We start from the raw sequence: 230,686 nt of genomic DNA, 5'->3' as shown, positions 1-230,686 counted from the left end.
TTGATAATAGTATCGCGGGTAACACCATCCAACACGGTACTACGAACCGAAGGCGTAACTAATTTACCATCAATTACAAAAATAAGGTTTGCAGTACCTGCCTCTTCGATATATTCATGGTTAATCGAATCCGTCCAAATTAACTGGTCGTATCCTTCTTTTTTCGCTTCCTCGAAAGGATATAAAGAACGAGCATAATTACCTGCTGTTTTAGCAAAACCAACACCACCCTCATCTGCTCTGGTAAATTCAGTTTCGATTTTAACCTTTAAAGCCTTACTGTAATAAGGGCCGGTTGGCGTAGTAAGTAACGCAAACTTATAAGTATCTGATGCTTTAACGCCTAAATAAGGATCGGTAGCAAACATAACAGGACGAATGTATAAAGCGTAATCATCTTGTGAAGGCACCCATTTTTCATCGATATTAATTAAAGCTGCTAAACCTTGCATAAAAATTTCTTCAGGAATAGAAGGCATAGACATTCTTGCAGCAGATTTATTAAAACGCTCGAAATTTTTATCGGCCCGAAAAACACTAATTCCACCGTTAGGCTGGCGATAAGCTTTTAAACCTTCGAAAATTGCCTGGCCGTAATGAAGCGCAGAAATTGCAGGGCTCATTAAAATTGGCCCATATGGTAAAATTTGAAGGTTTTTCCATTCGCCGTCTTCATAATCAGCGGTAAACATGTGATCGGTAAAAACTTTACCGAAAGGTAATTGCGAAAAATCGGTAACTGATAATCTTGTTTGATCAGCCTTCGCAATTTTGATATCTAATGTCTCGGTCATATTATTGAATTTTGAAGGAGTGAATGATCAAATGACCGTAGTTTTTCTACGCTCATTCTAAAATTCAATAATCCACTCATTCTGTCATTAACTATTTGGCGCAAATTACGAAAAAAGACGCTTTTTAAATAGCTTTTTAGGATATTAATCTTTGTTATTTAGTGTTTTGAGTACACTAAGCACCCACCCTTTTCCCCATTCTTCCATTTGTTCTGGAGTCCATAAGAATGGGTAAAAAATTCTTTTTTGGAAACGCGGAGGCAAATACTTCTGCCAGTTTGTTCCACCTGTTGCCGCAACATCAACGGGATCTTTTTCCAGATAACGAACAGCCGATTTATAATGAGAAAGTGGCCACTCTACATTTACGTACAAATCTAACTTTTTTAATTCTTCAGCCAAGGCAGCAACATTGCTTCCCGAAGCCTCTAATTTATGGTAAAGTGCCGAAAAATTAGTTAAAGTTCTATCCTTTGCCAGTTGTAAAAACTGAACTGAATACTTTTTAATAAACTGTTTTAAGGTTAAAGTTTGCTTGCCAGAAGCCAATTCCGTTGCACCGAATTTCCAGTAAATATTTTCGAACTGCTCATCAATGCTTGCATTACTTAATTCTTCTCGTTTGCTTTTGTCAACTAAACGGATAAAATCTGTAGCGCAGATTTCAATCATTCGATACTGCCCTGACTGAAACCCACTCGCAGGTAAGAGCGACATCCTGAACTTTAGAAACTGTTCTTTCTCCATACCATCAACCATTACTTCGAAAGAGGTTGTTAAAGCATTAAAATAAGCATTTATTCTTTTAACACGGGCAGTAAAAAACTCGACTGTCAAATTTTCATGTTCGGCTATTTGTTTACACTCATGCAAGGCCAACTTAAAGTAGAGCTCTGTAATTTGATGATACATGATGAAAATCTCTTCATCAGGGAAAGGAGTTTTTGGGCTTTGTAAACTCAACAAGGTATCCAAATGGATATAGTCCCAATAGGTTAGAAAATCAGCGTAGAGCAAACCATCGAGATAAGAGGCCATATCCTGCCCCATTGCTGTATATTTTTCCTGTAACTGATTGAGTTTGTCTTTTATTTCTGGTGTAAAATCCATCGTTTTGGTTTATCAGTACAAAGGTGTTAAAGATTTTGAACAAATAACTAAAATTTATACATTTGAAACAATGGCGATGGGGTACCGCCAAAACCGCCAAAACAGGCTGATGACTCCTACGATTTTATTTAAAATTAATTTTAAATGCCTGTTAAAAAACTAACAGAAGGTTTTCTTCTGTATCTCAATCGTATTATTCAAATAGATTTTAGTGCTTTATTTTGGAATGGACTGAAATGGATTTTCTTTTCGGCTTTACTAGGTATAATTGTTGGTTCTGCTTCAGCTTTATTTCTAGAAGCGCTTAACTGGGCAACTCAATATCGAGAACAACACCTCTGGATTATAGGCTTGCTGCCCTTTGCGGGATTAACAATTGGCTTAGCCTACCATTATTGGGGTAAAGAAGTAGTAAAAGGAAATAATTTGCTAATTGAAGAATTACAAAGCCCTAAAAATATAATTCCGCTGATCATGGCTCCGCTAATATTTGCGGCGACTATAATTACGCATTTATTTGGAGGTTCTGCTGGGAGAGAAGGAACTGCGGTACAAATTGGAGGTGCATTTGCCGACCAGTTTACCAAAATATTTAAACTCGAACCAAGTGATAGAAAGATTATTTTAATATGTGGTATTAGCGCTGGTTTCTCTTCAGTATTTGGAACACCACTAGCGGGTGCCGTTTTTGGACTGGAGGTTTTCGTTATTGGAAGCTTATTTTATAGTGCAATATTACCGTCTTTTATAACTGCAATAATTGCTGATTATATCTGTAAAACTTGGGGTGTTGGCCATACACATTATTCTATAGCTTTTGTTCCAGACATGCATATCTTAAACTTATTTTGCTCTTTATTGGCTGGAATTATTTTTGGATTAGCAGCCAGAAGCTTCTCGGTTCTAAATCACAGTTTATCAAGCATTTTTGGAAAAGTAAAATATCCACCATTAAGACCTGTAATTGGAGGTTTCATACTTATTACAATAATATACTTATCCGCTACAACCAGATATATTGGTTTAGGTATTCCTGTAATCTCAGAATCTTTTACTACCCAAGAACCATATTACACATTTGCCATAAAGCTATTTTTAACCTCATTAACGTTAAGTGCTGGATTTAAAGGTGGCGAGGTTACCCCATTATTTTTTATCGGTGCAACCTTAGGAAGTTTTTTAAGCTTATTTCTCCCCTTACCTGTTGGATTATTAGCAGGAATGGGTTTTGTTGCCGTATTTTCAGGCGCAGCAAATACGCCATTAGCTTGTATTTTTATGGGGATGGAATTATTTGGAGTAAGTTCGGGTATATATATAGCGTTGGCTTGTACAACGGCTTATTTATTTTCTGGCCATACTGGAATTTATCGCTCTCAGGCTATAGGAAATCCGAAATACAGGCTTTTAAAAAAGCACTCGTTTTTAAGATAAATCCATCGTCTTTGCGTTTGGAGGTAAAGAAGTGAAGAAATCTTACCCTTAGTAAAAAGATTTCTCCACTGTAGTAGGAATACTGATAATCGATTTTAATAAAGCACCCTGAATTTTATGGTGTGTTCAATTTTTTTCAAGGCTTTAAACAATTGTTTATCGTACTCCGCATTTATATCTGTTATGGCGTATCCAATTTCGGGATTTGTCATTAAGAATTGTCCTACAATATTAATATCGTGCTTAGCAAAAACAGTATTTATCTTCGCCATAATACCTGGAACATTTTTATGAATGTGAATTAAACGGTGAGATTTATCAATTTTAGGCAATTGTAAATTCGGGTAATTGCTACTTAAATAAGTTGCTCCAGTATTCATAAAATCGGCCACGCGTTTAGGAATGAAATCGATATTACGCGGATTGTTTTTCGGATCATCGAAAACCACAATGCCTTGTTTCGTGCATAAATCGAAATCGATTTTATTTTTCGCATTCCCCAAATACCCAATGGTTTTTAACTTAACAGCATTCTTTAGCTGTTCTTTCGTTAGTTTTTCACCATCTGCTAAAATAATAATCCCAACATCCTTAACATATTTTTCTTCGAAAGATGTTTTCTGTCTAATTGAAAGACCATCATTTTTTAAAATCGCCGTTGTTGCTGGATTAACATCGCCAATGACCAAACAGAGAATTCTATTTTTTGGATAAGAAATGGCACGAGGCAAATCGTTCACGTACAAAAATTCATCAAAACTCGGCGTAATGTGGTCGGCTTTAGCCACAATGCTTTCACGGGCAATGTTTTCGGTAAAAGCAAAAAATTTATTAATCATGCCACTTTCGCGTAGCTGAAAATCAGAATAACCATCGCCTATGCCAAATAATTCCCCTTCAAGTTTTAAATGTTGAAGTAGTTTTACCTTTCCACCTTCTTCACTTAGTGGATTTGCATGGTCGTAATCTATAATTTTACCATCACCTGTGGTTACAAAAGTGTTGGCATAAATATTTTCCTTTTTAATGTGGTATTGACTTACAACTGGAGTAATAAATTCCTTAAATCCACCTGAAACAATTAAAACTTCATCAGCGTGTTTTTTGAAAAATTCGGCATTGCGAGAAAATGAAGTTGAAACCTTCTTTTTTAAATGCTTAATTAACTGCTTTAAGTGCTCTTCGTTAGCCTCCAGTAATCTTACCCGTTGAGCTAAACTCTCGGAAAACGAAAGCTTACCTTCCATTGCGAGATTGGTATAATCCTCAATTTTCTGAAAAATAGCTTCCTTTTCGGGATGCTTTTTTAACGAAATTCTGGCAAGCTCGTCAAGTGCTTCAACCTGAGTAAAAGTGCTATCAAAATCAATTATGTAGTAGGCTTTCTGTTTCGGCATTATTTTAAATATTGGGTAATTTCTTGTATAGTTTGGCCAACAGGCTTAAATGTAATTCCTGTTTCGTTAATTACTTTTTCATTGTTATAATAACTTAAAGATAAGCTGCTTTTTGCAGCATCTTTAGTAATTGATGGTTGCTTTCCTGTAAAAATAGAAAAGAATTTTAAAGCTCTCCAGGCGATCCCCAACATCCACGGCTTCGCTTCCGTTTTTGGTGCCTTAACTTTAAATCCATTTGCTATTTCGGTAAATAAATCTTTATAATGATAATTTTCAGAAGAGATGATATATCGCTCGGCGGTAGCTGGAATTTCCATCAGCAATATCATTGCTTTAACCACATCCTCAACATCAACTAAGCCCGAGGCTCCATCAGTATAAAAAGGAAAACCGCCCTTTACTAATTTAAAAATTGCGCCACTCCCTTCGAAACCTGCATTTTTACCTATTATAACCGATGGATTAACAATTACAGCATCTAAACCCTCGGTAATGCCACGCCAAACTTCCATTTCGCCTTCATACTTAGATAAACCATAAGCATGCGCCTTTGCATCGTATTCCCAAAAATCCTTTTCAGTAATCTGTTTTCCTTTTTTTGCCTCACCTAATGCAGCAACCGAACTTACATGTAATAACCTGCAATTATGTTCAACGCAAAGATTTACAATGTTTGAAGTACCATCTATATTAACATGAAAAAGTTGTTTTTTATCTTTCGGATTAAAAGAAACAAAAGCGGCACAATGAAATACTTTAGTTATTCCGACAAAAACATCCTCCAGATTTGCGGGTTCATTTATATCACCTAAAACCCAATCAATTAACGGGTTATTATCTAAAATTTTAGGAATTTTGGAAGTACTCCGTTTTAAGGCTCGAACGGCTAAACCACTATCTGTTAGCTGTTTTATTAATTCAGAACCTAAAAATCCTGTTCCGCCAGTTACAAGTATCATTTATTTTTTTCGGACTACATGTGAAAATACGCATTCAAAAATAGATATTTGAGGCGATAGTTTTAAATATATGTCATTAACCGATTTCTTTTCTCCCTTAAATACCGAACAATTTACTCCAAAGCAAGGCTTTTTTACCAGCCAGCTTGGTTTAAAAACACAATTCTATACCGAATCTTTTCCCGATTTTGAGGAAAACAAATTTGATATCGCCATTTTTGGGGTACTTGATGGTAGAAGTGCGGTTGATAATGAAGGCTGTGGTATTGGTCCAGATTATTTTAGGGAGAAATTTTACAAACTTAATGAAGGTGCATTTGCCAGTCGCTTGGTAGATTTAGGAAATATAAGACCTGGTGCTACTGTTGCAGATACATATATCGCAATAAAGATGGTTGTTTCGGAGTTGATAAAAAATGATATTATTCCTGTAATTATCGGAGGTGGCCAGGATTTAACCTACGCTCAATACCTGGGATATGAAAATTTAGAGCAAAAAGTTGATTTGGTTATTGTGGATAACCAATTTGATATAGATGATGATAACCAGGAAGGCATTGCAACACGTTCAGATTGTTATCTGAATAAAATTTTCTTACATCAGCCAAATTACCTTTTCAATTTTAGCAACATTGGTTACCAAACTTATTTTGTAAATCAGGAAAGCTTAAGTGTAATGGATAAGTTATATTTTGATGTTCACCGTTTAGGCGAGTTTTCACAAGATATTACCTTAACCGAGCCCATAATTCGTAATGCAAATATGATTAGCTTCGATATGGGCTGCATTCGTTCTGCAGATGCCGCAGCAAATGGAAATGCAACACCAAATGGTTTCGACGGAGAAGAAGCTTGCCGAATTACCCGTTACGCTGGCATGAACGATAAATTAACTTCTATCGGATTTTATGAATTTAACCCTGCTTACGATAATAACGGACAAACTGCTTTTCTATTAGCGGAAATGGTTTGGTACTTTATCGACGGTTTTTATGCACGCAAAAAAGATTTCCCTTTAACTCCGAAATCGCAATTTATAATTTACAGAACCAGTTTAAAAGATGGATCTGGAGAGATGACTTTTGTGAAGAGTAAAAAATCAGATCGCTGGTGGATGCAGGTTCCTTATCCCTCAGGTCAATCTAAAAACGAACGTTACCATTTGGTTCCTTGTCGGTACGATGATTATCAAATGGCCGTAAATGGCGATATGCCAGATTTATGGTGGCGTACTTATCAAAAGTTAAATTAAAATTTTTCTCAAAGCATTGAATTTAACAAATTCATAAATCGAATCTATCTTTAAAACAGTTTGTTCAGTTTCCATAAATCGCTTGTAAAGCTGGTTTTACTGTATGCAACAATTACGCTTTACATCTGGCATTAAATGATTCCTGGTATAAAAGTGTTGGATTTATAACAATCAAAAAAACAGGTATACAATTGATTTACAATCAAATAATTATAATTTCAGTAATGAAGTAGTGTAAAAGTTATCATAATTTTACACAAGCGAGCGCGTTCTAAAAAGTATATATACCTATTTTTGGTTACACAGATAAAACACTTAATGAAAAAAATATTATTTGCATTAGCATTATTACCATTTACAGCCTTCGCCCAAAAGCCATTTAAAATTAATGGCAAAATAAAGGATTTGAAAAAAGGAGATAAGATATATTTAATCTATCAGGACGGTGCACAAAATGTTTCTGATTCTGCAATAGTAAAAAATGCTAGAGGTTCGTTTGTTTTTAGAGGAAATTTAGCGGGTCCGACGCAAGGCGTATTATTTTTAAATAAAAATCCTTTTGCCAATCCGTCAAACCAAGATGATCAATTAGATGCCTTATCGCTATATGTAGCACCTGAAAAGATTAGAATTAATGGGCAAGATTCGTTAAAAAAAGCAGTAATTTCTCGCTCAGCAATTAATAATGAATCTAAAAAATTAAAAGCATTAACTAAACCCATTAACGATCAATTGGCTGCAATTGATGCAGAATACAATAGTTTTACTGATCAGCAAAAGCGAGATGAACAAATCGTAGATACAATTCGCCTTAAATTCGAGCAGGCAACAAGTCAATTGTTGAAAGTATTGCTGGGCTTTATAAATGAAAACCCAAATTCATTTATCAGTTTAAATACGGTTGGCCAAATGGCTAGCAATCCCCAACAAAAGGAAAATGCCAATCAAGCCTTCGATTTATTATCACCTGAGCTAAAATCATCATCAATGGGAAAACAGTTAGACGCTTTTTTAATGAATGATAGAAAAACGGCAATCGGCGCTCTTGCGATGGATTTTACACAAAACGACCCAAGCGGAAAACCAGTTAAGTTATCTGACTTTAAAGGTAAATATGTTTTGATTGATTTCTGGGCTTCGTGGTGTGGGCCATGCCGTGGTGAAAATCCTAATGTTGTTGCAGCTTATGACAAGTTTAAAGATAGAGGTTTTACGGTTTTAGGCGTTTCTTTAGATCAGCCAGGTAAAAAAGATGCTTGGCTAAATGCAATTGAAAAAGATAAATTAACCTGGACACAGGTATCGGATTTAAAAGGCTGGAGCAATGAAGCGGCAAGAATGTATGGTATCACCTCCATCCCAGCTAACTTTCTAATAGACCCAACAGGTAAAATCATTGCAAAAGATTTAAGAGAAGAAGCTTTGCATGCAAAACTTGAAGAATTATTGGGTAATAAATCAGAATAAAAACCAATTCTTGATATAAAAAAGAAAGCTTCCAAACTAAAAATCTGGAAGCTTTCTTATTTATAGGTTTTATAGATTAAACTAGATCAAAACCGATATCTTCTCTGAAGTATTTCCCATCAAAATAAATTCTACCCGCATCGGCCGTTGCCGATTGTAATGCCGTAAATAAATCTTTTTGTAAGCTGGTAATGGCTATTACACGACCTCCATTTGTTTTAACCACATCGTTTTCTAAAAGCGTACCCGCATGGAAAGCGTTAGAGTGACGGAGATTTTCGATACCCGAAATGGCTTTTCCTTTCAAATAATCGCCAGGATAACCGCCCGCCACAATCATTACAGTTGCAGCAGTTTGATCACTAATTTCTAATTTAACCTGATTCAAAGTTTTATTTGCAGTAGCCATAAAAAGCTCAACCAAATCGTTTTCAACCCTAGGAATAACACTTTCAGTTTCTGGATCGCCCATACGTGCGTTGTACTCAATTACGAAAGGTTCTTCTCCTACTTTTATCAATCCGAAGAAGATAAAACCAGTATAATCGATATTATCTTTCTTTAATCCATCAACCGTAGGTTTAATAATTCTTTCTTCAACTTTTTGAAGAAATTCTGGGGTTGCAAATGGAACTGGAGAAACGGAACCCATTCCACCTGTATTTAAACCAGTATCGCCCTGACCAATTCTTTTATAATCTTTTGCAGATGGGAGTGTAAGATAATTCTCACCATCAGTTAAAATAAATACAGAAAGTTCAATTCCGCTTAAAAACTCTTCAATAACCACTGTAGCACCAGCAGCACCGAATTTTCCGCCAAGCATTAATTTTAACTCTTCTTGAGCCTCGATAGTTTCAGTACAAATTAATACACCTTTACCCGCAGCCAATCCATCTGCTTTTAAAACAACAGGAAGCGCATGGTTTTGAAGATAAGCCAAACCATCTTCAAGCGTTTCGGGAGTGAAAGATTTTGAAGCTGCAGTTGGAATGCCGTGACGTTCCATAAACTGCTTAGAAAAATCTTTACTACCTTCTAAAATTGCACCTTCTTTTTTCGGCCCGATAACGGGGATGTGTGCAATGGCTTGATCAGCTAAGAAAAAATCGTGAATACCATTTACTAAAGGCTCTTCAGGACCAACAATTACCATTTCAATATTTTCAGCAAGAACAATTTTCTTGATAGAATCGAAATCATTTACGCTGATGTTGATATTGGTACCAAAAGCACCTGTACCTCCATTTCCAGGTGCAATAATTAATTTATCACAAAGTGAAGACTGGCTGATTTTCCAGGCGAATGCACTTTCTCTGCCACCTGAACCTAATAGTAAGATATTCATATCGGCAAAGATAATAAAAATGTAAGATGGAAGATGTGCGACGGAAAATGATTAAAGACTCAAACATCATCCATTTTACATACTTAGGTTTTACATTATTTTGCACTTCTGGTCATTTGCTCAAGCATATCCCACATTTCGTTTGGAATAGCTTCTAAACCGTTCATTTGTCCTGCGCCTTGCAACCATTCTCCACCATCAATGGTAATAATTTCGCCATTAATATATCCCGAAAAATCGCTGATTAAAAACCCAGCCAAATTTGCCAGCTCCTGATGCTCACCAACTCTTTTTAAAGGTACGCGGTTTTTGAAATCGAATTTTTTAGCTAAATCTCCTGGTAACAAGCGCTCCCAGGCACCCTTTGTAGGGAAAGGACCTGGCGCTATGGCATTTGTTCGAATGCCATATTTGCCCCATTCTACAGCCAAAGAGCGAGTTAGAGCCAAAACGCCGCCTTTAGCACAAGCAGAAGGCACAACATAAGCTGAGCCCGTGAAAGCGTAAGTGGTTACAATATTTAATACAGTTGCCTGTTGTTTTGCTGCAATCCAGTGCTTACCAAAAGTAAGCGTGCAGTTTACTGTGCCTTTTAAAACAATGTCGATTATAGAAGAAAATGCATTTGCAGATAATCGTTCCGTTGGAGAAATAAAATTTCCAGCAGCATTATTAACTAATCCATCAACCTGACCAAATCTTTCTATGCTTTTAGCTAAAACATTTTCTACCTGTTCTATTTCGCGAACATCGCAGGCTAAAGCTAAAACTTTACCGCCAGTTTTTTCTTCCATTTCGTCTGCGGTTTTTTGCAAAACATCTTGTTTACGACTTGTAATAACAAGATTTGCCCCCAATTTTAAGAAGTAAATACCCATGGCTTTACCCAAACCTGTACCACCTCCTGTAATTACAATTGTTTTACCTTCAAGAGAACCATCTCTTAGCATTGGCGAATTATAACTAAACATATTTGGTTATTGTTTAAACTGGTTAAATATTGAACTGAATTAGAAACCTCGATTTACTTTCTCTGAAGGTTTTCTAAAATCGTTTTTAAAATGTGGCGGGTGGTTGGCGACCACCATTGCTCTAACATTTTAGCTAGTGTTGCCGATTGGTCGGAGCTTACAGAGGCAATAAGCTTTTCGCGAATATTTAATTTACTTTGCGACCAGGTATTACTTTCTAATTCCATAAATTTCTTAATCTTTCGTTCGGCAGCGGTAAGTAAGCTTTCGTTTTTAACGATTTCATCGATTAACCCAACTTTTAAAGCTTCCTCTGGATTATAAAGTTTACCAGTTAGCAAACTACGCGAGGCTTCTGCCTGGCCTATCCAAAAAGCATATAATTGAAAAATACTATTGGGTACAATTATACCAACGGGAACTTCGTTTAAACCGATAATATACTGCCCTTCTGCCATTACGCGATAATCGCAGGCTAATGCAATTACGCAACCGCCAGCTGGACTATGGCCGCTAATTGCCGAAACAATAGGTTTTTTAAAGGAAACCAAATTTGCTGTAAACCCAAAAAACAAATTAAAAAAAGATTTTGCCTCTTCTTCGTTGTAATTATAAAGTTCTATCAAATCTAAGCCCGCTGAAAAAAATGGAGCCGTTCCTGTTAAAATTACACCACCAATATTATCATCAGCAGAGATATTTTTAAGCATATCATCCAATTCGGTAATCAGCTCGCGGTTTAACGCATTCGATTTTCCTCTATTTAATGTTATGGTTGCTAAACGGTCTTTTACACTTACTTTAATTGTATTCATGTTAATAGTATCAAATTTGAGTATCAAGCAGCAAGCTAATCATCAATTGTATTATGCATGCATATTAATTCAAATTTATTTATTTTTTCCTATTTAACGTCATAAGTGTAAACCTTTCTTCCCAAATGGCCTAAAGCATCAATACCTTCTATTACTACGCGGTAAGTTGCAGCCTCATCAGCATTATAGAAATCGAATTTAGCTTTCCCATCTTTATCCGAAACAACCTGTGGCGACCAAAAAACAGTGCTTCTAAAATCTGCTCTGTTTGTTATTGTAGCATTATCATACTTCGGGGAGTAAAAATCTCTTAAAGCTGCAAAGCCTTTCGGGTTAACAACAACTATACCTGGAGCATAATTATTATAAGAGACCTCTCCTCCTCCTCGTTTCGTTGTGATGATTATAACGCCACCACTACCTCTGCTACCATAAATTGCGGTATTGCCAGCTGATCTTAAAACTTCTATTGTTTCTATATCGTTAGGGGTTAAATTATCTAGAAATTCGCCTTCCACTTCCATACCATCGAGCATAATTGTCATTGGTATATTCTGGCTACGAGTAGAATATGGTATCCCTCCTTTGAAAATAACAAAAGGTAGGCGCCCATTTAAGCATTGCGATAAGTTTACGCAGCTTTGCAAATCTTTAGCTGAAAGTACAAAATCGGCATTACCAGCCCCGTTTAAATTTGATGAATTTTTAGCCACCACCCGTTTATCCGTGATCACAACTTCATCAAGTTTTATAGTTTTTTCGAGTAAACCCAAACGCGTTAATTCATTAAAATAATTATCACTCTCTTTAATATATTTCATTAAAGTATTGTTCACATTTACATCTATATCTGCACTGTTTTTATTTTTGGTAACGATTTGATATGGAACAGCATCAACATTAATATCTACAAACTTTCTATCGGCTTTTGTTCTGGCCTGAACAATAAATTTTGCACTATCATTAAAAGAAAGATTATCGAAATTAAATTTCCCTTCCGCATTAGTTATCGTATCTAAAACTAGAAAACCGCCTTTGGTAGACATGAGCATAACTTTTCCATTTGGAACTGGCTTTCCTCCTTTTGTAACGGTTCCGCTTATCGAAATAGATTGTTCAGGTTTATAGGTAATTGCTGGGCCTGCATTATTGATTACATTTCTCCATAAAAACCTTCTCCAGCCTTGAGTAAGCATTAAATTATCTAGTTCTCGGGCTGTTTTCGCATCGTCATTTAAAAAATAATGATTTGGTTTTTCTACATGACCTGCTAAATCAGAAGTTAACCAAAGCGATGCAAAAATATTGCTTTCGTTATTTTCATCAGGTGCTACCTTAGTTGCGTTTGTTACCGAAACAGAAAAACTTCCCTGAATGGGTTTTTGCTCATTTGTTGCATCAAAAGTAAAAGTAGTTTTCCCTTTTCTTGCATCGGATGCAGCTGAAGCACTTAGTTCTAAATCAATAACATCGAATTTGTTTTTGTTGAAAATTAAACGTTCTGCTATTGGCTGATTTGTTGCAGAGAATAAGGTAAACTGAACAATACCTGATGGCAGTTTGCTTCTAGGAACGTTAGCGATTAAAACCTGCTTATCAACTTTAGCTTTTGATACATAGTAAATGTTACCGCCATGTTGAGCTACAATTTTTACTTCATCGCCATTAGTAAGGCTTGCACTAGTCATTATTTTAACCGAAACCTTACCAGTATCGGTATTGTTAATTGCTAATGCATAACCTACTTTTTGTGCAACAGGTAATTTAAAGTCCTTTTCTGAACCATCTTTAAAATTAATTTTGGCTGTATAGGTTTTACCAGGCTGTACATTTAAAGTAAAATTACCCATACCTAAGTATGCACTTGCAATATTGGTAACCGTTTCGCCAGTTTCATCAACAATTTTACCTTTTACATCTTCGCCGTTACCAGCGCCGTTTAAAGCTTTTATTGCAATTTTTTGAGGAAGTTCCTCGATAAGTGTTCCACCTTCTGGCAAGAATTGAACATCAATATCATTACTAGTTGAGGTTATCGGAATGGATTTAACAATCTTCTGCTTATTATTGAGTGTTATTGTGGCGATGATTTTACCCTTCTTATTTAGAAAGCTTTGGCTGTTAGAAAAATTAACTAAAGCATCGCCCTTAAGGTCGGTTTTGGTTTTGCCTTTAGCAATTGATCGAAAGTCTAATTGTACGTCGTAGCTTACATCATTTTCTGTGTACGCAACTCCATTTTTATCTTCGAAATGAATTGTAGCGGCTACTTTTTCAGCGTTGTTTTCTTTGCTGAATTTATATTCGGTATTGGTAAAAACTTTATTCGCCCAACTGTTACCTACTTTAATGGTTTTATCAAAAAAGAAATCTGTACCAAAATTTCTCATGTAATTGGTGTAAGCTCTGATTCTGTAATTACCTTCGCCTAGTGAATCGGTAAGTTTAAAATCGCCCCAGGTTATACCTCCCATTATTGGCAATTTAACTAATCTTTTTAACGAGTCTTTCTCGTTAATTAACTCTACGTATAATATTTTGCTGATATCCGTTGGTAGTTGAGTCTTGGTGTTTAACACATAAGCTTTAAACCAAATGTCATCGCCAATGGCATAATATGGTTTATCTAAATGGAGGTAAACTTTTTCTTGCTGATACTTTGTACTGTAATCTTCAAGTTTTTTAATAATCGTTGAGAATGGATCATCATCAATTTTAAATGCTGCAAAACCGATAAGCACGGCAAGGAAGCTCAAAAGGAGCGTAATTTTGGATTTCATTTGGCGTGATGTAAAAAATAAATATGCCTCAAGGTACGAAACCCGAGGCATATTTTTATGAAGATAAAATGAATTATTTCTGTTAGAAAACGTTCTTCCACATCATGCTTTCTACTGGTTTTGTAGTTTTATTGTTGTATTTGGCATTGCCTTTAGAGTTGTACATGGTTTCAATATTTCCTTCAACCACGAAATATATTAGTTGACCAATAGGCATGCCTGCATAAATTTTTACTGGCTGGGCTACAGAAATTTCTAATGTCCAGGTATTGCAAAAACCTACATCACCTTTACCAGCAGTAGCATGAATATCAATACCTAAGCGACCTGTACTACTTTTACCTTCTAAAAAAGGAACATGACCATGTGTTTCGGTATATTCTAAAGTTACGCCCAAGTACAAGGTGCCTGGATGAAGCACAAAACCATCTTTAGGAATTTCGAAATGCTCAATTTCATTGTGTTTTTTTGCATCGAGCACTCTGCTTTTGTATGTAGCCAAGTATTTACCTAAATGTACATCGTACGAGTTTGTGCCCAAACAGCTCCTATCAAAAGGCTCTATTATAATTGTTCCCTTATCTATCTCTTCCAGAATCCTTTTATCTGATAATATCATTATTATGCGTATTTTTGGCCTAAATTATCATTTATTTAAGATAATATTGCATGCTAATCCCAAATTTATAAATGCCAATAGTTTATAATAAAAATATTGATGAGCATTCGGTTCTGGCAATTTGGAAAATTGAAGAAACTGAAGAAGAAATGTTAGCTGGCTTACAGCTTAAGCAACACGAATGGGACATAATCTCTTCTTTTAATAATGGCAAGAGGCTTCTGCACTGGCTCAGTACACGGCTTTTGCTTAGAAAACTTTTAAATACAGAAGAATACATTGACTGCCAGTTTGATGAAGATGGGAAGCCCTATCTCACCAATTTTGATTACAAAATTTCTTTAAGCCATTCGTACGATTACGCTGCTGTTATGATTAGTAAAGATTATGCAGTAGGCGTTGATATTGAATTGATCAAGCATAAAATAAAAAGCATAAAACATAAGTTTTTAAGTGATGTTGAGCTTGCCCAAAAGCAAATTGGTGATAATACAGAAGGACTTTATGTTTGCTGGTGCGCTAAGGAGGCCATTTACAAGTGGCATGGTAAAAAAGGATTGGAGTTTAAGCAACACATCCACATTAAACCATTTAAATTAAAAACAGAAGGTGGTAGCTTAAATGCCTTGGTAGAATTACCTAACGGAACCCGTGAGCTTACTGTACAGTATTTTAAAACAAAAGATGGGTATATGCTGGGCTATGTACAGGCTCCTCAACACTAAAAACGCATCTCGCCCCAAAAATTAACAATATATGAGTAAAGATCTTGGTTTAAATCATGCAACTGAAACTCCTGGTTCAGAAGAAAAAGCTATTCTAACGCAATTTATTGACTGGGGTTTAACCGATTATCAGGAAGCCTGGAATAGACAAGAAGACTTATTAAATAAAACGGTAGCTATTAAAAGCGAAAACCGTGTTAACGGCACACATTTACCTACGCCGAATTACCTGATTTTTAACGAGCATACACATGTTTACACTTTGGGCAAAAGTGGCCATCAAGATAATTTACTATTGGATGAACAGGGACTTAAAGATAAACAGGCTACCTATTATAAAATAAATCGCGGCGGAGACATTACCTACCACGGACCTGGACAAATTGTGGGTTACCCAATTTTAGATTTAGATAACTTTTTTACTGATATTCATTTATACCTACGCACTTTAGAAGAAGCTGTAATCCTAACTTTAAAAGATTATGGAATAGAATCTGGCCGTTATCCAGGTTATACTGGAGTATGGCTTGATGCAGATAATGATCAGGCTCGCAAAATATGCGCTATGGGCGTTCGATGTAGTCGTTGGGTAACCATGCATGGTTTTGCCTTTAATGTAAATGTTGATTTGGATTATTTTAAAAACATTGTGCCTTGCGGTATTGATGATAAAGCTGTTACCTCACTTGAAAAAGAATTGGGCTACAAACCAGACATTGAAGAGGTTAAAGAAAAATTAAAAAATCATATCGCTGAACTTTTTAAGATGGAGTTGGTCTAGTAATTCGAAAATCTAACAACTCCAATTTTGCGTAAATTAGGGTATGAAATTTTTATCAAGCATCGTTTTATTTTCTTTATTATCTTCGGCCTGTACTAAAGAAAAACCAATGTCAATTGCTAGTCCAACTAATAATATTCCTCCTATAACAAATACAACTGGCACTTTTAGCTATTTAGCATTAGGCGATTCTTACACAATTGGCCAATCTGTACCCCAGTCTTCATCCTTTCCTTTTCAGTTAAAAGACGCGCTAAAAACGGAAGGATTAACTATTGAAACACCAAAAATTATTGCCGTAACAGGGTGGACAACCGATGAATTGCAGGGCGCAATTAAGCAAGCAAAGCTCACTCAAAAGTTTGATGTCGTTACTTTATTAATTGGCGTTAACAACCAATACCGAGGTTATCCTCTAGAAACATATAAAAAAGAATTTTCAGAATTATTACAAACTGCAATCGACTTTTCAGGCGGAAGAAAAGCCAGAGTATTTGTAATTTCTATACCAGATTGGGGCGTAACTCCATTCGGAAAAAATGCGTCGAAAACACCAGAAGTAATAGCTACAGAGATTGATGCTTTTAATGCGGCAGCAGCAAAAATAACTATGGATGCTGGCGTAAGTTTTACCAATATTACGCCCGATTCGAGAGTGGCAGCAAATGACCCATCATTAATTGCCGAGGATGGCCTACATCCGAGTGGAAAAATGTACCATAACTGGGTTAATGCCTTAACGCCGAAAATTTCTGCCTCACTTAAATAATTTAATATCAGCTTGTTCTGTTTTTAGTTTAAAAATTATAAATTAGTTTAACTATTTAAATTAATTAAAACTAAAACTATGGACGATTATCAATCATCAGCTGGCTCAGGTGCGCTTGCCGCATTCATTGGCGCTTATTTTCTTTTTATCTTGGTCATTTGGGTCATCAGTGTGGCTGGAATGTGGAAAACATTTGAAAAAGCAGGTAAGCCTGGTTGGGCCGCTATTATCCCTATCTATAATATCATTATCATGTTAGAAATTGTTGGAAAACCAATGATTTGGATATTGTGGCTCCTTCTTCCATGCACAAATTTTGTTTTTGGTATATGGCTAATAAATTTGATGAGTAAAAGTTATGGAAAATCAGAAGGTTTTACAATCGGGCTTATATTTCTAAGTTTTATCTTCTGGCCAATTCTAGGTTTTGGAGATGCTAAATATTTAGGTCCCTCAGCAGCTGAAGCACAAAACAATGGCTTTGGAAACAACCCTTTCAATAATCCAAATAATCAATTTGGAAATCAAAACAATCCATTTAATAACCCGAACGACACGCCTCCAACTCCGCCTGTAGTTTAATGTTATCGATAATATTATCTTATTTTTTTTGCAGCTTAATCAATTTTATTGATTGGCTGCAAAATCATTTATTACCATGCCCTTTTAAAGCTTTAACAGGTATTGATTGTCCTGGCTGTGGATTTCAAAGGTCGTTAATTGCACTCTTTCAGGGCGATTTTAACAAAAGCTGGTCTTTATATCCACCAACTGTTCCAATATTAATACTCTTCATTACGGCGGGATTATTTTACAAATTCCCAATTAAAAATCAGGCAATTGTATTTAAAGTGCTAGTAATTACCATTGGAAATTTTGTTGTGTTTGCATACCTCTATAAAATGTTTATTCTTTAAGCATCCATCTGAGCCGTTAAGTGGTTATAATCTTTCATCACGGTTTCTAAAAACTGTAATTCGTTCATCCCCGCTGGTATAACAATCGCAATGTGTTCTTTAATTTTCGTTGCCATACTATAAATTAAATCTGTATTTCCTGTTTGATAAAATCCACTTAAAACTTCGAAAATAAGCTCGGCATCTCGATCGTTTAGGTGTAATACTTCTTTAAAAACAGGCTGGTAATCATCAGGCAAGGCAAATCCGAACGCAACTTGATCTATCTTTGTTCTTGGTACTGTTTTAATCAATGTTGTTTTTGCCAGCATATCTCCAATTCGTTGGTGGTTTTTTGATACCGCCACACAAACCAGTGCAACAAGTCCCCATCCGAATATAAATCCAAAATCTATAACTCTAAAAATCCAGCGCATCAGGTATTGTCCAAAAGTGGGCTGGCCTCCATCTAAACTAATTACCTTTATTTTCATAATTTTTTTACCAAAGGTTTGTCCATCCATAGTCAGCTCGCAAACCAGATCATAAAACACAAAAATCACCAGAAAAATAATAATTAATACAACGCCTAAAGTGCCCGAATTCCTAAATGAAGCAATCATAAGGATTAATACCACAATGTACAGAACAGCGAAACCAGCCAGATCAATTAATCGGGCAACGATTCGCTCGCCTAGGCCAGCTACTTCATAATCAATATCTACGTTTTGAGCGGTGCTAACTCTGATGGTTTCCATATTTCAAACATAATTTTTTTTAACCATAAAGATATTATCTGACCTTTAAAAAAATTATGCCACAAAATAAAGGCGCTTTTCTTGTCTATGAATTTATTAAGAAGCCAGAAAACGTTTCCTTTTTTATCTTTTACAACCATTTTTTTGTATCCAGAAAAAATTAAACTATTTTAACCCAGGATTAGAATAATCATTAATGAGAGAAGCCTTATTTGTAAAACAGAATACAGAAAAGTGGAAACGCTTTAATGAACTGCAAGAGGCAAATCCCGATGAATTAGCCGATAGGTTTGTAGAAATAACCAACGACCTGGCTTATTCTAAAACTTTTTATCCAAACTCTAAAACCACAGCGTACCTAAACGGCTTGGCGTCAAAACTTCACCGATCTGTTTATAAAAACAAGAAAGAAAAATCGAACAGATTCGTTCATTTTTGGAGAACGGAATTACCCCTACTATTTTTAGAACATAAAAAACAGGTAATTTATGCCCTCGCCTTTTTCTTAGTTTCTTGTGCTATTGGTGCTATATCTGCAAAATACGACGATACTTTTATTAGGTTAATTTTAGGCGATGGATATGTAAACATGACCAATGACAATATTTCTAAAGGAGATCCATTTGGTGTTTATAAGCAAGAAAACCCAGTGTTAATGTTCGTACAAATTGGCGCCAATAATATATTTGTTGCTATTTATACCTTCGTTTTAGGGATAATCTTTTCTTTTGGTTCTATTGTATCGCTTTTCAGAAATGGCGTAATGCTTGGCTCTTTTCAATATTTCTTTTTCAGTAAGGGTTTAGGTCTTCAGTCTGTTTTAGTGATTTGGATTCATGGGACTTTAGAAATATCAGCAATAGTTTTAGCTGGCGCAGCAGGTTTAGTTTTAGGAAACAGTATGTTATTCCCAAAAACTTATACCCGTAAAGCTTCTATTTTAAAGGGTGCAAAAGATGGTTTAAAAATTGTGTTGGGTCTCGTTCCAATTTTTATTATTGCTGCATTTTTCGAAAGTTTTATCACCCGACATACAGAAATGCCAATGTGGTTAAGTAGCTTTATTTTACTAACTTCAGCAGCCTTTATAATTTGGTATGTATTTATCTATCCAGTTAAAATCTATAAAAAAACACTCATCTAAATACTATGCTCTTAAAAATTGAATTTAAAAAAATCAGAGATTTTGGTCAAATTATAAATGATACCTTCACTTTTATTCGTCAGAATTTTAAGCCCTTGGTAAAAAATTATTTTATTTTTTGTGGGCTTTTTGTTTTAGGCGGGATGCTTTCTATGCTTTTACAGCAGTACAAGGCCGTTAACATGATTAATAATATAGGTTCTTCAGGCAAAAACCCTTTTGGGTTTGGCGGCATATATGGCTTAGAGTATTTTCTCGCCATTCTGTTTTCGTTTGCAGGTTATGCAAGTACAACCGTTTTCGCATTATCTTATATCGCCATTTATGTGCAAAAAGGAAATGAAACGCCAACTACTGATGAGGTTTGGGGTTATTTTAAACACTACTTTTTCAGGGTTTTTGGCAGTTCATTACTTTTAACATTATTACTTATCGTTGCCTTTTTGTTTTGTTTGGTGCCTGGTTTCTGGCTTTTTCCGTTTATTACGATAACCTTCCCCATTATGGTTATCGAAAACGGAAGTTTAGCTTATTCATTTAGCCGCAGTTTTAAAATTGTTAAAGATAATTTCTGGTTAACTTTTGGCACCTTATTCATCATCTGGATTATCGTATATGCGTGTATGTCGCTGGTGGTATTGCCAACAACAATATTTAGTATGATTGGCATATTTTCGCATAGCGGAAAACCTCAAATGTCGTTAGTATTTACAATGCTCAGTACGGTGCTTCAATACCTTTGTCAGGTTTGTACAATAATCCCGATTGTAACCATTACCTTATCTTATTTCAGTTTGGTAGAGCAGAAAGAAAGTGCGGGTTTAATGGAGCGTATTTCTAATTTTGGCACAACAGAAAAACCAGCTGATACAAGACCAGAAGAATATTAGGATGCCCAAATTTATCTTTAAATTATCTGTGGTATTTTGTTTGCTTTTTGCATCGTTAAATACCTATGCTCAAAATTTAAAGACTGCAGTAAAATACCCGATTAACATCGACAGCAGCAAAATAACGCCTGCCAAATTTAATAAAGCAGCAATAGAAGCTTATGCCGAGCAGCCAGCGTTTCAATACGATATTGCCCAAATAAAGGATTTATCTTTGTGGGATCGTTTTTGGATGTGGTTTTGGCAAATGATAGGCGATTTATTTCAAGGCGCAGCCTCAAACCCTTTATCCAAATATTTCTTTATTGGCTTGGGTGTAGCCATTCTGGTTTACATAATCATAAAAATAATAGGGGCAGATAACATCTTCAGCAAAAAATCAAAAGAGATTATGCTACCCTACGATATTTTGAATGAGAATATCCATGAGATCGATTACGAAACCGAAATTACAAAACTGATTGATCAAGGAAAATATCGCTTAGCGGTTCGGCTATTATATCTACGCACGTTAAAAAAGCTAACCGATGCAGAACTTATTCAATGGCAGCCAGAAAAAACCAATTACAACTATTTAACAGAAATCAGTAAACCCGAAATCAAAACGGAATTTAGTCAGTTAACTCATAAATTCGATTATATCTGGTATGGAGATTTCCCTATTGATGCGCAAACTTTTGAACCCATAAATCAATCTTTTAACCATTTTAATTCGCAAATTAAATGAGGGGATATAAGATTTATTTTGCCTTTGGAGTTATTATGATATTGATTTATCTGGTTGCTCAATTTAATAAACCCATTCCAACCGATTGGTCGGCATCTTACCTCAAAAAAGATAAAATTCCTTATGGAACATTTATTTTATACAACCGACTGAAAGATATAAGCCCAAAGGCAAGTGTTAAAAATTCTAATCTTCCGTTTTACAACACAGTAAAAGATAAAGGTTTTAAAAATAGTGCTTACTTAATTATTTCGCCAAAGGTTAACATTACCAAAACAGATTTCGAACAGTTAAAAAAATACATGTTCGAAGGGAATAGCGTTTTTATTGCGACTTATGATTTAGGCAAATACCTTCGGGATATTTTAAAACTCGATTTATCGGTGAAATTTTCTGGCGATGGCAGCTCGATTAATTTTACAAACCCCAACCTAAAAACCGTTGTAAATTATGGTTTTGATAAAGGTATAGGTAATCATTATTTCAATAAGATAGATAAAACCAAGGCAATCATTTTAGGTGTAAACTCGAACAGCGACCCAAATTTCGTCAAATATAATTACGGTAAGGGTTCGCTTTATTTAATTGCAGGCCCAGGTTTCTACAGTAATTTTAACCTACTGGATAAATATGGAGCAGAATACGCTGCAAAAACGCTAAGCTATGTGCAAAATTCGGAAACTATAATTTACGATGAATATTCGACTATTATAAAAACTGACGAAAAAGACATGCTCAGGGTTTTCTTTAAACATCCTGAACTGAAATATGCTTATTACCTTGGTATCTTCAGCTTATTGTTGTTTGTTTTTTACGACATTAAACGCAGGCAGCGAATTATTCCAATAGCCGATCCTTACACCAATGCATCTGTAGCTTTCGCCAACGTAGTTGGAAGTGTGTATTACCATGAAAGAAACAATCTGGATATTGCACATAAGAAGATAAACTATTTTATGGAGCATTTGCGCACGCGATACTACCTTAAAACCAATGAAATTGATAGCAATTTCGCAGAAAAACTAAGATTAAAAACAGGTATTAACGAGCCAATGGCTAAAAACATAACCAGGTATTTTATGCAAATACCTTTGGCAAATAGTTTTAGCGATGGCGAATTAATTAACCTAAACGATATTATAGAACAATTTTATAAAAATACTAAACCTAATGGAGCAGGAACAATTTAACCAACGCACGGATTTAAGTGCTTTGAATGAAGCCGTAACCCAAATCAGAAACATACTTGGTAATATCATCATCGGGCAAAAACAAGTAATCGACTTTTTAATAGTTGGCTTACTTGCCGATGGACATATTTTGATTGAAGGTGTACCTGGAGTGGCTAAAACTTTAAGTGCAAAATTATTGGCAAAATCAATCGATGCACAGTTTTCGAGGGTACAATTTACGCCCGATTTAATGCCATCTGATGTATTAGGAACACCGATTTTCAATACTAAAACTGGAGATTTCGAATTTAGAAAAGGGCCTATTTTTGGCAATATAATTTTGGTTGATGAAATTAACCGTGCACCAGCAAAAACGCAATCTGCCCTATTCGAAGTTATGGAAGAGCGTCAGGTTACTATTGATGGTACAACTTATCAAATGGATGAACCTTTTATGGTTTTAGCCACGCAAAACCCAATTGAGCAGGAAGGAACTTATCGTTTACCAGAAGCACAGTTAGATCGGTTTCTTTTTAAAATTGAAGTAAAATATCCATCTCTGGAAGAGGAAACAGAAATATTAACAGCCCAACACACCTTAATTAACAAAACGTTATTAAACGATGTTAAACCTGTACTTTCTGTTCAACAAATTCAATCGGCAAGAAGTATTATCCGTGGCTTATTTGTAGAGCCAAAACTGCTTGAGTTTATTGCCAAAATTGTAAACGAAACCAGAAATAACTCTTCCCTTTACTTAGGTGCTTCGCCAAGGGCTTCGCTTGCTATTGTTCACAGTGCAAAAGCTTTAGCAGCCATTCAAAACCGCGATTTCGTAACCCCAGATGATATTATTACCGTCGCAGTCCCTGTTTTAGCACACCGTATTATTTTATCGCCCGAAAAGGAAATGGAAGGATTAACAACTACAGATGTGGTAAACCAGATTATTAAAAGAATAGAAATTCCTAGATAAAACCGTTAACAATTTAAAACAAAACGTATCAAACCTGTCGTCCTGAGCCTATCGGATGATAAAGAACATTAAACAATTGAAAAAAATATTTCAGCAATATTATACCAACTTATTTTTAACCGACCGCTTATTTATGGCGCTGGCTTGTTGCGTTTTGCTTTTTATTTTGAAATTCTTTTTTAGCTGGCTAGGTGAAATTCCCGAAATAGCTACAGGAGTTATTTTTGTTTTATTAATATTGGATATTTTCATTCTTTACCGCAATAAAAGTGGCATCGAAGCGCAGCGGTTAACGGGAAAAAGATTAAGCAATGGCGATGAAAACCCGATACAAATTGAAATAAAAAACAAATATGGTTTTGGCGTTAAACTTCGGGTAATTGATGAAGTTCCTTTTCAATTTCAACTTCGCGATAAGGATTTTAGACTATCGCTAAAACCTGCCGATATTAAATCCATTCATTACAATTTAAGGCCAACAAAACGTGGCGAATATGATTTTGGTTTTATAAGAGTTTACACTGGATCTCCGTTAGGCCTCGTTAATAGAAGATATAATTTCGACGGCGCTAAAATCCTTCCCGTTTATCCTTCTTTCATTAATTTAGGTCAGTACGAATTAATGGCAATTTCTCGTAACCTTACCGAGTTTGGCATAAAAAAAATAAGAAAAATTGGTCAAAGCTCCGAGTTCGATCAAATTAAACATTATGTTGGTGGAGACGATATTCGTACCATAAACTGGAAAGCAACCGCACGAAAAGGCGACTTGATGGTAAATACCTATACCGATGAACGTTCGCAAAATGTTTATTGCATTGTCGATAAATCGCGTGTAATGCGCATGCCTTTCGAAGGATTAAGCTTGTTAGATTATGCCATTAATGCAAGTGTCGCATTGTCGAAAGTTGCCATGCTTAAACAGGATAAAGCAGGTTTAATTACCCTATCCGAAACAATAGGCTCGATTGTTCCTGCCGATCGGAAAGCATCTCAGCTTGGCCACATCATTCGGGTTTTATATAAAGAAAAAACACGCTACCTGGAAAGTAATATGGAGGCTTTATACAGCACCGTAAGAAATCTAATTAAACAAAGAAGTTTGGTTGTTTTTTTTACCAACTTCGAAAGTTTATCTGCGCTGCAAAGGCAAATCCCTTACTTAAAAAGGATTTCAAAATATCATTTGCTTGTTGTTGTATTTTTTGAAAACACAGAATTAAAAAGTCTTAGCACCGAACCGGCAAAAGATGTAGAAGGTATTTATCATAAAACCGTTGCCGAGAAATTTATTTACGAAAAGAAACTAATGGCACTCGAACTGAATAAATACGGTATAATTTCCATACTAACCTCACCACAAAAACTAACCATCAATGTGGTTAACCAATACCTGGCATTAAAGGCTCAACAGAAAATTTAAACCGAGTTATTAGCATAAAATCGGCAGTTCGCAAACAATTAAATTACTCTTCCTCTCTGAAATAAACCTTATAAAAATTCATCGATTTATCATCATCATAACCTTTTTCAATCATATCCTTATTGCCATGAATATAGATATGAAAATTCTTATCAAGCTTTAAAACACTTTTATAAGCACGTGCTTGTTTTTTTACTGCCGATTCTGCTATTTCAAAACTATCGGCAATCGGACTCTCAAATTCCTGTTCGTAATTTTTCTTATAATTTTTAAAAGATTCAATTCCTTCCGCATTGCCTATAACCTCGTTGGCAAATTCTTCAATATCAAAAGTTTCTTTCTCCTTAAAATATTTCATCGAACGGTTAAGCAAATCAATTTTATCCGCTTTGCTTATTTCATAGTCATCATCTAGTTTTTGGGTAACAAAATTCTTGTAAACACCCAAAACATTATTGGTTTGATTGTAGCTATCGTTTCTGATTTTTAGCTTTAAAAACTCATCCTTCCAGTAAACAGCGCTTTCATTACTACTCTTCGCCTGGTCTAAAACCACAACTTTGTAACCCTCTTCCCGATCTACATTAAAAATCAAACAACCCTTATCCAATTTATTAATGCTTATCGCCTCCTGCTCATAACTCACACCAAAACCATCCAATTCTGGGTACACTTTTAGATAAGTATCTTTAGTCTCCGACTTGAAAATACCAATAACATCCAACTGCTCCCCTTCAATCTGCACCTTTTCAAAATAAGCCACATACAATTCACCAGATTTAATTTTCGGGTGGTTAGCTACATCATATAGATATTTTGCTAATTGTTGAGAATCCTCGTGAAAAAGTTCATTATTCTCAAAAATCTCGTGTGCAAAATGGAAAACTTCGTTCAGCTGCAAGTTATCGTTAGGGTGGTAAAAACGATAGACTTCGTTAACTTTCTCAAATGGCTTTAAGAAATACTGCATAAGCAAATTACCCAATAATTCATCCTCAATTTTCAAAGGCTCATCAGATAGTTTATAATATTCTTCCAGTAATTTATTCCCAGTATGGTGTATAGAAAGTTGCTTTAACGAAGCTTCGAAAAATGAAATCATAGCGGCAAAAGTAACGAATAAATTAACTTTTTACCTTGTGTAGATTAACTTTATAAATCTATTTTTAGAAAAGCAATTGCAGTAATTCTTTGGTTTTAACAGCCCTGCTAACGCTACAAGCCCCGAGAAAAATCGGGGGCTTTTCGCTAATATCAGGTTTAGATTACCCAATCAGTGCTAATTTGTTAAATAAAACAAACGTCTGATATTATGCTTAAATCTTTAGTTTGTTCAAAAAATCAACAAACTTTTTACTTGAATAATTGGCAATGCCTTCATGCATAAAAGATATGCGGCCTTGTTTATCAAAAATTACAGTAGTTGGTAATGCACCAGAAAAAATCTGTTCAGGAATCTCACTTTCTACCTTATAAACTGGCATATCAAATTTTCTGTTCGTCATAAATTTACCCGATTTAACTAAATCTCCATCAGCATCAGCAAAAATGAAAATAACATTTGGGTCATCTTTAAAATGAGTATAAAGCTTATTTATTGATGGCATTTCAGCTATGCATGGTGGACACCACGTTGCCCAGAAATTTAAAAAAATCACTTTTCCTCTTAATTCACACAAATCAACTAATTCGCCTTTAACATTTTTAAATTTTATGCCCGATAGGTTACCAACTTCTATTTTTGTTGCCTTAACCTCCGGCGAATAAAACCCGATTTCCATTAATCCTTTTAAAAAGAATGCTTTTGCATCGGGTACAAAAACAATTAATAAAAGAACTGCAATAAATAAAGTATTGAATATGTTTTTTTTAATGAATTTCAGGCTAAATATCATTTTATCATCACTATAAAAGCAATGTTACCTTGCAAAGGTATATAATTGCATACTAATCGCTACTTTTGAAACATTGAAAAAGCACAGGCAAAATATTAACCGTTTATGTTCAGCATTAATGCTGATGGTTTTTGCAATTGCTTTAACACCCTGGAATCTATTACATCATCACCAACCCGTTCCAGTTATTACCAAAGAAGTTAATTGTAAACATTTAAGTCATGTTCAGGCACACGCCGATAATTGCTTAATTTGTAATGCAGGCTTCGAAAAAAACTACGTTCAAACACATCATCTTTATAAAATATATCTTTCAGCAAAAACATTTAGTCAGGTTAGTCCTGTTCTTAAAAGTTTTTATACTGAAATTAAGCGCACATCTTTACGCGGTCCTCCTTTAGCTTAATTTTTTCAGCTTAGAGCACTTTCTGTGCTAAATTAAATTTTATTTATTTATGAGATACTTGAGCATGGCAGCTATTTGTGCCTTGGCTTTTGTTATTTCTAGCTATTCAAAACACGCAAATCATGAAAAAATTACAGCTTATAGGCTTCGTAATTCTATATACATTATTAAGTACAACTGCTTTTGCAAATGTGCTTAAAGACATAAAAGGTAAGGTTATAGATGCTGGTAGCAAGCAAACCTTACCTGGCGCAACCATATTTATTCCCGATTTAAAAGTAACTGCCGTTACCAATGGCGATGGTGAATTTACTTTAAGCAATCTTCCATCAAAAGGAAGTTATTTAGTTGAAGTGCATTTTATTGGCTACAAAACAGCTACACAAGTTGTAAACTTTGCAACCGCAGCTGGCTTAGAATTCGCATTGCAATCTACCGCAATCGAAACTAAAGAAGTCGTAATTACGGGTAGTTTAATTAGTAGTACAAGCAAAAGAAACAGCGCTTCATCGGCAGTGGTTGGTAAAGACCAGCTTCTCCAACCATCAACAAATTTAATTGATGCACTAACTAAAATACCTGGTGTTTCGCAGATTACTACTGGACCATCGATTTCCAAGCCCGTGATTAGAGGTTTAGGGTATAACCGTATTGTAACTTTGGATGACGGTATAAAGCAACAAGGACAACAATGGGGTGATGAACACGGCATTGAAATTGATCAGTTTAAATCGGATAGAATTGAGGTTTTACGTGGAGCAGCATCGTTAATGTATGGATCTGATGCGCTAGGTGGTGTGATCAATTTATTAGAGCCAAGCTCTGCTCCAGAAGGACAAGTTAAAGGTGAATTTATTTCCAATTACTCTACAAATAATGGCCTTACTGCAAACTCACTAATGTTAAATGGTAACGAAAATGGTTTTGTATGGAGAGCTCGTGGAACTTACAAAAACGCTTATTCTTTTAAAACACCAACAGGTTATTTGCCAAATTCTGGTTTTAATGAAACCGATTTAAGCGGAATGGTTGGGTTAAATAAAAGCTGGGGTTATACGCACTTAAACGTATCGAGTTTCCGTAATAACATTGGCTTTTACGAACCAACTTTAGATGCAAATGGAAATTTTGTTAAAGAAGACGGAGAAGCGTTTATTACATCGGATTATAAAAACAGAGATTTAGATTATCCCCGCCAGGATATCAGACACTTTAAAATTGCTTTAAATAATAATTTTGTTTTAGGAAACGGCAATTTAAAGGCTGATTTCGGTTATCAGCAAAATCAACGTCGTGAATTAGAAGATGGACCAGAACCGTCATTATTTTTCGATCTTAAAACGTACAATGCCGATTTAAAATATTACATCCACGAAACCAACGGATGGCAACCTGTTTTTGGTATTAGTGCCGATGCAGGCAAAAGCCAGAACAAAGGAATTGAATATTTAATTCCTGATTATAATACATACGGAATTGGCGTTTTTGCCTTCGCAAAGAAAAACTGGGATAACAACACTTTTAGCATTGGTGCTCGTTACGATTATCGCAAGAACAATGGAAAGCAATTATTTATAGATGGCGATGAGTTATTTGCTCCATTTCAAAACAAATTTTCGAATGTGAGTGGTGCGTTAGGTTTTACACATCAGTTTAACGAAGAGTGGAATTTTAAAGCAAATGCAGGTTCTGCCTTCCGTGCGCCAAATCCAGCCGAATTAGCTTCGAATGGTGTACACGAGGGTACTTATCGTTACGAAATTGGAAACTCAAACCTAAGTCCTGAGCGTAGTTATCAGGTTGATGCTGCATTAGAATATGAGGGCAAAATTGTGAGTGCTAGCGCAAGTATTTACAACAATTATGTACATAACTTTATTTATGCTTCAAATAATGGCGAAACCATTACGGCAGAAGGCGATTTATATCCAGTTTACCGTTACGGACAGGTTAATGCAAATCTTTACGGAGCCGAAGCGAGTTTAACCATTCACCCTGTTTCGTTTATTCATTTCGAAAATACTTTTGGCTACGTTCATGCGCAAAACAGCACTTTAAACCGACCTTTAGCCTTTATTCCAGCAGCTACATTAAGAAACGAATTACGCTTTGAGCCAAAGTTAAAAGGCACTAATGATGCTTATTTATCGGTAGGTATTAATTCTGCCTTTAAGCAAACACGTGTTGATGATGTTTTTGAAACGCCAACAAGCGGTTATACTTTACTGAACGCAGGTATTGGTGCAACTTTTAATTTAGGCAAGCAACCAATTAAACTATCTGTTTCTGGAAACAACTTATTAAATCAGAAATATTATGACGCTTTAAGCAGGTTTAAACCTGGTCGTTTTGATTACGAAAACCCGAATTTGGGTGTTTACAATACTGGTAGAAATATCACCTTCGGTTTATATGTACCATTTACTTTGGTAAAATAAGCGAGGAAAATCGTCCCCCTTAATAATGAAAAGCTGGTAGTGAATAACTGCTGGCTTTTTTTGTTACTATTAATTTTCCCGCAGATCAAAATGATTCACAAATATTTTATTCAATCAGCAGCTAAAGTTAATATTTAAGCTTTCCAAATTCGATTTTCCCTGCGCGAATCAACTTAATCTTCGGGAGATTTTATTTAGGATAACTGTTAAACTAAAAAAGCCATTTCTTTTCAGAAATGGCTTAAATATTATTAAAAATCCTAAGTTTGGCTCAACGCAAGCCAGTTCAGGATAACTAGACTATGCTAATAATCTAATAGGCTCTTCTAATAAACCTTTTAACGTTTGTAAGAATTGTGCTCCAGTTGCACCATCAACAACGCGGTGATCGCAACCTAAGGTCAATTTCATAACGTTACCAGGTACAACAGCACCATTTTTAACCACAGGAACAGCTTGAATTGCACCAACAGATAAAATTGCACCATCAGGAGAGTTAATAATTGATGTAAACTCATCAATACCAAACATACCTAAGTTAGAAACGGTGAAAGTAGAACCTTCCCAATCTGCAGGCTGTAATTTTTTAGCTTTTGCTTTACCACCGAAATCTTTTACTTCAGCAGAGATGTGAGATAAAGATTTACCATCAGCAAAACGCACAACAGGTACTAATAAACCATCTTCAACAGCCATAGCAACGCCGATGTTAGTATGCTCATTGAACCGGATTTTATCGCCACCCCATGATGAGTTAACAGCTGGGTGTTTTTTCAATGCAACAGCAACCGCTTTTATTACTAAATCATTGAATGAAACTTTTACTGGAGCAACTGCATTGATTGCAGTACGAGCAGCCATTGCATTATCCATATCAATGCTTACAGTTAAGTAGAAATGTGGAGCAGTAAATAAACTTTCAGCCAAACGTTTTGCAATTACCTTACGCATTTGCGAAACTGGTTGTTCAGTAAATTTAACTTCACCAACAAATGTTGGGATAACTGGGGCGGCAGCTGGACTACCAGCGCTTTCAGCTTTAGGCTTTCCACTTTCTGCTTGCGCAGCAACTGGTTTAAAGTTTTCAATATCTTTTTTAATGATACGACCACCTTCTGCACTACCCGCAACTTGCGATAAATCGATCCCTTTATCTTTAGCTATTTTTTTAGCCAAAGGAGATGCTTTTACGCGGCTATCAGATGATGATGATGAGCTTTCTGCTACAGGAGCAGATGAACCTGCATCAGCAGTTGTAGCTTGCTTTTCTTCTTTCGGAGCCTCTTCTTTGCTTTCAGCTTTAGCCGCTGGAGCAGAGCCTCCCGCTAAAATACCACTAACATCAGTTCCTTCTGGACCAACAATAGCAATAATGCCGTTTACTTTAGCTGCCGAACCTTTTTCTACACCAATGTGTAATAAAGTTCCAGTTGCATAACCCATAACTTCCATAGTTGCCTTATCGGTTTCTACATCAGCTAAAACATCATCATCTTTAACTTTATCGCCAACTTTTTTATGCCACTCAGCAATAACGCCTTCAGTCATCGTATCGCTTAACAAAGGCATGCGTATAACCGTAACACCTTTTGCAGCTAATTCTTCTTCGCTTAAACCACCACCTTGTGCAGGTGCAGCTTCTTCTTTTTTATCTTCAGCCTTAGGCGCATCAGTGCTTTCAGCTTTTGGAGCTTCGGCACCTTTTTCAGCTTCTAATGCTGCTTTGTAATCTTCGCCTTCTTTACCAATAACGGCCATAATAGCATCAACTGGTACAGCTGTTCCTTCTTCTACACCTACGTATAAAAGAACGCCATCCCAGTAAGATTCCATATCCATTGTTGCTTTATCAGTTTCTACTTCTGCTAAAACATCGCCGCTTTTCACTTTATCGCCTACTTTTTTGTGCCACTTCGCCAAAACCCCTTCGGTCATGGTGTCGCTCATTTTGGGCATTTTAATTACATCAGCCATTATATCTAATTAATTGAAATCTTTTATAAAATTAGTCCATTACGTAAGGGTAGTTCTCAGTCTTATATACATCTTTATATAACTCCGATGCATCTGGCCAAGGAGACTCTTCTGCAAATTTTACAGCCTGATCTACAATTGCCTTAACTTTAGTTTCTACTTCTTCAATCCAAGCTTCATCAGCATACTTTTCTTTAAGAATAGTTTCTCTTGCATGCTCTACAGGATCTTTTGCTTTGTAATCTTCTAATTCTTCTTTAGTACGATATTTAGCTGGATCAGACATTGAGTGACCACGGTAACGGTAAGTTCTCATTTCTAAGAAAGTTGGTCCTTCACCTTTACGAGCACGTTGAATCGCTTCATCCATTGCATTATGTACCGCAACTGGGTCCATACCATCAACTGGCGCACATGGCATATCAAAACCTAAACCAATTTTATAAATATCAGTCATGTTGGTGGTACGTTGTACCGAAGTACCCATTGCGTAACCATTGTTTTCACAAACAAAAATTACTGGCAATTTCCACAACATAGCCATGTTAAAAGTTTCGTTTAATGCACCCTGGCGTACAGCGCCATCGCCCATATAACAAATATTAACATTATCTGTTCCTTTGTATTTTTCTGCAAAAGCAACACCAGCACCTAATGGAATCTGACCTCCAACGATTGCATGGCCACCATAAAAGTTATGTTCTTTGCTAAACATGTGCATCGAACCACCTTTACCTTTAGAGCAACCTGTAGCTTTACCATACATTTCAGCCATAATGCTATCAGCACTTACACCTAAAGCTAAAGCATGAGCGTGATCACGGTAAGTTGTAATCATCGAATCACCTTTTTGCATTGCAGATATAGCGCCTGCAACTACAGCTTCTTGTCCAATGTATAAATGACAAAAGCCACGTATTTTTTGTTGTCCGTATAACTGGCCAGTTTTCTCCTCGAATTTACGCATAAGCAACATCGATTCGAACCACTTTAACCAAGTATCTTTATTTATTTCTACTGCACTCATTTTATGGTATTTGTTTTTTTGCGACAGCAAATCTAATTTTTTTATTGTAATTTTTGGCACTTTTTAGTGTAAAAACATCATGTTATTTGGCCCGATATTATATTTAACACTTGTTTTACAATTAAATAAGTTAAATCCTACCTATTTCTGTCAAAACACCGATTTTATAGATTTCAAACTTCGCAAGTTATCGCATTATAGATTCAATTTATCGGGAAATTTAATTCTGTAAAACCACCTTTACTCCTAATTATAAATATTTAAAGAAAGGCAATTGCAGATGCTTTTCGGTTAACGCAGTCCCGCCATACGCATTATCTTTTTTGGTAATATTTCTGCAGAAATTTTAGTTACACAACAAAAAAGTATAATTGCTGTTGTCGAGCTTAGTTAAATTTGGCCTGGAGGTTGTAACTTAAAATTCCAAATTAGTTTTATAGAATTATTGCAATTGGCAAATAACACCATGCTATTTACGCAAACTTGAATCACCTTGAGCCTGTTTAATATCTTTTTATAATCCATTGTTTAACAACACGCTAGATGAGATTTTTCTGATGTTTTACAGGATTTCCTTTTCAAAAGAAAAATCGTTCAAAAACGAGCTGTTTTCAGCTCGACATCGTTAAAATGTTAATAACTTTCACTTTTTAACATCTAACATTTGGATAACATTTGTATAATTAATACTTTTGGCAGCCAACAATAAGCCCATGTGGTTTACGTTAATGTGTAAGTGAATACCCAAACATAACTGTATAACATGATTAAAAAATTTTTGTTTTCATCCCTAATCGCTATTTGCACGCTCTCTACCGCATTTGCGCAAACAAAAACAAAAGAAACAGGCAAAGAATTAACAGACCCTGACAATTTAGCATCACAGTATTTTTCTCAAGTTATGGGTGTTGCCGTTGATGCGACTTCTAACTTAAAACTATACAAGTTTGTTTACGAATGGATTGGAACCCCTTATAGTTTCGGTGGAAATACAAAAAAAGGGATAGATTGTTCGGCTTTTACTAAAGCGATTTACGATAAAGTTTTCAACACTACTATTAGAAGAAACTCAAGAGATATTTTTAGCATGGTTGATCCATTATCTAAAGAAGATTTAAAAGAGGGTGATTTGGTTTTCTTCAAGATAAAAAGCAGAAGCATTTCTCATATTGGTATTTACTTAGGCGATAATAGATTTGCACACGCATCTAGTTCTCGTGGTGTTGTAATTAGCAATTTAAATGAGCCTTATTACAGCCGTTATTTTTACAAGGGTGGCCGTATTTTAGAATCGTTTAAAAAAGATTTTACAGTTGAATAGAAAATTGAAAATCGTAGATTTACGATTATTGATTAAATAGATATAATCCTCCTGAAGAAATTTTGGAGGATTTTTTTATACCATATAGATTTAAATGAAATTTTTAAAAAGCATAATTTTATCCTCCATTGGAATAATCGTATTTATTAGTTGTACCAGCAACAGTGCACAGGTTAAAGTTGCTGTAGTAAAACAAGATACAATAATCAGGAAGCTGAAAGATACCATATCAATTACTGCCGTGGGCGATATTATGCTTGGATCGGCTTTTCCATCAAAAACAAACCTGCCACCAGATGATGCTGTAAATAGTTTTGAAGCTGTAGATAGCTTGCTAAAAGGCGATATCGTTTTTGGAAATTTAGAAGGTTGTTTTTTAAATTCTGGAAATTCTAATAAATGTAATGGCATTAACCCGAACAACTGTTATGCTTTCCGCATGCCCGAACGTTATGCAGGTATTTACAAAAAAGCTGGCTTTAACGTATTAAGTATTGCTAATAACCATGTAGGCGATTTTGATGCCAAAGGACGTAAAAATACAGCCAGAATTTTAGATTCCCTGCAAATTCATTATGCCGGACAACTTAATAAACCTTTCGAGATTTTTGAAAAAGATAGCGTGAAGTATGCATTTTGTGCATTTGCACCAAATGAAAATACGGTGTCGATTAACAAAATCGATAGTGCAAAGGCGCTTGTTGCCCGATTAAAAACGATGACAGATTTAGTAATTGTTTCTTTTCATGGCGGCGGCGAAGGAGCAAGATTTGAGCACGTAACACGTAAGAATGAGGTTTTTTACAAAGAAAATCGTGGCAACGTTTATGCTTTTGCGCACGCAGTTATAGATGCAGGGGCTGATGTAGTTTTAGGCCATGGGCCTCATGTAACCCGTGCAGTTGAAGTTTACAAGAATAAATTTATTGCTTATAGCCTGGGGAATTTTTGCACTTATGGAATGTTTAGCCTAAAAGGTAATAATGGAATTGCACCTTTACTTCAGCTTAAAGTAAACGGCAAAGGCGATTTTCTATCTGCAAACGTGGTTTCAATTAAGCAGGACAAAGTAAGTCGATTAACAGTTGATGATAGCTTTGCTGCTTTTAAAAGGATAAAACAACTCACAGATGAAGATTTTATTGGTCACCAGTTAAAATTCGAGAATAATAAAATTACTTTGAAAGATTAATCTTCTATTACATCTATTTTAATTTATTTCAGAATCTTTGGTTTTTAAATTCTAGTTAGCACAATTGAAGATAAAATTTTAACAAATGAAAAAGGGATTAATACTTCATTATATAATTGGTATTGCAGCAGCATTTTTGGTGTTAATGGCCGCTTACTACATTAACCAAAATCCGAAAAACTTATTATCGGCTGGAATTATTATAATAGCGGGCTGTTTAGTTGCTTTTAGCCAATTTCAAATTATTAAACACAAGAAAAAACAATAATGATTCTTATTATACTTCAATCTACCAAAGCTGAAAGCTTTAAAGATGGTTCTTATCTTGGGCTTGCTATCGGGGCTGTAGTAATCCTTTATATTTTATCGAGGAAATTTATAAAGCGGAAATAAATCCTTACACCTTTAAAACTTCAAAGATATCAAGTTTTAATAAAACAGCAATTTGAAGTCCCCGCTTTAAGGGAACATTTCTGATATCCCTTTCATTTCTAGATATGTATTTTGTGAGATATCCAACTGTTCAGCCATATACTCCTGGCTAAATTCGAGTTCTATACGCCTTAAACGTATTCTTTCGGTAATTAATTTGTAATGCGCTTCTTTCCCCATAATTAAATTTTAATTATTCTTGGGATGAGTGAATTGCAACAATAAGGGATAAATCAAATATGATAAATATTATTTAAAATATTCTTTTTACCAGCAGACAATTATTTATCTGAATAACTAAACTTCATCCTTAGTATTTTTCACCAAACCAATTCCTGAGAGAAAGAATAACAGACCTATTATTCCATAAACCATTAAGCCACGTGTTTGTTGGCTGTGATTGACAAACCCATAACCAGCATATATAAGGGCTATTACCCCTAAAATGGTTAATATGGTTCCGAAAGTGCGTTTTACATTCATAGGTTTTAAATTGATTATGTTAAGACAACTGATTTTAACTTTTGTTTTAATTGCACAAAAAAGCCTGGTTTCAATTGTTGAAACCAGGCTCAAATAACTTAAACAATTGATACTTCTTCAGATTACCAAACGCCCAATCGGTTTTCTGGTGCGATATACATTTTCGCTGTTGCAGGAACATTGAATGCTTTATAAAAAGCCTCCATGTTGTAAACTGGCCCATTAACACGAAACATTTCAGGACTATGTGGATCTGCTTTTAAACGCATACGCATACGCTCATCTCTATTCTTAATCCGCCATACTTGTGCAAAACTTAAAAAGAAGCGTTGGTCAGGTGTAAAACCATCAATTTTTTTATTTTCTTTTCCTTGTTCGGTCAGCTTAAAAGCATCAAAAGCGATATTTAAACCACCGATATCAGCCAAGTTTTCGCCTAAAGTTAATGCACCATTTACGTGCTGGTTATCAAGAAGCGCAAATTTGCTGTAAAACTGCTCTACCTTATCTGCTTTAGTTTTAAACTTAGCAGCGTCGTCTTTAGTCCACCATTCTTTTAAATTCCCAACAGCATCGTATTGACGACCTTGATCATCAAAACCATGAGTCATTTCATGTCCGATAACAGCACCGATTGCACCATAGTTAATGGCATCATCAGCATTGAAGGCGAAGAAAGGGAATTGCAAAATCCCCGCAGGAAACACAATTTCGTTATAGGCTGGATTGTAGTAAGCATTTACTGTTGGCGGAGTCATAAACCACTCGCTCTTATCTACAGCTTTACCCAACTTAGCCATCATTTCTTTATAGGCATTTTTTTGAGCTGATTGAAGATTTGCAAAAAAGGTATTTTTAGCGATCTCTACATCATCGTACTTTTTCCATTTATCAGTATAACCGATTTTTTTAACGAAAGCATTTAATTTTTCAAGTGCCCTTTTCTTTGTTTCAGCACTCATCCAATCTAAATTTTTAATGCGTTGCTCGTACACTTTCTGTAAGTTATTAACCAATTCAAGCATACGTTTTTTAGCCTCAGGTTTAAAATACTGCTCAGAATACAACTGGCCTAGCAAATCGCCAAGATTATTATCTGCGTTATTAACCATCGATTTCCAACGCTCAGTTTGAGATTGGCGACCTGAAAGTGTTTTATCGAAAAACTCAAATCTTGCATCTCTAAACTTTTGTGTTAGCGCATAAGCACTCTCATTTAATGCATCGAATTTTAGCTTTTCTTTCCAGATTGCGATTGGTTGTGTTTTTATAAGATTACCTAAAGCGACATAATATTTCGGCTGACGAACAATTATAGTATCTACACTAGCACCTAATTTGCTTAAAACGGACTTAAAATCGATATTAGGCACTTGCTTTTGGAAATCGCTGACAGAGAATTTATTGTAATTTTTTTGAGGGTCGCGTTGCTCTACAGGTGTAAAGTGCGATTGTGCTAAAGCCGTTTCGAGCTTTAGTATATCGCTAGCATATTTAGCTCCATTAACTGAATCGCCAGCAAGTGTAAAAATTTTAGAAATATACGCTTGATACTGACTTCTTATCTTTTTTGCCTTATCATCCTGATCCAGGTAATAACTTCTTTCAGGTAAATTAATCCCCGACTGAGAGAATACCAATGCATTTTTAGAACTTATTTTATCATCTGGCTCAACTGAAAATCCTAGTAAATCGCCTTCTGCATTTTTATAACCATCAGCAATAAAATTAATTAAATCCTTATCATTCTTAATTGCATCAATTTTCGACAATAAAGGCTTAATTGGTTCAATGCCCAATTTCTCGATGGTAACAGAATCCATTCCGCTGGTATAAAAATCGCCAACTTTTTGTTCTGCTGTTCCCTTTGCAGCATTTCCTTTAGCTGCATTTTCTAAAATACCTTTTAAATTTTTAAGGTTATCGTTATACAAAGTATAAAATGAACCCCAACCAGTTTCCGTTTTCGGAATTTCAGTGTTTTTTATCCATTTTCCATTTGCATAAAGGAAAAAATTATCACCTGGTTTTACAGTTGTATCCATTCCAGCTGTATCAAAAAACACAGTGCGTTGGTCTGCCTCAGTAACCTGATGGCTTTTATCATTCTGGCAAGCAGCTAAAAATAGTAAAGCTGCCGCTGGAAGAAATATACTTTTTTTCATATGGTTAAAATTAGTTAGTTAAGTAAAGCTACAAAAAGCAGGATGTAGTTTGTATGATTTTTTTTATAACTTCATCAAAAAAATCTAATTATGCAATACGCAATTTACATTCTAATTATCTTCGGGGTTATAATCCTTCTAAGTTCATTCGTAACTGTAAAACAAGGAACCATCGCTGTAATTACTGTTTTTGGAAAATATCAGCGACAGTTAAGACCAGGATTAAACTTTAAAATCCCGTTAATTGAGCAAATTTATTCACGCATTTCGATTCAGAATCGTTCTGTAGAATTATCTTTTCAGGCTGTTACACAAGATCAGGCAAACGTTTATTTCAAAGCGATGCTTTTGTACTCTGTTGTTAATCAGGATGAGGAAACCATTAAAAATGTTGCCTTTAAATTTGTTGATGCAACCAATTTAATGCAGGCCTTAATCAGAACTATTGAAGGTTCGATTCGTGCTTATGTTGCAACACAAAAGCAAGCTAATGTTTTGGCTCAGCGCAACGAAATTGTACTTCATGTTAAGGAACAAATCGATCAGGTTTTAGATGGATGGGGTTATCACTTACAGGATTTACAGTTAAACGACATTACCTTTGATGAAGAGATTATGCGCTCAATGAGCCGTGTGGTAGCTTCTAATAACTTAAAAGCAGCTGCTGAAAACGAAGGACAGGCTTTATTAATTACCAAAACAAAGGGTGCAGAAGCTGATGGTAATGCAATTAAGATTGCAGCTATGGCAGAACGCGAAGCGGCGCAACTTCGCGGTCAGGGTATTGCTTTGTTTAGAGAAGAGGTGGCAAAGGGTATGACTAATGCTGCGCACGAAATGCAACAAGCTAACTTAGATACATCGGTTATTCTTTTCACTATGTGGACAGAAGCAATTAAACAATTTGCAGAATATGGCGAAGGAAATATTATCTTTTTAGATGGTAGCACCGAAGGGATGAATAAAACGATGAAAGAAATGATGGCGATGCAAATGAACAGACAAAACGAACCAAATTCGCCATTGAATAAATAATTTCTATTCTAATCATTAAACATAAAAAAGCCGCTTAAGTTTACACTTAAGCGGCTTTACTTTTATATTATGCTCTGATTAGTTATTCTTTGGCATTAAACCAAGGTTCATAACGTAGTTGCCAGATTGCTGCATGAAATCGCCCATCACATGTAAAGATTCATCTTCAATAAAATCGAAAGCATCTTGTTTAGTTGCTTTATCGCCTTTTTTAATTGTAGGCAAGCCTCTTGCTGTTCTTAATTCGTTAACACGGGCTAAAGATTTAATTTCTTGTGCTTCGCGTTCTGCCTTAAGCTTAGCTTCATTCAGTGTAACCGATACTTCCGTATCACGTTTCTTCATTTCTGCAATATCTTCTTTCAGATATTTAAAATCCAAAGAATTAGCAATACGTTGTTCGCTGTTTTTAATCAGATTTGGTTTAACTGGTGTTAAATTCGCAACCATTTTAAAGTTCGAGCTTGGAATAACATCCCAAGGCAAAGCAGATGGTTCTGTATCTTCACCAATTTTATCCATTGGATATACCGATGGGAATACAACATCTGGTGTTACACCTTTATGCTGAGTACTACTTCCCGCTACTCTATAGAATTTAGCCATAGTTAGGTTAATCTGACCCAGGTTAATATCGGCAGCAGTTGTAGCTGATGGAGCTGTTCCAGTCGTTTTATTTTTAGTTACTATAGCAGCCATTCTTTGAAGCATACTTGGATTAACCAACTTATTTAAATCGATAGACGATTGAACCGTTCCTTTACCGTAAGTTTGGCTACCCATAATAATACCGCGGCCATAATCCTGAATTGCACCTGCAAAAATTTCAGAAGCTGAAGCACTTAAACGGTCAACCATTACGCCGAAAGGGCCATCCCAAGCCACGCCCGAATTTTCATCCTCATCAACTTCAATTTTATTACGTAAATCTTTAACCTGTACAACAGGACCTTTATCGATGAACAAACCTGTTAACGAAATAGCTTCAACCAAAGAACCACCACCGTTACCGCGTAAATCCATTATAATTCCATCAACTTTATCAAATGTTTTTAAGGAGTCGATTAGTTTTCTAACGTCGCGGGTTGTGCTTTTGTAGTTTTTATCGCCAGCGTTAGCAGCTTTAAAATCGGCATAGAAAGCAGGTAAAGTAATAATACCCATTTTGTATTCTTTACCGTTTTGATTTATGGTTTTAACTTTCTTTTTTGCAGAAGTTTCTTCCAAAACTATTTTATCGCGAACTAATGATATGATTAACGGTTTAGAGGACATTTCTTTGCCCGAAGGAATTACCTTTAAACGAACTTTCGTTCCTTTAGCGCCTTTTATTTTAGCTACAGTTGCATCTAATCTCCAGCCAACAACATCAACAAACTCGCCATCGCCTTGGGCTACAGCAATAATTCTATCACCAGGACTTAATTGCTTATCTTTAAAAGCTGGTCCGCCAGCAATAATTTCCGAAATTTTTACAACTTCGTTTTCCAATTGTAAACGAGCACCAATACCTTCGAAAGAGCGAGACATATCTTCGTTGAAAGCAACCGCATTTACTGGGTTAAAGTAATTTGTATGTGGATCAATTGATTCTGTAAATGCATCCATTAAAATTTGGAATACATCTTGATTATTTGTTTTAGCAGTTTGCGATTGAAGATTTTGATAGCGCTTCGTTAATGTTTCTACATTTTTACCTGCTGCTGTGCCCGCTAAATTCAGATTAATTAATTCGTACTTAACACGTTTTTTCCAGGTATCATTTAAAGCGGTAATAGAAGCTGCCCATGGCATTTTCTCTCTATCATAAGTGTAAGAATCAGTTTGATTAAAATCGTATTTGTTTTTAATTTGAGCTAAAGAGTAAGAGAAATATTCGTTTAGGCGTTTTGCGTAAACATTATAGATATAAAATGGAGCACTTAAATCGCCGTTTTTGAAATCATCATCCAAAGAATATCTGTATTTTTCAAATTCTTTAATATCAGATGCCAAAAAGTAATTTTTACCCTGATCTAAAGATTTGATATACTTATCGAGAATTAGTGAAGAAATGGAATCATTTATTTCCAGCTTCTTGTAATTGTAACTTTCTATTAAATTAACAACTTCTCTAATAACCAATTGCTGCTGTTCATCTGGTTTAACATTGGTAACACCATCAACAACAGGCTGTGTTTTAGGAGCCGCTTGGCAAGCTAATACTGCAGCGGTAAAAAGTACAAAAAATATTCTCTTCAACATCTCTTTAAATAATTTAAAATCCATTTCTAATTCTATATAGCCAATATGATACCATTTTCTCAAATAAACAAAAAAGAGACAGCTTTATTACCGTCTCTTTTTAAAACGTATCAAATCTAACTAAAAGCTTTTTATTTATCAATCTTCGAAAATAACGATATTGTAAGCTTTTTGTTTTAAAATGAAGACTTTAAGTAGGAATTTGGGAGTAAGATTACACTCTAATTATGACTATGTTAAATAGTGTTAAATTAATTTGCAATAGCGTAAATCAGTTAAACTTCAATGTGAATTATAATACATTGAAGGTTTTACTATTTCTTTGAAGAGAGTTTGCTTGCGATAACATCGCGTGCATCTTTTATTTGTGCTTTATACTGATTGCTTTTGATCGAGCTTGCTAAAAGTTCTGCTTGATTTAAATCTTTTGATGCGAGTATAAAATCTTTCTTCTTAATTTTTACCTGCACAAGGCCTAAAACAGATTCAATGTATGAAGTATTACTTTTTAGTTGCTTAGCTAGAATACCTTGTTGTGTGTAAAACCACATAGATTGTGTGTATTTGTTGTTGGCTAAATAAACTTTACCTAAAATATTATAGGTATTCATTTGCCCAACTCTACTACCCATTTTAGAGTAATTTTTTAAAACTACATTCAACAGTATCTGTTCTGCATCACTAAAACGACCTAACTGATAATGCATATTGCTCATTTTAATGAGCGCCTGGCAATAAAGATTAAAGTTTTTTACAGCATTAAATTCAAAAGCCGCTTTTCCAAATAGAGTTAAAGCCTCACTAAAATCACCTTTTTTCTCTAGGTCTTCTGCATCTTCAAAGTAGTTATTTCCTTCAGCCAAATCATACTTAGAAACCGCAATATTTATGGCGCTGCCACCTAATCCAGGCTCCTGGTTATCCGATTTATCTATATTTTGTGCGTAAAGTTGTAAAGAGGCAAAAAGGCTTAAAAAAGCCATAACCATTTTAGTCATGCAACAAAAATAATACTTTAATTCAATTTTTAGCTAAATACCTGTAAATTAACATCAAAAGCGGCCCAAACCATATATGGATGCGAATCACAATGGTAAACTTCGCCTTTTGCAGTGATTCCAACTACTCCAGCAAAGCCATCGAATGCTTTAAGTTCGTTAAACGATTTATCCGAAGCATCTTTCAAAGTAAAACCGTCAGTTACCCTGGTTACAATTTTTGCAGCTAAAGCGCCACTTACTATATCTTCGCCAACACCTGTACAAGAGATGCCAGCATATTGGTTGGCGTAGTTACCCGCTACCGTTGCAGAATCGCTAACGCGACAAGGAATTTCGAAGCCTTTTCCTCCAGTAGAGGTTGCAGCAGCAAGATTACCATCGTGATCTAAAGCGACACAGCCAACAGTTCCTTTATTATTTTGTTGATTTAATTTCGCTTCGTACTCTGATTGACGTTGAGGAGTAATTGGACTAAAATAATCAAATCCATTTTTACGGGCAAAATTCTGAGCGCCTTCACCACTCAAAACACGATCATCGTACGTTAATAGTTCTTTGGCAATTTCAATAGGATTTTTAACATTTTCCAGATTGATTACACCGCTAAATTGCTCTGTTTTACCATCCATTAAAGCGGCACTTAATCTCACTTTACCATCGCTTTGAATTTGAGAACCAATACCAGCATTAAACAGTTCGTTATCTTCTAACAAAGCAACCGTATAAACAACCGTTTCGAGGGCAGTATGGGTTTTTAAATATTCGTGACCAAGCGTAACAATATGTGCTAATGCATCTTGTTTGGCTTTTTTTGTTTCCTGGTTGGTGGATGATTCACTAAAAAAGCCACCGTGTATAATTAATTTCATTTTGTTAGGATCGAGGCGTAAATAATAAGCATCAAAATATAGTGGTTAAGTATTGCGATTTCAACATCAAGAATAGAAACATAATGCGTTTTTCGCCTTACTATCAATTTTATACTTAAGCCTTACCCAGCTGGAATAACTTTTGGATGGTGAATAACTAAACTGTGATCAGTTAAATCATAAACATCGCCATCGCACATTACATGTACCACCATATTTTTTATCGATACAGGCTGCCCCATTTCAACATCAGTTAAGTTTGTATCAGCCATCTGGCGGCCATCAACCAAAATAACCATTCCAGAGCCAATCGCCTCCATTATGTGTCCATCTGAGATAAATAAACCTGTGTCTTCGCCTAAACCAATACCTAATATACCTGGGTTGCTTGCTGCTGCGTATAATAAACGGCCAATTCTTCCGCGTTGAACAAAGTGTGTATCAACAATGACATCGTCAATAAACCCTAATCCACCAGTAATTTTAACTTCGCCCTTAAGTAAAGCATCTTTACTGCTGCCCTGATAAATCATATTTTTAGAACTTGCTGCTGCGCCAGCCGAAGTTCCTGCAATTACTACAGATTCATTTTTATATTTTTCTAAAAGGATTTGATGGATTTTCGTGCCACCAAAAATTGAAGATAAGCGTAGCTGATCTCCGCCCGTAAAAATAATTACGTCGGCAGCTTTAATACGCTCACAATTTTCTTCCGAATTTGAATCTTCGCGATTTGCAATGTTTAATACACCAACATTATGAACATCTAATTGTGCATAGGCTTTAATATACTCTTCACCTACTTTTTCAGGCATTAAAGACGCTGTAGTGATAATTTCAAAACGTGATTCAATATCTTTTATCGATTCGGTTGTAATTCTTTTTAAAATCCCACGTTCAAAGAAATTCATGTTTTCGGGCAATCCAAATTGCGTTTCTGCAAAGCTGCCTGTGTTTATTGCACCACCAATAATGATGAGTTTACCTTTCGGAACCATTTGTTGTGTATTATTATTGTATCAAAAAACTCAAATATATCAGCTTATGATAAAAAACACGACTTTTTTTGTCAATAATATTCACTTTATTAACAAACGTTAAAATAATTCTGTCAAAATTCGCTACTCTTCATACTGAAAATAAAACAATTATATCAAATATTTGATTTAGGTATTTGCAGTATCTACTTTCAAAATAAATGCATAATTTACAATCATCAATTTCATTATCAAAATTTGAACTAAAAAGGCAATCCCAATTCCTTGTTTAACAAAAAACGACAAAGCATTACATGAAGATATCAAACATACAAGTACTAAGAGGGCCGAATATTTGGTCAATAAGTCGCAAAAAATTAATTCAAATGCGACTAGATTTGGAGGAATTAGAGCAGAGACCAACGAACACAATTGAGGGATTTAGTGAGCGAATTGAGAAATTGCTTCCCAGTATGTTTAGCCATCGTTGTTCGAAGGGTGTTGAAGGAGGATTTTTTACTCGCGTAAAAGAAGGAACCTGGATGGGGCACGTAATAGAGCATATTGCGTTAGAAATTCAAACTATTGCTGGAATGGAAACTGGTTTTGGCCGTACCCGCCAAACTAAAACTGAAGGAATATATAACGTCGTTTTTAGTTATCTGGAAGAAAAGGTAGGTGTTTATGCGGCAGAAGCAGCTGTAAAAATTGCACAGGCTTTAATTGATAATGTAGAGTACGATTTAGAACACGATATCCGCAGGATGAAAGAAATCCGCGAACTCGAAGCCCTTGGCCCAAGTACAGGTTCAATTGTGCAGGAAGCAGTTAGCAGAAATATTCCATGGATTAGGCTTAATAAAAGTTCGTTAGTGCAGTTGGGTTATGGCAAAAACCAGGTTCGTTTTAGAGCTACCATGACGGAAAAAACAAGCAGTATTGCTGTTGATATTGCAAGTAATAAAGAAGAAACCAAACGCTTATTAACGGAGGCAGCAATTCCTGTGGCATCGGGTGTTACCATTTCCAATCCAGATGAACTGGAAGCTTCGGTAAATAAAGTTGGGTTTCCATTAGTTTTTAAGCCTTTGGATGGCAATCACGGTAAAGGTGCAACCATTAATGTTAAAACTATGGAGGCTGCAAAAGCTGCTTTTGAATATGCAAAGACTTATTCTCGAAGGGTTATTATCGAGAAGTTTATTACTGGCTTTGATTTTCGAATATTAGTAATCGACCATAAAGTTGTTGCAGCAGCGCAACGCGATCCTGCCCATGTAAGAGGAAATGGAATTCACAGCATTCAGGAATTAATTGATAAAGAAAATGAAGATCCGCGTCGTGGTTATGGGCATGAAAATGTACTTACCGAAATCTCGGTTGATAGAGACACGTTAGATTTACTAGCCAAAAAAGAATATACATTAGAAACGATTCCTGAAAAGGGCGAAATCGTTTACCTAAAATCTACCGCAAACTTAAGTACAGGTGGAACATCAATTGATGTAACCGATATTGTTCACCCCCAAAATATTTTTATTTGCGAAAGGATTTCCAGAGTAATTGGATTGGATATTTGCGGAATTGATATCATGGCCCAAAACCTTACTCAACCACTTACCGAAAATGGTGGTGTTGTTTTGGAGGTTAACGCTGCACCTGGTTTCAGAATGCATTTGGCACCAAGCGAAGGCTTACCTCGAAATGTTGCAGCGTCGGTTGTAGATATGCTTTATCCGCAAGGCAGATTATCACAAATTCCAATTATTGCGGTAACGGGAACAAATGGCAAAACTACAACAACCCGCTTAATTGCACATATTATCCGCAGCAACGGTAAGCGTGTTGGTTTTACCACCAGCGATGGCGTTTACGTTCATAACACCATGTTGATGAAAGGCGATACAACTGGTCCGGTAAGCGCAGAATTTATTTTAAAAGATCCAACAGTAGAGTTTGCTGTTTTGGAGACAGCAAGAGGAGGCATTTTAAGGGCAGGTTTAGGCTTTAACGCTTGCGATATTGGCGTGGTGACCAACATTCAGGAAGACCATTTAGGTATTTCTGATATTCATAATCTTGATGACTTAACCAGAGTAAAAGCTGTAGTTATTGGAGCTGTGCGCCGTAAAGGTTGGGCTGTATTGAACGCCGACAATGGTTATTGCGTTAAAATTGCACGAGATGCCCGTTGTAATGTTGCCTACTTCAGTATGGATGAAAATAATCCTGTAATTAAGGAACATTGCCGAAAAGGTGGTATTGCAGCTATTTATGAAAATGGTTTTATCACAATTAAAACTGGCGATTGGAAATTAAGAGTTGATAAAGCAACGCATATTCCACTAACTTTTGGTGGCTCCGTAAACTTTATGATTCAGAATGTTTTAGCTGCAACTTTGGCTACCTATTTATGGGGTTACAAACCAGAAGATATCCGCTTATCGCTCGAAACTTTTATTCCGTCGGCAGCGCATACGCCAGGAAGGATGAATATTTTCAGGTTTAAAGAATTTAAAGTATTAGTCGATTTTGCTCATAATCCTGATGGCTTTAATGGAATTAAAGCTTATTTACAAAGTGTTGAAGCAACTGAACACGTTGGTATTATTTCGGCAACTGGCGATAGACGAGATGAAGACATTATGGAAACGGCTCGAATTTCGGCACAAATGTTTGATAAAATCTATATTTGCCAGGAGAAATATTTACGCGGTCGCCAACAACAAGAACTGGTAGATTTATTGGTAAAAGGAATTAAAGAAGTAGACCCGAACAAAGAGATTATCATTAACAATAAAAGTACTGAATGCTTGCAGATTGCAATTGAAACTGCTAAGAAAGGCTCTTATTTAACTATTTTAAGTAACACGATTGATAATACGATCCAAAGAGTTACGGAACATTTAGATCGAGAACTAGAGGCATAAATTCTTGCAAAAAAGTAATCAAATAAAAACCCGCTTATTGAAATTCAGTAAGCGGGTTTTCTATTTAAAAAGCTAATTCACTATTGTGAATCGCGTAATCTTTTGATTTCATCATGTGAAGTTCTTAATGATGCTTTTTGATCGGAGATCAATTCCCTGATATTAGAAGGCAATTCCTCTTCTTCTAGTGCCAATTTATATGCATTTTGAGCTGCATCTTCTCCAAATTCGCAATTATTTAAAACAGTCTGGCGATCGTGACCCGTGAATAAAGCCTTAACATCCATCCAACCTCTGTAAATTTTACCAGAAGTAGTGGTTCCAGTATCAATGTCTTCACCAGAAGCTGCGATTTCTGTAGCCAAAGCCATTTTATATTTCTGACTTTCTTCAATCATATTTAAAAATAAAGATTTTAAATCCGCATCGCCATCTGTTAATTCCTGACGAGCTTTTTCATAACCTTTTATACGGTCGTTGTTAATTTGAACTAAATCGTTTAAAACCTCTGCGGCTGCTGTTGTAGTTTTCATGTTTTTATTTTTTATAGTTTCGATGTACTAATTCAACACAAGCAATCAAAAAAAGGTTTGTCATCTTTTTTAAATACTCACAACAATTGGCTATACTACGCTTAAATCGATAATCAAAATAGGCCTTAATTAGACCGCAGACAAACAAAATCTATAAATGTTAGGATTGCGTTAAGCTACAGTCGCATATTTTTTACTTAAAATCCGAACTCAAAAGGCTAATAAATTTGTTTTATAAATGCAGATTGCAAATATTCAAAAACCATCAAATCCTTACATTATGAACGCTTTTACTCAAAATCCTCCCGATGGTGGTACCATGTACACCGAAACAAATCTTCATCAACTATTCCCTGAGCCTTTAAATGCCATAACCAGTTGTTTCTTTTTGGCCATAGCAGTTTATTTTACCTTTAAAATCGGGGGTAGTTTTAAGCAGCACACCTTCATGAGTCTTGTTTTGGTACTACTTTATATCGGTGGAATTGGCGGAACAACTTACCATGGGTTTAGGCGATGGCCAATATTTATTATGATGGATTGGTTGCCAATTATGCTGCTCTGCCTATCGGCTGGAGTCTATTTTTTGGCAAGAATAACGAAATGGTATTTTGCTTTTTTTATTGTTTTTATCTACGCGATGTTTCAATTTTTCTTAAGAAAAGAATTTACAGGAGGCAACTTTCAAATATTCATTAATATAAATTATGCATTTATGGCTGCATTGGTTTTATTTCCTGTTTTTGGCTATTTGGTTAAAACCAACTGGAAAAACGGGAAGTGGGTGGGTTTTGCACTAATTGCATTTGTATTCGCTCTAACCTTCCGTATTGCCGATAAGTGGGAAATATTGCCAATGGGAACACATTTCTTATGGCATACTTTTGGCGCAGTGGCATCTTTTTGTATGCTTAATTTCATATACCTGGTTAACGCCAAAGAAATTAAATCTTAATAAAATCTTCATTCTTAAAAGGTGTAAATCTACTATATTCGTAAAAATAATTTACAAAATGAAAAATTTTGATTTTATCCGCACTTATATTGGGCTTAAATTTTGCTTCGAACGCACAAGGAATTTTAAGTAAAGTAGGTTCAGCTGCTGCATCGGCAATAGGCTTTGATGCTACAAGTCTTACCTCTGGTATTTTAGGTAAGTTAACACCTGCCTTGAGTTTAACCCCAGCGCAAAAACCTACGGTAACTACCATAGTGAAAGATTTCTTAGTTCAAAAAGCAACCATTATCGCGACCAAAAAAAACTGATCCTGCTGCATACCAAAGTAAATTTGGAAAATTGGCTTCAGGATTAAAATCGAAATTGGGAGCAGCTTTAACTGTGGCTCAACTTGCAAAATTTACTGCGCTAAAACCTGCTACCGATACACCCTCGAACGTGCTATCTCAGTTGTTCTACTAGTTGAATTTTTATTTGTGGGAGATCAAGAAACCTCCCACAAATAAAATTAAAGCAACTTAGAATGTGCCTTTGAATAATCCAGATTCTTTTGATTACCTATGGCATATTCAATTCCACCGTATAAATGATTTAAAAAGCGATCTTCTTTCCAGCTTTCCTCGGTGTGCCCCATTGAAGTATAAAAAGCTCTTCCACCATCAAAATTGTGGTACCAGCTAAATGGGTGGAATTTACCATTTTTACCTCCTTTGTAAGAAGATTCATCTAATGTAATTAGTACCTTGATATCTGGATTGATACTTTTAAAGTTATATAACTCATCCCTGTGCATCCAAACAGAATCGGTCATAAACTTTGTTGAAGGATGTTTTTTATCTATAATAACAAAGCGTGCATCTTGCTGCGCTGGATGATCTAAAAAATAAGCTCCAGCCAATTTACCATACCAAGGCCAATCGTATTCTGTATCGGTTGCAGCATGAATACCCACGTAACCACCTCCAGCTTGTATGTAACGTTCAAAAACTGCTTGCTGTGCATCATCTAAAACATCACCTGTGGTACTCAGAAAAATAACGGTTGCATATTTCTTCAGGTTTGCTTCTGTAAATAAAGCTGCATTTTCAGTGGTGTCCACCGTAAAATTATGTTCAGCACCTAATTTCTGAATAGCTATTTTTCCAGCTTCAATAGAAGCATGTCGAAAACCTTTAGTTTTTGAGAACACTAAAACCCTGGGTGTTTTTTTAGCTGAAATATAACTTTGCAGGAAAGTAACGGCAAGTAGTAACAGGCAAAAAGAAAGAATCTTTTTCATAATTATGGTTGGTTAGAGATTTGAATCAACCTAAATTAAGAAAGTTGTTTGATAATTTCTTTACATCTTTCTTCAACTTGTTGGCAAACAGGGCTAAACAGACTGTTATCCCAATATGGGTCTGTAACTTCATCGTTATCCAAAAAAAGCTTCACCTTTTTCCGCTCTAAATCATTTTTTGCAAGATTTTGAACATCCCTCAAATTATTTCTGTCCATCACCAGAATTAAATCATATTCGGCGAACATTTTATGCCTAAACTGTTGCGCACGCTGATTACTGATGTTGTAGCCAAAAGATTTAGCTGCCGAAATACTTCTATGATCAGGTGCGTTTCCAATATGCCAGTTCCCTGTACCTGCTGATGCGATTTTCCAATTTAGATTTTGTTCATCAGATAAATGGCGCATAATGCCTTCGGCAAGTGGCGAACGGCAAATATTGCCAAGACAAACCATTAAAATTTTCAAAATTATAGGCGCTTAAAATAATAAATAAAGTTTTTTTACTTCTCTTTATAGATGTAAACAAAAGTATAAACAATTCCAGCTTGGGGAGCGGTAGTTACGGTTTGTACAAGTTTACCTTCTTTTAATATTAATGGTGAATTTGGCGATGATGATAAAAATATTTTGTCGCCATCTCTTCTCCAGGTTGTAACGCTTCTGTTAATTACGAAAAGATCGCATAATGCGCCATTCGACCCCGCTGTGAAAGTACCATCTTTTGCAAACGAAATAGTCATTGTGGCGTCGCAGCTACTCGGTCCCATTAATTCAAGATAGTTTGAGCTTGTTTTAGTGCCAATCGTCATTGCTGGTGTAACGGTAGTCGATTCTATTTTCCAGTTTGTGCTGGTAAGCGTTTTGTCTACATCTTTTTTACACGATAGTGCAGTACAGATTACGAGCATTAATAATAGCTTTTTCATTTGATTAGATTTGATAAGTTAAACGTAGTAAATTATTAATACGCTACAAAGGGCAAAAGAAAAATCCCCCAGAATTTGGAGGATTTTTTTTTAGAGAAACTATCCGTAAACATCATTCAGCATCTTTGCTAAACGAACACCACCCTTTAAAAGCTGTTGATTAAGTGTATCAACCCACTCAAAGTTATAGCGGTAACTTAATTTCGAATCAGGTTTTGTTTTATCGTATATTTTAGCACAAACGGTGTAAGATTCGTAAATGCAATCTTTTAAACTGGTATTTTTCCAATTATATAATTGTACTGCTGATGGGTGATTGATTGCCTTCGTATATTCTGTATAACTTAATTGCTGATACTCGATTAACTGCTCATCCCAAACACGGTGTAAATTAGATTTTTCATTAAACCATAGTACAGAAACCCTGTTGCCACCTAAATCTTCTTTGTGAGCAACATGCATAGGCTGACATAAATCGCCTGCCATGTGTACTAACATGCGTAAGGCTAATTGTTTTTCGGATGCAGTGCTGCTTTTTTTCTTTAAAACCGCCGTTAAATCGATTATTTTATTGTAAAGGTTTGGCGCCTTCTCTGTTTCTAAAATACTAAAAACAGCTTGTTTATCCAATCCTCCAGGAAGGTTTACAAAGTGCCAGTTATACATATAGTTATAAGTAGAATCCGATTTAATGAAATCGCCCCAGTTTGCACACATGGCTAAACTTTCGGAACCTAAAATAGCTTGTATCGCTTTGCGAGCTTTCGGTGTCAGGTAACTATCGGCAACTTCGCCAACCACACGATGACCGATCATGCCCCAGGCTTTAACTTGAGTTGGCATGTAAGCCAATAATGCTACCGCTAATGCAATAGCTAATTTCTTTTTAATTGATGATATCATTTTTATAACTTTTTTTGTACGCAGGTTATTTTTTCTTTAAACGAAAGTTTAATCTCTCGTTGATCACTCAAACTTTCGAGTAAAATGGAATCGGCAGTACGTTTTTTAATGAGAAAATTTTGGTCGTAACGGCCTATGCGATAACAGCCCGATATTTTTTGTTTATAGTTGGCGTAGGTAAAAGTTGCCCCAACAAATAAGGTATCGCCTTTTACAGCATAGACGCCTTTTGCATATTCTTTCCAAACGCCATTGTTATAGCACGAATCTTCGTAGAAATTAATTTTACTATGCGTTACAAAATCTATATAAACTGAATCGCAGCTAAATTTAAAGTGATGTTGGGTATAGTTTTTTAATTTATCGCTAAAAGCAACTGAATCTTCGTTCCAAATGCCTTGCATAAATGCTTCGCCTTTACCCTGAATATTAGGACGAGGAGAGCAGGCAAGCTGCAAAACAGAAAAGGCAAAAAGAATGATGTACAAAGGCTTTAACCTTGAGGAAAGATGGATGATTTTCAAACCACGATGTTTGTTTTTTGACTTTTGCATTTTTAGCAGGGCAACTATTTTAAATTCGAGCACTGTTTTGAGTTAAATAAACCCGATTGTAGCGGAAAGCTTTTTGTTGTAGCAACCGTTAATATATTATAATGCTGAGGTATGAAACAGATGCTTCGTTCCTCAGCATTTCAGAAATTCAAAAACTTGAAGCAAAAAGCGGACTATCGAATCCGAAAAACTACAGTCTTTGCTTTACCCAAAATTTTCATTCAAAGTCGAAAGTAAAAACATTTATCCTTCGACTATGCTCTTAGGATTACCATGTTTTTACTTTCTTAATGGCGTTATTTCAAGCTACCAACCATATCTTCCGGACGAACCCACTCATCGAATTGTTCGTTGGTCAATAAGCCCAACTCTACAGCCGCTGCCTTTAAAGTTTTGTTTTCTTTGTGTGCTTTCTTTGCAATTTTAGCTGCATTTTCATAACCAACATGAGGGTTTAAAGCAGTAACCAACATTAACGAATTTTGTAAGTGTTTCTCAATTTCGGGCAAGTTAGCAGTAATGCCTTCTGCACATTTATCGGTGAAAGAAACGCAGGCATCGCCAATTAAACGAGCCGATTGTAACACGTTTGCCGCGATTAATGGTTTGAAAACGTTCAACTCGAAATGGCCAGACATACCACCAACCGAAACTGCAACATCGTTACCTATAACCTGAGCACAAACCATGGTTAACGCTTCTGGTTGCGTAGGATTAACTTTTCCTGGCATAATTGAAGAACCTGGTTCGTTATCGGGAATTACGATTTCGCCAATACCACAACGCGGGCCAGAACTTAACATACGTACATCATTAGCAACTTTCATTAAAGCAACAGCAGTACGTTTTAAAGCACCAGAAAGCTCAACCATTGCATCGTGAGCGGCTAATGCTTCGAATTTATTTGGAGCAGTTACGAAAGGTAAACCTGTTAAATCGGCAATTTTTTTAGCTACTAAAACATCGTAACCCTTTGGTGTATTTAAACCTGTACCAACAGCGGTACCGCCCAAAGCCAATTCGGCAACCATTACCAAAGCATTTTTAATAGCCCTGATGCTGTTATCGATTTGTTGTACATAACCCGAAAATTCTTGACCTAAAGTTAAAGGCGTAGCATCCATAAAATGGGTACGGCCAGTTTTAACTATCGAACTAAATTCTTCGACCTTTTTAGCTAAGGCATTTCTTAAATGTGTTAAACCTGGAATGGTATTTTCTACCGTTAATTTATAGGCTGCAATATGCATTGCAGTTGGATAAGTATCGTTTGATGATTGCGATTTGTTTACATCATCGTTCGGGTGAAGCACTTTTTTATCATCGGCCAATGCGCCACCATTGATTACGTGAGCACGGTTTGCAATTACCTCATTTCCGTTCATGTTACTTTGCGTACCAGAACCTGTTTGCCAAATTACCAATGGAAATTGATCATCTAACTTACCCGCAATAATTTCATCGCACGCTTTTGCAATTAATTCTGCTTTATCTGCAGCAAGTACACCAAGCTCGGTATTAGCCAAAGCTGCCGCCTTTTTCAAATAGCCAAAAGCATGAATAATTTCTTTAGGCATCGAACCTTCTGGACCGATTTTGAAGTTATTGCGTGAGCGTTCGGTTTGTGCACCCCAGTATTTGTCGGCAGGCACTTGAACCTCGCCCATGGTATCGTGTTCTATTCTGAAACTCATTATATTTTGATTTTTGTTGTGGCAAATTTAAGTTTTTAGATTTTTAAAGCGTTGGATTTATGTAAGATATTTAATGCAAAGCGAAATATAATTAGAAAAGGCGCAGCTGTGGTTTTTGCTGAGCATTTAGCTAGTTTGGTTTATAACCGAAATTACCATTTTGTACCACCTAAACCTTACTTAGCAGAAAACCGAATTTCAATTTTTCATCACGAGCGGATTTGGAACGAGGGCTAGACCGCTTACAATCTATTGTGATTGCTTTTCAAATAAATTAGAAATTTACAGGCAGCATACTCATATAATCGCTCAGTGGCATATGCTCAGTTTTTAAGAAGGATTTTTCCAGGTTTTTAAGACAAATAATCCGTGTTAGGTTGAAATCGCGATATTGGTTTCTGAAATGACACCAGGCAATTAAATGCCAGCTAAAAGCATAAAAGATTAAGCCTATTGGTTCTACTTGGCGTTTGCTTATTTCTTCCTTTGCATTTTTATAATCTAATTCGATCATTTGCTTATCGGAAATAGCATTTTGTATTAATGACAGGTATTCGTAATTGAAAGATAATCGTTCTGGAACTTGCAATTTGATGTGCTGGTTCATGGTTTCCAGTTTTTCTTTCTGACTGGTTTTTAAAACAGCCTTTACCTTTGTTAACGCTGATGAATAATGTGAGCGAATGGAATTATCGGCAAAACCATTAACCAAGCTTTCTACTAATAAAAGGGCGTTTGCTTCAGCCATATTAAAAGAAACTGGTGGCAGAAAATAACCCTGAACCAAAAAATACCCCTTGTTTTGCTCGAAGCTTACAGGAATGCCTTGTTCGCCTAAAGCTTTAATATCACGATATACTGTGCGAACGCTCATATCGAATCGCTCGGCAATTTTTTCTGCGCTTATATATTTCCGCGATTGCAGTAAAGTTAAAATTCCAAAAAGGCGGTCGATGCGATTCATAGTTTAGGCTGGAATAAAATTAAGTAATTATTTCAAACCTTTTAGGTTAGGTAATTGTATTAATTAGTTCAATATGTCTTTTTGGCGAAAACTTACGTTAAATAGTACGACAGAATCTAAATATTAATGGCGGCCGTTATTCAGAAACGTTTTTTCAGGGCAATAAAAAGTAAAGTGATTATTGGTTTTTTATTCGCCTGTTTTGCCTTGCTTTTGGCTTGGGGAATAAGCAAGTTTGCTTTTACCAGAATGCTGAATACGGTTGAAGAAATTTCTGCCCCAAATGATCGATTAAGAATTGTAAACGATTTATCGCATAAAATTGCGAGGTTAGATCAGCTGCAACGCGATGAAGCTTTTAATAAGCAAAACAATAACAGTTTCCTTAAAGAATCGCGAAAATTAAGATCGAGTTTAGATACTTTAAGTAAGTTATATAATGGCGATTCGCTGCAACTGGTACGAATAAAATCCATCAAAAATCTACTCGTAGAAAGAGATAAACAATTTATTTCTTATTTAAAAGTTCGTGAAACGCTGGTTAATACTAAATCTTTCTCTGACGAGGTTCAGAAATTAAATGAACTGGTTACCACTCGAACCAGACAAACAGATAGCGCAGTTTTAACAACTGAAACCACAACCTCTACCACTACCGTTGCACCCGAAGAAGAAGAAAAATCGAGAGGCTTTTTGAGCAAGTTATTTGGCAAAAAGAAAGCCGATGTTTACAAAATTATTAATGAAGAGTTTAAGGTAAAACGCGATACTTTAAACGCCAAGGCCGAAGACAGCATTATGAAAAGCATGACTGGCTCTTTAAAAACCATTGAAAAAGAACAGCGGCAAAAAAGTGAGAAATTTTTAAAACGTGAAGCTGATTTATCGAATGCCAGTAATACTTTAACCAATCAAATGCTGCAAATTTTGAGAGAGGTTGAAGCGCAAGCGGTAACACAAGTAGATTTAAATGGCATACAAGCGAAGCAGGTGGTTAACGATGGTATCACCCAAATTACAACAATAATTATTGCATTCTTTTTGATTACTGTTATTTTACTTTATCTCATTTTAACCGATATTACCAAGAGCAATAAATATAGAAAAGAACTGGAGGCTGCTAAAGACGAAGCCGAATATCATGGCAAAGCCAAACAGCGTTTTCTTTCGAATATGAGCCACGAAATTCGTACGCCTTTACAATCAATACTGGGTTACGCCGAACTGATCACACAACAAGAAAATCCTAAGAAAAAAGACATCGATGCAATTTATCAGTCTTCCATCCATTTGTTACAGATTGTAAACGAGGTTTTAGATTATAACCGAATTATTTCGGGAGAGTTTAGCTTTAATAACCAGGTATTTGATATTAGAAAAATTTTGGATGAAGTTACCTCTGTAATGCGCCCTCTTGCCGAACAGAAATCGCTTAAATTAATTACCGACTTAGATTTAGACCATGTTGAATTTGTTAAAGGCGATGCCTTTAGATTGAAACAAATCTTGTTTAACATTTTAGGCAATGCTGTGAAATTTACGCTAAAAGGCCAGATTAATTTAGCTGTATCATGCAAGAAACAACAAGATAGCTTACATTTTCAATTTACAATAAAAGATACTGGAATAGGTTTTGAAGAAAAGGATATTCCGAAAATATTTAATGAATTCGAACAAATTGAATCGCCTGAAAAATATGTAATTAATCAAACTGGAACAGGTTTAGGCTTACCTATTGTTAAGTCACTAATCGAAGCACAGGGTGGCCGCATTCATGTAAAAAGCAAGCCAGGTTTAGGTACAACCTTTAATATTTATTTAACTTATAAAGAAACTGAAGAACGCACAAATGACCTGCTAGACTTGGATCATTATACAATTGTAAATCCAGGTACGGTTTGGATAATTGATGATGATAAATTAATCTTGGATTTATGTGGTTTAATTTTCGAGAAGAATAAAATCCCTTATAAAAGTTTTAGTTTGGTGGCCGACATTTTAAACGAAACACCGCTTGACGATTTGAAATATGTACTTGTTGATATGCGCCTACCTGAAATGACGGGCTTGGAGCTTTGCCACATCTTAAAGAGAAAACTTCCAAAAAACATTAAGTTTTACGCCATTACAGCTCAGGTTTTACCTGAAGAACGTAAAATGGTTTTAAGCGAGGGCTTTGATGGTTTAATTATGAAACCTTTTCAGACGGTAGATTTATTATCAATTTTTGATAAAACAGAAATTATTACCGAACAACCTGAATTCGATTTTTCATCAATTGAGAAAATGACTTTCGGCGACCAGCAAATGCTGGAGAAAATTCTCAACCGTTTTAAACAAGATTGCATTGATGATGCTGCTGAATTAAAAATTTATCTCGATGAAAATAACCAGGATAAAACGAGATTACTTGTTCATCGACTTGCTGGCAGAACCGCACAAATGGGCTCTAAAACTTTAGCACACGCATTTAGAATACTTGAAATAGAAGTAGCTGAACAAGGAATTACAAATCAGCATAAAGAAGAAATTTTGCTGCAGTTGAAGAAGTTGAATGCCTTGATAAAAGTTATGGAAGAAATGGATTATATGGTTTAAATAACCGCAAATAAAGCTAACCTTAATGCAAAGATTCGCGAAGAACAATAAACCCTCCTTGCATTTTTTCTTGTACGGTGAAGTTAAGAATTACTCAATCCCATATCGTTCCATCTTCGCGTAAAGTGTTTTTCGGTCGATATTAAGCATTTTTGCTGCCTTTGATTTATTATATTTTGCCTTGATTAGTGTTTCTGCAATCAAAGTTTTTTCGTTCTGTTCATTTACAGCTTTCAAATCTGATGAACTGCCTGGCAAAGTTTGCTGATTAACCGCAATGGTCATTTCATCAGGCAATGCATTAACCTGCGCAATATCGCCTGGACTTAATAAAACCATTCGTTTAATTACATTACTTAATTCCCGTAAATTACCTGGCCAGTCGTAATTAAGCAATAACGATTTTGCATCAGCTGAAATACTTTTAACATTTCTATCTAAATCCCGATTAGATAGCTGTATAAAATGATTGATAAATAATTCCAAATCAGAACCTCGATCCCGCAAGGCAGGTAACTGAATTTTAAATTCATTTAATCGATGATATAAATCCTCTCTAAATTCGCCCTGTTGAATACTGTTATTTAAATCGTCGTTTGTGGCCGTAATAATCCGCACATCAACAGCGACTTGTTTCGTACTACCTAAAGGTTGAATTACCCTCTCCTGTAAAGCCCGCAGCAACTTTATCTGAACCTCATAACTTAGGTTCCCAACTTCATCTAAAAAGATAGTTCCGCCGTTTGCGGCTTCAAACTGACCTTTTTTATCGCTTAAAGCACCAGTAAATGCACCTTTTACATGCCCAAATAATTCGCTTGCAGCCAAATCTTTCGATAAAGCACCACAATCGATGGCTACGAAGGGTTTACCAGCACGTTTACTTTGCTGATGAAGGGTTCTGGCGGCAAATTCTTTTCCCGTTCCACTTTCACCTTGAATAATTACCGACATATCTGTCGGAGCAACTAATGCAATATGTTCATATAATCTGTCGGCAATTGCGCTTTTGCCTCTAATTAAATCAGAATCAACTTTTTCAACTATAATGTCTTTCGAATCCTTTTTAGTTAAAGAATTTTTGATAACCATTAAAAGTTCATCTGGATTTACTGGTTTTGTTATGTAATCGAAAGCACCAAGTTGTATAGATTTTACTGCTGTACGAACATCGTTAAAGCTTGTCATGATAATAATCGGGATAGAAAGTCCCAAATCTCTGACATGGGTTAAAACTTCGAAACCGATTCCGTCGGGCAAACGATAATCAATTAAAAGCAAATCGAATTCCTGATTTTCGATTAATTTAAAAGATTGCTTAATATGAGTTACGAGCGTAACCTCATGTTTGTTTTTAGTTAAAAAACCTTCAAGTAATTGAGCAAATGTTGTATCGTCTTCTAGAATCAGGATTCTCGCCATACAACAAAAATAAGAAAAGCCAGTTAAAAACTGGCCTTTCTATTAAGGTAGATGAAATTTTTGAGGGTTATTGAACTGGTTTACCGTCTTTATCAATTTTCACAGAACCTGTTTCTGCTTCTTTTTTAACATTGATTAGGTAATATTCTTTTGCTCCTTCTTTAACCGACCAAGCTTCGGTTGCGGTCCAGCCTTTATAAGCATCAGATTTTAATGCTGTTGTAACTGGCTCAGGTAATTCTTCCAATTTAACTGGAGTTTTTACTGCACTATCTTGAACTGCAACAATTGCAGCATTTTTAATTGTATTTACTTCGCTCGCTTGTACTGCTGAGAATCCTGCAAATGCTAAGAACGCAGCTGATAAAATTAATTTTTTCATGGTTATAGTTTTTATTTGATGCGTAGCACGGAGGCTACGCTTATGTTAATTATGCCTTAAAGGCTTATTATATATTTGAAATTGATTATTGAACTGGTTTACCGTCTTTGTCAATTTTCACAGAACCTGTTTCTGCTTCTTTTTTAACGTTAATTAAATAGTACTCTTTTGCACCTTCTTTAACCGACCAAGCTTCTGTTGCGGTCCAGCCTTTATAAGCATCAGATTTTAATGCTGTTGTTACTGGCTCAGGTAATTCTTCCAATTTAACTGGAGTTTTTACTGCACTATCTTGAACTGCAACAATTGCAGTAGTTTTTAAATCTTTTACTTCACTTGCTTGTACTGCTGAGAACCCTGCGAACGCTAAAAATGTAGCTGATAAAATGAACTTTTTCATAGTATGATTTTTAAAATTTAATATGTGTAACAATACTTGCTAATGTTTCATAATAATGCCAAAGCAGGTCAAACAAATCAACTATTTGATTTTCAGTAATTTAATGGTGTGCCAGAAAAATCAAATTGTGGAGTTTCTCCACACATTGAGGGTAATGACTACAAGTTTTACAGTCATTTTTAAATCTACCCGAAGAAACACTATATTTAAATAGGCAATATTTCAAATTGCGGCTTATTTATAATTATATGGGAATCGCTAAATCAAATAAAATATGGTTGCAGCAATGGAGCTCTGATTTAATCGGATTGCTATTTCCAAATCTTTGCAATGCCTGTGGAACGCCACTTTTTAGTGCCGAACATTTAATTTGCACGAAATGCTTATAATTTACCCTTTACAGATGATCATCATCATGCCGAAAATAGAGTAGCTAAACAACTTTGGGGGCGATTGCCCATAAACGCAGTAATGGCTATGTTATATTTCAGGAAAGGAGCCAAAGTTCAAAACCTGATTCATAATCTTAAATATAATGGAAAAACTGAGGTTGGTATTTTACTTGGCAATTTACTTGGAGAAAGATTAAAGAATGCACCAATTTATCAAGATATTGATTTAATAATCCCAGTCCCATTGCACCAAAAGAAACTTAAACTACGAGGCTACAACCAAAGTACTTTTATAGCAGAAGGCGTATCAGCTAAAATGGAAGTTTCGTTTTCTGAAAATATTTTAGTCCGAGCGATTTCTACAGAAAGCCAAACCAGGAAAAGCAGATATAACCGTTACGAAAATATGAAAGCAGTTTTCAAGATAAACAAACCAGAAAATATTAAGGAAAAACATATTCTATTGGTTGATGATGTAATTACAACTGGCGCAACATTGGAAGCATGTGCAAATACGCTTTTAGAAAACGGGGCAGCAAAAGTTAGTATTGCCGCACTCGCTTTCGCTGAATAATTTTCTCATATTTGGATTATGCGTTCAATAATTGGAGTTTTTTTATTGTTAATCTTAATTTCGGCCTGCCGAAAGGATGAACGCATTACAACCGATCCCAATGCTAAGTTAAGTTTCTCGAGCAATGCCATTTTATTCGATACCGTTTTTACATCAATCGGCTCTACAGTTAGAAAAATCAAAATATCAAACAAAAACAACGATGCGTTAAATATTTCAGAGATCAAACTCTCAGGTGGTAACTCTTCTCCTTTCAGTATAAACATTAACGGACAAAATCTACCTTCCCAAACCAATCTAATTTTAAATGGTCAGGATTCTTTAAACCTATTTGTTAAGGTTACGATAAATCCAGATTCGAAAAGCTTATCTTTTCTGGTAAAAGATTCTATAGTTTTAATTACAAACGGAAACAGACAAGTTATCCAACTTGAAGCTTACGGACAAAATGCTGTGTTTATAAATAATCAAAGTATTACTACAAATACCATCTGGAACAAAAACTTACCTTATATTATAAATGGTTCAGTAACAATAAAAAATGGTTCGACATTAAACATACAGCCTGGGGCCAAAATTTACTTTCACAAAGATGCGATTATGAATGTTGAAGGTTCGTTATACGCTTCGGGAACAGTTTCAGAGCCGATAGAGTTCTGTAGCGACAGATTAGAAACCGTTTACAGCGATCAGCCTGGCCAGTGGAAAGGAATTTATCTCAAGTCGAGCGGAACTGGAGTAATTAAAAATGCAATTCTTAAAAATGCCTCAGTTGGCATTACATCCGATTCTTTATCGGCAAATAATACGCCCAAGTTAATTTTAACCAATAGCATAGTTAAAAATATGCAGGTTGCGGCTTACATTGGTTACCATTCAGAATTATTAGCTTTTAATAATCTAATGCATAATTGCGGCAATTATTTAATATACGCCATCGGCGGAGGAAACTATAACTTGAAGCAAAATACCTTTGCAGGTTTTAACCTAAATTTCCCAAGAAAAACCGCAGCTTTAACTTTCTCTGATTACCTAACAACTAAGGCTTTTAACAATTTACAGTTAAATTTAACCAATAATATTATTTGGGGTAGCTTAACTAATGAGTTAGATATTCAAAAGAAAAGCACGGCAATCGTTCAATCAAACCTTTTCAGCAATTTAATTAAGACTACAAATACAGGCTATAACAACAATGGCAATATGATTAATATCGATCCCTTGTTTGCTTCTTCCAGTCAAGGTAATTTTGCATTACTGAATAATAGTCCAGCTTTAAAAAAAGGACTTGATTTATCCGCAGATGTTTATTTTAATCTTTACCTGAATCATGATTTAAATAACATAACAAGAATTTTTCCCTCATCTTTAGGTTGTTACGAAAATTATTAATTTTTTTCACTTTTGATAAAACAAATTATATTTCATAGCGTTTATATATTCGAGAGCGTTAATTTAGATGGTAAGGGTCGATATTTCTTCAAAAGAATATCGGCCCTTTACTTTTAAAAAGACTTTAAGTTTAGCTCTTCAATCTTTAAAGCTATAGCTTCAGCAATTTTTTGCATGCCCGCATCTCCAGGATGATCTGCTACCTCCTGGTTAGTTACCGAGTGGATAAGCCCATCCTCCCCTTTGATTAAATCTCCGATAAAAGATATATTTTCGTTTCTCGCTAAATGCGATAATGGCACAAACATTAATCCATTCTGATTGGCAAAATCTTCCAAAATGGCAGTTACATGAGTATTTAACCAAAATGTTCCTGTAATCATAATTTTAGAAGCAGGACTACTGGTTTTTATTTTATTTAGTAAAGCCTCTAACGATGGATACAAATTCTTAGGATCTCTGATGTTTTCTCCCAGCCTAATCAACACCAAATCTGGGTTATTAAGCAAATGTTTATCTAAAATCGATAAATCGAACGTTAGCGGACTATTCTCCCATCCTGAAATGTTAACTGGTTGTATCGACGCCCTTGTTAATTTCTCTAGAACATGAACATAATCTTTGTCTTTAGACGTAGCTGCCATGCCCCAATTGCCATACCAGCCAATTGAGGCATCGGGAACATGTATGGTTATGCTATTGCCAAGAATTAATATGTTTTTAAAACTTCGGGGTAATTTTATCTCTTTCTTGCAGGAAATAAATAGTATTATAAAAAATAGAATATAGAATTTCTTCATCCGCAAAACCTAAATATTAAAAATAATAATTTATAACAAGGCCCTTGTTCAATTATGAAAAAGGGCCTTGTTGTAAACAAAAAAGAGATATTATTTATAAAGCGGGAAAGTGCTTACTAACTTAATAACTTCAGCTTTCACTGCGTTTAAATTAGCTTCATCTTCTGGGTTTGTTAAAACCTGATCGATTAAATCAACAATTTTTTCCATCTCTGCTTCTTTTAAACCACGAGTGGTAATTGCAGCAGTTCCAACACGGATACCTGAAGTTACAAATGGTGATTTATCATCAAAAGGAACCATGTTTTTGTTTACGGTAATTTCTGCTTTCTCTAAAGCATTTTCAGCAAGTTTACCAGTTATATTTTTATTACGAAGGTCGATTAACATTAAGTGATTATCTGTTCCTCCAGAAATAATGCCATAGCCCTTAGCTACAAAAGCTTTAGCCATAGCTTGTGCATTGGCTGCAACTTGTTTAATGTAAACACCATACTCATCGCTTAATGCTTCACCAAAAGCAATTGCTTTAGCCGCAATAATGTGTTCTAGCGGGCCGCCTTGAGTACCTGGAAAAACAGCCATATCAAGCAAGTTACTCATCATACGAGTTTCGCCCTTTGGTGTTTTTAAGCCCCATGGATTCTCAAAATCTTTACCCATCATAATCATACCACCACGAGGACCACGTAAAGTTTTGTGAGTAGTAGTAGTTACAATATGGCAATGAGGTAGTGGATTTGCCAATAAACCTTTAGCAATTAAACCTGCCGGGTGTGAAATATCAGCTAAAACCAAAGCACCAATTTTATCAGCAACAGAACGGATGAAAGCGTAATCCCACTCACGAGAATAAGCCGAAGCACCACAAATAATTAATTTTGGTTTTTCTGCTAGGGCAACTTCTTCTAATTTTTTATAATCGATTAAACCAGTTTCTTTATCTACACCGTAGAAAAATGGCTGATACAATTTTCCTGAAAAATTTACTGGAGAACCGTGAGTTAAATGACCGCCATGCGAAAGATCGAAACCTAAAATTTTATCGCCTGGTTGAATAACAGCTAACATTACAGCAGCATTGGCCTGCGCACCAGAATGTGGCTGTACATTAACCCACGCAGCACCAAATAATTCTTTCGCTCTATCGATAGCAATTTGCTCTACAACATCTACAACCTGGCAGCCGCCATAATAGCGTTTACCTGGTAAGCCTTCTGCATATTTATTGGTTAATACTGAGCCAGCGGCTTCCATAACCTGCTTGCTTACAAAGTTTTCTGATGCAATAAGTTCTAAACCGTGCTCTTGGCGGTCTAATTCCTTATCAATAAGTTCAAAAATTTGGTTATCACGTTTCATCCTTAAAATAGGTTTGTTATTTTTTTGGCAAAAGTAACAATTTTGAAATTAACTAAGGCCGTATTAGTCAACTGCTTTTACATTAAAGTTATTAAAGCCGCTCCCAATGGTTATCTCAACGATTTGTTGTTGCAACATTTCTAAAATGGCCAGGAAATTATAAACAAAATGTACTTTATTCTCCGAATTCTTAAGCACCATAGCAAAATCGATTTGCTTGTTAATATCTAAAAGATTAGATATAAAATGTTTCTGCTGCTCAATTGTATATGGATATTGAACAACAGTATGCTTAACCTCCTGGCTTCGCAGCTCATATTTCTGCATGGTTCTGTGGTAAACCATAAGTAGTTTATATAAATCTAGCGATAAAAGTTCGTCTTGATGAGTGGAGGATTCTGCGGCAAGCGTTAAATCATTTTCGATATTACCTCTTCGCTCCTGCTGCATTCTGGCATCCTCAAAAAACCTAAGCTCTTCGGCAGCCGATTTAAATTGTTTATATGCAATTAGTCGGGCAATTAAATCTTGCTCTGGATTAATCTCATTTCCAGCTTCATCAATTTCAATCCTCGGTAGAAGCATTTTAGATTTTATGCGCATTAGGGTTGCCGCAACGAGAATAAACTCACTAGCTACCTCAACATTTAAACCCAACAACTTATGAATGTAGGATAAAAAGTCGTTAGTAATTTTTGAAATTTCTACATCCTGAATATTAAGTTCATCGCGTTCGATAAAAAATAATAATAAATCGAATGGGCCTTCGAAAACGGGAAGTTTAATTTCAAAATTCTCAGTTTGCATCTCTAAAACAAACTTAATAAATTATCGAACACAATTTAATTCCTGGTTTGTTAAAAATATATCTTACTCAACGATTTGCCACTGATTATCGACTAATTTTACCTGTTCATCAGCTGTTGTAGTTATTGAATGTTTTTTTCTTAAATATTAAAACAAAAATACCTTTCTTTGTATCTTGTTTTTTACCCAAAATACCGAATGCAAGTAAAAGCTGGTCCCCTATTATCTAAAATTAACTATCCTGCTGACTTAAAGCAATATAGTGAAGCTGACTTAGAGCAAATAAGCCAGGAATTACGTCAATACATTATCGATGTTGTGAGTGTAAACGGAGGGCATTTTGGCTCGAGCCTAGGTGTTGTCGAATTAACAGTTGCCTTACATTATGCATTAAACACGCCTTATGATAAGTTAGTTTGGGATGTTGGCCATCAGGCTTATGGTCATAAAATACTAACTGGTCGCCGCGAACTTTTCCATACTAACCGTATTTATAAAGGCATAAGTGGTTTTCCGAAAATAAGTGAGAGCGAATACGACACATTTGGTGTTGGTCACTCATCTACTTCTATTTCAGCAGCTTTAGGTATGGCTGTTGCCTCTCAAATTAAAGGTGAAACAGATCGACAACACGTTGCCGTTATTGGCGATGGCGCAATGACAGCAGGTTTAGCTTTTGAAGGCTTAAACCATGCAGGAATAGAAAATAGCAATGTGTTAGTAATCTTGAATGATAACTGCATGTCTATCGATCCTAACGTTGGTGCATTAAAAGAATATTTAACAAGCATTACAACCTCAAAATCTTACAACCGCTTTCGCGATGATATTTCTAATGTGTTAGCTGGACTTTCTAAGCTTGGCCCAAATGCACATAAATATGTTAAGAAGATTGAGAAAAGTATAAAAGGAACACTTCTTAAACAAAGCAATTTATTCGAAGCTTTAAACTTTAGATATTTCGGTCCTGTTGATGGCCATGATGTTAAACGCTTGGCATCAATTATAAAAGACTTAAAGGAAATTCCTGGACCTAAGTTATTGCATTGCATTACCGTAAAAGGTAAGGGCTTTGCCTTAGCCGAAAAAGACCAAACAAAATGGCATGCACCAGGTCTTTTTGATAAGATTACGGGCGAGATTAAAAAAAGTATAGCAGATAAACCGCAGCCACCAAAATACCAGGATGTTTTCGGGCATACCATGGTAGAACTGGCTGAAGCTAATGCCAAAATTGTTGGGATTACGCCTGCAATGCCGTCTGGCTCATCGTTAAACATTATGATGAAAGCAATGCCCACCAGAGCTTTTGATGTGGGTATCGCAGAGCAACATGCGGTTACTTTTTCAGCAGGTTTAGCTGCGCAAGGGTTGGTGCCTTTTTGTAATATTTACTCGAGCTTTATGCAAAGAGCTTACGATCAGGTAATTCATGATGTAGCCATACAAAAACTAAATGTAGTTTTTTGTTTAGATAGAGCTGGTTTGGCTGGCGCTGATGGTGCAACACATCATGGCGCATACGATATTGCTTATATGCGCTGCATTCCGAATTTAGTGGTTTCATCGCCAATGAACGAGGAAGAGCTCCGCAACTTAATGTTTACTGCTCAGCAAGAAAATGCTGGCCCGTTTGTTATTCGCTACCCACGTGGTAACGGGGTTATGCCCGATTGGAAAAGGCCTTTCAAAGCATTAGAAATTGGTAAAGGCAGAAAAATATGTGATGGCGAAGAAGTTGCCATTTTAACAATTGGCCACGTTGGAAATTTTGCCGTTGAAGCCCGTGCAGAATTAAATAGCGAAGGCATTTATCCAGCTCATTACGATTTACGTTTTGTTAAGCCTTTAGATGAGCAAATGCTTCATGAGGTTTTCTCAAAATATAAACACATAATCACGGTAGAAGATGGTTCTCTACAAGGTGGCGTTGGCTCTGCTGTATTAGAGTTTATGGCCGATCATAACTATAATGCAAGTGTAATTCGTTTAGGGATCCCAGATGAGTTTATCGAGCACGGAGAACAAGCTGAACTTTGGGCAGAATGTGGTTACGATAAAGCATCGATTATTGAAGCGGTTAGAAAAGTAGCGGTTAAACGCACAACAAATACAATGGTTGGATAATAATAAATCCAGATTTAAAAGTAAAGGCCTCGTTTAAAATTTAAACGAGGCCTTTACTTTTTATTAAATATTATTAAAAGTCAGAATAAAGATTTCTGAATGAACTTCTTAATCCGAAGGTAATAATTCCTGTATTACTTGTTCCAACAGCATTACTTTCTCTGCGGTAAATACCACCCAATTCTAAGCGAAGGTTATATTTTGGATTGATAATATAGGCCACTCTTCCTTCTGCATAATACAAATCTGTACGAAGACCCTGAGTAGTATAATTACCAAGTTGGTTTTTAGCATCGTAGTAAGGAATACTAAGATCTTTACCGTAATCCTGGCCATTAACACTTAAACCATATTTAGCATATTGCAACTGGCCCGTAAAATCAAATCTTTTATATGAATAATTTGCAATTCCAAGCAACTCTCTGAAATTGGCACCTAATCTGTGCGCCAATGGCTCCGAATAAGAAGTGTAACTAACAATTGGTGTACGCCCAGTATATGTATACGGTTTTGCAGTATTATACTCCAGCAAATAATTAAGGTTTTCTATTTTGAAAATATCAGCACCTCTAATACCTAATTGCCATCCGTACTTATTTCTCGAACTTCCATTACTTGAAAAGAAATTTTTAGCCTCAAATTCATCAAGAGCAAATTGGCCGTAAGCAATAACTTCTTTTGATAACTTATATTTTGCAGTTAAACCAATCATTGAGTTATCAGGTGAACCACTCGAAGCTTCAACCGGACGCAAGAAAATTATTGGATTCGCGTAGCCCCAATCAAATCCTCTTTTATTTCCTAAATCATCGGTTTCGCCCCAAATAATTGCATCAAAAAACCCAACAGATAGGCGATTATTTACATTCCAATCTAAATAGTGAAAAACACCACCCTTTTTACGGTTTCCAGCATCATATGATAATTTTGGAATATTTGGATCTTGCATTGAAGTCCATAATGCCATGTATTGAACGTTACCTAAATTTCCAGTAAGCTTTAAAAAAGGGGAAGGAGAAGCAACATCAGATAAAAGCATTGAACGATAACCATCACCAATAAAGTTTTTATCGTAACCAGCAGTTACGTTTAAATATTTAACTGGCGTATAGGAAATTGATGCGGTAACATAAGACCAATCTAATGATGTTTTACCAAAATTTGACCCATAATCACGATTATAAGATTGGCCTGGAACAACATTTATGCTTCTTGCATATTCAGTATAATATTTTGCAAATTGTCCTTGATTTTCAAAGCCGCTTGTGTAAAAAGAGAATTTCTTACCAACCGTACCACCAACCTGGTAACCACGGGTATTTAACCATAGATTTTGCTTTCCAGAGAAATCTTTACCGATTTGAAAATCAGGTAAAAAATCTGCATAAAAAGTATATTCGGGTTTTTGAATGTCTATTAAATGCTCATTAAATATTTTTCGGCTAACCCACGAATGCCTTGTAGAATCAATTCCAACACTCAATAATTGTTTACCATGTTCAACCAATAAACTATCATCAATAAAAAAAGGCTTTAAACTACTGTGAAAACGAGTTTCAGGGTTATAAACTTCTCTATTAAGCTTTTGGTAAAATTGATATGAATAGGGTTGGTATTGAGATTGAGCCTGTGTTTGGCTAGCAATAAAAATCAGGAATAAAAAGGGTAAAAGTTTCTTCATCAACATAGTTTTCTCATTAAAATGATTTCGCAAAGGACGGAAAATAATTTGGTTTGTCTTAGAAATCATCAAATTTCTGTATTAAATTTAGACTTATGGAATTCTAATTTGCGTTTTTATGCCCCACAAGCACTTGCCAAATGGTTAAAAAGGTAATTTTTAAATCGAGTAATAACGACCAGTTTTCTAAGTACCAGATATCAGCTTTAACTCTTTCTTCCATTGAGCCATCTTCCCGGGTTTCGCCTCTGAAACCATTTACCTGAGCCCAGCCAGTAATGCCTGGTAAAAGAAAATGCCTTACCATAAACTGATCGATTAAGGCAGAATATTCGGCTGTATGCTGCAACATGTGAGGACGGGGACCTACGACCGACATTTCACCCAAAAGCACATTAAAAAACTGCGGCATTTCATCGATACTGCTTTTACGCATAAAAGCACCAATTTTAGTTACACGAACATCTTTAGGAGTAGCCTGCTTTGTATCGGCTTCGCCATTTACATACATACTTCTAAATTTCAGGCAATAAAAAGATTGGTTATCCTTTCCCGAACGAAGTTGTTTAAAAAATACTGGGCCTTTCGATTCCATTTTAATTAGAATAGCCATAAGAGGAACCAGCCAACTCATAACTAATACAACAACCAGGATGGAAAAAACAACGTCAAAAATTCGCTTTATAACCTGGTTACTGAGTGTTTCCAGAGGTTCTGTTCGCGGGCTTAATACAGGCAAATGCCCATACAGCTGCACCATTACATTCTTCTTAAAATAATCCTTAACATCTGGCACCAGCTTAAAACGAATCATCGCTTTATCTGCCTGTCGCATTAAAACATCAATTTTTTTTAACGCCCGATCTGGCAAGGCACAGTAAATTTCTTTTACATTACTGTCTTTTACGTAATCGATACATTCATCAACATTTCCAAGGATATACCGTTGACCCAATTTTTCAAGTGCATCATCAAAAAAACCTACAACCTTATAACCCAAATGAGGGTTTTTATCTAGATAACTCTTTAAATCCTGGCCCAAGGGGCCAGCACCTACAATTACAACATCTTTATAATTTATCAGTTTAGATCTTTTGGATCTCCTTAATAATAAGAATCCAATTTTACCAGCAAAGAAAACGGGTGTAAAAAGTAATCCAGTAGTAATTAAAAGCTTATAAGAAATGCTGAAATCTCTTAAATAGATAACCAAGATGATTATAACTACTGAGAAAAAAAACAAACTCCAGAATGATTGCTTTATTGTCGGAATTGCATCCTTGATAAACATATCTTGATATAGTTTGGTGATTTGCGTTACATTAAACCATACAAAATTGATTAGTAGAATATGCAAAACACTGAATTGATGCCCATCGTTACTATCAGAATTTCCGTATAGATAGATGTATCCCAGATATCCAGCAAGATTAACAAGAAGAAGGTCTATTAATATACTTATTGTCTTATAATAAGTACTATTGCTTTCAATCATTGATGGGGTAAAGTTGTTTCAAATATAGCTAGTCTGGTTATAATACATATAATTTGGAGCCAATATTATTGATCGAAACCCTGTATTATCATCCCACATCCACAAAAAACAAGCCAATAATACCATTTGAAAAAAAAATCAAACAATTTGCCAACAAGCTTTATTACAGAGTAAAACCGAATGGCTTTTTCGGTTATTTATGGAAGATTCTTTTATGAATTTTTTTGTAATTATTTACGATGAAGATGAGAAGCTTTGATTTTGTTTTTATGCTATTATTAATGCTGTAGTAACTGTTGTATTTATCAAAGTTGTGATCTTTTAAGCTCTTAATATAATCTTCAAATAATGGGCGAACATCGGGCCTGTTGGTGAAACTGTAGCGGTTTTGATGCTTAGATAAGCTATCTACCTCTAAACAATCCATCGTAGCCCCACTAAAATGATAGAAAATTAACGATTCGTTTCCATTAACGGTATAACCAGAGGAAGCAGGAGCAATTATTCGTTCATGCAGATTCCAGTACGCAACATTGCACCCTAAATGGCGCAAGATGTGAACCCCTTTAAAATAAATCGGAACCAGATTTAAGCAAAGCTGCTCTGCAAACATTCCGTTTTTTACATCGATAAAGCATTCGTTCCTCAACTTTTTCATCCACCAATCCAGAAAGGCAAAAGCATTCTCATCTCTCTTAACCGCAAAAAATCCGATGTTAAAAACCCCTGAACTTAAAAAGTTTCGATCATCAAAACTATAACCACTTTCAACCGAACTTAAAGAATGCGGCGTTAAGATAATACTATGAGTAACTAACTTTTCGTAAATAACATTTATCTGATCATAAAGTAATATATCACTATCAAAAAACACAATGTCGCTCACATCATTCCACGTGTTAAATATGTGGTAAGCAAAATATGGCTTCAGAGCGGCATTTAATTCAAGCGTGCTGTACTTTAAATACATTTCGGGCAAGAACGAAATTTTTAAATCTGAAGCTTTTAAAATTTCATAGCGTTTGTCTTGATCTCCACGAGCAGTCATTATTTCTTCTGAAGATATTTCTCCGATCAAGCAAATAATAAACTTACATTCTGGATGAAATTTACCGACAGATTCTGCTAAAGAAAATGCTCTGGCAATGTGATTATAAGTACAGGTCGTATAGATAACTTTCATGAATCTCTGCAAACATAAAGGAAATTCATTAGATTTGAAACCAAAGTAGAAACACCTTGTTTATAATTCCTTTTATATATTTATCCGCTTTTTTCTTCTCATTAAAGCAACTCGTTGCAAAAAACAAGCAAGGTATATTTGTTTTCTTAATATTTGGGTTACCAATCTACATCACCAGTTTATCGGTTGCGTTACAATCTGGCTTTAAAGGCATAATACCGTTAATGCAGCCTTTAAAAGAGCTCCTTATCCTGGTTGCATTGGGCATAAGTGTTTGGGAGTTAAAAAGAAAATTTCGTTTTCAAACAATCGACTATATTATATTAGCCTACTTCGTCTATACGCTTTTATATGTTTTTCTGCCCGTGGGTCCGTTGCCATTCTTAGAAAAGGCAGTTTCCTTTAAAAGCACAACTTTTTTTGTTTTTGTATATTTTACAGGAAGGTTGATTAGCCTCAAAGAAATCTACATTAGCAAGTATTTCCAGTTTTTTCTGGTCGTTATTATTCTTGCATCTGTTTTATTGGTGTTTGAGATTTTAACCAGCCAGCACTTCCAATCTTTAACTGGATACGCAGATTTTAATTTTTACTATTACAATCAAGAACCTGAAGGAAATTATGGTCTTTCCTGGACATTTGAAACCTCTACAGGACTAAAGAGGTTTGCCAGTTTTTTTGCAAATCCAATTGAATTTGGAGCGGCAACACTTATTTCATTGTCTATAATTGCAGGCCTTTACACCAATGATCAATATAAATTCAAACCGAATACTATTGGCATTTTAGCAATTATTGCAACCCAGTTCAGCATATTATTTGCCCTATCGCGAGCATCGTTAGCCAGCTATTTGATTATGATTTACATTTATGCGCTGGTTACCAAAAATAAACTCATTTTACGCTCGATATATTTTATGGTTGCAGCAGGTGTACTTTATTTCATCTTTTTCCTATTTGTACTCCATCCCGACCTGTACGATTTTATTTACGAAACCATCACTTTCACAAACCCTTCTAGCGTGGGGCATATTATTGCCTGGCTTGAAGGGATAGAAGCCATCGTTAAGCAACCTTTAGGCCTTGGTCTTGGGGCATCTGGAGTTTTAGCCTCAACAACTGGTGGTGGCACTGGAGGCGAAAATCAATATATTATTATTGGCGTACAAACAGGTATTATTGGCCTTACGCTTTACCTCGCAGCACATATTTATCTAATCAGAACCTGTTGGATATGGTATAGAAAACTTACAGGCAAAAACAAAACACTTTGCCTCACATTACTTTTAATTCAAATTGGCGTTATTATACCAATGTTAACGTCTGAATTAGAATCTTCAGCTTACATATCATATGTAAGCTGGTTCTTATCAGGTTTATTTATAAATGTTGTTTCGTACAAAAGCTTAATTCCAGCTCATGTATCTTCTAAACATTTAGAATCTCAAGCTGCAAAAATTTAATCTATACTTTACTTTTATCAAATGCTTTGATTATTGATACCGTATCATCAATATTTGCTTTAGAAGAAGCGCCAAATAAAATAGATTCGATATTTGGTAACCCGCAAACATATTCAAGGGCATCCTTTGCAGGAATTGCTCCACCACCAAATACCTGCATGGCAATGGCTCTGAATTTACGTTCTCTTAATGTTTTTTCGTAAAGCTCTTTGCCGCCAGACATTCTGAAACCTTGCTTATTTATAGATGCACAAATAATTGGATTTTCAATTCCACCCTCATTCAATACATCTAAAAGTTTAGGCATATTCATGGTAATATAACCAGCTTCGGCATTGTACTTAGCTTTAACATGGGCATGAAACGCGATTAAAATCTCTTTCATCCCTAAACCTAACAATAAATCGACTACAACATTTTGAAGAAAAATAACTGGCGTGTTAATGCCTTTAAACATTTTCATTTCTGCATCAACCAGTAACTCCATCATCGAAAGATAATCTTTAGATAAAAAAGCCATACCGCCCTTAAACATAGAACCAATGAAATTACCTGGAACATATTCTTTTAATGTACCTAAAATACCAAGTTCGGTTACCGCATTAGCGTACTTGTGTGCATAAGGCATGCATGGAAAGATTTTAAAATCTTTGTATTGATCAGGATGTTTCCTAATGGTATCGCAAATATCAGAAATCCGATCATGTGTGGTACACATAAAGGTATTTATGCCCGATTCAATCGCGATATCAAGGGTTTTAATAATCGCCGAATTATCTTTAAACTTAATAGATTGCGCTCTTGATTTCTCATCTGAAATATGGTTAACCGCAAAAAACTGGTTATCGCCAAATAATATTCTATCCATCTTATACCGCTGATTTTTCTCTTATCATTTCAATTGCCTGGTCTGTTTTAAATGCCATTGCAAATGTGTTAATATTATTTTCTGCCTTACCTTCTACACACTTAACAAAATGGTCAACCTGTGCAGAATATTCTTCACCCCTTAAATAAAAATCAACTTCTTCTGTTAAGTCGGTTACATTTTTAATGGTCCAGCCTTTACTATACCCTGCTCTGTTTGTGTCTGCTTTAAAGTAAACTTTAAGTTCACTGGAATCGCAGATAATTTTTCCTTCAGTACCCAAAATCGTAATCGATGTAGACATTTTTCTGTAAGTATCATCACTCCAGTTAACAGAAAGGACACCAGTTACCTTATTCTCCAGCTTTAATAAAGCATAAACCGCATCATCTACCTGATTTGAGAATACAGGCTTAACCAAGCTCGAGAAAACCTCTTCTACTGGTGAAATCAAGTGATTCAAAAGATCTACAACATGAGAAGTATAATCCATTAAACAACCACCGCCTTCTGATGCAACTGAGCGCCAGCTTTCTTGTTTCTTTTTAATTACAACTGGGCCATAAGCTTCTGCCTGGAAATGGTAAACCTCTCCAATTGCCTTATCCAGAATTAGTTTTTTAACCTCCTGAAAAGTCCCTACAAATTTGTTATGGTAACCAACCTGATTGATTAGCCCTTTTTGTTTTACCAATTCCAAAAGCGGCAAACCTTCTTTGGCATTTAAAACAAAAGGTTTTTCTGCAAAAACATGAATGCCCTGTTCTAATAAATCTTTTATAATTGGCGCATGGAACTTTGTTGGTACAGCAACAAATACTGCATCAGGTTTAGTTTTACTAATCATTTTCTTATAATCAGAAAAACAATCGAAGCCTGAATACCTTGTTAAAACATCTGTAACAAGTTTCGAAGTATCGCAAACTCCTGTAATTTTTACATCGGGGTGGGCACCTAGAATAGACAAATGAGACAAGCCCATTTTACCCGCACCAATCAATGCTATATTTACCATATTTATTATTTCAATTCAAAATTAACTTCTTATACTGGTCAGCAATATCGTGCCATAAATAATGCTTTTGGGCAAAAGCTTGTAAAGCCTGTCCCATTTTTTTTAAATCAATTTGCTTATAATCTTTTAATAGCAGGCTTAAATCAGCTGCGTCTTTAAAGTATAAAGCCAAATTTGCAGTGGTATTTTCATTGTAACCCGAAGCAAAAGCAAAAACTGGCAAAGCCAGATGCATAGCTTCCGCCAACGATGGATTTGTGCCTCCTGCAGAATGCCCGTGAATATAAAGACTACAGTTACTCCTTAAAACATCTAATTCTTCTCTTTCATAAATTGCATCAAGCAAAATCAGATTTTTGGTGCCAGCGTATTTCGCCTTTGTTTGTATTCCGTATTCAGAATTGTTCCAGTTTCCAAGTAACACAAATGGAATTTCACCTTCTACAAAAGCTTCCAGCATTAAATCAATATTATTATCGGGTTGAATCCTGCATACGGTAAAGGCATATTCTCCCTTCAAAAATGGATATTTTAAAATCCAATTCGCATCGATCGGCTGTTTTTTTGCCTGATCACCGCCATAAGCAATTAATGTGCTTTCGCGATTATAGGTTTCTTTAATATAATTTTGAATCCCAACGTTATCCGAAACAATACAACTACTGTTTGCAATTAATAGCTGCTCTGCCTTTTTGATCACTTTTTGCGCAAACGGCGACCATTTATTTCTTTTCCAGTCTAAACCGCCAATATTCAGGATCATTTTATGTCTGAACATCTTTAAAAACGGCATTACAAAACCACCACCAAAACCTAAAAAAAGAATCTTATCGTATTTAATCAGGGCTTGGGTCAGAGAAAGACTATCATACAAGATGCCTAATGAGCCGTGAGACGTAACTGGAATATATTTGAGTTTCACACCCTTATATTCGCTTAACCGACTATCCATATCTTTTGATGAACAATAGACGGTAATATCAATTTCATCAGCTAGGTATTGAACAAGATAATCTGCAAGAGTTTCAAAACCACCATAGTTATTTGGAAGCCCTCTTATACCTACAATTGCGAGTTTTATCTTTTTGGACATTGCCGCAAATATAGGTTTTTAAACCCATCTTAATAAACTTTGGCTACTTAAATTCTGTTCGTATCTTTGGCATTTACCTATAAAAAGTAATGTTAAAAGTCGGGATAGATATCAGAGATTTACGTATCGCAAAAACTGGCGTAAAAACCTATACGGAAGAACTGATTAAAGCTTTTAAAAAGCAAAATGACTCGGAAGTTAAATTTGTGTATTTAGATACTTTTATAGCTGTTTACACTGGTAAAAATAAATTTCTAAAGCTTATTGAGCATATACGGTTCACTTTTTGGAAACAACTTGTTCTTCCAATAATTGCTCGTTTAAAAGGTTGTGACATAATTTTTTGTGCTGATTTCTTTGTTCCATATTTTAAAATGGGCACTAAAACCGTGCCCGTACTGCACGATGCTTTTTTCTTTGAATATCCTGAGCATTACAATAAACTTTGGTTATTTCTTTTTCATAAATTAGGGGTTAATGCAGCAAAAAAAGCAGATGCGATTATCACTCCAACACAGTATGCGAAATTAAGAATAACAGAATTTTCTAATTTACCTGCAGAAAAAATTGAGGTTATACACGAAGGTCCAAAATCTCTCCATGCTTCGAAAGATGATGATTCAGCACTTATAAAGACTTTGACCGATCAAAAATACATTCTCCATGTTGGGGTAATGGAAAAACGAAAAAACATCATAAACCTGTTGAAGGCTTTTTTGCTTTTAATTAATATTCATCCAGCGGTTAAACTTGTATTAGTAGGTCAATTTAGCCCAAAAAAGGACATGAACGACCAAACTGCTATTCTGGAGTTTATAGATAAAAATAAGCTTAGAGAACATGTTATATTACCAGGTTACGTACCCGATAACAAACTCGTTCATTATTATAAAAATGCAACGATGTACGTTTTCCCTTCTATAAATGAAGGCTTTGGAATTCCTGTGCTAGAAGCTTTTGAACAGGGCTTGCCTGTTGCAATTGCAAACAATAGTTGTTTACCAGAAATAGCAGGAAACGCCGCCTTATCATTTGATCCTTTTAATCCTGAAGATATTTATCAGAAAATGAGATTGATTATAGAAGATGCAGATTTAAAAAATAGCCTTATTGCAAAAGGCAAAGAAAGAATTAAACAGTTTAGCTGGGAAATAACAGCAAAGCAGACCATTAATCTTTTCAAAAGGTTATAATCGAAAAAAATCCATAGTTTTGGCAGATAATGAGCAAGTTTTTGAGAAGTTTTAGTTTTATAAAGGATCGGTTTCCAGAAGATTGGAAAGGACTAGATATATTAACTACACTTTTTCGGTTATCTTTCTTTTTTATCAGAGGATGTTATCATCGCCTGTATTTCAAACATTCTAAAGGATTGGTTTTAGTAGGTAAAGGTGCTTCCATCCGCTATGCGAAATACCTTAACGTAGGCAAAGACTTTATTGTAGAGGATTATGCAGAGATAAATTGCATGGCCTATAACGGAATTGTTGCGGGCGACAGGGTAACCATCGGCAAGTTTGCAATTATCCGCCCCGTAAACGCTTATGGATCTGACATAGGTGTTGGTCTTAAAATCGGGAACAATTCAAGCATTGGTCCATATTCTTACATCGGCTGCTCGGGTTTGATAGAAATTGGCAATAACGTGATTATGTCTCCAAGGGTTAGCATTTATGCAGAAAATCATCTTTACGCAGCGCTTGATCAGCCCATTATGAAACAAGGGGTTAAACGAGAATTTGTAAGAATTGAAGATGACTGCTGGATTGCTGCAAATACGGTGATCCTGGCGGGTGTTACCATCGGAAAAGGCTCTGTAATTGCTGCTGGCAGTGTTGTTAATAAAGATGTTCCGCCATATTCAGTTGTTGCAGGCGTACCAGCAAAAGTGATTAAAAGTAGAATTAGTTAATGAATATTCTTATCTTAAATAATACCTCAGATCTTTATGGCGGCAGTAAAATCCTCTCCATTGTGGTTAAGATTCTTGCTGAAGGAGAACATAAACCAATCGTTGTTTTATCAGAAAGCGGACCACTGGTGGATGAACTTGCAAAATTAGATGTCGATATCAGAATCATCCGCTTAGGAATTTTAAGACGAAAATACCTCTCTGTACCAGGAATTTTAAACCGATTAACGGTAACTAAAAACGCCTGGAAAACCCTTAATAAATTAATTGATGATAATAACATCGATTTAATTTACTCCAACACAACGGGTGTTTTTATTGGTGCATTTTTAGCTAAGAAAAGAAAAATAAAGCACATTTGGCACGTTCATGAAATTATAACCAAGCCAAAAGCATTCACTAAAACTATTGGCTATTTATTAGGAAAATATAGCGATAACATTATCGTGGTGTCTGATGCAGTAAAAAACCATTGGGAAAAGCATGTTTTAAAGAAACCCATTACCAGAATTTATAATGGTATTGATACTACTGCATTTGAAAACACTAAAGGCGTATTAAGACAAGAATTAAACCTTAGCGAAAAAGGAATCCTGATTGCAATGATTGGGCGGGTTAACCATTGGAAGGGGCAGGATTACTTCATCGATACTGCAAAAAACATTCTTAAAGCTCATCCTGAAACAAAATTTGTAATGGCTGGTGATGCCTACACTGGTAATGAGCATTTGGTTGATAAGCTAACCAACCGAATACAAAACGAAAACCTTGCAGATGCCATTCAATATATTGGATATAGAACAGATATAGCCAACATATTAAATTCTGTTGATATTTTCGTGCTCCCATCAATACTTCCCGATCCTTTTCCGACGGTTATTTTAGAAGCCATGGCTAGTGCAACGGCTGTTGTTGCCACCAATCATGGTGGTGCCGTTGAAATGGTAATGGAAAACAAAACAGGGCTTTTAATTCCATTCGATAATGCACAAATTGCAGCCGATAAAATTTCTGATTTAATCGCTCAGCCAGCGAAAATTGCTGAAATGGGTATCGAGGGACGCAAAAGGATTAACAATTTATATTCTTTAGAGGCATATCAGAAATCAATCCTTGAAATTTTTCAGCAAACTTTAGATGTCTAATCGCATCAAATTCAAGGTTGTGCAAGCCTTTTAAAATCAGTACCTACGAATAAATCTAGCATTTAGTTATTTAGCTTATATTTGTAACGATTAAAAATATTAATTATACATTCATGCGTTTTAAATTTATTCTTTGTGCTCTTTTTATTTGCCTCTTATTTCCTTTGGCTAAAGTATCAGCACAAATTTCCACAGATAATTTAAGTAAGGTTAAAGTTGATCAACTCTCTGATGCCCAGATCCTGGAAATATCAAGAAGGTTTGAATCATCTGGCATGTCTGAAGCAGATGCGATAAAATTACTTACCGCAAAAGGAATGGATCCTGCAGAAGTGGATAAGTATAAAGAAAGATTGGCCCAGGTTCAAGCTGGTGGAAAAACAGCAAAAACTACAAATGATGCCACACAACCTAAAAAAGTTGAAAGCAATAAAAACCGAGATACTACCCGATTCAGCGAAGCGAATCCGATAAAAAAACGCAGCCCGATTTATGGCTATGAATTCTTTAGCAATCCAAATTTAAAATTCGAACCTAATATAAGAATTGCGACTCCCAGAGGTTATATTTTGGGTGCTGATGATGAACTTACCATTACCTTAACTGGCCTAAATGAAAGTACTACAAATGCTAAAGTAACGCCTGATGGGAATGTTAAGATTCCTTACGCTGGTTTAATTTATGTAAATGGAATGAGCATTGAGCAGGCAACTGCTCAAATCAGATCAAAAATGATTAAGGCCTACCCTGCATTAGGCTCTGGCCAAACGAAATTAAACCTTAGTTTAGGCACAGTTAGAAGCATTCGGGTAACTATTATAGGAGAAGTAGTTCAACCTGGTAGTTATACTGTTTCTTCATTATCTACACTATTTAATGCATTATATCAAAGTGGAGGCCCTACAGAACGAGGTTCTTTAAGAAAAATTGAGGTAATAAGAGGAAATCGGGTAATCAAAATTGTCGATTTATACAACTTCCTTCAAAAAGGTATTTCATCAGATAACATTAGCTTGCAAGATCAGGATGTAATTAGAATTCCTGTTTACACTAAACGGGTTGTAATAGATGGCGCAGTCAAAAGACCCGCTTATTATGAATTAAAAGAAGCTGAAACACTTACCGATTTAATTAATTATACTGGCGGCTTTAGCGATTTAGCTTATAAAGGAATTGCAAAGGTTAGTCAGGTTGGCGATAAAGAGCGCAGCGTGAAAGACATTCCTGCCGATTTATTTGATCGTTTTGTGCTAAAAAATGCCGACTCAGTGCATTTCGGAGAAATTTTAGAAAGATTTGCCAACCGCGTGGTTATTGATGGTGCCGTGTACAGACCTGGTACTTTTGAATTAAGTCAGGGAATTACATTAAAGTCGTTAATTACAAAGGCTGACGGATTAAGAGACGATGCAGTAATGAGTAACGGCTACATTAAGAGAATAAAACCAGATTTAGAAAAGGAAATGGTTTCTTTTAACCTTAGTAACATTATGTCTGGCAAAGATCAGGACATCAATTTAGTTCGGGAAGACTCTGTTTTTATTTTATCTACTAAAGATTTAAGAGATCAAACTTCGATTAGTATCGGAGGTTATGTACGAGTTCCTGGTTCTTTCCAATATAGAAAAGGAATGAGCGTAGCGGATGCAGTGAGCATGGCCAAAGGTTTTACTAATGATGCGGCGAGCCATCGTCTTGAAATTTCGAGATTAATAAAAGATACTAGTGATACACTTTCAAACAGATTGGTAACCATTATAACACTTAATATTGATTCTGCGCTTAGCGCTCAAACAGGTAATTTCCTATTAGAACCGCTTGATTATATTTATGTACCGCGTTTGGTTAATTACAGGTCGTTAGGAAACATTAAAGTTAGAGGTGAAGTGCTTTTCCCTGGAGATTATGCTCAACAAAGAAGAGATGAAACTGGAATGGAATTTATTAAAAGGGCTGGTGGAATTACGGCAATGGGTTCTATCGAAAACGCACAACTTTTCCGAAATGGCTTAAGAGTTGATATCGACTTAACTGGAAAACGCAAAAGACACCAAAATGATTTAACTGTTTTAATGCCTGGAGATAGTCTTTTTATTCCAAAAAACTTACCTTTTGTTGAGGTTATTGGCTCCGTAAATAATCCGCAGTTATTGAGCTATTCCAACTCTAATTTTAAATATTACGTAGATGCAGCAGGTGGCGTTACCGAAAATGCAAGGTTAAAGGGCGCCTACATTAGATATGCAAACGGAACAAATCAACCTGTAAAAACATTCTTATTTATTAAAAATTACCCAAGAGTAACCCCTGGAAGTCAAATCGTTGTTCCAGAAAAATCGGGGAAAAATAAATTAGGATTTGCCGAGATTACGACGGTTGCTTCAGCCTTAACAGGAATTATAAGTTTAATTGCCATTTTATTTAAATAATTATGAGTTCTTCGGAAGAGAAATCAAAATACAATGATGTTGTTGAAGAAGAATATTCTTTTAAAGATATGATTCAATCGAGAAAAGAGTATGTAAGCTATTTATGGAAATTTCGATTTAAGATAATTATTGCAGGCATTTTGGGAGGCCTTTTAGGTATTCTTACGGCTTGGGTATGGCCGGTAACTTATACAGCAAAATTAAGCTTTATTGTAGAAGATAGTAAAGGTGGCGGTGGCTCTTTACTTTCTGGTTTAGCAGGACAATTTGGTTTCGACATTGGCGGATTGGCAGGTGGTACAGGAGGGATACTGGCAGGAGATAATGTTTTACAACTTTTAATCAGCCATAAAATGATTAAGCAAACCTTGCTGAGCCCTTACGATGGTGGCAAAAAAACCTTAGCAGACCTATATGCACAAACGAATAAATTAAACGACAAATGGGCTAAACTTCCTGGTGCTAAAGGTGCTTTCCAGTTCCCAGAAGACTCTAAGAATTATACACGTTTACAAGACAGTCTTTTGCAGGTCATGATTATCCAGATTGCCGAAAAAAACATTTCTGTAAGCAAACCTGATAAAAAGTTAGGCTTTTTCGCCCTAGAAGCAACTATGAAAAATGAGGAGCTGGCAAGCGTTTTCTGTACGCGATTAATTGATCAGGCAAGCGATTTCTATATCAAAACAAAAACAAAACGCCTTCGTACAAATGTCGATCGCTTACAGGCTCGTGCAGATAGCATTGGCAAATTATTAAATAAAAAAACCTACAGTACAGCCAGTGCAAATGCAGTGCTTTTAGATTTAAACCCAGCTTATGCAACAGCAAATGTTGCCCCAGAAGTGCAGGAACGAGATAAAAGAGTGTTACAAACCATTTATTCGGAAATCATTAAAAATCTTGAAGTAAGCAGAACCATGTTAATGCAGGAAACACCTACTTTTCAGATCATAGATACTCCAGATTTGCCTTTGAAGAAAAATAGAATGAAGTATGCTTCAGGCGCACTAACCGGGGGGATTTTAGCAGGTTTTGCTTTATGTCTTTTGCTTTTAATGTTGAAAAAGCCAGAACTTAATACTAAGCCTTCATAGCCCTTCTAAAGGCAAGTTTTTTATGTAGGTAAGATTTGTTTTCCAATTTTAAAAAAGATTCGAAGATTACCTTTTTATCTGGAGTCAGATCAGCAACGAAATGATTATAAAATTTTCTGACAAAAATAAATTGCTCAGAAAACAGATCGCTCTTCCCCTTGAGAGATAATTTAATTTCGTTTAAAACCCGAGTTACCCTGCTGTGCTTTTTATAATCCTCAGAAAAAGTAACATTTGTTTCATGCTGTCTGTACTTTAAAACAGGTTCTGCTAATACTAATGCCTTTCCAAAAGTGTAGGCAACTAAAGTAAGCCATGCATCATGCATTAAGCAATCGTTTGGTATGGCAGAAATATACTTAGCTAATTCTGGGTTAACCAACATGGTACAACCACCTGCTGGGTTTCCAAAAAGAATTGTAGGCAGCTTATGCTCGTATTGATTAAAACCTAATATGCTCCACAAAGATTCCGAAATCACCTCATCTTTCGAGTTAATCACGATAGGGTCGGAATAGACTAAACAAGGAAGCTTTTCGGTTTCAATCGATTTTAAAGCCTTTAAACACAATAGAAGTTTCTCGCTAAGCCAAATATCATCCTGATCCGAAAAAGCCAGGTAGTTAGCTGAATTTGCCTTTGAAGCAGCATATTTAAAATTACTGATCACCCCACGGGCATTTTTATTTTGATATACGTCTAAGTCCTTATGTTTATTTAAAATATCTTGAGTACCGTCGGTTGAATGGTCATCTGATACAATTAATTCACTTGCAGCATAACTTTGCTTCAATATAGAATCCAATTGTTTCTCCAGATATTTTGCCCCATTGTAAGTGGCCATTACTACAGATATTTTTTCTTCCATGTTACTTTGCAGCAAAGTTCTGAAATTTTAAAAATAACTGATCAGATATTTTAATCAAAAACTGATTTTTAAAGAAAAATCGCTGAAATAATAAATAAATAAGTGCACATGATATGCCAGATAGGAACAGAACCAATACAGGGCTTTGAAAGAAATATCGAGCTAAATACACAATGGGAATAAAAAGGATACAAGATAGAGCAGCTTTTAATAAAAGATACCAATTAATGTGGATTTCAAAATGTTTATTAACATAGTAATAAAATAAGCCAGTTACAACAAATTCCGAGACGATATTCGCTGTTGCAGAACCTACTGAACCGAAAAAAGGGATCAGACTAAAGTTTAAGACCAAACTACTCACAACACCTGCAAACGTGGCGTAAAACATTTGTTTATTAAGGCCTGATGGCACTAAGATCTGAAGGGAAAAAAAATGGCCTAATCCTATAAATAGCGGTAATATGGCAACCACTTGCATGGTTGGTATAGCAGCCAAAAACTCGTTACCAGAAAGCACAAGAATAAATTCTCTTGCTAGGGAAAAAGTACCGATCGCAATTGGTATTGCTAAAAAGATAATAAACTGAAAAGATTCAGCTAAAAGCCGATCAACTTCCGCCTTATTTTTATTATGCATATTCAGTGTTAAGGATGGAATGATACTCACCCCTAAGGAAATAATGAAAGGGATGGAGAACTTAACCAGTTTAACCGCTGCAAAATATAAGCCTACAGTTTTATCATTCGTTAAAAAACCAAGCAAAAGGGTATCCCAAATCGCATACATATTAATGGCGATATTCGAACCCAACACAAATAATACTGGCCTTAAATGTTTTTTAATTTTAATCCCTTTTAATCTTAATCTAGTATGTTTTCTGATTAAAATTAAACTGATAATATTATTCCCGACCAAAGAGAAGATCAGTATGCATAAATAGTTTAAAAAGTCTGACGACGATTTTACAAATACGAATAGTAGTACAACAGAAATAAGTTTTATGAATACAGAACGAAGCGCAATTAGTTTAAATTTCGCCAACCCCGAATAAAACCAATCGACGGATGTAAAGCCCAAAAGCACAATTAAACCTGCAGTTGTATATAAAGGTAAGTGTGGCTTAAAAAACGGAACTGTAGTAATTATTAGGAAATAAACCACTGAAAAAATCAGTCCTGTAATTCCATGAATTAGAATTAATTCGGAGAATGTTTTTGAGCGTTTAGCATTGCTGTTTGATTTTGCAATTGCAGAAATTCCATACACAGGAATGCCCAACGCTGCAATTAGTGCAAAGCTCTCCGCAAAAAAAATAGCATGTTGCACCTTTCCAATCCCATCAGGCCCTATAATATGCGAAGCATAGGGGAATGTTATTATGGGAAAAAGAATGTTTACAACGGATAAAAGTAAATTATAAAAATAATTCCGATTCATTAAAAACGATAACTTACACCCAGTTCACCATGAAAGTTGAATACATCATTATGTGGAATGTAAAATTTGCCTGGCTCAAAATCTTTTAACACCCATTGATAATTTAAAGACTGAATGCCCTGTAATTTAACGTTAAATAAGAGGTTTTTGTAATTCCAGGTTCCCTTTGCGCCAAAGGCCAAATCAACCCATCTTCTACTTTGGCCATTTAGAGTTATAAAACCTGCATTTTTGGCGAAATCCATATTATGCTCATATCTATCAAAAGTGAATCCAATTTGCTTTAAACCTTTAACCCAACTTACATCAAGAGATTGCAAATTTCCACCAGAACCGATCCCTGCCCCTAATACTTCACCCATATTTGTGTAACCCTCCAAGATTGGATTATGGTAATAATAACTTCCTGCTTCCCTGGTTAAATAATCAACTGTTTGAGATAACTGCGTAACTTCTGCATTTACTCTAATAAATTCATCCTTTCTGGTTAAGCTCACCATTTTTGTTAGGCCAAGCAAGTATGCCCTGGAATGTTCAGGTGAACCTAAGAAATCACGCAAATTGTAAGAATTATCATTTAAGCCGTATTCAAAGTAAACTTCTGCTTTAGCTTTCTGAAATAACCAACGGGTATAAAAAGAAGTACGCTGATCGCGGTTTGTTGTTTCTCCCAAACCCGTATTAATGTTAACCTTTTGATAAGGTAAAAATAGAGGAAAATAATCGGAGAACGAATTTAACTCATTATGATAGGTGAGGAATGACCTGGTAAAACCTACAAAAAGACCAGGAACCCATTTTGGCTGATAACTAATATTTAGCGCCGATAAATAACGCCAATCATCGCCTTTATCTGTAAACAAATCAGCACCTGTAGAGCTGGTCGTTCGAGCCAATGGACTTAACTTTGAACCTTCCAGTTTACCGCCTATAACCTGCGCTTCAAATGAGCCAATATAGGTACGGATAGGCCTTATTGTATTTAATGTTAAGTGTTTGAAACCAGCCGCATTATTACTCATCATAATGGAGTTTTGCATCCCTGGTCCCCACCATAAATTTTCATTAGACAGTCCAAAAGATACCGGTCCAAAAGTTAAACGTATGCTACTTTGCCCCCATGAAATTTTACTATAAGCTGCAGTTCCAAATCCTTCTGGTGCATCAATATAATTGTAGTCACCATAGTAGGCAATCAAGTCAGCATCAGATCTTCCATCACCAAAGCTTTTAAAACTATCATTAGCAGCATAAACATATTCAGGTCTTAACTGAATGCTAAGCGGGCCAAATTTCGCAAAAAAACCTGCACTTAACATGGTCTGGTAACCTTTTGCAGGAATCATTCCGCCATCATTCCATCCATAAGGGTGGTGACTGTTAAACTGTTGTTGCCAGGTTACTGGTAATAATCCAAATTCCCCTAATCCTTTAGCAAAATAGATCGGTTTAACATTCGTCCACTTTTGATTATTATCAATAGAATCTGGATTAAATACATCATTTACACCAGATAAAGTCAACGGTCTTTGTGTAAATGAAATAGAAGAATCCAGCTTTCCAATTAATTGTAACCTTCTGTAATAATCTTCCAGGCCAGCAGTTCCAACAGGCAAAGTTTGGGCAGATAAACGAAAAGCGCAACTAGCAAATAAAATACTAAAAACTATAAATATCTTTCTCATGCTAAAATCTGTAAGTTAATCCCATTTGAAACTGAACATTAAATGCGTCACGACCATTTACCCAGTACGTGTTAGCAGTTGGTTCCTGGAATAGATACCATTGATAATTTAATGATTTAATCCCTTGAAGCTTAGCATTAAAAATAAAGTTTTTATAATTCCATTCCCCACTAACCGCTGCGCTGATGTCGGTCCAATGCCGTCTAGGATCCCGGCTATCCACATAGGAATAATAATAAAAATCATCATTATGAAGAAAACGCTCAAACTGAATCCCTAAACGTTTTAATCCTTTCACCCAGCTAATATCTAATGATTGAAGGTTAGAACCAGGCCCAATGCCTGCACCTAATGACTCCCCCCTGTTGGTATAACCATGACGAATACTTTCACTCGTATACCAGCCAGATGCCGTTTTAATTTTATCAACTGAGGTTTCAGCCATTTGCGTAACCTCTAAATTGACCATAATACCTTCATCCAGGCTTTTGTTAATTGGTAATAATTTCCGCAGGCCAAAGATATATGCCCTTGAAACATTTGGCTCTAATGCACGATCTCTTAAAGATCCTGAATAATTATTTCTGCCTAATTCAAAGTAAACCTCGGCTTGTTCTTCAGTCCACAGCCACCTAAAGAACAATGAACTTCTCTGATCTCTCTTATTGATGGGCTCATCTGCTGTAGCTTTTTTTATGGTAGAAAAAATTGGCAAATAATCAGTTAAACCACTAAGGTCTTTACTATACATTTGTGAACTTCTGGTAAAACCTAAAAATAATCCTGGAACCCATTTTGGCTGCCAGGTCAAAACCATGCCAGATAAGTAACGCCAGTCGTTTGGTTTTGGCTGGTAAAGCGCTGAGCCTAAATATTCTATATTAGGTTCCAAAGGTCCATATCCTGATCCTTCCAGTCGTCCCGCAATTACCTGCCCTTCGAAACTACCGATTGCGGTTTTTATGGGCTTTCTGGTATTTAATGTTATATGCTTAAATCCTGGTGCCGTATTACTCATTAACAAAGAGTTTCTCATGCCTGGACCCCACCACAAATTTTCTGTAGACAAGCCCAAAGACATGGCTTTATAGTTCAAACGAATACTACTTTGGCCCCAATAGATCTTCGAATATTCTCCACTTCCAAATCTGGCGGGCAGATCAATCTTGTTATAAAAATCGTAATACCTGGCTTTGATGATATCGTAATGATCTTTATCAAAAGTTTCGAAACTGGAGTTTGCGGCCAATACAATTTCAGGACGCAATTGAACACTTAAAATACCATATTCTGCATATACACCACCACTTAACATAGCTTGTAAGCCTTTAGCAGGAATCATGGCCCCATCATTCCATCCATAAGGATGATGTGAATTTATTTGCGTTTGAAAACTCAGTGGTAAAAAACTCCCCTTTAGCTTTCCATCTTTAGATTGAAAATAAGCTTGCGTTTGTAAAATATTATGGCGTTGTTCACTGGAATCTGGATAAAAACCATCTTTTACCCCTTTTATTAATCTCGGATTAATAGGTCTAACCGTAAATGAAATCGTAGAATCCAATTGGCCTGCTAATTGGCTCCTTCTGTAATAATCTTCTAAGGAAATGGTTCCGACAGGCAAGCTTTGCCCGCGGCTTTCGCTGGCAAATAATATGAAAATTCCTAAAACGCTTATATAATTTCTTAACCTCACAATGCAATTACTTTTACTTTTAAATTATCTACAGACCAGCTCTCGTCACATTTGGGATCAGCTGTATTGGTTTGCACCAATTCATCCAGACACTCAATTACTATTGAGGAATTCGAATGGTTGATGGTTTTAGAAATCTTATATTGTGCTGTTCCACCAATTTGGTTGGCATTTAAGCACACACCAGGCAAATTTTTGTTAAATGCACCAGTTTTAGGGTTATTATTATTGTTCGGATAATTTGCAGGATAAGATTGCGGATCGCAGAAGGTTGATGTGCCACAATCAGAGTTTGAGAAAGTGGTATTAATAAACTCACTTCCATCTATAACAAATTTCCAGATATCGGGTCCGTTTCGCCCGCTATCGCCAGTTTTATTTCCATCCCAACTATCATGGATAAATAAATCAAAACTAACCTCAACCAATGCATGTTTTGGCAAGCCATCAAGAGCAAGTTTAAAAGAACCCTTGTTGTATCGTCCTAAAACCTTTGAACCATTATATTGTTCGATAACACCACCACTGATGTGCGTTAAATCATTCGATTCAAAGTTATTATTGTAAACTACGGTTTCACTTGGTGAATCTGTTTTGCAAGACAGCAATAACGAGATAGCGAATAAATAAAGTATATTTCTGATCATTTAAAGATTATGATTGTTGATCCAATTCTTCAAAAACAGAGTTTTTGCTTTTAAATTCAGGAACCAATTTTTTCATATTGATTACGACCTGTCTGTCGTTATTTGATTTAGCGGAAAGAATAAGTGCTGTGATTTCTTCTCCGATTTCGTTGAAAACGTACTCGCGAACTTTTCCAATCATAATTTTTTGATGGTGAGTGGGCATTGTATTCTCGTTATCATTTAGCAATTCTTCGTATAATTTCTCTCCTGGACGTAAACCTGAATACTCGATTTTAACATCAACGTTTGGTTCTAATCCCGCTAAACGAATCATTTTCTTGGCGAGTTCAACAATTTTAACAGATTTACCCATATCGAAAATGAAGATTTCGCCACCTTTACCCATACAACCAGCCTCCAAAACCAATCGGCAAGCTTCTGGAATTGTCATGAAATACCGGGTAATTTCAGGATGGGTAACCGTTAAAGGACCACCCTTTTCAATTTGCTGTTTAAAGCGGGGTATTACAGAACCATTCGAGCCTAACACATTGCCAAAACGGGTAGTTATAAATTTAGTGATGGGTTTAATTTCCAATTCGTTAATATAGCTCAAGCCATTGCTGAAAATAAATTTATCCTGACTTAAAGAATTGTTTAACGACTGTACATAAATTTCTGCAATACGTTTTGAAGCGCCCATCACATTCGTCGGATTTACCGCTTTATCTGTCGAAATCATTACAAACTTCTGTACACCGTATTTTACGGATTTATCTGCAATGGTTTTCGTTCCTAAAACATTAGCCTTTATCGCTTCGGCAGGATTATCCTCCATCAACGGCACATGTTTATAGGCCGCAGCGTGATATACATAATGCGGTTTATAGGTACTAAATAAAACATCCATCCGTTGTTCATCCCGAACATCACCTATAAAAGCATGAAAGTTTTTATTTTTATTATTCTCTTCTAACTCAAGGTATAATTCGTGTAAAGCTGATTCGGCCTGGTCGCAAAGGATAATTAACCCAACATCAAATTTAGATAATTGACGAACGATTTCACTGCCAATAGAACCTGCAGCTCCAGTAATCAAAATACGTTTCCGATCCAGCATTTTCCCAATGCCTTCAATGTCAATATCAATTGATTTACGGTTTAGTAAATCTTCAATATTTAATTTCTGAATTTGAGCAGGTTGAAGTTTACCGTTCGTCCAAACATCAGGCGGGGGAATATTTAAAATTTTTATATCATTCTCTAAACACAAATCAATAATCTGGTCTTTTCGCTCATCAGGGATGGTATATGAAGCAAAGATGATTTCATCCAATTCATGTTCTTCAATTAATTGTTCTAGTTTTTTTGCATCTAATATTTTAACCCCATCAATCGTTTTACCCACTTTACGCTCGTCATCATCCACAAAAGCTACAATGGTTTTATTAACGCTTCCATCATGATCAAAAGTTCTTTTTGTAGCTAACCCCGCTTCTCCAGCGCCGTAAATGATTACTTTCCTTTTATCCAGTTTTAAATTTTTAATGTAAAGAAAAAAGTATTTGATTAAAACCCGGTAAGTAATTAACAAAAGAAAGCTTGCTAAACCATTGGTGATAAGGATTGTATGAGGAACTAATGATTCTTTAAAAAATGTGATGGAAATCAGATTCAGGATAAAAAAAGTACCATTACTGATAATTACAGAAAATAATATTCTGAACGAATCTTGTGCACTAGTGTATCGGATTATACCCGCATAGGTTTTAATATTCAGAAAAACTGCTATGTTAATTATCCCTAGAATCAATATATTCCTGGCAAGCTCAGGAATGTTAACCGCAGTTAAATCAAGGTTATGCCTTAAACTATAGGCAAATACCATTGAAAAAGTACAGATGATGATGTCCAGCAGGAATATAATCCAGCGGGGAACAATATTAATTTGTGTAAACAAGATTCAATAGGCTTTATTTCATGTAAAGGTAAATATAATATTTTTACTGCTAAATTTTATATTTCTATACATCCTCATACTACACTCAATTAAGATGCCATGATTAAAACAAGTACGCTGAAACTGAACGTTACTGTCACCCTGTGCGGTGTCAAAGGGCAACCTTTCAGACTGAAGACCAACAAAACCTATTTCTTGCCTCAAAGTGGAGTGAGGAAATACAATGTAGGCTTAACTGTCACTCTGAGCGAAGGCGAAGGGCAAATCTTCCTGACCAAAAAATATCAAAAACTATACCTTGAGCTTACGCTAAGTTGAGTGAAGAAATGACAGCGTGTACTTAACTGTCACCCTGAGCGAAGTAATTATCATCCTTGAGCGGCTTCAACCTGTCATCCTGAGCGGAGTCGAAGGATTATGCCCCAATTAATCTCTTTTTCCCCTCCATGGAGAATCGAACAAATAAGAATAATAACCCAAAAGATAACACTAAGCCTATTGCCAACACGTAAGAATCCTTTACAAGTAAAAGGATTAAAGCATTTACCACCAGCTGCACGAAAAAATACAATCCAGAAACAACCAAATGAGACCATTTTTTTTCATTAGCCAAATATTGGTAAAAATGGCTCCGATGGGCTTTAAATATATTTTCTTTACGAAAAACCCTAAAAATTATTGTGATAACAGCGTCCAATCCATAAATCAATAAAAGCAAAATGTAGTTAAAATTTTCAGTTTTTAGAATCAATTGCCCAACCAAAAAAACTATAATGAAGGCAATACTTACACTCCCCACATCACCAGCAAAACACTTAGCTTTTTTACGGAAATTGAAAAAATTAAACACGATTAACGATAAACCGATTATAATTAGAAAGTCTGATGATGTAAAAGAAACAACCTTTTCATTAATAAAATATAATGTTCCTATAGCCAACAAACTATAAGAACCTGTTATCCCATTAATGCCATCCATAAAATTATAAGCATTGATCGTTCCAACAACAAAAACTAATGCAACTGGAATCCAATACCAGTTTAAGTCGAAAAGACCCCATTGGTAAAACATTAGCAACACAGCAATCAGATGGATACTTAATCTTATCTTATTGTTTAACGTGAGAACATCATCAATAAAGCTAATGGCAGTAATTGCCAAAAGACCTACCATAAAGTATGGATATTGATATCCATACAAAGTGAAGTAAATTATTGCCGACAAGCAAAATATTATCCCACCACCTCTTAATGTGATAGTTTGGTGTGAACTTCTTGCATTGGGTTTATCAATTATATTAAAAGAGGCAGCGATCTTAAAATAAATCAGTTCTATTATAAAAAGGATTGATAAGATGGCTACTATTGATATTAGTTTCATTAGAATTATTAATTGGTAAAGATAATTATTTCTCCTATTTAGCTTTAGGGTTTGGAATAACTAAATATTACCGAATGATTTTGCTGTTGCAGACAAGCCGCCTTGGCTGGATACCGGCAGTTCTGTTTTTAAAGCCTTTTTTATTTTATAATTACTTACTACATAATTCTCCGTTAACTTATTTAAACGTTCGGTACTAAGGGGAAGTTTAAGTACATCTCCAATTTTAGCCAATCCGCTAATTAATTTACGAGGAATTGCCCACAGTTTAGGCCTCTTTTCAAGGGAAGCAGCTAATATTCTAACCACCTCACTAGTAGATAGTGATTCATCGTCTGCAATGTGATAAATACCTGATGGAATTTCATCTTCTATTAGCTTGGCAATAACAAAGCATAAATTCTCTATACTCAAAAAAGATCGTTTATTTTCGAAAGAGGCTAAGGGGTATGGGATTCCCCTTTTTACAAATTGATAAAGTAAATTCAAGTTCCCTTTGTTACCTGGACCATGTATCATGCATGGGCGCAAAATATAGTATGATTTACCTACAGGCAATGGCTGAACTTGAATATATTCTTCTGCCATTAATTTTGATTTGCCGTAATCAGTCTTCGGATTAGGAACTTGGTCTTCAGAAAGTATCCCATCAACGATATCGGCAGCAGCTTTTACTGAACTAATAAATATAAATTTCCTAGCATCAGATTTTAAAAAATCGTCGTATAATTTTTTGGTCAATTCAAAATTGACTTTATAATACTCCTCCGGATTTGATGCTTTCTTAATATCATGTGCCTTTCCTGCAAGGTGAATGATCGCATCTGTATTGTCAAATTTTACATCTCCAGATAAGTCTGATCGGTTTAATGCCTTCGTTCCTATACTAAGTTTATTTAAATATGGGATCAAATTCATTCCAACAAAACCTGTTGCTCCAGTAATCAAAACTTCCAACTTCATATTAAAGCATTTGTTAAACTAACATACTGATTGGCTACAACTTCTTTGCTATACAATGTTTTTACAGCTTCATACCCAACATTTCCCATTTCTTCCAACTCGGCTTTTGTCACTGATTTTAAGTAATCAACTATTATTTCAGTTTTAATATTTGAATCTTGATTTGTGATCAGCTTTGCACATTTATGTTTACTTAAAAAATTGATAATGGGGGTTCCTTCTCCTGAACATACGATCAATGATTTAGCGCAGGCCATTATGGTATAAACCTTGGAAGGAAATCCATGACCTTCCATCTCTTTCGACATAAAAATGAACTGTAAATCTGCAAATGCCAATAATTGTGGCATTAATTCTCTAGGTTGGTATGGCAAAATATGAACTTTACTCAAATTGTGGAGTTTAACCTGATCTATTAAGTACGACTTCATCACGCCTTCTCCAATGATATAAAAATCTACTTTGTCATCCTTTAATAAAATTGCAGTCTTGATTAATGGCTCCCAATCTTGTGCATGTCCTATGTTTCCTGCATACATTAATTTTAAATTATCGTTAGGTTTAAAGTCAACAATATCCAACGATAATTCAGCTTTCGAAAGGGGCTTATATAAGCTCGTGTCAACAAAATTTGGTATAATGTGAAGTTTGCTTTTGTCAATAAACCTTCCTTCTATGGTATTATAAAACACTTCATCAATAGTTGTTACTGCATCCGATTTGTTATAAACAAATCTTTCCAGCCACTTCAAAAGTTTAATAATGAACCTCGATTTTAAACCGCCCTGCTCTATCAAAAAATCAGGATAAATTTCCTGGACATTGTAGAGCACTCTAGCGCCTTTCATTTTTCCAATAATCAGATTTATTAAGCCAATAGTTAAAGGAGGTGAAGGTGATAAAATCGCTGATAAATTTTTCTGAGCTAAACCCAGAATTAAAGATACAATGTGCCAGTAAATAAAACCTAACAATCTTAAAGCGGTAGATTTGAACTTTTTCTGAGGTACGTGCAACACTTTTACACCATTAAATATACTGGTGTAATAAAGTCCAAAAGCCTTCCTTTTTAAAGGCTGTTGAGCTAAATTTTCCTTCACAACATTGTAATGAGGAGTAGTTGTTAAAACAATTACCTCATATCCAGCCTGATTAAAAGCTAGGGCAATATCATTATACAGGTAAGCTGTAGATACACCATCTGGACTAAATGCAATACTGTGTATTAAAACTTTCCTTTGATTTCTCATATACTAAATTCCTTCGCTCCAAACCACCCTTTTAATATAATCTACATAGCTGATAATAATCCTTACCACTTTTTCAGAAACATTAGGCATTGAATAATCTGCAACCCTTCTAAAATTCCTTTCTGCGCCTCTTTTCTGGTACTGCAGCTGAACAAGTCCCTGCATAATACGTTCCTTATTCATCCCAACCATCATTACCGAAGTTTCTTCCATTGCTTCAGGTCTTTCATGAGCATCTCTTAAATTTAGTGCTGGAAAGTTTAGAGTTGATGACTCTTCTGAGATTGTACCACTATCTGACAATACTGCGAAAGAGTGCATTTGTAAGGCATTGTAATCATTAAAACCCATCGGTTTTAAAAATTGAACTTCTGGCCTCATCTTTATTTTCTTGGACTCAATCATGTTTTTGGTACGTGGATGCGTACTTACAATGATTGGATACCCATATTTTTCAGCTATTAAATTCAAGCTCTCCATTAATCCTGTAAAATTCTTTTCACTGCTAATATTCTCTTCACGATGAGAAGAAACAACAAAATATTTGTGTTTTTCTAATTTCAGTTTAGCCAACACATCCGAGTTTTCTATAGATGGCATATAATGATTTAACACCTCAAACATAGGCGAACCAGTTTTAATGATTCGATCAGCAGGTAGGCCTTCTCTAAGCAAGTATTCTCTAGCAATGTCGCTATAGGTTAAATTAATATCAGAAATATGATCTACAATTTTTCTGTTGGTTTCTTCAGGAACACGTTGATCAAAACAACGATTACCAGCCTCCATGTGAAAGATAGGGATATGACGCTTTTTTGCTGGAATAGCACATAAACAACTATTAGTATCGCCCAAAACTAAAAAAGCGTCAGGTTTTTCACTTTCTAGAAGCGGATCTATTTTAATTATGATTTGTCCAACAGTTTCAGTTGCCGTTTTACCTGCAGCATTTAAAAAAAAATCAGGTTTACGAATGGATAAATCGTCAAAAAAAATCTGATTCAATTCGTAATCATAGTTTTGACCCGTATGTACAATGATGTGTTCTATCGCATCTGAACCATCTAAAGCAGCCATTACTCTGGCCAGTCTAATAATTTCTGGCCTTGTGCCGACAACGGTCATTACTTTTAATTTCTCTTTCATCAATTTATATTCTTGTTTATAATTTAAACTTCTTCAAAGTAGGTATCTGCGTCTTCTGGATCATAAAATTCATTAATCCAGAAATTGGTATACAGCTCTTCATCCCCAATATTTTTAATGTTATGCGTGTACCAAATTGGCATATCAACATATGAAGGTTTCGCACCATCAAGGTAGAAATCTAAAACCTCATCGGTACCTATCTTTCGTAATTGGATTAATGCTTTTCCTTTAATCACGGCAAATCTTTCAATTTTCCGAGTATGATAGTGATTACCTCTTGTGATACCTGGAAGTGTTGTAGAAAAAGAAATTTGCCCACCAACATTTAATCGAATAATTTCTACGAAAGCACCTCTTGCATCTTTATGTTGTACAAAGGGGACAGGATTATGATTCTTGATGTCGATATAACATCTAAAAGTATTAAACAAATTCAACTCAAATTTAGAGTCAAGCTGAGGGATAATGCCTGAGACAAAATATTGCTTCTTGTAGTTATTTAACAAATTTAGTATTGCCGAAACTTTATTTACAGATGTATGTGGAATTACAAAGAGTGGATTACCTTTTGCGGACCTAATTTCATTGATAATAACTTCAACTAACTCTCCAACATAGATAAGCTTAACTTCACCATCAACTTCTACTTTTGGTTGTTCATTATGGCTTAACTGGTGAGAGAATGTTGCAATAAATGAATTATAATAAGGATGTCCAAATGGTCCAAAGACATTTGGAATAACTAGTCCTGTAAATATTCCCCCCGCTTTATTAGCCCAATTTTCGAGTAATTCACGCCCTTCTTTTTTGCTTTTACCGTATAAATTATCTCTATTTTCCTGGGACGAAGATGAGAACAGAACATGTGCTTTACTGTTGCTATTTTCTAATGCATTAATTAGCTTTTTTACCAATCCAATATTTGTTTGATATAGGACTTCAGGATCATTGTGTCTGTTCATTGCGGCGAGGTGAACAACGACATCACATTCATTTACAAATGAACATAGTTTCTCTTCATCTGTAAAACAATCTATATTGTACGGAACTCTGTCAAATTCTTCTGGAAATAGACCGATAGTATTATATAAATGCTGGCCAACAAATCCCTCCTGACCAGTAATTCCTATTTTAATTTTCATTTATTAAACTTGAGCATTGGTAAAAAAATCAGACGGATATAAATAGTCGTCATGTTTTGCATTTTCTATCGGATAGTCACCAAATACGATCATCTCAGAGTTTTTTTCTATAGCCCTAATACTGCTGGCATATCCAGCAGGAATATATAAAACGGAAATATCGGATGATTTAAGAATGAAAGTTTGCTGTCTAGCATTCTGCGATGGTTGATCCCAATTATCTATTTCGACAAGGCTAACAATAAATGCCCCAAGCAAAACATGAAACCATCGCTGCTCAATTTTGTGACCCCTCCAGCCTCTAACTGTTTTAGTATCTTTATGTTCAATGCGATAAAACCGTTTAACTGGCTGCATGTCAAAATCGTTCATAAAGGTAATGGTACCACGTTGATCAGTATGACTTCCACCTTTTATAATATCCAAATCACTCATTAACCTGCGTATTGCACCACTGTTAAATCGCCAAACACTTCTCTTTTAATCAAGGGCAAATTGCTAAGCAGTTTCTTCATACCTTCAACACCTTGCTGTTCAGTATTATGAGAATGATAGTCTTCAATTACGGAAATTTCTTCTTCACCTTCAGAAAAATATTGAGCGTAATTTAAATCTCTATTGTCTGCAGGAATGCGATAAAACTCACCCATATCTTCAGCTTTGGTCATTTCCTCACGAGTGCAAAGTGTTTCATACAATTTTTCACCATGGCGAGTTCCAATAATTTTAATTTCATTGTCTGCCTTACATAACTCTTTCAGCGCCTGCGCTAAATCTCTTATAGTGCCTGCAGGAGCTTTATTGACGAATAAATCTCCTGGATTTGCGTGTTCAAATGCAAATAATACAAGATCTACTGCATCCTCTAACGACATTAAAAATCTGGTCATATTTGGATCCGTTATAGTAAGGGCTTGTCCAGCTTGAATTTGCTTCAAAAATAATGGAATCACTGATCCTCTTGAAGCCATAACATTTCCATACCTGGTTAAGCAGACAGTGGTTTCAGATGAATCTCTTGATGCCGCAATAGCTACCTTTTCCATTAAGGCCTTTGAAATACCCATAGCATTAATTGGATAAGCAGCTTTATCAGTACTTAGACAAATAACTTTTTTTACCTTACTTGCAATTGCTGCCGATATCACATTTTGTGTTCCAAACACGTTGGTTTTTGTAGCTTCTATTGGAAAGAACTCACAAGATGGAACTTGTTTTAATGCTGCTGCATGAAAAACATAATCTACACCATACATTGCCCTTTCTACGCTATTTATATCCCTTACATCGCCTATATAAAATTTTAGTTTATCACTTTTTAGCGAATTTCTCATGTCATCTTGCTTCTTCTCATCGCGAGAGAAAATACGGATTTCGCTGAAATGCTCAGTATGTAAGAAACGGTTCAAAACAGCCGATCCAAAAGATCCTGTTCCACCAGTTATCAGTAATGTTTTATTTTCAATTTTCATCTTTAAATTAACCTATGTGGTTTTTATGTATGAGTTCGTCTTTTTCACTTCTATTCGGATAGTTAATAAGTACAGCTTTATAAACTCCTTTAAAAACGAAAAGACTTCCAGCACCTACGCCAATTATACCATGCTTATTAATCACTTTTCCAATATCATCTAATGAGCCAGCACCTCCAAGTACGGTCATTGGTAATGATATCTTTTCTCTGACTTTATCAATTAAGTTCATATCGTAACCTTTCATTACTCCGTCCTGATCAATGGAGTTAATAATGATTTCTCCCGCTCCGAGTTTTTCAGCCTCTTCAATAAATTTAAAAGGATTAATGCCACTGCTTTTTTTTCCATTATGAGTATATACCTCATACCCACCAAGCAATTTCTTTTTCACATCTAATACGACGATTACACTTTGACTACCCACCCGATCAGCAATTTCCATTATCAATTCTGGCTTATTTATTACTGCACTACTAAGAGCAATTTTTTCTATACCTAAACCAAATATACGCTGGGCCTGCTCAACAGTTTTAACACCACCTCCATAACATAAAGGCATTCGAGATTGGTTAGCTAATTTTTCAATAAGCGCATAATCTGGCTCTTTATTTAATACCGTAGCGTCAATATCAAAAACGGCTAGCTCATCAACTTCCTTTTCATTAAAAATTTTAACAGCATTTATTGGGTCTCCAACATATTTGGCATTTTTGAAGTTAACCGTTTTAACTAGTCCATTATCATGCACTAAAAGGCTGGGAATAATTCTTGGGCGAAGCATTAAATTTTTGCGAAATTGTGAAGTAAAGTCTCACCATAGTGATGACTTTTTTCAGGGTGAAACTGAATACCGTAAATATTATTATGATTAACTGATGATGTAAAGTTAATTCCATAGTCTGACTGAGCTATGCTATCATTGATATCATTACAGTAAAAATAAAAACTATGTAGGAAATAAAAAAGAGCATTTTTTTCCAAACTTTTGAAGAGTGGATGCCCATCTATAGGATTTACATCATTCCATCCCATGTGTGGTAATTTGGTTACATATTTTATAGTAGCCTCATCGAATTTTTTCACTTCAGCATCAATCCATTTCAATCCTTCCAAATTACCTTCGTCGCTTCCATTAGCCATCATCTGCATGCCTACACATATCCCGATTACAGGTTTTTTATCCTCAAGCACTAATGCATCTAATTTCTCTCTCATTCCAGAATTATTCAACTGCGTCATTGCATAATCGAATGATCCAACACCTGGAAGAATGAGTTTTTCTGCACCTTCCAAATCTTGTTCTGTTTTGGCAATCTTGGTAGGAATGTTCAATCTCTTATACACATTCTGAAATGCATAGATATTTCCAACACCATAGTCAATTATTGTTATCATCTAAATAATCTTTTTTCCAAGCCTATCTTCATCATTACCTTAGAGCCAGCCTTGATAATATTCATTTTATTTTTATAATCTTTATAGGTTTTATTCTCACCCTCGAAGATTTTTTGCAGCTCATCTCTTGTTAAATCAAGTTTATCTGCAACATAATCAAACTCCTTCTGTAAAAAATCTTCAGAGAGTTCTGGCTTTGATATGCGACCTAAAGCTTCTTCTCTAGTCATTTGGCCAGTTAAAATAAGACTAGAAAAATGAGCTCTTCTTTTTTCAAAGCCAAATTTACGTGGCAACCAATAATCTTCGTAAAACCTCGTGAAACGAGACTCATGATGCTTGTGCTGAAAACTTTCCCAACCATATTTTTCTAATAGAAGTTTTTCTACATCTTCTTTGTTATATGGTACTAGGTTTAAAGGTTTAAAAACTTTCATACCTAATACGTAGCGATAATAAATTTTATAACTTAATATATCTACAAGTGGAAAGGTTTTTAGTGGTCTTTTACCAAATTTAGAATGAATATCCTTTACTAGCCTGGTATCGATACCTGGAAAACCGCCCCACTCTTCAGGTTCACGACAACATTCTGTAGAAAAATTACCTCCAGTTAAAACATATTTAATTTTGTTTTTTTTAGCAAATTTATACAAGCCTGAAAAAAAAGCATAATCCTGAGGCAAATCCTGATCGGCAATTTGAGACTTAAGGAAAGCTACCTGCAAATCTTTCATCTCCTGCCAGTTAATAACATCGGTGAATAAATCTAAGTTTAATCCATTAACTAGTTTCTCAATGTTTCCAACAGCTTTGTCTGTATTCCAGCCTGCATCAACATGAAAAATTAAGGGTCTTAAACCCATAATTTCTTTAGCAACATAAGCTGCATATGAACTATCAAGTCCGCCACTTAAACCAATTATACAATCGAAATCTCTCCCTTTACCATCGGCCTTAATTTTCTCAGCCTCCATCATAAGCTCCTTATAACCTCGCTCATCGGTGTGCCAATTAGGCAATATCGTATCTATGTAGTTTGTATAATAGTCACTTTCTCCTTTTTCATTAAAAATGATACCAGGATCTGAAGTATCCATTATCGTTTTAGTACATATTTGATAATTTCTTTTATTCATTTTATTTTATTTTTATAAAAAAAGTATATTTCATTTCTTAACAATCGAAAAAAACATCTTATTTTATCACGATTTAATATTCATCCATTTCCAAACAGAATCTAAACCTTCTTTAATATCAATTTTTGGCTTCCAGTGGAGATTTGTTTCAATTTTACTTATATCTAAAACATTATAAATACAATCGAAATCTCTTAAAGGTTTAGAGATCGTTTTTATAGGTGTATGTGTAATTTCTTTGATTAAATCGATAATTTCTTTAATTGTGTAACCATTTTGGCTTGCCACATTATATTTTTCAACTTTTGAACCTTCATAAATATTATTTACACAACATTCTATTGCTGTTGCAAGATCAAGAACATGAACAAAATCGCGAGTTACCATCCCGTCTCCAAATAACTCTATTGTACTGTTATTTATTACAGCATTAAACGCAAAGCCAATTATACCTTGAGGTTTTACCAAATTTTGGAAGTTTCCATATACATTTGATGGCCTCAGAATATAACTGTCAAAATTAGCTTTATCTGTAATATATTCAACATAGTTTTCTGAAACTATTTTAGACATCCCGTAAGCTGAGATTGGTTTAGCAGGACAAGTCTCAGTAAAAAATGTATTATTTACTGAGTCACCATATATGGTTCCGCCAGATGAAATAAAAATAAAACGTTTCATTTGCATTGCATCCCTAGATAATTCCAGAAATTTAACTAATGGGCTTACATTTAAGTTAAAATCATCCACCAAACTATCCATCTTTAGGCCGGGTAATAAATTATTAACTAGCCAAATTACATTTTCATATTCCTCAAGAGCTTCAATTAATTTAGATGTATGGTTAACATCAATTAAAACTGTTTTAATGTTATCAGATTTGAATCTTTCTTTATCAATTGAACTTCTTCCAATAACAAGAACATTATAGTTTTTTTCAGCAAAAAAATTAGCCAAATTTGTTCCAATAAAACCACTTCCACCAATTAGAGCAATTGACTTTTTCATATTTAAAAATATTATCTAAATGTTTTAAAAACTTCCTTTACTTTTTCCTGATAAATTGAAGTTTTATATTTTTCATTCGCTTCCTCTCTATTATTAAATGCTATATTAATTAATTCATCTTTACAACTAACAACTTCTTCAATAGCTTTTTTCAACGAAGGAATCGATTTCTTTTCCACCCCAAAACCATTGGTTCGATCAGAAAAAACGAAAGGAATTCCGCTGTGGTTGCTTGTTATAACTACACATCCAGTGGCATATGCTTCCAAAATACTGATTGGCTGCCCTTCAAAAGGGTAATAAGTTGGCAAACAAAAAACATGGGATGTACAATACAATTTTCTTTTTTCAGCACCATCAATAAACTTACCTAAATAATTTAATCCTTTGTGTGGCGCTATTTTAGTAAGAAATTCCTTTTCACTTTGTAAAGATTCAAAACCACCTACAAAATTGATAAATACTTTTGCTTTGAATCTTGCATCTAGGGCAATGTAGGCACTTGCCAATTCATCGTATCCTTTTCCAGGTATTAAATTGCTCAGGTATAAAATCTGAACAGGATCCGTAGTCTCAAATTTTTTAGTAATTTCTCTATCGCTAACAAATAAAAAATCATCTGCAAAATTGGGGATAATATGCACTTTCTCTTTTGAAATTACTTTACTAAAAGTAATAAAATTGATTTCTCCCTCGACAATGACTCCTCCAATTCTAGAAATAATTTGCCGATTTAAATAACTAAATAACCCTTTTCCTTGCAGTATTTCAGTCATACCTGCGCCACCCAGCATATGAATTATTATTTTTTTTCGACTCGAATAACAAATCAAATAAATTAATAAATCTCTTAAATTTCCAGCGAATGATTCGGCAATAGAAAAGTAGATGAGATCATTATTTTTTCTATTTTTCCAAACATTTTTTGCAGCTTTAAAAATTTCAAAAAATCTTCCTGCCGAATTAAATCCATTTTTTAAACTTTGTTTACTAAGATTAACGATTGCTACATCATCATTCTCCGCAAGACTATCCAAAACCATTTTAGAAGCTTTCGATTGACCATTAACGGGTTGAGGAAGTGGAGCGATAAATAAGACTTTCATTGTAAAAATTACTGTTTTATATTTTTAATATTCTTCTCTACTATTTAACTGAACAGAACTTTTACCCAAGTATCAAATGATAAATCTTCCATATCTTCTAAATTAATGTCACCTGCATAAATGGGCATCTCTATTCTTTCTAAATCTAAAGTCTGTACCCAACTTGGAGAAAAAATGGGATTATCTAAAATGGACAAATTAGTGGTGAATATTTTTTTCCTAGCTCCATAAGTTTCAATAACTCTCATAGATAATCCCGTTTGATTAGCATGATTAAAATCAACAACAATTGCCGAATTTTCCAAAAACTCAAGGTATTGATTTCTAGGTAAAGATTTAAAAGACAATAAATTTTTATCTAAAGGAATACGTTTTAAGTATTTATACTTAATATATGTTTTATAGGGAATATAACAATATGATTTTAATTTAAAGTTATTCTTATCACAAAAATCGGTAAAAGATAGAATAGCTTGGTATCTACTTAAGGTAAAAGCAGATAAACAAAAGAAAGTATATTTTACGGGGGCATCGTCCTTTTTATTAATTTTATCTATATCTTCCGTATAAAACAATTGCAAAAACCGAAGTTTTTCCTGCTCTTTATAGTCTTTATAATCAAACGTGTATACTTTATCAAAATAATCTATTAAATGATAATATGGATCGTTTTTATTAGAATCCCATTGGTACATAATACATTCAATATTTGGATTCTTTGCCTTTATTTTTTTTATAAAAAAGTTTGGAAACTTGTAGCCCCTAATTAATAAAAAATGGGTATAGTCCTTATCTTTTATCAATAACCATAAATAATAATAATAAATTTTTTGATTTAGAACGATTAAGTATGGCCATACTGTATTTAATATTGCGATAAAAAAAGCTCCTCTCATCTCAGGGTGAAAAGTAACATTTGCTCCTAAATCCTGAATCTTTTTTTTAATTAGAGTATGATAATCGTAAAATGCTGGGCCTATAAATAATACTTTTTTACCTTCTAAATTTACATCCATCTATTTACTATTTAAACAATCCTTTTTGCTTCATTTCGGCTATCGAATCTTCATATTTACTTTCCTTAATTTCCTGAGTCAAAACCCATTCTGTAAATTTTCTAATTCCTTTTTCAAAGTTATATTTTGGTGTAAACCCTAACAATGATTTAATTTTAGTAAGATCTGCATAATTGTGACGAATATCGCCCAACCGATAATTACCAGTAATATTTACTTTTGTATCACTATTATAATTTTTTATTAATTCATTTGCAACAGTTATTACATCAGTAGCTTCACCTGTTCCTACATTAAATACTTCTTCATTAGCGTCTTCTTTCTCTAAACCAAGAATTGTGGCTGAAACAACATCTTCTATAAAAACAAAATCTCTCGATTCTTTGCCATCTTCGAAAATGTTGATATCCTTCCCATTTTTAATTAGAGTTGAAAATATTGATAAAATTCCTGTATAAGGATTTGATAAGGATTGCCCAGGGCCGTATACATTTTGATACCTAAAAGCAACTGGAGCAATACCAATGGTAGGACAAACCGTCATAACCATTTGTTCTTGATTTTGCTTTGTAATACCATATACTGATGAAGGATGAATTTTTGATTCCTCATCGGTTGCTACCAATTTCAATGGTTGTTCCAATGTTTTGTATTTAACCTCAAAGTCTTTGGCTTGCATGTAATGGTCAATTCTATGTTTTGGATATACTGCAGCCTTAAGTTCATCTGACCAATACTTACCCTCACCATAAATCGATCTCGAAGATGCAACGATAATTTTCTTTACTGAATGTGGATTATTTGCTAATAAATCTAACATTATAGCTGTACCACCAATGTTTATATTTGTATATTTTTCTATTTCATACATTGATTGTCCAGTACCCGTTTCTGCTGCCAAATGGATTATAGCATGCTGATTTTCTAGGGCTTTTTTCCAATCTTCAACATTAGTAACACAACCTTTAATAAACTTTACTTTATTCTTAATAGTAGAAAACAAAAAAGAGTTTTCTTCAGCATTATCTCCATGAATTTGAACAGATAAATTATCTAAAACAGTAACATTATAACCTTTTTCAATTAATTTAAGAGCCAAATTTGAGCCTATAAAACCTGCCCCACCTGTTATTAATACGTTTTTCATTTTTTATATTTAGTATTCAAGTCAAAATAAATTTATTAGTTTTTTTTTATCCACTCTTTTCTGTCAAAACAATACTCTTTAATTATTTTCGCTGGTGCACCAACGGCTACACAATAATCAGGAATATCTTTTGTTACAACCGAGTTGGCCCCAATTACACAATTTTTGCCAATTTTTGCACCTATCACACATACATTTTCTCCGAGCCAGGTTCCATCTCCAATTTCTACAGCACCAATTTGTTTTATAGGTTGCTTTAAAATGGGCATAGTGATATCCTCATACCCATGCAAATTATCTGAAATGTAAACCTTATCTGCGGTTAAAACATTTCTACCAAGGATAATAGATCTAGTGGCATAAATATGGTTAAAGTTACCAATGCAAGTACCATCTCCAATAATTAATTCACATTGTTCCGATCCAGTATGTGCAACTGCTGCCAGCCAAACCTTATTATCTATACAAACACTATTCCCAATACTTATATTCTTTAAGCCATTTATGTTTAAAGGAAAAAGTATGCTCGAATTAACTCCGAACTTTTTGAATTTAGTTTTATAGAAAAATCTAAAAAATCTAATAAACAAGGAATTTTTTACTCTTAAATAAAAAATCATATTAAACAGTTTTTTTTATTGAGATTTTAAGATACAGCAATATTGGTATCGAAAGCAATAGTGGTATTACAATACCACCAACAGCAGAATAAAATATTGCAAGAATTGGGATCTGAACTAGTAAAACGATCAGAAATAAATTTAACAAAGGCATTTGATTATTCTTTGGCTTAAGCCTAACTACGATAAAAGCATATATAGAACAAAAGAGTATGGTAAGAATATATCCCATATCGTAAATAGAGTAAGCAACAAAGCCATTAAAGCTGTACCAATGTAATGGCCACAGTTGCTGTCTCAAAGAATAATAATAGGCTGGATCATAACTGATTATTCCGTATTGCCCTAAAAGAGTTAACAAAGGTTGCAACGAAAGCTGTCCATTAAAATTTTTAAATTCGTAAGTATTTAAAACATACATATTATTATAATACCACTGCGAAAGATAATCAAAATAACTATATAGAACTGGATCTTGAATAAATGAATTAGCTGGGATAGTATCCGCATACAAATTATCCTCAGTAAACCTTTTTAGACTAACGTTAACAAAATATAGTAGTATAAAAACAAACGATACCACCATTGTCTTTTTTATAATTTTTTTTATTCTACTCTCTAGTGTCCCATATAAAATAATTAGAAATGAGATGTAAATCAGTGCATAATGCACAAATGCAGATCTAGAAAAATAAGTTAATCCAAATAAAATTATATTTAAAGAAAGTAAAAAGCACCAAAAAGATAATTTGTAGTTCTTCTTAGCTAAATAGTAAAAATGTAACGGAATTAAAAAATAACTAAACCCATAGAGATAGGCCGATAAAATAATTGCCCTAACATCAAAAGGAAGACTGTAGTAAAATTCATCTGAAACACCCTCTGCATACTTAAATTTATTAATATCGTCTACAAATAAAAAAACAAACGTTGAAGTAACTATAAATGTTATGAAAGGAAATATTGAAATAATTAAAAGAAATTTTGTAAGCTTTTTTAATTTCGCTTCGTTCGCAAAAGTAATTTCCTTAATATTTTTAAAGCCTTGCCAAGGAACAATAACTAAAGTTAAAACGACGATTGTTAATAGAAGATTAAAAAATTTAAAAAAAGTATCTATAGGAAAATCCTGACCGATAAATACAATTCCCAATAAAGAAACTACTTGCAGTAAAATAAAAAAGGTTACAACCGATTTCGACTTCAAATAAACAATAAATAATAAAATAAAATAAATTAATATCATAGAATTTAAAAGAATTACGAGAGCGATAAATATAAACTCAGTATCATTTAAAAAGATTTTTTATAACTGGAATATCTGATTTTTTGTAAAAATCAAAATCGCTTTCTTTAGTATTAACTGATAAAATATTTATTAATTCTTCCGCAAAATCAAACATGTAACAGTTTTCATAATTCATCAAATGCAATTGTCGTTCATAATTAATTTTTTTATACACTGCAACTTTCTTATTTTGGTTAAGAGCTTCATAAATCACCGCAGAAACAATAAGTACAACAAGCTGGGATTTTGCTATTAAAATAGAAGTATCAACCTCGGTTGTAATAACATTTACGTTTTTATTATCTTTAAAAAAGATATTATATTCTCCTTTTAAATGATATTCGTTAGGATGTAATTTATATACAATTTTTAAGTCCGAATTTTTATTTGCCAGCTCTAGGGTTAATTTACTTAATTCTTCGCCATGAACAATTGTTGATATAATCAGAACTGAATCGTCCGATTCTACATTCGGTTTAGAGCAAAAATAATCATTCCCGAGCGGAATAACTTTTTTTGTTGGAACATTTATATTCTTACACCAATAATTTCCAAAAGTCAATACATAATCTGCAAATAATATAGGAGATGTATTTTTAATATCACTTGGGTACGAATAATCAATTTCATCTATTTCAATACCTGCATGTTGCACAAGATAAGTTTCGATTCCAAGATTTTTTGATGCCAAAATGCATGCCTTTGGATTTCCTGTACAGATAATTAATTTTTTATTTTTTAATATCTTAAATAAAGTTTTAAAAAATAAAAAATCACTCTTAAAAATTTTAACAATCGAATCGACTTCATCGTAAGTTACTAAACTTTCGCCTAAATTTTGAGTTAATGCCGCATCAATTTTAGTCCAGTATTCTAAAGGTATCGAATCGGATTTGTGAAACTTCCTAAACAAATTACTAAAGTCGTATAAATACTTATAAGCCATTTTTCTTACCAAAATCGGCTCGAAAACTAAAACTTGTCCATCAAGAGTATTTATAATAGGCATTGCAGACTTATCAAAATACTCCGCGTTGTCGTTTATATATCTTGAGGCTGTAAGTATAACATTCTTCTTGCGATTAGTTAAAACAGTAAAAACAAAAGGTACAATTTTAAAGATAAGCTTAATGTAATCAGAAATATTTCGTGTCGGAGCCTCCGAAAGTTTCGCACGATCTTTTTCTGGATAATAGTATTTCACATAAACACTGTATCTAATTATATCCCATACAGGTAAATTAATCTCTTTTCCTAAATCAAAAAGATTATTATCGGACTCCATTTTATGGAATTTATAAATTAGTTGCATGGTTTATAAAATTTACGCACGTTTTAAAATCTTATTTGAAAGCAACAAGATTTCTTTTCTTTCTCGCCAAAAAATTATTACCGCCATCAGAAGATAAAAACATCCTTTTATAATTATGCCCAAAAAAATTGAATCAATCTTCATTAAAAAATACAATAAAATATAAAAAGGCACCATTATTAGCAATGGCCTCACTAATTGCGTTATAGGTGTAGAATGAAGTTTAACAAAATAATTGTTAATAAGCCAAGCTAATAAAGTCATAATAACATAAGATAACACAAATGAGATCGCCGCTCCTAATTCTCCAAATGATTTTATAAAAAAAACATTTAAAACAACATTGCTTAATCCACTAACCAGTATTGTTATAGTCATGTATTGAGTTTTTTTCGTAAACCCAAAATTTCTTATGTATGCATAAGAGAATTGAGAAAATATATAACCAATGGTAAAAATTGGAATAAGATATAGTGCCCCAGAAAACTCCTTTTTAGCAAGGAGCAAGCCAATTTCCTTACCAAAACAGGCAACTCCAAAGGCTACTAGTATAGTTAATTTAAAAATCCTCACAAAATCTGTGTCTAACTGTTTATAGTTTTTAGAGTTCATGTATTCAAAATAGTATGGATTCCAAGCTTGGTGTGTAACTACAATGACTATATTAACAATACTACTAACGGTTAGAGCCAAATTATAAAAGCCAGCTTTACTCAAACCCTGCGAACCCCCTATAGCGATTTTACCAAATTGTTCGATTATTACTCCGCTCAAAGCATAAGGAATTAGCGGAACAGAATACAGAAAAATATACTTGATATACGACTTCTCAAATGACCATTTAAAATAGGGTCTTATTAAACGAATCCAAAAGATAACGACGCAAAATCCTGCAAATATTTGCCCTAAAATTTGCCCGTAGAATTTATCCTTTTTAAATATTAGAATAAGCACAACCGAAAAGCCAAAGCCCAAAAAAACCCTTAATACGGAAGAAATAGCTATTTCTTTGCTCCTTTTTAGAGGTCCATAAATTTGTTCAAAAGTTAATCCTACTATGTTAATAGCTGAAAGTGGAATTATTAAATAAACCACTTCCCTGTTAAGCCCGATAACTTTACCAAATTCGTTTGCAAATAAGAATAGCAAAATAGAATTGAATACAAAGAAGCCAAATGCTAAAACCGAAGAAGTTCCAACAAATCTCGTAAAATCAAGTTCATCTTTTTGATCAAAGTAATATCTGCTAATTGATCTGTCCGTACTAAATGACATAACGCTTGCTAAAAGACTCACTATACCCATAAAGATACTGACAATTCCATAATCATTGGGGCTAAGTAGCCTTGTGTATATGGGTATTGAAATAAAAGCTAAAGCACTGGTTGCAATACTTGCAATAAGATAATTACCCCCATGTTTTAAAAAGCCTGTAAAATTATTGGCCATCCTTAATTTAATTCTTCTTTCTTAATCATATTTATTATTTTCTCACTTAGCCATTTATGCCCCATTGCATTTAAATGATGATGATCACTCATTATACCTTCCATTGGAATATTATCTGCATTTAAAAAAAGGCCTTTATTTATAATCTCTTCTTTAATAATTTTATTATAACTTTTAATATTATTTGAAATACCTGGCAGCAATTTTTCGTACTCATTACTAGCTGGCAATATTCCAATAAAAATTATCTTTGATTTTGAAAATTTCTTTATGAATTCATTAATATTTTTTTTATAATTTGCTTTATTGGTATAGGTTAATCCTCTATATCTTCTCATTAGATTGATTGGCATAAAACGATTAACTATAAAACTTAATAGACGACTTGAATTAATAATTTCCTTTTCTAACCAACCCAAAGCACGTGGCGCACAATCTACTATTCCAGATTGTATAATTAGAATTTCAGGATTAGAACCTTCGTAATATTGTGCTTGATCATAAAGTGTCTTAATTGCAGCTCCTCCGATACCAAGCTGTATAATTTCGAATTCCTTATTTTGATTTAGAACATAGGGCCAAGTATCTGTTAAGCCAACTATTTCAGGTTTATTTCTGGATAAGCACAAAGAATCACCTATTATCAAAATCCTTTTTTTTAATTTGATTAATTCCATAATTATATTGATTTACAACCAATTAACAAACATTAAAGATCATTAATTAATATAAATGATTTTATTGTAACATCTTAGTATAATTGTCTTTTGCAAATCGAATATGCTCACTTAAGTCCAGTAGTGTCCCTTGCTTAGCATTAATAAAAGCCTCCACTTGTCGATACAATCCTGGTTTAAATTTCACATCTAAAGAATCATCAAATTTATGCTCAATTACAGCAATAGTTCCTTTGTCTTGGATACTAAGCCCCTCCATAGGTTTCAAATAAATCCTTCTTTTTTCTGTTAGTAATTCTATTGCCCATCTTCCTGCACTTTCCCAATTAGATAAATAACTGAATAAAACATTTTTTTCGGTAATTCCAGCACCTGTAAAATTTGTTTTTGAATGCCATTTAAGAGCACCAGCTTTAGAATAAGCTTGCCATTGTACAGGCTTTCCACCTAGGTAAAAAGCAAGATCTACAACATGTGTAGAGTTCGCAAAAAACCAGTTTTCTTTTACTCCATAAGCTTTTATTAAAGGCTCTATTTTATGAGCCCATTCAGTAAATTCAAAATGCATTGTTTGCAGCCCTCCATCTTCCTCTATTATTCGTTGTGCCTCTACCACTGACGCATAAAATCTTCTATTATACGCTACAAAAACTTTGTGCGAATAAGGCATTAACTCTTTTTCGTTTTTTATTAATTCTTCTATACTAATAGCAGCCGGCTTCTCTATCAAAACCCTTTCAGCGCCTGTTTTAAGCACCAAAAGTAAAGAATCCATTAAAGCTTCTGTTCCTGTTGCTATTATTACATTAGTTTTATCCGATAAAACAGTCTCTTCTAAATATTTTTGAAGTCCTCCTACAAAAGGTTTTATTCCTGTTTCTATTCTAAATTTCTCCGCAGATTCTTCTCCTCTGCCAACAACACTATAGGGTACATTTTGAAATTGCAATACTTTAGCATAATCAAGCGCCATTGGCCCCGTTCCCACTATTAAAACTGTATTTTTCATTATGTAATAGGTAATGTTGTAGCTTTTAATCCTGATATTTTATTGTATTTTTCAAGCATAGCCTTCAAAAATAATTCATGTGAATGCCTTGCTTCTTCAAAAGTAGGTAATGTGCAAGAATTATTCTCAAGAAGTTGTAAAGCAATATTCGTTGTCAATTCACTTTGATATTGAACCTTGAAATTAAAATTTTCCTGTGAAAATAATTTCGTCTTTCCTAACATATAAATCTGAGGGGTTCCACCTTCTTGAATTATAAATCTCTGTTCATCATTAAAAACAGACAACGTTATAGCGCTTGAGTCTCCTTTAAATGATGTTACACTAAAAAATGAGCCATTCATTAAATGGCCAGTTAAAGTGCCAGTAAACTCAATAAATCCTTTACGAGAACTCTCAATTATCTCGTCATCAATTAAACTTATATTTATATCCTGAATTTTATTTCCTGACAAATAAACAAAAAGGTCTAAAAAATGCAAGGCATTACAACCCAATCCCCAGTTACCACCAACTACTGTGTAAATATTTCGCTTATTCTCTTTAATATTTGTTTTGAGAAACTTGTAAGATTCGAACATCCTTCTGGGATGGTTTACATAAGTAATTACGTTGTTTTCTATTAACAAGTCACTAACTCTTCGATAAGCTTCCAGTTCTTGAAAAAGAATTTTTTCTAATACTAAGAAAGTAACTTTATGATTATTTAATAGTTTACTAATAATTGCCTCTCTAATATTCGCACTTGTAGCAATAATTACTAAATCAAAAGATTTAGGCAGTATTTCCCAAACCTGACTGTAAACGATTTTATGGGTATGAGCAGTTTCCTTTTCTCTTTCCTCTGAAATCCTCAATGATTCTGCAGATGGATCTAAAACATAAATTTCCATCATTTCAGTGGATTTAACTAACCCCTGAAGATGCCTACTTCCTAGTTGACCAGCACCAATTATTAAACTCTTTCTCATATTGCGGTCCATCCTCCATCAACAATTAAATTTTGCCCAGTAATATATTTCGCATCATCCGAAATTAAGAATGAAACAGCGGGAGCTATATCATCTGGATTACCCATTCTTCCCATGGGGACTTTTTTTTCATAATTCGCAACGAATGTTTCATGCTGATGATCGAATATTCCTCCTGGCGAAACACAATTTACCCGAACACCTTGCCTTCCATAATAGGAAGCTAAATATCTTGTAAAATTAATAACTCCGCCTTTTATTGCAGAATAAGGTGCAGCGGTATTAATGCTGGTATTTTCATATATAGTTAAATCATTTCCAACAACTCCGTAAATTGAGGTTATATTAACAATTGAACCTTTCGTTTTTAATAAAGCTGGTATTATTTTTTGGATGAACAAAAAAGTAGTATTCATTTGCATATCTACATTTTTTTGCCAAGATTCATATGTGATATCTTCAAATTTTGTACCCCAATCCTTAGTTCTTGGATAAGCATTATTTACCAATCCATCTATTTTTCCATAAGCATCAGTAACTTGTTCTATAGCCGTTACTATTGATTCCTCTGAAGTAATATCAACATTTAATGTCTGTTTTTTAAAATTTGTTTCAACATTAATATCTGCGTTAATTGCAACGGCACCCCTGGTTAAAAGGTTATTAATGATTTCTTTACCTAATAGCCCTGAGCCTCCAGTAACTAAAATTATTTTGTCTTTTAAACTATCCACCATTTAAACATATTTTTAAAATCTCTAAAGAATCCTTAAAAGAATTCATCGGAGTTTCTTTACTCTTCAAACTATTTATAAAATATTCTAATTGTAAAACGTAGGTATCTTTAACATTGAAATTTGATGTTTTGAACAAACATTCATTATTATCGTTTCTAACTTCGTTTTTTATTAAGTCAATAGTCCAAGTATTTTCATCTAAAACTATCTCAATCTCCCGCTTAGGTTTTCTTCTGTAATAATTTAGAATTATATTGGCTGTAAACCTATCATATTCTAATGTATAATTGGCATAATCTATAGCATCTATTGCCAGGCTTGAGCTATTTCTTAAGTATGATTTACTTTTATTTGGCAAACCAAAAAGCCATGTTGTATAATCTAATTCATGAAACAAATCTAAATGCACGCCGCCACCCATTTTTGCATTGGAACTATATATTGCTCTAAAATCCTTTCCAGGCCTCCAATCTGGCAAGTAAGAACCACAATAAACATTTAATTCATTAACTCTTAAAATACCTGAATTAATCTTATTTTTTAAATAAACAATGCAGGGGTGAAACCTCAGATTACAAGCAACATAAGTAATTAATTTTTTACTCTCAATTATATCAACTAATTGGTTTACGTGTTCTAAAGTATTAACGGCTGGCTTCTCAATAAATAATGGTATGTTTTTCTTTGCTAATTTTTCGATAAATTCATAATGCAAATGCGTAGGGTTTGAAATAATAGCAAAGTCAAAATCGATGTTTAGATTTTCTAAATCGTAAACATTTTCAATTTCTCCTACAATTTCTGCATCTGCGTTCGATCTTAACGCGTATATTTTAGCATTTACTTTTAAAACTTGTAATGCTTCTATATGTTTTCTTGCTATCGACCCTAAACCAATTATCAGTACGTTCATAATTCGAAATCCAACATTTTATTTTGCATTAAATATTCCATAAACAAAAAATCAACTGGATGATCCAAATCAAAACACATATGCTTCATTTCATAAATCAACGATTTATCAGTAATGGCACTCTTCGAATCAGAATCAAAAAAAGATCTTCTATACCAATAAAATGATGCATTCAAATCATATACTTTTGGAGCTGACTGACGAGTCATTACGCTTCCATCAGGATTGGTTTTTACCAATGAATAAAAACCATTACTATTTTCTTCAACCATATTAAAGTATGGATTTCTTGCAGCTGGATTAACAGAAAACAGATTTTTTGCCTCGGGCTTAGCAAGCATTAAATTTAATGCATTTTCAATATCATCCAATGTTCTCAGAGGTGAAGTCACATCTAAATCCAAAACATATTCATATTTCCCATTTAAAAGCGATTCTTCATACAGAAGTAAATCTTTAATAGTATCTATCTTACCTGCACTATCTGTAGCTAAACTTTCAGGTCTTACATAATTAGTAAAAATGCCAAATGATTCGGCAATATTCTTAATAAGTTCGTCATCAGTTGAGAGGGCAACTTTAGCATTAAACTTTTGTTGAATTTTTTTTGTTAAATCAATAGAATAACCAATAAGAGATTTACCATTAATATCTTTTATATTTTTTCCTGGTATACCTTTAGAGCCTCCACGAGCGCAAATTGTTATTAATATATTCATTTAAAATTTTATATTATGAATGTCTATATGAGCTTTCTCAAAATCTTCATGTTTTCCAACATCTAACCAATATCCAGAAAATGGAAATGAAATAACTTTCAAATCGTTTTTGATAAGTTCCTCCATTAAATCTGTAGCATTAAAAAAAGTATTTTCTGGAATATACTGTAACATTTCCTTTTTTATTAAATAAATACCTCCATTTGAGTAATAGGTATAGGTTGGCTTTTCTCTAAAACTTTTTACATTGCCATTATTTGTTTCTAAAACAGCGTATGGAATATTTACTTGATATGGAATAGTCAATACAGCTAAGTCTGCATCTAGTTTAATAAATTCTAGAAAAAACTGCTCATAATCTATGTTAGTCAGCAAATCAGAATTCGTTATCAGAATATAATCGTGTTCAAAATTTTTTATTTTTGAAACGGCTCCAATGGTACCTAATGCTTCCTTTTCCCAAACATATTCGATTTTAATATTCTTTTCTTTGCCTTCTCCAAAATGATTTTCAATCTGCTCTCCTAAGTATTTTACCGAAACCCAAAAATCATCGATTCCAAACAAAGCTAATCGATCTAAATTATGCTCCATGATTGCCTTATCTCCTACCTTTAAAAGTGGTTTTGGAATTGAGTCCGTTAAAGGCTGTAAACGTTGGCCTCTTCCACCAGCCATAATCACTGCATCGATAGGCAAATAAGATCTAATTTTCCTAAAATTTATTACGTTAACTATCTTATGATTTTCATCAACTACAGGAACAATTTTAAAGTCTCCTTCCCGATATTCAATAATTTTTTCTAGACTATTCTGCCCCTTAATTATATATCTGGGGTTACTTTGAATAATTTCATCAACCTTGCTTTCTATGGTATAACCCTTTAATAAACCTCTCCTTACGTCTCCGTCGGTAAGTGCTCCTATTAATTTATCCTCTAAATTAACTACAAACAAGATGGCATCCTGCGACAATTCATTAAATTGAAGTAAGGCTTCTTTTATTTTACTTCCAGAAAGGATTAAGTGATCCTTGTATATTCTCATAAAAACATCTTTATTGTTTCAATTATATTGCCTGCAGCATTTTCCTTAAAATAAATATTTTCACCAATGAATTCGCTTTTAGATATTGCTTCATTTACCGTATCAAAAATTGCATTCTTTTCAAATTCGCAATTTAAAACGTTATTACTTTGAGCTCTCCCTTTTTGTCTGTCTCCAACATTTACAACATACTTGCTAAATGAGGCCGCTTCTAAAATTCCGCTCGAAGTATTTCCCAATAAAATTTTCGAATAATGCATTGCTGAGAAGTAGTTCAATTTCCCGAAATTTTCGATTAACAAAATTCTCTCTGAATTTTCCTTTTTCAGCTTTTCTATTACTTCTCTATAAACAGATCCTTGTGTATCAGCATTTGGCATTGTTACAATAACAAATATTTTTTCCGAAATTAAAGCCAAGGCTTCCTTCATCTCATTAGCATAATGAATATTACTTTTTAATGCCATTGTTTCTGGATGAAACGTAACCAACACGAAATCATCTTCAGGAATTGAAAATTTATTATAAAACTCTTTTCTTTCGATGGGTATAAATTCTTTAATATCGGTTAAACTCAAAGAACCAATAGTAAAGACATTTTCAAATGAATCAATTAGATTATTAACTTTTGTTGTAAAAATATCTGTCGCTGTAAAATGAAAATATGATGCCAAAGTAATTTGATGTCTATATGTATTATCTATAGCACCTAACGTTGTTTCCCCTCCATGAATATGAGCAAACTTAACACCAAAAGGAATACCTGCCTGTACTGCGGCACTCATTTCGAAACGATCGCCCAAACAGAACACTAAGTCATATTTATGGTTTTCCCAAAACTCTGCAAACTTTAAAACAGTTAAACCATATGAGGAAGCAATAGATTGCTCGTCATCATTTGAAATTAATGACGAAATAGTATGGATACATTGATATCCGTCTCTTTCTATATCTACCAGCGTATATCCATGATTTTTAGAGAGATGCGTTCCAAAAGCAATTATTTCTAATTTAAAAAAATTATCTTTCTTTATCTGCTCTAATAGTGGAAAATATATTCCATAATCGGCTCTCGAACTTGTTAAGACACCTATTTTCATTTAGTTGACATCTTCAATCGTTAATTTTTGACCAGCTGACAAATCCACTGCGGCTATTTTCCCGATAATATCTCTCATTCTCATTGGAGAAATGCCGTCACCTGGTCTTAACATTTCTAAATCTGATTCTAAAATAATTTCTCCAGCCTTTTTTTCGTTGGCCAAATGAATACTTTTTCTTGCGATGGCGATATTTTTCAACTCTGAAGAGCTTGGTTCCTTAACTTCAGAACCTAAAGCCGCCTCTACATTTCGGATAGCACTTACCATGGTATGGAGCTCATTTGGCTCTAAAGAGGCTGCGTGGTCCGGACCCGGTAATGTGCGATCTAGTGTGAAATGTTTTTCAATTACTTTTGCACCCAAAGCTACTGCCGCAATTGGCACATCTATGCCTAGAGTATGATCTGAATAACCTATTTCAACATTAAATTCTTTAGCAATAGCTAGCATCGCAAATAAATTAACATCTTGATAAGGTGTAGGATATTCTGTATTACAATGCAATACTGTTATTTTCGAAGTAGATTTTTCTCTTAGAACTTGGATTGCTTCGCCTATTTCTTGCATGGTACTCATGCCAGTTGATAAAATGATTTCTTCTGCCAACAATGCCACCTTTTCTAAGTAAGGTAAATTTGTTAATTCTCCAGAAGGAATTTTAAATAATGTTAACCCGAGTTCTTTTAAAAAGGTTAGACTATCCAGATCGAATGCAGTTGAAAAGAACTTTATTTCCTTAGATTTACAATAATCGATCAATTCATAATGATCGGCTATCGATAATTCTAGCTTTTGTAACATCTGCAATTGGCTTTCAGTTGAATTGCCAGTATTATGGCTCTGATAATCCGCTTTTACTGCCGCTTTACTAACCAGCTTATTAGCTTTAAAAGTCTGGAATTTAACATAATCTACTCCAGCTGTAACAGCGGCATCGATTAATCTTTTCGCAGTTTCTATGTCTCCATTGTGATTTACTCCTGCTTCTGCAATAATTAATGTCTTCATCCTTATCCTTTTTTTGCTGGATTACCAAAAAATGTTAATCCATCCTCAATATCCTTAATTACTACCGCGCCTGCACCAATAGTTACATTTGAACCAATTGTTACACCCTGTTTAATAACTGCATTTGCTCCTATAAAAGAGCCATCGCCTACCTTTACATTTCCAGCCAACACGGCTCCAGGTGCGATATGGGTATAATTTCCAATCACGCACTCATGCTCAATAACGCTTGATGTATTACAAATTACAGCCTGCCCTATTTTAGCCATAGCGTTAATGATAGCACCAGGCATAATTACGGTTGCTTTTCCTATTGAAACTGTTGGAGAAACAATTGCCTTGATATGCTTTATGGATGGGCAATTAATGCCATTTTCAATCAAATGTAGATAAATTTTCGATCGGAGTTTGTTATCACCTAAGCCTAAGAAAACATCGATATTTTTTAATTGCTCTAAAGTTCTGGCATCCTGTTCACTCCCTAAATATCTAATACCAAACGGATTATTTTCTTTCTCTTGTTGTTCGCAGTAGCCTTCAATATTATAGCTTAAAGACAACAAAGTATCAATTATAACAAAAGAATGTCCTGAATAACCAATTAAAGCAGCTCTCATTTTTTATAATCTTACACTACTCGGTATGTTAACTAATCGGTCTGCAATCCATTCGCTATTTTTAAGATTTTGTATTTCAGCATCCTTAAACATAGGCAACCGATGCATTAATTCCCAAACAGGCCTTGCCATTACACCATTACTATTCATGTACCCTAAAAAAGCTTGTTGTTCTTCTTTATCTTTCAACAGAATTGCATTTAACCAATAATTAGCTTTAGCATCAACAATTTCATCAACAAACTCTACTTCAGTACTTTTAAGCGCGGTTTTATAGTATTGAGCTAATTCTCTTTTGTTATCAACAAACTTAGTTAATTGTTCAAGCTGTGCACAAGCCAACGCCGCATTTAAATTTGGCATCCTATAATTATAGCCTATTTGGTCATGAACAAATGCCCAGGGATGAGCTACCTTAGCTTGTGTAGTAAGATGCTTGGCACGGTTTGCAAGCTCTTCATTATTTGTAACTAATGCGCCGCCCCCACCACTGGTTACCGTTTTATTTCCATTGAAACTAAACGTACCAATCTCACCGAAAATACCAGTATGTTTTCCTTTATAATAACTACCTAAAGATTCTGCTGCATCTTCGATCAGCGTAATATTCCATTCGGCACAAATATTAGCTATTTCATCAATACGACAAGGTAAGCCAAAAGTATGCATCGGCACACATGCCTTTATTCGCTTTCCTGTTTTCTTATTATAGGTAAATCCATCGGCCTTTTTTATTGCATTATTTTCTAAAAATACTTTTATTGCGTCTGGAGACAATCCTAGTGTATCCCTATCAACATCTAAAAAGATGGGTTTTGCACCAATATAACTTATGGCATTACATGTAGCTATAAATGTTAAGCTTTGAGAAAGTACTTCATCTCCTGCATTCACATCTGCCAATATTAAAGCCATATGCAAAGCATTTGTTCCATTTACAATAGCGATGGCATACTTTGCTCCTGTAATTTCACTCATCATTTCTTCAAAGCGATTAACAAAACTACCTACTGAAGATACAAATGTGGAGTCAAGTGTTTCCATTACATATTTACGCTCGTTACCAATAAACAAGGGTGCATGTAATGGTATAAAATCCTGATTAGGAAATTGTTTTTTTATGATTGTTGAAATATTCTCGAAATCAATTGTCATTACATTTTTGCGTCTAAGTATTTACCCGTTTCCTTGTGTCCGAAGTCAGGTATCATTTGGTGAAATAAAGCTACAATCTGGTCTTTAGACCATTTTCTGTCCTGCTTCATTTTATAAATTTGATCAGTAAAAAGCTGCAGATTACTTTCATTATAATTTGGCTCATTTTTAATAATGCCTAAATTTTCAAACCTTTCTAAATCCAGCGTTTCATGCTCAGTAAAAAACTCTTCAAAATCCTTTTCCCCAGTAGTATCGCTTGCAGTAAATAAACACGGCCATTTTCCTTCTTCAGGTAAGCTACTAATTAATTCTCTTGCTTGTTCTTCATTTTCACATTCGAATGCTTCGTAACCCAATTCTTTTAAATACTCTATGGCAATAGCCGCAAAAGTGATCAGATGTAAGTTTTCACTTAACTTAGGGAAGAAGATGTCTCTGTTTTCACCGAATATACAAGACATTAAACATAACTCCCCAGATTCTTTAGGGATGACAAAATATCTTTTTATGTCGTTTGGAGCCACAATTGGCTGTCTTTTTTGTATTCTTTGATTAAAACCATGCAACAGCGAACCATCAGAAAAAGCTACATTTGCGAAACGAGCAGTTGAGATCGCTATTTCTTTGCTTTTTCGCATCAAAAACATTTCCATTATACGTTTTGATGCACCCATCATATTAACTGGATTAGCGGCTTTATCGGTAGATACACAGAAATATTTTTTAACACCTTTAGCAATGGATTGGTTTATGGTTTTTTCTGTGTTGAAAATATTTACATCAATCATTCGCATCAAAGTGAAAGGGTCTTTTTCGCTTCTAACGTGTTTTAATGCAGAAAGATTTAGTACATAATCGTAAAGGCCATCAGCCTCGATAAACGCATCATATTCTATTGATCCAATATCTAATGCAAAAGTTTGAAAGTCTCCATCAATATAACCATAAGAACTTCTAATATCTCTTACCAACTCAACCATGTTGTTTTCACTAATGTCTACAACGTGAAGCTTTAAAGGATGGCGTTTAAAAATTTCTTTGGTTACGGCTTGACCTATTGAGCCTGCCCCACCAATCACAAGAAATTTTGATTTTGATACAATATCGAGCAAAACCTTCTCATTGAAACTAACGTCAGAATGGAATAACTCGTTTTTTCGACCTATTAAATTTAATATATTCATTATTTAAGCCAGAATAGCTTTTAAAATTTTACGAAAGATTAGATAAAAACAAATCAAAAAACCTGCTATAAAACTGCCCATAACAATTCCTTTTGCCTTGCCGAACTTTTCCCTTTTAAGAGGATAAATAGGTTGATCAACAACTTGAATTAACGGTGTTTCCTTTAATAAAGACATTTTAGTTAGCTCTAAATTTTTAACCATTTCACCCAAAACGGCTTTATTAGTTTCGGCTGAAAATTGTGCTCTTTGTGAAGGTGCAACCCTCTGGATCTGTCTGGTTGGATTCAAGTTAGGAGTTGCATCTGCAACAGCTACTGCACTATAAATAGCTCCGTTCATTACTGCTCTTACCGAATCAGTTTTGTGCTGTAAAATTTGAACGTTATTTAAGGTTTTTTTAGTTTTGGTCTTGATATAAAATTCATTTACATTTTTTACCAAAGCATCATTAAAAGCTTTCGCAAATACTTCATCCTTGGCTTTAACATCTACCTGAATTGTACTTAATTTTTTATCAGGTTTAACCACATTCAGGTAGGACTTATTTAAATCCATAACAATAATACCTAAAACACTATCTCTTAATCTATCAGCTTTTAAAGCCATCCCATTTTCAAATATGGTATCAACTTTAAATCGTAAACTGGCTAAGGATGGCTTCTCTGACCACTCTTTTCTTAAGTTATTGAATGCAATATATCGATCGACTAACAATTCCTTGCTTCCTCCTACATCAACCTGACTGAGCAAGGTTTGTTCAAGCATCATTCTAGACTTATACAAGCTCAAAATATTATCTCCTTGAAAAATACCACCGCCACTGCCTCCAAGATCCACACCTGCTAAAGAAGCAAGACCAGACAAATTACCTAAGCCACCGCTGCCTTTTTCATCTTCTAATACAAAAGTAGTTGTGGCTGTATAAACCGCTTTTTTATAATTGGCGTAGAGAAATCCCAATACTGCTCCTAGAAGACAGAAAAAAATAATAATGAGCCATTTCGAAAACAAATATCGCAACCACTCTCTTCCTTTAAGGATAAGTTGCTTGAGAGATATTTCGTCATCTTGATTATTTGTTAAATAATTTTGTTGATCGTTAATCATTGGTATAAAATCTAATGTGTTGTTTATTCTGTCAACCTACCTCAACAAACTTACTATAATTGCTCCCAAAGATGCCAAACCCGTTCCTATGCCTATCCAGGCTGCCGCTGTTATCCTTTCTCTTTCAACTCGTTTAGGCACCAAAATTTCGGCACCAGGTTTAATTCTTGGATAGTTATTAAAGAACAAGAAATTCCGTGCGCCCTCAACTGACCCATTTGCATATTTAACATAGGCCCGACCTTTTAAAGCATTGGCTGTAAAGCCACCTGCCCCGTTAACGTAACTTTTAAAACTTTTTCCCGTTCTAAAAACAATACTATTTGGATTAAGTACTTCGCCACTAACTCTCACAGTTTGCAATTGCTTGGGCACTTTAATTATATCCCCATCTTCTAATAACAAATCATTTCTTTTTCCTGGTTGTTCTAAAATTTTCGTTAAATCTATCCCAACCATGTCCGAGGCAATAATTTGAGGCTGTCTTCTAAATGATGTTGTATCTACACCAGATTGTGTAACTCTTTGCAAATTCAAGATCCTAGCTTGCTCTTCTTGTTTGCGTTCATCTGATTTAGAACTACTAAGCAAATTTTGCATGGAGTAAGAATCCCCATATTTTGCTCTTCTTATTAATAATTCCTTTTGTAAAGAATCTTTTTGGCTTTGGAATAAGGTGGTGTCTCGGCCTGGTCTTTTTAAAGAAGCACCATCTGTGTAAGCTAATGCAGTTAATCCTCCAGCTCTCTTGATTAAATCGGAAATTCGCTCATTTTTGCTTTTGATCGTATAGGTGCCTGGATATAAAACTTCCCCTTCAATTTTAACTTGCTTTTGAACTACATAGCCTTCTGCGCTTCTAACCGAAACAATATCAAATGGTTGTAATTTGAAAACCGTATCTGTAACCAGTTTAAGGTTACGATCTATGTTAATGGTAAAAACATCTGCTGTACTAGCGGCAACAGATTGAATATTGCTATTGCGAACACGCCTTGAAATTTCAACACGATTTGGAGTGGCCCCTTCTTTGAACCCCCCAGCCATTTGAATTGCATCTTCAAGATTCATATTCTCAGCATAAGGAAACTGATTTGGTTCTCTCACCTCTCCTTGTACTGTAACTTTATATTCTTCTCTTAAATCAAAAATTGAAGAAATGGTAATTTTGTCTTCTCTTTTCAAAGCTATATCAGTCTGACTTCCATTCATGATCGCTGCGACATCAAAAGATTCTAACGCCAGTGTGTTATCCGCATTCAGTCTGCTAATGTAACCTCGGTTCATAAAGGCATCTTCCTTTAAACCATCAGCCTTCTGAATAAGTTGTTTTAAGGTCATGCCTTTTTCCAGTTCAAAATAACCTGGTCTGAAAACTGCACCATTAATTTCAACTCTGTTTTCAAAGCGATCTAAAATGGGTTCTACAAAAAATCTATCTCCATTTTTAGGTACGTAAGTATTAAAGTCAGCAGCAAAAATATCGCTGATCTTTCTTTCTCTTGCTGTATTTTGGAAAACTTTAACAGCTGATTGATAGGCTATATTTGAAAAGCCACCAGCAAAGTTTAATACATTTTGAAAATGCTCCCCAGCTAAAGTTTCAAAAATCGCAGGGTTTTTAACCTCTCCTACAACTTCTACCCTATTTTCATAAACTGGAACATTAATTACATCCTGGTCTTGCAAACGAATATTCCCCTTTTGCATACCATTGATAATTAAATCATAAAAATCTACGGTAGCCACTACACGGTTATTTCTAACCACTTGAATTTTACGATAAGAGCCGTTATCATTCGGGCCGCCTGCAGCATATAGCGCATTGAATACGCTAGATAAAGATGATAAGGTATAAGTACCAGGTTTTGTAACCTGCCCATTTAAAATAACTTTAATACCTCGTATATTCCCTAAATTAATAGCTAAGTTGGTTCTTCCAGAACGCAAGCCCGGATAGGTTGAACCCATCAGATTTTTAATCTTCGAACGGGCCTCATCAATACTTAAACCACCAACTTTTACTAAGCCTACGTATTCTAAGCGAATTGATCCTTCTGGACTAACTTTCAAATCATAATTTGCCTCATTATCTCCCGTCAGATCAATCAGCAATTGATCATCCGGACCAATAACATAACCAGCTGGAGTAGCCATTCTTAAATTAGGCTCGAAAGTGATGTTAGAATTTTTGAATAATTGTGAACCAAAAATCTTCGGCTTTAAATCATCGAAAGCTTTATCGATCAAATCTTGTTTAGTGGGTTGATTTGTTGAGGTACTATCAGTCGATCCAAGATATTGCCGCTCTGTGTTATTAGAACTGCTTTTAACAGCACTTTGCTTTACAGCAGTGCTTGAAGAACCTTGTTTCCTGATGGTTTCAACTCTTTTACGAAGTTTTAATATCTCATCTTGCTTCATGCCCTGAGCAGAAGCCATTTGCTCTAATTGCGCATCACTGTAGCCCAAAGATTCTGCACGTTGCATCAAGGTTTTAATTTGCGCATCAGAAAGTTCATCTACCTTTTGATTGGCATAGTTACTTTGAGCCAACACATCCGTGTTGATTAAAAATATAAAAAAAATGAAAGATGTTAAAAGAACTAATTTTTGTTTCATAGATATATTATTGCGATCAGCTATTGAGCCTATCGTTTATTCAAAGTAATTTAAGGTTTTAAAACCACCCTCTTTCAGGTGTTCGTCTTTTTTCATTAAGTGAAGGTCAGAAATTACCATATCCTTAACTAGAGCAGGTAGATCGTATTTTGGCTGCCAGCCTAACTTAGTTTTTGATTTTGTCGGGTCACCTAATAATAAATCTACTTCAGTTGGACGGAAATATTTCGGATCTACTTTAACTATGGTTTGGCCTGGCTTTAAATTATCCAAATTTAAACCTAAAGCAACTGCTTTTTCTTCATCTACGTTAATGATTACGCCTTTTTCGTTTTCGTCTTTACCTGAAAACTCGACTTCAATGCCCAGCTCAGCAAAACTCATACGAACAAAATCACGAACGGTTGTAGTAACACCAGTTGCAATTACATAATCTTCTGCTTGTTCTTGCTGTAAGATAAGCCACATCGCTTCGATATAGTCTTTCGCATGTCCCCAATCTCTTTGAGCGGAAAGATTACCTAAATAAAGACAATTTTGTAAACCTAAAGCGATTTTAGTTGCCGCCCTTGTAATTTTACGCGTTACAAAAGTTTCGCCTCGTAAAGGACTCTCGTGATTAAACAGAATACCATTACAAGCAAACATGCCATAAGCTTCACGATAATTCACTGTGATCCAGTAACCATAAATTTTTGCTACAGCATAAGGAGAACGTGGATAAAAAGGCGTAGTTTCACTCTGTGGAACTGCTTGTACCAAGCCGTACAGCTCTGAAGTTGAAGCCTGATAGATTTTCGTTTTTCCTGTCAAACCGAGAATTCTAATGGCTTCAAGCAACCTTAAAGTGCCAATACCATCTGCATTTGCAGTATATTCTGGCATTTCAAAACTTACATGAACATGGCTCATGGCCGCTAAATTGTAAATCTCGTCTGGTTGAGTTTCCTGTATGATTCTGATCAGGTTGGTCGAATCGGTTAAATCTCCATAATGCAATTTAAAATGCACATTATTTTCATGCTGATCCTGGTATAAATGATCAATTCGATCTGTATTGAACAGAGAACTTCTTCTTTTTAGACCATGAACAAAATACCCCTTTTTTAGCAAAAATTCGGCTAAATAAGCACCATCCTGTCCGGTAACACCAGTAATAAGAGCAACCTTCATAAATTATTTCATAGAGTTTAAGCTTGCAAATATAGGTAATAATATTGGTGAGTTGAAAAACTAAAATAATCAACTAACAACTTCTTTATGTTTTTCAGATTATAATCTTGCATCAGATAATTTTCTGTCGATAAATGACTTTGTATCAAAAATTATCGTTCCAGCTTCTTTGAAAGCCGCATAATTCAGTTCCGAAAACTCTGTATGAGCGACAGCCAAAATAATCGCATCATAATGTTCTGAGGGCTCATTTTTTAATAAAGAGATATTGTATTCTGCCTGCACAAGGTCGGCCTCCGCCCAGGGGTCATACACATCCACATCGATCGAAAAAGACCTTAATTCTTTATAAATATCGATTACACGGGTATTTCTGGTATCTGGACAGTTTTCTTTAAAAGCGAAGCCAAGTATTAGTACTTTGGCATTTTTGATGGTTTTATCCCTGGCAACCATCATTTTGATAACTTTGTTCGCTACAAACATACCCATGTTATCATTAACTCTTCTACCAGATAAAATAACTTCAGGTTTATAGCCCAAGGACTCTGATTTAAATGCCAAATAATACGGATCGACACCGATGCAGTGGCCACCAACTAAACCAGGTTTGTAATTTAAAAAATTCCATTTGGTAGCTGCAGCAGCTAATACGTCTGCTGTATCAATTTCCATCCTATCAAAAATTAAGGCAAGTTCATTTACAAACGAAATGTTTACATCACGTTGTGCATTTTCAATCGCCTTTGAAGCTTCTGCAACTTTAATGCTCGGAGCTAAATGTGTACCTGCAATAATAATGCTTGAATATAGGTTGTCTATTTCTACTGCAATTTCAGGATTAGAACCTGAGGTTACTTTTTTTATTTTGGTTAATGTATTAACTTTATCTCCAGGGTTAATTCGTTCTGGTGAATAGCCGCAGAAGAAGTCTACATTATACTTTAATCCCGAAATCTTCTCCAAAACAGGAACACAATCTTCTTCTGTACAACCTGGGTATACCGTTGATTCGTAAATAACCGTGTCTCCTTTTTTCAATACAATTCCCAGCATTTTTGATGCGGTAAGTAAAGGCTCCAAATCGGGTCTTTTCAAATGATCTATAGGTGTCGGAACGGTAACAATGTAAACCGTACACTGACTGATATCGGGAAGATTTGAACTAAATTTGATATCGCAATTATCGATTACATTTTTTAGCTCATCAAGATTTGCTTCCTGGGTATGATCATGACCATTATTTAATTCTAATATTCTGTGCTCATTTATATCAAAGCCTACAACTGAATATTTTTTGGCAAACTCAATTGCTAATGGCAATCCAACATAACCTAATCCTATAATTGCTAGCTGCTTTTTTTTATCCATTTACTTAATGTATCGGGGTAAAGATAACTAAAATCATTAGTTTAGGTTATGATTATAGCCTTCCAACTTTCATTAAAAACCAAAGCATTCATATTCAAGCAGCGCAACAAACTACAAGGTACGGTACCCTCAATAAGTAATTACACCAACATAGCTACTCATCGAAATACTCAACCGATCATCAGAAACAAAGGAAATCCAGGTATGGAATTTGCTCCCTTTATAAAAAGAAGGAATTTCTAAAACCTCTGTACCAGATTTTCTTTTCGAACCACTACAAACAGAAAAGGCAATATTATCTTTAGGGCTAAAAGCAAGGATCATAACCTGATCATAATTCCTGTTATAATCTGGATAGATTTCATGAGTCCATGTAAATTGAATCCCCAGATCATTCGTAAGGTATTGTGGATCTTTAACCCCAGTTAAATTACCGTAGGTTAAACAAATTTTCGAGTAGTCAATCTCATCATACTCGTCGAAAGCATGGAGCATGTTATACGATTTTGCTGCATTGTGGGCAGTCATCATTCTCAATTTGGATTCGATATTAAAACCTATCTTAATGTAACCAAGAACACGAGAAAGAAATGCCTGCATCAGCGTAAATTTTTTACGACAGACATTTTGTGAAAGGGTGCCTTCCTTATTTTTTTTACTCAATTTGGGTAATCCCTTGATTATCCATTTTCCGTTTAGCTGGTAGCCAATAATACTGCCTGCTTTTCCGGTGAAGCCACCGTTAATTCCATCATTTAGTAGAGCCATAATTTTTTTTTAAAGATTATGGGATGATTATACCAAGATAATAAAAAGATAACCATTAAGTCAAACTTAATTTACATTTAGTTCGGAGTTTGGTCGGATACGATTGTCACAACCCCGAACTAACTGCGAACCAACGCCGAACTAACTGCGACACAAACCCTTAATATCTACCCTGTTTGATAACACTACTTATAACATCTTATTTCAAAAAAAAAGTTCTTGCCAGTTTTAAACTGACAAGAACTTTTTTAATAATTTTATATTAAACTTACTTAATTTGTTTTAGTAGGTAAGCTCCATAACCACTTTTAACAAGTGGTGTAGCAATTGCTTTAAGCTGTTCTGCATTGATAAAACCCATGCGATAAGCAATCTCTTCAATACAGCCGATTTTCAAGCCCTGGCGTTCTTCAATAATCTGAACAAACTGGCCTGCCTGCATTAATGAGGTAAAAGTTCCGGTATCTAACCAGGCAGTACCACGAGATAAAACACCAACTTTTAAAGTACCTCTTTCTAAATAAACCTTGTTAATATCGGTAATTTCATATTCGCCACGTGGAGATGGCTTGATATTTTTAGCAATTTCTACAACTTCGTTATCATAAAAATATAATCCTGGTACCGCATAATCTGATTTTGGTTGCTCAGGTTTTTCTTCGATCGAAATTGCATTTTTATTTTCGTCAAATTCAACTACGCCATAACGTTCGGGGTCAGAAACCTGATAAGCAAAAACAACTCCACCTTCTGGATCGGAGCTGGCTTGTAATAGCTTTGCCATTCCATCGCCATGAAAAATATTATCACCAAGCACTAAAGCAACTTTATCTTTACCAATAAATTCTTCTCCAATTACAAATGCTTGTGCTAATCCGTTTGGCTCTGCCTGTACGGCATAACTAAATTTACAACCTAAAGAAGCACCATCACCCAATAGTTTCTCAAAATTTGGTAAATCGTGCGGGGTAGAAATAATTAAAATTTCTTTGATCCCAGCAAGCATTAAAGTTGATAAAGGATAATAGATCATCGGTTTATCGTAAACCGGCATCATTTGTTTGCTACAAGCTAAAGTTAAAGGATGTAAACGTGTTCCGCTGCCACCGGCTAGGATTATGCCTTTCATATTTTGGTCTTTGATTTGAGATTATAGATTAAGATCGTTCCTAATCTACACTTCATTAATTTATTATTTATTCAATTGTTTAATACACTCCACCAAGCTATCTCTCCAATATGGAATTTGTATATTAAAAGTAGATTTAATTTTCGATTTATCCATTACCGAAAAAGCCGGACGTTTTGCTTTTGTTGGGTATGCTGAACCTGGAATTGGATTTGCCTTAACCGCGGTATTGCTAATATCGAATATGGCTTTAGCAAAATCGAACCACGAGGTTACGCCCTCATTACTGTAATGATATAACCCATAGCTTTTATTTTCAGATTGGATAATATCAAAAATTGTATTTGCTAAATCAATTGCATAGGTAGGCGTACCTACCTGATCTGCAATAATACCTAACTCATCGCGTTCAGCACCAAGCTTAAGCATGGTTTTCACAAAATTGTTTGCATACTCAGAATATAACCAGCTGGTACGTAAGATAAAATGCTCATCTAAAATATCGATTACCGCATTTTCGCCATCCAGTTTGGTTACACCGTAAACGTTTATAGGATTTGCAGCATCTTCTTCTTTTAAAAGTTTTACTTCATTTCCTTCAAACACGAAATCAGTAGAAATATGAACTAAAGTTGCCCCATTTGCTTTACAAGCTTTCGCCAGATTAGCAGCACCTGTTTCATTTACCGCTTTCGATAAATCAACTTCATCTTCCGCTTTATCTACCGCAGTATAAGCTGCACAATTGATCACGAATTTTGGTTTTTCCTTTTCCAGAAGACTGTTTAATAATCCCTGATTTAGGATGTTTGCTTCCTGTTCTACAGGAAAAACAATTTCCGAAATCCCTCTACGCTCTGCAACGGTTTTAAGGCATTGACCTAACTGACCGCCAGCGCCGATTACTAATATTTTATTCATATTATTTTAGAGAAGAAAAGCTGTTTAAGATTAAATCTTTGTCCGAAACGGCCTCCTGATCTGCGGGAATCATCCAATCGATCGCCAAATCTTTATCATTGTACATTACACCAACTTCAGATGCTTTATTGTAAAAGTTGTCACATTTATAGAAGAATTCAGCAGTTTCACTTAACACAGAGAAACCATGTAAAAATCCTCGAGGAACATAAAGTTGTAACTTATTCTCCGCACTTAATTTCACGGAAATGTGTTTACCATAAGTTGGTGAACCTGGGCGTATATCTACTGCAACGTCTAAAACTTCGCCTTTGATCACTCGAACCAATTTTGCCTGTGCAAATTCACCTGATTGCGCATGAAGACCTCTGATTACACCATAAGATGAAAATGATTGATTGTCTTGTACGAACGCACCCGACATTCCAGTTTTCTCTTCAAAGGTATTTTTATTAAAGCTCTCAAAAAAATAACCTCTTGCATCTTCAAAAACTCTGGGTTTGATAATCACACAATCCTTTAAACCTGTTTCCTGAATCTCCATTATTTATTGTTGTATTGTTGTTCGTAGTAAGATTGATAATTACCTGAAGTTACATTGTTCAACCAATCTTCATTTTGAAGATACCAATCAACTGTTTTAGCTAAGCCCTCTTCAAACTGAAGACTTGGTACCCAATCTAATTGATTCTGTAACTTAGATGAGTCGATTGCATAACGCAAATCATGACCTGCTCTATCAGTTACATAAGTAATTAATTTAGCTGATTCACCTTCTTCACGACCTAATTTCTGGTCCATAATTGAGCAAAGCAGATTGATTAAGTCGATGTTTTTCCATTCGTTATGGCCACCAATATTGTAAGTATCTCCAGTTTTAGAGTTGTGGAAAATTACATCAATAGCTCGGGCATGATCTTCAACCCATAACCAATCGCGAACGTTTTCGCCTTTACCGTAGACTGGAACTGGCTTGTTATTTTTAATATTGTTAATGGCAAGCGGAATTAATTTCTCAGGAAAATGATGTGAGCCATAATTATTCGAGCAATTTGAGATCACGCAATCCATACCGTAAGTATCGTGATAAGCACGCACGAAATGATCAGAGCTTGCTTTTGAAGCTGAATAAGGGCTATGTGGGTCGTAGGCTGTTGTTTCTGTGAACATACCTTCTTCTCCTAATGCACCATATACCTCATCTGTGCTTACATGATAAAAACGTTTTTTATCATAATCGCCTTTCCAATACTCACGGGCAGCATTTAATAAGTTTACCGTACCAATTACATTGGTTATTACGAAAGCTGTTGGGTCGGTAATTGATCTATCTACATGACTTTCTGCTGCCAAATGTATTACCGCATCAAAATTTTCTGTTTTGAATAATTCATTCATCGCAGTCGCGTCTGTAATATCTTCCTTAACAAACCTGTAATTAGGCTTATTTTCCACATCCGTTAAATTTGCCAGGTTCCCTGCATAAGTTAACTTGTCGAGATTTACAATTTCATACTGAGGATAGTTGTTTACAAAACGGCGTACGACATGAGAGCCAATGAAGCCGGCTCCACCGGTAATTAAGATTTTTTTCACTTGATCTGGATAAATGTTTTTTTCAATCCGCTAAAATAAGATAGATATTACACATAAACAACTTATTACACTTTTACAAATCGGCAAAAAATGATATCATTCAGTTAAATTACCTTCTGCAACAATCATTTTCGAGGGATATGTTACAAGACAAAGTCCTTTAGACTTCATCCATTATCGCCTAAACCAAAGTCTGAAACAATTCTGTTTTGATTATTAAGAGCATTTCTTCAATTTTTTCTTTTAAAAAAATGCAGTTTTTTGGTTTAATAAAATAATCATCCTGATAGCGAACACCCAAATAAGAATCCTGTAAAAGGGTAATCCATTTAAGTTCTTTGGTTTCTTTAATATGAAAGATGTTATAAATTTGAGGATAATAGAATGCAGCTTCTTTTCGGAGGAGTTGAAGTTGATGGCTTTTAAAATCCTTTCGCCTAAAAATCAAAATGATTAAGCGATATAACTGTTCGCAAGTTTGATGAAGCATAAAAGCAGCCATATTAAGTTTGTTTTCTTTAAAGTATACCTCTGCTCCATAAAAAAAGCTAGAAACCTTTTCCATTTCCAGGTTAAAAACACGCAGCGCATCTTCGGTTATTTTAGTTAATAAATCAGAACGCTCTGGCAGCATTATTAAATCCTTCTTTTTGAAAATACAATTGGCAGCGGTGCAGTTTACAGAAAAGAATATGTGACCTCTTTGTAGGAAATTAAACATGGTTCCGTAGCAAAAATAAGCTAGATGAATATTAGAGCGCCCCACACTAAGAAAATTTAAAAGCGTTTTGGTTTTATCTGAATCCTGATATTGATGCTGATCGGTGATGATAATTAGCCTGATTTGTTCGTTACAATCTTTACAACGAAAAATATAAACGATGGGATTACCCGAACAAGCAACTTAATTAAATCAGTTAATTGGCCACTGTTTTCATCATTAATGTTCCAATAGTCTTGATCATTTTCTTCGCAGTCTGTTTTTGCCAATTCAATCATAACGTTTTCCCTTCGGCGTTAAATTCTGCTTTTATAGGATTACCTGTAACCAACAGAAAAAAGGCTTCCAGTAACTTCTCTAGGGTTTCATACAATTTTAAAATATACTGATCCTCTATGTCCATCAAACTGTTTTGCTTACTTAAAGCACAGTAAAGCCATTCTTGTAATCCATATCTAATCTCTTTAATTTTTTTCAGCTTCAGCGTTTTATACACGTATTGTAAAGGGTCGCGTTTTTCCGCATCGCTTAACGCAAAAACATCATAATTGGATGTTTCAACACCAGTTTCTTCTTCGGTTTTAGCTTTCACACCAATTATCCAGTCTTTAAATGTATTTGCATTACTGCAATAGGGCTCGTTTCGTTGATAGATTAAGTTATTGTTTACAATTAAATACCCCGCATGTATGAGCTGAATAAGCTGGCTGTGAAAATAAATTAGCTTACTGCTTCGCTTAAAGGAAACATGCTCTATTAGTGCTGCCCTAAACCAATCTTTTAAATCTTTACGATATTCGCCCAAACTCGCGCCACTAAAAAACGATTCAATTTCTTTATAGGGATCATTTAAATATGATTTCTGCAGAAGAAGCGGGCATGTTTGTTCAAAGCAAATTAATGCTTTTACATTTTTTTCTTGCTGATCTTTACTTACGAAATATTGAAGCAACAACCAATTGGCTTCGATAAGTTTTTTTGTATTTGCATACATTGGAAATATCTCTGTTCCATCAATATCTGATAAAGCTGAATTAAGGGCTTCTTCAAGCCATTCGTAGAGCGCTGATTTATAATAAGCAAAATCGTAATCTTTAAAAACGCCTTGAATCGCTAACAGCGGATTTAAAATTTCTTCTGTTGATAAATATTGTGGCTTGTAACTAAGCTTTAGCTGAGCCCTAGCTGCAGAAACAGACTCAACCTCTTCCGAAGCTCTTTCATCTCCGATCAATTTAGACGAATGCTCGTAAAGTTCGACGAACTGGTTATAAAAGAAAAGTATATCTGCAGGGTTATTCCATTTGGTGTAAAATTTATCCGTCAAAACCAGTTGCAACCACTCTTCCAGGAAATGAATATGTTTGGATACAGTTCTTGATTCAAAAAAAGATTCGAGAAAAAGAAACAGAGGTTCAGAATATAAAATCTTGTCTTTCATATTTGGTTCGTTTAAGTACATTGATTAATATTATCTTGCGATTACTTAAACAAACATAATAAATTAAGTAAGTATTATGAATAATAATTCATATTACTTACTAATATAACTGCAAATGACTGAAAATCAAAGACTAAAAATCATCCTAGATAGACTAAATTTTAAAACACAAAAAGAATTTGCTGAAAGTTTGAACATTCAGCAAGGATCTCTTTCTGATATTTTAAGAGAAAGAATTGGAATTTCTAATGCGATAAAGGATAGATTGTTTTTGAAGTTTAATGTAAATATTAAATGGCTTGAAGATGGTGAAGGAGAACCTTTCCTAAAAAAAGGCCCTGTAATTTCTGAAACTAAAGAAGGGGTTCCTTACTTTAATGTCAGTTTAGCAGATGAAGATTTATCTATCTTGGAGGAATCCCAGGCCGAATATTTTGTAAACTATAAGCCTTTTAATGATTGTACTGCTTATTTACCTGTTTATGGAGATAGCATGTACCCGAAATATGCTTCAGGCGAAATTATAGCCGTTAGAGAAATAACGAATTTCGATGTTTTACAATGGGGAGAAGCCTATGTAATCATGACTAATGAAAAGTCGAATCATTTACGCAGCATTAAACTGATTTTTGAGCATAGCGATAAAAACAAGCTGATTTTACGTTCATCTAATCCAAATTTTAAGGGTGATACGATTGTTGAGAAAAATAGTATCACGGCACTTTATATCATAAAAGGAAAAATTACCAGAAACCTAATTTAGCATGGTTGCGCTAAGAATTAGTTGTTCGACTTACTGTTAGTTTACATTGCCGCAACGGAGCTTTCTAATTCTTTATACCATTCTTCGCCGTATTTGCGGATAAGTGGTCCTTTTAAGAAACTATATACAGGCACTTTTAACTCCCGACCGAATGTACAGGCATCGTGGCAAATGTGCCATCTGTCATAATTTAAGACTTCAAATTCGGGGTATTTGGTTATTCTGATTGGATATAAATGGCAGGAGATCGGTTTCTGCCAATCTACAATACCTTGCTCATAAGCCTTTTCGATAGCACATTTGGTAATACCACCTTCGAAAAGTACGTATGCACACTCTTTATTTGTATCAACACATGGTGTAGTCAAATCGCCATCTGCATCAACTACATAAGTACCTTGTTCTTCAATTGCTTTTATGCCCTTCTGATTTAAAAGATGCTTAATTTTAGGGTAAATCTCCTCTAAAATAGCTTTTTCCTCATTATCTAAAGGAGCACCAGAATCGCCTTCTACACAACAAATACCTTTACATTTGCTTAAATTGCAAACGAAATTTTCTTTTAAAATATCTTCGTGCACCAGCACTTGTTCAACTTCTATCATCATTACTCTTTTGCTAAAGCATATTTTAAACCAGAGGCAGATTTTAACTCCATGGTTACTGCACCAACTAAAATTTCTACCTGTGCTTTTACAGGCACTCTATTTCCATCATCGGTAACCCAAAGATACAAACGACTATCCTTTTTAAAAATTCTACCTGGCTTAATAGAAGGACTAAATTTAAGGCAGCGAATGTTACCAAGTTTACTTTTAACAGTTTCTTTACCGATATATTCAATTTCGAGCGCTGAAATTTCATCGCCAAGAAAATAATTTAATTTAAACTTATCACCTGTTTTAAGTTTTGTAATATCTAAACTACGGGCAAAATAATAAGCAGAAACCAAATCAAATGTTTGCGTAGTCGGTGTGGTAAAAGTCCCCCTGTTCGACACTACTTTTTTGGCATCCTGCGTAAACCTTGCTTTATCTTGTCTCTTGTAACTACCTTCTCTAATATTTTCCTGATAGAAATACGGAAGCAAATCTGTTTTATCGATATAAGAATCGTAATGATCCCTTACTTTGTAAAAGACATCAAAAGTTCCAGAGGTTTCTGCATCGACTGTTAGTTTATAAGTAGGTTTGTTATCAAACTTCAAATCGGAATTCAGAACTTTTATAGTCGCTTCGGCAGCTGTAATAAATCCGTACTTTAACTTATAGCTTAAAACTTCGCCGTCTTGAAAAACAGCGTCCTTTTTCAGCGGCAATTCCTGCGCCGAAGCAATAAACTTGCTTAACGTTAACGTGAGAATAAAAAATATATTTTTCATTTGCTTTGTGTGTTTCATTTGTGTGAATGTCTACATAATAAACGACTCATTTGCAGCTATTCGTTACAACTATGCAAAAAGCAAACCAAAATTAGTCTTTTCTTTTATACACAGGCACGGTTGAACAAGGCTCGCCAAACATGATACTTTTAACAACAGGCGTTAACAAATTGGTAATTTCTACATAGGCAGATACGGGTACATCTATATCGCCGCAACCTTTAACAACTACACGTTCGTTTGCAAAAGTTTGGGGATCAATTTTGGCTAACGCTTTTGTAAACAACATTGCTTCTAAGGTATCTAAACCACCAAACACCACTTCGTTGGCATAAGGTTTTAATCGGTTCGCCAGTAACATATATGCCCAGGTTGGCACAATAGCATCAGCAGAACAGATTATGGCAACATTTTTATCTTGATATTGCGCCCAGTCGTGCGTTTTAATAAACTCTCTGAAATCCTTCTCTCTTAGCATTAAGCCATGGAAAAGATTTTCCTTGATATCATAAACTACTCTTTCTCCCGGATGATAATATTCTTCCAGGTTTAAGGAGATTAAACCACTATTTGCAACTTTATTAACGAAGTTTTCCTGAATTTCCATGGCACGTAAATAAAAAAACCGTTCCGACTATACATCGGAACGGTTACAAAATTACGCAATTTCTAATTAATAGAATTTCACGCGATTGTCTTTTATCTTAGCATTATCTTGTAAAGCCTGGAAAGCTGATCCTAAAGAACGCTGACCCAAGGTTAACATCATTGTTTCTTTTTGTTTAAACATGTTAGCAATCGGAGCTGGACTTGAGAATCCTTCAACTGTGAACACATATACACCACGTTCGCCATTAACAGCATTTGAAACTTTACCTGGCTGAGAACCGAATACAGAACCTACCAATGCGTTTTCCTGAGCTACACCTGGAATAATTGGGTTTGCAAAAACAATATTTTGAACTGGCATAACTGAACGGCCAACTTTAGATGCTATTTGCTCTAAGCTACCTTTACCAGCACCTTCAAATTTAGCTTTTAATAATTTAGCTTTTGCTACGTTAAGCACCATTGGCTGAATTTCTTTTTTAACTGCATCTAATGGTAGGATACCTTTAGGTTTAACATCTGTTAAGCGTGCTACCACGTATGCATCAGCCATTGTGTAAATTTCAGGTAAAACATCACCTTTATCTGCAGCATAAGCAGCTTGAATTAATTTACGAGGATTATCTAAACCTGGAGCAAAACCTTGTGTTGCAGTAATTTTATCTGCTACGGCAAGTTTTAATTTATCCTTTTCAGCAAGTTTAGCAAAATCGTTTCCTTTAGCAGATGCTAAGAAATTGCTTGCTGCTTTATAAGCTGCTGCTTGAGTTTTACTACTTGCTGCTAACGATTTTTCTACATAAGCTAACTTAGCTACTTTAGAAGAACCGATTTGTTTTTCAATTTTGATTAAGTGAACACCAAACTGAGACTTAACAACTTTTAAATCGCCGGTATTTCCGTCGAATGCTGCGTTTTCAAACTCAGGTACCATTGCACCACGAGCGAAAGTACCTAGCTCACCGCCTTTATCCTTCGAACCATCTACGCTATAAGTTTTAGCCAATTCAGCAAAACTACCACCTTTTGAAACTAAACCTTTTAACGAGTCAGCTAATTTAACAGCGTTTTCCTCGCCACCAACTTTAGCCGGATCGATTAAAATATGACTAGCTTTTACTGAATCAGGAGAGAAACGGCTTGAAACTACTTTAATTACTTTGTAAGAATTACCAGATAAAGCTGGACCGTAAAAACTACCTGCAGGTAAAGAGAATACCGCTGAATCTACTGCCGGATCTAATTTTCCTTTTGATAAATAAGTGAACGGAACTTTAACATCTGAATTAATTGCAGCGAAAAGAGAGTCGTTAGCCGCAACTTTGAAATCGGCAGCAATTTTTTCAATTTGAGCTTTAACCGCTGCAGAATCTGCTTTAGTTGGCTTAATACTGAAAGCAACGTATTCGAAAGTACGGGTTTCTGACGGGTTGTTAAAACGTGCTTTATTCTGATCGTAATATTCTGAATAATCAGCATCTGTTAATTTAACTGATGCATCAGGAATACTCGTGTAATCAAGATTAACATATTTAAAGTTAGCCAGTTTATTACGATTTGTATATTCATCTGTAGCTTCTAACGAAGTAACATAAACCGAATTACGGATTAAGTTAGAATATTTCTGTTGTAAAGTTTGGTTTTTAACTTCTGTTTGCAACATTGCCGATTGGCTTTGTGCTTGCGGCTCTTTAGATTTTAAAAAGCTGTTTAATTGCATACGATCCAACTGCCCTGTTTGAGGGTTGGTAAAGTATTGTTTAATTAATGGGCTTGGGTTCTGACCAACTAATAAGTCAACCAATTCATCTTCAGAAACAGTTAAACCTAAACGATCGTATTCTTTATTTAACAATACGTTAGCTAATTCTGCATTCCAAGCCTGATCTACAGCCATTGATTGCATTTGTGCGTTTGCACTACCGCCATATTGTTGTTTAAACTGATTTAAATTTTGCTCTACTTTTGGCCCGAAATCATCAATGCTGATATCGTTTCCATCAACCGAACCTACTGTTTTTTGGTTCGCAGCCCAAAAAGGCTTACCCACGTTAATTGCATCGCCTACTAAAAATGCAACAATTGCAAAACCAATAGCAAACACTAGTATATAGCCTGCACGGTTACGCAAAAATGTCATTAATCCCATATTGTACTTTATATTATTTAGTTTTTTTTAAGAGGGCGCAAGATACAAATTTGCCTCAAAAAAGAAAACACAAAATTTTATTTATCAACTGTTTAATTTTTAAGCAAATAGCGAAGCAAAAAAAAGGCTTTTTTAAGGCACGATTTCATCCTTTAATACGGCCTGCCCCGTGGCAGTATTTATTTTATAAGTACTAAAATCCTGTGGTGCTTCGAAATCTACACCGTTAAGAATATTACCATCGGTAGTTTTGATTGTAACGTTTTGTGTAGAATAGAAAATCTTTTTTGATTCATCCCAAATCAACTCTTCAGAAGAGAAAGTATCGCCTTTGGCATTTTTAACAATTACATTTTTCCTGAAAAAGGTTTTCATCTCCTGATCACGCCTGATGGCATAATCGCAAATTAAGGTGCCGTCGACCACGCCTGGCTGATTGGCGTTAAAAAAATCAATTTTAACACCCTTGATCATTTCCTGATAAGATCCTCCGCCTTCGGGTGTTACCTTATCCATAATAGGAGCGTTGCCTTTGGCTTTTACTCTGGCCGAATCGCTGTAAATAATTTCTACCCCGAGGGTACGATCTCTATTTAAAACAACTTTTTGATTGGAAATGGCATTGGCTTTTTTCAGGTCATCATCTCCACAGGAAACCAAAAATAATGGTAACACCAAAACAAAGCCATATAAAAATGCCTTCGATGTCATTAATCTACCCTGTACTTACGGAACCAGGTATCGTTTAAGGTAAAGCCTAAGTGAAAGTTGATGAATTTTTCTTTAACTAAATTGTTGTTAAGTGTACCTCGCTGACCAACTTCTGTTGTAAAGTTAATTTTATAAAAAGATAAACCGTTTGAAGAAGGAAGTGGGAAACCAAATCCTAGTGAAGCACCCATTTGCTTAATATCCTGATTGCCTATTTTGATATAGGTTTTATCATAATTGAAACCTAAGCGATAATCTACACGTTTAAAATAACTGTTGTAAGATGTAATATCTGGCGTAAACTGTCCGCCGATTGAAGCACCATAGCTATTTTGTAAACCTTGATTAACGTTATTAATGCTAACATCAGACCATTTACTGGTTCTAACATCGGCTCCGATTAACCACTTATCCGTTTGTTGAATCGAAATACCAAAATTATGAGACATTGGTAATTTAATGCTCGATTTAGCACTTACTACAGCGCTTAATGTATCTAACGCGGTATTTTCATTACCATTAGCATCCTTATTATAAATGGTAGCGAAGTAAGACTGGTTTGAATTTACTTTACCAGAGCTACTACCAGAATAACCTAAGGTTACCATAGTTTTAGGCGCTATGTTAAAATTATACTGAATACCATAAGAATAATTGAAACCGCCAACGCTATTTTTATTTTGCAATTTCGAATTGATTGCTCCAGCATCGGTGTATTCAGTTGCTCTTGTGCTTATTAAATTACCAAAAATATACTCCACATTACCACCGATACTTAAGTGATCGCCAAAGCGACGACCGTAACCAAGGTATGCTTTCGATAAACCACCCTCACCCTGATAAAGCTGATCTACAGACATGGTATCTATTTTTACTGTGTTTTTATAGCTATAACCTAAATCAGAATAAGGTAAAACACCAAAACTTATAGCCGATTTTCTACTTACCGGAACTGCAAAAGCAAGGTGGCTAAAAGTTGCGTTAAAATTGCTCTCTGAGGAATTATTTCTGGATAAGCTGCTCAAACTGGCACTCATACCAAGATCGATTGTGGTTAGGTTAATACCAGAATATGAGGCTGGATTCTGCATATTAATGTAATTAAAGCCATTAACTTTATTTACAGCGGTAGAAATACCACCCATTGCCCTTAATTGCGGAAGTAAAGAGCCTTTAACGTTTCCAAAACCATATCTAGAATATGGGGATGAAGTTGTAACCTGTGCCTGAACACTGAAACCACAAACTAGAACGAGTATGGCTGTAATATAATTTATTCTTTTGTACATTTTAATCTGCAATAGCTTCATTTAATCCTTTTAATACCAAGTAAGGATCTTTTATTATTTGAGGCGCAAAGATGCTGTTTTGTAATTGCTTAAACAAAAAAATGGCATCACCCCCTGTTATAATAACCTTTAAGGCACTTTCTTTTATCTTATTAAGGGCAATAAACCCTTCAATTTCATTTATAATCCCTTGCAAAACACCATTTTTTATAGCTGTTTCGGTATTTTCTCCATCAGGAATAGGTTCTTCTTCGCTCCAATTTATTAATGGCAAGCGACCAGTAAACTCGTGAACTGCCTTAAACCGCATGGTAATTCCTGGACTAATACTTCCTCCGAAGTATTCGCTTCTACTATTCAATAAATCGTAGGTGATACAAGTTCCTGCATCAATAACCAAACAAGGTTGCTTTTCAAAAATCCCTTTGGCTCCTAAAACCGCGGCCCATCTATCTAGGCCTAAAGTAGCTGGTGTTTTATATTTGTTATGCACGCCATTACTCAGCAAAGCTGAAAAACGAACGTATTTTGTTGTTTGTTGTAGAAAATCTTCAAGCTGCGTTATTTCTTCATCAACGGTACTAACTATCGATTTTTCGACTTCAAACTGTGTGATTAAAGGCTGTAAATCATCTGCTGTAATTTTATTAAACCGTTGATAATGGACAATTTCCTTCCCTTTAAAAACGGCTACTTTGGTTGATGTATTACCTATATCAATACTTAAATTATGCATTTATTTAAATAAGAACCGATTACTGGATTATTACAAAAAGCACTGATTATTGCAAAATTCTACAATCACGCCACAAAGCTATTAATCTTTACCAAGTTTCGAGGTATCATTTTGTTAAAAAAGGTTAAACAAACAGAAAGTACTGTACGGAAAGAACAAACAGTAAAAACAGTGTTTCGTAAAACCAACGCTTCTTTGCATTGCTAAAATAGTAGGCCAAAAGTACCGCTCCTGGCGGAACACAAAGCAAGAAATGCCAGATTCGAAAATCTGGTTTTAAATAGAAGCTTGCTGATGAAACCAGAAACATGAAAAACAACATCTGAAAGCCTTTTCGGGTACTGATAAAACTTCTAAAAAAGTTTTCTCGAAGCTGCAAGGAGGCCAGAATAATAATTACGGCAACAGGAATCAGAACCAAATAATCGTTGTAATTAATCTTAAAAACAGAAGGAAATTTATTTCCAAGCGGTTTCCATATCTGATAAAAAGAGTTTAAGTTGTCTTCCCAATAGTAAAATACGGCAAGAAAGAAAAATACAGTTAAAAAACCAACCAAACCCGCAACCCATTCTCGCCAGTTAAAAGAGCGGAAAAGCAAAAGGGATAGAAAAATCATTAACAACATGGCCATAAATGGAAAGTAAATTAAGGTTCCAATGGCGATAATCATTCCGATATCAAATACTGTGGTTATCGAATTTGCACTTTTATTGAGCTTTAAAAACTTATCGATTATCCAGATTAGTAAGAAATTACAAATTAAGGCTGGACTTAAAATCATAAAAGGCAAAAATAAACTTGCACCTGTTATGTACATTAATCCAGGTAAAAAGCTTGGTTTTGCAAGTAAATTATGATTATTAATTATTCTGTTAAATATTAATGCCTGCGTAAAAACCAAAATTGCCGCAAAGAAGATGTTAGCTGATGATGAAAATGCGTTTTCTAAATCGACATCAATCAGCAAGCGTGCAAACGGCTCTAAAAAATCGAAGTTCAAATGGGCGGGTGTTTCATAAAAAATGACCATACGCATGAAAAATGTGTAAGCCAATAGCAAAATGAGGTTAACCGGATTTAATTTTCTGAACTGATTAATCATGCCTTCTTTAAGAGTAGGCAAAGTAAAGATAAAAAGCTGAAAGCTGAAAGGCTAAAACTTAAACTCTTGCGTATTTCTTAACCATATCATCAATGATTTTTGCGGTTTCATCAGGAAAATTAAATTGGTGTTTCTGATCATTTGCAACCCAATCTTTAATTATCGGGAGCCACTTTTTATTACTTCCCCAAATAACAGGCAAACCTAATTGTTTTAATGCATAGGCATTACATTGTTGTTCGAATTGGAAACGCATAGGTGCTACCAGCAGTTTTTTACCTAAATAAAGTGCTTCGGAAGGACCTTCAAAACCTCCGCCCGTAAAAAGCCCTTCGCAGGTTGCAAGGCTTTTATTAAACTTTTCGTTATTAACGGGTTCTACAAAAACATTTTGCTCCTGGTAGGCTTCTTTATTATGTTTAGAAAAAACCTGCCAGTTAACTTCAGGGATCTGGGTTAAAAGTTTAACCAATCGCTTATCATCGATAGCTGGTAAATAAACGGTATAATGGCCTAAATTTTCGCTTTTTAAACTTCTAATCTCCGCTCGTATAACTGGTGTATGAATAAAGCTATCATACCGATCGAAATGAAAACCAATATGATATTTGGTTGGTGCGTAGTGGCTTAAAATAACTTTTCCCCAGTCGATTGTTTTAGGGCGGGGTACTTTTTTAGACTTAAATGCTGCCTGATGGCTCAATGAAACACACTCTACACCTTGTAATTTGCATGCCCAGGCACTTACTGGTTCAAAATCGTTTACAATCAGGTTGTAATCCTTTATTGGGATTTGCTTCATATCCTTCCTGAAACGGAAAAGATTCATGCTTAGCCAGGTTTTGAAATGATCTACTCCGCCCTTTTTACCAAAAATAAAACTGAAACCGTGTAACTGATACTTAACAGGCTGACTCAGCTTAACATCTGCCTGAGTTCCACTAACCAGAATATCTAACTCACCATATTTTTGGAGTAATGGAATAATTTCCCTTGCCCTGCTAATATGCCCATTTCCAGTTCCCTGTATTGCGTAAAGTATCTTCATTTCTTAAAAGCCGAATATCTAAAATTATCGGGCAATTTCATACTTAATATTTTGTAAAAGTAGATTAATGTCTAATTTACTCTTTAAATCTTCTGCATCCGAAAGAATTCCTTCATCAACTTCATCCTTAACAAAATCTTTATGTTCATATTTAAAAATGCTCCAGCTTTGATCATTATATTCGAGCGCTGTTAAACTTTCTACCCAATCTCCGCTATTCAGATACGTAACTTTCCCGCCTTCTACGCTAATTTCTCTTTTCTCTGGCTGATGAATATGACCGCAAACCACATACTCGTAACGTTTTTCTATTGCAAGTTCTGCTGCAACCTGTTCAAAACTGTTAATGAATTTAACCGCATCTTTAAATCTGGCTTTTATCTTTTTCGAGAAACTCATTTTCTCTCTTCCAAAAGCCGTTAAAAACCAGTTAACAAAGCTGTTTATCAAAATTAAAGTATCGTAACCTACAGCGCCCATTTTAGCCAGCCACTTAGAATGTTGCATGGTTACATCAAAAACATCGCCATGGAAAAACCAGGCTTTTTTGCCATCGAGCTCCATAATTAATTTATTTCCTAAATGAAAAGAGCCCATTTCCATGCCATCAAACTTCCTCAGCATTTCATCGTGATTGCCAGTTAAATAATGAACTTCTACACCCTCTGAAACAAATTTCATTAGCTTACGAATTACCTTCATATGCGATTCGGGCCAATAACTTTTACTAAACTGCCAGATATCGATTATATCTCCGTTTAAAATGAGTGTTTTAGGCTTTATGCTTTTTAGATATTTTAAAAGTTCTTTGGCATGAGAACCATAGGTACCTAAATGTACATCGGATATAACGACTACATCGACATTTCTTTTATCCATAAAAGGGAATTTTTAGGAGAGGGGACTTTATTACCGCCTGGTTTAGGCAGTTTAAACAGATTGAGATTATATTACCACTCTTCTTCCTCATCTAGTTTAACCTCAAAAGGGCTAAAAAAATAAATGATGATTATTAAGAGACAGATGGCAAAAAATGATTCCAACATAATATCTGATTTACAATACAAATGTAAGACACTGTTTATCAAACAAATGTTACGCCATTGTTAAATTTATTACCAAACTGATAAAATATGTTAAATGGAATTTTGGATGAGTATTTTGAATTAGAAATCTTTTAATTGTTTAATAAAAACAAAAAACCCATAAGCTACTGCCTATGGGTTTGTAATTTATTTAGCTAACTTATTGCTAAGCCTTTGCTGCTTTTTTCTTTTTGTTTTCTGAATAAAAACCAAAGCCTAAACCTGCGACTAAAAGAATTGAACCTGCTAGTGAAATATTTTCGCCAACGTAATAAGAAGTTGGGTGAAAAATAAACTCTAATTTATGGTTACCAGCTTCTAATTGTGCTGCACGTAAAACGTAATCAGCTCTGAAATATGGCTTTTCTACACCATCGATGTACATTTTCCAACCTTTATTGTAATAAATTTCAGAGAATACAGCAACAACATCTTTTGCTGTAGAATATTCATAGGTTAAATGATCAGGATTGTAATTGGTTAACTTAATAAAACCTTCTTGTCCTGTACCTAGAATTTTGCTGTTCATTAAGCCCTTAAAGCTTTCATCAACAATTACTTCTTTTTTTGCATCAAAACTGCTGATGGCTTTCATTTCTTCATCAGAATTTTTAACATATTGTACACTTTCTACAAACCATGCGTTACCACAAGCTGTAGCGTTACGTTGCATTTTGTAAGAACCATTTTGCTGATCTTGTGTAATGATATATTTCGTGTTCAACATATCTAAAACATCCTGATTGATGCTTTTTGAGAATTGATTCTGAATTAATTCATCAAAACGTTTCAATTTAGCTGCATGGTAACCACCAATTGTTTTGTGGAAAGCTGATGTACTTGCATTTGAGAAGGTATTGATGCTCATATCGAAAACCCTGAAATTAGGATCTTTATCTGCTGAGATAAAATTATCAACATCACGCGGCTGGAAATAATCAGAAAGATCTTTCTTAACCTCGAAGTTATTATTATTTAAATATCTTCTATCCACTTGCCACATATCAAGCAATATGGCAAAAGAAAGTAAGCCTAACGCCAACTGAAGATTCATTTTCTTCTTAATCAACGCCCAAACAATTCCAAAACCAACAAGTACGAAAAGGAAAGAACGTATAGCATCTGCTCGGGCAATAGAGATTCTATCTTCAACTAAACCGTTTGCTACTTTTTGAGCAAGTGCTGCATTATTTTGTAGGGCCTGGGTTAATGCCTGAACAATTTCGGCATGGTTTGAAGCCTTAAAGCTGAATAATAACGTTGGTGCTAATGCTACAATTAAAGAGAAACCGCCTACAATTCCAGCTGACCATGTTAATTTTTTTATTAAAACCTTTTGTTCTGTAGTTCCTTCTTGTGCTTCTTTAATGGCTAATACTGCTAAAACAGGAACCATTAAACCAACAACGGCGAGGATAGATTCTACCGCTCTGAATTTATTATAAAGCGGGAAGTAGTTAAAGAATAAATCGCTTATCAAAGGAAAATGTCTTCCGTAAGAAAGCAAGATAAACAGTACGGTTGTAGATAAAATCCACCATTTTAATGGGTTACGTACAATTAGCAAACCAAATATAAAAAGGAAACAAATAATAGCCCCAAAGTAATAACCACCTTGTGTAAATGGTTTATCGCCCCAATATTGTTGCATATTAAACTGCTGACCAAGAGATTGAATTGCCTGAATGGTTTGATTCTGATCTCCTCCTGTTACTTCTGAAACCGCTTTGTACATATTGCTTTCTGGCTTAACCAAAGCATCAACACTACTTGCACCACCATATAAATCAGGAATGAAAAAAGTAAAACTTTCTCCAACACCCTGGCTCCACTGATATGCATATTCTTTAGTCATACCAGTATCTTTACCAGCAGAAGCCGCAACAGTTAAATTAGATTTACCACGATTTGTTTCTTTAGCATACTCTGCTGTAGACCACAATAAACTCGCATTAATCATTACCGCAAGTATAACAGAGACAGCTAAAAAGCCGAAAGCTTTGGTTAAAGCTGGTAATGTTTTTGTTTTATATGCCTGATAGATTTCTATTCCAACAAAAATCAAAATCGATAACATTAGGTAATAAGTCATCTGAACGTGATTGGTTCTGATTTCTAAAGCCAGGAATAATGCAGTTAAGCTTGCGCCATACCAGTACTTACCCCTCATTGTTAGAATAATACCTGCTATAATTGGCGCAAAAAATCCAATAGCTAAAGCTTTACTACTATGCCCGCTGGCTATGAGCACAAAATTATAGGTTGTAAAAGTGAACGCTATGGCCCCCGCAGCCGCTAGCCACGGATTTACCTTTAATACAATAAATAAGAAGTAAGAGCCGATAAGCAATAATAATACGGTACCTACAGGGCTAGGAAATGCTTTTGTAATTAAGGCAATGCCGTAAGTTGCACCATTGTATGCGTAAGGAACCCAGATTTGATAAGCTGGCATTCCACCAAACATTTGGTTTGTCCAAAGTGGGGCTTTACCGTCTTTCTCTTTGAAATCCATAATTTCTTTTTGCATCGCCTTCGATTGGATGACATCGCTTTGTACAGGCGTTTTGCCCTGTAAAACAGGACTGAAGTAGGCAAAACAAATGACTACGAAAATTGCAATAATGGCTAAATGAGTGCCATTGTTTTTAAACCAGTTATTCATTAAGGTTTGTTTAAGTTTAAACGAACGTCAAAAATAAAAAATAGAACGGTATATTAAAGGAATAAATTGAAAGCCTTTACATTAAAAATTTTAAGCTTACTAAAACCATCAACCTACTTACAAAAAAGGCAAGAAAAATTTAAAGTACATCAAATTAAAACCAACAAGAATTTAATGAAATAACTTCAATAAAAATAAACTTTCAAAATATATTGAAAGTTTAAAAATATATTTATATTTGTATATGGAATTAGCAGCAGCAAAACTTAAATTTATAGAAGCCTGGGGCAAGCTAGGCTCTGAATGGGGCATTAATCGCACTATGGCTCAAGTTCATGCGTTGTTATTAATTTCTTCGGAAGCCTTAACAACCGAGGAAATTATGGAGCAGTTAAGTATTTCCAGAGGAAATGCAAATATGACGCTCCGCGATTTAATTGGCTGGGGTTTAATAGAAAAACAACATAAAGCAGGCGAAAGGAAAGAATATTTCTTTGCTGACAAAGATGTTTGGAATATTGCCCGTCAGGTTGCGAAAGAAAGAAAGAAACGAGAGCTAGAACCTGTTCTAAAAGTTTTGAGCGAATTATCAGACGTTACAGGCGATGATCAAGATCCTGAATTTAAAACCTTCAAAAAATCTATAGCTGATATTAACAAATTGGCCAACAATGCTGATAAAACCATCGAAACGATGTTAAAGGCAGAAGAAAGCTGGTTTTGGGGCTCCATATTAAAAGTATTTAAGTAATTTATTAGCTATAAATATAAACTGATTACTAAGAGCCTTAACTGGCTTTATTTTTTAACATAAACTTTCAATTTTTACTGAAAATTTAAAAACTTAACTTATAATGAAAACGTTAGCCAACCATGTTATCCTTTTCGATAATGAATGCCCAATGTGTTTTGCTTACACAAAAGCGTTTACCAAACTAAAAATGTTACCTGTTGATGGCCGGGAAGCCTATCAGGAAATGCCAGCAGACATTTGCCCATTTGTAGACAAAAAAAGAGCTGCAAACGAAATTGCTCTAGTCAACACAGAAAACGGCGAGGTAATTTATGGCATCCCTGGTTTATTCAAAATTATTGGTCATGCCATGCCTGTTTTTAAACCTTTGTTCGGCTTCGGTCCCTTTCTGTGGATTATGAAAAAGTTTTATGCTTTCATTTCATACAATAGAAAAGTAATAATTCCAGCAAAAGTTAAAGTAAATACCATACAGCCAGATTTTAGGCTTCACTATCGTATTACCTATTTAATTTTAACCTGGTTTATTACCGCTTATATTCTAACTGGGTATGCACATTTATTAACTGATTTTCTCCCACTAGGAAACAGCTACCGTGAATCCTTAATTTGTGGCGGACAAATGTTTTTTCAGGCAGCTGTAATGTTGTTCTACAACAGTAATAAAACGTGGAACTACTTAGGTAATATGATGACGATATCTTTCGCTGGTTCATTGCTACTTTTAATTCCATTAGCGCTTGCAAATTACTTTTATATTGAACCCATATTTTTTATCGCCTATTTTTTAGCAACTGCTGGATTAATGTTTTTAGAGCATTTACGTCGCAGTGAAATTCTAGAGCTAGGCATGATAATGAGCTTTACCTGGGTAATTTATCGATTAATTGTACTGGCTTTAATATTAGCACTGTAAATCATGAAATACAATAAAATAGTACTCGCATGCGGCAATGGTTACTTAGGCGGTGTTTTAGCCAAACATTTTAGCAGCATAGCTGATGAAGTAATCATTCTATCTAGAAAACCGAAAGCCATAGAAGGTAACATTAAAACCATATTATGGGATGGCAAAACTGAAGGCGATTGGGTGAATAATTTAAATGGTGCTAGTTTAATGGTTAATCTCTGCGGAAAAAATGTAAACTGCAGGTACAACGATAAAAATCGTCAGGAAATAATAAACTCTAGAGTGTTACCAACCAACTTGTTAAACCGAGTTATAGAGCAGCTGGAAAGGCCTCCATTGTTATGGATAAATATTACTTCAGCTACCATTTATCGCCATGCAGAAGACCAAGCACAGGATGAAATAACTGGTGAAATCGGTTACGGATTCTCTATTGATGTTTGCAAAATCTGGGAAGAAACCTTTTTCCAGGTTACAAATCCAAAAACACGAAAAATTGCTCTACGACTGGGCATTGTTTTAGGGCGAAAGGACGGAGCTTTTCCACGGTTGCTCAATTTGGTTAAGTTAGGTATAGGCGGCAAACAGGGAGATGGAATGCAATATGTTAGCTGGATACATGAGCAAGATGTTGCTTTGAGTATAGAATGGCTCTTAAATCAAAAAGAAATAAAAGGCGTAGTTAACTGCACTGCACCAGATGCAATTAAAAATAATGAACTGATGAAAAGCCTTCGAAAAGCCTATGGTGTACCATTCGGATTACCAGCGCCAGCGTGGCTTTTAGAAATAGGTGCGAAAATTATTGGTACGGAAACCGAATTGATTTTAAAAAGCAGATGGGTTAAACCTTCTGTTTATTAAATTCTGGCTTTAAATTTCAGTATGGTTTTATTGACAACGCTATACATGATATTTTAAGTTTGAGGATTTAGAGCGACAATCAAACAAGCTGCAGAAACAAAAAAGTCTCGATGAAAATCGAGACTTTGCAAAAGTATAATAGACAAAACTTAATCTACCAAAATATTTTTTTCTGGTGTATTTGTTTCGGGATTTTTAGGTAAGGTTACTTTTAAAACTCCATCAGTGTAAGTCGCAGAAATTTCGTCGTTAAGTACTTTTCCATTTAATGCGAAAGCTCTTTCAAAAGCCTCGTTCCGATATTCTCTTCTGCTAAATGCTTCTGGGTTTTCTACACTTTCGTTTGGCTTATAAGAGATGGTTAAAATATCATCTTTGGTTGCAACCTTTAAGTTTTCTTTAACCAATGCAGGTGCAAATAAGTGAATAATAAAACTGCCTTCTGTTTCTTCAATGTTTACGGGAACGCGTCTAAGTCCAAATCCACGATTAAACATTTCTTGTGCATGTTGTGCGAATCTACCGCCATGGTGGTGTCCGCCAAATCTGCCGCCTTTTGGGCCACAGCCTCTATTCATTTTGCCTGTTTGGCATCTATTTTCGTTGTACATGTTTTTTTAATTTTAATTGTTTACGACTTGTTAATTAATGGCTTATTCGGCCACAAAAATTAATTGGGAACACCAAACTGAGTTTTTGGTATGCCCAATAATTGGGTAATTATATTTGCGTAAGGATAAGCAGGTGCAAATACCGCGTAATCGAATTTTAAACCCTTTATCTGCCCTACGATATCATCTATAAATTTCATCGGTTCGAGCAAGGCGCTAATTAAACCTGACTTTGGCTCTTTATTTTCTTTGTTATTGAAAATATTCAAATCCTGCGCATAAGGTTTAAAATCAGCACCAATTCCTTCAACGGGATTTTTAAATTCATTTGAGCTAAAAAAAGTAACTTCCTTTCCGCTGTGAATTAACTCATCTGCAAAGCTCAAAATCGGCTCAGCTGAAGTATCATAAGGGTTTGATAAAAAGAGTACGCGTGACATAGTTGCTTATTTTACGGGTATAATTTTTTCTGTTGTATCTGCTTTTGTTGTTGCAGTATCAATCAATGTTCTATCGCGATGTGTGTAGCCATGATTTCTGCGGTGCTCATGATTACAATCATGTTCGTGGTAATGCCTGTTTTTAAAATCCAATCTATCGCGATATCCATTTTGAACAGCCAGTACATTTAAGCTGTAAAAAGTAGCACCTGCAACTGCTAAGGCTAATAATATTTTAAATGCTTTCATGTCGGTTAATAATTTACGTTAATGTTATTTTCCACTCCGTTATTTTGAACCGCTGGCTTGTACCATTGTCCATCAATAGGAATAATTTGATTGTAATTACTATTTGCATAGTAAGCATCAAAACGTTGAGCGAAATGTCGGCGCTTGCTATGAGCAAACATTCTGAACACCATTCCAATTACCATTGCAATTAGAATAAACTTAAATATGAATGGAATGAAGAAAGCAGTTGCACCAAGTACAATCCCGAATCCTATAGCTTTTAATATTTTTTTCATGTTGTTATTTCTTGTTTTAATCGTGATGAAGCTATCATGAGTTTTGAAACTTAAGTTTTGACCCTCAACTCATGATGGTTTCATTTGCAATTTCTTGCTATTTAAAAAGGTAGACGGTGGAGATTTATTTTTACTTTAAATAATTTGAAAAATGTTTTCACCTTCCAAGGAAACCTAGTGAATCTTAGTTAAACACCTTAAATAAACTTGTTAGAATCTTATGAGGTAAAACTATTAACCATCTGAAACGTATAAGCACGATTTTAAATATTTGCTGAATTTATCCCATAAAAAAAGCCAGCTTTTCAGCTGGCTTTAAATTATTCTTTATTTCTATGGCCCCATCCGCCACATCTTCGTTTATATTCCTCCTTAAATTTTGCTCGTTCTTCCTCATTCATACTATCCCATTTCGAGCGCAAACCCCATGCTTTTTCACGAAAATGATTGCCAGGGCCACCATTGCCTTTGTTAAAGTTGCCAAATAGAATTCTACACAGCACCAATAAACCAAGCGCCTGCCAAAAATTTATTCGCCCTGCATGAGTTACTTCAGGCAAAATGCAATTCCACAAATACATTACAACATACCCTAATGCAGCGGCAATTAATGCCACAACGGGTAAAAAGAAAATGAATTTCTTGCCCTTGCTAAATTTTCTACTTCTCATCTTCTGCAAATTAATAATTAATAAATTCCTGATATAAATTTTGTAAACGATTACGCAAGTGTTTTACAGCGTAACCTTTTCTCGATATTAACGTTTTGATATTTTCGCCGCTTTCATCGGCCAGTTCCTGAAAAGTGCGGTCTTCTAGTTCATTTTGAACAAAAACATATCGCTGGTTTTCGGGCAATTCTTCTAAAGCAAGAAATAACTGATCCCAAAAAAGTTTCTTTAAACTTTCTTCCTCTGGCGAGAAAGACTCAGCCAATAAAATTTCTCTGAAATTAATTTCGCCATCTTCTCCTTCATAACTAAAATCATCCAATAAAGCTTCCCTTTGCTTACGGTGTTTATCGGTAATTTTGTTGCGAGCTACTCGGTACAACCAACCACTAATCTGCTCAATTGCACCTGCTTCGGGTTGATTGCTTAACTGATACCACACATCCTGCAAAATATCCTCCGCATCCTCATCCGTTTTCACCCGCCCGCGAATGAAACTAAATAAGCGCTTACCATAATTGGCAACCGTAGAGATTATATTTTGAGATTCGTTTGTTGGCACTATTGCTTGCATTATAACCAGTAAACGGATGAAAATTAATATTACTTTAAATTTTCTTTATTTATTTTTTAGAAAGGCAGGTTTCGGTTCATTTTTGAAACAGCAGCCCCGCTCTCGCTTGAATCTTTGTTATCTGTGTTTTGCGAAACCAATTTAAGTATCTGCAACAAAAAAGTATTTCCGCTAAATCGGGCTTAAATAAGTTGGGCTAATCAGTGTAACTTAAAGGATGTGCAGCTATAAAATTTCGTATTAAAAGAGAAAGCACTAAAAATATCAACTAACCACAGCATTAACACCTATTTCAATGCTCCAGTTGGGTTTGTCCCCTTATCCACAATGGTTTTTATATTACCGCTTAAATCAGAAACATATATTTTGCTGTTTGTAAATGGCTTTTCAGCACCACTGAAGAAAATTCTGTCATCGGCGGTTACAAAAACATATGGAGCATTTAAACCTTTTGGCGAAATACGTTCTACCTTTTTACTCGATAAATCCAATACATAAACAGCTTCACTTGGACCCGTCAATCCATTAACAACATCCTTATTGCCCGCATTAAAAATTAATTTCGCACCATCTTTGGTATAAAAAAAGCGATTGCTGCTCGCAATGCTGAAATCACTTCCAATTAAGCTGGCTATAGATTTTGTGTCGATTAATTTTCCGGAAATATCAAAAGTATAAAGGTTAAGCAAATCTTGAGCGAGAAGTTCTTTATCGCTTTTCCAGGTTGGCGAATACACGTTAATTTTCGATGCATTATCCAGTATTACAAATCCCGAATTATCTGCTTTAATTACACCAACTTTCCAAAGTTTTTTATCGTTAAAAATGTTGAAAGCAATTTCATTTCCACTTGCCGACCATACAGCCTGATAATAATTATCGTTATTAACTTTTAATTGCAACTGGCTTTTGTTTTCCATATCTGCAACCCAAATGGTTCTGTGCCCAGCGGTATCGTTTACGGTATAGGCTAGTTTATTTCCATCGGGTGAAATCGCTGGGTCTGTTGCACCGCCGAACGAAATCTGCTTCATGGTATCGATACTTGTAGCTACAATTTTGCTTCCATCCTGGTAAGCTAAGGCAAAATTTTTGCCACTCAACGAAACGGTATCAAGCATTGCTTTTGATTGCTCTTCTGAGCCGCCGTTAGATTTACAGGCAGAAAGTAGCGCAAGGCAAGAAATAAAAAGCGTTGCTAAAAGGATGTTAAACTTAGTCATGTACAATTTTACAAATTGTTTTTAAACAAAAAGATTCAGGCTCTTTGGAAACCTGAATCTGTTGTTTTTATGATTTTAATAAGACTTAACTTTTCTTTTTATCGGCATAACCGAACACTTTTTGTAGCAAAGTAGAACTTCTTGAACTAAAGTTATCTCTTATTTTTAATTCTTCTTTTGCAACTTCTATAAATAAACCATCGATGGCTTTCTGAGTAACATATTCTGTTAAATTCGTATTTACGGGTTTAACTAAAGGCAACCTGTTGTATTGTGAAGTTAAATCGCTGTAGTATTTGGTTGCGTTTACCTTACTTAAACTGGTCGTTACAATCGGACTAAATTTTTGCATCAACTGTGCGGTGGTTACTCGTTTAAAGTATTCTGTTGCCGCATTTTTATTCCCTAAAAGAATGTTTGTTGCATCGGTTAAAGTCATTCCTTTAATCGCCGAAACAAAAATTGGTTTCGCTTCTGTTGCTGCATCTTCTGCGGCACGGTTTAAACTGGTAATTACGTTATCGCAAAGCGAGTTTAAGCCAATACTGCGTAATGTTCTTTCTACTTTTTGTGCTTCTGGAGGCATTAAAATTTTAACCGCCAAATTGCCTAAAAAGCCATCCTTAGCAGATAATCGATCTGCTCCTGCAGAAACACCAATTTGCAAGGCCTCTTTTATACCTTGTCCGATTTCTAAGGTAGAAGGTGTTCCAGTAGCACCCGTTGTAGATTTTTCAGTTACTTTCTTGAAAATATCGCTTAGCTTAAACTGAGCATTGGCCTTTAGGTTTGTAAATAATATTAATGCTAGGGATGCAGATAAAATATTAATTCTCTTCATTTTTTGTGTGTTTAACTTTGCTATGCAAAATAACTGCCATAATTTTTTGTTGGCCACTAAAGATAAGGCTTTGTGGAAAACTGACTTAATTAAATCTTTGATGGAACAATGCAACTGAAGTTTCTTGCACAAATTTGAGTTATTTAAACCCGATTGTAATGAAAATACTTTTTGATGCAGCAACTCTGAATTTGCGTGTTATGCTGAGGCACGAAGCATCTGCTACCTATGAAACAAATGCTTCGTTCATCCAAATGCCAGAAGTTAAAGATTGTAATGAAAAGCGGGATTATCGTAACCAAAAACGTACTGGTTTTGCTTTTCAAAAAACAACTCCAAATGATTTTATAGCAGCGCACTCAGAAATATTTTTTATACTTGAAAGATTATACGATTAAGCGCCCAATTTTTTGAAGTTTATAAAAATAACAGCTGGGAATAACCAGCAAGACGATGCCAAACTAATTGCCGAGTATAAAAACTCGGGCGATTTGGACTCGTTGGGTACGCTTTACAATAAATATATGCATTTGGTTTTCGGGGTTTGCTTAAATTATTTTAAAGATGAGGAGCAGAGTAAAGATGCGGTTATGCAAATTTTTGAAGAACTGGTAACCAAACTCAAAATTCATGAGGTTCAGAATTTTAAAAGCTGGCTGCACGTTTTAACACGAAACCATTGTTTAATGGCACTGCGGAAATCTGCAAAGCAAAATAACGTTTCTATTGATGATACTTTTGTGGAAAATACAGAGTTTGTGCATCTGGATATTGACAATACAAAAGAAACGCAGCTTACCATTATGGAAAAGTGCATGGAAACTTTGCCCGAAGAACAGCGAAAAAGCGTAGATTTATTTTATTTACAAGAAAAATGCTATAAAGAAGTGGCCGATATTACGGGCTACGATATGCTTAAAGTTAAAAGTTACATTCAAAACGGTAAGCGAAATTTGAAAATTTGTATAGAGAAAAATAGTAGTGAATAACGATTGGTTAGATATTGATGTTCTGGAAGGTTACCTGGATGGTAAGCTTGATGCTAAAGCTATGCACTTTGTAGAAAGACAGGCTTTAGAAGATCCTTTTGTTGCCGAAGCTTTAGAAGGGCTTAAACAATCGCCAAAACGCAAGCAAACGCTTTCTATTCTTCAAAAACAACTTCACGATCGAGTTTCTCAAAAACCTGTTAAACGTAAACTTTGGGGCATTACCACGCATCGTTTAAGTATTGCGGCAACCGCTACTGTGGCGTTTATTGCGGTTAGCATCTTGTTTTTCATGCGTGAAACTACTCGCAGAAACAACGAAGTTGCATCGCGAAATGCAAGTGGTGTTATGGTAAATTTAGATTCTAATACAACTATTGCTTCGGTTGAACCAAAAAAAGATGTTGCTGAGGATGTTGCTAAAACTGCCTTAATTGATAAAGCTATTGTTGAGGCCAAAACTGGCGCTTTAGCCAAAAACACTAAATCTGCTCCTGTTTTAAGAAATGCAGAGCGTGAGGCTGCTAGTGAAATACTATCAGATAATATGGCGCCAAGCAAAGCCAAAGCAGAAAGCTTTTCAGAAAGAAAAGCAGTAGCAGAAGAAGCTGTTGTTGCTTCGGCTCCTGTACTTTCGGGAAGTAGTTTGGTTTATAGTGGCAATGTAGTTACGCAAAATGGGCAACCCGTTAAAGGAGCAATTGTAAAACTAGCAAATTCGAAAGCCGTAACAGCGACCAATGCTTATGGATTTTTCTCTTTACCGGTTGACAGTGATTATAAGACTAAAGAGGTTTTGGTTAAGGCACAAGGCTTTAACGACCGAGCAGTTACAACCGATCCTAATGCTATAAGAATGGCGTTAACTGGTGATAGATCTTTAAATGAAATTGCTTTAATTACCAGATCTAACGGGCAAAAAAAGGAAACTGTTGCGCCACAAAAAATTGTTTTACGTGCGGTAGAAAACCTGGATAAATCAATAGGTGAAATTACAAAACCTGTTCCTGTTTCGACTGTAAATTACGAGCAATACTTGGAGAGCAACAATAAACTTTACAATCCAAACGGTCCTGAACAGTATGTTATTTTAAGCTTTAAAGTTAAAAAGAACGGAAGACCAACAAATATCAGCGTAATTAAGTCGCTTAATAAGCAGGCTGATGAAGAGGCAAAACGGCTTATCCAGGCTGGACCAGATTGGGTATTACCTAAAAAAGGTACCGACCTTGTAGAATTGAGTGTTAAGTTTTAACCCATTTGTTTTTAAAACAAGGTTAATCTTATAACACAAAAAACCGATTTATATCTTTCCTCATACCAAAGCCATGTACAAATTACCATACTTTACAACCGATAATCAGGAGGAAATTCTTGATTTTATGCATAATAATACTTTTGTAACCTTGGTAGGTTTCGATGGAGCGTTTCCTGTTGCAACCCAAATCCCAGTTAAAACTGTTATAGATGGAGATTCGATTAAACTAATCGGTCACATTATGACGAAAACTGATCACTTTAACGCTTTTCAGAAAAATAAAAATGTGCTGGCGATCTTTACTGGTGCTCATGCTTACATAAGTGCCTCAGTTTATGAAAATCCAAAGTCTGCTTCCACCTGGAATTACAAAACCGTTCAGGCAAAGGGAATTATCAGACTCTTAAATTCGGAGGAAACTTATCAGGTAATAAAAGATTTAACAGATAAATATGAAAACCCTGAAAGCAGTCCTGCGGCGTTTAATAAAATGGGAGAAGATTATATTCAAAAACATTTGAAAGCGATTACAGGCTTCGAAATCTCAGTTACTAATATCGATCATGTTTTTAAAATGAGTCAGAATCATTCTTCTGCAAATAAAGAAAACATCGTTAAGAATTTGCAACAAAGCGATGATGTTTTAGCGAAAGAAGTGGCTAAGGAGATGAAAGACAATTTATAAGTTTTTCCTTGCCATGTAAGACATCTAAGAAAAAAAAGTACAAACCTTGGATTTCTAATATGGTGAAAACAAAAAGACCCAAGCTTTTCGGCTTAGGTCTTTTGAGTATAATATAAAGGATTTTGTTTTATTTGAAGTAATAAATTGCTGCATAAATAATGGCAGCTAAGGTTGCGGAAACAGGAATGGTTAAAATCCACGCCCAAATTAGGTTAATGGTTACACCCCAACGCACCGCAGATATACTTTTAACAACACCTACACCCACAATCGAACCTGTAATGGTATGCGTAGTAGAAACAGGAATTGCAAAATGCTCTGTAATACCAAGTGTTACAGCACCAGCAGTTTCGGCAGCTACACCTTCCAGCGCAGTAACCTTTGTAATTTTAGAACCCATGGTTTTAACAATTTTCCAACCACCGCTCATTGTACCTAAAGATATAGCAGAGTAACACGCAACTGGCACCCAACCTGGCATTGCTTCGAAGTTAGGAATAACTTTAGCGGCAATTAAGGCCGTTGCAATAATACCCATAACCTTTTGCGCATCATTACCACCGTGGAAAAAACTTAATGCTGCAGAAGATAAAAGTTGCAAGCGTTTAAACCATTTTTCAGCAGTAGCAGGTTTCGCATAGCGACAAACGTTAATAATAACCAATGTTATAATTACCGAAATTACCATACCAATAACTGGTGCTAATACAATAAAAGATACAATTTTCACTACATAACCCATGTTTACAGCATCAAGCGGACTCGCTCCCGTAAGTAAGGCATGTGTCATACCTGCACCAGCAAAACCACCAATTAATGTATGCGATGAACTTGATGGAATACCGTACCACCAGGTTAACAAATTCCATATAATTGCGGCAACCAAACCAGCAAGAATAACCTCTAAAGTGATATAATTTTCGATTACCGTTTTAGCAACCGTGTTGGCCACTTTGTGGTCGGTAAAATAAAAGTATGCTGCAAAATTAAAAAGTGCAGCCCACAAAACAGCCTGAAAAGGCGTTAAAACTTTTGTAGAAACAACTGTTGCAATCGAGTTAGCGGCATCGTGAAAGCCATTAATGTAATCGAAAGCAATAGCCAGAATTACAACAACAACCAATAAGGTAGTTACCATGTTTGTTTTTTATTAAGCGTTTTTAACTAAGATAGTTTCAAGCACGTTCGCTACATCCTCACACTTATCTGTCGCTTTTTCTATCGTTTGTAAAACCTCTTTTTGTTTAATTAATTCAATTGCATTTGTTTCGTATTCAAATAAGCGGGCAACCGCTAAAGTAAATACATAATCAGCTTGGTTTTCACCGCTGTTAATACGAATACAAGCATCAGCAATTACACGTATGTTTTTAAAGCTGCGTAATTCTTTAATTGCTTTATCAATATCAGTACACATTTCTACCAATAACTCAGCAATTTTAACAACTGGCTCACTAATCGCATTCATGTTATACATTTGCATACGATTTGCAGTACCATAAATATAATCAGCAACATCATCAACAGCAGTTGCCAGTTGGTGAATGTCTTCTCTATCAAACGGTGTAATAAAGTTTCTGCTTAATTCAAGGAAAATCGAATGGGTAATATCATCACCAACGTGCTCTAAGCGCTCAATTTCTTTAAAAATTGTTTTTCTGCTTTCAGCATCAGCCGTGCTTACCATTTCTAAAAGAGTTTCTGCAATTTTCAATGCATTGCTACCAGCTTGCTCAAAAAGAGGATGGAATTTTCTATCCTGAGGCGTAAAGAACTTAAAAATATTGTTCATGTTAATTTTTAATATGCTGCAAAGCTACAAGCCCAATGTTAAGTTAATGTTAATTTCTTAATTATATTAAGAAATACTGGGCTGTTTTATAATATATTAAGTCTCTGGTGGTAAATTTAATCGACTGATTTATAAAACTGACAGATCATGAAGTCTAGTTATTTGGAAACGAATGCCAGTTATCACTTCGGAAACTCTAGCCCTGCTATCGCTCCAAGTCCGCATTCGTACCTCAGTTGCGGGCTTTCTGCTTTATCAGATTTAAAAACAAAAGGTATTCAGTTCTTGGCAAATTTCACTTTGCCCATTATACACTTCTAAGAATAAAGAAATATTTTCTTCGTTACCGAAAGCCTTCAGCTATTTGTCACAAGTGTAAATTCAAATCCGTAATTATCTAAAAACAACCAATTATCATTTTCGTAAAAATCTACTAAGTCTATTGATAATCATCTTAATTAAAAAAATTGATGTTAAATTGGCATCATTAAAATGTGATAGAATAATAATGAAATTAGGGTACAAAAAAATAGTTGTTAAAGTTGGGTCGAATGTAATTACGCAAGCTAACGGGTTGCCAGATGAAAGCAGAATCAATCATCTTGTAAATCAACTGGCCGAAGTTAAGCAACAAGGCATCGAAGTCATTTTAGTTTCTTCTGGTGCTGTTGCCTCTGGAAGAAGCTTAATTAAAGTTTCCGAAAAGCAAGATGCAGTAACCACAAGACAGCTATTAGCAGCCATTGGTCAGGTAAAACTGATTAATACCTATTCTAATTTCTTTGCCGAACATCATATAAAGTGTGCGCAGGTTTTAGTTACCAAAGAGGATTTTCGCGATCGGGCACATTATCTTAACATGAAAAACTGTATGCAAATTTTGCTTCAGAATGAGGTAATCCCTGTAGTAAATGAAAATGATGTGGTTTCGGTAACCGAATTAATGTTTACCGATAATGATGAGCTTGCTGGTTTAATTGCTTCAATGTTAAATGCCGATGCATTAATCATCCTTTCAAACGTTAATGGAATCTACAATGGCGATCCGAAGCTCGCTACTTCAGAGGTAATAGAAGAAATCAAAGGCTCGGTTACTAATCTGGCTTCTTTTATACAAACTGGTAAATCATCTTTCGGTCGTGGTGGTATGATTACCAAAACAACGATGGCGCAAAAAGTTGCCAAATTGGGCATTGCAGTTCATATTGCTAACGGAACGAAAGATAATGTGCTTACTTCTTTACTAAATGAAGATTTGGTTCATACCCGATTTGTGCCTGAAAAAATTAAATCAGGTAAAAAGAAATGGATTGCACATTCGGAAACGGCGGCAACTGGAATTGTTAAACTAAATGATGGAGCAAAAATGGTCTTAACATCTGGCAAAGCGACAAGTTTGCTTCCCATCGGCATTATTGAAATACAATCCGATTTTTTAAAAGGCGACATCATCAAAATTATAGATGAAAATAACCAATTAATAGGTTTAGGCATTGCAGAATATGGATCTGATAAAGCGAAAGAAAGAATTGGGCAGAAAAAACAAAAGGCATTAGTGCATTACGATTATTTTTATTCGGCGATTTAAGCTGAAAGTCTAATTTAACCACAAAGTATACAAGAAAAATACACAGAAACACACAAAGCTAGATTCATTTTCTCAATTTCTTTGTGAAATTCTGTGCGCTTTGTGTAAAACTAAAGCATAGAATAATAGCTTGATGCTTGATTGATACTACAAAAATGGAATACAAACAATACTTCGAAAAGGCGCAACTAGCCAGTCGCAAACTGAATGGCGTAAGTAAGGAAAAAACAAATGCTGTTTTAGCCGATTTGGCTGATGCTTTAATTGCAAACACAGGGAATATTTTGCAGGAAAACTTAAAAGACCTTGCAAAAATGCCCGTCGAAGATCCAAAATACGATAGACTAAAGCTTAATGCTGAAAGAATAAAAACCATTGCTGGCGATATCGAAAGCGTAGTGAATTTAACCAGTCCGTTGACAGAAGTTTTATCAGAAAGAATTTTAGATAATGGCTTGAATTTAAAAAAGGTTCGGGTGCCGTTGGGTGTGGTTGGCGTAATTTACGAAGCCCGACCAAATGTTACTGCTGATGTTTTTTCGCTTTGCTTCAAAACGGGAAATGTTGCAGTTTTAAAAGGCGGAAGCGATGCCGAGTTTTCGAACTTAGCCATTTCAAAAGTGATTCAAAGTGTTTTAATCATGCATGAAATCGATCCTAATGTTTTAACCTTATTACCAGCAGAACGAGCAGCCACCGAAGCTTTGCTAAACGCAAGAGGTTTTGTAGATGTATTGATTCCACGCGGCAGTCAATCGTTGATTGATTATGTTCGGGAGAATAGCAAAATCCCTGTAATTGAAACTGGAGCGGGCATTGTTCATACTTATTTTGATGAATCGGGTGATTTAGAAATAGGTAAGGCAATTATTTTTAATGCCAAAACCAGACGGGTGAGTGTTTGTAATTCGTTGGATTGTGTGGTAATCCATGCAAATAGATTGAATAATTTAGCTGAGCTTTTATCGCCTTTGGCTGATGGAAAAGTTGAACTTTTTGCTGATGAGCAAAGCTATGAAATTTTAAAATCAACTTATCCATCAGCACTTTTAAACCCCGCAACTGAAGAACATTTCGGAACGGAATTTTTATCTTTAAAAATGGCAGTTAAAATTGTCGATGGTTTTGATGCAGCCTTAAATCATATTGCAAATTATAGTTCTAAACACAGCGAGGCAATCATTTCCGAAGATACAGAAAATATAACCCGATTTTTAAATGAGGTAGATGCCGCTGCGGTTTACGCCAATGCATCAACAGGATTTACAGATGGCGCTCAGTTTGGTTTAGGTGCGGAAATTGGCATTAGTACCCAAAAACTTCATGCCCGTGGTCCGATGGGATTAGAGGAATTAACCAGTTATAAATGGGTTGTTCGGGGTGATGGGCAAGTGAGGAGATAAAAGGACTCATCGTCATCGAATAGAAATTAATTTTTAGTCTTGGCCAGGCAGGCTTTTTTCTTTTTGACAACAAAAAGAAACAAAATTAACGACTGAAAATTTTTCTATTGAAGTCAGTGATGTGGCTGTGATAACCTATGCTAAAAAAATGTTAAGGCCTTATTATAGTAGAACGATGATTGCTGCTGAAGCTGTGTTAGGCTAAAGAGCAAATCCTCTGATGGTATCGTTTTACATTTAAACCATGACGACTGATGCACTAAATCTCAAATACCTCTCCTTTTTCAGGCGCAACCACATTAAACCCATCTTCCGTTAAAGCTGATGCCAAGCTTTGTAAGCTTTTATCCTCTCCATGAACCAGAAAAACCTTTTTTGGTTGGCCAGTTTGTTTTACCGTTCTAACCAAATCATCATGATCGCCGTGGCCGCTTAGCAAATCGGTTTGGCGAATGGTGGCGTAAACCATCATTTCACGATCTTTAATTCTAACAATTGGCGCACCACTTAAAAGTTTATATCCCAGCGTTCCCTTAGCGCAATAACCAATAAAAAGAATGGTGCAATAATAATTTTGGATGTTGTAATATAAATGATCCTGAATACGCCCACCCTCCAACATTCCTGCAGAAGAAATGATGATGCAGGGATCAAAGTAATTAGAGACATCTTTACTTTCTTTCATGGTTTGAACATAAGCCAAATGCTCAAATTCAAATTCATCGCCCATGGTTTTGTAGAAATCTTTCGCTTCCTGATTAACCAAATTATGGTGTTTTCGGTAAACATCAGTCGCTTGTATGGCCATCGGGCTATCGACAAATATTTGAACAGGAGGTAATAACTTTTTAGTAAAAATTTGGTTTAATGCAAAAACCAATGACTGTGTTCTGCCGATACTAAATGCTGGGATAATTAAACGGCCAGGCGTTTTGATACATGCTTCTTCAATTTCTTTTACCAAACGCTGTTCTAAAGTTTGGTCTTTTGTGTGGTATCGGCCACCATACGTAGATTCACATACAAAATAATCAACCTCAGGTATTGGTTCTGGCTTTACTAAAACAGGATAATTTTCTCTGCCAATATCGCCCGAGAAAGCAATTTTCTTTTCTTCTCCGTTATCGTTTATCGTTAAAATGGCTGCCGCAGCACCCAGCAAATGCCCAACAGGCACAAACGTTAAACTGATATTGCCATTAATTTTGAAAGGCTTGTTGAAAGCAATTGTTACGAAACGATCAATCGTATCCATTACATGTTTATGCAAATACAAAGGTTTCGGACCACTGAAATTACCACGCTTGGTTCTTGGTTTTCTGCTTTGTTTACGTAAAAAAAGTTCAACCGAATCGAACAACAAAATCGAAGTTAAATCGGCGGTCGGCGCTGTACAAAGCACCTGACCATCGAAACCGAGGCGCACCAAGGTTGGTAAATTACCCGAATGGTCGATATGTGCGTGAGTTAAAATAACCAGGTTAATATCGGCCGGATCGAAAGGGAATTGTTGATTATCTTCCTGATAGGTTTCCTTTTCATAATCCAAACCACAATCTATCAGTATTTTATAATGCTCAACTTCGAGCAGGTGCATACTTCCTGTTACCTGTTGCGCCGCACCCCAAAACGTTAACTTCATCTTCTAATCTTTCGGTAAATTGTTTGGTGTAAAGTAATACAAATGACGCGATTTTTAAGCAAGATGGCGTAATTTTTTAGTTAACGAAGCGCTTTCCATCTTTTTGCAGCCTCCAGCAATTGTAATTTTCTTTCCTCAGAAAACGCAAATAAATCCTCGCTTTTGATAACATCTTCATTTAGTAAACCGATAATTGTTGCATAATACATCGAGTTCCTCAAACCATCATATCTAATTGCAATTTTTTTATCAAAATCTTTCACTGCATTAAAAATTGCATAATAATGGGCTCTATTATCTGCAGGTTTTTCAGTCTGCCATTGTTGCAATATGGTGGTAAATTCATTCATTCCTGCTGCAAATTGCCGCTGTAAACCGATTTCAAAAATAGACCTGCAAATTCTGTTTTCCGCTTTAGTAAAATCCATTATTAAAGATAAAAATTTATTTTTTTTAAAATCAAGTGCAGTAGTGCTTTCGTCAGTTTCTCTCCCGTCTTTTGTTTCAAATCCTCTCCCGAGAAAAAATTCGGCATTCCAATTTTCCACTCAAGGGGGTTTAGGTGCCGCAGATAGATGCAATTTTGTAGCAGCTTAAACCCTATTGCAACAGAAATCTCCCATTTAAACATCTGTATTTATTTTTTTTTGGGAATGCTTGCTTGATAGACAGGTTTCTTGAGGAATTGTAGTGAGCGGGACTGTTATCTGCCATGAACTACGGTTATTGATTTCCAAAAAAACTGTAAAAGGTAATTTGTGCTTTCTGGCAAAGCCTTATCTTTACCAAAAAAACTCACCATGCAAGAACCATTTGATATAGAAATAGGCCCGATAAATTATTCGGTTTTTCCTGAGGGAAACGACTCATATACCATTTTTAAAGATGGAAGAGAATACATTCAAATTCAAAAAGATACTTCTTCCATTTGGTTGAAGATGGATTACAAAACCGAACTTCCAATTTTTGAGGAAGATGAAGAAGTGAATGCAATTGGGCAGGCTATTGAAAAATATGTGCCCGAAGAGGAAGATGAAGAAGAATTGGAGTAAAATAAATTTATAGAGGCTGTTTTGTTTTGCAACCTCTATAAATTTAGTTTTATAATAGTTTTAACAATTCTTCGGCTACTTTTTCTGATGATGCTGGGTTTTGACCGGTTACCAATAAACCATCTACAACGGCGTAAGGATTCCAATCTTCTATTTTGGTATAAATTCCACCATTTTTCACCAACATATCTTCTACTAAAAAAGGAACTACTTTCGTTAGCTGAACCGCTTCTTCTTCGGTGTTGGTAAAGCCCGTTACATTTTTACCGTTAACTAAATATGCTCCATCAATTTTAACATCCTTTAATACGCCAGGGGCGTGACAAACAAAGCCAACTGGTTTATTTGCGGTGTAAAAATCGACTATTAATTTTTGAGAGGTAGCACTTTCTGCCAAATCCCAAAGCGGGCCATGTCCTCCAGGATAAAATACAGCATCATAATCCTCCATTTTCACCTCTGCTAAGGGAATTGTGTGCTTTAATTTATTTAACAGAACGGTGTCTTTATCCATTCTTGTTGTGGTGTCGGTTTGAAATGTTGGATCTTCGCTTTTAGGGTCTATAGGTGGTTGACCTCCTTTTGGCGATGAAAGCGTGATTTCGATTCCTTTATCTGTTAAAGTATAATATGGGGCAGCTAATTCTTCTGACCAAAAACCTGTTTTTAAACCTGTGTTTCCTAATTCATCGTGGCTCGTAAGCACGAATAAAACTTTCTTATTCATATATTTTTATCCTAAGTGTATGACAAAATTAGGGCTAAAATGTTCGCCTGCACAGGACTTGAATCACAGATTTTTTGTGAGTCAAATCACAATTTTGTAGAAAGCCTGCTCAGTGTTTCTCTCGAAATACCCAAATAGGCTGCAATAACGGTTTTAGAAACCCGCTGAGAAAGTTGTGGATATTGGCGAGACAATTGCTCAAATCTTTCTTTAGGGCTAGTTGTTAGTAACGATAAAATTCTTTGCTGCAATGCAACATAACCAGAACTATTTTTTATCCTAAAAAAATGCTCCATTTTGTGGCTTTCATTGCAAAGTTTATCTAAATTTTCTTTTGAGATAGAAAGGAGCTCTACATTTTCTAAACAGATAATATTTATAATTGATTTAACGTTGCTGTAGAAAGCCTGGAAGTCTGAAATCCACCAGTTTTCCATAGCAAACTGAATGATATATTCCTTACCATTTGCATCTGTAAATGTTGCTTTTAAAAGTCCTTTAATTACAAAATAGATATTTTTTACTTGTTCATCTTCTTGAATTAGATACTGATGCTTTTTAAAATGTTTAAACTTGAAATGGCTATTAATATGTGCAAACTCTTCATCAGTTAGTAAAACAACTTCCTCAATATGTTTTTTTAGTTCAGCACTCATTTTATAAATCTAGATAAATTCGGAACTTAACACGATTTTTTCTTAAAAAAGTATGTTAAAAATATTGGGCAAAAAAAAATCCCGATTCACATCGGGATTTTTTGAAAGTTTAAAATATTATCTTGTACAATCGGCTGTCCAGGTACCATTACTGTTCGAAACTGCCATTTTTAAAGAGCTGGCATCGATGGTAATTCCAATTAAACCTGTACCAACACTTACATAAGTATTTCCGCTTTCCTGAAATTTAACCCCTGTAATATCAGGAATGTTGTTACCAAAAAAGAAACTGTACGTATCACTTACTTTAGTTACGGTTACTTTACCGTCGGTGCTGTTGGTTACAGTCTGTCCATTTCGGTAAGAAACTGTTCCCTTATAAGTTCCAACGAAAAAATCGCGATCTGCTGGATCGGTGTCTTTTTTACACGATACCATTACTGTTAGTGCTATTAAAAGCATGCTGAAAATTTGAACTGTCTTTTTCATTTTATTGTTTTTCAATGTTAAAATCTGCTGTGGTAGACAACCGATCTGTTTAGTTAAATGTAACAGCGTAATTACAACCACTGTGCCAAAAGGCTTATTTATCCATTGAAAAAGCCATCAAAATTTAAGAAAAAGAAACATTTTAGTAATTTAAAATGCTGATAGATAGATGATTAATTTAAATTATTACTTTCCATTCATGCATAGTAATAATTTGAATTAATCAAGAAACTTAATATCCTTAAACAATTAATACTGTTCAGTTATAAGGAAGAGAGAGCAAAAAAACTATTTAAATTTTTCATAAATGTAAGATATCAAGTCGCTACCATAAAGGAATGATAGGGAAACAATCGCCAGTAGCAATAAAAAAAGAAACATTCTTTTTAAAAAAAGCTTTACTCGATTTTCATCATTGATGAATTTATAATCGGCTATCAGGAAAATTAAACCTGCAATTATACCCGATGGAATTCCTAACCAAAAGGCCAATAGTGTAGAAAGAAAGCCAAGAGGGTAAAACAACATCCAGGCGCAGAAACTAAAAATGGAGCTAAAAATTAGAAACAGCAAACCTTGAAAGAAATTCGTGCCCATCAAGCCATACATAAGCACCAACAGGCCAATGGCCAAGGAGATATAGGTGTAAACGAAATCTGAAATGAAATTGCTTTCGTGTTTTTCGAATGGAAAAATGATGCACAAACTCATTAAAAGAATAACCACACCAACAATTAGATAGGTTTTTCTATCTCTTATTAGCGCGGCTAAGTTTTTGTTTTTACGCATCAATATCGTTTAAAAATAGCTTTCAGTACCATACTTGCTGGCTTACAATTTACTTAACACCCACCCACCATTGTCGAAAAACTTGCTTGTCGCTTTTTAAATAAACAAACTCACCAATAACGGGCGTTACCAATGGAATTTTCGTTGTTTTGTTTAACGCTGTAATTTTTGTCAAAGGTTCATCCCAGGGGTGATTGGCTAAAACAAATTTCGAAGAATGTACGGGAAATAATCGCTTTGCATTTAAATCTTTTGCCGCTTTTAAAACTTCGGCAGGCTGCAAGTGAATGTATTTCCATTTTACATCGTATTGACCATCTTCGAGTATGGCCAAATCAATCGGACCGAATTTTTTACCTATTTCTGCAAAGTGCGTATCGTAACCACTATCGCCACCGATATAGATTTTCATTGTTGGGCTTTGTAATACATACGACATCCATAGCGTATTATTTCTGGTAAAGCCTCGGCCCGAGAAATGTCTTGCTGGTGTAGTATGAATGAAAAATCCTCCGCCAAAATCAATGGTTTCGTTCCAATCCTTTTCTAAAATATTTTCGGGTTTATAGCCCCATTCTTCAAAATCTGCACCAACACCTAAACCGCAAATTACTTTTTGGGTTTTGGCTCTGAGTTTAATTAAAGTCTCATAGTCAACATGATCATAGTGGTCGTGAGAAAGAATAATATAATCGATGTTTGGTAAATCCTCTACTCTGTATCGATCTGTTCCTTTAAATGCAACAACTGTTCCTGGAATAGGTGAAGCATTGCCACTAAAAACTGGATCAACCAAAATGCGTTTTCCATCTAATTGAATAAAATAAGAGGAATGGCCAAACCAAACCAGCACATTTGAATCTATTGGTAGTTTCAATAAATCTACCTTTTGCGATGGAATACTATCAACTGGCGTTAATCTTGGGTAGTTGGTGAATAATTTATCGGCAATAATTCCCAGGGTGTTGTAACCCTCGGTTACCGCTGGAGTGTTATTAATATTTTGAAAAACACCATCTTTAAAATTTGGTGATTTTTTCATGCGCTCTAATCTTGCACCTTCTGCCGCTTTACCAAATAAAGGCTTTTTCAAATAAAAATAGGTAGTCAAAAAAAGTAATACTATTAGCGTACTTAGAATGATAAAAAACCATTTTATCGTTTTAATAATTTTATGCTTCATAGAAAAATTGTAGCGAAATTTTATTCAAAGTAATGCAAATATTGATGCAAATTACTCGGTTTGAGAAAATTGACAGTGTTCTGTACATTCTTTCTAACAGTTAGTCTCGAATTATATTAAAATTACCGTGTAAAAAACCGATCGTGGCAATAATGACGACTAAAATTCCAAAGAAGATTAGTAGCGTGGAAATTATCTGCCAAAATTTCTCGCCTGATTTACACCTAATGCCTGTTATCGCAATTGATGGGAATTTCTGCATAAGTTTTATCTATCAAAAGAATTGATGGACAACCGAAAGAATGACTATTTTTCGTTACTTTTTCTTTTCGGTTTTAACTAGTACAGATTTACCGTTTTCGATTTTATATGAAGTAATATGAGTGTAAATATCGTTTTCGTAATCCCTTTCTTCCTTTATCAAAAACATTTTCTCATTTTGCCAGCGAAAATATTTAGTTCCTTCGTTTCCACTCCCATCTGCATCTATGGTTTGAGCTTCTTTTCTAACAGCATCAAAAAATACGACGCCCATTTCATTAAGCTGTGTGTTTTGGATAAAACCACGTTTTTCGGGATAATAGATGAAATAGCGATAAGAATAATCGCCTTTGGCTAAACCAGGATAATAGATCGGAACTTTAAAATCCAAGTAACCATCAAAATTCAAATCCTCTAGTATAATTTCGGCTTCCTTAGTATAAACATCCTCAAAATCTGTGAAAATCCAGCGCATGCTTTTGTTAATGAAAACCTTTAGCGAAACCAAGTCGAAATAATATTGCGCATCGGCTGGAATGTAGCCTAGCTTTGCTCGGTTTCTGGCATATTGAAAAACGTAGTTCGATGGATTAAATGCTTTTAAATTTTCTTTTGCGGCTAGTTTAACAGTTAAATACAAAGTATTTTTAGCGGATTTTCGCCAAGTTCCATTCAAAGAAATCTGATCAATGTAATTCAATTTAAAATTCCCAGTAGTTTCATATTTACGGTTTGCAATATTAAAAGTATTTTCTTGCAAGTTTAATTCGCCGTCTTTTAACATGCCTTCGAGCATGATTTTTTGTGTATTACCATTTTTCTTGTAATAATACTCGCCCGCTACACTATCACTTTTTTGATTTATCTCCAATCTCATTTCTATAGGATATTTATCAATTGAGCCAGTAAAATTTATAATTGATATAATTTTCGCCTCTTGAGCTTTTATCTCAAAAAAAGAAAATGTTATTAATAGCATAACAAGCATTTTTTTCATAGCATATTGTCTTTTTATTTAATTAATCAGCTTTTGAAATCCCTAGATAGCAGCGGGGAAACAACATTTATCTTAGATCGCATATTGTTTGTTAATTTTTTCTTCGGGTTTGGTGCTACACAAGTACAACACCATTAAAAACAAATATTCTAAAGGTTTCATTAATAGATAAACTGCGTTTGAGGCTCTTGTCGTTGTAATTTTCTTCGATAGTGGATAGCCGTATTTATCGTAAAAACCTCTAATCACTTTGTGTAAGGTAGGTACATTCTCCTGTATTAATTCTTCGAAAGCATTGGCGATTAACAATTGTCTGTTCACAATAATTTCGTGCCCATGTCTTTTGCCTAGGCGTAAAGGTTTTACAATATCTGGTGTTCCGCAAACGGCGACAGTGCATAAATAGTGACCTTCATGATCTAAAAATGGAGGGTGTGTTTTTTGTGAAAACGTCCAAGTTGTGGTTTCTGTAAAAACTTTGGTTATCGAGTTAGCATCTTGTCCAAATATCATTAAAATAGCCACAATAATTGCGAAAACAGGCAAGAGCATGACCAAAATCAATAGTGGTTGCTTTTCGGTTTTGGCTAATTTTTGGTTTAACAGATTTAGATATTTGTTGCGATAGATTTTTGTACTTGCGACATCTGCTTCGGCATTAACAACCTTTAATAATACGATAATGCTAGTAACGACGTAAAAGAAAGGCAACAATGCAAAAAAAAATGTTCCGCCACTTTGCTCTGTATTGGTACTGGTTTGTAGAATAACCGCCGCACTTATTGGTATGCCGATCATGACAAACATAACACAGAGTGAAAATAACAACGGCGGTAATACTCTTCCTTTATACCAAAGTTTAATTAATCCAAAAACCGCGAGCGCAAAAAACACAATCAAAGTTGATAAATGTTCGAATGCAAACGGTGTATATCCACCATCTACAGGGTCTATTGCAGTGTAATAACCATCGCCATTTAGCAACCAAATTAAACCAAACAAGCCCATAGTTAGTATAAAAAGACCAATAAAAACAAACTCTCCAACTATTGTTGCAGGTTTTATATTAACCCTTATTTGTTTGTAAAAAAAGTATCCAACTATGGGGCAAATGATAAAGAATGTGATAATTAATGCTATCATTTTACTTCGCCCGTGTTAATTTCATTTGATATAAATCTAAATCAGAGATATTGTATTTTCCCATAAGCTCTTTGATTTTACATGCATTAAACATCATTATCTTCTTGCTTAAAACTTGGTTAACTTCCTTTTGTATTTGTGGTACCTGGTGGTTGGTTTGGCCCTTCATGTGCTGATGTATTGGCAAATCATATTTATTTTTAGCGGAGATTTTTCTGTTTCAAACCTTACATCTATCGTTCTTCTAATCATCCCCTCTGGGAGGTTTTTTCCGCCGTAATAGTAATTATCTGCTAAAACTTGATATTCACTATAAAACGTACTGCATCTATCTGTTTTTATCCGTCAATTCCAATTCATCTAAAGTTGCTTTTGTTTCTTTAAGTCCCTTGATTTCTTCGTTCAGCTTTTTAATTTCAGCATCAAAATAAGCGGCGTCTGCCTTTGGGCTTTCAATGGTTCCACCTTTTTTAGTAGTTATTTTAGTGGCGTAAGCTTTAATTACTAAATCGTAAGGCGAAAAATCGGTGATTGGATATTTTGCTGTTTTCCATAAGGTAGAATGCTGAACCGCCTCATTAAATACCGGTTGATGATAATCATAACTTTCATTGGGTTTCAGTGCAAAATCATCATTCCAGGTACCTCCACTGCCTTGTGCTGCTAGTTTTTCACCAGTTTTTTTAGAGTAAACTTCAATGTTGATCATATACTCTCCAATTATATCTTCTTTAGAAGTATTTTTAAAAGTTAAATCCAGAAAAGGTGATTTGGGATCATCAGAGAAAAATTGGTCTTCGCTAATGGAGATTTTAGTTAATTTAAAAGCATCTATCTGCTGAGTTATTTTAGCCGCCTTCAGTTTATCTTTTTCTAAACTATCTATTTCCGCTGTTTTGTTGGCAATTTTCTCATCCCGATCAGCTGCTAAAAATTCTTCAGCAAAGCTGATGATTGCGCTATAACTTTTGCCATCAATCATTTCCATCGAAATTTTATCGAAAGATTTCTCTTTATATTTTTCTGGAAAATTCCATTTCTCTTTCATCGCTTTTAACACAATTACACGCAAAGCTTTTTCTAAGTTTTCCTTTTCTGGGTTATCTAATTTTTCTTCCATTTTAGCTTTTGAAGTTTTAAAAGCTTGTTCATCTTTACTAGATATGGTTGGGCCACAAGAAAACAAGAAGAGTGTGATGAAGGAAAGAATTAAAGCTGGATATATACTTTTCATTTTGATAACTATTATTTCTTTTGTGATTGATTATAAATTGCTTCGGTTACTTTTTCTCCATTGAGGTAATAATGCGTAAAAAGTGTTGTGCCATCTGCTTTATACATGTGCGCAATACCATGACGTTTACCGTTTACAAACTCTGCATCCATATTTTTTTTACCCAATGCGTAAGTAGTGGATAAGCCATGCTGCAAATCGTTTTGATAATTAGTTTCTGTCATGATTTGCCCATTGCTGTAAACACGATAAACACCATCTCGCTTATCATTTTTATAACCGATTTCTACCGCTAGCTCTCCATCTAAACCGTAACTTTTGGATGTTCCGTTTTTTAAATCATTTTCGTAATAAGCTTCGGTAATTACTTTATCGCCAGAAAATGTTTGCGATAAACCATGTTTTTTATCGGCTTTGTAAACGGATTTATTAACCAATTTGCCACCGCTATACATTTCACTAACACCGTTTTTCTTGCCATCTTTATATTCCTGATGTAACCAAACTTTGCCTTGGTTATCATAATTTTCTTTTAAACCATTACGAACACCTTTTTTATAGTAAAGCTTGCATTCTATTGTTCCGCCTTGCGAATACCAAAAAGCTTCGCCAGTTATTATTCCTTTTTTAATATTATAAAGTGCAAAACCTCCTTCATCGAAAGGTATTTTATACTTGCCATCCAATAACTTATTGTTTAAACTAAGTACCAATTCACTGCTATCGGCATTGTAGTTTTTCTGCAAATGTTTCCATTTAATTTCTTCCGGTAGTTGGGCAAAAATTAATGTTGAAACAAGAACAAGAGTCGCTGTAAAATAGAATTTTAAATTTTTATTCATTATTCGATGTGATTTATGCAGCAAATTAGTTAGTGTTTCTTCATCAAAATTTGCCATTTATTATTTGCTGACTTTTGTTTATTATCCGTGAATATTTATATCATTTTTCATTATCCGATGTATTTTTTTTGATATTCTCACAGCTCTTTATTTTTATCGATGTGTTGGATTATCAATTTAATTCGCTTTTAAATCAAAGCATTTATCAAGCTTGCTTATCTCTGCAGTGTTTTGTTCCATAATTTCCCGAAAGTATTTTTTTAGAACTATTAAGTTAAAAACTTGATACACCGTTGTTAATGATTTCAGTTTCCAGGAATAGCGCATCTTGACCTAAAAAAGCTTTAAGGCATTTTACTACAAATGGTTTATTGCATTCTTCCATCCAGATTTCGCTAGAAACCGTTTTTGTTGTTGACTCACCAAGCCCAAAAAAGCCTTTGCTGGTTTTCTCAATTGGGCGAGTGTAGCGAACATCAAACTGCACACCATTAAGTTCTAAATTTTCGCCATGCGTGTACGCACCACCAATATTTAAAATGTTTTTCTGGTTAGAAAAATCGGTGTAACTCAATTCAAAAAAATAGTAATCGTGTATTACATCATCATGCTTTTCGTAAATATCGATATTTAATTGTTCCCAGTTTACATCTAAAAAAGCTTTCAAGGCTTGCTCTTTGTTACTGTAAATAATTGATTGTTCAAATTCGTTAAAAGGATTTTGAAATTTGATAACTACATTCTGCATACCTATTAGATTTTTACCTCCGTAAAATACAATTATTTGCAGGTTGTATTTACCTAAATTATTATTTGCAGTAATTGAACCTTTATTTGCTAAAATATAACTGCTTTTTGTTTATGTATTCTCCAGATCTTATTGGGATCGTAATGGTAACAATCGTTCCAATTTTCTCATCGTTTTTAATGTCGATACCCGCATTTAAACCACTTTCTTTCGCTATATATGATAATCGTTCTTTACTAATTTTAGTTGATAACAATTGGTGAGAGGACGATTTTGCAACAGGAGATATACCATCTGCATTATCTTTAATTTTAACAATGAGGATTCATTTTTAATGTCGAAATCAATTATAATAAAGCCATGCTTTCGGTTTGGATTAATACCATGCAAAATTGCATTTTCTACAAATGGTTGCATTAACATAGGAGAATATGATTAAGATTTGAATACCTGAAATTTGATTGATGGTTTTAAATCCGATTGGATGGAAATATTTTTTGCTGCAGAAATTTACCCTATCGAAACCCGTGGTTAAAATTAAGCCTGATTAAATAGGCTAAAGCAATATTTGAAAATCCTTTTTGATTATTTTTTATTTGGTACGATTACTAATATAGCAGAATACGATGCTACTAGTTATTAAAAATAATCGTTTTGTAAACAAGCAAACTAAATATGTCAAATTGTCACTTTTAATTTTATTTATGTATTTTTGCAATCCCAAAATGTTTTTAAACAATGATTGATTTACAAGTACAGGATAAAACGCATGATGAAGCAAAGCAAGGTGAAGCTTTAATTTTAGATACACCAGTAAAAGCTGATGCACGTAAATTATACATAGAAAGTTATGGTTGCGCAATGAACTTCGCTGATAGCGAAATTGTAGCCTCTATTCTTTCAGAAACAGGATTTGAAACTACTGGAGATTATCATCAAGCTGATGTGATTTTTATTAATACTTGTTCTATTCGTGAAAATGCAGAAACAAGAGTACGGAATCGTCTTTCGCAATTTGGTGTAGAAAAGCGCCGTAATCCTAAATTAATTGTTGGGGTTTTAGGTTGTATGGCAGAGCGTTTAAAATCTAAATTTTTAGAAGAAGAACGTTTGGTTGATGTAGTGGTTGGACCAGATGCTTATCGCGATTTACCTAACCTGATTGAGCAAGTAGAAAGCGGGCATAAAGCTGTAAATGTGCTTTTATCTCGTGAAGAAACTTATGCAGATATTAGCCCAGTACGTTTAAATAGCAATGGAATAACTGCATTTATTTCCATTACCCGTGGGTGCAATAATATGTGTTCATTCTGTGTAGTTCCTTTTACCCGCGGTCGCGAACGTAGCCGTGATGCACATTCGATTGTAGAAGAAGCAAAAGGATTATTCGAAGCAGGTTATCGCGAGGTTACCCTTTTAGGGCAAAATGTAGATTCGTACACCTGGACATCAGAAGATGGAACAGAAACGATAAACTTTGCGCAATTATTAGAGCAAACCGCTTTAGTAAACCCCGATTTAAGAGTTCGTTTTTCAACCTCTCATCCTAAAGATATTACGGATGAGGTTTTACATACTATCGCTAAATACGATAACATTTGCAATTACATACACTTGCCAGTTCAATCGGGAAATACACGTGTATTAGAATTAATGAACCGTACTTATACTCGTGAGTGGTACATTAATCGTATCGATGCAATTAAAAATATTATTCCAGGTTGCGCAATTTCTACCGATATTATAGCAGGTTTTTGTACTGAAACTGAAGAAGAGCATCAAGATACTTTAAGTATGTTAGATTATGTTAAATATGATTTTGCTTACAATTTCACTTACTCAGAAAGACCAGGAACTTTAGCTGCTCGTAAGTTAGAAGATGATATTCCTGAAGAAGTTAAAAAACGTCGTTTGGCTGAAATTTTAGCCAAACAACAAGCACACTCTTTATTGCGTTTACAAGAATGGGTAGGCAAAACCGTTCGTGTTTTAATAGAAGGAACATCTAAAAAATCGGATAAGGATTATTGCGGACGGGGTGATAGTGGCGCAATGGCAATTTTCCCAGCGATTGAAGGCGTTAAACCTGGCGAATATGCAAACGTACTGATCGAAAAATGTACTTCGGCTACGCTGATTGGAAAAATAGTTTAATAAAGTTGAAAGACTAAAGGTTAAGTTTCACACTTTGGAAAATACTTCCAAGTTTTGATATCTGATTACTGGGGTCTTGATACTAAATACTTGATACTAATAAATGGATACACAAAATATTAAACAGCGTTTCGGTATCATTGGCAACTCGCCTTTACTTAATCGTGCTATAGATATTGCAAGTCAGGTTGCGCCTACTGATATGTCGGTTTTAATTACTGGCGAAAGTGGAAGTGGTAAAGAGGTTTTTTCTCAAATTATCCATCAAATGAGTGCCCGCAAACACGGTGCTTTTATAGCTGTAAACTGCGGCGCCATTCCCGAAGGAACAATTGACTCTGAACTTTTCGGACATGAAAAAGGCTCATTTACTGGCGCACATGAAGCTCGTAAAGGTTATTTCGAAGTGGCTAATGGTGGAACTATTTTTTTAGATGAAGTTGCGGAGCTTCCGTTAGGGACACAGGCTCGTTTATTAAGAATTTTAGAAAGTGGAGAATATCTTCGTGTAGGTTCATCAAAAGTTCAAAAAACAGATGTTCGTATTATTGCAGCAACGAATGTTGATGTTTATAACCGTGTAAAAAACGGAAAATTTCGCGAGGATTTATATTATAGATTAAATACAGTTCCATTGCGTATTCCTGCTTTGCACGAGCGTAAAGAAGATATTTATTTACTGTTCAGAAAATTCTCTGCCGATTTTAGCGACAAATACCGTAGTCCTGGGTTAAATTTAGAACCTGATGCCGTTCAGATTTTAACGAATTACAGCTGGCCAGGTAATGTTCGTCAGTTGAAAAATATTGCAGAGCAAATCTGTGTTTTAGAAAAAGATAGAAATGTAACTGGTCAGGCCATTTTAAATTACATCCCGAACGAAGCTGGCAGTAACTTGCCAATGGCGATAAATGCTCAATCGAAAGAAGACTTTACAGAAAGAGATATTTTGTATAAAGTGCTTTTCGATATGAAAAAGGATATGGTAGAACTTAAGAAACTGGTTGCAGAAATTATCCAGCATGGTGGCAATACGGCAACTGTTTTAGCCGACAATCCGCAATATATTAATCAATTGTACAGAGATGTTGAGTTACCTGCAGGCCAAGAACATGGCTTTACCATTCAGCAACCAACAGCCAATAACAACACCAATAATTCTGATTACAATTTTGCACACGATGCGGAAGAAGTTGAAGAATCGTTATCGTTGGTTGATAAAGAATCAGACTTAATTAAAAAAGCACTTAAAAAACATAAAGGTAAGCGTAAGTTTGCTGCACAAGAATTAGGCATATCTGAACGGACACTCTACCGAAAGATTAAAGAATTAAGTTTATAAAAACGCAATCAATCAAATCTATGAAGATTAAAATATTTGGCTTTCTGATTATTGCAGCCTTAAGTTCTTGCGCTTACACCTTTAGCGGAGCAACAACTGAGGGTTTGAAAACGGTAACGGTTCGCTTTTTTGAGAACAGTGCACAATTGGTAATCCCAACTTTAAGTCAGCAATTTACCGAAGCTTTAAAATCTCGTATCCGTAGCCAAACCAGCCTAAGCATTACACCCAATGATGGAGATGCAATTTTTGAAGGACGGATTACAGGGTATGACATCAGGCCAGTTGCTTTAACCTCGAGCGCCAGACCGACAGCATCAAACAACCGTTTAACCATTACAGTTTCTGTTAAATATATTAACAATATAAAAGGCCACGAGAAAGAAAGCTTCGAAGAAAGTTTTTCACGTTTTTACGATTTTCCTTTAAATGGCGCTTCAATTCAATCGCTTCAACCAGTGGCGATTGAAAACATTAATAAGCAATTAACCGAAGATATTTTTAACCGTGCTTTTGCACAGTGGTAGTTTAAACTGTTTTAAAAACCGACTGCATTATTTATCTTAGCAGCAAACCTCGATATGGACAACAAAAAGCTACTTGCAAATTTGATGGCACAACCTGGCAAGGTTGGGCAAGAGCATATACCCATGTTGCAGGAAATGTTAAAGCAATTTCCTTACGCACAAGCTATTCATTTACTTTTGGCAAAAGCCGATTCAGCATTTATTCCTAAAGCGGCGCTTTATAGTAATGGAAATATTTTACAAAGTATACTAAACAACAACTTTACCGAAGAAACAGAGGTTAGTGAGATTGCCCAAGTAGAATTTGAAGAAATTGATGCAGAAAGTACCGCTGATGAACAAGAAATTTTTGATGAAATAGGCGAAATTTCGGAAGATACAACATATAAAATTACTCAGGCAGTAAATATAGAAACGCCTAATAATTTACCAGGCATTGATAACCATTTAATGGATTTGCCTGTTGAAGATAACAACTATATTGAAAGCGTTGCCGCAACTGATTTTTTTGCCTTCGAGCAAAAGTTAAGTACCGACCTTATTGTTGCTGCTCCTGAAATAGAAACTGTTATTCCAGATGAACCTGAAAATAGCTACGTTTCTAAATATGATGATGACCAGTTACCTTATACCTTTTTATGGTGGCTGGCAAAAACACGTAAAGAGCACGAGCAAATTTTTCAACCGTATGCGCACCCTAAACCAGGGCTTGCCAAACAACCTCAGGCAAAAAACCAGGAAAGGGCAGAGTTCCAGCAGCAGTATGTAGAGCATATTTTCCATATACAAACACCTTTCGAGGTTGCTGATCATTTGGCCGAATACCCATCGGCAGATGTAAAAGATGTAAAGGGTGCTGAGATAATTGAGAAGTTTTTAAAAGAAGACCCAACAATAAAACCACCCAAACCAGAGCAAATAGATAATGAGAACAAGGCGAAGAAGAGTGCTGAAGACCATTACGACCTTGTTTCGGAAACATTAGCCAAAATTTACATCGAACAAATGCTTTATCACAAAGCGATAGATACTTATAAAAAATTAAGTTTGAAATATCCAGAAAAAAGTGGTTACTTTGCCGACCTTATTCAATCTATAGAAAAGAAATTTTAAAAATATATTTTAATCATGATAACCTTTTTAATTATTTTATTAATTGTTGCTTGTGTTGCTTTAGGCTTATTTGTATTAGTACAAAATCCTAAAGGTGGTGGTTTAGCAACAGGTGGTGGTACCAGCAATATGTTTGGTGTGCAACGTACTGGCGATGTTTTAGAAAAAGGATCGTGGTTTTTGTTGGCACTTATTGTTGTATTAACTTTATCTATTACAACTATCGCTAAATCTGGTGGTGGTGCGGCAGCTACGGGTAATACCGAAATTCAGGATCGTTTAAATAAATTGCCTTCGCCTTCTCCACTTGGTGGCGGTGCAACAAACAATGCAGCTCCTGCGAAACCTGCTCCAACTGCTGATACAACAAAGAAATAATTTAATACTAACAAAACATTTAAAAGCTTTCCTCTAAAAAGGGAAAGCTTTTTTGTTTTAAACGTTTTAATGGATAAAACTTAAATAGTAGTACAAGCTTCGCTAGGTAAACCCGATTGCAACGTAAAGCCCAGAGCGTAGCGAGGACTTGGAATAAAAAGCGGAGCTATTTAAACCGAAGAATTACTTGAGTATCTTTTCAAATCTCAATTAATGGCGATTTTATTTGGTATCCTCTGCCAAGCTGGCACCCAAAATTTTATGATATTCTGCATTTGTTTATAAATTTGACAGTACGGGTGTAAATTTGTCCCTGAAAGCTAATTGGCATAAAAAGTGTTAATTGTATGCTTAGTTAAAAAACTTAAAATCAAAATAAAAAATAATAAAAGTTATGGCGTTAAACCTTAAACCAATTGCTGGCAGTTCGAACAGAGTTATTGTTGAACCTGCTGCGGCAGAAGAAAAAACTGCATCGGGTTTGTATATCCCTGATACTGCGAAAGAAAAACCATCTAAAGGAACTGTAGTTTCTGTTTCTGAAGAGGATGCTGACGGTAAAAAAGCTAGCGTAAAAGTTGGCGATGTTGTTATTTATGGTAAATACGGTGGTACCGAATTCCCTTACGAAGGTAAAGATTACCTAATTATGCGTGAAACTGATATCTACGCAGTTGTAGGATAATTATAAGTAGAAAGTTAAATTTATAAGATGACGCGATTTAAAAATCGTAAATCATAATTCAAAAATCTTAAATCAAAATGTCAAAACAAGTAAAATATAACGTGGAAGCACGTGACGCCCTGAAACGTGGTGTTGATATCTTAGCTAACGCAGTAAAAGTAACTTTAGGTCCTAAGGGACGTAATGTGATCATCGATAAAAAATTCGGTTCTCCAGCAATTACTAAAGATGGTGTTACGGTTGCTAAAGAAATCGAATTGAAAGATGCGGTTGAAAACATGGGCGCTCAAATGGTTAAAGAAGTAGCTTCAAAAACAGCTGATATTGCTGGTGATGGAACTACAACGGCTACTGTTTTAGCTCAAGCGATTATTACTACAGGTATTAAAAACGTTGCTGCGGGTGCAAACCCAATGGATTTAAAACGCGGTATTGATAAAGCTGTTGCTGCAGTTGTTGCTAATTTAAAAGAGCAATCGCAAACGGTTGGTGAAGATAACAACAAAATTAAACAAGTTGCATCGATCTCTGCTAACAACGACGAGGTTATCGGTTCGTTAATTGCTGAAGCAATGAGCAAAGTTGGTAAAGATGGTGTAATTACTGTTGAAGAAGCAAAAGGTACTGAAACTGAAGTTAAAACAGTTGAAGGTATGCAGTTTGACAGAGGTTATTTATCGCCATACTTTGTTACCAATGCAGATAAAATGGAAGCGGAATTAGAAAATCCTTACATTTTAATTTACGACAAAAAAATCAGCAACATGAAAGAATTGTTGCCAGTTTTAGAAAAAACTGTTCAAACTGGTAAACCATTGGTTATCATTTCTGAAGATTTAGATGGTGAGGCTCTAGCTACTTTAGTAGTTAACAAAATTCGTGGTTCGTTAAAAGTTGTTGCTGTTAAAGCTCCAGGTTTTGGTGATAGAAGAAAAGCAATGTTAGAAGATATCGCAATCTTAACTGGCGGTATCGTTGTATCAGAAGAAAGAGGTTATAAATTAGAAAATGCTGATTTAACTTACTTAGGTTCTGCTGAAAAAGTTGTGGTTGATAAAGATAATACAACTGTAATTAACGGTGCTGGTAATTCAGAAGATATTAAATCTCGTGTTAGCCAAATCAAAGCTCAAATCGACACTACTACATCTGATTACGATAAAGAAAAATTACAAGAGCGTTTAGCTAAATTAGCTGGCGGTGTTGCAGTTCTATACGTTGGTGCAGCTTCGGAAGTTGAAATGAAAGAGAAAAAAGACCGTGTTGATGATGCTTTACATGCAACTCGTGCAGCTGTAGAAGAAGGTATTGTTGCTGGTGGTGGTGTTGCTTTCATCCGTGCGGTTGAAGCTTTAGCCGATCTTAAAGGTGTTAACGAAGATGAGAATACAGGTATTCAAATCATTCGTCGTGCTATTGAGGAGCCATTACGTCAAATTTGCGAAAACGCAGGTATTGAAGGTTCTATCGTAGTACAAAAAGTTAAAGAAGGAACTGCAGATTTCGGTTACAATGCTCGTACTGATGTTTACGAAAACTTAATTGGTGCTGGTGTTATCGACCCAACTAAAGTTTCTCGTGTGGCATTAGAAAATGCAGCATCTATTGCAGCAATGTTATTAACAACTGAAGTTGTTTTAGCTGATGAACCAGAAGAAGCTGGTGCTGGCGCTCACCCTCCAATGGGTGGCGGTGGTATGGGTGGTATGATGTAATCATCAAGCTCATAAAAGTTACGTGTAAAATTAAGTCCCTCAAAACTAAAGTTTTGGGGGATTTTTTTTGTTTAAAAAATATAAAAAACGTGGTTTCTCTTACACTCAGAATTGAACAGAAACCGCTTTCGTGTAAAATTTTAGATATGAACATTGACTTTATGTAGTTTAGGAATGAATTAGAAGAAAAGAATATCGAATAAATATTTACCAAATAAATTAACGTTTTATTGTCCTTTCGGCTTTGTCGCTAATTGCGGGTTTTTATTTCTTTGCAAATCTTCTTCTGTTAGCCAAACTCCCTATTGTTAAGATTTATGAAAACCAGGTGCAGAAAAATTTCGCATAGAGTTGCTATTTTTTCAACCTTATTACTACTTGCTTTACAAGCCCATGCCCAATTAACTATTGGAGCTGTGGATGCTGGACCTTATACACCAGGTAGTACCATTGCTGCGCCTTTTACAATCGGAAATGCTTCTTGTATAGCAACAACAAATACTTTTCAGCTTTATCTTTCAGATGCGACTGGCAATTTTGCTGCAGAGCGATTAATTGGCACTTACACGGGCTTCTACAGTACTTACGTTAATGGAATAATTCCAAACACAACACCTGCAGGCACAGGCTATAAGGTTAGGGTAAAATCTACAGCGCCTGCTGCTGTAAGTACAGAATCGACCACCTTTGAAATAAAAGCTGGAACAGCGGTAACTGCAGGCATTACTTCTACACTACTTAATACAACAAATCGAGAAACGTTTGGAACCTGCACCAGCAGGCCGAACTACGACTTGGCCTTATCTAATACCTCTACTACAACAGCAACGGTTTCGGCCAGTATCAAAAACGAAATAACGAGAGCCAACACCGTTTTGGATTTAACAACGCCTAAAACCTTTACTGCACAGTTAGCGCATTATACAATACTTACAAAGGCAACTATGCCTGATGGAACTGTAGGTACAAAGGCTTATTTAATCATAAATAACCAGGTAATTACTGCATTTGCAACCTTAAGCAATAATGTAGTGTGTTTACCAATTGGTTCATTCGATTTTCAGGTAGATTTATCTGAAACTGGTATTTTAAATAATTTTCCAGGTGATAGATATGTAATAAACTGGGGCGATGGCACTTCTACAACTTACACTTTCTGCGATATACAAAAGGCGGGAGGCAAAGTAAGTCACGATTATACCAGGTCTTCATGCGGGCGAACCTCATCAACCAGTAGTGGAACCATTTCTAATGCCTTCGATGTTACCATTAGAGTTGCCAACGATTTTTGTGGTAATTTGGGCACACCGATATCATCGTATGCAAAGGTTGTTGTTAAGCCAGTAAATTCCTTTACTTTTCCAAATCCAGCCTGTACCAATTCAAATATAACTTTTACCAATACCTCGCTTTTAGGTGAGAATCCAAATACAACTTCACCAGGCTGCACACCTAATAATGTAACTTATAATTGGTTTGTAGATGGCGTACTTGTTGAAGCCAACAAACCTCGTTCGTTTAATTTTGTAACGAAATTTCTAACACATGGAAAACACATTATCCGCTTAACTTCGGTTAGTTCAGGAGCCTGCGATGCTGATCCTGTAGAGCAAGAGGTTTGCATACAGGATCCACCGAAGCCTATTTTTACTTTACCATCAACTACGGTTTGTGCGCCAAATACTTTAGCACCTTCAAATATTTCAGAAATTGATAATATCTGCGCCACACCGACTACTTATTTATGGACGGTAACCCCTTCAGTTTCATTTACTGGAGGAACAAATGCCGCAAGTAAAGATCCCGTTTTCAATTTTACTACAGCTGGTACTTACACCATAACACTTAGCGTTTCCACGGGCACATGTGGTCCAGTGGTATCAGCACCACAAACAGTAATTGTTTTAGGTGCTGATGCAGGCCCAGACCAAAGTATTTGCAGCGGAACTGAAGTTACCTTAAGCGGAAATAATACTGGAGTTCCAGGTATATGGACACTGGTTTCGGGACAAGCTGACGTTTCTTTTGCCGATGCATCTGCATATAACACAAAGGCCACAGGCTTGCTTTCTGGTCAGGTTTATGTATTTAGATGGACATTGATAGGGGGAGCCTGTCCTGGCAGTTGGGATGAAGTTACAGTTACATATCCACCTGCTATAATCAATACAATTTCATCGACAACAACAATAGTATGTGCTGGCCAAACCATTACAATTACTGGAGATACCCCAACAGGAGGAAACGGCATCTATACCTATCAATGGCAAAGTAGTAGTGATGAATTAACATGGACAAATTTGACTGGTAGAACAGCAAAAGATTTAAGTGTAGCTGTTACAGCCACAATGTATTTCAGGCGAGTGGTTACCAGTAACGGGTGTAGTGCTATAAGTAACGAAATTCGGATCACATCTTTACCCGCGATAACAAATAACACAATTTCTGCAGATCAATCAATTTGTAACGGTGCTACTGTAGCACCAATAATAGGAACACCCCCAATTGGTGCTGATGGAACTTTCGTTTATCAATGGCAATCGAGCCTTAATGGTACAACATGGGCCAATATCAATGGAGAAACAAGCATAAATTATTCACCACCACAACCTACAGCAACGGTAGATTATCGTCGTCTGGTTTCGAGCGGAGCTTGTTCTGGTGGTTCTCAAAACATAAGCAATACAGTTACCATAACTGTTAACCAGCCAGCAAAAGCTGAAATTAACTTTTTAAGTGATAAAAGTTGTGCTCCTTTTGCACTTACACCCGCGAATATTACGGCAGGACTCTACCCAGGCCGAAATAGCACATTTACCTGGTATGCCGATAATATACAAATCGGTGCAACGGCAAATTTTCCTGGTTATACTATTCTAACAGGTAATACAAATGTGATTATTAAGCTGGTTGTTAGTAGCGGAGCTGGTTGTGGAACAGACGAAATAAGCCATACCTTTTCTACATATGAAAGTGTAACGCCCAACTTCACCCAAGATAAAAACGTAGGTTGCGGACCTTTACCTGTAAATGTTGTAAATACATCAAGCTCATTAACAGCAGCAACATTTAAGTGGGATTTCGGAAATGGGACGACTTCAAATTTAGCAACCCCACCAACAGTTACCTACCAACCTGATCCATCGGGGAAAGATGTAACATATACCATAAAACTAGATGTATCTACAGCTTGCGGTACACTCAGTAAAACCTCAACAGTATTGGTAAAAGCAGCGCCAATATCTGCCTTTTCACCAAATAAAACATCAGGCTGTTCGCCATTTACAGCTACCTTTAGTAATACTTCTCCAGGTAACTATACTAGTTTTACATACGATTTTGGTGATGGAACACCTCTTGTTACAACCACTGATAAAAATAGCGTCACACATACTTACACAACAATAGCCGTTAAAGATTACGTTGTTAAAATGACTGCCAGAAATGATTGTGGTGAAAATGAATCGCAGTATTCTATAAGAGTTTCCCCGAACGATATCATTCCAGAGCTTGTAGTAAATGGTTCAGAACTTAAAGGCTGCGCACCATTACTAGTTAATTTTTATAACAACACAAAAGGAGCAAGTCGGTTTTATTATGATTTTGGCGATGGTAGTTCTGCCATAACAAATTCTGCCCCTGAAATGATCGCGCATACTTTTGCAAAACCAGGGCAATATTTAGTTACGCTTTATGCAGAAAACGATTGCTCGAGTACATATACAACCGAAACCATTGTTGTTTTAGAACAACCAATTGTAGGGTTTACATCTGATAAAACCGTTGGATGTAATGGCTCGATAATTAAATTTAAAAACAACAGCAAAAATGCGGTGAGTTACCTGTGGGATTTTGGAGACGGGACAACTTCGAATGAGTTTGAACCACAACATACATTTACAGGAAGTGTTACAAACTATACCGTATCATTAACAGCAAAAAACATTCAGGGTTGTACTAATACCTCGGTAATTCCAAATTATATAAATTTAGTAGCGCCACCGCAATCTATTTTTACAGTGCTTCCAGGCAATACGCTATCCATTCCAAATTTTGCATTTAATTTTAAAGATGCGAGTTCGAATGGTGCAATTAGTTGGGAATGGGATTTTGGCGATGGTTCTAAATCTACACAACAAAACCCTAACCACACTTATAACAACATTGGCGAATACAGTGTAACGCTAAAGGTATTAAACAAAGAAGGTTGTAGTGCAGTATCATCTCAAATTGTAAGAATTTTAGGTGTTCCTGGTTATTTAAACCTTCCAAATTCATTTATGCCAGCAAGCGCTAAAAATGAGCTCCGCACTTTTAAAGCTAAAGGAACAGGAATTGAGAGTTGGAAAATGACAGTTTTTAACAAATGGGGGCAGGCCTTATGGGAAACCACCAAACTAGATGATGGTGCTCCTCTAGAGGGTTGGGATGGAACATTTAAAGGGCAAGAACAGCCTCAGGGTGTTTACATCTGGAAAATCGAAGTGAAATTTATTAATGGAAGTGAATGGAAAGGGATGACTTATGATGCATCTGCGCCAAGAAAAACTGGAAACATATATTTAATAAGATAATGAGGAGCGGGATTAAATTTGTTTTATTATTGCTGATTTTGCCCACAATAACTATGGCACAGGATCATATTTATTCGCAGTTCTACAATGCTCCAATTTATCTTAATCCGGCTTTAACAGGACAGTTTGAAGGTGACATCCGTGTAAATGCCTTATATAGAAATCAATGGACAGGCCTTTCGGGCGATTTTTCTTACCTAAGTGCCTCTGCCGATTTAAACTTGCAGAAACTAAATAGTGGCGTTGGCTTAATTTTTAACAGGAGTAGCGAAGGCACAGCTTATCTGCAAAAAAACAATATTGCTTTAAGTTATTCATACATTATTGGTGGAGATGATTTTACGCTTTCCTTTGGTTTGCAAGGCGGAATAACCAATCAAAAATTAAATTGGGATAAACTCGTTTTTGGCGATCAGATCGACATTGTTAATGGAGTAATTCCTGGGGGTATTTCTGGAGCTGAAAGACCAAACGTAGATAGTCGCTTTTATTTTGACGCCGCTGCTGGTGGAAACGTTGTATATAAAAACTTTATGCTTGGGCTCGGGCTGCATCATCTTAATCGCCCAGATGAATCTTTAGCAGGCTACCAAACTAAGCTCCCAATGCGCATTTCGGGAAATATGAGTTATAAATTAGCACTTATTCCCGATCAATACGATAGAGATGGAACCTATTTAATACCTTCAATTGTTGCTTACAAACAACAAAATGTAATGTCTTTTAGCTTTGGAACGCAGTTTAAATATGCAGGTATCAATGCAGGTATTTGGTATCGAAACGATGGTGGCAGCCAGGGAAATGATGCCATTGTTTTTTCGGTGATATTCGATATTTTCAACAGAAGAACTAATGGAGAAAAGTTCAGAGTCGGCATTAGCCACGATGCTACAACATCAAAATTAAATTACACCAATACAAGCGGCACATCAGAAATTGGATTGGGTTATGAAAAGTATTGGCCGAACAGTACAAATTACGGTCGTGCAAATGGCCTAAGATGTTACGATTTTTACTAATTTGCCTTTATTAAGGTAAGATAATGAACGAAATTATAGAAAACCAACATTTTATAACACAAAGTGAGATCAATAAATTTTTACTTGCAACATTACTTTGTGGTTTAATCGGTGCCGAACGAGAATACAGAAGTAAATCGGCAGGGTTAAAAACCATGATGATGATTGGTTTAGGCTCTACATTGTTTACCATTCTATCTATTAAAATAGGCGTAACAAGCCACGATAGAATCGCTTCAAACATTGTTACTGGAATAGGCTTTCTCGGTGCGGGGGTAATCTTTAAAGAAGAAAATCGTGTTAAAGGTTTAACAACAGCCTGCATCATTTGGATTGTTGCTGCAATTGGAATGGCAGTTGGTTCTGGATATTACGAACAAGCTATTGGAGTTACCGGAGTTGTACTTTTAGCTTTGATTATTTTTCCATTTCTTGAAGAAATCGGCGATCAGCGTTTTACCAAAAGGGTTTATCGGATTGTTAAAAAGCAACACGAAAATAGAGATTTAGACAGTTATGAAGAGATTTTCAAAGAAAACAAACTTAAACCGCAACGTGGCAAACACCAAGTAGTAGATAATATAATTACTGGAAACTGGGTTGCTACCGGAACACCTAAAAACCATAAAAAATTTGTAGAGCGAATGTTAAAGGACAATGAAATTATAGAGTTTGATTTTTAGCATGACCAAGTTATCTCTATTGATTTAAAAATCATCTCCCTTAACGATCATCTAAAATTAAAAAGCAAAATTAAAGCTCTGAGTATATTTAACTCTAACTGGAATGCCTCTTTGTTTCCCTGGTTCCCATCTCGACGAGTACCGCAATACTCTTTTCGCCTCTTCATCTAATGATGATTCTACAGATCTTTCGATAACAATATCTACAATGTTACCAGTTTTATCTACAACAAAACTTGTTTTAACTGTTCCTCTTATACCGTTACGAAGTGCGTCAGCAGGATATTTTGTGGTTGAAGCGATAAAATTATTCCATGCTTTTTGCCCACCCTTATATTCAGGCGGCTGCATACTCGCAATATATGGATAGGTTTTTCCATCCTTAACACTTTCGCCAGAAACTAGCTTGTTAACCTCATAGTTTTCTTTAAATGTATAACCAATTTGGGTATCATAACCAGTCCATATACCCGTTTTCATCCCGTCAAGGTAATCTCCCTCCTCAACAACTTCAAATTCTTTATATTTATTTATTTCCTTTAAATGCCCTTTCCCATTTTCAATATTAATAGTTCCAGATGAATCCGAATCAAATATTATTTTTGAATTAGTTTTAAATAAAAAGCTTGTTAAAGAAGAATTTAGCCCAATCATTTGGTTTGCCGAAGAGTTAGTTGGGATATACTCCGTTTTCCTTTTAATCTTTCCATTAGGATAAAAATAAGTAGCTAAGCCAAATGGTGCACCATTCTTATAATTAACCGTTTCAGTTCTCTTTCCTAAAGAGTCGAAACCCATCACCACTCCATCATAAATTAATGTCGGCTCAAAAGAAATTAAATGACCTAAAGTTTTTCTTTTGCTGTTATTATAAAACTCGTATAGCTTAAAACGTGTATCTCCCGAATCAGGTTCTTCAATTATTCTAATAATATCTGCTTGCTCCTTGATTAATACCCGATCGCCATTATTTTTAAGAAAGTAAACATTTTGAGCCTTTTGAGCATGAACACTTAAGGTAATAAGAAAACTAAATAACAAGATGAGGCGTAATTGCATAAATCAAATCTAATAAGAATTAAACAAAATTGGATTGCAGTATTATAAATATTTGCTTCCACTTCATCGTAATTTATGATAAAACTATTATAGCTTTGTGTAACGGACTGATCCCTAAATTGGTAGTCTGTAACTAACTAAATTCATGATAAAAGAACAAATTTCTGTCTTCGATATTTTTAAAATCGGCATTGGTCCATCAAGCTCACATACACTTGGGCCTTGGCGGGCTGCGCAGCAGTTTACTGCATCGCTAAAAGAGCATAATTTTTTAGAAGATGTAGAAATGGTTAAAATATTGCTTTATGGCTCGCTTGCTAAAACAGGTAAAGGCCACGGAACTGATGTTGCTATTTTATTAGGTTTAACTGGTGCAGATCCTGTAACTTTTGATGTAGATGCAGTAACGCCTACATTTGAGCGGATTCAAAACGACAAAAAACTAAACCTTGCAGGTAACTTAATCATCGATTTCGACTACCACAATGATTTGCTTTTTTTATTTGCCGAAAGCCTTCCTTTCCATCCAAATGCAGTTACGTTTCAAGCTTTTTTAAATAACGGTAAAGCCTTTTCCGAAACCTATTACTCAATTGGTGGCGGCTTTGTTGTAAAAGAAGGAGAAGATAATACCCAAAAAGTACAGGTTGATTTGCCATTTCCAGTCGAAAAAGCGAAGGATCTTTTACATTGGTGTTTATCAACAGGTTTAAAAGTAAGTGAAATTGTAATGGAAAACGAGCTTGCATGGCGTCCAGAATCGGTTACAAAAGCTGGCATTCTACAGCATTTTGCGGTAATGAGAGATTGTATTTTTCGCGGTTGTCATACTACAGGTTTTCTGCCAGGCGGACTGGATGTTGCAAGAAGAGCATTTCCTTTAAATAAACGCTTAATTGGAAAAAGCGAATACACCGATTATAATTCGTGGGTAGAAGCCATAAAAAAAGGCGGCAATGGCTTTAATTATACTTTAGATTGGGTAAGTTGTTTTGCACTCGCCGTTAACGAAGAAAATGCTTCGTTTGGGCGTGTGGTTACTGCGCCAACAAACGGAGCAGCAGGCGTAATTCCTGCAGTTTTGCAATATTTTATAACTTTTTGCGATGGTTATACGGAAGAAAAAATTATTCAGTTTATTACCTGCGCATCAGAAATTGGCAGTATTTTCAAAAAAGGCGCAACTATTTCTGCCGCAATGGGAGGCTGCCAGGCAGAAATTGGCGTATCATCGGCAATGGCGGCTGCTGCACTAACCGAGTGTTTAGGCGGTTCCCAGCGTCAGGTTTTGATGGCCGCAGAAATTGCCATGGAACATCATTTAGGCTTAACCTGCGATCCAATTGGCGGGCTGGTTCAAATTCCTTGTATTGAAAGAAATACGATGGGTGCCATTAAAGCCATTACAGCAAGTCAGCTTGCGTTGCAAAGTAACCCTGATAAGGCTAAAGTAAGTTTAGATGCCGTTGTTAACACCATGTGGGAAACGGCCCTGGATATGAATGCAAAATATAAAGAAACCTCTGATGGTGGTTTAGCGACCAATATCCCTATTAGTTTGCCTGAGTGTTAAGAAGAATTTGATTTGAAGCGCAAGTTTCGCCGCTTTTAGGCAACCTTGTTCCCGCCACTGCTACAATCTTTTGGTTAAGGGTTGTAATCATTGAATGTAAATGCTACCAAAAGTATTTCCGCTTATGTCGGGGCTATGCATTAAAAACAGTGGTACTTGGGTTGGGTTTCCGTGCAGATGCCTTTGTAAATAAACCTGATATAAATGGAAAGCCCGCAGCGTAGCGAGGACTTGAAATGTTAGCAGGGCTGCAGACCGTCAAGGTACAAAAAAACGTCCATTTTTGAAGTTAATTAGATTCGTTTTTTTATTAAAATAAGCCTGAATAAGTTAAAACCAGCCACCATAAGCCAGTTGTAATAAAGGATAATAAAATCCCTAAACCAACGACCAGGTTTGAAACTTTTGGATTCAGATTATATTGATCGGCAACCACACCAGCGGTTAATAGTGTTGGCATTGCCATTTCAAATATGGTTATTTTGGCAATCATTCCATTCAAACCCAAAAGCACAGCAATTGTTAAAACCGCAGCTGGCGCTAAAATAAGTTTGTAAAGTAGGGCAAAACTAATGTGTTTTAACTCGCTATACCAGCCGCCAAATTTTAATTGCAAGCCAATGGAGAACAAAGCTAATGGCCCAACTGTTCCAGCTAGTTTATCAAATAAAATATCTAAAGCAGAAACATTTATGTAATGCGGAATAATTAAAGCTAAAATGCAGCCAATAAGCGGCGGAAAGGTTAATACTTTTTTCAAAACCAGTTTAGCGCTTAATGTTTGTTGTTGCGAGGATCGAATGGCTACAATTATACCAATTGTTGATAAAAGCGTAAAGGTTATTTGATCGCAAATTATGGCGATTGCCAGTTCTTTTTCACTGAAATAAGCGATAATTAATGGAAAACCAATAAATGATGTATTACTTAATGAGCTTACTAATTTTAACCCACCAGATGTAGCCTTACCTACTTTAGTAAATTTGGCATAAAAGGTTATAAACAGCCAACCCAAAATCCAAATACAAATTGGCGCCAAAGCAGGGAAAAGTAAATCCTTTGTCCAGGTAATATGCGGCAAATATTTAAACGAAACAGCAGGTAAAGCGATGTATATAATCCAGGCGTTAATTCCTTTATGTGCATCTTTTGGTAAGGTTTTACTTTTTCTAAAAAGAATTCCAGCCAGAATACATAAACCGATAAGAATGAAATTTGCCATTGATTGGCACAAAGATAAACGAAAAACGCCAATAAGAATTAATCCTATTGGCGTTCAAAAAAAATAAATTTATATTTTATTTTAAATGAGCTCTTAAAAACCAGGCCATTTCTTCATGAGTTTCCATTAAGCCAGTAATAAAATCGCTGGTGCCAGCATCGCCATAATCGTTAGCAATTGGATTAATGTTTCCTCTAATGTATTCGATAATTGTTTCGTGGTCGGCTAATAAATCTTTAATGTAACCTAAGCTGTCGTTATGTCTTTCGCTGTATTCGGTTAAATGAGTTAAAGCCAAAAAGTTTTTTAAGGTAGCTGGCGCATAATGACCGATTTTACGAATACGTTCTGCAACGCTATCGATAAATTCATCTAACTGATTGTACTGATCTTCGAAAAACTTATGTTTTGCTAAGAAATCAGCGCCCTCCACATTCCAATGAGCGTTACGGGTTTTAGTGTACAAAACATATTCATCGGCTAGCAATTTAGCTAATTGCTCTGAAACAGCTTGCCTGTTTTCGGTGGTTATTCCAATTTTTGCATCCATTTTATTGTTCTTTAATTAAGCTAATTTACTCTTAATAGTTTTAAAAAACAGCTGCTAAATATCATGATATTGTTAAATAAACTAACTGGTTGGTTTCGGTTTTTTCTTATGCCAAACCTTTTTCTTTCCGTTGTTTTGATGAGGTCTTTTCTCTTCTACATGCGTAATTTCCATTGTTGCAATAGATTCTGGTAATTGCATGCGTTGAACTTGGTTTTCAATAAGCTTTTCTATATTATCAAACTTACGTTTGTCTCGGCCGTTAACAAGCGTTATTGCCGTTCCTTTCGTTGCCGCCCTGGCTGTACGCCCAATTCGGTGTACATAATCGGCTGGGTCGCCTGGAACATCGTAATTTATAACCAAGTCAATTCCTTCTACATCTATTCCACGAGATAAAACATCAGTTCCGATTAAAATTGGCAACCTTCTGTTTTTAAACGCAAGTAAAATATCTTCACGCTCTTTCTGACCTAAATCCGAATGGAAAGCTTCGGCCTTAATACCTAAACTTTTAAAGGTTTTGTAAAGTGCTTTAACCTTTTCTTTTGTTGATGCGAAAATAATGCTGCTCTTATATTGGCCGCTTTTAAATATTTCAGTTAGTAAAGCCTGTTTCTGCTGATCGTGAATATTGTAAGCTTGCTGATCGATTCCGTCGGCAGGTTTAGCAATTGATATGGTAATTTGCTGAGGTTCGTGCAAAATCTTAGCTGCCATTGCTCTGATTTTTGGCGCCATGGTCGCCGAAAATAAAAGTGTTTGTCTTTTCTTTGGCAGATAACTTATGATGCGGATAATATCATCATAAAACCCCATGTCTAACATTCTATCGGCCTCATCTAAAATTAAATGCTGTAAATGTTCTAATTTTAAAACTCCAGAAGATAAATGCGCCATTAAGCGTCCAGGCGTTGCAATAATAATATCTACACCTTCACGCATCGAACGTTTTTGTTGTTCGTATGCAATGCCATCGCCACCACCGTAAACTGCAAGTGAGCTGATGTTTGTAAAATAAGCCAAAGCTTCAACCTGTAAGTCAATTTGCTGTGCAAGCTCTCTCGTAGGCGCTAAGATTAACGTGTTATTATGCCTGTCTGTTGCACGACTAATTTTATCCATCACTGGCAAAAGATAGCTAGCTGTTTTTCCTGTGCCTGTTTGAGCACAAGCAATAAGGTCGTGGTTATCTAAAATTACAGGAATGGCTTGTTCTTGTATAGGAGTAGCGCTTTTATACCCCATGGCCATTAAGCCTTCGTGTAAGTTGGGGTTAAAATTAAAGTCGTTAAAATTCAATCTGTTGTATTTATGTCTTTTAGCAAAAGTACCTCAAATTAAGCCGAATAGCAAACGGCATTTAATATGAAATTCTATTGAGGATTTTGGAAATCAAATATTTTGTGTTTTCGTAGAATGTAAGTTTAAGAAACTAAAACCCTAAAACAATTAAAGTCCTGAATTACATCAGGACTTTAATTTTATTTAACTTCTTCGTAATCTACGAAATCTCCGAGTTTATCCGTTTTTCCCTGGTCGGGTTTTGGCGGCATATAGTCGATAGAAATAGATCCTTCGGGTTTTCTTTTAGGTTGTTGTGGTTGCCCACTGGCTTGCTGTTGCATTTTGCTTGCAAGGTTATTAAACAACATTGGTAATATCAATCGAATTAACATTCTGATAATCCAAAGCACCAATATTGCGATAAAAATGAACTTAACTAATCCCATTCTAAATTTTTACTGTTATACAAATATAGACGTAGCGTTAATTATTTTGTTACTTTTTGCTGGTTTAATTGCATTTTGATTACAAATTAATCTTCTACAATCTCGCAAACTCTTCCAACTTGCCCATCATCAAGTCTAACTTTAATGCCTCTGGAGTGAAATAAAGATGAAGTTAATAAATCTTTAACAATTCCGTAAGTAACATTTCCGCTTCTTTGGTCTTTCTTTAAGATAATGCCCACCTCTAAACCTGGGTAAATATCTTTTCTGTTTTGTCCTTGCATTATTATATTATAGAATAATTTTTAATTAGCCTATTGCTGAAATAGAATATCTTGTATCTTACAAAGATAAAAATTAACTCATCTATGCCTAAAAACAAAATTATTGCTCTTATCCTCTCTATATTATTTATTTATGAAGTAAGCATGTATAGCTGGAGTATGTTTGAATACTACCGTTCTATCAAAAATTACGGTCTTTCAAATATGTCTTTTTCCTTTTCGTTCTATTTTACTCCGCTACTTTATATTTTTAACTTCATTTCGATATTACAATACATCACAAGTAAATTCAAGAGATCAATATTATTAAGAATTACATTACTCTACGGCATCTACTCCTCTTTTATTTTCTTTCCTGTATGGACAGCAGATAGATTTTTTTTTACAGATTATCTTAGGCCAAAAGTAAACGATGCTATCTTCTTCGTAAATTATGGAATGAGCTTAATAACAACAGTTTACAATATATATGTGTTAAGATATTTAATTTCTTCAACCAGACCTGAGCTAATTCCATTGGGTGATGGAAATATGACTTTTAATGAAGTAAGTAAGTGGCAAAGATTTTTTCATCGCATATTTGATCTAACGATAATCGCAATTACAATCTATCCTTCTTTTGATTATATTACCCGTTTCCTGACGAAAATTGTTGAAAGTTCACCTGCCATGAGATTAACATTTGGGTTGCTATTAGATTTAGATAAATCTCATTATATTCTTACTTACTCCTTCATAAGCTTTTATTATTTAATTTCTGAAGGAATATTTAATACCACAATTGGAAAAACAATCTTGAATAACGTCATCGTGAATAATATTGCTGAAAAACCTAGTTTCGGGAAAAGAATTGGACGTACATTTTCTCGACTAATACCATTTGAGGCATTTTCATTTATCTTTCTTTATAGAGGCTGGCACGATAGTATAACAGAAACTTATATAGTGAAATCAGAAAAAGATTATAGAAACGAGGTTGATTAGTTATTTTCCAAATTTCTCTGCAAACATTTTTTCAAGAGCAAACATCTCATCACGAAGCTTGGCGGCTTGTAAAAAATCCATGTCTTTGGCCGCCTTTTGCATATCTTTTCTTGTATTATCAATGGCTTTTTGCAGTTCTGCCTTACCCATATACTGCACAATCGGATCGGCTGCAATACTGATTTCGGCATCTTCGATATAAGCTCTGGCTTTATTATCACTCGCTTTTTGAGAGAAGTCTAACACAGAAGTTTGCTCTAAAATGGCTTCACGCGATTTACCTACCGTCATTGGTATTATGCCATGTTCTAAATTGTATGCAATTTGAATATCTCTACGTCTATTGGTTTCAGAAATGGTTTTCTCCATGCTGTCGGTAATCTTATCGGCATACATAACTACACGCCCTTTATCATTTCTTGCTGCACGACCAATGGTTTGGATTAACGACTTCTCTGATCGCAGGAAACCTTCTTTATCGGCATCTAAAATAGCAACTAAAGTTACTTCTGGTAAATCCAATCCTTCACGCAATAAGTTAATCCCAACTAATACATCGAATTCACCAAGCCTTAAGCCACGCAAAATTTCTACACGTTCCAAAGTTTTAATTTCCGAATGTATATAACGGGTTTTAATATTTAACCTATCGAGGTATTTTGTTAACTCTTCAGCCATTCTTTTGGTTAAAGTTGTAACCAAAATACGACCGCCTTGCTTTATTGTAATGTCTATTTCATCAAGCAAATCATCAACCTGGTTTATCGCAGGCCTAATTTCGATTACAGGATCTAATAATCCTGTTGGGCGAATAACCTGTTCTACCACTACACCATCAGATTTTTCTAATTCATAATCGGCCGGCGTTGCGCTAACATATATGGTTTGCGGTGCCAATGCTTCAAACTCAGTAAAATTCAGCGGTCGGTTATCTAAGGCAGCTGGCAATCTGAAACCATATTCTACCAATGATAATTTACGCGATCTATCGCCACCGTACATGGCTCTAATTTGCGGAACGGTAACATGACTTTCATCAATTACCATTAAATAATCTTCAGGAAAATAATCCAGCAAACAGAAGGGACGCATGCCTGGTTGTCTGCCATCAAAAAAACGCGAATAATTTTCGATACCCGAGCAGTAACCTAATTCTTTCATCATTTCGATATCGAAATTGGTTCGCTCTTCTAGTCGTTTTGCTTCTAATAAATGCCTGTCGGCGATAAGTTGGTTTTTGCGGATTTCCAGTTCTTCCTGAATACCCCAAATAGACTGATTGAATCTATCTTTAGGCGTAACGAAAAGATTAGCTGGATAAATGGCCATGTCTTCAAGTTTTTCAAGAGTTTTACCAGAAACTGGATCGATAGCAGAAAGTTCTTCAATATCATCGCCAAAGAACGAAACCCGATAAGCATGATCTAAATATGCAGGGTAAATATCTACAGTGTCGCCTTTAACTCTAAAAGTTCCACGTTTAAACTCGGTTGTTGTTCGGGCATACATAATCTCTACAAGACTATGTAGAAACGAATTTCTCGATATTCTTAATCCAACACCAAAGCGAAAAACCATTCTCGAAAAATCTTCTGGATTTCCCATACCATAAATACAGGAGATAGATGATACCACAATAACATCACGTCTTCCACTCATTAAAGCAGAAGTTGTACGCAAACGAAGTTTTTCTATCTCTTCGTTAATGCTTAAATCTTTTTCTATGTAAGTATTGCTCGAAGCGATAAAAGCCTCAGGCTGATAATAATCATAATAAGAAACAAAATAATTAACCGAATTTTCGGGGAAGAAATTTTTAAACTCCCCATACAACTGTGCGGCCAAAGTTTTATTATGACTTAAAATAAGTGTCGGTTTTTGAGTTTGCTCGATAACATTTGCTACGGTAAATGTTTTTCCAGAGCCTGTTACACCTAACAAAGTCTGGTAATTTTCATTTGCATTTACACCATCTACTAGTTGTTTAATGGCGCCAGGTTGATCACCCGTTGGTTTATATGCTGAAGTGATTTTGAATTTCATAGACTGTATCAAATATACGATTTAAGGCTCAAAGACTAAACAGCCAAAAGTCAGGAAATGTTATAAATAATCGAACCTACAGAATAATTTCCGTCGGTGAGACGCCGCTTAATAAATCTATACTGACAAGTTAAAGCAACAATCTCGAGATGAATATATGGAGCGATAAGGCATTAACAGAAAGCATTAAAAAACCTCACTGAATTAAATTCAATGAGGTTTTTTTTTAATGCTAGATGCAATTTCACTATTTACCCGCAGCTTTTTGCATAGGGTTCATACCCACCGATTGACCACGAACTGAAGATGCTGCTTTCGCTTTGAAAACCTTGAATTTGCTTTCTTTGGCATTGCCACCCCAGGTATTATTGCTTGTGTCAATATCTGCGGTTTCTCTAAGTGGATCAATTAGAATAGAAGCAACTTCTTTATCCTTTACATAGAATTTAGATGTTTTCAATTCATTGTGTCTCCAGATTTGAGCAGGAATTCGATCAATTTCCTTGGTTCCGTCCTTGTAGGTAAACTCTACAATTATTGGCATTACTAAACCACCTTTATTGCTAAAATCTAATTCGTAGAAGAACTTATTTTCGTATTTCTGTTGTTCGTTTGTAGGCACAGCTTCAAAAGGCATTGTACCTTGTGTTTTAACTGCGGTTGTGGTATCAACAGAAACTAAACCTCTATCATATTTATAATAAAAATCTTGGGCCGCTGGGTGTTTATCAACATAAAAGCTTAATTTCTTATCCTCACGATTTCTTATTTTTGAAATATCCTGAAATGCGTTTACTGCAGGTCTATCAACTTTAACCATTCTTGCCCTCGCTTCTGGAATTGTTGTCGGGAAATCGGCTTTTGCGAATTTCACGGTATCTAAAGCAATATCACAAGGCTCTGTTCCGTAGAACCAACCTCTCCAAAACCAATCTAAATCCTCGCCACTTGCATCTTCCATTGTACGAAATAAATCGGCTGGTTGAGGATGTTTAAAAGCCCATCTTCTAGAATATTCTTTAAAAGCATAATCAAAAAGCGTTCTGCCCATAATGGTTTCGCGAAGAATATTTAAACCTGTTGCGGGTTTAGAATATGCGTTTGGTCCGAAACGTGTAATGTTTTCAGAATTGGTCATTATTGGCTCCAACTCATCTTTTGGCAATTTCATGTAGTCGACAATGGTGTAAGCAGGACCTTTTTTACTTGGGAAAGTATTGTCCCAAAGTTCTTCGGTTAAATATTCAACGAAAGAGTTTAAACCTTCGTCCATCCAGGTCCACTGGCGCTCATCACTATTTACAATCATTGGAAAAAAGTTGTGCCCAACTTCGTGAATGATTACACCAAGCATCCCATTTTTAGTGTTTTCGCTATAGGTTCCATCTGCATCCGTACGACCATAATTAAAACAAATCATCGGATATTCCATTCCATTTGCAGCCTCAATACTTTGCGCTACTGGGTAAGGATAAGGAATTGTAAAATCAGAATAGGTTTTAATGGTATGCGCAACGGCACGAGTTGAGTATTTGCTGTATAAGTTGTAAGCCTCTTTTCCGTAGAAACTCATACACATTACGGTGTTGTTATTGGCGGCAATTTTTTGCGGCATTGCATCCCAGATAAATTTACGGGATGAGGTCCATGCAAAATCGCGAACATTATTGGCCTGAAAAACCCAGGTTTTAGTGTTTGTTGCTTTTTTGCCTTCAGCAGTTTTAGCTTCTGCAAGGGTTTGAATTTCTACAGGAGCTGTTGCTGTTTTAGCTGAATTATATCTACTTAATTGTGCTGGATTTAAAACTGCACTGTAGTTAATACATTCACCAGTCGAACCGATTAAGTGGTCGGAAGGAACCGTCATTTGCACTTTAAAATCTCCGAAAGTTAAAGCAAACTCGCCTCTTCCTGTAAACTGGTGATTTTGCCAGCCTTGAAAATCACTATACACACATAAACGCGGATACCATTGGGTCATGGTAAACAAATAGTTGCCATCAGCTGGGAAAAATTCATAACCACCACGACCACCAACACTCATTCTATCTGTAATTTTATAATTCCAATCGATGTTAAAAATATATTTTTGACCTGTTTTTAAAGCAACAGGCAGATCGATTCTCATCATGGTTTTATTTACCGTATAGCTCAATTTTTTGCCAGTTGCATCAGTAAGTTTAACAATGTTAATACCATCGCCGTTGTTAATGGTTGAACTTAACTTATCAATATTTTGGGTTGTACCTAACGCAGGCATTTTTGTTGCATCCTGATAGTTTGCATTTTTATCAGTGCTATGCTCGTTTTCATCAAGTTGCAACCAGATATATGTTAAAGGATCTGGTGAATTATTGGTGTATGTAATGGTCTCACTACCCGTTAATAATAGATTTTTTTCATCAAGGGTACATTTGATGTTATAATCTGCCCGTTGTTGCCAATATTTCACACCAGGCGCACCACTTGCCGTGCGCTGTTCGTTTGGGGTAGGCAAAATCGTGCCCAACTGTTCGAACTTGTTGCCATGGTTACTACCAGGATTATTCTGAATATTTTGGGCAAAAGCCAAACTACCTGAGACAAGCAGCAAGCCAGTTAAAGTAAATAGTTTATTCATAATATTTTTATAAAAAAGGGATTCTTTCCAAAGCCATTTTTAAAGCCAGGCTAAACACGGCTGCCGAAATAAATAACACCCAATCTCGGCGTCTGATTTTTGTGTAGTTAAAAATAAGTAAAGTAATCAGTAGTACAACAACCACCATAAAAATTTGTCCTGCTTCTAAACCTACATTAAAGCCGAACAGACCCCAACCAATATTTTGGTCTTTTGCAAGCATAATTCTTATCGAATTAGCGAAGCCCATTCCGTGTATTAATCCAAAAACTAAAGCCAGGTAATAATTTATTTTTACCGATTTTAACGAAAAGTTTGTTCTAAATAAATTACTGATCGATGTAAAAACGATTGTACAAGGAATTAAAAATTCTACCCATTTACTTTCAAAACGAATAACATCGGTTACACTTAAAAATAAAGTTAACGAATGGCCAATGGTAAAAGCGGTTACTAAAATCAATACCTGCTTCAAATTCTTATAACTATAAATAGCAACCAGTGCTAAAATAAACAATTGATGGTCTAATGCATCTGCACTTATAATATGTTCCCAACCTAATTTGAAGTAGAAGATAAAATCTTGTAACGGCATGATAATAAATTAGCTTTAAGCCTTAAGCTTTAGTACTTTTGAAAGCTTAAAATTAAAGTTTTAAACGTAAAAAAGTTAAAAACAGTAAAATGCAGTTGTTAAATACCAAACTTGTTACCTTATTTTTAGTTTTTGCCCTATTTAGCACAACCAAAGAGGCTAAACATCCGCTACATGTTAGCACAACAGAAGTAAATTTCAATTCAAAAGATAAAACATTAGAGGTAAGCTGTAGAATTTTTAGCGACGATTTTGAGAGTATATTGGTTAAGCTTTATAAACAAAAAACAGATTTGGCAAATCCCGCTCTAAAAACACAAATGGATGTTTTGGTTAAAAAATATCTTCTGGGTCATTTACAAATTAAAGCAAACGGAAAACCTGTTTCAATGAATTATATCGGTTTTGAAATCGACCATGAAGCCACAAATATCTATCTAGAAATTGAAAAAATCTCATCTATCAAAACCGTTGAAATAAACAGCACAATTCTTTATGATCTGTTTGATGATCAGATGAGTATCGTTCATATTGTAAAAGGAAATATAAGAAAAAGCTCAAAGATCCTTTATCCTGACAGAAGTTTCATGGCAAACTTTTAAGTTTAATTTTTGTATTTAATACAAATAGAATTTTAAAAAGTGTTATTTTTATTATGCCCTAATCGTTAAGATTTTGTGAGAAAGCAATTACTGGCAGGATAAATTATGTACAATTTAAGTTTATACCGCTCCCTATTTACAAAATATGCATGTAATTGTATTTTCTCCATTATTAACGCCACGAATAAAATATATCTTCAATTTTATATTTAAAGATATTTTAAAGGCCGAAGTAGAGTTTACAGGCAATCGCGAATATTTTTTGCAGAGTGAGCATGCTAAAATCAGTTATGCTGAGCAACCAATTGGTGATGAGTTATTTTTCAGAAACACAAAACTACTTTTATCTAACAAAGTTGAAGAGCTTAAAATAAAAACTACAACTTTTGGCGATTATACCGTTCCATTCCCAGTAGAAGATTCAACTTTACCTTTTGATGTTTTTGCTGCATCTTTTTTTATGCTTAGCCGATATGAAGAATACTTATATAAGGAAAAATCTGAAGGGAATTTTGAGGCTAAAAATAGTTTTCAGTATAAATGGAAAGTTCTAAAAAGGCCGATAATTGATGAGTGGGCTCTGATTTTAAAGAATATGCTAATAAAAAAGCATCCTTCATTCAAATTTTTTCAAAAAAAATTCTTTCATCAACCTACCATAAACTTCACCTTAAAACCCGATATTCCTACAGGCTTTTTTCGAAAAACAAAATTCATATTTTCCTCAGTATTTAATAAAAAACAGCGGTTTATTAGTACAATACTCGAAGACTTAACGGGTTTAGGTACAAATCCAGAAGAATTAATAAACAGCTTGGAAAAACTGAAAACACAGCCAATCTATTTTATCAATTTTATTGAGGATGCAAAAAACCGATTAAACTATGTGTATAGCAGTTTGGTTCTAAAAGACAAAACCGTTGGTTTATTAAGACCATGTACCGCTGACTATGAAAAGTCTAGTTTACTGAAAGCTGATTTAACCAAATTGAAGCAGACTCAAAATAGTTCAGTCAATCTGATAAGTCAACAATTAGAAGTTTTACAACTACCAAGTTGTTATTTGCATTTACTCTCTGTTGGTATCAGCTCTGATTATTCGATGGGTTATGCAAACCAAACGGGATTTAGAGCAGGAACTTGTACGCCTTTTAGCTGGTACGATTTACAATTAGAAAAAGTAACATCGCTAAATGTAAAATCTTACGCTATAAGCGATACCGCAATTCAGTACCAAAGTGCTGGCGATGCGACAACAATGATTAATGATTTTATTGATGCCGTTAAACTTGTTGACGGGCATTTTTATAGTAGTTGGCAACTTAAAAGTTTATCCGAAAATGCTAAATTTAAAAAATTGAAGGCTATTTTTGATGAAATGCTAAAATCTACCTGACAGGAAATATTATGACTTTCGACTTAAGCAAAACAAAATCTATCGCCAATACTTTTGTCGCCGAGCTTCGCGATGAAAACATTCAAAAGGATTCTATGCGTTTCCGCAAAAACCTGGAACGCGTTGGTGAGTTTTTTGCTTATGAGATTAGCAAAACCTTAAAATATACCACAAAAGAAGTAATTACGCCGTTGGGTACATCGCAATGCGAAGTTCTTGAACAACAGCCTGTATTGGCTACTATTTTAAGAGCCGGATTACCTTTACAACAGGGCTTGCTAAACATTTTTGATAAGGCAGAATGCTGCTTTATTTCTGCCTATCGAAAAGTTAAAAAGAGTGGTGATTTCATTATTCAAATGGATTATATTTCGACACCCGATTTAGATGGAAAAATTTTAATTATGGCCGACCCAATGCTAGCCACAGGGCAAAGCATGGTTATGTGCTGTAAAGAATTAATTAACCGTTATAAAATTGCCGAACTTCACATTGTTGCGGCTATTGCAAGTACCGAAGGGGTAGCACATGTAAGGGCCAATTTACCAAAAGCGAAGCTTTGGCTTGGTGCTATTGATGAAGAAATGACCAGCAAATCGTATATCGTACCTGGCTTAGGCGACGCTGGAGATTTGGCATACGGCGAAAAAGTTTAAATAAACTTGAAGATTTCAGTATAAGGCGAGGTGACTTTCTAAGTTATAGAACCTTAATGATCCTTAAAATTCACTAGCAGCAATTCAATAATTTTTACATTAATAATTTTAAAAATTGCAAAACAAAAAACACATTTTCTTTGATCTCGACCATACGATTTGGGATTTTGACAGAAACGCACAAGAAACGCTAAACGAACTTTTCCATACCTATAAGCTCAATGAATTAGGCCTTAACTCATGCGAGGTTTTTATTGCAACTTATACAGAGAACAACCACCAGCTTTGGGCCGATTATCATCTTGGGAAGATAACTAAAGAGTTTTTAAGAGCCGAGCGATTCAGTAAAACCTTTATCCAACTGGGTATTCATCCCGATTCGGTTCCACATCAGTTTGAAGATGATTATGTGAATATCTCGCCAACAAAAACTAATTTATTTGATGGTGCAGAAAATGTGTTAGCCTATCTTCAACAGAAATATACTTTACATATTATATCAAACGGTTTTAAAGAAACCACACTAACCAAAATGGATTTATCGGGCTTAAATCCATATTTCACCAATGTAATTATATCAGAAGATGTTGGTGTAAATAAGCCCAACCCAGTAATTTTTGAATATGCTTTAGATAAAGCCAAAGCTTTAAAAGAAGAAAGCATTATGATTGGAGATAGCTTAGAAGCAGATATTTATGGCGCTTTAGGCTTTGGAATGGAAGCAATATTTTTTAATCCATTGAAAAAAGAAAAACCAGAGGATGTAAAAAAGCAAATCGCACACCTTGAAGAGTTATTAAGTTTGTTTTAACCTAGATTTGATACCTTTAAGCATGAATGCTGCAAAAATTAAGATTTCCCTACATCATATTATCGATGCGTATAAAGCGAAACTATCTTCATATCCTGAAGAAATTTTTGAGCTTACTCCGCCTATAAACGGTTGGAGTTATAGTGAAGTTTATTCGCATATTTTTGATTCGAGTTTACTTTCTTTAATCGCTTTAGAAAATAGTGCAAAAGGAAAAGGCGAGAATAAGCCTACTCATTTTGTAGTAAAATTGATTTTACTTTTGGGTTCTTTACCTCCTGCAAAAAAATATAAGGTTCCTAAAAGGCTAGCCGAAAGGGTAAAAAAAATCAGTAAAACCGAGGCGATGGATTTTATTCTGGAATTCGAGAAAGCACTTACCGATAATTATCCACTTGTTGCAAATGCGAATGAAAACTGCAAAACTAAACATCCTCGGTTAGGTTATTTGAATGCAAAACAATGGTTGCGTTTTATCGAAATTCACTTAAAACACCATCTTAAGCAGTTGGTTCGTATTGAAAAGAGTTTTTAGCATTAAGCTTAATTCTTATCTTTAAAAAAACGCCAACATGAAAAATCTATTCTACCTCTTTGCCTTAATATTGTTTTGTTCTTGCAATAACAAAAAACCCGAAGCTCAAGTAGTAACAGCTACTCCAACTGGGATGCAGGGCTTACAAAAAACCATGCCTATTCCCACACCAAGCAATCAAGCAACGAGTAATTTAATTTTTAATCCACCGCACGGGCAAGCTGGCCATAATTGCGCATTGGCTGTTGGTGCACCACTAAACAAAACAGCATCCGTAAAACCACAAGAAGCTTCTGCACAACCTCAAGCAGTAGCCGCTCCCGTTGCAACTCCAAAAAATGCAAATAAAAACTTAAATCCTGCTCATGGAATGCCAAATCATAAGTGCGACATTGCGGTTGGTGCTTCATTAGATTCTAAGCCTATTCAAAAAGCAACGGTTATTAATCCAAAAGAAAACAAAAGTTTAGAGGCCAAAAATGGCGTATTATTAAATCCTGAGCATGGGAAGCCAAACCATAGATGTGATATTGCGGTCGGCGCACCGTTAACTTAAAAACCTAAAGCATTTTTTCACATCTTTGCGATAATGAAATTACCCGCAATAAAAGGTTTTGATGAAGAGGCATTTAACAAGTACTTAAAAAATACTGGGTGGCTGATGTTTGGCAAAGCACTGAGCCTTATTGTAAATCTTTTAATTGCCCGTTATCTAGGACCAATTTTATTTGGAGATTTAAGTTTTGGTTTATCATTGGTAGCAATATTAGCTGCAGTTGGCGCTTTAGGTCTTGATACTTTTATTATTCGCGAAATTATTCAGGAACCAGCCAAGCGAGATGAAATTCTTGGCACATCACTCTGGTTACGATTGGCAACAAATGCGTTGCTAATCCCAATTGCAGTTGGAATTTATTTAATCAGCCATCGGTTAAGCCCAAGTCCAGGCGAACCATTAACCCTTTTGATCGGATTGCTTGCATTAGCATCATTTTTTAAATCATTTAATGTTATAGATGCTTACTTTCAATCACAAGTTCAATCTAAGTATGTAGTTCAGGTTCAAAATATTTGCCTCATAGTTACCTCTGTTGTTAAAATTGTTGTCATTACCTTAAATCTGCCTTTAATATACATTGTTTGTGCATACGTTTTAGATGGCTTTATTTTAGCTGCTGGCTTAGTCATCATCTATCAAAAAAGAGGATTAAATATTTTTAATTGGAGTTTTGATAAAGAACGAGCTAAGTTTTTATTAAAAAAATCATCGCCTCTTATTCTTTCAGCGGTAATGGTTACCATCTATATGAAAATAGATATTGTAATGCTTAAAAGTATTGGGAGCAAAGCTGTAGGTATATATAGTTCAGCCCAAAACTTGAGTGAAGCTTGGTATTTTATTCCAATTGCGATAGTTACTTCGGTGTTTCCAGCATTATTAAATGCCCGCAAAACAGACTTGGATCGATATCAGAAACGATTGGGAAATTTATACGATTTATTGATCTACATTAGTATTCCTGTTGCAATATTCATAAGTTTCTTTGCATCTGATATAATTCATATTATTTATAAGGGCAAGTACGATGGGGCTGGTCCGATGTTATCAATTCATATATGGTCAGGTATTTTTGTTTTCTTAGGAACAGCGAGCTCTCAATATTTAGTTGCAGAAGGTTATACTAAAATTTCGTTTTACCGAACCGCAGCTGGGGCAATCATTAATATCGCTCTTAACTTTTGGTTAATACCCTTATATGCGGGTGTTGGAGCATCAATTGCAACGCTAATCGCCTGTTTTGTGTCTACCTTTTACCTTTTATTAATTCCAAAAACTCGCGGGCAAGGTATAATGATGTTAAAATCATTATTTTTGGTCACAGCATTTCAAAAAATATTTAAACGTTGAATACTCTAAAAGCATTAACAGAACTAATTGCTAAGCCTTCGAGGCTAAAAGCATTATTATCATACGGACATAAAGGCTACCTGAACAGCATTGGCTGGTTTACTGCTTTTGACAAAAAACAAGCAGTAGATGGAGATGGTAAAGCATTGCCATGGGTAACGTATTCTTTCATCGATTTTATTAAAGAAAGAATTAATAAAACGCAAAATATTTTCGAATATGGCTCTGGCAATTCTACTATTTTTTATGCAGAAAGAGCTGGGTCCGTAACTTCTGTAGAACACGATAAAAACTGGTTCGACAGAGTGAAAAACACAAGTCCATTGAATGCTGAAATGATTTACTGTGAGTTGCAGCGTGATGGTGAATACGCAAAGAAAGCATCATTATTAAATAAGAAATTCGATATTATTATTGTTGATGGTAGAGATCGTGTTAGATGCTGCAAATATAGTTTAGATGCGTTATCGGCCAACGGTGTTATCGTTTTAGATGATAGCGAACGTGAAGTGTATCATTCTGCAAGAATTTTATTACTAGAGCAAGGATTTAAAGAAATAAGTTTCAGTGGTATTTCTCCAGGTTTGTTTTACGAAAAGGCAACTTCAGTTTTTTACAAAGCCGATAACTGTTTAGGGATATAAACTCATCAACACCTATGTTAAGCGAAGAAGTAAAAACGGCCTACGATAATTTTTACACCAACAGTGATGTGGCCTGGCGAATGCTGGGTGCGAAATATAAAGCGCAAAATATTGTTGATGTTTGCAAAGCGATAAAACCTAAGAAAGTTTTAGAAGTTGGCGCTGGTGATGGCAGTATCCTCCATTTTTTAAACGATTGGAACTTTGCTCCAGAATTGTATGCTTTGGAAATTGCTCAGAGCGGTGTCGAAATTATTCAGGAAAGAAATTTATCCAAGTTAACAGAAGCGCAAACTTTTGATGGTTATAAAATCCCTTATGAAGATGATACTTTTGATTTGGTAATTCTTGCCCATGTTTTAGAGCATGTAGAACATGAAAGAATTTTACTTCGCGAGCTTAAAAGAGTAGCAAAATATATTGTCGTAGAAGTGCCGAAAGATTATCGTTTTGGTGTAGATCAAAGAATGAAACATTTCCTTGATTATGGCCATATTAATATGTACACGCCAACTTCGCTAAGGTTTTTATTACAAAGTGAAGGCTTGGAAATTTTAGAAGATAAAGTTTCTATGACTGCTACAGAAACCGTAAAGTTTAATGAGTTTATCAACAGAAAAGCGCCTAAAACTTTTTCTAAAAATCTAAAAATTGAATTGGAATATAGAATCAAAAGAGCCTTAGGCAATTTATTAGGGCGAAAAAAACAAGAACAGTTTGCAAATGCTTATACTGTTTTAACTCAAAAATCAGATTCTAACCTGCATATATTTTAACATGCAAAACCTTGCTCCGATAGCCCTTTTCGTTTATAATCGTCCGCAACATACCCAGCGAACAATTAAATTTTTGCAACAGAATGAACTGGCTGCAGAAAGCAGATTGTACATTTTTTCTGACGGTGCAAAAACAAGCAACGACGATGAAAAAGTTGCAGAGGTTAGAGCAATTATTAATAAAACCGAGGGATTTAAATCGGTTAAAGTAATCGAAAGAAAAGAAAATGCTGGTTTAGCAAATTCTGTTATAGCTGGAGTAACTCAATTAATAAATGATTATGGTCAGGTTATTGTTTTTGAAGATGATTTAGTTACTTCTCCACATACACTTACCTATTTTAACGATGCCTTAAATCGTTACCGCAATGAGGAAAAAGTAATGCATATTGGTGCATATATGTATCCTTTAAAATCAGAAAGCTTACCTCAATCATTTTTCTATAGAGCAGCAACAAGTTGGGGATGGGCCACCTGGGCTAGCGCATGGGCACATTTCGAACCGAATATAGATACGTTACTAAATCAGTTCGATGCGAAGAAAAAATCTGCGTTTTCAATCGAAAATTCGATGAATTTCTGGAAGCAGATGCAGGAATTTAAAAAGGGAAAAAATAATAGCTGGGCAATCCGCTGGTATGCTTCGATTTTTTTAAAAGATGGTTTAACCCTTAATCCAGCTCAGTCATTAGTCAATAATATTGGGCATGATGGCACTGGCGTACATTCGGGTATAAATGATATTTACAATGTTATCATCAATCCAAAACCCATTACCCAATTCCCCGAAATTATAAAGGAAAATGAAGCAGCCTATCAAACGATTAAAAACTTTTTAAGTAATAGGAAAGGAAATATGGTTTCTAGAATTAAAAGGTTTGTAAAAGAAAAGTTAGCTCAATATTTTTCAAAGTAACAAATCAATTGATATTAATATTTCTTTGTAATTTGGCTTAATCTAAGCTAGAATTATGAAACTATACATCATTGCCCTGTTATTTATTTCTGTAAATGTTTTCGCCCAAAATCCTCCGAAACCTTATGGTGCTTTACCTTCGAAGCGACAATTAGCCTGGCACGATATTGAGGTTTATGGCTTAATTCATTTTACGCCTACTACATTCGAAAATAAAGAATGGGGATTTGGTGATGCTGACCCAAAAACTTTTAATCCAACCGATTTTAATGCACAACAAATTATTAAAGCAGCTAAAGCTGGTGGCTTAAAAGGTGTAATTCTGGTAGCAAAACACCACGATGGTTTTGCGCTTTGGCCAACTAAAACAACTGAATATAATATCTCAAAAAGCCCTTTCAGAAATGGAAAAGGTGATATGGTTAAAGAAATTGAGCTCGAAGCTAGAAAACAAGGTTTAAAGTTTGGTGTTTACTGCTCTCCTTGGGATCGAAATAATGCATTATACGGAACTGATAAATATTTAGCTATATATCAAGCGCAGCTTAAAGAACTTTATAGCAATTATGGCGAACTTTTTATGAGCTGGCATGATGGCGCAAACGGCGGAGATGGTTTTTATGGTGGCGCTAAAGAAAAACGCTCTATTGATAATACTACTTATTACGATTGGAATAATACCTGGGGAATAACCCGAAAAATGCAACCAATGGCAAACATATTTAGCGATATTGGTTTAGATATTCGTTGGGTTGGGAGCGAAGATGGTACTGCTGCAGAAACCAGCTGGGCTACTTTTACGCCGCTTCCTCCAGAAGGGAAAAATGTAGCAGTTCCAGGGCAAGCTAATTATCCTCAAAGTCCGATGGGTATTAGAAATGGCAAATTCTGGATGCCAGCTGAATGCGATGTTCCGCTTAGAAAAGGTTGGTTTTATCATCCTACAGAAAAGCCAAAATCGCCAGAAACTCTTTTTAATTTGTACCTGCAAAGCGTTGGGCACGGTGCTGGCTTAGATTTAGGTTTAGCTCCTGATACACGCGGGCAATTACACAATGACGATGTTGAAGCATTAAAAAGCTTCGGTGATATGGTAAAGCATACCTTTGCGAATAATTTAGCGAAAAACGCCAGTATTAAGGCCAGCAATACTCGTGGTAAAGCTTTCGAAACGGTTAAACTTTTAGATTTTAACAAGGAAAGTTATTGGGCGACTGCTGATAATGTACATCAAGCAAAGCTAGAAATTGATTTGAAAGCAAACAAAACCTTTGATATTATTAGTTTGCAGGAATATATTCCGCTAGGACAAAGAATCGAAGAATTTAATATCGAGATTTTTGAAAATAATGCATGGACAAAAATCTATAATGGCGAAAGCATTGGTACTAAAAGATTAATCAAATTAGAAAAACCTGTAACTACATCAAAACTTCGTTTAAACATTACAAAATCGCCTGTATGCATTACCTTGAGCGAGTTTGGAGTTTATAAAAAGACAGAATAATTAAGGTTTTTTAGCTTCTAAAATAATGTATGGAGATAAGCTTTGGCTTTCGAATGGAATAATTTTAGTAAAAATTTTTCCCGTTAGCCAAACTGCTTTTTTGAACAACCGAACACTAGTCGATTTTTGATTTTCATTCTCTAACCAAACACTAAAACGGCCAAAATAACCTGATTTTACTTCTTTCAAACCTGCTTTTTCGCAAATTGATTTTAGTAATGCAGGATTCATACTATCGATATTATGTTTATCGTAGTTTTCTTTATCAAAGTTTTTTTGGAACCAACCATTTACAGCTTTAAAGTTTGGTAGAGTAATAAACAATGTTCCGCTAGGTTTTACAAATGCAATATGTCGGTTAATAATATCGGCAGTATCATTGAAATGCTCTATTAAGCCACAACTTAATACTAAATCATATTGCTGTTCAGGCTTGTAATTAAACAAATCTGTTTCAATGATATGAATATCTGTTTCTTTTAAACCGTTCTTTTTTAAAAGTTCGTTTACAACAGGCGGATGAACAAAATAGTCTAAAAGCGTTACATCAAGTTTTAAAAATTTCTTTAAAAAAACAGCGTAATAACCAGGGAAACCACCAAGTTCGATTGCTGTTTTAACGTTACCTTTTTCTACAATTTCAGCCAGTTGGCGATGAAATAAATAGTTAGCTGGTAATTGAACCGCAAGTCCTTTTTTACTTTCCCAATAATTTACCCAAAAAGCCCTGTCGGTTAATAAATTTGCCATGTTTTAAATTAATTCCAATCCCAAAGAAACGGAAAATCGTGATATGTTTTATAAAAATTGTCATGTTGAGCTTGTCGAAACATATGAAAGTTCTTCGACAGCTCAACCTGACACCTGCTCAATAAAGGAACGGTTGGGTAAATACTACTACTTCAAATCTTTCAAAATCTCAGCTACTGCTTTTTCCAATTGCGGGTCTTTATCAGCCAATCTATCCTGAAAGGTATTTTGAACAAAAATATCTGGCTTTACACCTTCTTTTTCGATGTTTTTCCCATCCATTGTATAACAACCCCAAGATGGCAAACGATACGAAGAGCCATCTACCAGGCCTTTTGCTGATGTAAAAATAATCCAGCGATAAGTTTCAGTTCCTATAATTTTACCTAGCTTAAGTTGTTTAAAGCCTACTGCGGTCATCTCTGCATCACTTAAGGATTGTTCGTTAACCAACAATACAATTGGCTTTACTGCTGGCCCAAAATTACTTTGAGGCGCTAATTTTCCGCCACGATATTTCCATTTTAAATACGGTTTTTGAGCAAGAAATTTTAATACGGCATCGTGTACATTACCACCAGTATTATAGCGCAAATCTAAAATAATGGCATCTTTATTTTCTTCCTGTTCAACCATATCCAGCATAAAACGTTCTAATTCTCCGCTTCCCATATTTTTCATATAAGAATAAGCAATTCGGTTATTTCCCCACTTATCTACATTCCGACGGTTTTTGGCAATCCATTCATCGTAAAGGTTATTTTTTAACGATCCTGAGCTTTGAGGATGAACATTTGTATAAATTTCCTTCCCGTTACGAGAAAAAGTTAAAGTCATTTCCTTATCCAAAGATGGTTTGCTGAAGTAATAGTCTCGATCTGTTTTATCATCTACCTTTACGCCATTTACGGCTGTTAAGATATCACCTGGTAAAACATTAACACTACCATAAGAAGCATTACTTTTAGCAATAACGCGATCAACTTTGTATGGGTTTTCGTTATCGAATAAAATACCTGTTTGATTGGTAATATTGGTTAAGTTTCTTTTCTCTTCTGCACCAAAACTATTAAATCCCATGTGTGAAGAATTTAACTCGCCAAGCATATCATTAAGCAAAAGTCGCAAATCGCTACGATTGGTTACATAAGGCAAATATGCTTCGTAGCGGATTTTCATTTTATCCCAATCCACGCCATGGAAATTTTCGTCGTAAAAGTTTTCGTCCAAGCCAACCCAGGTTTCGTAAAACATCTGATTAAATTCTGCATTTAGATTTTTGGCAAACTTATAAGTATGATCAATCTTATCCAGTTTATTTCCATCCAAATTATATTTACCAATAGTACCACCAGTTAAAGTGAAGAACTTATCCCCAACCTGAATAATGTTATAGTCATCACCATCGCCAACTTTTTCGGTTTTATTTGCCTCAAATGGTTCTATCGTTGTACGATAAAGCCCGCTTTTACCGCCTTCATGATTTGAAGAATAAAAAACATAAGTTTTATCGCCTTTGGCAAAAACATCAGTTCCAAACTGGCTACCAAATCCTGGGCTAACTAACTCGACCCGATCTAAAATATTTTGCGTGTTAATTGTAATGATAGCAGCGGGTTTTGGCGTTGGCTTCACATCAGCTTTTTTCTTAACAGAATCGCCTACTTTCTTGCTCTTTTTATCAACTTCAGCGGGTTTAACGTCTTTTGGTTCAGCAGGCGTTTCTTTAAATAAATCATCAAATTTATCTGAGCGGTAAGGAGCGTCGTAACTATTTAAAGCCATACGATAAATATGAACATCAGAACTTCCAGAAGGATAAAAGGGTTGTGTTCTGGCACTGGTAAAGAAAATATATTTGCCATCGGGCGACCAAGCAGGAGCCGTTTCAGTAACGCCCGTATTGGTTAAATTAATAGTTTTATTGCCTTTAATGCTATGCACCAAAATATCCTGCTCGAAATTTCGGTAAGCAGTGAAAAGCACATACTCATCATTAGGAGAAAAACTTGGTGTTGAATTTTGAATTGCCCAAAACTCATCGGTAACCAGTATTTTGCTTTCGAAAGTTTTTAAATCAAGTAATTTTAACTCATTTCTGCCACTTAAATAAACGCCCATTGTTCGGGTTTTATTCAAAGTTATATCCCTATTGTTTGCTTTATCCTTTGTAATCTGTTTTAGAGTGCCTTTTCCATCACCAGTTATGGTAAACCAATTTTGATAGCCATTCCAAGTTTGGCAAAATAGAATTGTTTTATTGTCAGCAAGCCATTTACATTGCATAGCCCTTTCTCCACTGTTGCTTATTTTGCGAATAAACTTACCATCCGCATCGCTAACAAAAAGTTCGCCTCGGGAAATGAAAGCTATTTTTTTACCATCTGGCGCAGCATCAAAGGCAGAGATTGTACCTTTAACATCGTATTCCTGTGCCTTGGTTAAAACCTGATTTCGCGAGGTGCTGATATTTACCTTTTCAGTTTTTTTCGTGGCAACATCGTATGTATAAATCTGATAATCTTTTTCAAAAACGACAGTTGTTCCATTTGCAGAAACAAACGGACGTTTAATAGAGGTTTCGAATTTGGTTAAGGCCGTTTTTTTATCACCAATAAAAGTATATAAATTATACTCTTCATTTCCTTCATCCGATACAAAAAATACGTTTCCTTTAGCATCAACGCTAGTCCAAAAATCTTTACCAAGGTAATCGGTATAACGTTTATAAGCCTTGGTTTTAGGATTATAAGATTGAATATCGGGATTGTATGCGCCTTTATAATGCTTACGATTTGCAAATCGATAACTTTCCCATGTATCATTAAAAAATAATTCACCATCTGGCGCCTCTGCTATATGATGTGTGGTATTAAAATAGTTATCGAAAAGGCGAACAGCTGTGCCACCGCTTATGCCAACTTTATAGCTCGAAAAAGAATTAAATCTGCCAGATGTAAAATATATGTTTTTCGAATCCCAACTCCAATTGTCAACCTCATCCGACGCATCGTTAAATGTTAATTGTTTAATATCACCTCCAGTCATTGGCATTATGTAAACATCGTAATTACCATATTGATTAGAAGAAAATGCCATCCACTTACCATCTGGAGATATTTTTGGATTAATTTCTTCGCCCTGCATGGCCGTAATTCTAGAAGCTAAACCACCTTTTACGGGGATTTTCCAAATATCTCCATCATAACTGAATACTATAGTTTGTGCATCTGGCGTTAAAGCAGGGTAAGCTGCAAAATACGTTTGACCTTGAGAAAATGAACTAAAGGGCAGCAAAAATGCAATTGCCGCAAGCGATTTAATTAGGTTTTTAATCATGATTTTGTTTGTTTGGCTTTGGGAAAATGAACCCGAGCGGATTTAACAATTATTTAAATCAGCAAAGGCTTTATCCTTTAATTAAAAAGCAATAAAATATTAGGATGAAAATACGCAAGAGTTTTTATAATCGTAAACAATAAAATGTATTTTTGATTGATTTGAAAGTAGTACACCTAAATACCTATGATGGAAACGGCGGTGCAGGAAGAGCCTGCTTGCGCCTTAGCGATGCTTTAAAAAGTTCGGGAATTGACTCAAAGGTTTTGGTTTATTATAAATTTGGACAAAACCCCAAAATAGATACTTTCAGCAAATTGCCTTTTCAAAAGGCTTTGGCAGTTCATAATATCTTATCAGAAAGATACTATTCAAAATGGTTAAGTAAATCGGTTAAAACTCCTTTCAGCTTGCAATGGTTTGGCCGATCTATTAAAAACCATCCCGATGTTAAAAATGCTGATATTATTCATTTGCATTGGGTAAACCATGGTTTTCTTACGCCTAAATTTTTAGCAGAGCTTGATGAATTGGAAAAACCAATTGTTTGGACTTTTCATGATAGCAATGCTTTTACGGGTGGTTGCCATGTACGTTATGGTTGCGAAAATTTTCATCAGCAATGCGGTAATTGCCCAATTTTAAAATTTAGTGGTAAGGATGATATTTCGCACAAAACCTGGCTTCGAAAACAGAAAGCTTATACCAAATTAAACTTTCATATTGTTGCGCCAAGTAACTGGATGGCAGCATCGGTGAAATTTAGTAGTTTGCTAGGCACAAGAACTACCTCGGTAATTCCAAATACAATCGAAACCAATATTTTTAAGCCTTACGTAAAAACGGAGGCTAAGAAAATTCTGAAAATCGACCCTGAAAAATTTGTTTTGATGAGTGGCTTTATGCCTTCTAAAAACGACAAACATAAAGGCACTCCTTATTTAATCGAAGCCTTAGAAATTTTATCACGCAGAAAGGGAATCGATAAAGAAAAAATTGAATTGGTTATTTTCGGTAATAAGGAGAATGCTGAGATGCCAGAATTTCCCTTTAAAACAACTTTTTTAGGCACCATAAGTAAAGATGAGCATTTGGCTAAATGTTATTCTGCTGCTGATGCCTTTATTACTCCATCGTTAGAAGATAATTTACCAAATACGGTAATGGAAAGTTTGGCTTGTGCTACGCCCGTAATTGCGTTTACAACTGGGGGCATTCCAGATATGGTTAAACATCAAAAAAATGGTTATTTAGCCGAATATGAAAATGCCGAAGATTTGGCTAATGGTATCGAATGGTTATATCATCGTCCAAATAAAGAGGAAATACATAAAGCTGCTAGATTGAGCATTTTAACGGATTTCTCGGAGGAAGTTATTGCTGCAGAGCATATTCATTTGTACGAAACCTTGATTGATTTGCAGCCGAAATAATATGGAACTATCTAAAAGCCATCTCGAAAATATCAAAGCCTTAAAATCGGCAATTTTACAGAGCCGTTATCGGGCAGCTACTTTGGTTAATAAAGAACTTTTAACTCTTTATTTTGCTGTAGGTAAGTTTATTTCACAAAAAATTAAGGTGGAAAAATGGGGTGCAAAAGTTATTGAAAATCTTTCAGCCGATCTACAAGTTGAGCTACCAGGTTTAAGGGGGTTTTCAGCAACAAATATGAAACGGATGAGACTTTTTTTTGAGTCTTGGCAAGAACACTCTATAATTGGGCCGACAGTGTTGGTCCAATTAGAAGTTATTGATTTAGAAGAAATTACATTTAGACCGACAGTGTCGGCTCAATTGAAAAAAATCTTTTTCGAATTGAGCTTTTCGCATCATCTAGAAATTATACAAGGAACCCAACGAATAGAAGAAAGAATCTTTTATATACAAAAAACAGCTACCGAGTTTTGGAGTTTAAACACACTCAAAAATCACTTAAACAATCAAACTTTTCAAAAAACAGGCAGCCTGCCAAATAATTTTTCAAAAACAATTACCAATGATGAAATAAGGCAAAAAGCCTTACAATCATTTAAAGATGAGTACCTGTTAGATTTTATCAATATCCAAGATAGCGATGAAAAAGATGAGCGGGTTTTAGAAAGCGAAATCGTTCAGAACATCAAGAAATTCTTAATGTCGTTAGGATCAGATTTTGCTTTTATTGGCAATCAATATCGGTTAATTGTAGAAGATGAGGAATACTTTTTAGATCTCTTATTTTTTAATCGGCGTTTACAATCATTGGTGGTCTTCGAACTAAAAACTGGCAAATTTAAGCCTGAATATATGGGCAAAATGAATTTTTATTTATCAGCTTTAGATGAATATCTAAAGCAACCTCATGAACAACCATCAATTGGAATTATCCTCTGCAAGGAGAAGAAAAATAAAGTAGTGGAATTCTCATTTAGAGATTTTAATAAAGCAATGGGCGTTTCAACTTATAAAACAAGTAGCGTTTTACCAGCAGCATACAAAGGTGTTTTACCTGATGTAGAAACTTTAAAAAAATTAATGGATTAGCACATGCCAAAACTAACCATAATCACCATTGTGTACAATAACGTTCGCGATATCGAGCGAACGATCAACTCTGTAATTAACCAAACCTATAAAAAAATAGAATACATTATCATCGATGGAAAATCGACTGATGGTACTTTGGATATTGTTGAAAAGTATAGCAATCAGATTTCGAAAATAGTTTCGGAACCTGATAAAGGTATTTATGATGCCATGAATAAAGGTTTAGCGTTAGCTACAGGAGATTATGTGCTTTTTATGAATTCTGGAGATGAAATTTTCGATGAACATACCGTTCAGGAGGTTTTTGATTCGTCACCAGGCGCCGATATTTACTATGGCGAAACTGAAATGTACAATGATAACTGGGAAAGTTTAGGCAGAAGAAGACATGAAGCGCCTGAGCAATTCGATTGGACTAGCTTTAAATATGGCATGAACATTAGTCATCAAGCCATTTATATTCGAAAAAGCATTCTTACACCTTACGATTTGAAATATAAATACAGTTCAGATATTGATTGGATCATTAAAGCCGCTAAAAAGTCTTCAAATATTGTAAACGTACATCGTTATGTTGCTAAATATTTGGTTGGTGGCATGAGTAAGAAAAAGCATCGCGAAAGTTTAAAAGAACGTTTTCAAATCTTCACAAAATATTACGGCTTAATACCGAACATTTTTAATCATGTCATTATCGCAGGAAATCTTTTATTTTACTTCCTTAAACACAAAAGAACGAACGATTAGCATCAACAAATTTCTTTTTAAGCTTAAATAACACAGAACCAAAATCTCACTTTTTAAAAACAATCTCATTCTACAAGTGTCTTTTATACATCTATTTATAAAAAACATAATACAATGGGACAATTAAGTAATCGTAATATAGCCGTACTTTCGGAAAGCGGATTTGAAGAAGTAGAATTAACAGAGCCAGTAAAAAGGTTAAAAGAAGAAGGTGCAAACGTTCACATTATTTCTTCGAAAGCTGGAAAAATTAAAGCCTGGAACCACGACCATTGGTCGATAGAAGTTGATGTTGACAAAACGATTAGCGAAGCAAATGCCGACGATTATAATGGCTTGGTTTTGCCAGGAGGTGTGATTAATCCCGACCAATTGCGTGTTAATGATGACGCGATTGCTTTTGTAAAGAGCTTTTTCGCCGCAGGAAAACCTGTAGCGGCCATTTGCCACGGACCACAGACTTTAATTAATGCAGATGTTGTTAAAGGTAGAAAACTTACATCTGTAAAAAATATTTCTAAAGATTTGATTAATGCAGGGGCAGATTGGAGTGATGAAGAAGTTGTAGTAGATCAAGGTTTGGTAACGAGCCGAACACCAAAAGATTTACCTGCTTTTAACGATAAAATGGTGGAGGAATTTGCAGAAGGCGTGCACGAAGGTCAACATGCCTAAACGTTTTGAACGCTCTCTCTAAATTACTCAAAAGCGGTTGGTTTATTTAAACCAGCCGTTTTATTTATAGCTTAACCTGTCTGATAATATTTTTAATGTTCAGTTCGATAATATCAGTCATTGTTTTACAGCGCAGATAATTTGGGTCTTTAAAATATGCAGCCATAGAATCTTTTAACATAGCGATATTTTCTGGTGTTGTTAGTTCTTCTTTGTTTGATACATCTCGCAAATCAGTTAAACGGTGGCGTTCACTTCTCACCCGATGAACAATAGATGACCTTTCTTCTTGTTGGTATTGAAGTACAGTTTTATCAGTTAGTTGCTCCATACTCATTTTAACATAAGGCAGGCTCTCTTTAAAAAATTGAGGCAAATAAACTTTCAAATTGCCTTCGTAAAACTGCTGATCGAAATCTATTGCCCGAATACGGAATTGAATATCATCAAAATCGGGGGTAATTTGTACCACAAAATTATATGCTCGCATATCGCCCAAAAGCATAATTAAGCAGCGCTCGTTAAACTTTACAAACTCTTTTGCAATACGTGTCGGATTGAATTCTGGGGTGTATAAGTGTCCTTTCGTAAAAACATCGCCAGGAATTCCAGCGATATGTTCTTCCACTAAAGTATCTCCATCTACCAAATAATTAACCTGATTTGGAGATAAAATTTCTTCCATTTCTAAGCCATAAATACGAGATGCATCTGCTTTTTTGATGTAAAAATAATCGTAAACATCATTCAATCGATTTACAATTCTTATTCTAAAAGGATGTGTGTTTCCAAACGTACAATATTCGATTTTATCGATGTATTTATGCTCAACAATACGAAGATTACCCGAAGCTTTAAGGTTTGCGTAAATTTCTTTTAGTCCGCTGTGCAGGGTTTCAATTAAATCCTGAGCGTAAATTGGCCCTTCCCAAAGCGAATCTTTGCCAAACTTATCCATCAATGGAAAAGCTTCGTTAAACTGCATTAAATCGTTGTAAGTTATCGGCAATTTTGCTTCACGTTGATAAAGCCGAAGGTACTTTTGTAAAGCGGGTGTAACTGGAAAAATAGGTTTCTTTTTCAGAATTTTTACGTCTTCGTTTTCCATGGATTAGCAATGTAGCATTTTAATTTTTTTACCACAAAGTTTACAGTAAGAATCTTGCGTGCTCTATGCTTACTTATTAGTCGTGTAACTAAATGGCATTCCAGCCAGGTATCGACTAATTTTTCTGTAAGGATAATTTCCTGCGCCGTGCTCTGCAAACTGAACAATAATGGTATTCGTTTTCGGATCCACATAAAGTCTTTGTCCCAGCATACCTTCTGCAGCAAAATCGCCATTATCACCTTCCTGCGGAATCCACCATAAATAATGATGCGCCGATTTTTGCCAGCCTTTAGCTGATGCAGGTTTTTCGCCACCAATATTAACCGATTGGCTTACCCAATTTTTTGGCACAATTTGCTTACCATAAAAATTGCCTTTATTCAAATATAGCCTTCCAACTTTTGCGAAATCTATTGCCGTAACCTGAAATCTGCTCGCAGTGTTAGTTAATCCATTTTTATGATCTAAACCCCAGCTTGCAGCATATTCTGTACCTATTTTTCGCCATACGTTATCTTCAAAAAATTTGGTTACCGATTTGCCAGTTGCTTTCTCCAACACCCAGCCTAACAATATCGGGTCGATGCTTTTATAAACCCAAACCGTACCTGGTTTATTTACGAGCTTCACTTTCATAAGTTCGGCTTTCATATCGTAGGTGTAATAATACTTGGCCTCATCAGATAAAAAAGCTTTTACAATTCCACCCAAAGCATCCTGAAATTCGAGACCAGATTTCATCTCTAAAAGATTTTTTAAAGTAATGTGATCGAACGCAGAATTGGTTTTTAATTCGGGAATGTATTGAGTTACTTTATCGTTTAGGCTTCGAATTTTACCTTCGGCCAAAGCCTGACCAATCATAACAGAAATCATACTTTTAGCACCAGAAAATATTGTTGTAAGCGTGTTATCGCTATAACCTTTACTATATTTTTCATAAAGAATGCTATCATTTCTAATAACCAGAAAAGCATATAGTTTTCCATTCTTAAAATAATCGGCAAAAGTAATCAATTGATTATTTCCATCTAAAACCTTTAATGAATCTAGGTCATTTCGCATTTTACTGGCACGATAAAAATGGAAAGCAGAATCACTTTTATGCACAATACCTTGTGGGAAAATTTTATAGGTTTCGGCATTTGGCGTACGGTATTGTAAAACCCGCAGCAAATAAGGATGCCATACTAATAAACCCGCAAAACCTACTACAATAAGCAGAAATAAATAGCCAAGCGTTTTTTTAAAAGCTTTCATTAAGATAATTAATGCAGCAAATATACAGTTTCAAGATGAAGGCTGCTAAGCAGTTATTTGCTCATTATTAGAGGTAGATGTTGAAGTTTTTTGCTCTGGTTTATATTTCCATCGTCTATGGCTCCATAACCAATAAGCAGGCTCAGCTTTTATCATTTCCTCAAGAAAACGGGTATGCATTTCGGTAATTTCGAATTCGGCTGTTTCTTTTGGATGCAAACAAATTGGCACACAATCTACCTCGAAATAACCGCGTTTTAAATAATTTATTTTGAGATAAAAAACTGGACGATTGGTTTTCTTAGCAATCTTTTCTATTCCCAATTGAACAGAAGTTTCTTGATTCAAAAAGGTAGTCCAATAATTAGATTCATCTTTAGATGGTGCCTGGTCGCTACCAAATGTGAACATATTTGGCGTTCCTTTACTTGCCTGTATGGCTCTTAAAGTTTGGCGCATAGCAACCATTCGATTACCAAACCTGCTTCTCATGTTAAAAAACCAATTATCGAAAATTTCGTTGCTTAGTGGTTTATAAATTGGGTAGTGCTCACCCGGAAATGCCATTCCAATTGCCATACAAACCCATTCGTAATTGCCATAGTGCGACGAACAGAAAAGTACACTTTCATTATTTTTCAGGTATGCTTCTACTAAATCAACATTTTTAAACTTAACCCGTTTTTGAAGTTCTTTTTTGGAAATACTCTTCATTTTAATTACTTCGAAAATTAATGAAGCAAGAAATTTGTAGTATTTTTTTTCAATCGTATCGATTTCTGATAATGATTTTTCTGGAAAGGCATTCATCAGATTTTCTCTGACAACCTTTCTACGGTATCCAAAACCATGATAAATTACGACATAAAAAACATCGGCCAGTAAATAAAGAATAAATAAAGGCAGAAGGGATAATGTAGATAGAAAAAATATCCCCAACCAGGAAATTGCTTTTTGTATCATGATTGACTAGTTTGGTATTACTGCAAAATTAACGTTCAAAAATATAATACCGTGCCATGGAAGTGTTAGATTTTTATTCCGAATAGTTGTTTTGATTTTAGCATGACTAAAAATCAATCAAATGATTAATTTTTACATTTTGAATGGATCAACTTTGTTATTAGTACAAAACTAAGTTCTTTAAACCTTATTGAAGTGATATCCTTTTTGACTGTTATTTCGGGGCCTTTGAAAGGGCAGTCAAAAAGATTTAGCGGAAAGAAGGACTGACAATTAAAAAAGTGATGGAACATGCTTTTCTAATGTTTAATCACCTAATCGGATCAGAATATAATAAAAACCTTTTTACTTTAGATGTTCTTGAATGCCTCATACGGTTAAAGTATAAAACAAAAAAGCCCCGATTAAATCGAGGCTTTAAATTATATTTATAACGTTTAAGCGAACTATCTACCGTTATTTTTACGTTGTTGTTCTGTTAAGAAAATTTTACGTAAACGCATGCTTTGCGGCGTAACCTCGATGTATTCATCAGCTTGGATGTATTCCATTGCTTCTTCTAACGAGAATTTAATTGCTGGAGCAATACGAGCATTATCATCTGTACCAGAAGCACGCATGTTGGTTAATGCTTTTCCTTTAACAATGTTAATTACTAAATCGTTATCGCGAATGTGCTCTCCCAAAATCTGACCTTCGTAAATATCAACTCCTGGATCTACAAAGAAACGACCTCTATCCTGTAATTTATCAATTGAATAAGCAGTAGTCATACCTTTATCCATAGAGATTAAAACACCATTTAAACGACCAGGGATTACACCTTTCCAAGGCTCGTAAGCTTTGAAACGGTGAGCCATAATCGCCTCACCAGCAGTAGCAGTTAATACGTTGTTACGTAAACCGATGATACCACGAGATGGAATTTCAAATTCTAAGTGTTGTAAATCGCCTTTTGGCTCCATAATTAACAACTCACCTTTACGTTGAGTTACCAATTCGATTACCTTACCAGCAACATCACCTGGTACATCTACGATTAAAGTTTCAATTGGCTCATGTTTTTTACCATCGATTTCTTTAACGATAACCTGTGGCTGACCAACTTGTAACTCGTAACCCTCACGACGCATCGTTTCGATTAATACTGATAAATGGAGAATACCACGACCGTATACTAACCATGAATCTGCACCTTGAGTTTCAACAACTTTCAACGCTAAGTTTTTCTCCATTTCCTTCATCAAACGATCTTTGATACGTTGAGAAGTAACCAATTTACCTTCTTTACCAAAGAAAGGTGAGTTATTAATGGTGAACAACATGTTCATTGTTGGCTCATCAATGCTGATTACTGGTAATTGTTCTGGTGCTTCGAAATCAGCGATTGTATCACCAATATCAAAACCATCAATACCTACAACTGCACAAATATCGCCCGAACTTACTTCTTGAGTACGGATTTTTCCTAAACCTTCGAAAGTATAAAGTTCTTTTACTCTTGTTTTAACGATTTTGCCATCGCGTTTAATCAAAGTAACTGGTTGGTTTTCTTTAATTGAACCACGGTGAACACGACCGATTGCAATACGACCTACGAAAGAAGAATAATCTAACGAAGTAATTTGCATTTGTAAAGTACCATCATTAATTGGTGCAGGTGGGATGTTAGCCACAACCGCATCTAACAATGCGAAAATATCTGTAGTTGGTTTTTGCCAATCAGTACTCATCCATCCTTGTTTAGATGAACCGTAAATTACTGGGAAATCCAATTGATCTTCAGTTGCCTCAAGGTTAAAGAACAATTCGAAAATTTGTTCGTAAACCTCTTCTGGGCGACAGTTTTCTTTATCCACTTTGTTTACAACCACAATTGGTTTTAAACCCAATGCCAAAGCTTTTTGCGTTACGAAACGCGTTTGAGGCATTGCACCTTCAAAAGCATCGCAAAGTAAAAGTACACCATCAGCCATTTTTAATACACGCTCTACCTCACCGCCGAAATCCGCGTGACCAGGAGTATCAATGATGTTAATTTTTACATCTTTATATTGAACAGATACATTTTTAGATACGATAGTGATACCACGTTCACGCTCTAAATCGTTGTTATCCAATATCAACTCTCCTTTTTGTTCGTTATCACGAAAAACAGAACAAGAGTGTAAAATTTTATCAACCAATGTGGTTTTACCGTGGTCAACGTGTGCTATAATAGCTATATTTCTAATCTTTTGCATAAAATGCGCCTATAAATTTGGCGCAAAGATAGTGTTTAAAAATGGATTTTCTACTATATAGCTCACTATTTAATGCTATGATAATGTTGTAATTATCTCATTTTTAATTAGAAATACACCTTAAGTAAAATCTACATTCCTTTATCAGGTAGAGGTTTTTTTGTCAAAGAAACTTCAATAATTAGATCGCCTAAAAAATATTCTTAATTTTAGCTTCGTAGCAAAAAAGAAATAAGCTTTATGGAGATTAAAGAACACCAAATAAATAGTATAAAAATTGCCGAGGTAATTTCAAATGAGATCATCATTAAAAATGCAGAAGATGGTTTGGACTTGCTAGGCAATTTATACTACCAAGGTTTTGACTCCATCATTATTCATGAGCAAAATATTACACCAATTTTTTTCGATTTAAAAAGCGGACTAGCAGGAGAGATGCTTCAGAAATTTTCTAATTATCGAATTCGCTTAGTAATTGTTGGAGAGTTCGAAGCCTGCACAGGAAAAAGCATAGGCGATTTTATTTACGAAAGTAATAATGGCAAACTGGTTAATTTTCTGCCAAGCACAACTATTGCTTTGGAAAAGCTTAAAATTTAATTCTTCGCCAATGGTTATGGCAAATTTACTGTTACACCTTCGAAAAGTAATAAATATCCAACTTGTAGCAGTTAATATATTTCATAAATAATTAATGTAATACACTGAATATCAACACAAAGATATATCTTTAATAAACTTTAATTCTAAATTAATTATGAAAAAAACAATCATCACTACAGGCGCATTTTTAATTGCATTAACCACATTATCATTGCAAAGCTGTAACAGCGAAAAAAAGGTAGAATCAGCAGACTCTGCAAAAGTTGATACCACTATGGTTGATACTATGGCGGCACCTAAAGACACCGCTGTTGTTGACACGGGCATGAAAGGAACAAAGGTTCCGACACCTAAAAACTAATTTGCAGATATTTTATTTATTTATCCAACTTATCATTATCATATTTTTGCCTCATCTGTAAATGATGCGCTCTCATTTTCGAAAGCTTATCAATTAACCAATGCTCTATTTTATGATGGGCAGGAGTAAGCAAGGAAGCAATGATTACAAAAACTACAATTTCAATGAATGGTGAATGGTGAGATTTCTCTGCAACGAAGGGGTGAATAAATAAGGTTAAGTACTCAAAAAGCATTAATAAAGAAAGTATTCCAGAGAATTCGATTATTTTTTTGTTTACTTTTTTTCTGCTTAAAAAAACACTAATGAAAAAGAAGATGGGAATAAAAACACCTATTGCCAGTAATTGTAATTTTTGCTTTCGCTCTTCAACTTCTTTTTCTTTTGCTTCCGAAATCTCTTTCTGACGAGTATCTTCGGCAATCGTCATACTCTGTACCTGTTTTGCTCTCTCCTTACTATCAATCGAATCCGTTAAATTGACCATAATTTCCTGATAAGCGAAAGCACTATCAATGTTAGCCCTATTTTTGTAAAGCTTGACCAATAAAACACTTGCATCAACAGCCTTCGCTAGAAATTCGTTCTTAGTTGCAATATCATAAGCCAATTTTGCATACCAGATTGCAGAATCTATTTTACCGGTTTCTTTCTTCGTTCTAGCTAGCCCGATGTAACATTCTGACAGGTTATTAAAATCTTCCGCAGCCTGCAAAAAAGGAATACATTGTTCATAATATGATGAAGCTTTAATATAATCAGCTCGTTTGTTATAAATATTACCAAGATTATTTAACGCTATACCTGTGAGTTGATCTTTTTTCTGAAGGATTGAAAGTTCATAGGCTTGGTGCGTATAAACCATAGCCGAACTTAGTTGATTAGCTTTCTCATAAATATCGCCAATATTTAGTTTAGAAAACAGCTTTAATTCAGGAAGCTTGTTGGCTTTTGCTATGGAATCGGCTCTAAGCGCATAATATAGCGCTTTACCAACCTCCTTCTCGCTACTATATACTAATGCAATACTTAAATAAGCATTACCAATATTTTCAGGGACTTCTCGTTTTTCCTCTACCTTAATTTGTTCTATATAATACTCGATTGCTTTCGGATAGTTATGAAGCGCATGAAAAGCACTTGCAATACTATTCAATGCCCAAGATTCACCTCTCAAAAATTTATTCTTTTTAGATAAATCATAAGATTGTCTAGCCAAAAGCATAGCTGAGTCAGGTTTATAGTCAAGATAATAATAACTAAGTGTGTACAAAGCAATGGCTTTGCTAGAATCTGCCTTTTTGAATGATAGCTCTCTTTTTAAACTATCTATTACTCTTTTTTGAGCACTTGCAGTAAATACCAAAAACAGCAATGCAAATGTGAGCGCTATATGTTTCATTATAAGGATTTTAATGTTAAATTTAGTAAAAAAAGCGACCTCATGTGCAAATTCCCTACAATAATCTTATTTACCCTTTTTATACTATCAACGGTGAAATTAAAAGCGCAAAATAAGTACGCGGTTATTGTTGGAATTAACGATTATTATGAAACGACAGCCCAAAAAAGTGTGTATTCCCTAAAAGGGTGTGTTAATGACGCGATGAGCATGAAATCGCTTTTGATGAATCGCTTTGAATTCGAATCGAAAAACATTAATCTCCTAACCAACCAAAATGCCACACAAGAAAACCTAATTAACGCCTTGAATGAAACCATTGCAAAAAGTAAAGCTGGCGATGTAGTCGTTTTTTATTACAGCGGGCATGGAGCGTTTATCAACAATTCATTCTTAAACGGCGACCCAATAAAAAAGGGATATAATCAATCCTTGATTATGAGTAACCTGTTTGCTAAAAATTATGGATGTTTAGTTAAAGACAATACGCTTAAAAAAATCTTCAACAAGTTTGTTGAAAAAAAAGTTATCCTAACCAGTATATTCGATTGTTGTTTTAGTGGCGGAATGGCTGCCACACTCGTCTTACCATACGACACCCCATATTCTGACGATCCGAATTATTTTGCCCCTGCATCTGAGAGTGACACACTTGCAAAAAAAGTAATGAATATGGACATAGTAACCACTAGCGATGTAAAATTTGATATGAATGCCGATTTAACACTAAACGATGCCGAAAAAATTGCACGCCCTGCAGAAACGCCTAATTCTAAATTTGCCACACTTGCAGCAAGCCAATCCTATTACAAGGCAGCAGAAACATGGGATGAATCTGGTGTTCCACACGGTGCTTTCACAAAAGCACTTCTAGGTATCTATGAGCAAAACAAAATTGATATTCCGCTATCAAAGATTATTGACAATATAAATAATCAGGTCTCCAAAATCCAACTATACACCCAATCTCCAGAATTTCAATTAGACCCAAGCCGTAATACAACCAATTTAATTGGCCTTCCTGTAGAAACAAAACTTGCTGCACCAATAACTGCAAATAGTGTCGGTACTAAAGGAGGAAATATCGTTATAAATGCTGGTTATAATAAAGGAATCGCAATTGGAAATGTGCTCACAAATAATAGTACTCAAATTACAATCACGAGAATATATGCAGATAGCGCCTTAGCAAAACTCAAAACTGGTGTAGTTGTAAAAACTGGTGAACGTTTCATTTTAACAGATCCTTACAGAACATCTAAGCCATATTTAAAAATATACATAAATGCGAGCAAGCTAAAAACTCCAGACTACATTAAGGCTTTCAACACAGAAGTGCTTCCACTCAGCAAACTAAACAGCTATCAAGACTATAATAACTGGAAGCGGGATGATTCCAGCCCATCATTTCTATTTTCGTTGAATATAACTGGCGAAGGTAAACAAGCTTTACAAAAAGCTATGAATCGCCCTTTTTGTATTTTTCTCCCTATTCCAGCCGATTTATCCGCAAAAATAAAGAAATCACTAGGGAAAGAACAATCTGTAAAGCTTGTTGATACACCTAATGAAGCAGACCGAGTATTGTACCTTAATTATGCAATTGACTCTAAAAATAAAAAGTCTTATTTTGTTTTCAACTATAGGATGCCAGTAAACTATATTGGCTACGATGCTTTTAAATTTTCATCATACAGTACGTATTCAAATACCCTAACCTTAAATAATGCGGAAACCATCAACTTATTGAGCGCTATTAAAGAAACAACCTATGCATTAGTTAGGAGTAAAACAACACATTGGATTAATACTTACCCCCGAAAATGATTACGGAGTTTTTTGAGCAAGCCATTCTTCGTATGGAATTACGCCAAGTTCTGGTCTTGCTTCGCCATCTATAATGGCAATAAATTCAAGTATATGCCCATCAGGATCATTAAAATAGATGGCTAAAGCTGGCATCCATGCAAAAACCATGGGCTTGTCCGAATCATCTTTTAAAAAATTATATGGCTTCAAGTTTTTCGATTTGAGAAAATCAACCGACTTGTTCAATACATCGTCCAGATCAGAACGAAAAGCAAAATGCCGGATATCTATTTCCGCTTTAGGCTTTTCCCACAATCCAAGCATTGCTTCTTTTGGTTTGCCAATCCAGAAAAATGCAATTTTACGTTCAGCATTATAGCCACACTGTTTCAATCCTAAAACATTTTTATAGAAATCTACCGATTTTTCTAAATCCTCTACATATAAATGCGTTTCAAATAATCCCGTTATCATAAAATGAAGGTAGGTAATCGGGTTAGCTTACAAAAATCACGTTTTTCGATGTGGCCATCAATAAAATTGATAATGCACTAAAGGTTACCATTGCTGATAAAAGGTATTAATCAATGAAAGCTAAGAATTAGGTTGATGAGAAAAATTTTAAAGTATTTGAAGATAATTTTTCTGGCTTTTTTATCTTTCGTAGCCTTATATTTTCTAACGGCTTTTTGCTTATCACATATTTCGCTAAACAAGAATGTTAAGCAAAAACCGGAAGTGGCCATTTACATTATGACAAATGGAATTCATACTGATATTGTGGTACCAGCGAATAATGAACAAATGGATTGGAGAAAAGAAATAAAGTTTTCGGATACAAAGTCTGCTGATACAAGTTCAGAATATCTGGCATTTGGTTGGGGAGATCGAAAATTTTATCTCGAAACACCAACCTTTTCAGATTTAAAACTAAGTACTGGTTTAAATGCGATTTTAGGCCTCAGCAAATCTGCCATGCATACAACTTATTATAAATATGTGCAGGAAAATAAAGAATGTGTAAAAATCATGATTAGCACCGAGCAATATGCTAAACTTGTGAAATACATTTCAGCTAGTTTTAAAACCGATGCTGAACATCATTTTATAAACATAAAAACAAAACTGAATTACGACAATGCAGATGCCTTTTATGAAGCTATTGGAAGCTATAGCTTATTTAAAACTTGTAATACCTGGAGTAATAGTGCGCTTAAAAGCTGTAATCAAAAATGTTGTTATTGGACCATTTTTGACTCTGCAATTTTTCAGAAATACAATTAATTGATTTTAAATCTCAAAAGCCCAGGTTAAAAAAGCTGGCATTACGTTTTCCCAGGTTGCAACATCGTGTTTACCCCCAACTTTTTCAAAGTAGAAAATGTTTTCAGGTCGTTTATATCCCTTTTTTAATAATGATTTCACAACATCAATCGTATCATCAATCGAATCGATAATCATATTTTTATTACGATCGGCTTTCTCATCTTCAGTTCCTGTCATTAACCAAAACTTCATGTCTGGCTTTGTTGAAGTAGTGTCTATTAACGCGTGCATAATTCGATCTGCATCAGTATAACCATCAATCAAATCTTTTTTACGCCACCAAAATGCGCCTGAAAAAACACCAATTGCATCAAAAACAGATGGATTATTCCAGGCAATATCAAATGCCGATAAGCCACCTAA

214 protein-coding genes and 1 riboswitch (2 of these 215 only partly in view) are annotated in these 230,686 nt (G+C 35.1%); of the genes, 76 read left to right on the top strand and 138 right to left on the bottom strand.

Going from position 1 to position 230,686, the window contains the following annotated elements; all coding sequences use genetic code 11:
• Both ABD692_RS19940 and ABD692_RS19935 read right to left on the bottom strand, forming a co-directional pair.
• Positions 1–794, bottom strand: the 5' portion of a protein-coding gene (locus ABD692_RS19940; RefSeq protein ID WP_316762813.1) for a branched-chain amino acid aminotransferase. The gene continues 271 nt to the left of window position 1, outside the view; the window shows 794 of its 1,065 coding nt (coding positions 1–794); it begins with the start codon at positions 792–794; its stop codon lies beyond the left edge, outside the window.
• 144 nt (positions 795–938) lie between these two features.
• Positions 939–1,904 carry a tryptophan 2,3-dioxygenase family protein gene (locus tag ABD692_RS19935; protein WP_344769803.1) on the bottom strand — a complete coding sequence of 322 codons (966 nt, stop codon included), beginning with the start codon at positions 1,902–1,904 and terminating at the stop codon, positions 939–941.
• A gap of 63 nt (positions 1,905–1,967) precedes the next feature.
• A riboswitch (Fluoride riboswitch) is annotated at positions 1,968–2,030 on the top strand.
• Positions 2,031–2,048: 18 nt separating this feature from the next.
• Here ABD692_RS19935 and ABD692_RS19930 point away from each other — a divergent pair.
• Positions 2,049–3,338, top strand: coding sequence for a voltage-gated chloride channel family protein (locus ABD692_RS19930; protein WP_344769801.1), 1,290 nt, complete (start codon positions 2,049–2,051; stop codon positions 3,336–3,338).
• A gap of 95 nt (positions 3,339–3,433) precedes the next feature.
• Here ABD692_RS19930 and ABD692_RS19925 read toward each other — a convergent pair whose 3' ends face one another.
• On the bottom strand, positions 3,434–4,735 hold the full coding sequence (locus ABD692_RS19925) for an HAD-IB family phosphatase (RefSeq protein WP_316762820.1): 1,302 nt from the start codon (positions 4,733–4,735) through the stop codon (positions 3,434–3,436).
• Positions 4,735–5,697, bottom strand: a complete 963-nt coding sequence (locus tag ABD692_RS19920) for an NAD-dependent epimerase/dehydratase family protein (RefSeq protein WP_344769798.1) — start codon at positions 5,695–5,697, stop codon at positions 4,735–4,737. Before ABD692_RS19920 ends, ABD692_RS19925 begins: the two co-directional genes overlap by 1 nt.
• Before the next feature lie 70 nt (positions 5,698–5,767).
• On the opposite strand from ABD692_RS19920, the gene ABD692_RS19915 reads away from it, so the two are divergent.
• Together ABD692_RS19915 and ABD692_RS19910 are read left to right on the top strand one after the other, a co-directional pair.
• Positions 5,768–6,949, top strand: coding sequence for a formimidoylglutamase (locus ABD692_RS19915; RefSeq protein ID WP_344769796.1), 1,182 nt, complete (start codon positions 5,768–5,770; stop codon positions 6,947–6,949).
• 318 nt (positions 6,950–7,267) lie between these two features.
• Positions 7,268–8,416 carry a redoxin domain-containing protein gene (locus tag ABD692_RS19910; RefSeq protein ID WP_344769794.1) on the top strand — a complete coding sequence of 383 codons (1,149 nt, stop codon included), beginning with the start codon at positions 7,268–7,270 and terminating at the stop codon, positions 8,414–8,416.
• 76 nt (positions 8,417–8,492) lie between these two features.
• Here the strand turns inward: ABD692_RS19910 and purD are convergent, their stop codons facing one another.
• The 5 genes from purD to dcd all read right to left on the bottom strand — a co-directional run bounded on the left by purD (position 8,493) and on the right by dcd (position 14,949).
• Complete coding sequence (gene purD / locus ABD692_RS19905) at positions 8,493–9,764, bottom strand: phosphoribosylamine--glycine ligase (RefSeq protein ID WP_344769792.1); 1,272 nt, start codon at positions 9,762–9,764, stop codon at positions 8,493–8,495.
• 95 nt (positions 9,765–9,859) lie between these two features.
• Entirely contained in the window at positions 9,860–10,735 is an 876-nt protein-coding gene (locus ABD692_RS19900) for an SDR family oxidoreductase (RefSeq protein ID WP_344769790.1), read from the bottom strand.
• Between the two features lie 53 nt (positions 10,736–10,788).
• A complete protein-coding gene (locus ABD692_RS19895) occupies positions 10,789–11,550 on the bottom strand; it encodes an enoyl-CoA hydratase/isomerase family protein (protein ID WP_344769788.1) in 762 nt (253 codons plus the stop codon).
• 89 nt (positions 11,551–11,639) lie between these two features.
• Complete coding sequence (locus tag ABD692_RS19890) at positions 11,640–14,330, bottom strand: carboxypeptidase-like regulatory domain-containing protein (RefSeq protein WP_344769786.1); 2,691 nt, start codon at positions 14,328–14,330, stop codon at positions 11,640–11,642.
• Between the two features lie 82 nt (positions 14,331–14,412).
• Entirely contained in the window at positions 14,413–14,949 is a 537-nt protein-coding gene (gene dcd, locus ABD692_RS19885; RefSeq protein WP_316762843.1) for a dCTP deaminase, read from the bottom strand.
• 71 nt (positions 14,950–15,020) lie between these two features.
• Between dcd and ABD692_RS19880 the strand changes: the two genes are divergently transcribed.
• The 5 genes from ABD692_RS19880 to ABD692_RS21010 all read left to right on the top strand — a co-directional run bounded on the left by ABD692_RS19880 (position 15,021) and on the right by ABD692_RS21010 (position 18,141).
• On the top strand, positions 15,021–15,674 hold the full coding sequence (locus ABD692_RS19880) for a 4'-phosphopantetheinyl transferase family protein (protein ID WP_316762845.1): 654 nt from the start codon (positions 15,021–15,023) through the stop codon (positions 15,672–15,674).
• Between the two features lie 31 nt (positions 15,675–15,705).
• Positions 15,706–16,455 (top strand): lipoyl(octanoyl) transferase LipB, encoded by a 750-nt coding sequence (gene lipB / locus ABD692_RS19875; protein ID WP_344769782.1) that lies wholly within the window; start codon positions 15,706–15,708, stop codon positions 16,453–16,455.
• A gap of 43 nt (positions 16,456–16,498) precedes the next feature.
• Positions 16,499–17,224, top strand: a complete 726-nt coding sequence (locus ABD692_RS19870; protein ID WP_344769780.1) for an SGNH/GDSL hydrolase family protein — start codon at positions 16,499–16,501, stop codon at positions 17,222–17,224.
• A 78-nt stretch (positions 17,225–17,302) separates the two neighbouring features.
• Positions 17,303–17,806, top strand: a complete 504-nt coding sequence (locus ABD692_RS19865) for a DUF5684 domain-containing protein (protein WP_316762853.1) — start codon at positions 17,303–17,305, stop codon at positions 17,804–17,806.
• Positions 17,806–18,141, top strand: coding sequence for a DUF2752 domain-containing protein (locus ABD692_RS21010; protein WP_425567361.1), 336 nt, complete (start codon positions 17,806–17,808; stop codon positions 18,139–18,141). The genes ABD692_RS19865 and ABD692_RS21010 overlap by 1 nt, the downstream gene beginning before the upstream one ends.
• Here the strand turns inward: ABD692_RS21010 and ABD692_RS19860 are convergent.
• A complete protein-coding gene (locus ABD692_RS19860; protein ID WP_344769778.1) occupies positions 18,138–18,878 on the bottom strand; it encodes an RDD family protein in 741 nt (246 codons plus the stop codon). The two genes, ABD692_RS21010 and ABD692_RS19860, sit on opposite strands and share 4 nt — an antisense overlap.
• Before the next feature lie 196 nt (positions 18,879–19,074).
• Here ABD692_RS19860 and ABD692_RS19855 point away from each other — a divergent pair, with 196 nt between their 5' ends.
• The 6 genes from ABD692_RS19855 to ABD692_RS19830 all read left to right on the top strand — a co-directional run bounded on the left by ABD692_RS19855 (position 19,075) and on the right by ABD692_RS19830 (position 25,210).
• The gene (locus tag ABD692_RS19855; RefSeq protein ID WP_344769776.1) at positions 19,075–20,022 is read left to right on the top strand and encodes a stage II sporulation protein M; all 948 of its coding nucleotides are present in this window, start codon (positions 19,075–19,077) and stop codon (positions 20,020–20,022) included.
• Positions 20,023–20,027: 5 nt separating this feature from the next.
• Positions 20,028–20,912 carry a hypothetical protein gene (locus tag ABD692_RS19850; RefSeq protein WP_344769774.1) on the top strand — a complete coding sequence of 295 codons (885 nt, stop codon included), beginning with the start codon at positions 20,028–20,030 and terminating at the stop codon, positions 20,910–20,912.
• Between the two features lies 1 nt (position 20,913).
• On the top strand, positions 20,914–21,639 hold the full coding sequence (locus tag ABD692_RS19845) for a DUF4129 domain-containing protein (RefSeq protein WP_344769773.1): 726 nt from the start codon (positions 20,914–20,916) through the stop codon (positions 21,637–21,639).
• Positions 21,636–22,829: a DUF4350 domain-containing protein gene (locus ABD692_RS19840; protein ID WP_344769771.1), complete on the top strand. Its 1,194-nt coding sequence runs from the start codon at positions 21,636–21,638 to the stop codon at positions 22,827–22,829. Before ABD692_RS19845 ends, ABD692_RS19840 begins: the two co-directional genes overlap by 4 nt.
• Positions 22,810–23,787, top strand: coding sequence for an AAA family ATPase (locus tag ABD692_RS19835; RefSeq protein WP_344769769.1), 978 nt, complete (start codon positions 22,810–22,812; stop codon positions 23,785–23,787). The genes ABD692_RS19840 and ABD692_RS19835 overlap by 20 nt, the downstream gene beginning before the upstream one ends.
• A gap of 76 nt (positions 23,788–23,863) precedes the next feature.
• Positions 23,864–25,210 (top strand): DUF58 domain-containing protein, encoded by a 1,347-nt coding sequence (locus tag ABD692_RS19830; RefSeq protein ID WP_344769767.1) that lies wholly within the window; start codon positions 23,864–23,866, stop codon positions 25,208–25,210.
• 43 nt (positions 25,211–25,253) lie between these two features.
• On the opposite strand, the gene ABD692_RS19825 is transcribed toward ABD692_RS19830, so the two are convergent.
• Complete coding sequence (locus ABD692_RS19825) at positions 25,254–26,312, bottom strand: nucleoid-associated protein (protein WP_344769765.1); 1,059 nt, start codon at positions 26,310–26,312, stop codon at positions 25,254–25,256.
• A 214-nt stretch (positions 26,313–26,526) separates the two neighbouring features.
• A complete protein-coding gene (locus tag ABD692_RS19820; RefSeq protein WP_344769763.1) occupies positions 26,527–27,105 on the bottom strand; it encodes a TlpA family protein disulfide reductase in 579 nt (192 codons plus the stop codon).
• Positions 27,106–27,178: 73 nt separating this feature from the next.
• Here ABD692_RS19820 and ABD692_RS19815 point away from each other — a divergent pair, with 73 nt between their 5' ends.
• Positions 27,179–27,511 carry a hypothetical protein gene (locus tag ABD692_RS19815; protein WP_344769761.1) on the top strand — a complete coding sequence of 111 codons (333 nt, stop codon included), beginning with the start codon at positions 27,179–27,181 and terminating at the stop codon, positions 27,509–27,511.
• A 122-nt stretch (positions 27,512–27,633) separates the two neighbouring features.
• Positions 27,634–29,949, top strand: a complete 2,316-nt coding sequence (locus ABD692_RS19810) for a TonB-dependent receptor (protein WP_344769759.1) — start codon at positions 27,634–27,636, stop codon at positions 29,947–29,949.
• Positions 29,950–30,249: 300 nt separating this feature from the next.
• Here the strand turns inward: ABD692_RS19810 and ABD692_RS19805 are convergent, their stop codons facing one another.
• Together ABD692_RS19805 and pdhA are read right to left on the bottom strand one after the other, a co-directional pair.
• The gene (locus tag ABD692_RS19805) at positions 30,250–31,923 is read right to left on the bottom strand and encodes a pyruvate dehydrogenase complex dihydrolipoamide acetyltransferase (RefSeq protein ID WP_344769757.1); all 1,674 of its coding nucleotides are present in this window, start codon (positions 31,921–31,923) and stop codon (positions 30,250–30,252) included.
• 31 nt (positions 31,924–31,954) lie between these two features.
• Positions 31,955–32,950 carry a pyruvate dehydrogenase (acetyl-transferring) E1 component subunit alpha gene (gene pdhA / locus ABD692_RS19800; RefSeq protein ID WP_316762891.1) on the bottom strand — a complete coding sequence of 332 codons (996 nt, stop codon included), beginning with the start codon at positions 32,948–32,950 and terminating at the stop codon, positions 31,955–31,957.
• A gap of 763 nt (positions 32,951–33,713) precedes the next feature.
• Between pdhA and ABD692_RS19795 the strand changes: the two genes are divergently transcribed.
• From ABD692_RS19795 to ABD692_RS19785, 3 genes are all read left to right on the top strand, one after another.
• The gene (locus tag ABD692_RS19795; RefSeq protein ID WP_316762894.1) at positions 33,714–34,271 is read left to right on the top strand and encodes a C40 family peptidase; all 558 of its coding nucleotides are present in this window, start codon (positions 33,714–33,716) and stop codon (positions 34,269–34,271) included.
• A gap of 94 nt (positions 34,272–34,365) precedes the next feature.
• On the top strand, positions 34,366–35,463 hold the full coding sequence (locus tag ABD692_RS19790) for a CapA family protein (RefSeq protein ID WP_344769754.1): 1,098 nt from the start codon (positions 34,366–34,368) through the stop codon (positions 35,461–35,463).
• Positions 35,464–35,548: 85 nt separating this feature from the next.
• Entirely contained in the window at positions 35,549–35,731 is a 183-nt protein-coding gene (locus ABD692_RS19785; protein WP_316762899.1) for a hypothetical protein, read from the top strand.
• 461 nt (positions 35,732–36,192) lie between these two features.
• Here the strand turns inward: ABD692_RS19785 and ABD692_RS19780 are convergent, their stop codons facing one another.
• Both ABD692_RS19780 and ABD692_RS19775 read right to left on the bottom strand, forming a co-directional pair.
• Entirely contained in the window at positions 36,193–36,378 is a 186-nt protein-coding gene (locus ABD692_RS19780; protein WP_316762905.1) for a hypothetical protein, read from the bottom strand.
• Between the two features lie 122 nt (positions 36,379–36,500).
• Positions 36,501–38,543 carry a M13 family metallopeptidase gene (locus ABD692_RS19775; protein ID WP_344769751.1) on the bottom strand — a complete coding sequence of 681 codons (2,043 nt, stop codon included), beginning with the start codon at positions 38,541–38,543 and terminating at the stop codon, positions 36,501–36,503.
• A gap of 90 nt (positions 38,544–38,633) precedes the next feature.
• Here ABD692_RS19775 and ABD692_RS19770 point away from each other — a divergent pair, with 90 nt between their 5' ends.
• Positions 38,634–39,578 (top strand): SPFH domain-containing protein, encoded by a 945-nt coding sequence (locus ABD692_RS19770; protein WP_316762913.1) that lies wholly within the window; start codon positions 38,634–38,636, stop codon positions 39,576–39,578.
• 78 nt (positions 39,579–39,656) lie between these two features.
• On the opposite strand, the gene ABD692_RS19765 is transcribed toward ABD692_RS19770, so the two are convergent.
• The 4 genes from ABD692_RS19765 to ABD692_RS19750 form a co-directional block, all read right to left on the bottom strand.
• A complete protein-coding gene (locus tag ABD692_RS19765; RefSeq protein WP_344769747.1) occupies positions 39,657–41,846 on the bottom strand; it encodes a carboxy terminal-processing peptidase in 2,190 nt (729 codons plus the stop codon).
• A gap of 290 nt (positions 41,847–42,136) precedes the next feature.
• Complete coding sequence (locus ABD692_RS19760) at positions 42,137–42,820, bottom strand: hypothetical protein (protein ID WP_344769745.1); 684 nt, start codon at positions 42,818–42,820, stop codon at positions 42,137–42,139.
• Positions 42,821–42,849: 29 nt separating this feature from the next.
• A complete protein-coding gene (locus tag ABD692_RS19755) occupies positions 42,850–43,692 on the bottom strand; it encodes an isoaspartyl peptidase/L-asparaginase (RefSeq protein ID WP_344769743.1) in 843 nt (280 codons plus the stop codon).
• A gap of 122 nt (positions 43,693–43,814) precedes the next feature.
• Positions 43,815–44,690, bottom strand: coding sequence for a cyanophycinase (locus ABD692_RS19750; RefSeq protein ID WP_344769741.1), 876 nt, complete (start codon positions 44,688–44,690; stop codon positions 43,815–43,817).
• Between the two features lie 293 nt (positions 44,691–44,983).
• Here ABD692_RS19750 and cphA point away from each other — a divergent pair, with 293 nt between their 5' ends.
• A complete protein-coding gene (gene cphA, locus ABD692_RS19745; RefSeq protein ID WP_344769738.1) occupies positions 44,984–47,599 on the top strand; it encodes a cyanophycin synthetase in 2,616 nt (871 codons plus the stop codon).
• 80 nt (positions 47,600–47,679) lie between these two features.
• Here cphA and ABD692_RS19740 read toward each other — a convergent pair whose 3' ends face one another.
• A complete protein-coding gene (locus tag ABD692_RS19740) occupies positions 47,680–48,132 on the bottom strand; it encodes a ferritin-like domain-containing protein (RefSeq protein ID WP_344769736.1) in 453 nt (150 codons plus the stop codon).
• 238 nt (positions 48,133–48,370) lie between these two features.
• Between ABD692_RS19740 and ABD692_RS19735 the strand changes: the two genes are divergently transcribed.
• The gene (locus tag ABD692_RS19735) at positions 48,371–49,087 is read left to right on the top strand and encodes a hypothetical protein (protein WP_344769734.1); all 717 of its coding nucleotides are present in this window, start codon (positions 48,371–48,373) and stop codon (positions 49,085–49,087) included.
• A 68-nt stretch (positions 49,088–49,155) separates the two neighbouring features.
• Complete coding sequence (locus tag ABD692_RS19730) at positions 49,156–49,398, top strand: hypothetical protein (protein ID WP_344769732.1); 243 nt, start codon at positions 49,156–49,158, stop codon at positions 49,396–49,398.
• 200 nt (positions 49,399–49,598) lie between these two features.
• Here the strand turns inward: ABD692_RS19730 and ABD692_RS19725 are convergent, their stop codons facing one another.
• From ABD692_RS19725 to ABD692_RS19695, 7 genes are all read right to left on the bottom strand, one after another.
• Positions 49,599–50,369: a ThuA domain-containing protein gene (locus tag ABD692_RS19725; RefSeq protein WP_344769730.1), complete on the bottom strand. Its 771-nt coding sequence runs from the start codon at positions 50,367–50,369 to the stop codon at positions 49,599–49,601.
• A 35-nt stretch (positions 50,370–50,404) separates the two neighbouring features.
• Positions 50,405–50,839 carry a low molecular weight protein-tyrosine-phosphatase gene (locus tag ABD692_RS19720; protein WP_344769728.1) on the bottom strand — a complete coding sequence of 145 codons (435 nt, stop codon included), beginning with the start codon at positions 50,837–50,839 and terminating at the stop codon, positions 50,405–50,407.
• A gap of 35 nt (positions 50,840–50,874) precedes the next feature.
• Positions 50,875–51,300 (bottom strand): hypothetical protein, encoded by a 426-nt coding sequence (locus ABD692_RS19715; protein ID WP_344769726.1) that lies wholly within the window; start codon positions 51,298–51,300, stop codon positions 50,875–50,877.
• Between the two features lie 99 nt (positions 51,301–51,399).
• The gene (locus ABD692_RS19710) at positions 51,400–52,203 is read right to left on the bottom strand and encodes a S1/P1 nuclease (protein WP_344769724.1); all 804 of its coding nucleotides are present in this window, start codon (positions 52,201–52,203) and stop codon (positions 51,400–51,402) included.
• Positions 52,204–52,205: 2 nt separating this feature from the next.
• Positions 52,206–52,757, bottom strand: coding sequence for a fumarate hydratase (locus ABD692_RS19705; protein ID WP_344769722.1), 552 nt, complete (start codon positions 52,755–52,757; stop codon positions 52,206–52,208).
• A gap of 296 nt (positions 52,758–53,053) precedes the next feature.
• Positions 53,054–54,451 carry a class II fumarate hydratase gene (fumC, locus tag ABD692_RS19700; RefSeq protein ID WP_344769720.1) on the bottom strand — a complete coding sequence of 466 codons (1,398 nt, stop codon included), beginning with the start codon at positions 54,449–54,451 and terminating at the stop codon, positions 53,054–53,056.
• A gap of 274 nt (positions 54,452–54,725) precedes the next feature.
• Positions 54,726–55,415, bottom strand: coding sequence for a helix-turn-helix transcriptional regulator (locus ABD692_RS19695; RefSeq protein WP_344769718.1), 690 nt, complete (start codon positions 55,413–55,415; stop codon positions 54,726–54,728).
• Positions 55,416–55,541: 126 nt separating this feature from the next.
• On the opposite strand from ABD692_RS19695, the gene ABD692_RS19690 reads away from it, so the two are divergent.
• Entirely contained in the window at positions 55,542–58,013 is a 2,472-nt protein-coding gene (locus ABD692_RS19690) for a hybrid sensor histidine kinase/response regulator (protein ID WP_344769716.1), read from the top strand.
• Positions 58,014–58,103: 90 nt separating this feature from the next.
• On the opposite strand, the gene ABD692_RS19685 is transcribed toward ABD692_RS19690, so the two are convergent.
• The 3 genes from ABD692_RS19685 to ABD692_RS19675 form a co-directional block, all read right to left on the bottom strand.
• Positions 58,104–59,435 (bottom strand): sigma-54-dependent transcriptional regulator, encoded by a 1,332-nt coding sequence (locus ABD692_RS19685; protein WP_344769714.1) that lies wholly within the window; start codon positions 59,433–59,435, stop codon positions 58,104–58,106.
• A 67-nt stretch (positions 59,436–59,502) separates the two neighbouring features.
• The gene (locus ABD692_RS19680; protein WP_265799702.1) at positions 59,503–59,817 is read right to left on the bottom strand and encodes a hypothetical protein; all 315 of its coding nucleotides are present in this window, start codon (positions 59,815–59,817) and stop codon (positions 59,503–59,505) included.
• Positions 59,818–59,902: 85 nt separating this feature from the next.
• The gene (locus ABD692_RS19675; RefSeq protein ID WP_344769711.1) at positions 59,903–60,217 is read right to left on the bottom strand and encodes a hypothetical protein; all 315 of its coding nucleotides are present in this window, start codon (positions 60,215–60,217) and stop codon (positions 59,903–59,905) included.
• A 453-nt stretch (positions 60,218–60,670) separates the two neighbouring features.
• Between ABD692_RS19675 and ABD692_RS19670 the strand changes: the two genes are divergently transcribed.
• Positions 60,671–61,183, top strand: coding sequence for a ComF family protein (locus ABD692_RS19670; RefSeq protein ID WP_344769708.1), 513 nt, complete (start codon positions 60,671–60,673; stop codon positions 61,181–61,183).
• Positions 61,184–61,201: 18 nt separating this feature from the next.
• Positions 61,202–62,575, top strand: a complete 1,374-nt coding sequence (locus ABD692_RS19665) for a hypothetical protein (protein WP_344769706.1) — start codon at positions 61,202–61,204, stop codon at positions 62,573–62,575.
• Between the two features lie 113 nt (positions 62,576–62,688).
• Here the strand turns inward: ABD692_RS19665 and ABD692_RS19660 are convergent, their stop codons facing one another.
• The 3 genes from ABD692_RS19660 to ABD692_RS19650 all read right to left on the bottom strand — a co-directional run bounded on the left by ABD692_RS19660 (position 62,689) and on the right by ABD692_RS19650 (position 65,544).
• Positions 62,689–63,375: an SGNH/GDSL hydrolase family protein gene (locus tag ABD692_RS19660; RefSeq protein WP_344769704.1), complete on the bottom strand. Its 687-nt coding sequence runs from the start codon at positions 63,373–63,375 to the stop codon at positions 62,689–62,691.
• A gap of 90 nt (positions 63,376–63,465) precedes the next feature.
• A complete protein-coding gene (gene glyA / locus ABD692_RS19655; protein ID WP_316762979.1) occupies positions 63,466–64,737 on the bottom strand; it encodes a serine hydroxymethyltransferase in 1,272 nt (423 codons plus the stop codon).
• 63 nt (positions 64,738–64,800) lie between these two features.
• Positions 64,801–65,544 (bottom strand): segregation and condensation protein A, encoded by a 744-nt coding sequence (locus ABD692_RS19650; protein ID WP_316762981.1) that lies wholly within the window; start codon positions 65,542–65,544, stop codon positions 64,801–64,803.
• Between the two features lie 198 nt (positions 65,545–65,742).
• Between ABD692_RS19650 and dxs the strand changes: the two genes are divergently transcribed.
• A complete protein-coding gene (gene dxs / locus ABD692_RS19645; protein ID WP_316762986.1) occupies positions 65,743–67,671 on the top strand; it encodes a 1-deoxy-D-xylulose-5-phosphate synthase in 1,929 nt (642 codons plus the stop codon).
• 73 nt (positions 67,672–67,744) lie between these two features.
• On the opposite strand, the gene ABD692_RS19640 is transcribed toward dxs, so the two are convergent.
• The 3 genes from ABD692_RS19640 to ABD692_RS19630 all read right to left on the bottom strand — a co-directional run bounded on the left by ABD692_RS19640 (position 67,745) and on the right by ABD692_RS19630 (position 72,030).
• Complete coding sequence (locus ABD692_RS19640) at positions 67,745–69,352, bottom strand: gliding motility protein RemB (protein WP_344769702.1); 1,608 nt, start codon at positions 69,350–69,352, stop codon at positions 67,745–67,747.
• 103 nt (positions 69,353–69,455) lie between these two features.
• Positions 69,456–70,847: an undecaprenyl-phosphate glucose phosphotransferase gene (locus tag ABD692_RS19635; RefSeq protein WP_344769700.1), complete on the bottom strand. Its 1,392-nt coding sequence runs from the start codon at positions 70,845–70,847 to the stop codon at positions 69,456–69,458.
• A 193-nt stretch (positions 70,848–71,040) separates the two neighbouring features.
• Positions 71,041–72,030: a hypothetical protein gene (locus ABD692_RS19630; RefSeq protein ID WP_344769698.1), complete on the bottom strand. Its 990-nt coding sequence runs from the start codon at positions 72,028–72,030 to the stop codon at positions 71,041–71,043.
• Between the two features lie 224 nt (positions 72,031–72,254).
• Between ABD692_RS19630 and ABD692_RS19625 the strand changes: the two genes are divergently transcribed.
• Positions 72,255–73,493, top strand: a complete 1,239-nt coding sequence (locus tag ABD692_RS19625; RefSeq protein WP_344769696.1) for an O-antigen ligase family protein — start codon at positions 72,255–72,257, stop codon at positions 73,491–73,493.
• Between the two features lies 1 nt (position 73,494).
• Here the strand turns inward: ABD692_RS19625 and ABD692_RS19620 are convergent, their stop codons facing one another.
• The 3 genes from ABD692_RS19620 to ABD692_RS19610 are packed head-to-tail and all read right to left on the bottom strand — an operon-like array spanning position 73,495 to position 76,469.
• Complete coding sequence (locus ABD692_RS19620) at positions 73,495–74,361, bottom strand: aldo-keto reductase family protein (RefSeq protein WP_344769694.1); 867 nt, start codon at positions 74,359–74,361, stop codon at positions 73,495–73,497.
• Position 74,362: 1 nt separating this feature from the next.
• A complete protein-coding gene (locus tag ABD692_RS19615) occupies positions 74,363–75,376 on the bottom strand; it encodes a Gfo/Idh/MocA family protein (RefSeq protein WP_344769692.1) in 1,014 nt (337 codons plus the stop codon).
• A 10-nt stretch (positions 75,377–75,386) separates the two neighbouring features.
• Positions 75,387–76,469: a DUF1972 domain-containing protein gene (locus ABD692_RS19610; protein ID WP_344769690.1), complete on the bottom strand. Its 1,083-nt coding sequence runs from the start codon at positions 76,467–76,469 to the stop codon at positions 75,387–75,389.
• Positions 76,470–76,558: 89 nt separating this feature from the next.
• Here ABD692_RS19610 and ABD692_RS19605 point away from each other — a divergent pair, with 89 nt between their 5' ends.
• The 5 genes from ABD692_RS19605 (at position 76,559) to ABD692_RS19585 (ending at position 83,052) form a co-directional block, all read left to right on the top strand.
• Positions 76,559–77,662 (top strand): glycosyltransferase family 4 protein, encoded by a 1,104-nt coding sequence (locus tag ABD692_RS19605; RefSeq protein WP_344769688.1) that lies wholly within the window; start codon positions 76,559–76,561, stop codon positions 77,660–77,662.
• Positions 77,663–77,691: 29 nt separating this feature from the next.
• Positions 77,692–78,381 (top strand): acyltransferase, encoded by a 690-nt coding sequence (locus ABD692_RS19600; RefSeq protein ID WP_344769686.1) that lies wholly within the window; start codon positions 77,692–77,694, stop codon positions 78,379–78,381.
• Positions 78,381–79,526 carry a glycosyltransferase family 4 protein gene (locus ABD692_RS19595; RefSeq protein WP_344769684.1) on the top strand — a complete coding sequence of 382 codons (1,146 nt, stop codon included), beginning with the start codon at positions 78,381–78,383 and terminating at the stop codon, positions 79,524–79,526. The genes ABD692_RS19600 and ABD692_RS19595 overlap by 1 nt, the downstream gene beginning before the upstream one ends.
• Before the next feature lie 113 nt (positions 79,527–79,639).
• Positions 79,640–81,955 carry an SLBB domain-containing protein gene (locus tag ABD692_RS19590; protein ID WP_344769682.1) on the top strand — a complete coding sequence of 772 codons (2,316 nt, stop codon included), beginning with the start codon at positions 79,640–79,642 and terminating at the stop codon, positions 81,953–81,955.
• Positions 81,956–81,957: 2 nt separating this feature from the next.
• A complete protein-coding gene (locus ABD692_RS19585; protein ID WP_344769681.1) occupies positions 81,958–83,052 on the top strand; it encodes a hypothetical protein in 1,095 nt (364 codons plus the stop codon).
• Here the strand turns inward: ABD692_RS19585 and ABD692_RS19580 are convergent.
• The 47 genes from ABD692_RS19580 to ABD692_RS19350 all read right to left on the bottom strand — a co-directional run bounded on the left by ABD692_RS19580 (position 83,039) and on the right by ABD692_RS19350 (position 134,166).
• Positions 83,039–83,920: a glycosyltransferase gene (locus ABD692_RS19580; protein ID WP_344769679.1), complete on the bottom strand. Its 882-nt coding sequence runs from the start codon at positions 83,918–83,920 to the stop codon at positions 83,039–83,041. The two genes, ABD692_RS19585 and ABD692_RS19580, sit on opposite strands and share 14 nt — an antisense overlap.
• 1 nt (position 83,921) lies before the next feature.
• Entirely contained in the window at positions 83,922–85,361 is a 1,440-nt protein-coding gene (locus ABD692_RS19575) for a flippase (protein WP_344769677.1), read from the bottom strand.
• On the bottom strand, positions 85,361–87,046 hold the full coding sequence (locus tag ABD692_RS19570) for a capsule assembly Wzi family protein (protein WP_344769675.1): 1,686 nt from the start codon (positions 87,044–87,046) through the stop codon (positions 85,361–85,363). The genes ABD692_RS19575 and ABD692_RS19570 overlap by 1 nt, the downstream gene beginning before the upstream one ends.
• 1 nt (position 87,047) lies before the next feature.
• Positions 87,048–88,742 carry a capsule assembly Wzi family protein gene (locus tag ABD692_RS19565; protein ID WP_344769673.1) on the bottom strand — a complete coding sequence of 565 codons (1,695 nt, stop codon included), beginning with the start codon at positions 88,740–88,742 and terminating at the stop codon, positions 87,048–87,050.
• Entirely contained in the window at positions 88,739–89,389 is a 651-nt protein-coding gene (locus ABD692_RS19560) for a hypothetical protein (protein WP_344769671.1), read from the bottom strand. The genes ABD692_RS19565 and ABD692_RS19560 overlap by 4 nt, the downstream gene beginning before the upstream one ends.
• A 7-nt stretch (positions 89,390–89,396) precedes the next feature.
• Positions 89,397–91,331: a polysaccharide biosynthesis protein gene (locus ABD692_RS19555; RefSeq protein ID WP_344769669.1), complete on the bottom strand. Its 1,935-nt coding sequence runs from the start codon at positions 91,329–91,331 to the stop codon at positions 89,397–89,399.
• A gap of 415 nt (positions 91,332–91,746) precedes the next feature.
• Positions 91,747–92,712 (bottom strand): MraY family glycosyltransferase, encoded by a 966-nt coding sequence (locus tag ABD692_RS19550; protein ID WP_344769667.1) that lies wholly within the window; start codon positions 92,710–92,712, stop codon positions 91,747–91,749.
• 60 nt (positions 92,713–92,772) lie between these two features.
• The gene (locus ABD692_RS19545; RefSeq protein ID WP_344769665.1) at positions 92,773–93,675 is read right to left on the bottom strand and encodes an NAD-dependent epimerase/dehydratase family protein; all 903 of its coding nucleotides are present in this window, start codon (positions 93,673–93,675) and stop codon (positions 92,773–92,775) included.
• The gene (locus ABD692_RS19540; protein ID WP_316763046.1) at positions 93,672–94,925 is read right to left on the bottom strand and encodes a glycosyltransferase family 4 protein; all 1,254 of its coding nucleotides are present in this window, start codon (positions 94,923–94,925) and stop codon (positions 93,672–93,674) included. Before ABD692_RS19540 ends, ABD692_RS19545 begins: the two co-directional genes overlap by 4 nt.
• Positions 94,926–94,928: 3 nt before the next feature.
• Complete coding sequence (gene wecB, locus ABD692_RS19535; protein ID WP_344769663.1) at positions 94,929–96,071, bottom strand: non-hydrolyzing UDP-N-acetylglucosamine 2-epimerase; 1,143 nt, start codon at positions 96,069–96,071, stop codon at positions 94,929–94,931.
• Positions 96,072–96,094: 23 nt separating this feature from the next.
• Entirely contained in the window at positions 96,095–97,216 is a 1,122-nt protein-coding gene (locus ABD692_RS19530) for a polysaccharide biosynthesis C-terminal domain-containing protein (protein ID WP_344769661.1), read from the bottom strand.
• A gap of 3 nt (positions 97,217–97,219) precedes the next feature.
• Positions 97,220–97,651 carry a WxcM-like domain-containing protein gene (locus tag ABD692_RS19525; protein WP_316763053.1) on the bottom strand — a complete coding sequence of 144 codons (432 nt, stop codon included), beginning with the start codon at positions 97,649–97,651 and terminating at the stop codon, positions 97,220–97,222.
• Complete coding sequence (locus ABD692_RS19520; RefSeq protein ID WP_316763057.1) at positions 97,651–98,688, bottom strand: polysaccharide biosynthesis protein; 1,038 nt, start codon at positions 98,686–98,688, stop codon at positions 97,651–97,653. Before ABD692_RS19520 ends, ABD692_RS19525 begins: the two co-directional genes overlap by 1 nt.
• Positions 98,689–98,695: 7 nt before the next feature.
• On the bottom strand, positions 98,696–99,472 hold the full coding sequence (locus ABD692_RS19515) for an AglZ/HisF2 family acetamidino modification protein (RefSeq protein WP_316763060.1): 777 nt from the start codon (positions 99,470–99,472) through the stop codon (positions 98,696–98,698).
• Complete coding sequence (gene hisH, locus ABD692_RS19510) at positions 99,472–100,086, bottom strand: imidazole glycerol phosphate synthase subunit HisH (protein WP_316763063.1); 615 nt, start codon at positions 100,084–100,086, stop codon at positions 99,472–99,474. Before hisH ends, ABD692_RS19515 begins: the two co-directional genes overlap by 1 nt.
• Entirely contained in the window at positions 100,083–101,225 is a 1,143-nt protein-coding gene (locus ABD692_RS19505) for an N-acetyl sugar amidotransferase (RefSeq protein ID WP_316763067.1), read from the bottom strand. The genes hisH and ABD692_RS19505 overlap by 4 nt, the downstream gene beginning before the upstream one ends.
• 66 nt (positions 101,226–101,291) lie before the next feature.
• On the bottom strand, positions 101,292–102,233 hold the full coding sequence (locus ABD692_RS19500) for an NAD-dependent epimerase/dehydratase family protein (protein WP_344769657.1): 942 nt from the start codon (positions 102,231–102,233) through the stop codon (positions 101,292–101,294).
• A gap of 11 nt (positions 102,234–102,244) precedes the next feature.
• On the bottom strand, positions 102,245–103,339 hold the full coding sequence (locus ABD692_RS19495; protein ID WP_344769655.1) for a glycosyltransferase family 4 protein: 1,095 nt from the start codon (positions 103,337–103,339) through the stop codon (positions 102,245–102,247).
• 44 nt (positions 103,340–103,383) lie between these two features.
• The gene (locus ABD692_RS19490) at positions 103,384–104,355 is read right to left on the bottom strand and encodes a WaaS/CpsH family glycosyltransferase (protein WP_344769653.1); all 972 of its coding nucleotides are present in this window, start codon (positions 104,353–104,355) and stop codon (positions 103,384–103,386) included.
• Between the two features lie 7 nt (positions 104,356–104,362).
• Positions 104,363–105,502 carry an NAD-dependent epimerase/dehydratase family protein gene (locus tag ABD692_RS19485; RefSeq protein ID WP_344769651.1) on the bottom strand — a complete coding sequence of 380 codons (1,140 nt, stop codon included), beginning with the start codon at positions 105,500–105,502 and terminating at the stop codon, positions 104,363–104,365.
• A gap of 35 nt (positions 105,503–105,537) precedes the next feature.
• Positions 105,538–106,122 carry an acyltransferase gene (locus tag ABD692_RS19480; RefSeq protein WP_344769649.1) on the bottom strand — a complete coding sequence of 195 codons (585 nt, stop codon included), beginning with the start codon at positions 106,120–106,122 and terminating at the stop codon, positions 105,538–105,540.
• Between the two features lies 1 nt (position 106,123).
• Entirely contained in the window at positions 106,124–107,368 is a 1,245-nt protein-coding gene (locus ABD692_RS19475; RefSeq protein WP_316763083.1) for an O-antigen polymerase, read from the bottom strand.
• Between the two features lie 43 nt (positions 107,369–107,411).
• Positions 107,412–108,722, bottom strand: a complete 1,311-nt coding sequence (locus ABD692_RS19470) for a capsular polysaccharide export protein, LipB/KpsS family (protein ID WP_316763086.1) — start codon at positions 108,720–108,722, stop codon at positions 107,412–107,414.
• A gap of 12 nt (positions 108,723–108,734) precedes the next feature.
• On the bottom strand, positions 108,735–110,171 hold the full coding sequence (locus tag ABD692_RS19465; RefSeq protein WP_316763089.1) for a lipopolysaccharide biosynthesis protein: 1,437 nt from the start codon (positions 110,169–110,171) through the stop codon (positions 108,735–108,737).
• A 2-nt stretch (positions 110,172–110,173) separates the two neighbouring features.
• Entirely contained in the window at positions 110,174–110,848 is a 675-nt protein-coding gene (locus ABD692_RS19460; RefSeq protein ID WP_344769645.1) for an SGNH/GDSL hydrolase family protein, read from the bottom strand.
• Positions 110,849–110,909: 61 nt separating this feature from the next.
• Positions 110,910–111,857, bottom strand: a complete 948-nt coding sequence (locus ABD692_RS19455) for a Gfo/Idh/MocA family oxidoreductase (RefSeq protein ID WP_316763095.1) — start codon at positions 111,855–111,857, stop codon at positions 110,910–110,912.
• Complete coding sequence (locus ABD692_RS19450) at positions 111,857–112,828, bottom strand: Gfo/Idh/MocA family oxidoreductase (RefSeq protein WP_344769643.1); 972 nt, start codon at positions 112,826–112,828, stop codon at positions 111,857–111,859. The genes ABD692_RS19455 and ABD692_RS19450 overlap by 1 nt, the downstream gene beginning before the upstream one ends.
• Positions 112,825–113,565, bottom strand: coding sequence for an oxidoreductase (locus ABD692_RS19445; RefSeq protein WP_344769641.1), 741 nt, complete (start codon positions 113,563–113,565; stop codon positions 112,825–112,827). Before ABD692_RS19445 ends, ABD692_RS19450 begins: the two co-directional genes overlap by 4 nt.
• On the bottom strand, positions 113,555–114,478 hold the full coding sequence (locus tag ABD692_RS19440; RefSeq protein WP_344769639.1) for a Gfo/Idh/MocA family protein: 924 nt from the start codon (positions 114,476–114,478) through the stop codon (positions 113,555–113,557). Before ABD692_RS19440 ends, ABD692_RS19445 begins: the two co-directional genes overlap by 11 nt.
• On the bottom strand, positions 114,475–115,197 hold the full coding sequence (locus ABD692_RS19435) for an acylneuraminate cytidylyltransferase family protein (protein ID WP_344769637.1): 723 nt from the start codon (positions 115,195–115,197) through the stop codon (positions 114,475–114,477). Before ABD692_RS19435 ends, ABD692_RS19440 begins: the two co-directional genes overlap by 4 nt.
• A complete protein-coding gene (locus ABD692_RS19430; RefSeq protein WP_344769635.1) occupies positions 115,198–116,244 on the bottom strand; it encodes a nucleotidyltransferase family protein in 1,047 nt (348 codons plus the stop codon).
• Positions 116,241–117,344 (bottom strand): UDP-N-acetylglucosamine 2-epimerase, encoded by a 1,104-nt coding sequence (gene neuC, locus ABD692_RS19425; protein WP_344769633.1) that lies wholly within the window; start codon positions 117,342–117,344, stop codon positions 116,241–116,243. The genes ABD692_RS19430 and neuC overlap by 4 nt, the downstream gene beginning before the upstream one ends.
• Positions 117,345–118,355, bottom strand: coding sequence for an N-acetylneuraminate synthase (gene neuB / locus ABD692_RS19420; protein ID WP_344769631.1), 1,011 nt, complete (start codon positions 118,353–118,355; stop codon positions 117,345–117,347).
• Positions 118,356–118,357: 2 nt separating this feature from the next.
• On the bottom strand, positions 118,358–118,972 hold the full coding sequence (locus ABD692_RS19415; protein ID WP_316763114.1) for an acetyltransferase: 615 nt from the start codon (positions 118,970–118,972) through the stop codon (positions 118,358–118,360).
• 3 nt (positions 118,973–118,975) lie between these two features.
• Positions 118,976–120,127 (bottom strand): LegC family aminotransferase, encoded by a 1,152-nt coding sequence (locus ABD692_RS19410; RefSeq protein ID WP_316763116.1) that lies wholly within the window; start codon positions 120,125–120,127, stop codon positions 118,976–118,978.
• Complete coding sequence (locus ABD692_RS19405; RefSeq protein WP_316763120.1) at positions 120,127–121,314, bottom strand: UDP-N-acetylglucosamine 4,6-dehydratase; 1,188 nt, start codon at positions 121,312–121,314, stop codon at positions 120,127–120,129. Before ABD692_RS19405 ends, ABD692_RS19410 begins: the two co-directional genes overlap by 1 nt.
• Positions 121,315–121,317: 3 nt before the next feature.
• Positions 121,318–122,424, bottom strand: a complete 1,107-nt coding sequence (locus ABD692_RS19400; protein ID WP_316763124.1) for a Wzz/FepE/Etk N-terminal domain-containing protein — start codon at positions 122,422–122,424, stop codon at positions 121,318–121,320.
• Positions 122,425–122,460: 36 nt separating this feature from the next.
• Positions 122,461–125,046 (bottom strand): SLBB domain-containing protein, encoded by a 2,586-nt coding sequence (locus tag ABD692_RS19395; protein ID WP_344769626.1) that lies wholly within the window; start codon positions 125,044–125,046, stop codon positions 122,461–122,463.
• A gap of 36 nt (positions 125,047–125,082) precedes the next feature.
• Positions 125,083–126,219 (bottom strand): GDP-mannose 4,6-dehydratase, encoded by a 1,137-nt coding sequence (gmd, locus tag ABD692_RS19390; RefSeq protein ID WP_344769624.1) that lies wholly within the window; start codon positions 126,217–126,219, stop codon positions 125,083–125,085.
• A gap of 99 nt (positions 126,220–126,318) precedes the next feature.
• Entirely contained in the window at positions 126,319–127,590 is a 1,272-nt protein-coding gene (locus tag ABD692_RS19385; RefSeq protein ID WP_344769623.1) for a nucleotide sugar dehydrogenase, read from the bottom strand.
• 129 nt (positions 127,591–127,719) lie between these two features.
• Positions 127,720–128,358 carry a DUF6266 family protein gene (locus ABD692_RS19380; protein ID WP_344769622.1) on the bottom strand — a complete coding sequence of 213 codons (639 nt, stop codon included), beginning with the start codon at positions 128,356–128,358 and terminating at the stop codon, positions 127,720–127,722.
• Between the two features lie 268 nt (positions 128,359–128,626).
• Positions 128,627–129,487 (bottom strand): glucose-1-phosphate thymidylyltransferase RfbA, encoded by an 861-nt coding sequence (rfbA, locus tag ABD692_RS19375; protein ID WP_316764046.1) that lies wholly within the window; start codon positions 129,485–129,487, stop codon positions 128,627–128,629.
• Positions 129,488–129,550: 63 nt separating this feature from the next.
• Positions 129,551–130,408: a dTDP-4-dehydrorhamnose reductase gene (gene rfbD, locus ABD692_RS19370; RefSeq protein WP_344769620.1), complete on the bottom strand. Its 858-nt coding sequence runs from the start codon at positions 130,406–130,408 to the stop codon at positions 129,551–129,553.
• A 1-nt stretch (position 130,409) separates the two neighbouring features.
• On the bottom strand, positions 130,410–130,952 hold the full coding sequence (gene rfbC, locus ABD692_RS19365; RefSeq protein WP_316764052.1) for a dTDP-4-dehydrorhamnose 3,5-epimerase: 543 nt from the start codon (positions 130,950–130,952) through the stop codon (positions 130,410–130,412).
• A complete protein-coding gene (rfbB, locus tag ABD692_RS19360; RefSeq protein WP_316764053.1) occupies positions 130,952–132,004 on the bottom strand; it encodes a dTDP-glucose 4,6-dehydratase in 1,053 nt (350 codons plus the stop codon). The genes rfbC and rfbB overlap by 1 nt, the downstream gene beginning before the upstream one ends.
• 181 nt (positions 132,005–132,185) lie before the next feature.
• Entirely contained in the window at positions 132,186–132,638 is a 453-nt protein-coding gene (locus tag ABD692_RS19355) for a HEPN domain-containing protein (RefSeq protein ID WP_344769617.1), read from the bottom strand.
• 361 nt (positions 132,639–132,999) lie between these two features.
• A complete protein-coding gene (locus tag ABD692_RS19350) occupies positions 133,000–134,166 on the bottom strand; it encodes a hypothetical protein (protein WP_344769615.1) in 1,167 nt (388 codons plus the stop codon).
• Positions 134,167–134,281: 115 nt separating this feature from the next.
• On the opposite strand from ABD692_RS19350, the gene ABD692_RS19345 reads away from it, so the two are divergent.
• Complete coding sequence (locus ABD692_RS19345) at positions 134,282–134,929, top strand: LexA family transcriptional regulator (protein WP_344769613.1); 648 nt, start codon at positions 134,282–134,284, stop codon at positions 134,927–134,929.
• Between the two features lie 41 nt (positions 134,930–134,970).
• On the opposite strand, the gene ABD692_RS19340 is transcribed toward ABD692_RS19345, so the two are convergent.
• The 11 genes from ABD692_RS19340 to ABD692_RS19290 form a co-directional block, all read right to left on the bottom strand.
• Positions 134,971–135,534 carry a DUF3109 family protein gene (locus tag ABD692_RS19340; RefSeq protein WP_316764448.1) on the bottom strand — a complete coding sequence of 188 codons (564 nt, stop codon included), beginning with the start codon at positions 135,532–135,534 and terminating at the stop codon, positions 134,971–134,973.
• Between the two features lie 2 nt (positions 135,535–135,536).
• A complete protein-coding gene (locus ABD692_RS19335; RefSeq protein WP_344769611.1) occupies positions 135,537–136,310 on the bottom strand; it encodes a DUF3108 domain-containing protein in 774 nt (257 codons plus the stop codon).
• A gap of 91 nt (positions 136,311–136,401) precedes the next feature.
• Positions 136,402–136,917, bottom strand: a complete 516-nt coding sequence (locus ABD692_RS19330) for a DUF2480 family protein (protein ID WP_316764066.1) — start codon at positions 136,915–136,917, stop codon at positions 136,402–136,404.
• A gap of 66 nt (positions 136,918–136,983) precedes the next feature.
• The gene (locus ABD692_RS19325; protein WP_425567360.1) at positions 136,984–139,068 is read right to left on the bottom strand and encodes a SurA N-terminal domain-containing protein; all 2,085 of its coding nucleotides are present in this window, start codon (positions 139,066–139,068) and stop codon (positions 136,984–136,986) included.
• Between the two features lie 132 nt (positions 139,069–139,200).
• Complete coding sequence (locus tag ABD692_RS19320; protein ID WP_344769606.1) at positions 139,201–139,779, bottom strand: hypothetical protein; 579 nt, start codon at positions 139,777–139,779, stop codon at positions 139,201–139,203.
• Entirely contained in the window at positions 139,779–141,068 is a 1,290-nt protein-coding gene (gene bamG, locus ABD692_RS19315; protein WP_344769604.1) for a BamG family beta-barrel-assembly machinery protein, read from the bottom strand. The genes ABD692_RS19320 and bamG overlap by 1 nt, the downstream gene beginning before the upstream one ends.
• Position 141,069: 1 nt before the next feature.
• A complete protein-coding gene (locus ABD692_RS19310) occupies positions 141,070–141,804 on the bottom strand; it encodes a type III pantothenate kinase (protein ID WP_344769602.1) in 735 nt (244 codons plus the stop codon).
• A 124-nt stretch (positions 141,805–141,928) separates the two neighbouring features.
• Positions 141,929–142,909 (bottom strand): DUF6427 family protein, encoded by a 981-nt coding sequence (locus ABD692_RS19305; protein WP_316764084.1) that lies wholly within the window; start codon positions 142,907–142,909, stop codon positions 141,929–141,931.
• 58 nt (positions 142,910–142,967) lie between these two features.
• Entirely contained in the window at positions 142,968–143,957 is a 990-nt protein-coding gene (locus tag ABD692_RS19300) for a glycosyltransferase family protein (RefSeq protein ID WP_316764085.1), read from the bottom strand.
• A gap of 24 nt (positions 143,958–143,981) precedes the next feature.
• Positions 143,982–144,836, bottom strand: a complete 855-nt coding sequence (locus ABD692_RS19295) for a UDP-2,3-diacylglucosamine diphosphatase (RefSeq protein WP_344769599.1) — start codon at positions 144,834–144,836, stop codon at positions 143,982–143,984.
• A 372-nt stretch (positions 144,837–145,208) separates the two neighbouring features.
• Entirely contained in the window at positions 145,209–147,707 is a 2,499-nt protein-coding gene (locus ABD692_RS19290; RefSeq protein WP_344769597.1) for a YfhO family protein, read from the bottom strand.
• A gap of 244 nt (positions 147,708–147,951) precedes the next feature.
• Here ABD692_RS19290 and ABD692_RS19285 point away from each other — a divergent pair, with 244 nt between their 5' ends.
• The 3 genes from ABD692_RS19285 (at position 147,952) to ABD692_RS19275 (ending at position 150,235) form a co-directional block, all read left to right on the top strand.
• Positions 147,952–148,458, top strand: coding sequence for a GbsR/MarR family transcriptional regulator (locus ABD692_RS19285; protein WP_316764096.1), 507 nt, complete (start codon positions 147,952–147,954; stop codon positions 148,456–148,458).
• Between the two features lie 103 nt (positions 148,459–148,561).
• The gene (locus tag ABD692_RS19280; protein WP_344769594.1) at positions 148,562–149,377 is read left to right on the top strand and encodes a thiol-disulfide oxidoreductase DCC family protein; all 816 of its coding nucleotides are present in this window, start codon (positions 148,562–148,564) and stop codon (positions 149,375–149,377) included.
• A 3-nt stretch (positions 149,378–149,380) separates the two neighbouring features.
• Complete coding sequence (locus ABD692_RS19275) at positions 149,381–150,235, top strand: TIGR01777 family oxidoreductase (protein WP_344769592.1); 855 nt, start codon at positions 149,381–149,383, stop codon at positions 150,233–150,235.
• Positions 150,236–150,384: 149 nt separating this feature from the next.
• On the opposite strand, the gene ABD692_RS19270 is transcribed toward ABD692_RS19275, so the two are convergent.
• The 8 genes from ABD692_RS19270 to ABD692_RS19235 all read right to left on the bottom strand — a co-directional run bounded on the left by ABD692_RS19270 (position 150,385) and on the right by ABD692_RS19235 (position 155,122).
• Complete coding sequence (locus ABD692_RS19270) at positions 150,385–150,813, bottom strand: Hsp20/alpha crystallin family protein (RefSeq protein ID WP_344769590.1); 429 nt, start codon at positions 150,811–150,813, stop codon at positions 150,385–150,387.
• 92 nt (positions 150,814–150,905) lie between these two features.
• Positions 150,906–151,286 (bottom strand): glycosyltransferase family protein, encoded by a 381-nt coding sequence (locus ABD692_RS19265; protein ID WP_344769588.1) that lies wholly within the window; start codon positions 151,284–151,286, stop codon positions 150,906–150,908.
• Positions 151,287–151,292: 6 nt separating this feature from the next.
• Positions 151,293–151,535: a hypothetical protein gene (locus tag ABD692_RS19260; protein ID WP_344769586.1), complete on the bottom strand. Its 243-nt coding sequence runs from the start codon at positions 151,533–151,535 to the stop codon at positions 151,293–151,295.
• 5 nt (positions 151,536–151,540) lie between these two features.
• The gene (locus ABD692_RS19255; RefSeq protein ID WP_316764111.1) at positions 151,541–151,813 is read right to left on the bottom strand and encodes a hypothetical protein; all 273 of its coding nucleotides are present in this window, start codon (positions 151,811–151,813) and stop codon (positions 151,541–151,543) included.
• Between the two features lie 320 nt (positions 151,814–152,133).
• On the bottom strand, positions 152,134–152,484 hold the full coding sequence (locus ABD692_RS19250) for a hypothetical protein (RefSeq protein ID WP_344769584.1): 351 nt from the start codon (positions 152,482–152,484) through the stop codon (positions 152,134–152,136).
• A gap of 10 nt (positions 152,485–152,494) precedes the next feature.
• Positions 152,495–153,058, bottom strand: a complete 564-nt coding sequence (locus ABD692_RS19245) for an RNA polymerase sigma factor (protein WP_316764117.1) — start codon at positions 153,056–153,058, stop codon at positions 152,495–152,497.
• A 287-nt stretch (positions 153,059–153,345) separates the two neighbouring features.
• The gene (locus ABD692_RS19240; RefSeq protein WP_344769581.1) at positions 153,346–154,281 is read right to left on the bottom strand and encodes a TolB-like translocation protein; all 936 of its coding nucleotides are present in this window, start codon (positions 154,279–154,281) and stop codon (positions 153,346–153,348) included.
• Between the two features lie 85 nt (positions 154,282–154,366).
• A complete protein-coding gene (locus ABD692_RS19235; RefSeq protein WP_344769579.1) occupies positions 154,367–155,122 on the bottom strand; it encodes a DUF4197 domain-containing protein in 756 nt (251 codons plus the stop codon).
• 158 nt (positions 155,123–155,280) lie between these two features.
• Between ABD692_RS19235 and ABD692_RS19230 the strand changes: the two genes are divergently transcribed.
• The 4 genes from ABD692_RS19230 (at position 155,281) to ABD692_RS19215 (ending at position 158,054) form a co-directional block, all read left to right on the top strand.
• The gene (locus ABD692_RS19230; RefSeq protein ID WP_344769577.1) at positions 155,281–155,520 is read left to right on the top strand and encodes a hypothetical protein; all 240 of its coding nucleotides are present in this window, start codon (positions 155,281–155,283) and stop codon (positions 155,518–155,520) included.
• 12 nt (positions 155,521–155,532) lie between these two features.
• Positions 155,533–156,111 carry an RNA polymerase sigma factor gene (locus ABD692_RS19225; RefSeq protein ID WP_316764128.1) on the top strand — a complete coding sequence of 193 codons (579 nt, stop codon included), beginning with the start codon at positions 155,533–155,535 and terminating at the stop codon, positions 156,109–156,111.
• Positions 156,104–157,366 (top strand): energy transducer TonB, encoded by a 1,263-nt coding sequence (locus ABD692_RS19220; protein WP_344769574.1) that lies wholly within the window; start codon positions 156,104–156,106, stop codon positions 157,364–157,366. Before ABD692_RS19225 ends, ABD692_RS19220 begins: the two co-directional genes overlap by 8 nt.
• Before the next feature lie 73 nt (positions 157,367–157,439).
• A complete protein-coding gene (locus tag ABD692_RS19215) occupies positions 157,440–158,054 on the top strand; it encodes an FMN-binding negative transcriptional regulator (RefSeq protein ID WP_344769572.1) in 615 nt (204 codons plus the stop codon).
• A 127-nt stretch (positions 158,055–158,181) separates the two neighbouring features.
• On the opposite strand, the gene ABD692_RS19210 is transcribed toward ABD692_RS19215, so the two are convergent.
• Together ABD692_RS19210 and ABD692_RS19205 are read right to left on the bottom strand one after the other, a co-directional pair.
• Entirely contained in the window at positions 158,182–159,192 is a 1,011-nt protein-coding gene (locus ABD692_RS19210) for an inorganic phosphate transporter (RefSeq protein WP_316764137.1), read from the bottom strand.
• Between the two features lie 12 nt (positions 159,193–159,204).
• Positions 159,205–159,846, bottom strand: coding sequence for a DUF47 domain-containing protein (locus tag ABD692_RS19205; RefSeq protein ID WP_316764141.1), 642 nt, complete (start codon positions 159,844–159,846; stop codon positions 159,205–159,207).
• 147 nt (positions 159,847–159,993) lie between these two features.
• On the opposite strand from ABD692_RS19205, the gene ABD692_RS19200 reads away from it, so the two are divergent.
• From ABD692_RS19200 to ABD692_RS19190, 3 genes are all read left to right on the top strand, one after another.
• Positions 159,994–160,167, top strand: a complete 174-nt coding sequence (locus ABD692_RS19200) for a hypothetical protein (protein WP_344769568.1) — start codon at positions 159,994–159,996, stop codon at positions 160,165–160,167.
• A 187-nt stretch (positions 160,168–160,354) separates the two neighbouring features.
• A complete protein-coding gene (gene proB, locus ABD692_RS19195; RefSeq protein WP_344769566.1) occupies positions 160,355–161,434 on the top strand; it encodes a glutamate 5-kinase in 1,080 nt (359 codons plus the stop codon).
• 155 nt (positions 161,435–161,589) lie between these two features.
• Positions 161,590–162,837, top strand: a complete 1,248-nt coding sequence (locus ABD692_RS19190) for a glutamate-5-semialdehyde dehydrogenase (protein ID WP_344769564.1) — start codon at positions 161,590–161,592, stop codon at positions 162,835–162,837.
• A 259-nt stretch (positions 162,838–163,096) separates the two neighbouring features.
• Here ABD692_RS19190 and ABD692_RS19185 read toward each other — a convergent pair whose 3' ends face one another.
• Positions 163,097–164,479 (bottom strand): MBL fold metallo-hydrolase RNA specificity domain-containing protein, encoded by a 1,383-nt coding sequence (locus ABD692_RS19185; protein ID WP_344769562.1) that lies wholly within the window; start codon positions 164,477–164,479, stop codon positions 163,097–163,099.
• A gap of 80 nt (positions 164,480–164,559) precedes the next feature.
• On the bottom strand, positions 164,560–165,027 hold the full coding sequence (locus ABD692_RS19180) for a hypothetical protein (RefSeq protein WP_344769560.1): 468 nt from the start codon (positions 165,025–165,027) through the stop codon (positions 164,560–164,562).
• A gap of 252 nt (positions 165,028–165,279) precedes the next feature.
• Between ABD692_RS19180 and ABD692_RS19175 the strand changes: the two genes are divergently transcribed.
• Complete coding sequence (locus ABD692_RS19175) at positions 165,280–165,531, top strand: hypothetical protein (protein ID WP_316764159.1); 252 nt, start codon at positions 165,280–165,282, stop codon at positions 165,529–165,531.
• A 49-nt stretch (positions 165,532–165,580) separates the two neighbouring features.
• Here the strand turns inward: ABD692_RS19175 and ABD692_RS19170 are convergent, their stop codons facing one another.
• The 10 genes from ABD692_RS19170 to ABD692_RS19125 all read right to left on the bottom strand — a co-directional run bounded on the left by ABD692_RS19170 (position 165,581) and on the right by ABD692_RS19125 (position 174,600).
• Positions 165,581–166,258 carry a type 1 glutamine amidotransferase domain-containing protein gene (locus ABD692_RS19170; protein WP_344769558.1) on the bottom strand — a complete coding sequence of 226 codons (678 nt, stop codon included), beginning with the start codon at positions 166,256–166,258 and terminating at the stop codon, positions 165,581–165,583.
• An 86-nt stretch (positions 166,259–166,344) separates the two neighbouring features.
• Positions 166,345–166,914 carry a Crp/Fnr family transcriptional regulator gene (locus ABD692_RS19165; protein ID WP_316764163.1) on the bottom strand — a complete coding sequence of 190 codons (570 nt, stop codon included), beginning with the start codon at positions 166,912–166,914 and terminating at the stop codon, positions 166,345–166,347.
• A 117-nt stretch (positions 166,915–167,031) separates the two neighbouring features.
• Positions 167,032–167,403, bottom strand: coding sequence for a hypothetical protein (locus ABD692_RS19160; RefSeq protein WP_316764165.1), 372 nt, complete (start codon positions 167,401–167,403; stop codon positions 167,032–167,034).
• Between the two features lie 288 nt (positions 167,404–167,691).
• On the bottom strand, positions 167,692–168,192 hold the full coding sequence (locus ABD692_RS19155; RefSeq protein ID WP_344769554.1) for a hypothetical protein: 501 nt from the start codon (positions 168,190–168,192) through the stop codon (positions 167,692–167,694).
• A 49-nt stretch (positions 168,193–168,241) separates the two neighbouring features.
• A complete protein-coding gene (locus ABD692_RS19150) occupies positions 168,242–169,285 on the bottom strand; it encodes an MBL fold metallo-hydrolase (protein WP_344769552.1) in 1,044 nt (347 codons plus the stop codon).
• Positions 169,286–169,691: 406 nt separating this feature from the next.
• On the bottom strand, positions 169,692–170,624 hold the full coding sequence (locus ABD692_RS19145) for an XAC2610-related protein (RefSeq protein WP_425567363.1): 933 nt from the start codon (positions 170,622–170,624) through the stop codon (positions 169,692–169,694).
• Between the two features lie 81 nt (positions 170,625–170,705).
• Positions 170,706–171,776, bottom strand: coding sequence for a DUF6688 domain-containing protein (locus ABD692_RS19140; RefSeq protein WP_344769548.1), 1,071 nt, complete (start codon positions 171,774–171,776; stop codon positions 170,706–170,708).
• A 328-nt stretch (positions 171,777–172,104) separates the two neighbouring features.
• Positions 172,105–173,010, bottom strand: coding sequence for a hypothetical protein (locus ABD692_RS19135; protein WP_344769546.1), 906 nt, complete (start codon positions 173,008–173,010; stop codon positions 172,105–172,107).
• 11 nt (positions 173,011–173,021) lie between these two features.
• The gene (locus ABD692_RS19130; protein ID WP_316764181.1) at positions 173,022–173,852 is read right to left on the bottom strand and encodes a toxin-antitoxin system YwqK family antitoxin; all 831 of its coding nucleotides are present in this window, start codon (positions 173,850–173,852) and stop codon (positions 173,022–173,024) included.
• A gap of 274 nt (positions 173,853–174,126) precedes the next feature.
• Entirely contained in the window at positions 174,127–174,600 is a 474-nt protein-coding gene (locus ABD692_RS19125; protein WP_344769544.1) for a hypothetical protein, read from the bottom strand.
• A gap of 738 nt (positions 174,601–175,338) precedes the next feature.
• Here ABD692_RS19125 and miaB point away from each other — a divergent pair.
• The 10 genes from miaB (at position 175,339) to ABD692_RS19075 (ending at position 188,790) form a co-directional block, all read left to right on the top strand.
• Positions 175,339–176,754, top strand: a complete 1,416-nt coding sequence (gene miaB, locus ABD692_RS19120; protein ID WP_316764188.1) for a tRNA (N6-isopentenyl adenosine(37)-C2)-methylthiotransferase MiaB — start codon at positions 175,339–175,341, stop codon at positions 176,752–176,754.
• Positions 176,755–176,857: 103 nt separating this feature from the next.
• Entirely contained in the window at positions 176,858–178,096 is a 1,239-nt protein-coding gene (locus tag ABD692_RS19115; RefSeq protein ID WP_344769541.1) for a sigma 54-interacting transcriptional regulator, read from the top strand.
• A 20-nt stretch (positions 178,097–178,116) separates the two neighbouring features.
• Positions 178,117–178,623: an LptE family protein gene (locus ABD692_RS19110; protein WP_316764194.1), complete on the top strand. Its 507-nt coding sequence runs from the start codon at positions 178,117–178,119 to the stop codon at positions 178,621–178,623.
• Between the two features lie 54 nt (positions 178,624–178,677).
• Positions 178,678–179,736 (top strand): hypothetical protein, encoded by a 1,059-nt coding sequence (locus ABD692_RS19105; RefSeq protein WP_344769538.1) that lies wholly within the window; start codon positions 178,678–178,680, stop codon positions 179,734–179,736.
• Positions 179,737–179,751: 15 nt separating this feature from the next.
• Positions 179,752–180,114 (top strand): preprotein translocase subunit SecG, encoded by a 363-nt coding sequence (gene secG / locus ABD692_RS19100; RefSeq protein WP_316764201.1) that lies wholly within the window; start codon positions 179,752–179,754, stop codon positions 180,112–180,114.
• A 394-nt stretch (positions 180,115–180,508) separates the two neighbouring features.
• On the top strand, positions 180,509–180,799 hold the full coding sequence (locus ABD692_RS19095; RefSeq protein ID WP_029281770.1) for a co-chaperone GroES: 291 nt from the start codon (positions 180,509–180,511) through the stop codon (positions 180,797–180,799).
• 77 nt (positions 180,800–180,876) lie between these two features.
• Complete coding sequence (gene groL, locus ABD692_RS19090) at positions 180,877–182,514, top strand: chaperonin GroEL (RefSeq protein ID WP_344769532.1); 1,638 nt, start codon at positions 180,877–180,879, stop codon at positions 182,512–182,514.
• 317 nt (positions 182,515–182,831) lie between these two features.
• Complete coding sequence (locus ABD692_RS19085; protein WP_344769530.1) at positions 182,832–187,088, top strand: PKD domain-containing protein; 4,257 nt, start codon at positions 182,832–182,834, stop codon at positions 187,086–187,088.
• Positions 187,088–188,107: a PorP/SprF family type IX secretion system membrane protein gene (locus ABD692_RS19080; protein ID WP_344769528.1), complete on the top strand. Its 1,020-nt coding sequence runs from the start codon at positions 187,088–187,090 to the stop codon at positions 188,105–188,107. Before ABD692_RS19085 ends, ABD692_RS19080 begins: the two co-directional genes overlap by 1 nt.
• A 23-nt stretch (positions 188,108–188,130) precedes the next feature.
• On the top strand, positions 188,131–188,790 hold the full coding sequence (locus tag ABD692_RS19075) for an MgtC/SapB family protein (protein WP_344769526.1): 660 nt from the start codon (positions 188,131–188,133) through the stop codon (positions 188,788–188,790).
• Between the two features lie 57 nt (positions 188,791–188,847).
• On the opposite strand, the gene ABD692_RS19070 is transcribed toward ABD692_RS19075, so the two are convergent.
• Positions 188,848–189,849 (bottom strand): TonB family protein, encoded by a 1,002-nt coding sequence (locus ABD692_RS19070; RefSeq protein ID WP_344769524.1) that lies wholly within the window; start codon positions 189,847–189,849, stop codon positions 188,848–188,850.
• Positions 189,850–189,994: 145 nt separating this feature from the next.
• On the opposite strand from ABD692_RS19070, the gene ABD692_RS19065 reads away from it, so the two are divergent.
• On the top strand, positions 189,995–191,422 hold the full coding sequence (locus ABD692_RS19065) for an L-serine ammonia-lyase (protein ID WP_344769522.1): 1,428 nt from the start codon (positions 189,995–189,997) through the stop codon (positions 191,420–191,422).
• 310 nt (positions 191,423–191,732) lie between these two features.
• Here ABD692_RS19065 and ABD692_RS19060 read toward each other — a convergent pair whose 3' ends face one another.
• The 5 genes from ABD692_RS19060 to ABD692_RS19040 form a co-directional block, all read right to left on the bottom strand.
• Positions 191,733–192,644, bottom strand: coding sequence for an AEC family transporter (locus ABD692_RS19060; protein WP_344769519.1), 912 nt, complete (start codon positions 192,642–192,644; stop codon positions 191,733–191,735).
• 76 nt (positions 192,645–192,720) lie between these two features.
• A complete protein-coding gene (locus ABD692_RS19055) occupies positions 192,721–193,194 on the bottom strand; it encodes a Dps family protein (protein ID WP_316764229.1) in 474 nt (157 codons plus the stop codon).
• Between the two features lie 81 nt (positions 193,195–193,275).
• On the bottom strand, positions 193,276–194,496 hold the full coding sequence (locus ABD692_RS19050) for a DEAD/DEAH box helicase (RefSeq protein ID WP_344769517.1): 1,221 nt from the start codon (positions 194,494–194,496) through the stop codon (positions 193,276–193,278).
• 182 nt (positions 194,497–194,678) lie between these two features.
• Positions 194,679–194,927 carry a DUF4834 family protein gene (locus ABD692_RS19045; RefSeq protein WP_316764235.1) on the bottom strand — a complete coding sequence of 83 codons (249 nt, stop codon included), beginning with the start codon at positions 194,925–194,927 and terminating at the stop codon, positions 194,679–194,681.
• Between the two features lie 86 nt (positions 194,928–195,013).
• On the bottom strand, positions 195,014–195,211 hold the full coding sequence (locus ABD692_RS19040) for a YwbE family protein (RefSeq protein ID WP_316764238.1): 198 nt from the start codon (positions 195,209–195,211) through the stop codon (positions 195,014–195,016).
• A gap of 204 nt (positions 195,212–195,415) precedes the next feature.
• Here ABD692_RS19040 and ABD692_RS19035 point away from each other — a divergent pair, with 204 nt between their 5' ends.
• Positions 195,416–196,195, top strand: a complete 780-nt coding sequence (locus tag ABD692_RS19035; RefSeq protein ID WP_316764241.1) for an RDD family protein — start codon at positions 195,416–195,418, stop codon at positions 196,193–196,195.
• Here ABD692_RS19035 and uvrB read toward each other — a convergent pair whose 3' ends face one another.
• From uvrB to ABD692_RS19020, 3 genes are all read right to left on the bottom strand, one after another.
• Positions 196,196–198,238 (bottom strand): excinuclease ABC subunit UvrB, encoded by a 2,043-nt coding sequence (uvrB, locus tag ABD692_RS19030; protein WP_316764243.1) that lies wholly within the window; start codon positions 198,236–198,238, stop codon positions 196,196–196,198.
• Between the two features lie 247 nt (positions 198,239–198,485).
• Positions 198,486–200,858: a M1 family metallopeptidase gene (locus tag ABD692_RS19025; protein ID WP_344769515.1), complete on the bottom strand. Its 2,373-nt coding sequence runs from the start codon at positions 200,856–200,858 to the stop codon at positions 198,486–198,488.
• A gap of 7 nt (positions 200,859–200,865) precedes the next feature.
• Positions 200,866–201,453, bottom strand: a complete 588-nt coding sequence (locus ABD692_RS19020; RefSeq protein WP_344769513.1) for a HupE/UreJ family protein — start codon at positions 201,451–201,453, stop codon at positions 200,866–200,868.
• Positions 201,454–201,542: 89 nt separating this feature from the next.
• Here ABD692_RS19020 and ABD692_RS19015 point away from each other — a divergent pair, with 89 nt between their 5' ends.
• The 11 genes from ABD692_RS19015 to ABD692_RS18965 all read left to right on the top strand — a co-directional run bounded on the left by ABD692_RS19015 (position 201,543) and on the right by ABD692_RS18965 (position 211,205).
• A complete protein-coding gene (locus ABD692_RS19015; RefSeq protein WP_344769512.1) occupies positions 201,543–202,055 on the top strand; it encodes a DUF6702 family protein in 513 nt (170 codons plus the stop codon).
• A 145-nt stretch (positions 202,056–202,200) separates the two neighbouring features.
• On the top strand, positions 202,201–203,451 hold the full coding sequence (locus ABD692_RS19010; protein ID WP_344769510.1) for a DUF7033 domain-containing protein: 1,251 nt from the start codon (positions 202,201–202,203) through the stop codon (positions 203,449–203,451).
• A gap of 11 nt (positions 203,452–203,462) precedes the next feature.
• Positions 203,463–204,107 (top strand): uracil phosphoribosyltransferase, encoded by a 645-nt coding sequence (gene upp / locus ABD692_RS19005; protein WP_316764257.1) that lies wholly within the window; start codon positions 203,463–203,465, stop codon positions 204,105–204,107.
• A 115-nt stretch (positions 204,108–204,222) separates the two neighbouring features.
• A complete protein-coding gene (locus tag ABD692_RS19000; protein WP_344769508.1) occupies positions 204,223–204,918 on the top strand; it encodes a YjjG family noncanonical pyrimidine nucleotidase in 696 nt (231 codons plus the stop codon).
• Positions 204,919–204,940: 22 nt separating this feature from the next.
• On the top strand, positions 204,941–205,453 hold the full coding sequence (locus tag ABD692_RS18995; protein WP_344769506.1) for a DUF1569 domain-containing protein: 513 nt from the start codon (positions 204,941–204,943) through the stop codon (positions 205,451–205,453).
• A 37-nt stretch (positions 205,454–205,490) separates the two neighbouring features.
• Positions 205,491–206,009 (top strand): hypothetical protein, encoded by a 519-nt coding sequence (locus ABD692_RS18990; RefSeq protein ID WP_344769505.1) that lies wholly within the window; start codon positions 205,491–205,493, stop codon positions 206,007–206,009.
• Positions 206,010–206,042: 33 nt separating this feature from the next.
• Entirely contained in the window at positions 206,043–207,362 is a 1,320-nt protein-coding gene (locus tag ABD692_RS18985) for a flippase (RefSeq protein WP_344769503.1), read from the top strand.
• Positions 207,359–208,006, top strand: a complete 648-nt coding sequence (locus tag ABD692_RS18980; protein WP_344769502.1) for a class I SAM-dependent methyltransferase — start codon at positions 207,359–207,361, stop codon at positions 208,004–208,006. Before ABD692_RS18985 ends, ABD692_RS18980 begins: the two co-directional genes overlap by 4 nt.
• Before the next feature lie 14 nt (positions 208,007–208,020).
• Positions 208,021–208,782, top strand: coding sequence for a class I SAM-dependent methyltransferase (locus ABD692_RS18975; protein ID WP_316764276.1), 762 nt, complete (start codon positions 208,021–208,023; stop codon positions 208,780–208,782).
• A gap of 1 nt (position 208,783) precedes the next feature.
• Positions 208,784–209,698: a glycosyltransferase gene (locus tag ABD692_RS18970; protein ID WP_344769500.1), complete on the top strand. Its 915-nt coding sequence runs from the start codon at positions 208,784–208,786 to the stop codon at positions 209,696–209,698.
• A gap of 55 nt (positions 209,699–209,753) precedes the next feature.
• The gene (locus ABD692_RS18965; protein WP_344769498.1) at positions 209,754–211,205 is read left to right on the top strand and encodes an alpha-L-fucosidase; all 1,452 of its coding nucleotides are present in this window, start codon (positions 209,754–209,756) and stop codon (positions 211,203–211,205) included.
• Here the strand turns inward: ABD692_RS18965 and ABD692_RS18960 are convergent, their stop codons facing one another.
• Entirely contained in the window at positions 211,206–211,955 is a 750-nt protein-coding gene (locus tag ABD692_RS18960; RefSeq protein ID WP_344769496.1) for a class I SAM-dependent methyltransferase, read from the bottom strand.
• Between the two features lie 147 nt (positions 211,956–212,102).
• The gene (locus tag ABD692_RS18955; RefSeq protein WP_344769494.1) at positions 212,103–215,294 is read right to left on the bottom strand and encodes a S41 family peptidase; all 3,192 of its coding nucleotides are present in this window, start codon (positions 215,292–215,294) and stop codon (positions 212,103–212,105) included.
• Between the two features lie 152 nt (positions 215,295–215,446).
• Here ABD692_RS18955 and ABD692_RS18950 point away from each other — a divergent pair, with 152 nt between their 5' ends.
• From ABD692_RS18950 to ABD692_RS18935, 4 genes are all read left to right on the top strand, one after another.
• Complete coding sequence (locus tag ABD692_RS18950) at positions 215,447–216,727, top strand: glycosyltransferase (RefSeq protein ID WP_344769492.1); 1,281 nt, start codon at positions 215,447–215,449, stop codon at positions 216,725–216,727.
• Position 216,728: 1 nt separating this feature from the next.
• The gene (locus ABD692_RS18945; RefSeq protein ID WP_344769490.1) at positions 216,729–217,820 is read left to right on the top strand and encodes a PDDEXK nuclease domain-containing protein; all 1,092 of its coding nucleotides are present in this window, start codon (positions 216,729–216,731) and stop codon (positions 217,818–217,820) included.
• 3 nt (positions 217,821–217,823) lie between these two features.
• Entirely contained in the window at positions 217,824–218,570 is a 747-nt protein-coding gene (locus tag ABD692_RS18940; RefSeq protein WP_316764297.1) for a glycosyltransferase family 2 protein, read from the top strand.
• 114 nt (positions 218,571–218,684) lie between these two features.
• The gene (locus ABD692_RS18935) at positions 218,685–219,245 is read left to right on the top strand and encodes a type 1 glutamine amidotransferase domain-containing protein (RefSeq protein WP_316764302.1); all 561 of its coding nucleotides are present in this window, start codon (positions 218,685–218,687) and stop codon (positions 219,243–219,245) included.
• Positions 219,246–219,309: 64 nt separating this feature from the next.
• Here ABD692_RS18935 and ABD692_RS18930 read toward each other — a convergent pair whose 3' ends face one another.
• The 4 genes from ABD692_RS18930 to typA form a co-directional block, all read right to left on the bottom strand.
• Positions 219,310–220,353, bottom strand: coding sequence for a hypothetical protein (locus tag ABD692_RS18930; protein WP_344769487.1), 1,044 nt, complete (start codon positions 220,351–220,353; stop codon positions 219,310–219,312).
• 69 nt (positions 220,354–220,422) lie between these two features.
• Positions 220,423–221,616: a serine hydrolase domain-containing protein gene (locus tag ABD692_RS18925; protein WP_316764306.1), complete on the bottom strand. Its 1,194-nt coding sequence runs from the start codon at positions 221,614–221,616 to the stop codon at positions 220,423–220,425.
• Between the two features lie 45 nt (positions 221,617–221,661).
• Complete coding sequence (locus ABD692_RS18920) at positions 221,662–222,579, bottom strand: lysophospholipid acyltransferase family protein (RefSeq protein WP_344769485.1); 918 nt, start codon at positions 222,577–222,579, stop codon at positions 221,662–221,664.
• 446 nt (positions 222,580–223,025) lie between these two features.
• Complete coding sequence (typA, locus tag ABD692_RS18915) at positions 223,026–224,822, bottom strand: translational GTPase TypA (protein ID WP_344769483.1); 1,797 nt, start codon at positions 224,820–224,822, stop codon at positions 223,026–223,028.
• A 240-nt stretch (positions 224,823–225,062) separates the two neighbouring features.
• Between typA and ABD692_RS18910 the strand changes: the two genes are divergently transcribed.
• On the top strand, positions 225,063–225,422 hold the full coding sequence (locus ABD692_RS18910) for a DUF4180 domain-containing protein (RefSeq protein ID WP_344769481.1): 360 nt from the start codon (positions 225,063–225,065) through the stop codon (positions 225,420–225,422).
• A gap of 157 nt (positions 225,423–225,579) precedes the next feature.
• Positions 225,580–225,786, top strand: a complete 207-nt coding sequence (locus tag ABD692_RS18905; RefSeq protein ID WP_316764316.1) for a hypothetical protein — start codon at positions 225,580–225,582, stop codon at positions 225,784–225,786.
• Between the two features lie 16 nt (positions 225,787–225,802).
• On the opposite strand, the gene ABD692_RS18900 is transcribed toward ABD692_RS18905, so the two are convergent.
• On the bottom strand, positions 225,803–227,188 hold the full coding sequence (locus tag ABD692_RS18900; protein WP_344769478.1) for a tetratricopeptide repeat protein: 1,386 nt from the start codon (positions 227,186–227,188) through the stop codon (positions 225,803–225,805).
• A 42-nt stretch (positions 227,189–227,230) separates the two neighbouring features.
• Between ABD692_RS18900 and ABD692_RS18895 the strand changes: the two genes are divergently transcribed.
• Positions 227,231–229,015: a caspase family protein gene (locus tag ABD692_RS18895; protein ID WP_344769476.1), complete on the top strand. Its 1,785-nt coding sequence runs from the start codon at positions 227,231–227,233 to the stop codon at positions 229,013–229,015.
• On the opposite strand, the gene ABD692_RS18890 is transcribed toward ABD692_RS18895, so the two are convergent.
• Positions 229,016–229,471, bottom strand: coding sequence for a VOC family protein (locus ABD692_RS18890; RefSeq protein ID WP_344769474.1), 456 nt, complete (start codon positions 229,469–229,471; stop codon positions 229,016–229,018).
• Between the two features lie 135 nt (positions 229,472–229,606).
• Between ABD692_RS18890 and ABD692_RS18885 the strand changes: the two genes are divergently transcribed.
• The gene (locus ABD692_RS18885) at positions 229,607–230,281 is read left to right on the top strand and encodes a TIGR02117 family protein (protein WP_344769472.1); all 675 of its coding nucleotides are present in this window, start codon (positions 229,607–229,609) and stop codon (positions 230,279–230,281) included.
• A 6-nt stretch (positions 230,282–230,287) separates the two neighbouring features.
• Here ABD692_RS18885 and ABD692_RS18880 read toward each other — a convergent pair whose 3' ends face one another.
• Positions 230,288–230,686, bottom strand: partial view of an alpha/beta hydrolase gene (locus ABD692_RS18880; RefSeq protein WP_316764330.1) — the final stretch only. 411 nt of this gene lie beyond the right edge of the window; only the last 399 of its 810 coding nucleotides appear in the window; its start codon lies beyond the right edge, outside the window; it ends in the stop codon at positions 230,288–230,290.

Origin of the sequence: Pedobacter ginsengiterrae (assembly GCF_039537385.1) — a bacterium.
Classification (GTDB): Bacteria; Bacteroidota; Bacteroidia; order Sphingobacteriales; family Sphingobacteriaceae; genus Pedobacter; species Pedobacter ginsengiterrae.
Note: the sequence above shows the minus strand (reverse complement) of the source record. Positions and strands in the feature narration are given on the sequence as shown.

Bases quoted from the DNA above. Each gene is read 5' to 3' on its own strand.
- ABD692_RS19045 (WP_316764235.1), bottom strand. From the start codon at position 194,927: ATGGGATTAGTTAAGTTCATTTTTATCGCAATATTGGTGCTTTGGATT.
- ABD692_RS18955 (WP_344769494.1), bottom strand. From the start codon at position 215,294: ATGATTAAAAACCTAATTAAATCGCTTGCGGCAATTGCATTTTTGCTG.
- ABD692_RS19455 (WP_316763095.1), bottom strand. From the start codon at position 111,857: ATGAAAAATACAGTTTTAATAGTGGGAACGGGGCCAATGGCGCTTGAT.
- ABD692_RS19585 (WP_344769681.1), top strand. From the start codon at position 81,958: ATGAGTTCTTCGGAAGAGAAATCAAAATACAATGATGTTGTTGAAGAA.
- ABD692_RS19035 (WP_316764241.1), top strand. From the start codon at position 195,416: ATGTCTTTTTCCTTTTCGTTCTATTTTACTCCGCTACTTTATATTTTT.
- ABD692_RS19540 (WP_316763046.1), bottom strand. From the start codon at position 94,925: ATGAGAAATCAAAGGAAAGTTTTAATACACAGTATTGCATTTAGTCCA.
- ABD692_RS19570 (WP_344769675.1), bottom strand. From the start codon at position 87,046: ATGAGAAAGATATTTATAGTTTTTAGTATTTTATTTGCTAGTTGCGCT.
- ABD692_RS19230 (WP_344769577.1), top strand. From the start codon at position 155,281: ATGAAAATACTTTTTGATGCAGCAACTCTGAATTTGCGTGTTATGCTG.
- ABD692_RS19690 (WP_344769716.1), top strand. From the start codon at position 55,542: ATGGCGGCCGTTATTCAGAAACGTTTTTTCAGGGCAATAAAAAGTAAA.
- ABD692_RS19255 (WP_316764111.1), bottom strand. From the start codon at position 151,813: ATGAAAAAAATATTAAAAGCTATAGGATTCGGGATTGTACTTGGTGCA.
- ABD692_RS19410 (WP_316763116.1), bottom strand. From the start codon at position 120,127: ATGACAATTGATTTCGAGAATATTTCAACAATCATAAAAAAACAATTT.
- miaB (WP_316764188.1), top strand. From the start codon at position 175,339: ATGATTGATTTACAAGTACAGGATAAAACGCATGATGAAGCAAAGCAA.
- ABD692_RS19895 (WP_344769788.1), bottom strand. From the start codon at position 11,550: ATGAATACAATTAAAGTAAGTGTAAAAGACCGTTTAGCAACCATAACA.
- ABD692_RS19355 (WP_344769617.1), bottom strand. From the start codon at position 132,638: ATGCTGCCAGAGCGTTCTGATTTATTAACTAAAATAACCGAAGATGCG.
- ABD692_RS18970 (WP_344769500.1), top strand. From the start codon at position 208,784: ATGCAAAACCTTGCTCCGATAGCCCTTTTCGTTTATAATCGTCCGCAA.
- ABD692_RS19860 (WP_344769778.1), bottom strand. From the start codon at position 18,878: ATGGAAACCATCAGAGTTAGCACCGCTCAAAACGTAGATATTGATTAT.
- ABD692_RS19125 (WP_344769544.1), bottom strand. From the start codon at position 174,600: ATGCAGAATGTAGTTATCAAATTTCAAAATCCTTTTAACGAATTTGAA.
- ABD692_RS19550 (WP_344769667.1), bottom strand. From the start codon at position 92,712: ATGAAACTAATATCAATAGTAGCCATCTTATCAATCCTTTTTATAATA.
- rfbC (WP_316764052.1), bottom strand. From the start codon at position 130,952: ATGGAGATTCAGGAAACAGGTTTAAAGGATTGTGTGATTATCAAACCC.
- ABD692_RS19820 (WP_344769763.1), bottom strand. From the start codon at position 27,105: ATGATATTTAGCCTGAAATTCATTAAAAAAAACATATTCAATACTTTA.
- neuB (WP_344769631.1), bottom strand. From the start codon at position 118,355: ATGAAGACATTAATTATTGCAGAAGCAGGAGTAAATCACAATGGAGAC.
- ABD692_RS19130 (WP_316764181.1), bottom strand. From the start codon at position 173,852: ATGAATAAAAATTTAAAATTCTATTTTACAGCGACTCTTGTTCTTGTT.
- ABD692_RS19320 (WP_344769606.1), bottom strand. From the start codon at position 139,779: ATGACATCGAAGGCATTTTTATATGGCTTTGTTTTGGTGTTACCATTA.
- ABD692_RS19545 (WP_344769665.1), bottom strand. From the start codon at position 93,675: ATGAAGTTGGAAGTTTTGATTACTGGAGCAACAGGTTTTGTTGGAATG.
- ABD692_RS19430 (WP_344769635.1), bottom strand. From the start codon at position 116,244: ATGAGAATATACAAGGATCACTTAATCCTTTCTGGAAGTAAAATAAAA.
- ABD692_RS19245 (WP_316764117.1), bottom strand. From the start codon at position 153,058: ATGCAAGCAATAGTGCCAACAAACGAATCTCAAAATATAATCTCTACG.
- ABD692_RS19290 (WP_344769597.1), bottom strand. From the start codon at position 147,707: ATGAATAACTGGTTTAAAAACAATGGCACTCATTTAGCCATTATTGCA.
- ABD692_RS19010 (WP_344769510.1), top strand. From the start codon at position 202,201: ATGCATGTAATTGTATTTTCTCCATTATTAACGCCACGAATAAAATAT.
- ABD692_RS18995 (WP_344769506.1), top strand. From the start codon at position 204,941: ATGAATGCTGCAAAAATTAAGATTTCCCTACATCATATTATCGATGCG.
- ABD692_RS19640 (WP_344769702.1), bottom strand. From the start codon at position 69,352: ATGAAGAAACTTTTACCCTTTTTATTCCTGATTTTTATTGCTAGCCAA.
- ABD692_RS19735 (WP_344769734.1), top strand. From the start codon at position 48,371: ATGCAGATTGCAAATATTCAAAAACCATCAAATCCTTACATTATGAAC.
- ABD692_RS19305 (WP_316764084.1), bottom strand. From the start codon at position 142,909: ATGATTAATCAGTTCAGAAAATTAAATCCGGTTAACCTCATTTTGCTA.
- ABD692_RS19580 (WP_344769679.1), bottom strand. From the start codon at position 83,920: ATGGAAGAAAAAATATCTGTAGTAATGGCCACTTACAATGGGGCAAAA.
- ABD692_RS19490 (WP_344769653.1), bottom strand. From the start codon at position 104,355: ATGGATGTAAATTTAGAAGGTAAAAAAGTATTATTTATAGGCCCAGCA.
- ABD692_RS19795 (WP_316762894.1), top strand. From the start codon at position 33,714: ATGATTAAAAAATTTTTGTTTTCATCCCTAATCGCTATTTGCACGCTC.
- gmd (WP_344769624.1), bottom strand. From the start codon at position 126,219: ATGAAGGTTGCTCTTATTACTGGTGTTACCGGACAGGATGGTGCTTAT.
- ABD692_RS19890 (WP_344769786.1), bottom strand. From the start codon at position 14,330: ATGAAATCCAAAATTACGCTCCTTTTGAGCTTCCTTGCCGTGCTTATC.
- ABD692_RS19495 (WP_344769655.1), bottom strand. From the start codon at position 103,339: ATGAAAGTCTTATTTATCGCTCCACTTCCTCAACCCGTTAATGGTCAA.
- ABD692_RS19205 (WP_316764141.1), bottom strand. From the start codon at position 159,846: ATGAACAATATTTTTAAGTTCTTTACGCCTCAGGATAGAAAATTCCAT.
- ABD692_RS18960 (WP_344769496.1), bottom strand. From the start codon at position 211,955: ATGGCAAATTTATTAACCGACAGGGCTTTTTGGGTAAATTATTGGGAA.
- ABD692_RS19065 (WP_344769522.1), top strand. From the start codon at position 189,995: ATGATAAAAGAACAAATTTCTGTCTTCGATATTTTTAAAATCGGCATT.
- ABD692_RS19145 (WP_425567363.1), bottom strand. From the start codon at position 170,624: ATGCTTGTTATGCTATTAATAACATTTTCTTTTTTTGAGATAAAAGCT.
- ABD692_RS19450 (WP_344769643.1), bottom strand. From the start codon at position 112,828: ATGAGAAAGAGTTTAATAATTGGTGCTGGTCAACTAGGAAGTAGGCAT.
- ABD692_RS18940 (WP_316764297.1), top strand. From the start codon at position 217,824: ATGCCAAAACTAACCATAATCACCATTGTGTACAATAACGTTCGCGAT.
- ABD692_RS19775 (WP_344769751.1), bottom strand. From the start codon at position 38,543: ATGAAAAAAAGTATATTTCTTCCAGCGGCAGCTTTACTATTTTTAGCT.
- purD (WP_344769792.1), bottom strand. From the start codon at position 9,764: ATGAATATCTTACTATTAGGTTCAGGTGGCAGAGAAAGTGCATTCGCC.
- ABD692_RS19590 (WP_344769682.1), top strand. From the start codon at position 79,640: ATGCGTTTTAAATTTATTCTTTGTGCTCTTTTTATTTGCCTCTTATTT.
- ABD692_RS19610 (WP_344769690.1), bottom strand. From the start codon at position 76,469: ATGTCCAAAAAGATAAAACTCGCAATTGTAGGTATAAGAGGGCTTCCA.
- hisH (WP_316763063.1), bottom strand. From the start codon at position 100,086: ATGATAACAATAATTGACTATGGTGTTGGAAATATCTATGCATTTCAG.
- pdhA (WP_316762891.1), bottom strand. From the start codon at position 32,950: ATGAGTGCAGTAGAAATAAATAAAGATACTTGGTTAAAGTGGTTCGAA.
- wecB (WP_344769663.1), bottom strand. From the start codon at position 96,071: ATGAAAGAGAAATTAAAAGTAATGACCGTTGTCGGCACAAGGCCAGAA.
- ABD692_RS19070 (WP_344769524.1), bottom strand. From the start codon at position 189,849: ATGCAATTACGCCTCATCTTGTTATTTAGTTTTCTTATTACCTTAAGT.
- ABD692_RS18965 (WP_344769498.1), top strand. From the start codon at position 209,754: ATGAAACTATACATCATTGCCCTGTTATTTATTTCTGTAAATGTTTTC.
- ABD692_RS19615 (WP_344769692.1), bottom strand. From the start codon at position 75,376: ATGGTAAATATAGCATTGATTGGTGCGGGTAAAATGGGCTTGTCTCAT.
- ABD692_RS19295 (WP_344769599.1), bottom strand. From the start codon at position 144,836: ATGGATAAAAGAAATGTCGATGTAGTCGTTATATCCGATGTACATTTA.
- ABD692_RS19140 (WP_344769548.1), bottom strand. From the start codon at position 171,776: ATGATAGCATTAATTATCACATTCTTTATCATTTGCCCCATAGTTGGA.
- ABD692_RS19345 (WP_344769613.1), top strand. From the start codon at position 134,282: ATGACTGAAAATCAAAGACTAAAAATCATCCTAGATAGACTAAATTTT.
- ABD692_RS19620 (WP_344769694.1), bottom strand. From the start codon at position 74,361: ATGGATAGAATATTATTTGGCGATAACCAGTTTTTTGCGGTTAACCAT.
- ABD692_RS19705 (WP_344769722.1), bottom strand. From the start codon at position 52,757: ATGCAAAAGTCAAAAAACAAACATCGTGGTTTGAAAATCATCCATCTT.
- uvrB (WP_316764243.1), bottom strand. From the start codon at position 198,238: ATGAAATTCAAAATCACTTCAGCATATAAACCAACGGGTGATCAACCT.
- ABD692_RS19095 (WP_029281770.1), top strand. From the start codon at position 180,509: ATGGCGTTAAACCTTAAACCAATTGCTGGCAGTTCGAACAGAGTTATT.
- ABD692_RS19515 (WP_316763060.1), bottom strand. From the start codon at position 99,472: ATGCTTCGCCCAAGAATTATTCCCAGCCTTTTAGTGCATGATAATGGA.
- ABD692_RS19265 (WP_344769588.1), bottom strand. From the start codon at position 151,286: ATGTCACGCGTACTCTTTTTATCAAACCCTTATGATACTTCAGCTGAG.
- ABD692_RS19440 (WP_344769639.1), bottom strand. From the start codon at position 114,478: ATGAACGTACTGATAATTGGTTTAGGGTCGATAGCAAGAAAACATATA.
- ABD692_RS19935 (WP_344769803.1), bottom strand. From the start codon at position 1,904: ATGGATTTTACACCAGAAATAAAAGACAAACTCAATCAGTTACAGGAA.
- ABD692_RS19930 (WP_344769801.1), top strand. From the start codon at position 2,049: ATGCCTGTTAAAAAACTAACAGAAGGTTTTCTTCTGTATCTCAATCGT.
- ABD692_RS19605 (WP_344769688.1), top strand. From the start codon at position 76,559: ATGTTAAAAGTCGGGATAGATATCAGAGATTTACGTATCGCAAAAACT.
- ABD692_RS19840 (WP_344769771.1), top strand. From the start codon at position 21,636: ATGAGGGGATATAAGATTTATTTTGCCTTTGGAGTTATTATGATATTG.
- ABD692_RS19805 (WP_344769757.1), bottom strand. From the start codon at position 31,923: ATGGCTGATGTAATTAAAATGCCCAAAATGAGCGACACCATGACCGAA.
- ABD692_RS19850 (WP_344769774.1), top strand. From the start codon at position 20,028: ATGCTCTTAAAAATTGAATTTAAAAAAATCAGAGATTTTGGTCAAATT.
- ABD692_RS19650 (WP_316762981.1), bottom strand. From the start codon at position 65,544: ATGCAAACTGAGAATTTTGAAATTAAACTTCCCGTTTTCGAAGGCCCA.
- ABD692_RS18900 (WP_344769478.1), bottom strand. From the start codon at position 227,188: ATGAAACATATAGCGCTCACATTTGCATTGCTGTTTTTGGTATTTACT.
- ABD692_RS19680 (WP_265799702.1), bottom strand. From the start codon at position 59,817: ATGAAAAAATTAATTTTATCAGCTGCGTTCTTAGCATTTGCAGGATTC.
- ABD692_RS19350 (WP_344769615.1), bottom strand. From the start codon at position 134,166: ATGAAAGACAAGATTTTATATTCTGAACCTCTGTTTCTTTTTCTCGAA.
- ABD692_RS18930 (WP_344769487.1), bottom strand. From the start codon at position 220,353: ATGGAAAACGAAGACGTAAAAATTCTGAAAAAGAAACCTATTTTTCCA.
- ABD692_RS19915 (WP_344769796.1), top strand. From the start codon at position 5,768: ATGTCATTAACCGATTTCTTTTCTCCCTTAAATACCGAACAATTTACT.
- ABD692_RS19275 (WP_344769592.1), top strand. From the start codon at position 149,381: ATGAAATACAATAAAATAGTACTCGCATGCGGCAATGGTTACTTAGGC.
- ABD692_RS21010 (WP_425567361.1), top strand. From the start codon at position 17,806: ATGTTATCGATAATATTATCTTATTTTTTTTGCAGCTTAATCAATTTT.
- ABD692_RS19085 (WP_344769530.1), top strand. From the start codon at position 182,832: ATGAAAACCAGGTGCAGAAAAATTTCGCATAGAGTTGCTATTTTTTCA.
- bamG (WP_344769604.1), bottom strand. From the start codon at position 141,068: ATGTACAAAAGAATAAATTATATTACAGCCATACTCGTTCTAGTTTGT.
- ABD692_RS19695 (WP_344769718.1), bottom strand. From the start codon at position 55,415: ATGAATCGCATCGACCGCCTTTTTGGAATTTTAACTTTACTGCAATCG.
- ABD692_RS19155 (WP_344769554.1), bottom strand. From the start codon at position 168,192: ATGCGTAAAAACAAAAACTTAGCCGCGCTAATAAGAGATAGAAAAACC.
- ABD692_RS19920 (WP_344769798.1), bottom strand. From the start codon at position 5,697: ATGATACTTGTAACTGGCGGAACAGGATTTTTAGGTTCTGAATTAATA.
- ABD692_RS19235 (WP_344769579.1), bottom strand. From the start codon at position 155,122: ATGAAGAGAATTAATATTTTATCTGCATCCCTAGCATTAATATTATTT.
- ABD692_RS19780 (WP_316762905.1), bottom strand. From the start codon at position 36,378: ATGAATGTAAAACGCACTTTCGGAACCATATTAACCATTTTAGGGGTA.
- ABD692_RS19300 (WP_316764085.1), bottom strand. From the start codon at position 143,957: ATGAAGATACTTTACGCAATACAGGGAACTGGAAATGGGCATATTAGC.
- ABD692_RS19755 (WP_344769743.1), bottom strand. From the start codon at position 43,692: ATGAAATTAATTATACACGGTGGCTTTTTTAGTGAATCATCCACCAAC.
- ABD692_RS19240 (WP_344769581.1), bottom strand. From the start codon at position 154,281: ATGACTAAGTTTAACATCCTTTTAGCAACGCTTTTTATTTCTTGCCTT.
- ABD692_RS19325 (WP_425567360.1), bottom strand. From the start codon at position 139,068: ATGGGATTAATGACATTTTTGCGTAACCGTGCAGGCTATATACTAGTG.
- ABD692_RS19380 (WP_344769622.1), bottom strand. From the start codon at position 128,358: ATGGCTCTACTAAATGATGGAATTAACGGTGGCTTCACCGGAAAAGCA.
- ABD692_RS19635 (WP_344769700.1), bottom strand. From the start codon at position 70,847: ATGATTGAAAGCAATAGTACTTATTATAAGACAATAAGTATATTAATA.
- secG (WP_316764201.1), top strand. From the start codon at position 179,752: ATGATAACCTTTTTAATTATTTTATTAATTGTTGCTTGTGTTGCTTTA.
- dcd (WP_316762843.1), bottom strand. From the start codon at position 14,949: ATGATATTATCAGATAAAAGGATTCTGGAAGAGATAGATAAGGGAACA.
- rfbD (WP_344769620.1), bottom strand. From the start codon at position 130,408: ATGAATAAAATATTAGTAATCGGCGCTGGCGGTCAGTTAGGTCAATGC.
- ABD692_RS19575 (WP_344769677.1), bottom strand. From the start codon at position 85,361: ATGAATCGGAATTATTTTTATAATTTACTTTTATCCGTTGTAAACATT.
- ABD692_RS19520 (WP_316763057.1), bottom strand. From the start codon at position 98,688: ATGAAAATTGAAAATAAAACATTACTGATAACTGGTGGAACAGGATCT.
- ABD692_RS19865 (WP_316762853.1), top strand. From the start codon at position 17,303: ATGGACGATTATCAATCATCAGCTGGCTCAGGTGCGCTTGCCGCATTC.
- groL (WP_344769532.1), top strand. From the start codon at position 180,877: ATGTCAAAACAAGTAAAATATAACGTGGAAGCACGTGACGCCCTGAAA.
- ABD692_RS19210 (WP_316764137.1), bottom strand. From the start codon at position 159,192: ATGGTAACTACCTTATTGGTTGTTGTTGTAATTCTGGCTATTGCTTTC.
- ABD692_RS19790 (WP_344769754.1), top strand. From the start codon at position 34,366: ATGAAATTTTTAAAAAGCATAATTTTATCCTCCATTGGAATAATCGTA.
- ABD692_RS19525 (WP_316763053.1), bottom strand. From the start codon at position 97,651: ATGAGTGATTTGGATATTATAAAAGGTGGAAGTCATACTGATCAACGT.
- ABD692_RS19160 (WP_316764165.1), bottom strand. From the start codon at position 167,403: ATGAAAAAGACAGTTCAAATTTTCAGCATGCTTTTAATAGCACTAACA.
- ABD692_RS19625 (WP_344769696.1), top strand. From the start codon at position 72,255: ATGCAGCCTTTAAAAGAGCTCCTTATCCTGGTTGCATTGGGCATAAGT.
- ABD692_RS19075 (WP_344769526.1), top strand. From the start codon at position 188,131: ATGAACGAAATTATAGAAAACCAACATTTTATAACACAAAGTGAGATC.
- ABD692_RS19900 (WP_344769790.1), bottom strand. From the start codon at position 10,735: ATGTTTAGTTATAATTCGCCAATGCTAAGAGATGGTTCTCTTGAAGGT.
- ABD692_RS19395 (WP_344769626.1), bottom strand. From the start codon at position 125,046: ATGAAACAAAAATTAGTTCTTTTAACATCTTTCATTTTTTTTATATTT.
- ABD692_RS19910 (WP_344769794.1), top strand. From the start codon at position 7,268: ATGAAAAAAATATTATTTGCATTAGCATTATTACCATTTACAGCCTTC.
- ABD692_RS19445 (WP_344769641.1), bottom strand. From the start codon at position 113,565: ATGGTGGATAGTTTAAAAGACAAAATAATTTTAGTTACTGGAGGCTCA.
- upp (WP_316764257.1), top strand. From the start codon at position 203,463: ATGACTTTCGACTTAAGCAAAACAAAATCTATCGCCAATACTTTTGTC.
- ABD692_RS19765 (WP_344769747.1), bottom strand. From the start codon at position 41,846: ATGGATTTTAAATTATTTAAAGAGATGTTGAAGAGAATATTTTTTGTA.
- fumC (WP_344769720.1), bottom strand. From the start codon at position 54,451: ATGAGTTTCAGAATAGAACACGATACCATGGGCGAGGTTCAAGTGCCT.
- typA (WP_344769483.1), bottom strand. From the start codon at position 224,822: ATGCAAAAGATTAGAAATATAGCTATTATAGCACACGTTGACCACGGT.
- ABD692_RS19925 (WP_316762820.1), bottom strand. From the start codon at position 4,735: ATGCCGAAACAGAAAGCCTACTACATAATTGATTTTGATAGCACTTTT.
- ABD692_RS19460 (WP_344769645.1), bottom strand. From the start codon at position 110,848: ATGGAATTAATCAAATTAAAAAAAAGGATTTTGATAATAGGTGATTCT.
- ABD692_RS19260 (WP_344769586.1), bottom strand. From the start codon at position 151,535: ATGAAAGCATTTAAAATATTATTAGCCTTAGCAGTTGCAGGTGCTACT.
- ABD692_RS18925 (WP_316764306.1), bottom strand. From the start codon at position 221,616: ATGAAAGCTTTTAAAAAAACGCTTGGCTATTTATTTCTGCTTATTGTA.
- ABD692_RS18975 (WP_316764276.1), top strand. From the start codon at position 208,021: ATGTTAAGCGAAGAAGTAAAAACGGCCTACGATAATTTTTACACCAAC.
- ABD692_RS19310 (WP_344769602.1), bottom strand. From the start codon at position 141,804: ATGCATAATTTAAGTATTGATATAGGTAATACATCAACCAAAGTAGCC.
- proB (WP_344769566.1), top strand. From the start codon at position 160,355: ATGAAATTAGGGTACAAAAAAATAGTTGTTAAAGTTGGGTCGAATGTA.
- ABD692_RS19725 (WP_344769730.1), bottom strand. From the start codon at position 50,369: ATGAAAAAGATTCTTTCTTTTTGCCTGTTACTACTTGCCGTTACTTTC.
- ABD692_RS19465 (WP_316763089.1), bottom strand. From the start codon at position 110,171: ATGGCCAATAATTTTACAGGCTTTTTAAAACATGGGGGTAATTATCTT.
- ABD692_RS19165 (WP_316764163.1), bottom strand. From the start codon at position 166,914: ATGAGTGCTGAACTAAAAAAACATATTGAGGAAGTTGTTTTACTAACT.
- ABD692_RS19435 (WP_344769637.1), bottom strand. From the start codon at position 115,197: ATGAATATATTAATAACAATTTGCGCTCGTGGAGGCTCTAAAGGTATA.
- lipB (WP_344769782.1), top strand. From the start codon at position 15,706: ATGAGTAAAGATCTTGGTTTAAATCATGCAACTGAAACTCCTGGTTCA.
- dxs (WP_316762986.1), top strand. From the start codon at position 65,743: ATGCAAGTAAAAGCTGGTCCCCTATTATCTAAAATTAACTATCCTGCT.
- ABD692_RS19335 (WP_344769611.1), bottom strand. From the start codon at position 136,310: ATGAAAAATATATTTTTTATTCTCACGTTAACGTTAAGCAAGTTTATT.
- ABD692_RS19340 (WP_316764448.1), bottom strand. From the start codon at position 135,534: ATGATAGAAGTTGAACAAGTGCTGGTGCACGAAGATATTTTAAAAGAA.
- ABD692_RS18885 (WP_344769472.1), top strand. From the start codon at position 229,607: ATGAGAAAAATTTTAAAGTATTTGAAGATAATTTTTCTGGCTTTTTTA.
- ABD692_RS19475 (WP_316763083.1), bottom strand. From the start codon at position 107,368: ATGATATTAATTTATTTTATTTTATTATTTATTGTTTATTTGAAGTCG.
- ABD692_RS19530 (WP_344769661.1), bottom strand. From the start codon at position 97,216: ATGAAAATTAAAATAGGAATTACTGGTCAGGAGGGATTTGTTGGCCAG.
- ABD692_RS18905 (WP_316764316.1), top strand. From the start codon at position 225,580: ATGAAAAAAACAATCATCACTACAGGCGCATTTTTAATTGCATTAACC.
- ABD692_RS19190 (WP_344769564.1), top strand. From the start codon at position 161,590: ATGGAATACAAACAATACTTCGAAAAGGCGCAACTAGCCAGTCGCAAA.
- ABD692_RS19665 (WP_344769706.1), top strand. From the start codon at position 61,202: ATGCGTTCAATAATTGGAGTTTTTTTATTGTTAATCTTAATTTCGGCC.
- ABD692_RS19870 (WP_344769780.1), top strand. From the start codon at position 16,499: ATGAAATTTTTATCAAGCATCGTTTTATTTTCTTTATTATCTTCGGCC.
- ABD692_RS19770 (WP_316762913.1), top strand. From the start codon at position 38,634: ATGCAATACGCAATTTACATTCTAATTATCTTCGGGGTTATAATCCTT.
- ABD692_RS18945 (WP_344769490.1), top strand. From the start codon at position 216,729: ATGGAACTATCTAAAAGCCATCTCGAAAATATCAAAGCCTTAAAATCG.
- ABD692_RS19405 (WP_316763120.1), bottom strand. From the start codon at position 121,314: ATGAATATATTAAATTTAATAGGTCGAAAAAACGAGTTATTCCATTCT.
- ABD692_RS19835 (WP_344769769.1), top strand. From the start codon at position 22,810: ATGGAGCAGGAACAATTTAACCAACGCACGGATTTAAGTGCTTTGAAT.
- ABD692_RS19825 (WP_344769765.1), bottom strand. From the start codon at position 26,312: ATGATTTCATTTTTCGAAGCTTCGTTAAAGCAACTTTCTATACACCAT.
- ABD692_RS19500 (WP_344769657.1), bottom strand. From the start codon at position 102,233: ATGAAAAAGTCAATTGCTCTAATTGGTGGAAGTGGTTTTATTGGAACA.
- ABD692_RS19855 (WP_344769776.1), top strand. From the start codon at position 19,075: ATGAGAGAAGCCTTATTTGTAAAACAGAATACAGAAAAGTGGAAACGC.
- ABD692_RS19785 (WP_316762899.1), top strand. From the start codon at position 35,549: ATGAAAAAGGGATTAATACTTCATTATATAATTGGTATTGCAGCAGCA.
- ABD692_RS19810 (WP_344769759.1), top strand. From the start codon at position 27,634: ATGAAAAAATTACAGCTTATAGGCTTCGTAATTCTATATACATTATTA.
- glyA (WP_316762979.1), bottom strand. From the start codon at position 64,737: ATGAAACGTGATAACCAAATTTTTGAACTTATTGATAAGGAATTAGAC.
- ABD692_RS19630 (WP_344769698.1), bottom strand. From the start codon at position 72,030: ATGAAAGTTATCTATACGACCTGTACTTATAATCACATTGCCAGAGCA.
- ABD692_RS19330 (WP_316764066.1), bottom strand. From the start codon at position 136,917: ATGGAAATTCAGGAAAACTTCGTTAATAAAGTTGCAAATAGTGGTTTA.
- ABD692_RS19415 (WP_316763114.1), bottom strand. From the start codon at position 118,972: ATGAGAGCTGCTTTAATTGGTTATTCAGGACATTCTTTTGTTATAATT.
- ABD692_RS19880 (WP_316762845.1), top strand. From the start codon at position 15,021: ATGCCAATAGTTTATAATAAAAATATTGATGAGCATTCGGTTCTGGCA.
- ABD692_RS19485 (WP_344769651.1), bottom strand. From the start codon at position 105,502: ATGAAAAACGTATTAATAACAGGTGGGGCAGGTTTTATAGGCTCAAAT.
- ABD692_RS19685 (WP_344769714.1), bottom strand. From the start codon at position 59,435: ATGGCGAGAATCCTGATTCTAGAAGACGATACAACATTTGCTCAATTA.
- ABD692_RS19560 (WP_344769671.1), bottom strand. From the start codon at position 89,389: ATGATCAGAAATATACTTTATTTATTCGCTATCTCGTTATTGCTGTCT.
- ABD692_RS18985 (WP_344769503.1), top strand. From the start codon at position 206,043: ATGAAATTACCCGCAATAAAAGGTTTTGATGAAGAGGCATTTAACAAG.
- ABD692_RS19715 (WP_344769726.1), bottom strand. From the start codon at position 51,300: ATGAAAAAGCTATTATTAATGCTCGTAATCTGTACTGCACTATCGTGT.
- ABD692_RS19170 (WP_344769558.1), bottom strand. From the start codon at position 166,258: ATGAATAAGAAAGTTTTATTCGTGCTTACGAGCCACGATGAATTAGGA.
- ABD692_RS18890 (WP_344769474.1), bottom strand. From the start codon at position 229,471: ATGATAACGGGATTATTTGAAACGCATTTATATGTAGAGGATTTAGAA.
- ABD692_RS19740 (WP_344769736.1), bottom strand. From the start codon at position 48,132: ATGAAAACTACAACAGCAGCCGCAGAGGTTTTAAACGATTTAGTTCAA.
- ABD692_RS19280 (WP_344769594.1), top strand. From the start codon at position 148,562: ATGAAAACGTTAGCCAACCATGTTATCCTTTTCGATAATGAATGCCCA.
- ABD692_RS19470 (WP_316763086.1), bottom strand. From the start codon at position 108,722: ATGCAACTAATTTATAAATTCCATAAAATGGAGTCCGATAATAATCTT.
- rfbA (WP_316764046.1), bottom strand. From the start codon at position 129,487: ATGAAAGGCATAATCCTAGCCGGTGGCAGCGGAACACGTTTACATCCT.
- ABD692_RS19055 (WP_316764229.1), bottom strand. From the start codon at position 193,194: ATGGATGCAAAAATTGGAATAACCACCGAAAACAGGCAAGCTGTTTCA.
- ABD692_RS19250 (WP_344769584.1), bottom strand. From the start codon at position 152,484: ATGAGAAGTAGAAAATTTAGCAAGGGCAAGAAATTCATTTTCTTTTTA.
- ABD692_RS19595 (WP_344769684.1), top strand. From the start codon at position 78,381: ATGAATATTCTTATCTTAAATAATACCTCAGATCTTTATGGCGGCAGT.
- ABD692_RS19215 (WP_344769572.1), top strand. From the start codon at position 157,440: ATGTACAAATTACCATACTTTACAACCGATAATCAGGAGGAAATTCTT.
- ABD692_RS19845 (WP_344769773.1), top strand. From the start codon at position 20,914: ATGCCCAAATTTATCTTTAAATTATCTGTGGTATTTTGTTTGCTTTTT.
- ABD692_RS18920 (WP_344769485.1), bottom strand. From the start codon at position 222,579: ATGATACAAAAAGCAATTTCCTGGTTGGGGATATTTTTTCTATCTACA.
- ABD692_RS19135 (WP_344769546.1), bottom strand. From the start codon at position 173,010: ATGAAAAGTATATATCCAGCTTTAATTCTTTCCTTCATCACACTCTTC.
- ABD692_RS19020 (WP_344769513.1), bottom strand. From the start codon at position 201,453: ATGCCGTTACAAGATTTTATCTTCTACTTCAAATTAGGTTGGGAACAT.
- ABD692_RS19600 (WP_344769686.1), top strand. From the start codon at position 77,692: ATGAGCAAGTTTTTGAGAAGTTTTAGTTTTATAAAGGATCGGTTTCCA.
- ABD692_RS19660 (WP_344769704.1), bottom strand. From the start codon at position 63,375: ATGAAGAAATTCTATATTCTATTTTTTATAATACTATTTATTTCCTGC.
- ABD692_RS19270 (WP_344769590.1), bottom strand. From the start codon at position 150,813: ATGAATAGAGGCTGTGGCCCAAAAGGCGGCAGATTTGGCGGACACCAC.
- ABD692_RS19385 (WP_344769623.1), bottom strand. From the start codon at position 127,590: ATGGATAAAAAAAAGCAGCTAGCAATTATAGGATTAGGTTATGTTGGA.
- ABD692_RS19710 (WP_344769724.1), bottom strand. From the start codon at position 52,203: ATGATATCATCAATTAAAAAGAAATTAGCTATTGCATTAGCGGTAGCA.
- ABD692_RS19675 (WP_344769711.1), bottom strand. From the start codon at position 60,217: ATGAAAAAGTTCATTTTATCAGCTACATTTTTAGCGTTCGCAGGGTTC.
- ABD692_RS19285 (WP_316764096.1), top strand. From the start codon at position 147,952: ATGGAATTAGCAGCAGCAAAACTTAAATTTATAGAAGCCTGGGGCAAG.
- ABD692_RS18990 (WP_344769505.1), top strand. From the start codon at position 205,491: ATGAAAAATCTATTCTACCTCTTTGCCTTAATATTGTTTTGTTCTTGC.
- ABD692_RS19115 (WP_344769541.1), top strand. From the start codon at position 176,858: ATGGATACACAAAATATTAAACAGCGTTTCGGTATCATTGGCAACTCG.
- ABD692_RS19200 (WP_344769568.1), top strand. From the start codon at position 159,994: ATGAAGTCTAGTTATTTGGAAACGAATGCCAGTTATCACTTCGGAAAC.
- ABD692_RS19025 (WP_344769515.1), bottom strand. From the start codon at position 200,858: ATGAATAAACTATTTACTTTAACTGGCTTGCTGCTTGTCTCAGGTAGT.
- ABD692_RS19760 (WP_344769745.1), bottom strand. From the start codon at position 42,820: ATGACTAAAATGGTTATGGCTTTTTTAAGCCTTTTTGCCTCTTTACAA.
- ABD692_RS19480 (WP_344769649.1), bottom strand. From the start codon at position 106,122: ATGATTTTTTATTTAAGAGTAAAAAATTCCTTGTTTATTAGATTTTTT.
- cphA (WP_344769738.1), top strand. From the start codon at position 44,984: ATGAAGATATCAAACATACAAGTACTAAGAGGGCCGAATATTTGGTCA.
- neuC (WP_344769633.1), bottom strand. From the start codon at position 117,344: ATGAAAATAGGTGTCTTAACAAGTTCGAGAGCCGATTATGGAATATAT.
- ABD692_RS18895 (WP_344769476.1), top strand. From the start codon at position 227,231: ATGTGCAAATTCCCTACAATAATCTTATTTACCCTTTTTATACTATCA.
- ABD692_RS19015 (WP_344769512.1), top strand. From the start codon at position 201,543: ATGCAGTTGTTAAATACCAAACTTGTTACCTTATTTTTAGTTTTTGCC.
- ABD692_RS19175 (WP_316764159.1), top strand. From the start codon at position 165,280: ATGCAAGAACCATTTGATATAGAAATAGGCCCGATAAATTATTCGGTT.
- ABD692_RS19750 (WP_344769741.1), bottom strand. From the start codon at position 44,690: ATGGTTCCGAAAGGTAAACTCATCATTATTGGTGGTGCAATAAACACA.
- ABD692_RS19040 (WP_316764238.1), bottom strand. From the start codon at position 195,211: ATGCAAGGACAAAACAGAAAAGATATTTACCCAGGTTTAGAGGTGGGC.
- ABD692_RS19400 (WP_316763124.1), bottom strand. From the start codon at position 122,424: ATGATTAACGATCAACAAAATTATTTAACAAATAATCAAGATGACGAA.
- ABD692_RS18935 (WP_316764302.1), top strand. From the start codon at position 218,685: ATGGGACAATTAAGTAATCGTAATATAGCCGTACTTTCGGAAAGCGGA.
- ABD692_RS18910 (WP_344769481.1), top strand. From the start codon at position 225,063: ATGGAGATTAAAGAACACCAAATAAATAGTATAAAAATTGCCGAGGTA.
- ABD692_RS19505 (WP_316763067.1), bottom strand. From the start codon at position 101,225: ATGAATAAAAGAAATTATCAAATATGTACTAAAACGATAATGGATACT.
- ABD692_RS19080 (WP_344769528.1), top strand. From the start codon at position 187,088: ATGAGGAGCGGGATTAAATTTGTTTTATTATTGCTGATTTTGCCCACA.
- ABD692_RS19185 (WP_344769562.1), bottom strand. From the start codon at position 164,479: ATGAAGTTAACGTTTTGGGGTGCGGCGCAACAGGTAACAGGAAGTATG.
- ABD692_RS19110 (WP_316764194.1), top strand. From the start codon at position 178,117: ATGAAGATTAAAATATTTGGCTTTCTGATTATTGCAGCCTTAAGTTCT.
- ABD692_RS19105 (WP_344769538.1), top strand. From the start codon at position 178,678: ATGGACAACAAAAAGCTACTTGCAAATTTGATGGCACAACCTGGCAAG.
- ABD692_RS19060 (WP_344769519.1), bottom strand. From the start codon at position 192,644: ATGGCAAATTTCATTCTTATCGGTTTATGTATTCTGGCTGGAATTCTT.